Source organism: Bradyrhizobium sp. HKCCYLS20291, from assembly GCF_051167715.1.
Lineage (GTDB): Bacteria > Pseudomonadota > Alphaproteobacteria > Rhizobiales > Xanthobacteraceae > Bradyrhizobium.
In genome coordinates this window covers 56685-283649 of sequence record NZ_JBNPTO010000007.1, presented here as the reverse complement: position 1 = coordinate 283649, position 226965 = coordinate 56685, and the positions used below count along the sequence as shown (strand labels likewise).

Genomic DNA, 226965 nt, shown 5'->3' with positions numbered 1-226965 from the left:
AACCACCCCGATGATGGCTGCGACACCTATGAAAACGACGAGGGGGAGATAGTTCTGAAGGATGCCGGTCATCGGCGCCACTTTCCTCTGCGGTTTCGGTGCAAACCGCAGACTCGCTGCATTGGAATTGGTCGAAGCCTTAGCGCAGCGCACCAAGCCGCGCAAGACAAGCCGTCTCAACGCTGTCATCCCTCCCCACATTGCGGAAACCCGGACACACAGGGACGTCAGGCAGCCGCAACACGGGTATGGCCGTCACGTCGCAGGCCCGCAGCATTACGGTGTCGTGAGCATCTCCCGCCGAAGCTGACATGGTCAGAACCGCGAACACGCACAACGTTGTGCGCAGGCCCAAGACGTCTGAAGACGGTCGGAGACGGAGGGCGAAGCGCGATCGATCTGTCGGGAGCAGCTCATGGCCCCGTACGCGTCTGCCAATGCCGACGAAATGGTCATGAGGAGCAGGCGAATCAAGATCGCCGGGCTGAGTCGAGCGGCAGACCTGTGCCGGGCGCCAGCCGAGTCGGACGACGCGCCGCCGCATACTCCCGATTGCTGCAGCAAGTGCTGCAACCCATGAAACCATTTTGACGGAACGAGGAAACCGGATCGAAACAAAGCGGCTGTACAACTCCAGGCAACAAAGTGGCGCTCTGAGACGCCGGGAGGCTGACATGAACCACTCTCTGCATTCCGCTGATCGTTCGACCCACCTGAAGATCGTCGTGGTCGCTCTGGTCGCAGGCATCGCCGTGACCGCCTTCGGCATCGCGGCCCGAACCACTGGCGACGAAGGCCAGACCGCCACGGCGCAGGTCGTGAAGGCTGGCAAGCCGGTGGTCGTGACGAGTTCCAACGGCTCGATAGTGCGCTGACCGAAGCGCCTGCATTCCAGAGATGCCCCGGAGGCCGCCGCGATGGCGGCCTTTTGCTTTGCTAAGGTCGCAGCCCGGCAAACGCACCTGCGATGTCGCAGCAAAGCGCTTCGGACGGACAGTTCGGTGATGTCGGGGGCGGGAGTGGGTATTAAGCCATTGAAAATGGCGCGAGAGACGGGGCTCGAACCCGCGACCTCCGGCGTGACAGGCCGGCGCTCTAACCAACTGAGCTACTCCCGCGTGATCGCGAAATCCGCGGAGGAGTGCGACTTAAAGGGGCGATGTTTCGAAGTCAAGGACAATGAAACCAGAATGTCGAGAAGTCCTTGATGAGCCCCCAACGGGCTTCCGACGGCCGAACTCGTCCAACCTGCCCTACGCCCCAGACGGCGCCACGGCTGTCTTGGAGTCCCGAGCCCTGGCTCTGCGACGACGCCCTGCGGAGCGCTCGTTCTCTCGGAGGACGCGCCAAGCATCGGAGGCCATTGGTTGCGCCTGACGGACTGCCCAGCCGCACCAGCAGGTGCTACGCTAATATACCAGTACCCGACTCTTTGACGGTAACATAATCCTCCCGCTTACCCTGGTGCCCATGTCCGCCTCCCCGCTTCGCTTCACCCACGCGGTCGTCGATCGCTTCCTCCGCTATGTCGTCATCGACACGCAGTCGGACCCGTCATCGCCGACCTGCCCTTCGACCCTGAAGCAGAAGAACCTCGGCCGCCTGCTTGCCGCCGAACTGCAGGCGATGGGCCTGTCCGATGCTCATCTCGACGAACACGGCTATGTCTACGCAACGATCCCGGCCACCACCGACAAGAAGGTTCCGGTGATCTGTTTCTGCTCGCACATGGATACGTCGCCCGACTGCTCGGGGACCGACGTGAAGCCGCAGATCGTCCGCAACTACCAGGGCGGCGACATCGTCCTGCCCGGCGATTCGAGCCAGGTGATCCGCCCCGACGAGCACCCGGCGCTGAAGGACCAGATCGGCAACGACATCGTCACGTCGGACGGCACGACGCTGCTGGGCGCCGACAACAAGGCCGGCATCGCCGAGATCATGGATGCCGCGCAGTTCCTGGTCGGCAATCCGCAGATCAGGCACGGTGCGATCAAGATCCTGTTCACGCCGGACGAGGAGATCGGCCGCGGCGTCGACCGGGTCGACCTGAAGAAGCTCGGCGCCGATTTCGGCTACACGATGGATGGCGAGACCGCCGGCAACATCGAGGACGAGACCTTTTCCGCCGACGGCGCGACGATCATCATCAATGGCGTCAGCGCCCATCCCGGCTTTGCCAAGGGCAAGATCGAGCACGCCATCAAGATCGCCTCCGCCATCGTCGATCGCCTGCCCAAGGACACCTGCTCGCCGGAGACGACCGAGGGCAAGGAGGGCTTCCTGCATCCGGTCGGGATCTCCGGAACGCTCGAGCAGGCCCGGATCGACTTCATCGTGCGCGACTTCAACGAGCAGGGACTGCGGCAGAAGGAGGCCCTGCTCGAGGACATCGTCCGCGACGTCATCAAGGACTATCCTCGTTCGAGCTACCGGATGGAGGTTCGGCAACAGTATCGCAACATGAAGGAGGTCATCGATCGCCACCCGCAGATCGTGACCTATGCCGAGGAGGCGATCCGCCGCGCCGGGCTGACGCCGGTGCGCACGTCGATCCGCGGCGGCACCGACGGATCGCGCCTCTCCTTCATGGGGCTGCCCTGCCCCAACATCTTCGCCGGCGAGCACGCCTTCCACTCGCGGCTCGAATGGGTCAGCGTTCGCGACATGGAAAAGGCGGCACAGACCATCGTGCATCTCGCGATGATCTGGGAGGAGCGCTCCTGAAGCAGCGCGGCGCGGGCCTCAGGCGCGCGCCGTCACCAGCCAGATCGAGCCGGACAGCGTGACGCTGTCGCCGTCTTGATACTGCGCGAGCAGTTCCCGGACCGACTGCCGCGCGGCCTCGCGGGTGTCGGCCGGGTGCCCCTCCAGCGCGCGGCTGGCCGGGCCGATTTCGAACGCCGATTGCACGGCCGCGTCCAGGCCCTGCCCGCGCGCGATGTCGAGCGCGAGCGCGTGGGCCTCGAGCGCCACGTCGCTGAAGCCGGCCTCGCCCAGGATGCGCGTCACCCGGGCCTCGGACGCGAAGGCGAACGGTCCCGGATCCTCGGGCGCCATCTCCGGCAGCTTCGGCACGTGGCGATACACCGCCTGCAGCGGCGCGATCATCCAGGGGTTGGCCTTGGGCTCACGCCAGCACGCGAACACGACTCGCCCGCCCGGCTTCAGCGCCCGGCGGATATTGCCGAATGACGTCACGGGATCAGCGAAGAACATGACGCCGAAGCGCGAGACCATCAGGTCGAAGCTCGCGGGCACGAACGGGTGCACGGTGGCATCCGCCAGCACGAACTCCGCCGCAAGGCCCGCAGGCGTCACCGCGCGCGCCCGGTCCAGCATCGGCGCGGAGATGTCAGCCCCGAGCACCGATCCATCCGGCGCAACCTGTTGCGCCAGCGCGATCGCAAGACCGCCGCAGCCACAGCCGATGTCCAGCACCCGATCGCCCGGCTTCGCCGCGATGCGCTCGAGCAGGATCCGCGAGACCGGCGCCAGCAGAACGTCCTGCGCCTCCTGGCGCTCCGCCCAGCGCTGGCCGCCGGGTCCGTTCCAATACGCGATCTGGTCGGCGTTTGCGTCGTTCTCCGCAGGCAAGGGCATGATGCGCTCTCGGTAATGTCATGTACGAGGCCGGCATCGCCGCATGCGGCAGCCTCGCCTGTCAAGGCACGAGGGCGCGAGAGCCGTCGTTACCAGGATTCCGACAGGCTCTCGCCGACCGCCAGACATGCCCATCTCCGGCTGACGCGCTCGAACTCGGACCGGATCGCCGATCGACGCGCCGCGGTGTACATCGCCCGCTCATCCGGCGTCATCCGGTCGAGCAATGCGCGCGCGGCCGGCGCCATCTCCGCTCCTCGCGCCCGCAGCACCGGATCGCTGGCGTGCTGCAACCAATCCTGCCAGCAGATGAACGTCGCCCGCTCCGAGCGGTCGTAGTCGGCGGTCTGCCCAGGCATCAGGCGAGCATCCTTCGCTGCATGCTTGCGGCGCAGGCGCGAGGCATCGCGCGTCGAGCGGCCTTCCGCCATCGGGTGGAAGGTTCCGGCGGTGCCGCCGGCTGCAAGGCGCCCGAATACAGCCCCCGCAATGCCCAGGTGCTTCTCGACGAGGAAGTGTTGCAGATCGTGCGGCATCCAAGGGTCGTAGCCCGGAGCCGGATCCATCTCAAGGACGCATCCGTCGCCCAGCGTCGCGCGCACGACGTAGCGGCGTTCTCCGGTGCGGACAAACGACACAGTCATGGAGGTACGAGCTGAGCGCGCCATGGCGAGGCCTCCGCCTGGATTGAGCGTGGTGGTCGACACTATTTACGATAGACGGGCGGCTCACTCAAACGCCGTTGCGGGGTGCGACAGCATTTCCATATCAGGCGTGGGAACGCGCTCCGCGAACGGACATTCTCGTTCGGAGCGCTGGTGACGAAGCGGGAGAGGATGATGATGGCTGGACGCATTCCCCTGCTGGTGCTGGTGGCGGCACTGTCCTGCGCAGCGGCCGGCAGCGCCAATGCGGCCGGCGGTCGTAGCGGCGCACCGGTGCCGACCGGGCAGAACCCGGTGTTCTCGGATCCGCTCAACCAGCCGATCACGCCGTCGCGTCCGCTGATCCAGCCCTACACGCCGAGCTACCCGTCCTATCAGATCCGGCCGACACAGCAGCCGCGCTACCCGTCGCGGCAGCAGCGGCGCTAGCACTGACCCAGTGATGACGTGCTCCTGTTCGCGACCCGCGAGCACGGTCCAACAGAAAAAGGTTGGTTGCCACGCGCAATCGATCCGGCACTTGGGACGGGGCCGAAAAGATTCATCAACCGTGTTGAAAGAACCGAGCCGCGGCCTCTACTTGCCGATCCGAGGCTGCGCTAAAGCTGTCCGACGACCTGGGGCAGATTGAAACGCGGAGTGCGTCGTGACGCTGAGCTGGCTGACGGAATTGATCGTCTCATGGCTCCCCTTCATCATCCTGATCGGGGTTTGGTTCTGGCTCAGCCGCGCCGGCTCACTGACGAAGTTCGCTCAGTCGCACGAGCAGCAGCTGAATGAAGCCAAACGCACGAACGTGCTCCTGGAGCGGATTGCCACGGCTCTGGAGACTCTACGTTTGCCGCGATAGCAGCGACACGAGCAGAAAGATCCGATGAGATGCGAATGGTAGGCGGCGAGAGATTCGAACTCCCGACCCTCTCGGTGTAAACGAGATGCTCTAACCAGCTGAGCTAGCCGCCCTCACGTCGCGCTTCTTTACCCCCTGCCCGACGCGCAATCAACGGCGGAACCGCACCGGCGAGGCGGAAAGCCGCGTTGGCCCCGGCAGCGGGCTGCCGATCAAAGCGGTCAGAGATTTCCGAGCGCTTAAACGAAAACGGCGCCCTCTCGGGCGCCGCTTCCTTGGATCCGTTTGGCCTCAGTGGGCGGTCAGGCCGCCGGGGGCTTCGTCGCCATCGGCCTTCACGGGCACCTTGGTGTCCTCTTCCCAGACGATCGGCACCGGCTTGCGGACCAGGGCCCGGGCGACGACGTCGTCGAGGCGGGCAACCGGGATGATCTCCATGCCGCCCTTGATCGCATCGGAAATCTCCGTGAGATCCTTGGCGTTGTCCTCGGGGATCAGCACCGTCTTGATGCCGCCGCGGGCTGCAGCCAGCAGCTTCTCCTTCAGACCGCCGATCGGCAGCACGCGACCACGCAGCGTGATCTCGCCGGTCATCGCGACGTCGTGACGGACCGGGATGCCGGTCATCACCGAGATGATGGTCGTCGCCATGGCCACGCCGGCCGAGGGGCCGTCCTTCGGGGTCGCCCCCTCCGGCACGTGAACGTGGATGTCACGCCGGTCGAACAACGGCGGCTCGATGCCGTAGTTGATCGCCCTGGAGCGGACGAACGAGGCCGCCGCCGAGATGGACTCCTTCATGACGTCGCGCAGATTGCCCGTCACCGTCATCTTGCCCTTGCCGGGCATCATGACGCCTTCGATCGTCAGCAGCTCGCCACCGACATCGGTCCAGGCCAGGCCCGTCACGATGCCGATCTGGTCGTCGCTCTCGATCTCGCCGAAGCGGTACTTCGGAACACCGAGGAATTCCTCAACGGTCTTCTCGGTGATCTTGACCGACTTCTTCTTGGACATCATGAGCTCCTTCACGGCCTTGCGGGCCAGTGTGGAAATCTCACGCTCCAAATTACGCACGCCCGCCTCGCGGGTGTAGCGCCGGATCACGAGCAGCAGCGCGTCGTCGTCGATCGACCACTCCTTCGAGTCCAGGCCGTGCTTGGAGATCGCGCTGGGGATCAGGTGCTTGCGGGCGATCTCGAGTTTTTCGGTCTCGGTGTAGCCCGCGATGCGGATGATCTCCATGCGGTCCATCAGCGGACCGGGAATATTGAGCGTATTCGCGGTCGTGATGAACATGACGTTCGACAGGTCGTAGTCGACCTCCAGATAGTGATCGTTGAACGTCGTGTTCTGCTCGGGGTCGAGGACCTCCAGCAGCGCCGACGACGGGTCACCCCGGAAGTCCGAGCCCATCTTGTCGATCTCGTCCAGCAGGAAGAGAGGATTCGAGGTCTTGGCCTTGCGCATCGACTGGATGATCTTGCCGGGCATCGAGCCGATATAGGTCCGGCGATGACCGCGGATCTCCGCCTCGTCGCGCACGCCGCCCAAGGACACGCGAACGAACTCGCGGCCGGTGGCCTTCGCAATCGACTTGCCGAGCGAGGTCTTGCCGACGCCGGGAGGTCCGACCAGGCACAGGATCGGGCCGGTCAGCTTGTTGGCGCGCGACTGCACGGCGAGATACTCGACGATGCGGTCCTTGACCTTCTCCAGACCATAGTGATCCGCATCCAGAACCGCCTGCGCGGCCTCCAGATCCTTCTTCACCTTGGACTTCTTGTTCCACGGAATCGACAGCAGCCAATCCAGGTAGTTGCGCACGACGGTCGCTTCCGCGGACATCGGCGACATCTGGCGCAGCTTCTTCAATTCGTGCTGGGCCTTCTCGCGCGCTTCCTTGGAGAGCTTGGTCTTGTTGATGCGCTCTTCCAGATCGGCGAGTTCGTCGCGGCCGTCCTCGTCACCCAGCTCCTTCTGAATGGCCTTCATCTGCTCATTCAGGTAGTACTCGCGCTGGGTCTTCTCCATCTGGCGCTTGACGCGCGAGCGGATGCGCTTCTCGACCTGCAGCACCGAGATCTCGCTCTCCATCAGGCCCAGCACCTTCTCCAGGCGCGTGGTGACGGACAGCGTCTCCAGGATGCCCTGGCGATCGGCGATCTTGACGGCGAGATGCGAGGCAACGGTGTCGGCCAGCTTGCCGAAATCCGTGATCGACTGAACGACGCCGACGACCTCGGCCGAGATCTTCTTGTTCAGCTTCACATAGCTCTCGAAGTCCGACACGACGGAGCGGCCCAGCGCCTCGGCTTCGACCGACTTGGCGTCGGTGTCCTCGATCGCAACGGCGGTGGCTTCGTAGTAGTCGGCGCGATCGGTGTACTTCTCGACGCGCGCGCGCTCCAAGCCCTCGACCAGCACCTTCACGGTGCCGTCGGGCAGCTTCAGGAGTTGCAGCACGCTGGCGAGCGTCCCGGTCTCATAGATCGCGTCAGGAGCTGGATCATCGTCGGACGCGTTCTTCTGCGTCGCCAGCATCACCAGCGCATCGTTCTTCATCACCTCTTCGAGGGCGCGGATGGATTTCTCGCGGCCGACGAACAGCGGAACGATGTTGTGCGGAAAGACGACGATGTCGCGGAGCGGCAGAACCGGATAGGCGTGGCTCTCGCCGTAAACGATGGTCGGCCGGGGTTTGGGGGTCGTCATGGCCTGTTCCTTTTGTTTAGCCCCCTTGCACGCAGTCCGCCATCGTGCGCAACCGCCACAAGGTGCGATCTGATCCGGACTTCACCGACGCACCGAAATCGTCGGCCTGTCTCGAATCGAATGGTGAGGCGAATCCCGGGATTGAGATGTGTATCGCCACGCGACATTAGGTGGCTATCGACCCGGGGGGTGTCAAGTATCGGTAAACACCCGCCAAAAATGGCTTTACGCGGCGGGATACTGAAACGCTGCGACGCCGCGGACATGTCGTCCGCAGCGATCGCTGAACTGATAAATCGAGGTCTTCTGTCTATCGTACCAGCGCGCGTCACGCGCTGGCGCTGCTTTCCACCGCACGATCGGACCGATCGGCGTAGATGTAGAGCGGACGGGCCGTGCCTTCGACCACCTCGCGCGAGATCACCACTTCCTCGACGCCCTCGAGACCCGGCAGGTCGAACATCGTCTCGAGCAGGATGCTCTCGAGGATCGACCGCAGGCCGCGCGCGCCGGTCTTGCGCTCGATGGCCTTGCGAGCCACCGCGCCCAGCGCCTCGTCGGCGAAGGTCAGCTCGATGTTCTCCATCTCGAACAGCCGCTGATACTGCTTCACCAGCGCGTTCTTCGGCTCGGTCAGGATCTTCTTCAGCGAGGTCTCGTCCAGATCCTCGAGCGTCGCCACGACCGGCAGACGGCCGACGAATTCCGGAATCAGGCCGTACTTCAAGAGATCCTCAGGCTCGACGTGACGGAAGATCTCGCCGGTGCGGCGGTCTTCCGGCGCCAGCACCTGGGCGGCGAAGCCGATCGAGGTCGAGCGGCCGCGTGCCGAGATGATCTTCTCGAGGCCGGAGAACGCACCACCGCAGATGAACAGGATGTTGGTGGTGTCGACCTGCAGGAACTCCTGCTGCGGATGCTTGCGGCCACCCTGCGGCGGAACCGACGCGACGGTGCCTTCCATGATCTTGAGCAGCGCCTGCTGGACGCCCTCGCCCGACACGTCGCGGGTGATCGAGGGATTGTCCGACTTGCGACTGATCTTGTCGATTTCGTCGATGTAGACAATGCCACGCTGCGCCCGCTCGACGTTGTAGTCGGCGGCCTGCAGCAGCTTCAGGATGATGTTCTCGACGTCCTCACCGACGTAGCCGGCCTCGGTCAGGGTCGTCGCATCCGCCATCGTGAACGGCACGTCGAGGATGCGGGCGAGCGTCTGCGCGAGCAGCGTCTTGCCCGAACCGGTCGGACCGATCAGCAGGATGTTCGACTTCGCCAGCTCGACGTCGGAGTGCTTGGTCTGGTGGTTGAGCCGCTTGTAGTGGTTGTGGACGGCGACCGACAGCACCTTCTTCGCATGGTTCTGGCCGATGACGTAATCGTCGAGAACCTTGCAGATTTCCTTCGGGGTCGGAATGCCGTCGCGCGACTTGACCAGCGAGGACTTGTTCTCCTCGCGGATGATGTCCATGCAGAGTTCGACGCATTCGTCGCAGATGAAGACGGTGGGACCTGCGATCAGTTTGCGGACTTCGTGCTGGCTCTTGCCGCAGAACGAGCAATACAGCGTGTTCTTCGAGTCGCTCGTGCCGACCTTACTCATTCCTGTCTCCGTCCGCGGTTCGCTCTTGTCCGCTCGTTCGTTCCAGTCCGGCACGGGCCGGACCAGCCTGGTGAAAGAGCAAATTTCGTACCAAAATTAAGACCTTGTTCTTCACCCGCCGTGCACCACGGCCTACGCGAATCCCCCACGATCCATAACTGGGCACTCTAGCCAATCATGCTGTCATCCGACTATCAAGAATTCGCTAATCGGACCACAGACCCTAGACCGTGACATTACCGTGATTTTAGGGCTTGACACGGTGAGCGCCAGCGAAATCGAAGGAACGTTGCGCGTTTGCCACGCCTGTTCGGCAGGCGCACGGCGAGGTTGCGGCCAAATCGGGCCGCACCTCAGTACCTGTCCCGGGCGAGCCCGGCCCCATCAAACCGTGGCGTCTCAAGACGCCTTGGTCATCTGGCCCGGATCCTCCGGCCGCTTGTCGATCACCTTGTCGATCAAGCCGAATTCCGCCGCGGCCTCCGCCGTGAGGAACTTGTCGCGCTCCAGCGCGTCCTCGATCGCCTTGTAGGACTGGCCGGTGTGCTTGACGTAGATCTCGTTGAGCCGCTTCTTGAGGCTCAGGATCTCCTGGGCATGCAGCATGATGTCGGTCGCCTGGCCCTGGAAGCCGCCGGACGGCTGATGCACCATGATGCGCGAGTTCGGCAGCGAGAAGCGCATGTCCTTGTGGCCGGCGCAGAGCAGCAGCGAGCCCATCGAGGCCGCCTGGCCGGTGCACAGCGTCGACACCGCCGGCCGGATGAACTGCATGGTGTCGTAGATCGCCAGACCCGACGTCACCACCCCGCCCGGCGAGTTGATGTACATCGCGATTTCCTTCTTCGGGTTCTCGGCCTCGAGGAACAGCAGCTGCGCGACGATCAGGGTCGCCATGCCGTCCTCGACCGGACCGGTCACGAAGATGATGCGCTCCTTCAGGAGCCGCGAGAAGATGTCGTACGCGCGCTCACCGCGGTTGGTCTGTTCGACCACCATGGGCACAAGGTTCATATAGGTTTCGACGGGATCGCGCATGAATCACCCAAGGTTTGGACCAGCAGTTGAAGACGACCGGCCGCCGCAGGTGAGGCTCGTTCAGCGAGCAGCGACGGACAGTGGCCCCGTGATGCAGAACTTCAAGACCGAGCCCACAGATATGGACCAATTCCCCGGTGACAAGACCGGTGGCCGTGGCGAGCCGCGAGCGAGGTCGTTGTCCTGTTCAAGCTGATTCCCGCGGCGACGGCCAGCGCCGGAACCGGGCCGACCGGCGCTTTCGCCGGTCAACCTTAATCCTGCGCTTATGTCGCGAACCCGACCAGAGGTGGCCGGATCAGGCCGCCTTGTCGTTCTCGTCATCCTTGAACAGCTCGTCCTTGGAGACCTTCTTCTCGGTCACGTTGGCGAGCTCGAGGATGAAGTCGACGACCTTGTCCTCGTAGATCGGCGCGCGCAGCTGGGCGAGCGCCTGCGGGTTGCTGCGATAGAAGTCCCAGACCTCCTTCTCGCGGCCCGGCATCGAGCGCGCGCGCTCGATCACGGCGCGGCTGACCTCGTCGTCGGTCACGGTGATCTTGTTCTTCTCCCCGATCTCCGACAGCACGAGGCCGAGACGCACGCGGCGGTCGGCGATGGTGCGGTACTCTTCCTTCGCCTTGTCCTCGGTGGTGTTCTCGTCGGCGAAGGTCTTGCCGCTGGACTTCATCTCGGCCTGGACCGAGTTCCACATCAGGTTGAACTCCTCGTCGATCAGCGACGGCGGCGCATCGAACTTGTGGGTCTCGTCGAGGCGGTCGAGCAGCGCGCGCTTCACGCGCTGGCGGGTCGCCTGACTGAACTCGCCGGCGAGACGGTCGCGCATCAGCTGCTTCAGCTTGTCGAGCGATTCCAGGCCGAGCGTCGTGGCGAACGCGTCGTCCACCACCTTCTCCTCCGGCGCCTCGATCGCGGTCGCGGTGGTCTCGAACTCGGCGGCCTTGCCCGCGAGCTCGTTGTTCAGATAGTTGGCCGGGAACGAGACCTTGAGCGTGCGGGTCTCGCCGACGCCGATGCCCGTCAGCTGATCCTCGAAGCCCGGGATGAAGGTGTTCGAGCCGATCACGACATCGATGCCCTCGCCGGTGCCGCCGTCGAAGGCGACGCCGTCGATCGTACCCTTGAAGTTGATCTTCACGCGATCACCGCTTGCGGCCTTCGCGCCGTCGGCCTTTGCGGCGTAGCTGCGATTGGCGTCGGCCAGGCGCTTGATCGCCTCGTCGACGTCGGCATCGGTGATGTCGGCGACCGGCTTCTCGACCGCAAAGGTCTTGAAGTCGGCGAGCGCGATCGCGGGCACGACCTCGATGGCCACGGTGTAGGTCAGGTCGGACTGGCCGGAGAGGATCTTCTCGACCTCGGCCTCCTCGGTCGGCATCGTGACCTTCGGCTCGGTGGCGAGACGGAAGCCGCGCTCGGTGAAGATCTGGGTGTTGGTGTCGCGGATGGTCTGGTCGATGGTCTCGGCCATGACCGACTTGCCGTAGATCTTCTTCAGATGCGCGACCGGCACCTTGCCGGGACGGAAGCCGTTGATGCGGACCTTGTCCTTCAGGTCGACCAGCTTGGCATCCGCCTTGGCGTCGAGATCCGCCGAGGGAACGCTGATCTGGAACTCGTGCTTCAAGCCTTCCGACAAGGTTTCTGTGACCTGCATGGCGTCAATCTTCTTCCGCTTCGGTCCGGACCCTTGCGATCCGAACACACCTGATTCAATTGTGGACGACGCGCGGCAAGCAGCCTTGCGCCGGTGGGATCGGTGCCCCCGCTCCCCATGTCCGGGGAACGAGTGCGCCGTGAAACTTTGGGCAAACGCCTTAGGAAGCGCTTGGTGCGGGCGGAGGGACTCGAACCCCCACAACTTTCGTCACTGGAACCTAAATCCAGCGCGTCTACCAGTTCCGCCACGCCCGCGTGAACTGCATCGATAGCCCGGCCGCGATGCCGCGGGCGGCGCGGCTTATACCATGCGCGAAACCGTCCGCAGCAAAAAAATGGGGCCTCGACGGCGCCCGCGGCCGGCCTATCGGCCAAGCTCGCGGCACACATAAGGGAAAACGAGATGATCCGCATCCCCCTCAACGCACAATGTTTTGTCGCATGACGCAGGCCTCGGAATGGCTCAGCCGCCGCGCCGTGCTCGGCGGCTTTGCCGCAGCCTGCGCCGTCTCCTGGCCGCGGCTCGCGCCGGCCGCCGAACGGACGTCCGTAACGCTGGAGGCGCGGCCCGAATCTGTCGCGCTCAGCTCCGGCCGGCCGCCATCTCCGGTCTGGGGGCTGGCGGGAGGCAGCCGGGTGCTTCGCCTGGCGCGTGGCGCCGTGCTCGATCTCACCCTGGCGAACGGCCTGTCGATTCCGGCCGCGCTGGCCGGCCGCGGCCTCGCCTTGGCCGCGCCGCTGCTGGTACAGCCTGCGGCCGGCCCCGGCGGCCGCTTCACCATCACGGCGGCGGCGGCGCGGGCCGGGACCGGACTGCTCGACCTTCGGCTGCTCGGCGACGGCGCAGCCGCGCCGATCCGGCCGCTCGCTATCGTCGTCGATGAAAGTCCCGCGGTAACCGCCGACCGTGACGAGGTTTTCCTGATCGAAGACTTCCGGCTCAAGAGCGATGGCACCGCCGTCGCCCCCGGCGCCGACGCCAGGGACGCCGAGCTCATCTATACCGTCAACGGCGAAGTTCAGCCGGACCTCGCGCTGCGGGCCGGGGCGCGGGTGAGGCTCAGGTTCATCAACGGCTGCCAGCGCGCTGTGATCGCGGTCAAAATCGCCGAACTGGAGGCCGCCCGGGTGATGGCCATCGACGGTCAGCCGGCGGAGCCGTTCCTGGCCCGCAACGGCGCCGTCGTGCTGCCGCCGGGCGGCCGCACCGACGTCTTCATCGACATGCCGGCGAAGGCCCCGCTGCCGGTGCTGCTGCATGATGGCCGCGATGCCAGGCCGATCGGGCGCCTAACGCTGTCCGGCGAGCCGCCGCTCCGCGCCACGCCGCTACCGCCGCCCGCCGCCCTGCCCGCGAACGGATTGCCGGACAAGCTCGACCTGCGCAATGCGGTTCGCGCCGACATTGCGCTCGACGGCGCCGACTGGCGCACCCCGGTGAAATTCGACGCTCGTGCTGCCCCGGCGTTCCAGGCCAAGGCCGGCCGCACCGTCGTGCTGGCGCTCGCCAACAAGACCGCCGCCACCACCGTGGCGCATCTGCACGGCCAGCCGTTCCGTCTGCTCGACCGGCTCGACGATGGCTGGAAGCCATATTGGCTGGACACGCTGGCGCTGGAGGCCGGCCAGACCCAGCGCATCGCGTTTCAGGCCGAGGCCGCCGGACGGTTTCTGATCGAGAGCATGGCCACGGAGTGGGCGGCGCCGCGGCTTTTGCGGTGGTATGAGATTGGTTGAGGAAACGAACCAGGGAGAACTCCCATGACCCAGGCTGCCATCACCGGCGTCACCGCGCGCGCCGTCGTCACCCCGATGAAGCGCCCGCTTCGCAACGCCTTCGGGGTCATCGACACCGGGCCGCTAGTGCTGATCGACGTCGCGACCGATCAGGGCGTGACCGGCCATTCATACCTGTTCGCCTACAGCAGGCTCGCGCTGAAGCCGCTGCTGCTGCTGGTCGAGGAGATCGGCCGCGAGCTGACCGGCAAGGCCCTGGTGCCGTTCGACCTGATGAAGCTGATGGACGCCAAATTCCGCCTGCTCGGCTGGCAGGGCCTGATCGGCATGGCCGTCTCAGGCCTCGACATGGCGTTCTGGGATGCGCTGGGCCAGCTCGCCGGAAAGCCGGTGGTCGAGCTGCTCGGCGGCACGGCGCGCCCGATCCCGGCCTATGACAGCTACGGCGTGCTCGACGCTGGGAACGACGAGCGCACCTTGCGCATCGCCTGCGACGAGCATGGCTTCCGCGCCATCAAGACCAAGGGCGGCCATGGCGATCTTGCCACCGACGTCGCGATGATCAGGGGCCTGCGCGCGCTGCTCGGCACTGATGTCAAGCTGATGCTCGACTTCAACCAGTCGCTCGATCCCGCTGAGGCGACACGTCGAATTACCGCCCTTGCGGAGTTCGATCTGACCTGGATCGAGGAGCCGGTGCCGCAGGAGAATCTCTCCGGCCACGCCGCGGTGCGCGAGCGCTCGGAGATCCCGATCCAGGCCGGCGAGAACTGGTGGTTTCCGCGCGGCTTCGCCGAAGCGATCGACGCCGGCGCCTCCGACTTCATCATGCCCGATTTGATGAAGGTCGGCGGCATCACCGGCTGGCTCAACGTCGCAGGACAAGCCGATGCGGCGTCGATCCCGATGTCGAGCCACATCCTGCCCGAGGCCAGCGCGCACGTGCTGCCGGTGACGCCGACGGCGCATTGGCTGGAAGTGCTCGACTTCGCCGGCGCGATCCTGGCCGACCCGCTGCAGGTGGTGGATGGCAACGTGACGGCGAAGGGGCCGGGTCTCGGCCTTGCGTGGAACGAGAGCGCGGTGGCGAAGTATCAGGTGACGTAAGCAGCAGCCTGAGCGAGATGCGGAGGCGCCGCCGCACCCTCAGCTGTCATCGCCCGGCTTGACCGGGCGATCCAGTACGCCGAGACGTCTCTGATCATACTGAGAAGCCGCGGCATACTGGATGCCCGCCTGCGCGGGCATGACAGTGTTTGCTGGGCGACGGCTCGCCCCTGATCAGTACTCGATGCCCAACCGGTCATACAGCCGCCGGAACACCGCCGGCAGCGTCTCGGTCAGATCCTCCGCAATCAGCCCCGGCCCCGCCTCCGATCCGGCCTCGCCGTGCATCCATACGCCGATGCAGGCAGCCTCGAAGGCCGGCACGCCCTGCGCCAGCATTCCCGCGATCATGCCGGCGAGCACGTCGCCGGCGCCGGCGGTGGCGAGCCAGGGCGGCGCGTTGGCGGCGATGGCGGCGCGGCCGTCCGGAGCGGCGACCGTGGTGTCGGCGCCCTTCAGCAGCACCACGGCTCCGCAACGCGCCGCGGCCGCGCGCACGCGCTCGAGCTTGGATCGGCCCGGATATTTGTTGCTGAGGTCGGAAAACAGCCGCGGGAATTCGCCCTCATGCGGCGTCAGCACGATCTGTGCGTCGGGCACAGCCCTGATCTGCTCGAACAGCCGCTCGGGCGCATCGGCAAAGCTCGTCAGCGCATCCGCATCCAGCACCAGATGACGCTTCGCGGTCAGCGCGGTGAAGACCAGATCGCGCGTGCGTTCGCTGACACCCGTGCCGGGGCCGATGATGCAGGTGTTGTAGCGCTTGTCGCCGAGCAGCTCACCGAAGTCGATCGCGGTCTCCGCCGCGCGCACCATCACCGCGGTCAGCGCCGCCGCATTGACCGCCAGCGCGTCGCGCGGCGAGGCCAGCGTGACGAGGCCTGCGCCTGCCCGCAGAGCTGCGCGCGCGGCCATCCGCGAGGCGCCGGTGGCGGTCACGTCGCCGGACATCGCCAGCACGTGACCCCGCGCATATTTGTGACCGTCGATGCGCGGCACGGGGAAACGACCGTGCCACAGCTCGGGGTCGTTCTCGAACGCCTGCGGGCCGATCTCGCCGAGCACCTGCGGGGCGATGCCGATGTCAGCGAGCCGGACCCGGCCGCAATGGATCCGCCCCGGCAGCAGCAGATGCGCCGGCTTCTTGCGGAAGAAGGTCACGGTCTCGGTCGCCCTGACCGCGATGCCCATGACCGCGGCCGTGGTGCCGTTGATGCCGCTCGGCAGGTCGACCGCCAGCACCGGCGCGCCATTGGCGTTGATCGCGGCGATGACGTCATGCGGCTCGCCGGTCACCGGACGGCTGAGGCCGGCGCCGAACAGCGCATCGATGATCAGGGCCGGCTTGCCGATCGCCTGCGGCGTGAACGGCAGCACCGGAAACTTCCAGCCCTTGGCGGCGGAGGCCGCGTCCCCCTGCAGCGCATCGCGCTCGCACATCAGGATCACCGAGACATCGCGGCCCTGCGCGGCGAGCTCCGCGGCTGCGACAAAACCGTCGCCGCCATTGTTGCCGGGGCCGCAGACGACCAGGATCGGGCCGGTTTCCGCCAGGTCCATGGCCGCCTCGGCCACCGCCTGGCCGGCGCTCAGCATCAGCGAGAAGCCCGGCGTGCCGGCTGCGATCGTCAGCCGGTCGGCCCGCTCCATTTCGCTCGTGGTCAAGACTTCCATGGCAACTCATGTCCCCAGCAGCCGATGTCCGCCGGCTGCGCGATGCTCGGTGGGACGTCGCGCGCGGCTTCCCCAAGCCGGACGCGCCGCTGATCCCTCGTCTCCTATTGCCGCGCCCGAAGGCAACTTCCAAGGGCGTGCCGGCCCCACAGAGGGGTGCAGAATTCGGCAGTCCCGCCTTTTCACTGGGCATTTCCGCTAGGGCGCGATCGCCCCGTCCATACCTGCCCAACGTTTCATCTGTTTGCCTAATCTCAAGGCTCCGGTATTCTGGGCACTCCCCGAGGGAATCGTCGGGCAATCGCGAAATGCCGGATTATCGGCTCGATTCAGGCTCGGTAGCGACTTGGCATAGACCCTGCTTTTGTGGAGCCACTTCGGCACGAGGCAACACAGGCTGTCAATCACCGGCCTCCACCGGAGAGTGTCAGGTCCGGTAACGAAACGATCGAGAGACCTGCGTATTGGGCGCAGCCTGACGATGACCCACCTGTTTTTTATAGCGGAATGCCCGGGAGGCGCTCAGTGAAGAAAATTGAAGCCATCATCAAGCCGTTCAAGCTCGACGAGGTGAAGGAGGCGCTTCAGGAGGTGGGACTTCAGGGCATTACCGTCACCGAGGCCAAGGGCTTCGGCCGGCAGAAGGGCCATGCCGAACTGTATCGCGGCGCCGAATACATCGTCGACTTCCTGCCAAAGGTGAAGATCGAGATCGTGATCGGCGACGACCTCGTCGAGCGCGCGATCGAGGCGATCCGCCGCGCGGCCCAGACCGGCCGCATCGGCGACGGCAAGATCTTCGTCTCCAACATCGAGGAAGCCATTCGCATCCGAACCGGGGAATCCGGACTGGACGCGATCTGACCCTTCTGCGGGAGGCTTGGAACGGCGCCGCCGCCCCCAAGCCTCCGGGAGAACATCTGCTGCGCCAGCAGCCAGACGGCAGCGCGAGTGTCCTCTGCGAGGCGCTTGCACGCGGCCCTTTTGGCGTTTCCGATATTGTCTTGGCCCCCGCGCGAGGCTATGGAGCATGACCCGCGGACGCCGTCCCGCGCCGGGCCGTGACGTTACAAGCCAAGAGGGGTATTCATGAAGACCGCCAAGGACGTCTTGAAGGCAATCAAAGACAACGACGTCAAATACGTCGACCTCCGCTTCACCGATCCGCGGGGCAAGTGGCAGCACGTCACCTTCGACGTCAGCATGATCGACGAAGACATTTTTGCCGAAGGCACGATGTTCGACGGCTCCTCGATCGCCGGCTGGAAGGCGATCAACGAATCCGACATGTGCCTGATGCCCGACCCGGTGACCGCGACGATCGATCCGTTCTTCGCCGAAACCACCATGATCATCACCTGCGACGTGCTCGAGCCGACCACCGGCGAGCCGTACAACCGCGACCCGCGCGGCATCGCCAAGAAGGCCGAGGCGATGGTGAAGTCGATGGGCGTGGGCGACGCCGTGTTCGTCGGCCCCGAGGCCGAGTTCTTCGTGTTCGACGACGTGCGCTACAGCTCCTCGCCGTACAACACCGGCTTCCGCCTCGACTCTTCGGAGCTGCCCACCAACTCCGACACCGAGTATGAGGGCGGCAATCTCGGCCACCGCATCCGCACCAAGGCCGGCTACTTCCCGGTCCCGCCGCAGGACTCGGTGCAGGACATGCGCTCGGAAATGCTCGGCGCGATGGCCCGCATGGGCGTCAAGGTCGAGAAGCACCATCACGAGGTGGCGTCGGCCCAGCACGAGCTCGGCATGAAGTTCGACACGCTGACCCTGATGGCCGACCAGATGCAGATCTACAAGTACTGCATCCATCAGGTCGCGCACATCTACGGCAAGACCGCCACCTTCATGCCGAAGCCGGTCTATGGCGACAACGGCTCGGGCATGCACGTCCACCAGTCGATCTGGAAGGACGGCAAGCCGGTGTTCGCGGGCAACAAGTATTCCGACCTGTCGGAGACCTGCCTGTCCTACATCGCCGGCATCATCAAGCACGCCAAGGCGATCAACGCCTTCACCAACCCGTCGACCAACTCCTACAAGCGTCTGGTCCCGGGCTATGAGGCGCCGGTGCTGCTCGCCTACTCCGCGCGCAACCGCTCGGCCTCGTGCCGCATCCCCTACACCTCGTCGCCGAAGGCCAAGCGCGTCGAGGTCCGCTTCCCCGATCCGCTCGCCAACCCCTATCTCGGCTTCGCCGCGATGCTGATGGCCGGCCTCGACGGCGTGAAGAACAAGCTCGATCCGGGCCCGGCGATGGACAAGGATCTCTACGACCTGCCGAAGGAAGAGCTGAAGCAGATCCCGACCGTCTGCGGCTCGCTCCGCGAGGCGCTCGAGAACCTCGACAAGGACCGCGCCTTCCTGAAGGCCGGCGGCGTGTTCGACGACGACTTCATCGACAGCTACATCGAGCTGAAGATGACCGAGGTCGCGCGCTTCGAAATGACCCCGCATCCGGTCGAGTTCGACATGTACTACTCGGGCTAAGGCCCGGCAAAGATCGGCGGACACGACATCAGGGCGCCCCTCGCGGGGCGCCCTTCTTTTTCATGACTTGAGGAAACGGCGAGCTGGCCAGATCCTGCGCGTTCACCCTGAATCTTGGCCCGCCCTAGGCGAGACCTGCGTCGACCTGGAAGCATTGGCGCGTGATGCGCTGGCTGTCGTCGGAGGCGAGAAACAGGGCCATACGCGCGATGTCCTCAGGCGTCACGGCATCGGGGATGATCTGGCGCGACCGCATATCCGCGATGGTCTTCTCGTCCGGATACCACAGCCGGCGCTGCCGCTCGGTGATCACCATGCCCGGAGCAATGGCATTGACGCGGATGCGGTCGGGGCCGACCAGCCGCGCGAGCGAGTTGGTGAAACCGACGATCGCCGCCTTGGCCGCGGCATAGACCTGCAGCCCCGGCGCGCCGCGCATCCATGCGATCGACGACATGTTGATGATCGAGCCGCCGCCCCGGGCCTGCATCTGCGGTACGATCGCCTGCGCGGCAAAGAAGACGTGCTTCAGATTGACGCCGATCATCCAGTCGAACGCGGCGGGCGTCACCTCCGCGAGAACCTGGCGCTGGTCGTTGGCGGCGTTGTTGACGAGCACCGCGGCATCGCCAAGCCGGCCGCGCACCTCGGCGATGGCCTCGCGTAGCGCCTCGATGTCGAGCAGGTCGCAGGGCAGGAACAGGGGCGCGTGGCCGGACGCGACGGCGACTTCCTCGACCAGCGCCTTGCCGGCCTCGGCATCGACGTCGAGGAACGCGACACGGGCCTGCTGCGCCGCGAATGCGCGCACGATCGCGGCGCCGATGCCGCTTGCGCCTCCCGTCACCAGGACGACGCGTCCCGCCAGCCCTGAATAACTCGTTTGTGTCATGCGATCAGTCGCTCCGTCTCGGGGTCGAACAGGCACACGCGGCGGGTGTCGAGCGCAAAAGTCGCGGAGGCTCCCGGCGTGGGACGAACGTCCGGTGCGATCCGCGCCATGGCCGCCTCGCCTCCAAGGCGCAGCAGCACGATGGTCTCGGCGCCGGTCGGCTCGACCATCTCCACCGGCGCATTGACCAGGATCGGCGGGTCTGCCGAAAATGCGCGGCTGCCCTCGGCGATGCATTCCGGCCTGATGCCAAGCACCACGTCGCGGCCGATGAACGGCGCCGCGGCATCGTAACCCTGCAGTCTCAGGCGAACCTCGTCCGGCCGGCCCGCGCCGATCACGACGACCGGCGCGCCGTTCTCGGCCTCGAGCCGCGCGGGCATGGTGTTCATCGGCGGCGAGCCCATGAAGCGCGCCACGAACAGATTGGCCGGATAGCGGTACACCGTGTCGGGATCGGCAAACTGCTGCACTGAACCCTGATGCATCACCGCGATCCGTGTCGCCATCGTCATCGCCTCGATCTGGTCGTGCGTGACGTAGACGATCGTGGCACCGATGCGCTGGTGCAGGCGCTTGATCTCCATCCGCATCTCGACGCGCAGCTTGGCGTCGAGATTGGACAGCGGCTCGTCGAACAGGAACAGCAGGGGATCGCGGACCAGCGCCCGCCCGATCGCCACGCGCTGCCGCTGTCCGCCGGACAGCTGCGACGGCTTGCGGCCGAGCAGCGGCTCGATCTGCAGCAGCCGCGCGACATTGGCGACGGCTTCGTCCTGCTTGGCCTTCGGCACGTGCCGGCATTCCATGCCGAAGGTGATGTTCTGACGCACCGTCATCGACGGATATAGCGCGTAGGACTGGAACACCATCGCGATGTCGCGATCCTTCGGGGCGACGTCGTCGACGAGTCGGCCGCCGATCTCGATGCTGCCCGAACTCTGGCGCTCGAGGCCGGCGATGATGTTGAGCAGAGTCGACTTCCCACAGCCGGACGGTCCCACGAGCACGATGAACTCGCCCTTGCCGATCTCGAGGCCGATGCCCTTCAGCACCTCGATCGGGCCGAACGTCTTGTGCAGATCGCGGACGGTGAGCGCTGACATGTGGTTCCCTATTTGACGGCGCCCGCGGTAAGGCCGCGGACGAAGTATCGGCCACCGAAGAGATAGACCAGAAGCGTCGGCAGCGCCGCGATCAGCACCGCGGCGCTCTGTACCCCGTGCTGCGGGATGTCGGCGATCGCCGCGGAAAGCGCGATCAGCGCGGCCGTGACCGGCTGCTGCTGGCCGGTCGTGAACGTCACACCGTAGAGGAACTCGTTCCAGATATGGGTGAACTGCCAGATGACCGTGACGATCAGGATCGGCGACGACAGCGGCAGGATGATGCGCCAGAAGATGCGGAAGAACCCGGCGCCATCGATGCGCGCAGCGCTGATCAGCTCACGCGGCACGGCGACGTAGTAGTTGCGGCAGAACAGCGTTGTGAAGGACAGGCCCTGGATCGTGTGCACCAGCACCAGGCCCGAAAGCGTGTTGATCAGCCCGATGTCCCGCAGCACGATGGTCCAGGGCAGCAGCCGCATCTGCTGCGGAAGGAACAGGCCGAGGGTGACGATGCCGTAGATCCAGCTGTCGCCGCGGAAGCGCCACAGCGACACGGCGTAGCCGGCGACGGCCCCGAGCAGGGTGGAGATGATCGTCGCCGGGATGGTGACCAGCGCCGAGTTCAGCATGTAGGGACGGATGCCGGCACAGGTTTCGGCGACGCAGAAGCCGCTCCAGGCGGCGGCGTAGTTGCTCCAGGCCCAATGTTTCGGCCAGCCGATCATCGAGGCCTGCGCGATCTCCTCGTTGCTGCGCAACGAGTTCAGCACGACCACCACCAGCGGCGCCAGATAGGCGGCAGCGATCAGAATGACCACGAGATAGATAAGGATCCGGCCTGGCCCGGCGCTGCGCTCACGCATGACCGCCCCGTCGGCGCTGGATGGACTGCCACACCGCATAGGGCAGCAGCACCGCGAGCAGGATGAGCAGCATCAACACCGCCGCTGCCGCACCCCGGCCGAGCTGGCTACGCTGGAACATGAGATCGTAGACGACGAGCGCCGGCAGCTGGGTGGCGATTCCCGGGCCGCCATTGGTGAGCGCGCGGACGAGGTCGAAGGTCGAGATCGCGAACTGCAACTGGATGACGGCGACAGTGATGGTGATCGGCCAGAGCGTCGGCAGAATGACGCGGGCGTACAGGCGAAAGGGCCCGGCGCCATCGATCTGCGCCGCCTTGACGAGCTCGTTGTCGACCGACCGCAGACCGGCGAGAAACAGCGCCATGGCGAAACCGGAGGACTGCCAGACCGCGGCGATGACGATGGTCCAGATCGCCATGTCGCGGTCGATCAGCCAGTCGAACCGGAACGACGCCCAGCCGAGATCGTGCACGAGCTTCTCGATGCCGAGGCCAGGATTGAGCAGCCAGCTCCAAACCGTGCCGGTGACGACGAACGAGACCGCCAGCGGGTAGAGGAAGATCGATCGCAGCACGTTCTCGCCGCGAATGCGCTGGTCGAGCAGGATCGCGAGCAGCAGGCCGATCAGCAGGCTCAGCAGCACGAAGACGCTGCCGAACAGCAAGAGATTGTTGAAGGCGATCTGCCAGTTCCGCGACGCCAGCACGGCCGTGTAGTTGCGCAGACCGACCCAGCCCGACATCGGAATCAGCGTGGATGGCGTGAACGAGACCCAGAGCGTCCACAGCGCGAACGAGACCAGGTGCCCCGCGGCAAGCAGCAGCGGCACCCAGATCATCAGTTGCTCGGCCAGCCGGCCCAGCAGGCCGGACAGCGCGGTCCGGCCTGGCCGTGTCGACATGGAGAGCTCGCCGTTCAACGCGCGCCCTCGACCGCATCGCTGAGCCGGGCCGCGCCCTGCTCCGGCGTCATCGCCTTGTTCTTCACATATTCCGTGATGACGTCGATCATCGCGGCGGTCATGCCGTTTTCCTGCGCCATGTTGTGGGCGAGGCTGAGCACGGCCTGGTTGCTGGCGACGGCGTCCTTCAGCGCCGCGGCGGTCAGGCGCTGGCCATCCGACCAGCCGGCGCCGGACAGGTCGACATCGGTCCGCACCGGGATGGATCCCGTGATCTGCGAGTACATGGTCTGGATCGCGGGATCCATGACGAGCTGCGCCATCAGGGTCTGCCCGGCCTGCAGATCGGCGTCTTTGCGCTGCCAGAAGATGAAGGCATCGGCATTCAGCAGGAACACCGGTTTGCCATTGTCGCTGGGACCCGGCGCGATGATGAAGTCCTCGAACTTGAAGCCGGCGTTGCGCAGCACGCCCTGCGCCCACCCGCCCTGGATCATCATGCCCATGTCGGCCTCGATGAAGCGTTTGAGGTTGGTGGAGAAGTGCTGGGCACCGACGTTCGGATCCATCCAGTCGGCGATCTTGCGCAGCTGAGCAAAGGCCGCCTTGATCTCGGGACCCTTCAGCGCCTTCTCGTCGAGATTCATGATCGCCGCGCGATAGGCCGCAGGACTGATGCCAGCGAGAGCGGCCTCGAACTTCTGTCCGTCATCGGGGCGGGTGCCGCCATTGCCGACGGGATATGGCACGCCCGCCGCCTTCATCTTTTCCGCCAGCGCATTGAAGTCGGCCCATGTGACCGGGATCTTGTCGGCCTTGGCCTTGTCCATCGCGCGCTTGGAAAGGAACAGCATGTTGGTGCTGTAGATCTGCAGCGGCAGCGCAATCCATTTGCCGTCCGGCTTGTGCAGTTTGGCGAGGTCGGGCGCGATGACCTTCTCGTAACCGGCCGCAGCGACCAGCGCATCGAGATTGACGGTCGGGGCAATCTTCGACCAGGCCGCGATCTCGGGACCCTTGAGCTGCGAACACGCCGGCGGATCACCCGCCATGATCTGCGCGCGCAGCTTGTTCATCATCTCGGTGGTGAAGCCTGGAACGGGCGAGTGCTGCCAGATCCCGCCCTTCTCCTCGAATTTCTTGCCCAGCGCGGTGATCGCCGCGCCATCGCTGCCGGCGGACCATTGCGAGATCAGGGTCAGGCGCGGCTTGGGACCGCTCTGCGCGCGCGCGAAAGCGGGCAGCGCGAGCGCAGCCGCAGATCCAGCGAGCAGACGACGCCTCGTGGTGATAATCGGCATGGCATGTTCCTCCCGGGCTTGTAGTTGATCCGCTTTTGGGGCCGCGCGGTTGACGGCATCTCAGGCAGCCTCCGTTGCTTCGGCGGGCATCCCGCCACGGCTGGCGAGGCAGCAAGCGGCGAAGGCCAATGCGGCACGCGGGTCGTGGCCGGTCGAGGGCGGCACGAACGCGACCGCCAACGCCGCAGCGTCGAGCCCGCCGAGCAGGCTGGAATCGATTCCCTGAAGCAGCGACGTCCGATCCTCCGGCGGGAGAAGTGACGGCCAGCCGCTGATGGCGATGGCGCGCGAAGGCTTCACGTTGAGCGTATTGCCGATCGCGAGCCCAAGTCGAAACAGCCGGAGTCGCAGCTCCTGGCGCACCTGCGACGACAACGGGACCGTCGTCACCCAGTCGTTGCGGAGCTCGTGCAAGTCCGGCTCGGGAACGCCGAGCAGCGCGGCCAAGGCGGGCAGCGAGGCGTAGGCTTCGACGCAGCCGTGATGACCACAGCGACAAAGCGGCCCGCCATCGCCGAACACCATGTGGCCGAGTTCGACGACCTGCGCGCCATCCGTCGCGATCGTATCATCCATCCAGGCGCCCGCGACGCCCTGTCCGACGAAGACGAACAGATGCGCGCCGCTGAACGGATAGCCCTCCATGCGGCAGCGATGAAAGGTGGCGTGTGCCACCACCGAATTGGTGAACTCGGCCGGCACATCTCTGAACATCTCGCTCAGCATGGCACGGATGCGCGCGATGTCGCAGGGAATGATGGCGTTGCCCGAGACGCTCAGGCGGCCAAGGCCGGGAACGCTGATCCCGATCTGCACGAGCTTGACATGGCGCCGTCGCGTCCAGTCGCGCAGCACGGTCAGCGCTTCGTGGAAGACGCGCCCGACGGACTGAACCGTCGGATGTTCCGGCAGGGCCAGTCGTTTCGTCTCCTGCAACTCGCCGGACAGCGCGCCGATGCCCACGCTGAGCCACTGCCCCGCGATCTCGATGGCACCGAGCGCGACGGAACGATCCAGCGACACGAGCGCGCTGGGACCGCCGAAATACGGCACCGGCCGCCTGATCTCCTCGACCAGACCTTCCGCCTTCAGGTCAAACAGGATTCGCGACAGGCTCGCCTCGGAGAGACGCACAGCCTTCGCCAAGGGCGGACGAAACATGCCGCCGGACTGGAGCAGCTGCCCCAGGATGGCCGCGCGCGTCTGCCGCCGGCTTCGCGGCTGCTCCGACATGTCCCTCCCTCGCATCATTCTTACTTAGTGCAAGAATGTGCGTGAGAAGCGATTCACATGTCAAGCGCGTTGCCGCTTCCTACCGTGACTTGTTGTTGTGCGCGGCAGCATCGTCAATTCAAAACGACGGTCTCAAACGAGACGCTCGCGCGGTCATGCGAGTCTGCAACTAACAAAACCGAGACCCCCGTGCGCGGGACTTACCCTTCGCGACGCCGCCTCGAATCAAAGCGAGACCGCCGTATGCGGCGCGTTCAGGCGATGCTCTCGCATCGCCTCGAGAACCATGAGGCCCGGTGGCCAGACCAGCGCTATTTGTCGGGAAAGTACACGACGATCTGCTCGACGACTGGCGCCCATTTGCGCGCCTGAGGATTGCCGGACGAAACGCGGTCGCCTCGCGGAGCGCCCTTGTCCTCTCTGCCCTTGCCAAATCGAACCGAGATCCCGCATCCGCCCGGCAGAGCACGGCCCAGCGCGCCGCCTTTCCAATCGACGACGAAGCCGCCGCCATCGGTGAAGAACTCGCGCATCAGAAACGGCCGGCCGTTGATCCCCTGCACTTCGGCAAGCGTGGCGCCGAGCGTCACGCCGGCGACGTTCCAGTGGCTCGTCTTGGCGTCGATCAAGGTCAGCCGCGACACCCGCTGCATGGTCTCGTCGGCGAAGCCGATTTCAATGCGCCATTCCGGCGACCGCGGCAGCAACGCGACGCCCTTATAGGTGATATCTTCCACTCCGGTGAAAAGCCCGTCGTCGACCACCGCCTCCTCGCCATAGCGCTGCATCAGACTCTTGGCGGAATCGTCGACCGACACCGGGGAGGTGCAGGTGATCGGCCCGTCGGCCGGAGGCATCGTCTGCGCCGACACCGGTGTGGCGAGCAGCATCAAGAGAACGATTGATTGACGCACGGCGGCTCCTCACTCCTGCGCGAACTTACCATCGCTGCACAGCCCCCGTCACGCCGTCTACGCCGCACCACGTCCGTCGACGCGCGAACCTTCGGGCACTGCCGGAGCGTAAACGCCCCGGTGAGCGCTCATCTCTGCCGCCGTCGGCGGCTCCCAGATGCTTTCGATGAAGTCGAACATCGGCCGCGTGACGGTGAGCGAGAAGGTCTCGCCGCGCGTCGCGTTGCGTGAGCTGACGCGCCGCCATCGTTCGTCGGCGGGCACGTCGAGAAAATGCAGCGTGACGTCGAACCCGGACTGCCGGGCCATGGCGGCGAAGCTCGCCCGGCTGCTGGCGCGCAGGAACGACAAATCGAGCACCGGCGCGATGCCGGCCCGGGCGCAGCCGATGGCCATGCGCCCGATCTGACGTTCGCAGCGCCCAACCCGCTCAGTGATCCAGTCGACGCGCAGCGGCTCGGGCTGGTCGCTGGCGAACAGCGCCACCATCCATTCGTCGATCGAGAAATGCACCCCGTTGCAGCGGCTGACGAGGTCGCGTGCGTAGGTGGTCTTGCCGGCGCCGGTCGCGCCGCAGACGAGGTGGAATGTGCTGGTCATGGCTTTCGATCCTCTGGTGGTTCTAGAGGATATATATCCGGGTAAAATATGCTTTGTAAATATCACCCGGGTAATATTTGCGAACACCAAGGCACCCGTGGAAGGCGGCTTCGACTCGCGAGGCTGGAGAACGCCCCGCCCTGAGGTCGCCAGCCCGGCCAGACAATGCTAAAATTCGCGTCAGCCCTTCAGCCAGACGCCCCTTTCCATGCAGCTCCATCCCCTTCGCCATGCCGAGCGCGTCACGGGACGCCGGCAATCGGCGCTGATCGACCTGTGGTCGACGGCGGGGTTTGCCGCTGCGGTCAGCGAGGTCACCGGGCCGCATCTCTACGAGTATGGCGAACTGCCGGTGCCGACGGTGGCGATCACGCTGTACGACGTCCGGCGCCACGTCCTGATCGAGGACGGCACGGTCCGGCGCGATGCGCCGGTCAGCGCCGGGCGTTTCCGGATCGGCCAGCCCGGCTGCAGCGTGGTGGTGGATGCCGTGCCCGAGGTCCGCTCGGGCCCGCTGCTCATTCTGTATCTCGGCGATGCCCTGCTGAAGGAGGTCGCGGCCTCCCGTGGCTCCGCACTGCCCGTCACGCTGACGCACCAGGCCTGGGACACCGAGGATCCGATGCTGGAAGCCGCGGCGAAGCGGCTGGTCGAGAGCTGCGGCGATGGCGGCAGGCCGAGTCGGCTGCTCGCCGAGCAGTTCGCCTACACGCTGGCGCTGCACGTCTCGGACCGCTACGCGACGCAGCGCCCGACGGAATCGGAGCGGGCGCAGCCGCTGGACGAGCGGATGCGGGCGCGCGTCACGGAGTTCGTGCGCGCCGATCCCGGCGCCCCGATGACCCTCGCTGCGATGGCGGAGGTGGCCGGGATGAGCCCCTCCTCCTTCATCCGCAGCTTCAAGCAGGCGACCGGAACGACGCCGCACCGGTTCGTCGTCGAGCAGCGCGTGCTGGCCGCGCGCCGGCTGCTCGCGACCTCCGACCTGCCGATCGTGGAGATCGCACTGTCGCTCGGCTTCTCCTCGCAGTCGCATTTCGGCGCCGCGTTCCGGACGGTGACGGGCGAGAGCCCCGCACGCTATCGCCGCCAGCAGCGCGGCGGCCGGTGATTTTCTGACAAGTCAGCAGCAACCGACTCCGTCTCGGCGATTTTCTGACAGACGCCGCGAGGTCTTTCGGAGCAATCTCTCCGGGATCGACCGCCCGACAAGAGCGGCGCATGGGAGGGACGCATGTCGACAGCTACGGATACGGTGGTGCCGATCGAGGACACGAGCCTCACCGGCTTCTACAACGGCATGACCACGGCCGAGCGGCGCACCTTCTGGGCCTGCGCCACGGGCTGGGCGCTCGACGGCATGGACTTCATGATCTACCCGCTGGTGATCGGCACGATCATCGCGCTGTGGAAGGTCGATGCCGGCACCGCGGGCCTCGCCGGAACGGTGACGCTGCTCGCCTCGGCGTTCGGCGGCTGGGCGGCGGGCTATCTGGCCGACCGCATCGGCCGTGTCAGAACCTTGCAGTTCACCATCATCTGGTTCTCGCTGTTCTCGCTGCTGTGCGCGTTCGCGCAGAATTTCGAGCAGTTGCTGGTGCTCCGCGCCCTGCTCGGCCTCGGCTTCGGCGGCGAATGGGCCGCCGGCGCGGTGCTGATGGGCGAGACCATTCGCGCCGAGTATCGCGGCCGCGCCGTCGGCAGCGTGCAGTCCGGCTGGGCCGTCGGCTGGGGCCTCGCGGTGCTGGCGCAGGCCGCTCTGTTCTCGCTGCTGCCGGCCGATCAGGCCTGGCGGTGGATGTTTGCGATCGGCGCCCTGCCGGCGCTGCTGGTGCTGTATCTGCGCGCCTTTGTGAAGGAGCCGGAGGTCGCTGCTGCCGCGCGCGCCAAGATCGCCGCCGCGGGCCAGAGCCCGTCGATCCTTGAGATCTTCCAGGGGCCGATCCTGAAAACCACCATTCTCGCCTCGCTGGTCGCCACCGGCTGCCAGGGCGGCTACTACGCCATCACCTTCTGGGTGCCGCGCTTCCTCACCACCGAGCGCAAGCTCTCGATCGTGGGCTCGACCGGCTATCTCGCCGCGCTCATCATCGGCTCGTTCGTCGGCTATCTCGTCGGCGCCTGGTACGCGGACCGATTCGGCCGGCGCAATCTGTTCCTGGTGTTCTCGCTCGGCGCCATGGTCGTCGTCGCCGCCTACACCCAGTTGCCGCTGTCGAACGAGGTGCTGTGGCTGCTCGGCTTTCCGCTCGGCTTCTTCGCCTCGGGCTATTTCTCCGGCATGGGCGCGTTCCTGACCGAGCTCTATCCCACCCGCTTGCGCGGCTCCGGCCAGGGCTTCTGCTACAATTTCGGCCGCGGCATCGGCGCACTGTTTCCGTTCCTCGTCGGCTATCTGTCGCAGATGACCTCGCTCGCCACTGCGATCTGCCTGTTCGCCGTGTTCGCCTATGCGCTGTTCTTCGTCGCCGCCTACGCGCTGCCGGAGACGCGCGGCAAGGTGCTGCACGCCGATGCGTGAGATCGCGTCCGACGCCGATCGGGCTCCCGCCTGCGCGGGGCCCGATCCGCATCCGCGCAGGGCCTCGCGGTTCGTCGTGCCGCCGGGCGCGGTCGACACCCACGCCCATGTCATCGGGCTGCCGCCGCGCCATCCGTTCGTGACCGCGCGCAGCTACACGCCGCCGGAGGCCACCGCGGCCTCCTATCTCGCGATGCTCGATGCCACCGGCATGACCTATGGCGTGCTGGTCCAGGTCAGCGTCCACGGCACCGACAACAGCCTCATGCTCGAGACGCTGCGCGCCAACCGCGAGCGGCTGCGCGGCATCGCAGTGATCCCGCTCGGCCTGCCGGACCGCGAGCTGGCAGCGCTACAGCAGTCTGGCGTCGTCGGGCTGCGCCTCAACGTCCTCTACGGCGGCGGCATCGGCTTCGCTCAACTACACGACTACGCCGCGCTCGCCCGCGAACTCGGCTGGCATCTGCAGTTCCTGATCGACGCCGCCGATCTGCCCGCGCTGGCACCGCGGCTGGAAGGGCTGGCGGTGCCGATCGTGATCGACCATTGGGGCCACTTCGCGGTGTCGCGCGGCTTGGCCGATCCCGGCTTCCAGACGCTGGTCTCATTGGTGCGCGACGGCGCCTGGGTGAAGCTGTCCGGCGCCTACCGCAACACGATCGAAGGACCGCCCTATGCCGACACCGTACCCTTCGTCCGCCGCCTCCACGAGGCCGCCCCCGACCGCTGCGTCTGGGGCTCCGACTGGCCGCACGTGGCGCACCGCGGCCATATGATGAACGTCGGCGAACTGCTCGATTTGCTGGCCGACTGGGTACCTGATGCTGCCGCACGCAAGCGCGTTCTTGCCGACAACGCGCAGCGGCTGTACGGGTTTGTGGCGGCTTGAAGCGGTCTGTGGTGGCGAAAGACTGTTTGGTCACGGGCCTCATCTTTCGCGACTGCGCAAAGCTCCTCAGCATTAAGGGGGAGATCGCGCGCGCCGGAGCATGGCCGTTGATCCTCTGCACTTCGGCGAGAGTCGCTCCGGGCGTCACGCCGGCGACGTTCCAATGGCTCGCCTTGGAGTCGATCAAGGTCGTCGGCGAGACCTAGTCCGCATCCCTGAGAAGCATGTTGAAGACGATTTCGATGTTTCCGGATTTGCCCTGGCCAGCAAACATCGATGCAGGTCCGAGAGCGTAGTGTCCGATCAGCGCCTGGAAGGCGAATTCGGCACGAACCGATGCATCTCGTGGTGCAAAGCCTGCTTCCAGGAAGAGTTGCTTCACATAGGCGATCCGCCGCCGCGTGATCTTGTTCAGTGCAGCGGACGCCCTGCTGTCCGACCTTGCCCAACCTTGGATGGCGAGAAACAATCGGCCGTCGGAGTCGAGCGACTTCTGGAACAGCATGCGAAGCTTCGCCCGCGCGTCACCGCCCGACGCGTCGATGGTCGCAATGATCGCGTCAGTCGCGACGGACTCCCACGTTTCCAGCATTGCGTTCAGGAACGCCGAGCGATCCCGAAAGTGCCAATAGAAACTGCCCTTGGTCACCTCGAGTCGCGCTGCAAGATCCGTTATCCGCACAGCGTCGACACCTTGATCGGCGAGGAGTGCGAGGCCGGCTTTCAGCCAGGCCTCACGATCCAATCGGTCCGCCACCATAATCTCCATACCCGCAAGTATTGACTCGTGCTTCGAAGGTGAAGTACCACTCCATACTCACGAGTATGGAAGGATACAAGATGTTTTGGCCGATCGGCATACAGATCGCGGGGGCGGCAGCCATCGTCGTAGCTCTGATCCACGGGGTCGCTGCCGAGGTCAGGCTTTTCCCGAACGTGACAGCCGCATCTGCCGCCCATGTCGTTCTGCTTCGATTTGTTTGGCAAGCCAGCACGTTGGCGTGGATCACGTTCGGTATGCTGCTGGTTGCGTCTCCTTGGATCGGCCGCGCCCCGATTCGATGGATCGCGGCGGCCGCGATGGTCGACTTTGCTCTGGGCGCAGCCGGGGGATTGATCGCAACCGGGCCCACTCACTATGGATGGATGCTGCTGACGACCCTGGCAGCGCTGGTCGGCCTGGCAACACCATGGCTGAGCTGACGCTTGCAGCCGACCGAGGCTTCTGGGAACAGTGCCAGCCGCTTTCAAACGCCGATGAAAGTCTTCGCGTCCGAATGAGCCAAGCTGAGGACTATTGGTGACAGTGCACTAAACTTTACGGACTTTTTTGCAGCGTCACCGTAATCGAGCGTAATCCCCTGATCTTGCGACGTCCCGTGCGGTGGCCGAACCTCTGGCGAAGTCGTGCCGCGAGCCGGGGCTGCAAGTATTCGTATGTTCGATCGAGCGGCGGGCCGTTCAGATATGACTAGCGGTACGATTGTTTCGGTTCGTACAAATCTTGCGCTCACGTCCGACTTTCGCCTTGCGACAATAGGCGCTCTGCTTTTATCGTCCCGTCCACCGCAGGATTTTCGTCGTCGGTTGTACGGTGCACTCCTCCTTGGGGCAAGTGCGGGGTTCGCGGCGGCCAATCCACACGTGATCATATGAGTGATTGAAGGCGGCAGCCCGGCACTGTGGTGGCGTGCTGTGCAGCGGCGAGGCCTCGTCCGACCGTCGAATCCTGATCATCAGATTCGGAGAGTGAGACATTGCCGGCCCAACCAAGCGTCCGTAGCGCCCAAACAAGTCGGCCGACCAGCTGTGAGCTGGTCGGGATCGATGATGCAGCATTGGCATTCCATCACGTTCTGCTTTCGGCCGAGAGGGTCCGTTGTCGACTCCGCCATTTCATCGGCGCGACATTCTTGGCCGCTACGATCTTGGGGATGTCGCTGTCGACTGCCTGCGCGGCGGAGATCCTGGATCTAGGTCGATACGGGAAAGATATCGCCCAGCTCAGCTGGTGCACCGACGACATGATCGCGTTTGCCCGAGATACGACGCCATCCGATCTCAAAAACCTGTTTCCCCCGGATTATGCGAAGCGTACGACGGTCAGTGTTCTGGAAATCGGAGCAGAACGTCTCCGCGACGTGGCAACCTACGAGAATGCCAATATCGTCGACACGATCAACTGGGCGGGGATCAGCTGCGTCAGAGGTGGCGAATATCTTCATGTGTCCGGCCATACTGCTCTGCTCAAGGCAGACAATGCGCAACTACCGGGCCTTCTAAGGTTCTCACAATTTCTAAACATCGCCGCGCAGGCCAAGCCGTTGAGAAAGCCAGAGTCAATTTGGCTTCCGACCGAGGGCTGAGGTCTTCGCGATGAGCTTTTGACGGCGTCTGATGGCAGCGTCTATGGCGTCGCGGAAGGAGGATGGCGCGTTGCCGGCGGCTCATCTTCTGAGAATAGGAAGATAGTCGAGCGCGACGGAGCTCATAGCGTCGCGGCCGGCGGCGCTGAATTTACGACCATTTCCCCGCCTGTCGGCTCCGCCGCGCGAAATCCTTTTCCGATCTACGGACTCTGGACGCCGGAGAAGTCTTGGATGGGAAGCTATGATTGCCCCGCCTCCCGTCCTGGCTGTGACGCTCCTGGAAACCGCGTGAAGGTCGGATACTGGTTTTCGACCAAACTGAATATCGGCAGATCGCGGTCGCATTTCGTATTCACGGCGACGCCAGGAGCGAATCCGGTTCTGCAGCGCTGGCCTGTCGTTGCTATGGCTGGCGTCGAGAGTAAGGGCCAGATCATCGTCGGGGTCGCGCTTGACGCAACGCGGTGCTTCGTTCTCTTGCAGCCAAATCCCGGGCTTGCCGAAAATCGGGTTGGCGGCCGTCTGCGTCTGGATCTGTATCTGGCGAGCTGCGCATTTTCTCAAGGCCGACTTGAATTCGACCAGCCTCGCCGGATCGCTCGGCGTCAAGCTTCGTTCACTCAAAAAGAGATTCAGCTCCATGGCGAATTTGTAGCCCTCGTCGAATCGATCGATTTTGGTGAGCAGCCGGAAGACCAGCCTCCGTTCGAGAAAGATGCCATGGCGAATGCAAAGATCTGCGTGCGCCTGTTCCGCATGTCTTCCAACGGATCCGCAACACCTGAGAATTCCATCTGTGCGAATTCAGACGCAATCAAGAGCAATCGGCTCACGCTCAGTCCGAACGCGAAGTACCTATTGATTGAAAGCAATACATCTCCTTTCCTGATTCCAACGAGCTATCGGCAGGATGGCAGGGGCCCGGCGTGGCTTACCAATGGAACAGATCAATGACAGAAGTCATTCTTCGCGACCGTCCCTTCCCGCATCCCCCGCATGCGCAAACTGCCCGTCGAGCCAGTTTGTCGCACGTTGTCCGGCTTGTGTCGTCGGGCAAATCAGATCGATTGTCTCGGCCATCCCGTTCGCGATGAAGAGGGGCGTTTCGGCCGATCGTCACGGAGCGTAGCAGCGGGGAGCGGTGGACGTGTCGGGCTCGGGGATCTGCGCAAGCGGTCCGGCGAATGAGCCTGGGACGTACGGTCAAGTCGCGTGGTCCTGGCCTCCCGACGCTGAGGTCAAGCCGGTCGATGATGCCTAACGGCGTCTCGCCGGTGATGGGGGCAAGAAAGCCCGGTCCCCAGGGAGATCGCGAAGCAGCCGTTAAAACCAGCGCGCGGGGAAGGCCGGGTCGTCCGGCTGGACTCGTGGTACCTGCCGCCTGCATTTTTTTCTGCAGGCGGGCCACGGGCCTCAGTCGAGGTCCGGTCTTCCCCGCGCCCTCTCATGATCGAGGGCGATGACGGCAGCATCACCCGGGCGCGGAAGCGCCGCGGGGCTGCGGCGGGCTGTTTGCAAACATCGTGTAGTGGATGCGGTGGAGCGCGGTCGCGGCTGCGTGTCGCGCGTCAATTCTCGTCCGCGAGGGTCGAGGCACAACGGCAAGTTCGCCGTTGTCCTGATCTCGTTTGTCTCTCGTGCAATCGGCGCAGGTCAGATCGTCTCCAGGCGCTTCACGAGCTTCTGGTAGAGCTGCTGCTGCGCCGCGCGGGCGCCCGGCAATTTGGCGCCGAACGCCGGGTCGAGGTGATCGAAATCTTTCTCCAGAAACTTATCGACGTATTCGAAGTACCACTTACCCTTTTCGATCGTCGCGCGGGACAGAAATCCCTCGCCGCCGAGCGGCTCCTGATGATCGGTGAAGGGGAACTCCTGCGAGATCGCGCTGACGGCGCCGTCATTCTCGCGCCAAGTGTCGATCTGGAGCCGCGACGTCGTACCCCAATGGTCAAACGGCCGCGCATCGGCTGCAAAGTCGTCCCTGTCCGCCTGATAGATCGCTGACGCGTGCAGCAGCGGGTTGATCCCGATATAGCGGACAGGCAGATCGAAGCTGAGCACCTTCAGTTTGTCCGGCATGCGGGTGACGAGCGAGAGATAGTAGGTGTTGGGGTTGCTGGAAAATTCGGCGTTCGCGGCATGGCAGCCGGACAGCGTCAGATCGCAGGCGAGATTGTCCCGGCCGCTCACGAAAGCGGCGCGCGCGACGTCATCAGGCCATTGCTCCAGCCACAACTCCGGTAGCGGCCCTCCCGACACCGCCCTGACCAGCGCGAGCGCGCCGTCGATCAGCAGTTTGGAATTCGGCCCGAGCTGACCCGTGGCCGGGTCGCAGCCGAACATGTAGGTCAGCGTCGATCCGTTCAGCACACCCGAGATCGAGATCACCGCCTCGATCCAGTCGGCATTCGACCCGACGCCGAAGAAATCCTCCGCAAGCAGCCGCTGCAAGGCGAGGCAAGTATGAGCTCCGGCACTGTGGCCGACCAGGATCACCGGATTACTGGCAGACCAGTCCGGCAACAACGGCGGAGGAACGTGCCGCCTGCTCCGCGGCACGACGGCTTGCTTGCCGTCGGCGGCGATGCCGGCTCCGGGGGCGGCGTAGTGAAAGTCCCCTCCCCTGATCTGGGCGAAGATCTCGCAGGCCCGGTCATGGAAGGAGCTGATCGGTCCGCATTTGACCTCGTGTGCTTGGAAGCGCGAGCCTTCGAACTGCGCGAGCGCGTCGCCCCAGTACGAGAACGGCAATTCGCCCTCGCCCCAGCCGAAGATGCCGTGAACGAAGATCACCTTGTGCGATGTCAGGGCCATTGCGGATCCTCCCGACGGCCGGTGCCGCTCGCCCGCGGCGGGGACGGCTGCGATTACTTTGCAGCGAAATTCACTCCGATCTCGGTCACGACGGGTGCGAATTTCACCAGCGCCGGATTGTCGGACTTGACCTTCACGCCGTCGCCCGACAGCGCGCGGGGAACGTTGCCATCCTTGCCGAAGCGCAGCGTGATCGAGCAGCCGCCCGGCAGCATGCGCCCGAGCGCGCCGTTCTTGAAGTCGGTGACGAAGCCGCCATAGTCCCAGCCGAAGCCGGCGACGACGAACGGCTTGCCATTGGCCTGCTGGACCGCAGCGAGGCTCGAACCGATGGTGATCCCGGCGACGCTCCAGCGGCTGGTCTTGGCGCTGTCGCGCAACGTCAGCCCGGAGACCGGGCTCATCTTCTTGTCGTCGATGAAGGCGACCTCGATGCGGCGATCCATGGCGCGCGGAAACAGCACCAGGCCCTTAAAGGTCTCGCCCTCGGCGCCCGGCAGGTCCTGCACGACAGCCTCGGCGCCGTAGCGCTGCTTGAGGCTCTGGGCAGAATCGGTCGCCGCGACCGGCAGCGTGCAGCTGATCGGCCCTTCCATCGGCGCCGCCGTCTGGGCGAGCGCGGGAGCAGCCAGCAGCAGGGCTGCGGCAGTCAGGCAGTATCGCATCGGGGCCCTCGGCTCGGCATGTCGTGGGACGTCTCAGCAGCTAGGTCTATAGCGATGCCCGTCCGGTTCAGACGATCCTACCCACCCGGGGAGTTTTGAATCGCCCGTCGGCGCGCCACATTGAGGGCAACCCAGGAGCCGTCGATGTCCGACCTGTCACCTCTCACTTCGCTTTCCGCCGCGCTGGCCGCCACGGTCGCCGCCGCCGCGCCCTCCCTCGTTTCGGTCCATTCGCACCGCTCGCGCGCGTCGGGCTTTCTCTGGAAGCCGGGGCTCGTCGTCACCGCCGACGAGGCGCTCGCCGACGAGGGTGAAATCACCCTGGCGCTGGCCGACGGCCGCACGCGGCCCGCAAGCATCGTCGGGCGCGATCACACCACCGACATCGCGCTGCTGCGTGTCGAAGGCGCGGAGGCCCCGGTCATGCCGATGGCCGCACAGGTGCCGCCGCTCGGCGCCTTGGCCGTCATCGTCGCCGCCGACCAGGGCACGCCGGTCGCGGCGCTCGCGATGGTGGCGAAATCGGCCGGGCGCTGGCGCAGCCTACGCGGCGGCGAGATCGATGCGCGGATCGAGCTCGACACGCGGCTGCGCCACAGCTCCGAAGGCGGTCTCGTGCTCGATTCGGAGGGGCGTGCGATCGGCATGGCCGTGCGAGGTCCGCGCCGCACCCTGGTCATTCCCGGCGCGACCATTGCCCGCGTCGCGGCGCGGCTCGAGAGCCACGGCCGGATCGCGCGCGGCTATCTCGGCGCGGCGCTGCAGCCGGTGAAGCTCGACGATGGCATCGGCGCGATGATCATGAGCGTCGACAAGGCCGGTCCCGCCGCCGCCGCGGGCCTGCGCCAGGGCGACGTGATCACCGCCCTCAACAACGCGCCCTTCAGCGGCATGCGCGCCCTGATGCGCGAGCTCGGTCCCGACAGCGTCGGTGCGGTCGTCGAGGTGTCGGCTCTACGGGCCGGCGAGCCGGTGCGGATGGCCTTGACCATAGGCGAGCGGCCGGCGTGAGCGCGCAAGACGACACGCCGATCACGATCGCGATCGCGGTCGACGATGCCGAGCTCGCGGATCGCCTGGCCGTGCTGCTCGGCAGTGTCGTGGGTCTCCGGCTCGTCGCCGCCAGCGCTGATGCCGACGTCGCGGTGGTCACGCCGCGCAGTGATGGCGCCGGCAAGAGCGAGGGCGCCGACGCGTTTCAGCTGACCGCGCGCGAGCGCGACGTGCTGGCGCTGATGGCCGAAGGCTGCTCCAACAAGGAGATCGCGCGCAGCCTCGGCATTTCAGTGCACACCGCAAAATTCCACGTCGGCTCGCTGCTCGACAAACTCGACGCCACCGGCCGCACCGATGCGGTGGCGCATGCGGCGCGGCGGGGGATCATCGAGCTGTGAGCAGTTCACTCAGCGCAGCGAGGCAGATTACTTGCGCAAGCCTGACATCACCCGGGGCAGCAGCGCTGCCGCCAGCATGCGGTAGCCGTCGGGCGTGAGGTGCTGACCGTCGACCTGATGCGGCAGGCCGCGAAGCATGCCGTTCTCGACCATCACGACCTTGATGCGGCGCTGCGCGGCCTTGGCCATGATGGCGCTGACGTTGCCGGCACGCTGATCGCCGACGCCCCTGCGGGCATCGTTGCCGCCCGGTTGCAGCACCAGGACGCGGGTCGATCCATCGACCGCGCCGTCGAAGCGGGACAACATCCCGCCGGTGGTGTCGCCATTGATGCCGGCGTTGGCGACGCTGACCTGCACGCCTTTGCCGCGCAGCATTGCCTCGAGCTGCGCCGGAAAATCCTCACCGCGGTTGACGCCCTTGCCATAGGTGTTGCTGGCACCGAGCGCGACGACCTCGGCGGCGTCGGCAGCGGTTGCGGCCATCAGGCCGCACGCGGCGAACAGTGCAATCGTGCGACGCAGGGCCTGCTGGCCGAAAGATACCGCTGGCATTTCGTTCTCCCCACCGTTTGCGCCAGGAGGGTAGCGCAGCTTCATCGGCTGGAAAAGACGGGGTGCGGTGGCAAGCGACCCTACGCCTTCTTCTTCACGTCCTTGACGTTGGAGAACACGATACCTTCGGCGCGCTCCTTGGTGTAGCCGAGATAGAACTCGTTCTTGGCCAGGAACACCGGATCGCCGTCGACGTCGTCGGCGACGCCGGAATTGTTGGAGGCGATGAACGCCTCGAGCTTCTTCTTGTCGTCGCAGGAGATCCAGCGCGCCAGCGAGAACTCGGAGATCTCGAACTCCACGGGGAGTGAGTATTCGGCGTCGAGCCGCGCCTTGAGCACGTCGAGCTGCAGCGGGCCGACGACGCCGACCAACGCAGGCGCGCCGTCGCGCGGGCGGAACACCTGCACGACGCCCTCCTCCGACATCTGCTGCAGGGCTTCCTTCAGCTTCTTCGCCTTCATCGCGTCGGTGAGACGAACGCGGCGGACGATTTCCGGCGCAAAGCTGGGCACGCCGACGAAGGTGAGATCCTCGCCCTCGGTCAACGTATCGCCGATACGCAAGGAGCCGTGGTTGGGGATGCCGACGACGTCGCCGGCGAAGGCTTCGTCAGCCACCGAGCGGTCCTGGGCGAAGAAGAATTGCGGGCTCGACAGCGGCATGGTCTTGCCGGTGCGCACCAGCTTGGCCTTCATGCCGCGGTTGAGCTTTCCCGAGCACAACCGCGCAAACGCGATGCGGTCGCGGTGGTTGGGATCCATGTTCGCCTGGATCTTGAACACGAAGGCGCTCATGCGCGGCTCGGCAGCGTCGACCTTGCGCAAATTGGAGTCCTGCGCGCGCGGCGACGGCGCGTAGCGGCCGAGACCTTCCAGGAGATCGCCGACGCCGAAATTGCGCAGCGCGCTGCCGAAATAGACCGGCGTCAGATGGCCCTCGCGGAACGCGTCGAGTTCGAACGGCTTGCAGGCTTCCTTGACCAGCTCCAGCTCGTCGGTGATCTGGCCCATGTCGAGATTGGCGTTGAGCTTGCCGAGCTCGGAGATATCGATCTGCTGCGCCGCGCCGGTCTTGGCGCCGCCGCCTTCCAGCAGACGAACACCGCCGTCTCTGACGTCATAGGTGCCGATGAAGTCGCGGCCACGGCCGACCGGCCAGGTCATCGGCGTGGTGTCGAGCGCCAGCGTCTTCTCGATCTCGTCGAGGAGGTCGAAGGTGTCGCGGCTCTCGCGGTCCATCTTGTTGATGAAGGTGATGATCGGAATGTCGCGCAGACGGCACACCTCGAACAGTTTTCGCGTGCGCGCTTCGATGCCCTTGGCGGCGTCGATTACCATGACTGCGGAGTCGACGGCGGTCAGCGTGCGGTAGGTGTCCTCGCTGAAGTCCTCGTGGCCCGGCGTGTCCAGCAGGTTGAACACCAGACCCTCGAACTCGAAGGTCATGACGGAGGTGACGACCGAAATGCCGCGCTCGCGCTCGATCTTCATCCAGTCCGAGCGGGTGTTGCGGCGCTCGCCCTTGGCCTTGACCTGGCCGGCCAGGTTGATCGCGCCACCGAACAGCAGCAGCTTCTCGGTCAGCGTGGTCTTGCCGGCGTCCGGATGCGAGATGATGGCAAAGGTGCGCCGGCGCGCCACCTCGTCGGACAGAGGCGAGCGGGACGGCTGGTCGGTGGTGACGGCAGTATCGGACATGGGGCGGCGGACGTCGTTTCGGGCCGGAGAGCGGCGATGTACGGAAAAGGCGCGGGCTCACGGCCGCCGCGCGCCCCCCATATAGGCGTTCTGCACCGCAACTCCAACCGGGGAGTTGACCGGGCGGCCGATGGGCGCGTCGGGGCCGGCGTCCCCGCCCGTGACCGTCCTTCGAGACGCGCGCCAAGTGGCGCGCTCCTCAGGACGAAGACTGAATTCGCGGCGAGACCGGTCGCCACGGCTCAATCTAGACCCTCATGGTGAGGAGCGCCGCCCTTGCGGCGCGTCTCCAACCATGAGGCCCGCGCCCCGCATCAGTGCCGGAGCACCTGCACCAGCCAGAAGCTCAGCGCCGCGACGATGGCCGAGGCCGGGATCGTGAAGATCCAGGCGTAGACGATTGATCCGGCCACGTTCCAGCGCACCGCCGAGGCGCGGCGGGCGGCGCCAACGCCGACGATGGCGCCGGTGATGGTGTGGGTGGTCGAGACGGGAACGCCGAGGAAGGTCGCCAGGAACAGCGTGATGGCGCCGCCGGTCTCGGCGCAGAAGCCCTGCATCGGGTTCAGCTTGGTGATGCGCAGGCCCATGGTGCGGACGATCCGCCAGCCGCCCATCAGGGTGCCCAAGGCCATCGCCGTCTGGCACGACAGCACCACCCAGAACGGCACCGTGAAATGCTCGCCGAGATGGCCCTGCGAGTACAGCAGCACCGCAATGATGCCCATCGTCTTCTGCGCATCGTTGCCGCCATGGCCGAGCGAGTAAAGCGAGGCGGAGGCGAACTGCAGGATGCGGAAGGCGCGATCGACCGCGAACGGCGTCGAGCGCACCGAGGCCCAGGACACGATCGCGACCAGGATCATCGCCAGCACGAGGCCGACCAGCGGCGACAGCACGATCGCCAGCACCGTCTTCGAGAGGCCGCTCCACACCGTGGCCGAGATGCCGGCCTTCGCGAAACCTGCCCCGACCAGGCCGCCGATCAGCGCGTGCGAGCTCGACGAGGGAATGCCGGCCGCCCAGGTCACGAGGTTCCAGACGATGGCGCCGACGAGGGCTGCAAAGATCACCTGCGCATCGACGATCGAGGGATCGATGATGCCGGTGCCGATGGTCTGGGCGACGTGGAGGCCGAACACGCCGAAGGCGACGAAGTTGAAGAACGCGGCCCAGAACACCGCATATTGCGGCCGGAGCACGCGGGTCGAGACGATGGTCGCGATCGAGTTGGCGGCGTCATGCAGGCCGTTCAGGAAGTCGAACGCGAGCGCGACGGCGATGAGGCCGACCAGGATGGGAAGGCCGAGTTGAGCGTCCACGGCGCGGCCCTACCCTAGACCTGTTCGATCATGATCGAATTGATCTCGTTGGCGACGTCGTCGAAACGGTCGGCGACCTTCTCCAGATGGTCGTAGATCTCGGCGCCGACGATGAAGTCCATCGTGTTGGCGTTGCGGTGCTTGAGGAACAGCTCCTTCAGCCCGATGTCGTGCAGGTCGTCGACGCGGCCCTCGAGCTTGGTCATCTCCTCGGTGATCGCGGTGATCATCGGCACGTTCTGGCCGATCGCCTGCAGCAGCGGCAGCGCCTTGCTGATCAGGTTGGCGCACTCGACCAGCAAGGTGCCCATCTCGCGCATGGTCGGCTCGAACTCCTTCACCTCGAACAGCACGACGGCCTTGGCGGTCTGCTGCATCTGGTCGATGGCATCGTCCATCGAGGTGATCAGGTTCTTGATGTCGCCGCGGTCGAACGGGGTGATGAAGGTGCGGCGGACGGCGGTCAGCACTTCCCTGGTGATGTTGTCGGCCTCGTTCTCGAACTGGCTGACGCGCTGGCAGTGGGCCAGCACGTCGTCGCCGCCCTTCAGCATGTCCTGCAGCGCGTGCGCGCCCTGGATCACCACCTTGTTGTGGCGGGCGAACAAATCGAAAAACCGCTCCTCCTTGGGGAGGACGGCGCGAAACCAGTTCAGCATGGGACGAGATCCATCCATTCCGAAACGGGCCAGGGCTGGCCCGTCACGGAAGTGTCATACTCCGGATCACGCCGCAGCAGAAGCGGCGGGCGGATCATCCACCGCTTTCTGCCTTTTCGACGATCTCTCGTTAAATCAATGACTTAGAGAGAACGCTTGAACAGATGGGCGATTTCTCCAACCACGCCGCGGCGGAAGGTGAGCACGCAGGAGACGAAGATGACGCCCTGGATGACCGTCACCCACTGGCCGAAGCCGGCCAGATATTGCTGCATGGCGATGATGACGAAGGCGCCGACGACCGGCCCGAACACCGTTCCGAGGCCGCCGACCAGCGTCATCAGCACGATCTCGCCGGACATCGACCAGTGCACGTCGGTCAGCGAGGCGTTCTGGGCCACGAAAACCTTCAGCGATCCGGCAAAGCCGGCGATGGTGCCGGACAGGATGAACGCCAGCAGCTTGTACTGGTCGGTCTTGTAGCCCAGCGAGATCGCGCGCTGCTCGTTCTCGCGGATCGATTTCAAGACCTCGCCGAACGGCGAGTTGATGGTGCGGAAGATCAAGAGGAAGCCGGCGAGGAAGCCGACCAGCACGACGTAATACAGCGTGGTCGGCTTCGACAGGTCGATGAAGCCGAACAGCTTGCCCTGCGGGATGCCCTGGATGCCGTCCTCGCCGTGGGTGAACGGCGTCTGCAGATAGACGAAGTAGAGCAGCTGCGACAGCGCCAGGGTGATCATCGAGAAGAAGATCCCCTGACGCCGGATCGAGATGTAGCCGGTGATGATCGACAGCACGAAGGCGCCGGCGATGCCGGTGAGGATGCCGAGCTCCGGCGGCAGACCCCAGACCTTCAGCGCGTGCGCGCTGCAGTAGCCGGCCGTGCCTAAGAACATCGCGTGGCCGAACGACAGCAGGCCGCCATAGCCGATCAGGAGGTTGAAGGCGCAGGCGAGCAGCGCGAAGCACAGCGCCTGCATGACGAAGAACGGGTACAAATCGGTGAACGGCACGATGGCAAGCAGCGCCGCCATGATGACGAACACGATCATCTCGTCGCGAATCGCGCGCGGCGTGGTCGGCAGGGTCTCGTCGGTGATCGATGTCATGTCAGGCCGCCCGTCCGGTCAGACCCGTCGGCTTCACCAGGAGCACCAGGACCATCAGAACGAAGACCACGGTGTTGGAAGCCTCGGGATAGAAATATTTGGTCAGTCCTTCGATCACCCCGAGCGCGAAGCCGGTGATGATCGACCCCATGATCGAGCCCATGCCGCCGATCACGACCACAGCGAACACGACGATGATCAGGTCCGCGCCCATCAGCGGCCGGACCTGGTTGATCGGCGCCGACAGAACGCCGGCGAGCGCGGCAAGGCCGACGCCGAGGCCGTAGGTGAGCGTGATCATCCGCGGCACGTTGATGCCGAAGGCACGCACCAGCGTGGGATTTTCGGTGGCCGCGCGCAGATAGGCGCCGAGGCGCGTGCGCTCGATCAGGAACCAGGTCGCCAGACACACCACCAGCGAGAAGATGACCACCCAGCCGCGGTAGACGGGCAGGAACATGAAGCCGAGATTCATGCCGCCCTGCAGGCCGCGGAAGCCGCCGATCTGCGGATAGTCGGGAATGGCATAAGGCAGGCCGGACGAGCCGAAATAGTTCTGGAACACGCCCTGCACGATCAGCGCGATGCCGAAGGTGAGCAGCAGCCCGTAAAGGTGATCGAGCCCGGTCAGCCATTGCAGCAGCGTCCGCTCCAGGATCATGCCGAAGATGCCGACGATGATCGGCGCCAGCAGCAGCGCCCACCAATAGCCGAGGCCGCCGAGATTCAGCAGGAAGTACGCGCAGAACGCGCCCATCATGTAGAGCGCGCCATGGGCGAAGTTGATGATGTTGAGCATGCCGAAGATGACGGCAAGCCCGAGACTGAGCAGCGCGTAGAACGAGCCGTTGATCAGTCCGACAAGGAGCTGTGCGTAGAGGGCCTGCATCGTCTTGTTCTGTCTCTTCTCGGCGTTTCCGTAAAGACATCAGCTCCGGCGGCATCCGTCGGAGCTGCGGCGGCTCACTTCTTCAACAGGGCGCACGCGCTCTTGTCGAGCGGCGTGAAGGCCTGGTCGCCCGGCACCGAGCCGACCAGCTTGTAGAGATCCCACGGGCCCTTCGATTCGGACGGCTTCTTGACCTCGAACAGATAGGCGGTGTGGATGGTGCGGCCGTTGGGCTGGATCTCGCCCTTGCCGAACAGTGCATCCTCGGTCGGGACAGACTTCATCTTGTCGACGACCTTGACCCCGTCATGCGGGTTCTCGCCGAGCGCGTCCAGCGCCTTGAAGTAATGCGCCAGGCCAGCATAGACACCGGCCTGCACCATGGTCGGCGGCGCGCCGTTCTTCATCCGCTTGGCGAAACGGTCCGAGAAGGCTCGAGTCTGGTCGTTCATATCCCAGTAGAACGTCTCGGTGAAGTTCAGACCTTGCGCGATGTCGAGCCCGATCGACTTGACGTCGGTGAGGAACAAGAGCAGCGCGGCGAGCTTCTGGCCGCCCTTGGTGATGCCGAACTCGGCCGCCTGCTTGATGGTGTTGGTGGTGTCACCGCCGGCATTGGCAAGGCCGATGATCTTGGCATTCGACGACTGCGCCTGCAGCAGGAAGGACGAGAAGTCGGAGGTATTGAGCGGGTGCTTGACGCCGCCGATCACCTTGCCGCCACTGGCGGTCACGACCGCCGTGGTGTCGCGCTCCAGCGCGGCGCCGAAGGCGTAGTCCGCGGTGAGGAAGAACCAGGTGGGGCCGCCCGCCTTCACCAGCGCCTGCCCGGTGGTGTGCGCGAGCATGTAGGTGTCGTAGGTCCAGTGCACGGTGTTCGGCGAGCACTGCGCGTTGGTGAGGTCCGAGGTCGCAGCGCCCGAATTGATGTAGACGCCGTTCTTCTCCTTGACGACGTTGTTGACCGCCAGCGCCACGCCCGAATTCGGCACGTCGACGATGACGTCGGCCTTGTCGACGTCGAACCACTGCCGCGCGATCGAGGTGCCGATATCGGGCTTGTTCTGGTGATCGCCGGAGATCACGTCGATCTTCCAGCCCTTCGCGGTGAGGCCGGAATCCTCAATAGCCATCTGCGCCGCGAGCGTCGAGCCGGGACCACCAAGGTCCGAATACAGTCCGGACTGATCGGACAGCGCGCCGATCTTGACCGTCTTGTCCCCGGCGGAAGCCATGCTGCCGGCGGCAACCGTGAGCGCCGTCCCCAGCAGCAATGACGCGATGAACCTGTTCTTCATTTCCAACTTTCCAAAAATCCCAAGAAACAGTCGTAGCGCCGGTCAGACGCCGAGATAAGTATGCAGCTTGTCCATGTTGGCGGACAGATCGGCATTGGCGAAACCGTCGATGACCTTGCCGTGCTCGACGACGTAGTAGCGGTCGGCGACCGTCGAGGCGAAGCGGAAGTTCTGCTCGACGAGGAGGATCGTAAAACCCTCCTTCTTCAGCCGAGCGATGGTGTGGCCGATCTGCTGGATGATGACGGGCGCGAGACCCTCGGTCGGCTCGTCCAGCATCAGGAAGCTGGCGCCGGTGCGCAGGATGCGCGCGATCGCCAGCATCTGCTGCTCGCCGCCGGAGAGCTTGGTGCCCTGGCTCTTCAGCCGCTCCTTCAGGTTGGGGAAGAGCTCGAAGATCTGCTCGAGCGTCAGCCCGCCCGGCCGCACCACCGGCGGCAGCAGCAGGTTCTCGCGGACGTCGAGGCTGGCGAAGATGCCGCGCTCCTCCGGGCACAGCGCGATGCCGAGTCGCGCGATCCTGTCGGACGTCATGCGGATCAGCTGCTGGCCGTTGAAGGCAACCGAGCCGGTGCGCTTGCCGATGATCCCCATGATCGACTTCAAGGTCGTGGTCTTGCCGGCGCCGTTGCGCCCGAGCAGGGTCACCACCTCACCGGCATTCACCGTGAAGTTCATGCCGTGGAGAATGTGAGATTCGCCGTACCAGCTCTCGAGATTCTTGACCTCGAGAATGGTGCTGGTGGCCGCCGCCGACGCGGGCTTGTTGGCCGTGATCACCTCAGGCATGTCCGGCTCCCAGATAGGCTTCCTTGACGCGCTCGTCCTTGGAGAGCTCGGAATACGGTCCCTCGGTCAGCACCTGACCGCGCGTCAGCACGGTGATGGTATCGGAGAGGTTGGCGACGACGCTGAGATTATGCTCGACCATCAGGATTGTGTACTTGGCGGAGATGCGCTTGATCAGCGCTGCGATCTTGTCGATGTCCTCATGGCCCATGCCGGCCATCGGCTCGTCCAGCAGCATCATCTCGGGGTCGAGCGCCAGTGTGGTCGCGATCTCCAGCGCGCGCTTGCGTCCATAGGGCATTTCGACAGCCGGAATATTGGCGAACTCGCTCAAGCCCACGTCGTTGAGCAGTTCCAGCGCGCGGCCGTTGAAGCGGTTTAGCACGCTCTTGGAGCGCCAGAAGTCGAACGAGGACCCATGCTGCCGCTGGAGCGCGACGCGGACGTTCTCCAGCGCCGTCAGATGCGGAAACACCGCCGAGATCTGGAACGAGCGGACCAGCCCGAGGCGGGCGACGTCAGCCGGCGCGGTCGCCGTAATGTCCTGACCCTTATACAGAATCGTGCCGGCCGACGGCCGCAGGAACTTGGTCAGGAGGTTGAAGCATGTGGTCTTGCCGGCCCCGTTCGGGCCGATCAGCGCGTGAATCGTGCCCCGGCGGATCTTGAGCGAAACATCGCGAACGGCAAAAAATCCCGCGAATTCCTTCGTCAATCCGTGGGTCTCGAGAATGAACTCGTCGGCCAATCAGAATCCCCCCGAGCCGGCGGCGCGCCCCGCGCCCGGCCCTCGCTTCTTATGACAACGCGGCTCTGCGACGACTGGACCATGCCAACCGGCGCGCGCGACCGCTTCGCGCCGGAATATGCCGTCAATCGAGGGAGTTAGGCAAGGCGGAAAGCTGGGCAGCGGGGATAGCTGTCCGGCTGGCGGACCTGACGTTGAAGCCGCTCCAACTTACCCGCCCGCAGAGAAGGCCATTCTTAGCCCCACCCGCCATCGAACCAGCGGCCGGCGTGGCGGCCGCTCAGGCGCAGCGTGGCTGATCCGCGCCGGGCTGGGACGCGAGGTAGTGCGACAACAATTGAGCGCCGGCCCTGACCTCATGGCTCGATCCATCGAAATCGCGCCCCACGGGCTCGCAGGCGCCGCCGAGATGATGCGCAAAGAAGGCTTCCGCGATCGCGATGTAGGACAGCCGGTTCTCCGGCTTCTGGAAGCCGAGTCCCTCGTCGGGATAGACGATGTAGGTCACCGGAATCCGGCGCTGCCGCATCGCGCACACGATGGTGTCGCTCTCGGCCATCAGGCAGCGAACGTCGTTGGCGCCGTGGAAGATCAGCATCGGCTTTTCGATGTCGTCGACCTTGTGGATCGGCGAGCGCTGCGCCAGCAGCGCCCTGCGCGACGGCCCATTCGACCATGTCGATCAGATCGTCATGCATGCGGCGCGCATGCTGCTTCTCGCTCGCGGCGACGAAGGCGCGGCCGAAGCCGGTCGAGCCGCGATAGTTCACTGACAGCACCGCATAGCCGCGATCAGCGAGCCATTGATAATCGCCGCGATAGCCGTAGCTGTCGCGCCCCCAGGGACCACCACATTCAAGCCGGGATTGTACTCAGCGGATGCCGTCAACTCGCGGCAGTTCCGCGGCTGCCGACGTCGTGACGTCGCAGCCGCGGTGATGCGATCAGAAGGATGGGCCGAGCGCGAGGCGGGCGATGCGGCCGTTGCGGGCTAGTCCGATACGCCACTCGGCCATGCCGTTGACGAAATGCACCATGTAGACGTCGTTATCCATCCCCCCCGACACGCCGCGGAAGCTGACGGCTCTGATCTCGCCGAGCCGGGCGAGAATGGCCTGGTTCATCGACAATTGCTGCCGTGTCCAGGTTGCGACCTCGGGCGTCATCCGCGCGTAGTCCGGCTCGCCGCGCAGGACGGCCGCGATATAGTCGCGCAGCTTCGCCTCGGTGTCCGGTCGCGGCGTCGAGCGCTGCGCGCCGAAACGGTCGACGACAGCGCCTGGCTGCACGGCCTCAACGGTGTGGAAGCGCGTCCGTCGTCCCGGCATGAGGATCTCGAGGCAGCGCCCCGACGCATCCGCAACCACCCAGGGGCTGCCGATCTCGGTGGTGAAGAACGTCGACCGATCGTCGGCGACCACCAAATGCGCGATCCGCTGGCCGCGGTCGTCCACCCGGTACAGCTGAACGTCCTGACGGCTCGCATTGTAGATGGTGAGCCGGATCGGCGTCGCATCCGGTCTTGCGCGCAACGACGCCTCGCTGCTGCAGTCGAGCACCTCACCCAGCGCCTGGCTTCCTTCGGGGCGGAAGATCAGATCGTCCGCTTTTCCGTCGGATGTCATCAGCAGCAGGAACTCCGCGGTGCCGTTGGCGAACTTCACGCCGAAGATGTCGTAGCCTCCGGGGGTGACACCGCGAAAGAAGATCGTCTCGACCTCACCGAGCGTCTTGATCATGCTCTGCAGCCGCGTCGCATGCTGGCGGATGTGGGCGGCCAGCAACGGGCTCATGAGAGCGTAGTTCGGGGCTCCGCGTCGCAAATCGGCAATGCCACGCAGGACCATCTCGCGGCTGCCAGCGGTCGGAACCTGCTCGCGGAAGCGCTCCGGCGCCTCGGCGATGCGGCGTGCGAACGTCTCCTCGATCGCCTTCGCCCTGTTCTCGTCGACACGGCGGGCCACTCGCGCGCCGAGCAGCGAATCCTGCAGCAGAACCCGGTTCACCCGGCCCTTGCCGTCGCGCAGGAACAACACGAGATCGCCGCCTCGACCGGTGAAGGAGTCGGTGCAGTCGGCCGTCACCGCGAAGCTTCCGCGTCCGGTCTCGGACAATTGCAGACCAGCAGCAGCGGAGCTGACCGTGAGCACGCGGCTGCCGTTGATCTCGTACCAACCGGCATAATCGTCGGCAGCCGCCGTGGCGACCGAGCCTTCGCACGCCGTGAACTCGGTGATGCGCGCTGCCTTCAGATCGCGCTCCAACTGGTGCAGCACCAGTTCGCGCGGCGCAGGCTCACCCAAGACGAAGCTGAGCAGCCCCGCACTGTCGGCATAGGCATAGTGGCCAGGCTCGGCGGAGGCGAGCCGAAGGCGGGGCTGGCCGGTCAATTGGCCGTACAGCCCATCACCCTGCCGGGAGATCGCAAATACACCGCGCGCGCCGGCCGCGTAGAAGGCGACGTGCTCGGCGCGCCCGTCGGGGGCGGCGAGATCATTCGGGCCGGGCACGGCCTTGGCCGCGGCGATGTCGGTGCGGGTGGCGACCGCCAGTCCGGACAGCACGGCGAGCGGCATCATCAGCATGGCAAAGGCCACACGGCGGCTCGGTGCGAGCTTCGGCCAGGCACTCGCGTCCGACAGGATACGCTCGATCCGCGCCAGCACCGTCGACGGCCGCGCCATCTCCAGCGCAACGATGCGACGCCGCGGCGCCTGCACGATGTCGAGCAGGATCTCGGCATACGACACGCGATCGTCCAGCACCGCGATGGCGCTGGCGTCGCTGATCATTTCGGCGAGATCGGCGAGCCGGCGATGCTGCCACCAGGCGAACGGACTGAACCAGAACAGCGCGCGATTAACGGCGGCCAGGATCAGCACGTGAAAATCGCGGTTCGCGATGTGCGAGGCCTCATGAGCGAGGACGGCCTCCTGCTTCCGCGCATCCCACGACCGCCATTGCGGCGGCACCAGCACGGTCGATCCGATCGTGACCGGGCTTGCGATGGCCTCGCTCAGGCGCAGTCGCATCGTCCCGTCGAGCGGCTGCGCATTGCGCGCCAGCCGCCAGGTCAGGACCAGACCGATCACGAGGCGCAGCAACATGAATCCGGCGACGGCCAGATAGATCAACGTCGCAACTGCGCCCAGGTTGACGGGGTTCTCGGCCGTGAGCGGCGCCGGGTACGCACGCGGCGTAGCATCAGGCGCAGGCTCCGCCGCAGGTGCTGCGGACATTGGAAAAGCGTCGTCAGGCAGCCAGCCGGCTTGAGCGACCGGGGCCGCTACCGGCTTGAGGGTGATCGTGACGGTGGACCAATGCATCGCAAACGGCATCGCCAGCGACGCCAGGAGAACGACCAACCAGGCCGTCATCTGAAGCTGCGGATGGCGCACGCGGCACAGCCAGAGGCCGAGGCCTACGACACCTCCCAGCAGAATGGTGCGCAGCGCCGCTTCCGCCAGAACAGCGAGCATCATTTCCTCCCGCTCGTTGACCTTCCCGTTGGCTTGCCCGACGACTTGTCCTTCTTGGCCTTGGCGATCTGATCGGCCAGCGCCTGCAATTGCCGCTGATCGAGCATCGCGTTGTCGACCATGCCGACCAGCACCTCCTCGACCGAGCCGTCGCAGAACCAGTCGACGATCCGCTGCACGGCCTTGGCGGCGACCCGAGCCCGCGGCTCCGCGGCCGTGTAGACATAGGTGCGGCCATCGACCGTATGGGTCACATAGGTCTTTTCCTCCAGCCGGCGCAGCACCGTGCGCACGGTGGATTCCTTGAGCTTGCGCGACAGCTTCTCGCGGACGGCCTCGGCCGTGACCGGACCATGCTCCCATACCAGTTGCATGACCTCACGCTCGAGGTCGCCGAGTTCGGGGAGGCTGGCGTCCATGATCCGTCCTTGCAACCGAGCTGTGTAACGTTACACATTGTCGCTCAATTGCAGGTGTCCAGCAACAGCTTTCCGTCGAGCATCGCCCTGGGGCCCGTGTAAAACCACGGCCGGCGGCCTCATCTGCTGACGCGGCCCCATCCGGCCGGTTGCAGATCAGCCTATTTCGCGCCCTTGACGGCTTTGGCATAGACATCCGGCTTGAAGCCGACCACGCGCTTGCCGCCGAGATCGAGCACCGGGCGCTTGATCATCGAGGGCTGCGCCAGCATCAGCGCGATCGCCTTGCTTTCGGTGAGACCTTCCTTGTCGGCGTCGGGCAGTTTCTTGAACGTCGTGCCGGCGCGGTTGAGCAGCAGTTCCCAGCCGACCTCGTCGCTCCACGTCTTCAACGTCGTCTTGTCGATCCCGGCCGTCTTGTAGTCGTGAAAGGCGTAGGCCACGCCGTGCTCGTCGAGCCAGGCACGCGCCTTCTTCATCGTGTCACAGTTCTTGATTCCGTAGATCGTGATGCTCATGGCCATCGTCCTCAAACCATCGTGTCCGGCTGCGCGCGATGTCCCATGTTGCGACAATCGGCCCCGCATTTTGCAGTGCGATTCACCTGCTTTTGATGCGCAAGCGCGCTCCGTTCCACAATCGGAATTCACTCCGACCTTTGCCATGAAACTGTCGGCTGGGCATTACATTTTCTTCGCATCCCCGGCGTATCTGGCGCGCGAACAGGAGACCGCGAATGGGCATGATCATGGTACGTTGTCCGCAGACCGGCCGCAGCATCGAGACAGGGATGGAAATGGACGCCGAGCGCTTTCAGCGCATGCCCGTGTTCTTCTCGCGCACCTACTGCCCGCACTGCTGCATCTACCATGAATGGTTCGCCGCCCATGCCTGGGTCGCGGAGGTCAGCGACCGCGAACGCATCGCGCTCGCATGACTGGATCGCGCAATACAGTATGCCACGCATGGCCCGAGCCGGAACGGCGGCCGATGGCTGAACGTCTCACGACAGCAGAGCCGTGATGTCCTCCTCGGTCAGCGCCTTGCCGATGTTGCCGTCGCGATCGAACAGGGAGTCCGCCAGCGCCTGCTTGCGCAGCTTCAGCTCGCCGATTTTCTCCTCGATCGTCCCGGCGGTGACCAGACGATAGACGAACACCTTCTTGTCCTGCCCGATACGATGGGCGCGGTCGATCGCCTGCGCTTCAACTGCAGGATTCCACCAGGGATCGTAGATGATCACCGTGTCTGCGCCCGTCAGGTTCAGCCCGACGCCGCCGGCCTTGAGGCTGATGAGAAACACGGGGCTGTCGCCTTTCTGGAACGCCTCGATCGCCCGCTTGCGGTCGCGCGTCTCGCCGGTCAATAGCTCATAGTCGATATCAGCCGCCTCGAACCGCTGCTCGATCAGTTCGAGCATCGAGGTGAACTGCGAGAAGATGATGATCTTGCGGCCCTCGCTGACCAGTTCCTCGACCATCTCCATGAGACGATCGAGCTTGGCCGACGGGCGCTCGACCTTGTCGTCGAGCTTCACCAGGCGCGGATCGCAACAAACCTGGCGCAGCCGCAGCAACGCTTCGAGCACGATGATGTGGCTGCGGCCGAGACCGCGCTCGTCGAGCGCCTTGCTCACCTTCTTGGCCATCGCTGCGCGGATCGAATCATAGAGGTCGCGTTGCTTGCCGTCGATCGCCACCGTCTCGACGATGTCGACCTTGGCCGGCAGCTCGGTCGCGACCTCTTCCTTGGTCCGCCGCAGCAGGAACGGCTTGACACGGCGGGTCAGCGCCGCCGCGCGCAGTTGGTTGCCCTCCTTCTCGATCGGCGTCCGCCAGTTGCGCACGAAGGCCGTCTTGTCGCCGAGATAGCCCGGATTGACGAAGCTCATGATCGACCAGAGCTCGCCGAGATGGTTCTCCATCGGCGTGCCCGTCAGACAGAAACGATGGCTCGCCTTGATGGCGCTGAGCCAGCGCGTGGTCGCGGCATTCGGGTTCTTGATGGTTTGCGCCTCGTCGAGGATGGCCATGTGCCAGTTTCGTCCCAGGATCAGCTCATGATCCCTGGCGATCAGCGGATAGGTCGTGAGCACCAAATCGTGCTGCGGGATCTGCTCGATCAGCTCCTTGCGCCCGGCACCGTGGAACACCAGCACCTTAAGATCGGGAACGAACCTCGCGGCCTCGTTGAACCAGTTCGTCATCAGGCTGGTCGGCGCGACGATCAGCACCGGCGCCGTCAGCGCGCCACGCGCCTTTTCCAGCGCGAGCAGCGCCAGCACCTGCACGGTCTTGCCGAGCCCCATGTCGTCGGCGAGCACGCCGCCGAGATTGGCCTGGCGCAGCAGATCGAGCCAGGCGACGCCGTGCTGCTGATAGGGCCGCAGCTTCGCCTTGAAGCCGGCCGGTAGCTTCAGTTCCTCCGGCCTATGCTGCCGCAGCAGGTCGGCCAGCCGGCGCAGATCATCGGGGCCCTTGAACGCGTCGGCATCTTGCGCCAGCAGCGGCAGCAGTTGCGCGCGCGACAGCCTGATCTTGCCGGATGCATCGACGCCGCCGCTCAGCCGCATCGTCTGCAGCGCCAGCAGCACCGGAAGGAAACGGCCGGCCGCGAGCGCCAGATGCCGGCCGTCGGGCAGAGGCACATACATGTGCTTCGCATTGGAATCGGTTTCGGCCAGCGCATCGACGATGGCGGGCTGCGCGAGCAGCCGCGCCAACAGCTCGGCGAGGTCATGCGGCTTGCCATCGATGTCGATCTTGAAGCCGAACTCGAACCAGTCGATGCCGCTGCCCTCGATCTCCATGTCGACGAGCCCGGAGGACTCGGCGAGCCGGAATGGGAACGTGTCATCGATGCGGATCTCGAAACCCTCAGCGCGCAGCGCGTCGAGCTCGAGATGCATGAACTGCAGCCAGCGGCCTTCGTCGGCGAAGGTCAGATCGTCACCGTGCCCGCCGAAGCTGTAGGTCTGCAACTTCCGGAGCGGAACCAGGTCGAGCTTGCCGAGCCGTTTGGTCCACTTTGCTTCATCCGTCTTGGCGCGCGCGACGAGATGCACCCGGCCGTCGTGGAACGTCTCGACCTCTTTGCCACCGCTCGCGGCCTCGATCTCGATCGAACCGTAACGGAAGCCCGGGCGGATCACGCCGAGCGGAAGTCCACTGATATGCACGCCGCGAAAGCCATAGCCGGGATATGGGCCGCGCAGCAGGTGCAGGATGGGCGTGGGCTTGCCCTCGATCCTGACGACCTCGGTCGGCGGCGACGGCAGCAGCGCCCGATCGAGCGAAGGCAGCCGCTGGCTGAGGTGCCGGGAGACTTCGCCGATCAGCGCCTTCGGCAGCGTCGGCGCATTCAGCAAATGGTGTGCCGTTTGCGGCTCGATCCCCGGATCGGCCTCGCCGACGATGCCGCTGCTTTCATCGGCATACGCCGGCGGCTCGCAATGCAGAGCCAGGGCGCCATCGACGACGAGCCTCGCGCCGACGCCCCTCAGGCCGACCGGCTGCCATTCGATCCGGCCGAGCCGCTTCTCGCCCCAGCTGAGCAGCGGCCCGGCATGGTCGCGCCAATAGGCCCGCCCGGTCTCGACGATGCGCCTCAACAGCGCGGCCGTGCCGATCCGGAAGGCCGACGTCCGGTCGAAATAGACCTCATGCCCAAGCCGCGTCGCGATGTCGATGTCGATGTCGCGCCAGAACGCCGGCGCGGCCCTGCCCCGCACGTGGTCGACCTTCGAGAACGCGCCAGCGAAGCTGTCGTCCTTGTTCAGCCGGACCGACCATAGCTGCGCGACTGGATAGGAAGCGCCTTCGGCCTCGGCATGCGCCTGAACGCCATAGATCAGCCGCTGCCTGACCTCCGGAGGATAGGTGTCTCCTCGGCGGCTGGTGCCGATCTTGTCCAGCCAGAGCTTGATGTCCGGCGGCAGCACCAGCGGGCTTGGCTTCTCGGCCGTCTTCGCCAGCTTTCTCAACTCTTCGTGGTCTTCCAGCTTCGGCTCGATCGCTTCGAGCAGCACCGCCGCGACGTGCTTGCAATTTCGATTCATCGGGCAGGTGCATTTGCCGGACACATCCAGGCGGCCGTATTCGTCCCGCTCCAGCCTGATCTCGACCTCATACGGCCAGGATTGCGAGCCCTGCACCGAGGCCGCCAGCTCGCGGCCGTCCTCGCTGATCTCGAGATCGGAAACGCATCCGCTGAACTGCAGGTGCTCCGCCTTCTGAAAGGCGGCGTGGCTGAAGAAGGAGCGGATGGCCTGGGGCTTCTTGAAGGGGAGCGACATGCATGGAGAACCCGGCGCACGCCACCGCGCGTGCGCAGCACCCATGTACCACGATCGCGGACGGAGTATCGCGCCCCGATTCAGCCTGGGGATATCTCCTGGGAGGCCCTGAACAAACGGCTCAATTGTCGTTCGGATCGCTCTTCAGCGGCTTGTCGGAATCGCCCGGCATCAGGCACGGATACAGTTCGGTGAACTCGAATTCGTCGCCGCCGGCTGTGCGGTCGAAGCGCAGCACGACGTCGAAGCGCTTGCCCGACCAGTGGGTCGGCAGCTGATCGGCGTTGCTCACCGGCAGACGCGGCAGAATCTCGGCAATGATCGCCTTGTGCTCCCAGGCGACCAGCACCGTGCCGGAGAGCGGCAACAGCGCTGCGACGAGCGCCGCTTCCTGTCCCTTTGCAAACGAGATGTTCGGCTTGGCGAGACCGACGCGCGCGGCCAGTTCCAGCACCGTCTCATAGGGCCGCCGACTGGGGTCAGTGGCATCCTTGGCGCTGTCAGGATCGGCGGCGTAGACCGCTTGCGGCGTCGGATAGGTCGTGCCGCCCAATCCACTGCCGAACAGCGCCGTCCACGCCCCTGCCCGCTCCCAGCCTGATATCACCAGTGATTTCGAATCCGTCTTGCCCTTGTGGGTCAGGCCGGGGCCCGTGGCATCGCCGTCGGGCTTCTCGGCATGACGGATGATCAAAAGCGTCAGCGCATCCATTGCAGTCTCCCGCATGCGGTCGCGATCTCAGTCTGACGATCGTAGCTCGCACGACAGTCGGCTGCTATGAACTCGATCACACCTTGCGGTGACCGCCTCCGGCCGTCGGCGCCGGTCGTGAAACGCCGCTCGCAGCCGGCATCAGCGGCTGTCCGATCCAGGCGCGGTTGAGCAGCTGCGTGAATGGCGGACAGGTGTGCCCTTCGATACGCGCCATCGCCTCCTGATAGGGGCCGACCGTCCGCAGCCTGTCCGGCAACGCTGCGTAGACGCGCGGCAGCCAGCTGCGGGCGCGCGCGGCGCTCCGTCGTTCACGCTCGCCATATGGCAGGTCGAACGCGCGGCGCAGCCGCTCCGGCAGCATTTCCGCGGTGAGCGCGTTGAACCAGCGCGGCGGCCCGATCCACGTCGCCTCGCCCGCGAAGATGCGTTGCGCGATGTCGCGCGCGGCCGTGCTCACGGTGAGTGTCTCGGAGTTCATCATGGCGGCCGTGTAGGCCTTGAAAGAGGTCCAGTCCGGCGGCAGCACGTCGTGCGGAATGCCGAACAGGCCGGCGAAGCGCATCGCCTCGCGCCAATATTGCTCGCGTTCGGCCTCGCTGAGCGGCGGACACAGCAGGCCGTAGGACATCATCGCGGTCTCGACCAGCGTCGCATGTACCCAGCGCAGTGCCTCGACATCGTTGGCGAGAAAGCGCGAGTCGGCCGCGAACGGTCCGACGGTCTCCGTCATGACACCGTCGACCGCAGCGTGACGCCGGTAGAGCCGCCGCGCCACGGCGACGGCCTGGTCGCGCGTGCCGAACACCATCGTGTAGACGATGCCGAAGGTGCGGTGGAAGCGGCCGAGCGGATCGGCGAACACTTTCGACTGGCCGGCGATTCCGGCGGCGACCCAGGGATGGGCGAGTTGCAGCAGCAGCGCGCGGCCGGCGCCGAGAAACAGCGCCGCCTCGCGATGCACGCGCCACATCACGCTATCAGGCCCGAGCACGCCGTCGCCCGCTGTCGCAGGCGCGGACAACACGGCCTCCATACAGCGTTCGAACTCGGCCTCGCCGACGATCACGGCCGCTTCGGGATCTCGAGCCCGCGCTGCACCGCCGGCCGCGCCAGCCCGCGCTCCAGCCAGGCCGGCACGTGCTTGAACTCGTCGAACGCGACGAGATCGCGCGCGCCGTAGAAGCCGATCAGATTGCGCACCCAGCCGAGCGAGGCGATGTCGGCAATGGTGTAGTCGCCGTCCATGATCCACTGCCGGCCATCGAGCCTGGTGTCGAGCACGCCGAGCAGCCGCCTGCTCTCGGCGACGTAGCGCTGCAGCGGCCGCTTGTCCTCGTACTCGCGTCCGGCGAACTTATGGAAGAAGCCGAGCTGACCGAACATCGGTCCGATGCCGCCCATCTGGAAGTGCACCCACTCGATTGTCTGCCAGCGCCGCGCCGGATCGGCAGGGAGGAATTGTCCGGTCTTCTCGGCGAGGTACTGCAGGATCGCGCCGGATTCGAACAGGCCGAGCGGCTGGCCGCCGGGACCGTCGGGATCGATGATCGCCGGGATCTTGCCGTTCGGGTTGAGCGACAGGAATTCCGGCGTCTTCTGGTCGTCCTTGCCGAAATCGATCGTGTGCGGCTCGTAGGGCAGCCCGGTCTCCTCCAGCATGATCGAGACCTTCACGCCGTTCGGGGTCGGCAGCGAATAGAGCTGGATGCGGTCGGGATGCTGCGCCGGCCAGCGCTTGGTGATCGGGAAGCTGGAGAGGTCGGACATGGTGGCTATCGCTCGCCTGTTGTTGAGGCCTCAATCTAAGCCCGCGCGCCCGTGCTGCAAGCCAGGAGCCGGGAACAAGTCCCGCGGGATGATCTTGATCGTGCGGCAGATGTGCGGATATCCAGCATGCCGAGTGCAACCTATGACCTGATCGTGCAGGCGATGATCACGCGCCAGCAGGTTCTCTGCATGTACCGCGGCTTCGCCCGCGCGGTCTGCCCCATCATCCTCGGCCACACCGCGGGACGCGAGCGCGTGCTGGCCTTCCAGTTCGCGGTGGCGCGAGCAACGGCCTGCCGCCCGGCGGCGGTTGGAAATGCTTCGAAATTGCCGCGATGAGCGAGGTCGAGCTGCGCCAGGGCCGCTGGCACGCAGGGCGCAGCCACAGCCAACCGCAATATTGCGTCGCCGAGGTCGATCTCGACGTCAATCCGGACAGCCCCTACGATCCGAAGCAGCCTGCGACGCCAGGCAAGCGCAAGCGGTGATTACTGCGGCTCGCGCAGCCGCACGCGCAGCAGCGCAGGCAGCTTCGACGTCGCCTCGTGCTGCGCCAGCTTGGTGGCGACGCGGCGCATCAGCGACGACGCCCCCTGCTTCGCCAGAGTCTTGATCCCGCGCGCGCTGAAGTCCACCACCACCTCGTGATAGCGCATGCCCTTGCCGCCCTTGACCAGGCCAAGGTCGCGCACCAGGCAATAATGCCCATCGCTCATGCGTGCCAATCGGGTGTTCTCGAACATGCACGGAAGCAATGCACCGAGTCGGCATTCCGTCAAGATTGACAAGAACGACTCATGAACTCAGCACCTCGCTGACACGTCGCCGCGGCGAGAATGGCAGCGTGGGACCGTAGCCGAAGCGCAGCACGAGATCAGGCCGCCTTGTGGTCTCGATCAGGCGCGCCAGCTCGGGGCGCAGCGCGGCCACTTCGACCGGCTGATTGACGAACGCGAGCTTCAGCCCGAGCCGCGTCGCTTCGAGCGCGAACCGCTGGCACGCCTGCCCCGCCTTGATCCAGTGCGCGGGATCGGCCTGTTCCGCCACGAACACGGCAAGGCCTGCCGAGGATGCGATCTGCCGTGCGTAGCGGTCGTTCTCGGTTGACGCCTCGAACAGGCGATCGAACGCGACGCCGCCGAGCGCCGTCGGCAAGGATGGATTGCCGCTCGCAGCCGCAAACAGGCCGTCGCCGCTCGCCATCGCGCTGCGCGGGTTGAACCTGATCCAGCTCTTCAGCTCGCGCATGAACGCGGCATCACGCATCTGCGCGTCGTTGCCGACAATGACGAGATCACGGATCGCGGCAACGCGCGCCGGGTCGGTGACGATCACAAGATCGACCCCGGGCACCGCGGCCGCGGCCTGCAGCGTGGCGAGGTCGGCCGTCGGCACGGCGCGTCCGTCATACTCTGACCGGGTCGATTGCCGGCGGCCGATCGCGTAGAGCAGCGGCTCGTCATGCGGACTCGTCGTCATGAAAGCGTAGCGCACCATCTCGTTGTCGATCGTCGCCTCGCCCGGACGGCCGCTCGCGCCGGCCGCGATCGCAAGATTGGCCGCCGCGCAGCCAAGGCTGACGAACAGATGATGATCGTCCGGATCGACCGCCGGAGTCCGGCGCGACGGATCGGGCCGCATTTCGATCGCATTCTTCGTGACACGGAAGCGCCAGGGCTGGGTGTTGTGACTGTTGGCCGCGAGCGTCGCATGGCGGATGACGTCGGCGATGTCGGGCGACAACGGCGCGCGCAGTCGCGCCGTGTAGTCCTCGTACTCCGACATCGTCCCCGTGGCCGCGCGCCAGGCGACGGCGCCGAGTGCGGCGGTCACCAGCGCTCCGCCCGTTCCTAACAAAATCTGCCGTCTGTTCATGACATCAAGCTCGCAAGATCAGCCGGAATGATGATGAGATCACAATAGTTTCGCATCACGCGATCACGTTGTTTCAGATAAACTGCGAACAACGAGACGAAAAAAGTCACGACACGACGTTGACAGCAACAGCAAACGCGCGTATGTCCCCCGGCCTCGCGAGCAACATCGCGCGCGATCTACACTCCGAAATGACTGACACGAGCCGATGATGTTCTTCAACTACAAGCATCAGATTTGCAGATCCAACGGCATTTCGCCGATGGATGGTGCACGCCTTGCTCGGGGGAGCGGTCTTGCTTGAGGCAGGATCCACCAAGTCCGCATCACACGGACCCTCCCGAGCCAGCCGCTCCGGAGGGTTTTTTATTGCCCTCGCGCGATGCGGCTGCACGGCGAACGACCAATGTCCCGGCCATCGGCCGGAACGGGAGACCCGGATCCCGGGGCTCGCGCTGGTGATGCGCGTGGCCCAAGCGCGCGGGGCCTGTCGGAGGGAACGAGGCGGTCACGCCGGACACCGATGACAGAGCGAGCTTCCCTGGAGCTCGCAAACAGCGGCGCCGTCGAGCGCCGCAGACAAGTTGTTTCAATTCCCGGCCGTTCGCGGCCGGGAGCTGCTGGTGGTGAAGATCGCGGCTCCTTCGCGCCAATGCGGCGACGAGCCGCCTTCGATCGATCGTACCGTGGAATCCGTCAAGCGAGACGGGTGAGTCGCGGGTTGCGGCGAGGCTGATGCCAAACATGCTGACGCCAAGCCTGCGTTTCGATCGTCGTATCGCCGTGATCGACCGTTCCCCAGCAAACCATCAACGCCGCCCGGCCATCGCCGCGCGGCAAGGCGGTGGTGAGGATGTCTGTTACTTCGTTGAAACCGAGCGCCCCCAGGGGACAGCAACAGCTGCCCCCGAGGGCAGCAACAGCATCGCCCGTTCCCCGCCGCACGCATCCACGAGCCGTGGTGAAGACGACTGTTACTTCGCCTTCCACGCGAGAGGTCGCGGGTTCGAATCCCGCCCGGCGTCATGCCGGTAGCTCAGAGGTCAGAGCGCTTTTCCGGCCCACGCAACGGGGCCGGATCTCAGCCGTCGCCTGTTCCCGGCTCGTGGTTCAACTCAACCGGTGATCGTCTCGACTGGCGGTCACCGCAACGGCGCAGATAGGCTCTGCGCTCCTTCTTCCACGCGCCGTGGTGAAGAATGCTGATACTTCGATTGCTAATCGAGAGGTCGTGGGTTCGAGTCCCACCCGGCGTTCCATGCGCCGGTAGCTCAGTGGCAGAGCACTATCCGCTCCACGCGAGTGGCGCGGAGCTCAGCATTCGCACGTTCCCGGCGTGTGGTCCCCATCACGCGTGATGCAGACGACATCACGCGTGCCGGCCGGTGTTCCCGGCCATTCCATCCATCGACCATCAACCCAAGAGGAGGCTCCGGCATGGTCAAGCTCAACACGTTCCTGCGCGCCTTCACCCATGAGGGTGCGCCGTCCCGACAGCTCGCGCCGGCACAGGCGCTGCAGCGTACGCTGATGAGCTGCCTGCTCTGGGAGGACCAGTTCTACGAGGACGGGGTCGCGATCGCCGATCGCATCAAGGCGCTGGTGCCGCAGGTCGAGCCGCGCGAAGTGGCTCAGCTCGCGGTCCGCGCGCGCGAGGAGATGAAGCTGCGGCACGCGCCGCTGCTCGTCGCCCGCGAGATGGCGCGGCTGCCACAGCACCGTGCGCTGGTCGCCGAGACGCTGTCGCGCATCATCCAGCGGCCGGACGAGATGACCGAGCTGCTCGCGATCTACTGGGCGGACGCTCTCGGTCCGCAGCAGCAGCGCAAGCGGCAGCCGATCTCGGCCCAGGTCAAGAAGGGGCTGGCGAAGGCGTTCACCAAGTTCGACGCCTATCAGCTCGCGAAGTATGACCGCGAGGGGCCGGTGCGGCTGCGCGACGTCCTGTTCCTGGTTCACGCCAGGCCCAAGGACGCCGCCCAGGAAGCGGTGTGGAAGCAGCTCGTCGATGGCGAGCTGGCCTCGCCCGACACCTGGGAGGTCGCACTCTCGGCCGGTGCGGACAAGCGTGCGAGCTTCGAGCGGCTGCTCGGTGAGAACAGGCTCGGAGCGCTGGCGCTGTTGCGCAACCTGCGCCTGATGCGGCAGGCCGGAGTGCCGCGCGCAACGATCGCCGAGGCGATCGCGGCGATGCGGACGGACCGGGTGCTGCCGTATCGGTTCATCACGGCGGCACGGCACGCGCCGGACTTCGAGCCCGAGCTCGAGGCCGCGATGCTCCGGTCGATCAAGGGCTATCGGCGGCTTCCGGGCCGTACGCGGCTCCTGATCGACGTCTCCGGCTCGATGTTCACGGCGCTGTCCGCGAAGTCGGAGATGACGCGCGCGGACGCGGCGTGCGGGCTGGCGATCCTGGCCCGTGAGGTCTGCGACTCGGTGGAGATCTTCACGTTCAGCGACAAGGTCGTGAAGGTGCCACCGCGGCGGGGCTTCGCGCTGCGCGACGCGATCCTCGCCTCGCAGCCGCATTCCGGGACCTATCTCGGGCGTGCGGTCAGCGAGGTCGACCGCAACGGCGACCGCCTGATCGTCTTCACCGACGAGCAGAGCCACGATCAGGTGCCGTCGCCAAGGGCGCGCGGGACCATGGTCAACGTGGCGTCGTACCAGCACGGGGTCGGCTACGGACCCTGGACGCGGGTCGACGGCTTCTCCGAGGCCGTGATCGCCTGGATCGCGGCGCAGGAGGAGACGCTGCGCGGCGCCACCCTGCACTGACGACGAATGACTCAACGACAAATGACCCGGACGCGTCACAGACGCGCCCGGGTCTCGTTCCACAAGCTGTGGATCAAACCACGCCTATCGGTTTAAGTGACGCCATGTTCCTCTCCATCGCCACCACCCATCAGCCCGCCACCGATCTCGGCTTCCTGCTCAACAAGCATCCGGAGCGGCTGCACGAGCTCGAGCTCACCTATGGCAAGGCGCTGATCTTCTATCCCGAGGCCAGCGAGGCCCGCTGCGAGGCGGCGCTGGTGCTCGACGTCGATCCGATCGGCCTGGTCCGCGGCAAGGGCCAGAGCGACGGGCTGCTCGATCAATATGTCAACGACCGGCCCTACGCCGCATCGTCGTTCCTGTCGGTCGCGCTGAACAAGGCGTTCCGGACCGCGATGAACGGCGTCAGCAGCGCGCGGCAGGAGCTCGCCGACAGCGCCATTCCGCTCGAAGCGGTCGTGACGCCCCTGCCTTTGCGCGGCGGCGAAACCGTGCTGCGCCAGCTGTTCGAGCCGCTGGGCTGGGACGTCGTGCTCGCGCCGATCGCGGGGCCCCAAGGTGACCCGACCAGCCGATACGTGCGCCTCACTCTGCGTGGCACTGCAAAGCTCAGCGCGCTGCTGAACCATCTCTACGTGCTGGTCCCCGTCATGGACGACGCCAAGCATTACTGGGTCGGCGACGAGGAGATCGACAAGCTGCTCAAGCGCGGCGAAGGCTGGCTCGACAGCCACCCCGCCAAGGAGCTGATCGTGCGCCGCTATCTGCGCCACCGCGGCGTGCTCGCGCGGGCGGCGCTGGCGCGGCTCGCGCCGGAGACACAGGACGAGGCGCTGGAGACCGAAACGCAAGGCCTGTCCGAGGACAAGCTGGAGGCGCCGATCCGGCTCAATGACTTGCGCATGAGCGCCGTCGTCGAGGCGCTGCGCGCGGCCGGAGCCAAGACCATCGCCGATCTCGGCTGCGGCGAAGGCAAGCTGCTGCAGCTGCTGGTACGCGAGCGCTGGGTCATCAGTCTGATCGGTCTCGATCCCGCCATCCGCGAACTGGAGCGTGCGGCCAAGCGGCTGAAGCTGGGCGCAACGGGTGGCCCGCCCGAGGGCCGCGTCACGCTGCTGCAGGGGTCGCTGACCTATCGCGATGCGCGCTGGGCCGAGGCCGATGCGGCTGTGATGGTCGAGGTGATCGAGCATCTCGATCCTGACCGGCTGCCGATGCTGGAGCGCGTCCTGTTCGGCGCGGCACGGCCTCGCAGGGTCATCGTGACCACACCGAATGCCGACTACAACGCGCTGTTTCCAAGCCTGCCCGCCGGCCAGTTCAGGCATCGCGACCACCGCTTCGAATGGTCGCGCACTGATTTCGCCAAGTGGACGCAGCACATCTGCGAAACCTACAACTATCAAGTCGCTATCTCCGGCATCGGCCACCACGACGAGACCTGGGGCGCGCCGACCCAGATGGCCGTCTTCACCCGCTGAGCATTGTCATGAACATCGAAATCCCCGACTTCGCACTGGTCGTGCTGATCGGCTCGACCGGCTCCGGCAAGTCGACCTTTGCCGCAAAGCACTTTCTGCCGACCGAGGTGATCTCCTCGGATCATTGCCGCGCGCTGGTGGCTGACGACGAGACCGATCAGAGCGTGTCCGCTGACGCCTTCGACATCGTGCGCGAGATCGCCGGCCGGCGGTTGAAGCACCGCCGGCTCGCGGTCATCGACGCCACCAATGTGCGCACCGCAGACCGCAAGGGCTGGGTCGAGCTCGCCCGCAAATGGCATGCGCTGCCGATCGCGATCGTGTTCGATCCCGGCATCGACGTCTGCATCGAGCGCAACAAGACCCGGCCCGAACGCAGCTTCGGCGGCCCGGTCGTGCAGCGCATGGTGTCGGAGATCCGGCGCGGCCTCGGCGGCCTGCAGCGCGAAGGCTTCCGCCAGGTCTGGAAGCTCGACAGCGTCGCGCGCATCGAAGCCGCCACGGTCGCGCGCCAGCCGCTGTGGACCGACAAGCGCCACGACACCGGCCCGTTCGACATCATCGGCGACGTCCATGGCTGCGCCGGCGAATTGCAGGCGCTGCTGACCAAGCTCGGCTATCAGGTCACATGGCATGATGCGGATGGCGAGCGCAGCGTCGCCGTGATGCCGCCCGCCGGACGCAAGGCCGTGTTCGTCGGCGATCTCGTCGACCGCGGCCCGCAGTCCCCCGACGTGCTGCGCATCGTCATGAGCATGGTCGCGGCCGGCACGGCCTATGCCGTGCAGGGCAATCACGACCGCAAGTTCCAGCGCTGGCTGGCGGGCCGCAAGGTCACGATCGCGCACGGCCTGCAGGCCACAATCGATCAGCTCGCCCTGGAAGGTCAGCGCTTTCGCGACAGCCTGCCCGGCTTTCTCGACGGCTTGCGCAGCCATGTCTGGCTCGATCGCGGCCGCCTCGCGGTGGCCCACGCCGGGCTGAAGGAGGAGATGATCGGCCGCGGCTCCGGTGCGGTGCGCGAGTTCGCGCTGTATGGCGAGACCACCGGCGAGATCGACGAGTTCGGCCTTCCCGTCCGCGCCGACTGGGCCGCGAACTATCGCGGGACGACCGCCGTGGTCTACGGCCACACGCCGATGCTCCATGCCGAATGGGTCAACAACACGATGTGCATCGACACCGGCTGCGTGTTCGGTGGGCGGCTGACGGCGCTGCGCTGGCCGGAGCGCGACCTCGTCGAGGTCGAGGCCGAACGCGTCTGGTGCGAGCCGGTGCGGCCGCTCGCGGTGCGCGCCGGCACGAGCTCGGCGCAGGCCGAGGCGGACCAGCTGCTCGACATCGACGACGTCAGCGGCCGGCGCTGGATCGACACCGCGCTCAAGGGGCGCGTCGTCGTGGCGGAAGAGAATGCGGCGGCGGCGCTGGAGGTGATGAGCCGCTTTGCGCTCGCTCCGCAATGGCTGATGTACCTGCCGCCGACCATGTCGCCATCGGAGACGAGCGCACGCGAGGGCTGGCTGGAGCGGCCCGAGGAGGCGTTCGCGCATTTTCGCGCGCGGGGCGTCGAGGACGTCGTGTGCGAGGAGAAGCACATGGGCTCGCGCGCGGTCATCGCGCTCTGCAAGAGCGTCGATGTCGCGAATGCCCGGTTCGGAATCGCTGGCGACGAGAGCGGCGCGATCTGGACGCGCACTGGCCGCGCCTTCTTCAACGACGCAGCGATGACCGAGGCGCTGCTGGCACGGCTGCGCGACGCCGTCGAACGCGCCGGCCTGTGGCAGGAACTGCAAACCGACTGGCTGCTGCTCGACACCGAGATCATGCCGTGGTCGGCGAAGGCCGGCAGCCTGATCGAGAGCCAATATGCGCCGGTGGCGGCATCATCGGTCGCGGGCCTGGAAGCGGCGGCGGATGCGCTGGCCCGCGCGGCTGCGCGTGGCCTCGACGTCGCGGCACTCGGCGACCATGTCCGCGACCGTGTCGCGCGCGCGAAGCGCTATGGCGCGGCGTGGGCGCCCTATGTCTGGCCGGTCGGCGGCATCGATGATCTCAAGGTCGCGCCGTTCCATATGCTCGCCAGCGAGGGCCGCGTCTGGTTCGACCAGGACCATGTCTGGCACATGACGCTCGCCGATCGGCTGGCCGCCGCATCAGCATCCGTCGTCACCCGCACGCAATGGCGCACGGTGGCGCTGGCCGACGAGCAGGGCGTCGCCGACGCCACCACGTGGTGGGAGCAACTCACGGCCGGCGGCGGCGAAGGCATGGTGGTGAAGCCGAGGGCCTTCGTCGCGCGCGGACCAAAAGGCCTGATCCAGCCGGCGCTGAAGGTGCGCGGCAGCGAGTATCTGCGCATCATCTATGGTCCGGAATATGATGCGCCGGAGCACATTGCCCGTCTGCGCCAGCGCAAGCTCGACGGCAAGCGCAATCTGGCCCTGCGCGAATTCGCGCTCGGGCACGAGGCGCTGACCCGCTTCGTCGCCCGCGAGCCGCTGCGCCGGGTGCATGAATGCGTGTTCGCCGTGCTGGCGCTGGAGAGCGAGCCGATCGATCCGCGGCTGTAGGCGTGACCTCAACCAAGCTGGGCGCGCGCCACCATCAGAGCGAATCCCAGTAGGTTGAGGCCGCGCCAGGCTAAGGGATCACGCGCCCGCGGATCGTCGGCGGCGAGGCCGATGCCCCAGATGCGGTCGACCGGGCTGGCTTCGACCAGCACGGCCTCAGCGGTCGTGCGCAGCCAGTCCGCGAGCAAAGGGTTCTGACCGAACTTCGCCACATTGCCGCGCACCGCGATGTCGAAGCGGTGCGCAATCCAGCGCGCGTCGTCGAACCCGCGCACCTCGCGCCCGAGCTTCTTCGCCTGTGACGGACCGGGCGCCGCGAGAATGGCGTCGCGCGTCGCCTGATCGCCGAACAACGCGGCCTTCTGCGCCATCATGTAGTGCTCGGCCGTCGGATATGTCAGGCCATCGAGCGAGAACGGCGCGGGCCACCATTGGCTGAGCACATGCTCGCCGACCTCGTCGCCCTTCGCAGTGTGTCCCCAGAATAGCAGCAACTCCGTCTTGCGGCCCGCCGCAAACTCTCGTTTCAGGGTCTCGATATTGTCGATCGGCATGTCGCAAGTCCTCGCGGATGCGCGGATATGCCAGACTTCGGCGGATTGATAAACCCCGCACCACGAATGCAAGTCCGCAGGCTGCGCGTCCGCCTCGATGCGGTGCCGTCGCCGGAGGCGCGCGATCGCACGCTCCTCGACCGCATGAGCGGATCATCTCATTGCAGCCGAGGTTCGCGTGTGTCAGATTCGTTCCGACGGACAAACGTGTCCCCGGCCATGGAGAGAGCGACGCTCCGCCGCGGGCGGTCGCTGCCAACGAGACGGGATCATGGGATCGTTCATCACCAACCTGCATGTTCGCGATGCCGAGCCTGCGGCCGTCATCGACGCGCTCAGATCGCTTGCAGTCGTTCCTGCCTATGTCCGCCGGGCGCCTGGGGATCGATGGACCAGCATCTACCCTGAAGCCGCCTTTCAAGATGAAGTCGGCCTTTCCGAACTCGGCCATGCGCTCTCGGCTGCGCTGCAGCGGCCGGTGATCGCGTTCATCGTCCATGACAGTGACATTCTGCTGTACTTCCTGATCGATCGCGGGAAGCTGCTCGACAGCTACAATTCGGCACCGGGCTATTTCACCGAACAGACTTTGCCTCCGACCGGCGGACAGCCGGATGTCCTCGCGGCCTACTGCAAGGCGGATGATGCTCATGATCGGCTGTCACGCCTGCTGCATCCCCCGATCCATTCTCGGAACGATGCGGACGCGCAACAACCGCAGAACGCCATTCTCGAAGGCGTGCGCAAGAAAATCATCCAGTCCTATCCGAAAATGGCTGCCCAGCATCCAGATACGCCGCCCCTGGAGCAGCTTCTGGCAGAGATCGAGAGGCGCTTCGCCTTGCGGCCGGACGCTCAGGCCACCGGGCCAGCCTCAGCGACACTCTTCCTGGTTGAAGACAGATTGACTGCTTTGGCCGAGTTGCTCGGCATTCCAAGCGGACCCGTATTGGACAGCTTTCGATATCTCGCCAACGGTGAAGGCGAGCCGGGGCTTCTCACGCTGATCGACTCCGACGGCGAAAAGGACGTCGCCCTGTCCTAACGGCGCAGCCGACCAATTCATCAAACCGGCGGAGAGGAGAAAAGTGCGCGGCGCATTACTGCGTCCTCACCTGGCGCGCCCCTGCTTCCTTCATTATTCCCGCCACATCCGCCGAGCCGGCAGCGCCGCCGCCGACCGCCACCTCGATATCACCTTCGAGCTCGGGCGCACCCCGCTTATCGACCCCTGGATGGCCGCTCTCGACGTCAGCCCCGGCGGCTCGCGAGCCGGCGCTGTTGGCCGCACCTGCGGCGCGGACGACCACATCGGTGCGGGCGACGCCATGATCCTGCACGAGATGTTCGACGGCGAGCTCGGCGGCGCGGCGGGTGGCGAAATGGCCGATGATCGTGCGTTCCATGGGGTGTCTCCTGGTGTGATCTCCGGCTGTTGCCGGCCACTCAGGTTCGAACGCATGGCGCATGCGGGCCGTTCCATCCCGAGAACCGCGGCATCTTGCTTCGAGAAGCCGGTCGATGGGTCGACCTGCGCGCCTCTTATGCGCGCGTCTCAGTCGCGGGGCTCCTGCGGACCCGGCAGCTCCAGCGCGGAGCGCAGCCGTCCCTCTCCCCGCCGATACAACGTCGCGTAGCTCGCGGCCGCCAACAGGTCGGGATAGGGCTCGAAGCCGTCGACGACCTTGTTGAACGGAATCTGGCCGCAACCGGGAACGTCGCACTTCGGCTTGCCCTTGGGGCAGGTGTTGAAGTTGCAGAGACGGCCGAGATAGCGGTCGGTCGAAGGCTCGATCAGCAAGATCTCGACTTGGTGATTGGCCGTACTCGGCCCCGTCCCGACCTTGTAGGCGTCGACCAATGCGCAATCTCGCGCGCGGCGGATCGCATCGAGACGATGCTGCGAATTTATCCAGACGGCGAGATCGACGTCCTTGCACTCGTGCCAAACTTCGATGCCAGCGCGGCGATATTCGCGAAACCGCGGCACCTCCTTCCACAACGGCTTCGCGACCGAGCCGATCACGGCGACCGCCTCGATCTCCTCGAACGCCGCCAGCGCATCGGTCACGATGTCGGCCGCCCTGCGGAAGTCGTGCTGCTGACGCAACAGATAGTCGTTCTGCCTCTGGATCTCGGTGCGCGATACCATGTCGTCCCGATTGGTCGTTGCGGACCTGCGGCCGTTCGCCGGCGCTTAATCCCAAGCCATCCTATAGACCGTCGGGCAAATCAACGAGCGAATTTGGCGGCGATGGCATCGTCACGCGCCCTGCCCGCCGACGCGGCAAAACTTTTTCCCGCAGCGCTCTCAAGACGTTGGCTGCCACAGGTCCCCGGCAGCCGAAAATTTCACTTTCGTTTTTCAGAATTTTATGAAACAGTGTCCCCGTCCCGCCTCGCCATGAGGGGCGCTTCGCGGTCGTCACGAACGTGGAGGCGGTGATGCGACGGGCGCGTTCTGCCGCAGCGTGGCTTGCCATGCGGACGAACGGCAGGATGCGCCGGCGAAATCGTGTGGTCCTGACCTCCCGGTGCCGAGGTCAAGCCGGCCGTGATGATGATCGGCTGGCGACGGGGGCAAACAAGCCGGTCCCCGGGGAGAGCACGTATAAGCTGGAAAACCGTTGCGCAGGGAAGGCCGGAATGTCCGGCTGAGCCTGTGGTTCCTGCCCCGTGCACTTCTTCACGCACGGGGGCCGCGGGTATCAGCGGATACCCGGTCTTCCCTGCGCCCTCTGTTTGAAAGAGGGACATCGTTCGGACATCACCCGGGCGCGCAACGCGCCGCGGGATCGCGATTGCACGTCCCGCTGTTTGACATCTGCAGCAGACACGCTCGCGCCGATGCAGGCGCCGGCGTTTCCGAACCTACTTGCCGTCGTCGAGATGCACCAGCACCGCGGCATTGGCGATGATGATGGCGTCGCTGCCGGCCTCGGCAGGAATCTCGAGGCCGCCTCTCACCGCGGTCACCGTGACCGTGCCATACGGCAGCTCCTTGGCGACAGCGGCTGTATCGACGGCTTCGGGATTCGGCACGCCGATCGTGACGTCGACCAGCATGTCCTGCGGCGTCTTGCCGACCATGCGGAAGAAGCCGAGGCTGGAATGGCGGATCGCATCCGAGACCGCGCGCTTCGCCGCCTTGGTGGCGTCGCGGCCATGGACGTCGACGCCCATGCCCATCTCGGTGATACAGCGGACGCGTGCCATGTGTGTTCCCTCTCGGCTGGCATGGATCGTTTGGCGCGCGACCATAGCGCGCCGCTCGCGAAGCGCAACCGATGCGGCGCTCAGGCCATCGCGGCTCAGGCGATGACGACCTCGCCGACGACGCCGCGCAGCGCACCGAGCGCCGGCTCGTCTGCGGCGCGCGCATCGGTGATCAGGCTGTCGATGCGGTCCGGCGCGCAATAGGCGACACGGCTGGTCTGGCCGATCTTGCTGTGATCGGCGAGGATCAGCACGCGCCGGGCGGCGGCCGCCATCGCGCGGGCGACATTGGCCTCCTCGATGTCGAAGCTCGTTGCACCATAGCGATGATCGATGCCGACCGGCGACAGCAGCGCGACATCGGTCTGGAAGCGCTGGATCTCGGCGACCGTGGTCGAGCCGAACGTCGCCGGCAGGGTGTGGCCCAACTCGCCGCCGAGCACGATGACGCGGTTGCTGCGCTCAGCCTGCGCGCCGCCGATGATGGTCGCGACCTCGAACGAGTTGGTGACGATGGTCAGCCCCGACAGCGTCGCGAGCTCGCGGGCGAGGATCGAGACCGTCGAGCCGACGTCGAGAAACAGCGTCTGGCCGGGACTGACCATGCGCGCAGCTGCCTGCGCGATCCGCGTCTTCTCGGCCAGCCGCACGCGGGCGCGCACCGTGATCGGCGGCTCCGCCTCCGGCGCGATCGCGGCGACGCCGCCATGGACGCGGCGCAGCTCGCCGCGCGCCTCGAGCGCCAGCACGTCGCGGCGCACGGTCTCGCGGGACACGCCGAGATCGGTCGCGATGCGGTCGGTGGTGGCGCGGCCGACGGTGGCGAGCAGCGCGCGGATGCGCTGGTGGCGATCCTCCTGCAACATCACCGCGGCCCGCTCCGCGCCAGCCATTTCAGCGCGAGCTGCATGACGAGGGCGGCGGCGCAGACCACCGCCATGATGCAGGTCGAGAACGCCGCGGCCTGCGAGACGAAGCCGGCCTCGTCGAGCCGCATCACTGAGACCGCGGCGATGCCGAGCGACGGCGTCACCAGGAAGATGACGGCCGACAAGGTCACCATGGAACGCATGAACAGGAAGAAGAACACGGAGACCAAAGTGGGCGACATCACGGGAATGATGACGTTGGCGAGCACTTGCGCAGCGCCGCTGCCGAGGCAGGTCGCGGCCTCCTCCAGCGCCGGCGGCACCGCGCGCATGCCGGTCACCATCGTGAGGAAGCCCTGGGTATGGTAGTGATAGAAGTTGCACAGCGCGAGCAGCACGGTCGAGCCGTACAGCACCGACAGCGGCGAGCCCGCGATGTTGAAGGCGAAGATGTAGGACAGGCCGAGCACCAGGCCGGGCACGCCGACCGGCATGACCGCGACGAGATAGACGATCTTGGCCGGCCACGACGGCAGCCGGCGCAGGCCATAGACCAGCGCGAACAGCAGCAGGGTGCCGAGGCCTGCGGCGAACAGCGACACCAGCAGCGAGGTCCACAGCGGCGCATAGCCGCCGCTCAGCGTGATGTCGTAGTGCTTGAGCGTGAAGCTCAGCCGGTAGGGCCACAGACGCATGAAGCTCGCATAGATCACGACGCCGATCACGGCGAGCACGGACAAGGTCGCAAGGCCGGTGACGATCGACAGCGGGATGTCGCGCGCCGGGACGAAGCTCAGCTGCGGCGGCACCGCACCTTCGGCGCCACCACCGAACTGGCGCTGCGCCGCGACCCGCTCGATATAGACCGCAAGGCCGGTCGGCGCGAGCAGCAGCAGGCCAACGACGGCGCCGATGCCGAACTTCATCTGCCCGGTGACCTGGTTGTAGATCTCGGTCGCCAACACCGCATAGTCGCCGCCGATGACGGCGGCATTGCCGAAGTCGGTGATGGTGACGGTGAACACGACGAAGCCGGCGCTGAGCAGACCGAACTTCACGTTCGGCAAGGTGATGTCGAAGAACTGCCGCCAGCGCCCTGCCCCCATCACCTCGGCGGCGTCGTAATAGCGGGCGTCGGCATGGGCGAGCGCGGCCTTGAGGATCAGCACCGCCTGCGGCAGCGCGTAGAGCACGTCGGCGATGAGCAGGCCCGGGAAGCCGTAGATGTCGATGCGCTTGCCGAGCAGGCCGCTGATCAGGCCGTTGCGGCCGAGCAGGAAGATCAGCCCGAGGCCGAGCACCAGCGACGGCGCCAGCATCGGCAGCGCCAGCACCGCGGAGACGACGCGACCGCCGGGCACGCGGGTGCGGGTCATCGTGTAGGCGAGCACGAAGCCGAGGATCAGGCAGACAGCGGTCGTGGCGATGCCGAGCGTCAGGCTGTTCAGCGTGGCCTTGAGGATGCCGGGCGTGCGCAGCAGCGCGACATAGTTGGCAAAGCCGATGCTGCCGTCATCGGCGACGAGGCTGCGCCACAGCATCATCGCCAAGGGGAAGACGAAGAAGACGAGCAGTGCGAGGCACGGCAGCGCGATGGCGGCCGCGATCAGCAGGCGATCGTTGCCGGCGCGCCGCAGGCGAAAGCCGGCGCGCTCGGCGACCTCGACGGCGGCGAGGCTCACGCGCGCACCCAGCCGCAGCCGGCGGCATCGGCCGACACGGCCACCGCGGCGCCCGGCGTGACGCCGTCGACAGGGCCGGTCTGCACCATCAGCTCACGGCCCTTCCAGGCGACGCGGGTGCGGCTGATGTTGCCGAGGAAGGTGACGTCGACCACCCTCGCCTCGCCCGACGCGAGAGGTTGAAGCCGCACATGTTCCGGACGCAGGCAGGCGAGGAAATCCGCATCGGCGCCATCAGGCCGAGAGGTCAGCAGCGCCGGCATCGCGTCTCGCACCCAGTCGGTCGGCAGCAGATTGCTGCTACCCATGAAGTCGGCGACGAACTTGGTCGCCGGCCTGAGATACAGCTCCTGCGGCGCGCCGACCTGCTCGATGCGGCCGGCATTCATGCAGACGATCCGGTCGGACAGCATCATCGCCTCCTCCTGGTCGTGGGTGACCATGATGGTGGGGATGCCGAGCCGGCGCTGCAGCTCGCGGATCTCGACGCGCAGGTCGGCCCGCACCTTGGCATCGAGCGCCGAGAGCGGCTCGTCGAGCAGGATCAGCCGCGGATCGACCGCCACCGCGCGCGCCAAAGCGACGCGCTGTTGCTGGCCGCCGGAGAGCTGATACGGCAGACGATCGGCGAGATGCGGCAGCATGATCAGCTCCAGCAGCTCGGCGACGCGCGCTGCGATCCTGGCGCGATCCACTTTGCGGATGCGCATGCCGTAGCCGATGTTCTCGGCCACGGTCATGTTGGGAAACAGCGAGTAGGACTGGAACACGATGCCGAAGCCGCGCTGACGTGCGGGTACCGCGCTGAGGTCCTGGCCGTCGAGCAGCAGGCGGCCGCTATCCTGCGTCAGCAGCCCGGCGACGATGCGCAGCAGCGTGGTCTTGCCGCAGCCGCTCGGCCCGAGCAGGCAGACGAACTCGCTGCCCTCGACCGTGAGCGAGATGCGGTCGAGCGCAACGAACGCATCGAACGTCTTGTGCAGGCGGTCGAGCTCCAGCGTCATGACGCGACCCGCTCAGCGGCCGATGCTGGTCTGCCAGTTTTTCAGGATGCCGTCGCGCTCCTTGGCCGAGCGGGCGAAATCGATCGGATACACCGCCTTGGCAACGTCGGCGGGGAAGCCGGCGGTTTGCGCGGCCTTCGACGGCGCGGTGCCTGCGATGGTCACGAGCTCCTTGTAGCTGGTGTAGAGGCCGGCCGCCTCCGGCGACAAGGTCCAGTCGAGGAAGCGCTTGGCATCGGCCTTGTTCTTGGCCGCCTTCATCAGCCCGGACGCCTCGAGCTCATAGCCCGCGCCATCGCTCGGGATCACCATCTTGATCGGAAAGCCTTCCTCGATCGACTTGATCGCGGCAAAGGCGAGCGAGCCACCAATGGCGAACTCACCGCCGCGCGCCGCCTTGCAGGGACGCGAGCCGGACTTGATGTATTGCGCGACATTGCCGTCGAGCGCCTTCAGGAACTGCCAGCCCTTCTCCTCACCCTGCGACTGCAGGATGCCGGCGACCTGCATGTAGCCGGTGCCCGACGACACCGGGTTCGGCAGCACCACCTCGCCCTTGTACACGGGGTTGGTGAGGTCCTTCCACGAGGTCGGCATCGGCAGATTCTTCGCCTTCAGCACCTCGGTGTTGACGCAGAACGCCGTGACGTAGCCGGTCGCGGCGAACCAGCTGGAATCGGCGCCCTTGGCGGAGGCCGGGAGCTTGTCGGCGCCCTTCACTTCATAAGGTTCGAGCAGCGCGGTGATACGCGGGTCGAGCATGTTGGTGACCGCCCAGCCCCAGATCACGTCGTGCTGCGGATTGCCGGCCTCGGCGATGATGCGGGCGCCGAGATCGCCGGTCGACAGCCGGAGCACCTTCAGGTCGACGTCGGGCAGCGCGGTCTTGGCAGCCTTCACGTAATCGGCGATCTCGTCCTCTTCCAGCGCCGTATAGACCGTCACCGTCCCCGCCTGCGCGACGGCGCCAAACAGAAGCAGAGCGAGACTCGCGGAGAGGCCTTTCAACAGCTGCGACATGAGGGTGTCCTTCGACGGCTGCGGCGCGGGACTGGTCATGCCCTGCCGGGTGTGGATTTGAGTGAATATTTGCAAATTTGTGGAACCGCGTCTACGCTGATTGCGCACATGTCGTGCAAATCAGCAACTGCTCACGATTTCAGCAGGCAGCGCCTAGCCGTGCACGCGGTTTGCAGGTCGGGGATCGCGGAGGCGTTGGTTGTGATGACGACACGTGCCGCTGATAGTCACCAGACGGCGTGAGGACGCAGGACAGCAGGCCAATGGGTTTTTCACACACGCTGGGCGGCACGACCTATCGCTTCGACGACCTTCGCACGCTGCTCGCAAAGGCAACGCCGCTGCGCTCGGGCGACGTGCTCGCCGGGCTCGCCGCGCAGGACGCGGCCGAGCGGGTCGCGGCACGGATGGCGCTCGCCGACCTGCCGCTCCGTCACTTCCTCAACGAGGCCGTCATTCCCTATGAGAGCGACGAAGTCACGCGGCTGATCGTCGACCAGCATGACGGCAACGCGTTCGCTCCCATCGCAAGCCTGACGGTCGGTGCCTTCCGTGAATGGCTGCTGTCGGATGCGACCGACGCAGCGAAGCTCGCCGCAGTGTCACCGGGCCTCACGCCCGAGATGGTCGCAGCCGTCTGCAAGATCATGCGGCTCCAGGATCTCGTTACGGTCGCCGCCAAATGCGAGGTGGTCACGCGCTTCCGCTGCACCATCGGCCTGCCTGGGCGGATGTCGACGCGGCTGCAGCCGAACCACCCGCTCGACGATCCCAAGGGCGTCGCGGCCTCGATCCTCGACGGGCTGATGTATGGCGTCGGCGACGCTACCATCGGCATCAACCCGGCGAGCGACGACGTCGAGGCCATGGTGCGGCTGCTCGACATGATCGAGGCCCTGCGGCTGGCGTCGAACGCGCCGATCCAATCCTGCGTGCTCGCGCATGTCACGACCGCGCTGAAGGCGATCGAGCGCCGCGCGCCGGTCGATCTCGTGTTCCAGTCGCTCGCCGGCACCGAGGAGGCCAATCGCGGCTTCGGCATCACGCTGGCGCTGCTGGATGAGGCGTATGCTGCTGCGCAGAGCCTGCAGCGATGCCCCGACGGCGGCAACGTCATGTATTTCGAAACCGGGCAAGGCAGCGAGCTGTCATCAGCGGGGCATTGCGGCGTCGATCAGCAGACGCTAGAGGCGCGCTGCTACGCGGTGGCGCGGCGCTACCGGCCGCTGCTGGTCAACACCGTGGTCGGCTTCATCGGCCCGGAGTATCTTTATGACGGCAAGCAGATCCTGCGCGCGGGCCTGGAGGATCATTTCTGCGGCAAGCTGCTGGGCCTGCCGATGGGCTGCGACGTCTGCTACACCAACCACGCCGAGGCCGACCAGGACGACATGGACGCGCTGCTGACGCTGCTCGGCGTCGCCGGCTGCACCTACATCATGGGCGTGCCCGGCGCCGACGACATCATGCTGAACTATCAGAGCACCTCGTTCCACGATGCGCTCTATGTCCGCAAGGTGCTCGGCAAGCGCGCGGCACCGGAGTTCGAGGCCTGGCTCGCAGCTACCGGCATCAGCGACGCCAAAGGCGAGCTGCGCTTCGATCCCGCGCGGCTGATGCCGGCGCTGCCGCTGCTGGGAGCCGAGGGATGAGCGGCGCAGATGACAGGACACTTGCAACCTCGTCAGCGGACGACTGGACTTGGCTGTCGCGCTACACCGAAGCGCGCATTGCCCTCGGCCGTTGCGGACCCGGCTTGCCGACATCCGCGCACCTCGCTTTCCAGGCTGCGCATGCGGAGGCCCGTGACGCCGTCCTGAAGCCGTTCGATGCCGAGAGCTTTGCCGCTGACATCGTCGCGCGCGGCTGGCCGGCGCTCACGGTGCACAGCCGGGCTGCTGATCGCAGCGCGTATCTGCAGCGTCCCGACGCAGGCCGCCTGCTCTCGCCAGCTTCCGAAGCGCTGCTGTCGCAGCCGCGCGCGCCGGCCGACATCGTGCTGGTGGTGGCGGACGGACTGAGCAGCCGCGCAGTGCAGGTCAATGCCCTGCCCGTGCTCGAGGCGCTGCTGCCGCGTCTCACCGCGACCGGCCGCCGGCTATCGCCGATCGTGGTCGCATCACAGGGCCGCGTCGCGCTTGCCGATCACGTCGGCGAGTTGCTCGGCGCGTCCGCCTCGATCGTCCTGATCGGCGAGCGGCCGGGGCTGAGCGCGGCGGACTCACTCGGCCTCTACCTCACCTGGATGCCACGCCGTGGCCGCGTCGATTCCGAACGTAACTGCATTTCCAACATCCGCGCCGGCGGGCTGGCGCCGGAAGATGCCGCCAAGCAGGCGGCCGATCTGATCATGCGCATGTTCCAGCATCAGGCCGCCGGCGTCAGCCTGGCGCGCTTCCCGCAGCTCCCAGCGCCGGAGGACGGCGGCTCTCGCTGATGCCGAGGCCATCACACCGCGCAGTAGCGATCCTGGATGTCCTTGTCGGCCAGCAGCGCCGCAGCGCTGCTCTCGTGCACGACCTCGCCCTGGTCGATGATGACGGCGCGGTCGGCCAGCCGCAGCGCCCATTCGACGTTCTGCTCGACCAGCAGCAAGGTCTTGCCCTGATCGCGCAGCCGCCGGAACAGCACGCCCATCTCCTCGACGAGAACCGGCATGATGCCTTCGGACGGCTCGTCGAGCAGCACCATGCGCGGCCGCGCGATCAGGGCGCGCGCGATCGCCAGCATCTGCTGCTCGCCGCCCGACAGCGTGACACCTTCCTGATCGAGCCGCTCGCGCAGGCGCGGAAAGATCTCCGCGATCTCGGCAATCGCCGCGCGCTCGTCGATCTCGGCCTTGGCGGCGACGAGGCCGAGGCGAAGATTTTCGCGGACCGAGAGGCCGGGCACGATGCGTCGCTCTTCCGGGACGTAGGCGAGGCCGAGATGGAACCGACGATGCGCTGGCAACGGCAGCAGGTCCTGGCCGGCGAAGCGCACGCGCCCCTCGGCCTTCGGCATCAGTCCCATCACGGTGCGCAAAGTCGTGGTCTTGCCGGCGCCGTTGCGGCCGACCAGCGCGACCACCTCGCCCTCGTTCACGCGCAGCGAGATGCCGTGCAGCACATGGCTGGCGCCATACCAGGCCTGCACACGATCGAGCTCCAGCAGTGCGGTCTCAGCCATAGCCTTCACTCTGTCCCAGATACACGCGGCGCACGTCGGGGTTCGACCGGATGTCCTCCGGCCGGCCATCGGCGAGCAGCCGGCCATGATGCAGCACCAGCACCCGCTGGCTCAAACCCAGCACCATCTTCATCTTGTGCTCGACCAGCAGCACCGTGCGCTTCTCGGCGAGCCGCTCCAGCAGCGCGACCATCTCCTTGGTCTCTTCAGGACCCATGCCGGCGGTCGGCTCATCGAGCAACAGCAGCTCGGGCTCCGACACCAGTGCGATCGCAATCTCCAGCGCGCGCTGCTGGCCATGGGCCAGGAATTTTGCCAGCTCACTGCGCTTGCCGATCAGGCCCACGGCCGTCAGCGCAGCATCGGCGCGCTCGCTCAGCTCGACGAGATCGGCGCGCTTGCGCCAGATGTCGTAGCTCACCTGCATCGCCTGCGACGCGACCCGGACGTTCTCGTGCACCGACAGGTCCGGGAAGATGTTGGTGATCTGGTAGGAGCGCGAGATGCCCTGGTGTACGAAGCGATGCTGCGGCATCCCGTTCAGCGCGCGCCCCTTGAACGTCAACGTGCCCATGCTCGGCGATAGCGTGCCGGAGAGGATGTTGAAGAACGTGCTCTTGCCGGCGCCGTTCGGCCCGATGATCGAGGTAAGTTCGCCCTGCGCGAACGACACCGAGATGTCTTCGAGCGCGGTGAAGCCGCCGAAGCGGCGGCCGATACCATCCGCGCGCAACAGCTCGGTGCTCATCGGCGCTCCCTCGCGAAGGGCAGCGCGTCGAGAAACGTGCCCCAGATGCCCTTCGGCAGGAACAGCACGAACACGACGAAGATGGCGCCGACCACGATCTGCCAATGCGGCGTCCACAGCGAGACCACGTCCTCCAGGATCAGGAAGGTCGCCGCGCCGATGAACGGACCGAAGAAGCTTCGGGCGCCACCGAGCAGCACCATCATCACGATCATGCCCGAAGTCTGGTAATGCAGGATGTCGAGCGGCACGATCGACAGATGCAGCGCGAACATGCAGCCACCGACAGCCGAGATCGCTCCGGACAGCATGAACACGATCAACTTGCAGCGCTCGACGTCGTAGCCGCAGGCCCGCGCCCGCTGCTCGTTTTCCCGGATGGCCTCGATGACGGCGCCGAACGGCGAATTGAGGATGCGCGACTGCACCCACAGCGCCAGCGCCGCAAAGGCCATCAGGAGATAGTACTTGTTGACCGGATCAAGGAAGTTGACCTGCCAGCCGAGCAGATTGATGCGATCGACGGTGAAGCCGCGCAACCCGTTCTCGCCGCCCGTGAAGGACGAGGCCTGCAACGCGACGTAATAGACGAGCTGCGCCAGCGCGAGCGTCACCATCGAGAAATAGATGCCGCGCGTGCGCGTCGAGATCGTGCCGATCAGCGCGGCGAGCACCGTGCTGGCGGCGATCGCCAGCGGTACGGCGGCGAACCAGGGCAGGCCCCAGCGGCCGATGGCGATGCCGGTGAGGTACGCGCCGGTGCCGAAGAACGCGGCGTGGCCGAACGACAGCAGCCCGGTGTAGCCGAAGAGCAGATTGTAGCCCATCACCACGACGCCGTAGATCAGGACGTTGACGGCGAGCGCCTTCGAAGGCAGCAGCCAGGGCAGCAGCGCGAGCGCTGCGAGCGAGACCAGCACGCGATGATCCGACAGGATCGCGAACAGGCGCCGGCCCTGGGGAAGCGGCGGTGCTTCGCCGGTGGACTGCACCGTCATCACGCCCTCCCCTTGAGGCCGAAAAGGCCCTGCGGCCGGACCAGCAGCACGGCGGCCATCAGCGCGAACATCACGATGGTCGCCATCTCGGGCGCGAACAGCGCCACCATGCTGATGCAGATGCCGACCATCAGCCCCGCAACGACGGCGCCCACGATTGAGCCGAGGCCGCCGATCACGGTGACGACGAAGGCTTCCGCCAGCACCAGCGTTCCCATCTCCGGATTGACGCTGCGCATCGGCCCCGCCAGCACGCCGCCAAGCGCGGCGAGGCCAACACCGAGGCCGAAGATCGCCAGCCACACCTTGCCGATGTCGACACCGAGCACGCGCATGATCTGCGGATCGCGCGCGCCGGCGCGGACGATCAGGCCGACGCGGGTCTTCTCCAGCATCAGCCAAAGCAAAAGCAGCACGACCGCCACCAGCGCGATCACGAACAGGCGATATTTGGGAAAGAAGCCGACGCCGAGATCGACGACGCCGATCAGCTGCGATGGCGTCGGAAACGGAATGCCGTCGCTGCCGAACACGATGCGCACGCCCTCGACCAGGATGTAGCTGAGGCCGAATGTGAGCAGCAGGGGATCATCGATCGACCGCCCGTACAGGCGGCGGACGAGGAAGAACTCGATCAGCATGCCGAACGCGCCGACGAGCACGGGAGCGAGCAACAGCCCCCACCAGAAGCTGCCGGTCAGCGACGCCAGGTACAGCCCCGCATAGGCGCCGATCATGAACAGCGCGCCATGGGCGAAATTGACCACGCCCAGCATGCCGAACACGATGGTCAGGCCGAGCGCGGTGATGACCAGCACCGCCCCGAGGGCGATGCCGGAAAACAGCTGCATGATGATCAGTGAGAGGTCCATGCTGGCAGGATCAGGTCGGGTGGCCGAGCTCGCCGCAGCTGCGCAGCATCTCCTCCGCACCGGGATCGCTGGCCACGATCGCGAACAGATCGTTGTCGTTGGCCATCGCCGATTTCTTCTTCGACTCCAGCACCAGCACCGACTGCACCGACTGGTGGTCGCACTTGCGATAGTGCTGCGGGCCCTTGGTCAGATCATATTGCAGGCCTTCCAGCGCCGCGACGACCTTGTCGGTGTCGGTGCCGCCGGCGAGCTGCATCGCCTGCAGCAGCGAGCCGACACCGGAGTAGCCATAGGCGCCGTAGTCGGTCGGGATCGCGCCGCCATTGGCCGCCTTGAACGCCGCGTTGAACTCGGCCGCCGTCTTGTTCTGCGTCTCCAGCCCCCAATAGTAGTTGGCGCCGCCGACGACGCCCTCGAACACGTCGGGGCCGACTGCGAGCCGCTGGTTGTGCAGGATCACGGGGACCACGATCTTCATCTGCTGCTTGATGCCGAAATCGACCGCCTGCTTGATCGCATTGGCCTGGTCGCGGCCGAAATTGCTGATGCACAGCACGTCCGGCCGCATCGACATCAGGCGCGGCATGAAGGTGGAATAGTCGGCGGCGCCGAAGGGATGCAGGATCTCGCCGACGCTCTCGGCGCCGATCGCGGCCTGCGCCCGCTTGAAGCCGCGCAGCATCTCATGGCCGTAGGCATAGTCGGCGACGAGATGCGCCACCTTCATGCCCTTCTTGATCGTCTGCCGCGCCACCGCCGCCGTGGTCATGTGCGGGTTCAGCGCCTCGTGAAAGGTGTATTTGCTGAAGTCCTTGGCCTCGTTGATGGTGTCGGACTGGCTGATCGAGACGTAGATCACGCCGCGGGCCCGCGTCACCTCGTTGACGGCGAGCTGCACGGCGCTCGAGAGCGCACCGACGATGGCGTGTACCTTGTCCTTTTCGATCAGCTCGAGCGTGCGCGTCGCAGCCTCGCCGGCGTTGAGCTTGTCGTCGCGCACCAGCAGCTCGACCTTGCGGCCGGCAACGCCGCCCTTGTCGTTGACGAGCTTGACCGCCAGCTCGGCGCATTTGACCTGATCGCGCGCCTCGGCCGCGAACGGACCGGTCAGCGGCGTCGGAAAGCCGATACGGATGGTGTCATCGGCAGCGCGGCCCAGGCGCGGCATGGCCAGCGCGGCGGCGCCCGCCGACATCGCCATCAGTGCCTTGCGGCGGGATAGTCCTGCGCGTCGCGACCTGGTCTCGTAGACTGGCATGATGTCCTCCCTCATCTTGTTTTGTTAGTAGCGATTGAGCGCCTTGAGCACGCGCGTGGGCGTGATCGGAATGGCATTGATCGACGTGCCGAACGGCGCCAGCGCGTCATTGACCGCATTGAGCACGCAGGCGGCCGCCGCCGCCGTCCCGGCCTCGCCGCAGCCCTTCGCGCCCAGGATGGTGTCCGCGGTGGGCGTCTCGACGTGATCGATGACGATATCAGGCATCTCCATCGCCATCGGCACGAGATAGTCGGCGAGCGATCCGTTCAAAAGCTGCCCCGTCTCGCCGTAGCGGCATTCCTCGAACAGCGCCGCGCCAAGACCCTGCACGACGCCGCCGCGCAACTGCTCGTCGACCAGCATCGGATTGATGATGCGGCCGCAATCCTCGACGACGTAGTGCTTCAGCAGCTTGACGAATCCGGTGTCGACATCGATCTCCAGATAGCAGCCCTGGATGCCATTGGTGAAGGCGAATGGATAACCCTGCGGCGCGAAATGGTGGCTGACGGTGAGCTGCGCCTGCGTGCCCGGCGGCAAGGTGTCGGAGCGGAAATAGGCGATGCGCGCGATCTCGGCGACCGGCAGGCGCGGCTGCTGCGGCGCCCGGCTCACGACCTGACCGTCGACGATGTCGAGCGCGGCCGGCTGCTCCTGCAGGATGAGACCCGCGATCTCGAGAATGTTGGCCTTGAGCCGCCGCGCCGCCTGCAGCGCGGTCTCGCCGCCGATGCCGGCGCCACGGCAGGCCCAGGTCGCGCCGCCATGCGGCGTGACCTCGGTGTCGCCGGTGAGGACCTTGACGTGCTCCTGCGCAAGACCGAGCTGGTCGGCAACGATCTGGCTGATGATCGCCTCGGTACCCTGCCCCTGCTCTGTCACCGAGATCGCGCAGCGCACCTCCCCTGATGGCGTGAGGCTGATCGTTGCGCCATCCTGCGAGGAGATGCGCGCGCCGCCGACGCCATAGAAGGCCGGGCTCGGATTGGTGATCTCGACGAAGGTGGCGATGCCGATGCCGCGATGGATGCCGCGCTGCCGCAGCTCCGCCTGCTCCGCGCGCAACGCGTCGTAGCCCATGATGTCGCGCAGCCGCTGCAGGCAGGCCTGATGCGACAGTGCTTCGAACTTGTAGCCGGTCGGCGACGCCGTCGGATAGGCATCATCCGGGATGACGTTGCGGGCGCGGATCGCCAGCGGATCGAGACCCACGCGGTGAGCTGCGAGGTCGACCATGCGCTCGGTGACTGCACAGGCGATCGGATGGCCGACGGCGCGATACTGGCTGGTCTGCACCTTGTTCTGGAACACCACCTCGAGCGCCGCACGATAGGATTTGAAGCCATAGGGCGCGCCGATCAGGCGGATGACCTGATTGCCTTCGACGACGCTGGTGCGCGGATAAGTCGAGAACGCGCCGATCGCCGTGGCGTCATGGACGTCCATGGCGAGGATGTGTCCCTCGGCATCCACGGCCATGCGCGCCCGCACGTCGTGATCGCGGGCATGGATGTCCGAAACGAACGACTCGATGCGGTCGGCGACATACTTCACCGGGCGTCCAAGCAGGATCGACAGCCCGACCACAGCCATGTCCTCGTGATAGACATGCAGCTTCATGCCAAACGAGCCACCGATATCAGGCGCGACGACCCGCACCCGCGCCTCCGGAATGCCGTAGTGGCGGGAGTACAGGTCCTGGAATTGATACGGCGTCTGCGTCGCGTGATGCACCGTCAGCAGGCCGCTGCCAGGCTCGTAGTCGGCGACGATGGCGCGCGGCTCCAGTGTGACCGGCGTATGCCGGCCGAAGCTGAATGTCTGCTCGATCGTATGTGCAGCGGCGGCAAACGCCGCATCGACGCCGCCGCTGTCGAGCTGAGCGCGGAAGCAGATGTTGGACGCCGCGGAGGGATTCACGCGCGGCGCATCGGGCGCGCGCGCCGCGTCGAGATCGACGACTGCGGGGAGCTCCTCATAGTCGACCGCGATCAGCTCCAGCGCATCCTCGGCCAGCGCTCTGCTCTCGGCCACCACGGCGACGACCGCCTGCCCTGCCCAGACCACGCGATCCAGCGGCAGCGGCAGCTGCGGCTCGGACACCATGCCCTTGAAATGATCGAGCGTGCCGGTCCAGGGCGAGCAGATGCTGGCGAGATCGGCGCCGGTCGCCACCAGATGCACGCCTTCCTGCGCACGCGCTGCATCGAGGTCGATGCCGATGATCCTTGCATGCGCGTGCGGGCTGCGCAGGAAGGCCGCATGCAGCATGCGCGGCAGGCGGATGTCGGTGACGTAGCGTCCGCGTCCGGCGAGCAGGCGCTTGGCGTTGGGGCGCGGCACGGATCGGCCGATGTAGGAGTTCGGGCGGTCGAGCGCGGTCAGCGGCGCCGTCATCGCGAAGCCTCCTCTGTCCGCCGCGACGCCTGTGTGGCGCGCGCCTCGCCGACGGCGGCGATCGCATCGACGATCGCTTCATATCCGGTGCAGCGGCAGAAATTGCCGGACAGCGCATCACGAATGGCCTCACGGCTCGGCTGCGCTACGGTCGACAACAACTCCTGCGCATTGATCAGCATGCCCGGCGTGCAGAACCCGCATTGCAGGGCGTTACGCCGATGAAACTCGGCCTGCAGATCGGCGATCGCCCCGCTCTCGGAGAGTCCCTCGATGGTGTCGATGCGCGCGCCATCGGCCTGAACCGCGAACATCAGACAGGCATGCACGGCATGGCCGTCGAGCTGCACCAGGCAGGCGCCGCAGGCACCCATCTCGCAGCCGGCGTGGGTGCCGGTCAGCTCGAGCTTGTCGCGCAGGCAGTCGACCAGCGTATCGCGCGGCGCGACATCGCAGGCGACCTTGCGGCCGTTGACGACGAACCGGACGCGCATGGTCGCGTCGGCCTCGTCATCTTCGATCGGGTCTGCCGGACCGCCGCTCATGCCGTCTCCCCCAGTCGTCCCAGCAGCCGTCCGAGCAGAACGCGCGCGAGATGCAGCCGCATCGCCGGCGGCACGTCGTCACTGTCAGGAGGCGTGAGATCATCGACCAGCGCTGCTTGCGCCGCCGCAATCCGCTCCGCATCGAGGCGCGAGCCGGCGATCGCCTGCTCGGCCCGTCGCGCGCGGGTCGGCACGTCGCCGACCGAGAAGAACGCGATGCGGATGCCCTCGATCAGGTCGTCCGTGCAGCTCGCGATCATGCCGCAGCCGACCAGCGCATAGTCGCCGCGCCGCCGCGCCAGCTCGTCGAACGCGACCCGCTGCCCTGGCTCGAACAGTGGCACATGAACCGCAACGAGCAACTCGCCGGGCGCGAGCGCCGTCTCGAACAGGCCGGTGAAGAAGTCGTCAGCCCGAACGCGACGCCGTCCCGCCGGGCCGGCGATCTCGATGTCGGCATCGAGCGCCAGCACCATGGCCGGAAATTCGGACGCCGGATCGGCCTGCGCGACGCTGCCGCCGAGGGTGCCGCGATTGCGGATCGCGGGGTGCGCGACATGGGGCGCCGCGGCGCGCAGCAGCGGCGCAAACTGCGCAATCAACGGCTCGGACAGCATCTCACGATGCCGCGTCAGCGCGCCGATGCGCAGCCACTCGCCCTCGCGCCTGACGCCGCGGAGCTCCGCGATGTGATTGATGTCGATCAGAATTTTCGGAGCCTGCAGTCGCAATGCGAGCGCAGGAACGAGGCTCTGGCCGCCGGCAATGAACCGCGCGTTGTCGCCGGCGCCAGCGTACGCGGTCAGCGCCTCGTCGACCGTGCGTGCACGGACATAGCTGAAAGCCCTCGCTTTCATCCGCTTCCTCGCTGCGGGCGCCCATCGGCAGCCCGGGGATTCCAGATTTGTGACCATCTGGTCTCAAAACAGTTGCACGGCAAAGCCGCGGCGGTCAACCGGAAACGAACGATTGGTCGCAAATCCGGATTCGGCTATCAAGCAGTCCGGTGCGGCAATCGGTTCAGAGAATGACCAGGAATTCGAAAACAACGAGCGCAACGACGGCCACGAGTGACGCCGGACGAAGCAGCAAGCCCAACGGCGCGCCGCAGGCGAAGCGTCGCAACCTGCGCGCGCCCGAGCGCGAGCGGCTGATCGTCGACGAGGCCATCCGATTTTTCGCCGAACACGGTTTCGAAGGCCAGACCCGCGAGCTCGCCAAGCGCATGGGCATCGCGCATTCAGTGATCTACCGCCACTTCCCGAGCAAGGAGGCGCTGATCGAGCGCGTCTACCAGGAGGTCTATCTCAGCCGCTGGTCGCAGGACTGGTCCCCCTTGATTCGGGATCGCGGCCTGCCGCTGCAGGTGCGGCTCACCCGCTTCTATCTCGACTACGTAGCGCGCGTGTTCGAGTACAATTGGGTCCGGATCTTCGTGTTCTCCGGGATGAAGTCGTTCGGCATTGCCGGACGCTATCTCGATCTCGTCCGCCAGGAGATCATCGAGCCCGCCGCCATCGAACTGCGTCACGAGCTCAAGCTGCCGGGGATCGAGATCAGCCCGCTGACCGGCCGCGAGACCGAAATGTTCTGGGGCCTGCATGGCCGCATCTTCTATCTGGCGATCCGGAAATTCATCTACGCGACGCCGGTTCCATCCGATATCGAACAGACCGTCCGCGACGCGATCGATCTCTTCCTCGATGGCGCGCGACTGGCGCTTCCGCGGATGCTCGAACACAGCGAGGCCGACGTGAAACTTTGATTGCGCAACCATGCCGAAGCGACGATCATGGCAGCACGGTCACGGCTCTCCGGAAGCGCGCCAGACCGCCCTAGCATCATGCACGCCTTCGATGACTTGTGCACGACTCAGTTGATCACGCAGAGACGACGGACCGCGCAGCCTGATGGTCTCGACCCGCGCGCATGACGCCCAATCATCGCAGCCAGCGGCGGCCGCCGCCGACCTGCTGCCCGGCGGGCGCCTCGCCTGAGCACGTTGCAAGTGCTGCCGAGCAAGGCTGAGGCAAGTCCGGTTCGGAAACGGCCGCGCTGGGCCGAATGACGATCCGCCCGAATTTTTTGTGCGAGCCAAAATAACGCTTTCGTTTTTGCCGAATTCATGGTTGAATGCTCCCCGTCCCGCCTCGGCAAGAGGGGCGCATCGCGATCGTCACGACACGCGGGGTGGGACGCGGTGGCCGCAATCATGCCGCAGCGGGCCTTGCTCGCGGACGAACGGCTGATTGCGGACGTGAAGACGCGTGGTCCTGGCGCCCCGAGGCTGGCGCCAAGTCGTCTGGTGATGATGATCCGGACGGCGACGGTGGCTAACAAGCCGGACACCGGGGAGATCGCGACATAAGCGTGAAAACCATCGCGCGGGGAATGCCGGGATGTCTCGGCTGAACCTGTGGTTCCTGCCGCCTGCATTTTTTTCGCAGGCGGGCCATGGGTGCGGCCAGCGCCCGGCATTCCCCGCGCCCTCTTCTTCCAGAGGGCGGAACGGATTGAAGCAACCCGGACGCATCTGCGCCGCGGGAATGCTTCACGCCGTCGCGATCCCGCCGCTCCCCTCCGATGTGCTGTTTGACTCCGTAAACATCTCCAGCTCGCTCGCGCCGGTCAGGCGGTCCGGCTTCGGCTGATCTTCGCTGCGACGAAATAGGACAGCGGCATCGCGACGACGAAGCCGACCAGCGCCGCCAGCGGCAGGTCCTTCATCGGGCTCGCGACCAGCCCCTGCACCGTCAACAAAGCCGTGACCGCGCTGCCCGCCAGCACCGTGCCCAGCATGACCCAGATGAGAATTGCGACCTTGAACATCTCTTCTTCTCCGTCGTTAGGACATATCGATCCCTTGACGTGCCGATGCTCTGCCTGCCGTTGTCGCGCATCATTGATCTGGAACAAGCGCAACAGACAAAAGAGGGAGGAGCGGCGGCTCCTCCCTCTTGCTCTCATCAGCTACAAACTACGCAGCAGATGCCGTTGCCTCGCAACTGCTCGACCGTCAGTGTCATCGCGTCGGCGGCACGAAGTGATCGTGCTTGCTCACCGACGTGCCGGTGGCCGGGTCGGTGATCTTGATCTCGATATCGACGGGGGTCGAAGGAAGATCGGCTCCCTTGGCCTCGATCGACATGCGAATCTCCCGCGTCTGGTCCTGGCCGACATCGATGACCATGCGGCCATCCTGCTCGCGCGCCTCGCCGGCCACGGTCACCTTGGCATTCGGCAGGCCGACGACGTCGAGCACGAAGTCGCGTGCGCCGCGCTTGTTGAGCAGGCGCACCGTATAGTCGTTGCGCACGCCGCCGTCGGACAGCTGCACGAACAGCGGATTGCGCTCATGCAGCACGTTGATGCCCATCGTGCCCCGTGTTGCCAAGGAGTACAGCATGATGCCGCCGACGATGGCGATGAAGCTCGCATAGATGATGGTGCGCGGCCGGATGATCCGGTAGATCTCGGGCTTGCCCTCCTTGCGCCTGCCCACGTTGATGTCGGTGTCGTAGCCGATCAGGCCGGTCGGCCGGCCGATCTGGGTCATTACGCTGTCGCAGGCGTCGATGCACAGGCTGCACTGGATGCAGCCGAGCTGGATGCCGTGGCGGATGTCGACGCCGGTCGGGCAGACATTGACGCATTGATGGCAATCGACGCAATCCCCGGCCGGCTCGCCCTGCAGCCGGGCTGCCTCGGCCTTCTTGACCGACATGCGCGGCTCGCCGCGGTCGCCCTTGTAGGTGACGTTGAGCGCCCACTCGTCGGTCAGCGCCGCCTGGATGCGGGGCCAGGGGCACATGTAGATGCAGACCTGCTCGCGGGCGTGCCCCGCAAACACGTAGGTCGTCGCGGTCAGGATGCCGATCCAGAGATAGGCGGTGAACGGCGCCTGGAAGGTGGCGAGATCCTTCACCAGCGTCGGAGCGTCGTCGAAATACAGCACCCAGGCGCCGCCGGTCCACCAGCCGATCATGATCCAGAGGAAGTGCTTGAGCGCGACCTGGCGGATGTGGGTGAAGGTCCAGCCGCGCTTGTCGCTCAGCATGCGCTCGCGCCGGTCGCCCTCGACCCAGCGCTCGACCGCGTAGAACAGGTCGGTCCACACCGTCTGCGGGCAGAGGTAGCCGCACCACAGCCGGCCCGCGACCGCATTCATCAGAAACAGCGCGACGGCCGCGATGATCAGCAGGCCGGTAAAGTAATAGACCTCCTGCGGCCACAGCTCGATGAAGAAGAAGTAGAAGCGGCGGTGCGGGAAATCGACCAGCACCGCCTGGTTGGGCATTCCGGGCCCGCGGTCCCAGCGCACGAAGGGCAGCAGGTAATAGATGCCCAGCGTGATGCAGAGGATCGTCCACTTGATGCGGCGGAAGCGGCCATGCACCGCCGCCGGATAGACCTTGTCGCGCGCCTTATAGAGCGGACCGACGATATAGGTTTCGTCCTGGTCAGCCATGATACCCCCGCTTCATCTTCATCTCGCTCTGCTGTTTCGGCGCGCTCAGGAGAACGCGTTGCCGCTCCGAAGCCCCAGCTTCTTGAACACGATCGCCGCCGGACAGAAGCCGGTGAACGAGGCCTGGATCATGTTCACGCCGGCAAAGGCCGCGAGCAGGAACCAATATGGATTGACGTACCAGCCGAGCGCGAGGCTGAGCAGGACGACGAACCCCGCGAAGGTGAGAACTGCTTTATCGACGTTCATGGCATGGTCCTCCATGGTTGCATTTGAGCGTAATCAAGCCGGTACTGCGGCGTCACTGCCGCAGGCCGGACATCGTCCAGGCGACGATTCGTTGCGAGTCCATCGCACCCGAGATCCGCTGGAGCTCCCTTCCCTTCTGCAGCAGCAGCAGGGTTGGAATTCCCGAGATGCCGAACTTCGCCGAGACCTCCGGAGCCTCGTCGGAGTTCAGCTTGAGAAGCTGCACGCGCGGCTCGAGCTCCTGCGCGGCGCGCGCGAACATCGGCGCCATCGCCCGGCAGGGGCCGCACCACGGCGCCCAGACATCCACCAGCAAAGGCAGGTCGCTGTTGGCGACGTGACGCGTGAAGCCGGCCTGGTCGACCTCGATCGGATGACCGGAGAACAGCGGCGCGTGGCACTTGCCGCATTTGCCCTGGGTGGGCCCCCGGCCCGCGGGCAGACGGTTGACCTGCCCGCAATGGCCGCACACCAGTTGGAAGGTCTCGCTCATGTGCCCGTCCTGACTTCCTTGATCTTGGCGATGTTGAGCCGGTCGAGCAGGAATTTCTCGTAGAACGGCTCCGGCGTGCCGCGCTTCATCTTGCGCAGGAAATACTTTTCGAAGGCGACCTTGGCATAATGCACCCATTCCCCCTTCGACGACCAGTTGACGTTGCGCGGCGGAATCTGCGGCTGCGCCAGGAAGGCGACGCCGGAATCGCCGAAGTCGGCAAGGCAGATCGCATTCCAGGTCGGCTGCGTGTTCGGCTCTTGCCCGCGCAACAGCGCGCCGATGTTCAGCGCGGTCGCGGTGACCATCGACTCGATCATGAAGCCGGTCTTGGGCACGCCGACCGGCACCGGCGTCGGCCCGATTGGCGGAATGGCGACGCAGACGCCAATGGCGAAGACGTTCGGATAGGCCGGGTTGCGCTGGTGCTTGTCGACGACGACGAAGCCGCGCGGATTGGTCAGCTTGTCGATGCCCCTGACCGCCCCGACGCCGCGGAACGCCGGCAGCATCATCGAATAGGCGAACGGCAGCTCGTGGGTCTTGCGCACCGAGCCGTCGTCGGCCACCTCCTCCACGAACATGCGCCCGTCCTCGACCTTGGTGACGCGAGCGCTCGTGATCCACTTGACGTGCTTCTCGCGCATCTCGCTTTCGAGCAGCCCCTTTGTATCCCCGACGCCGTCGAGGCCGAGATGGCCGATATAGGGCTCGGAGGTCACAAAGGTCATCGGCACCTGGTCGCGCATCTTGCGCCGGCGCAGCTCAGTCTCGAGGATGAAGAGGAATTCGTAGGCCGGCCCGAAGCAGGACGCGCCCTGCACCGCCCCGACGATGACGGGCCCGGGCTTGTCGGCCAGCTTGTCAAATGCGGCCTTGGCATGGGCGGCGTGGTCGACATGGCACACCGACTGGGTATGGCCGTCCGGCCCGAGGCCGGGGATCTCGTCGAAGGCAAGCTCGGGCCCGGTGGCGACGACGAGATAGTCGTAGGCGACCATGGTGCCGTCCGTCAGCTCGACCTGGTTGTCGTCCGGGTGCACGCGCTTGGCGCCCTGGGTCAGCAGGCGGATGCCCTTGCGCTGCATGACGTCGACGAGATCGATCTCGATGTCGTCGCGCTTGCGCCAGCCCACGGCGACCCACGGGTTGGACGGCACGAAATGATACGAGGACCCCTGCGAGATGACGGTCACGCGATCCTCCTTTCGCATCTGGGGCAGCAATTCATAAGCCATCAGGGAGCCGCTCAGCCCCGCTCCGATCACGACTACGTCAGCCATTTGGGTCCTCCATCGCCTTGCTTTGTTCTTGTCCCGCTCAGCCGCGACCTCCCGGGCCGGCCTTGACTATATATTCGAATATCTGTATATACGCAACTATGAAATTTGACGCTGATATCATGGAAGTGGCGGCCGACCAGGCCAGTGACCTGTTGAAGGCACTGTCGAACCGGCACCGGCTCCTGATCATCTGCCAGCTGGTCGACGATGAACGGTCGGTCGGCGAGCTGGCGGCATTCCTCGGCCTGCGCGACTCGACCGTCTCGCAGCACCTCGCTCTGCTGCGCAAGGACGGCCTGGTCACCGCCCGTCGCGACGGGCAGACCATCTACTACTCGATCGCCAGCGAGCCGGCCCGCGAGGTCCTGAAGACGCTCTATCAGGTCTATTGCGCGGCGCGGCCGCCGAAACCGGGATCGAGACTATGACGACACCCTGCTGCCAACTTGACCAGCATCAAGTGGGAACCCGCATCCCGGTGGGATGTCAGAGACTGCTCACGGATGCTCGCCTGACCACCCGATTTGATTCAAAAGAGACAGGACTACGCCGATGCGCAGATTATCGCTCCTGACCTTGATCGCCGCGATGGCCTGCCAGCTGAGCTCGCAGACCGCGCCGGCCCTTGCCGAAACGATGACGGTCACCCCGCGCCAGGTCGCCGACGAGAAGGCGGTGTTCGCGACCGTGGAAAGCGTCAGCGTCGTTCCGGCGCGCGGCCGCATCGGCGGCACGGTCGCACAGCTCTCCGTTCGCGAGGGCGACCCGGTCAAGCGCGGCCAGCCGATCGCCCTGATCGGCGACGAGAAGCTCGCGCTGCAGCTGAAGTCGCTCGACGCCCAGATCGAGGCGCTGCAGGCGCAGGCCAACCAGGCGCAGATCGACTTCACCCGCACCGAGGGGCTCGTCGAGCGCGGCACCCTTCCCCGCGTGAAGCTCGATGAGACCCGTACCGCGCTGAACGTCGCCGAGAACGGGTTGCGGGCCAAGACCGCCGAGCGCGCCGTGGTCAACCAGCAGATGAGCGAAGGCCAGGTGTTGGCGCCCGACGACGGCCGCGTGCTGAAGAAGCTCGTGGTCGTCGGATCCGTGGTGCTTCCCGGCGACCCCGTGGTGACCGTGGCGCAGCAGAACTTCAAGCTGCGGCTGCGCGTGCCCGAGCGCCATGCCCTGTTCCTGAAGGCCGGTGACAAGGTCCGCATCGATGGCGCCGAGTTCGGCGACAGCGGCGACAAATGGGGCGTGATCGACCTCGTCTACCCGCAGATCGAGGAAGGCCGCGTCGTCGCCGACGCGATCGTCCAGGGTCTCGGCCAGTACTTCGTCGGCGACCGGCTGCGGGTGTGGATCTCCGGCGGCCAGCGCGACGCCACTGTGATCCCCTCCCGCTACGTCACCACCCGCTTCGGCATCGACTACGTCCAGCTGCAGCAGGGTGCGAAACAAGTGAGCGTACCGGTGCAGCGCGGCCGCGCGCTGCCGAGCGCCGAACTTCCCGATGGACTTGAAATCCTGTCCGGCCTGCGCGCCGGCGACCAATTGGTGCAGCCGTGAAACTTGGACTCTCAGGCAAGCTGACCCAGGCGACCATCGCCTCGCCGCTGACGCCACTGTTCCTGCTCGCCTCGCTCGTGGTCGGCCTGATCGCCGTGGTCGTGATCCCGCGCGAGGAAGAGCCGCAGATCAGCGTGCCCATGGTCGACATCCGCGTCAACGCCGACGGCCTGCGTGCACCGGATGGCGTCGAGCTGGTGACCAAGCCGCTGGAGACGATCGTCAAGGCGATCGACGGTGTCGAGCACGTCTACAGCCAGACCGAGGATGACCGCGTCATGGTCACCGCGCGGTTCCTGGTCGGCACCAAGTTCGAGGACGCGATCCTGCGCGTCCACGAGAAGATCCGCGCCAATCTCGACCGCATCCCCGTGGGTATCCCCGAGCCGCTCATCGTCGGCCGCGGCATCAACGACGTCGCGGTCACCGTGCTGACCCTGTCGCCGAAGCCGGAGGCTGCCGAGCGCTGGTCCGACAAGGACCTCTATGAGCTCGCCGACAAGCTGCGCGCCGAGCTGACAAAGGTCGACAATATCGGCCTGACCTACATTTCCGGCGGCGGCGCCCAGCAGATCCGCGTCGAGCCCGGCCCCGAAAAACTGTCGCTGTTCGGCGTGACGTTGCAGCAGCTCGTCGCCAAGGTGAAGGATGCCAACCGCTCCTTCCTGGCCGGCGACGTCCGCGACGGCGGCATCGTCCGCAACGTCACGGCAGGCCAGACGCTGACAGGCATCCCCGACATCGGCCTCTTGCTGATCTCGACCCGCGACGGCCGCCCCGTCTATGTGCGCGACGTCGCGACCGTGGTCATCGGTCCGAACCTCGCCGAGCATCGCGTCTGGGACGACGCGCGCAGCGACAAGGGCGACTGGCACCGCGTGCCCGCTGTGAGCCTCGCGCTCGCCAAGCGCGCCGGCGCCAACGCGGTCGTGGTCTCGCACGACATAGCGCAGCGCCTCGAAGGGCTCAAGACCAGTCTCATTCCGAGCGACGTTGCGGTCACGGTGACGCGCGACTATGGCGAGACCGCCAATGAAAAGGCCAACGAGCTCCTGTTCCATCTCGGTCTCGCGACGATCTCGATCGTCGTGCTGATAGCGATCGCGATCGGCTGGCGCGAGGCGCTGGTCACCTTCGTCGTCATTCCGACCACGATCCTGCTGACGATGTTCGCGGCCAATCTGATGGGCTACACCATCAACCGCGTCAGCCTGTTCGCGCTGATCTTCTCGATCGGCATCCTGGTCGACGACGCCATCGTCGTGGTCGAGAACATCGCCCGCCATTGGGGCATGCGCGACGGCCGTCCGCGGCTGCAGGCGACCATCGAGGCGGTGGCCGAGGTCGGCAATCCGACCATCGTCGCCACCCTGACCGTGGTCGCCGCCCTGCTCCCGATGCTGTTCGTCTCGGGGCTGATGGGCCCGTACATGGCGCCGATCCCGGCCAACGCCTCGGCCGCGATGCTGTTCTCGTTCTTCGTCGCGATGGTCGTGGCGCCGTGGCTGATGCTGCGACTCGCGCCGAAGCCAACCGCCGCCGCGGCCGGCGCACATCACGATGCAAGCCATGACGCGCATGGCGAGGGCCGACTCGGCCGCATCTACCGGAGCGTCGCGCGACCGATCGTCGCCAGCAAGCGCTCCGCCTGGATCTTCCTGCTCGGCGTCGGCATCGCCACCTTGCTGTCGATGACGCTGTTCGCGACCAAGTCGGTCACCGTCAAGCTGCTGCCGTTCGACAACAAGTCGGAGATCGCGGTGATGGTCGATCTCCCCGAAGGCGCGAGCCTGGAGGATACCGAGCGAACGCTGTTCGCGGCGGCCGATATCGCGCATCAGCTGCCGGAGATCATGAATGTGCAGAGCTATGCCGGCACGGCGGCGCCATTCAACTTCAACGGTCTCGTCCGGCACTATTACCTGCGCGAGCGCCCGGAGCTCGGCGAACTCCAGGTCAATCTCGCCGCGCGCGGCGACCGCAAGCGCTCCAGCCATGACATCGCGCTCGACCTGCGGCAGCGGCTGAAGGCGGTCTCGGTGCCCGCGGGCACCAGCATCAAGGTCGTCGAAGTGCCGCCGGGGCCGCCGGTGCTGGCGACCTTGCTCGCCGAGATCTACGGCCCGGATGCCGCCACCCGTCGCGCCGTCACGACCGAGCTGAAGAAGGTGTTCGCCGACGTCCCGTTCATCGTCGACATCGACGACTCGGTCGGTCAGCGCCGGCCGCGGCTGCGGCTGTCGATCGACCAGGACAGTCTCGAATTCTTCGGAGTCGAGCAGCGCGACGTGTACGACACCATCCAGACCCTGTTCGGCGGTGTCTCGGTCGGCTACTCGCATCGCGGCGAGGACCGCAATCCAATCGAGATCGCGGTGAAGCTGCCGAAGCGCACCAAGAGCTGGAGTCAGGCCCTGGCGTCGACGCCGGTGCCGGCCAACACTCTGCCCGGCAGCAAGACCGTGGTCGAACTCGGCCAGGTCGTGAAGGCGACGATGGAAGAGGGATCACCGATGATCTTCCGCCGCGACGGACGCTTCGCCGACATGGTGATGGCCGAGCTGGCCGGCCGCTTCGAGGCACCGCTCTACGGCATGCTCGCGGTCGCCGACCGCATCGATGCGCATGACTGGGGCAAGCTGCCGAAGCCGATGATCAGCCTTCATGGCCAGCCGAAGGACGAACAGCATCCGACGCTGTTGTGGGACGGCGAATGGGAGATCACCTACGTGACCTTCCGCGACATGGGCGCGGCGTTCGGCGCAGCCATCCTCGGCATCTACGTGCTGGTGGTGGCGCAGTTCAAGAGCTTCCGGCTGCCGCTGGTGATCCTGACGCCAATCCCGCTGACCCTGATCGGCATCCTGCTCGGCCACTGGCTGCTGGGCGCGCCGTTCACCGCGACGTCGATGATCGGCTTCATCGCGCTGGCCGGCATCATCGTGCGCAACTCGATTCTGCTGGTCGACTTCATCCGGCACAGCGGCGGCGAGGGCAAGACCTTGCGCGACGTCGTGCTCGAGGCCGGCGCGGTGCGCTTCAAGCCGATCCTGCTGACGGCGCTGGCGGCGATGATCGGCGCGGCGACGATCCTGCTCGATCCGATCTTCCAGGGCCTGGCGATCTCGCTGCTGTTTGGCCTGGCCTCGTCCACCCTGCTCACCGTGCTCGTGATCCCCGCGATCTACATCGCGCTGCGCGAGCCCGGCAAACCCACCACGAAGATGTCCTAGGAGAGATTGATGACCAAGCTGTACAGCGAGATCTGCAAGGATCTGTCCGGTAATTTGAAGACCTTGCGAAAGGACATACCCGATGTGATGCAGGGCTTTTCCGCGCTGGCGCGGGCCGCCGGCGCCGACGGCGCGCTGAACAAGAAGACCAAGGAGCTGATCGCGCTCGCGATCGGCGTTGCCGTTCGCTGCGACGGCTGCATCGGCTTTCATGCCGAGGCGCTCGTCCGTCTCGGGGCCACGCGCCAAGAGGTCGAGGAAACGCTCGGCATGGCGATCTACATGGGCGGAGGACCGTCCCTGATGTACGCCGCCGATGCGATCGCGGCGTTCGAGCAATTCGAGCAGCAGGCAGCGGCTGCCTGAGAGGCGCTGTCGCGGTAGCAAAGCCGTTCAGCCCGCTTTCAATTCGACACCGCAGGCGACCCGGCCATCGGCGATCAGGAAGCGCCCGGCCAGCCGGGTGACGGCGGTGTTCCAGCCGGGCTTGACGACGCGAGCCTCGTAGGTCCCGGCAGACCACGTGATCGCGAGCTCGACGTCGTGGAAGTCGAGGAAGCCGCGCGTGATCGGATACTGGCACTTGTAGTAGGCTTCCTTGGCGCTGAACATCACGATCGGCAGCATCGGCCGCAGCGCTGCCGGCTGCGCGTCGAGCCACTGCCGCTCGCCGGGCGTGAGCACGAGGTCCAGCATCGAAGGCTCGAGCACGCGCAGGTCCTCCACGTCCAGACCGAGCGATTGAACCCCGTGACACCGGGCCACGACGACGGCGCAATAGTCGGCACAGTGCGAGATGCTCCCGGTATAGCCGAACGGCCACACCGGGGCCCGATCCGGCGACGGAACGAGCGGCACCGGCGGCGCGCCGAGGGATGCGAGCGCCTGGCGCGCCAGCACGCGCGCGGCTGCGAATTCGGTGCGACGCTTGGTGACGGCGTTCTCGACGTGGGCGCGCTCCTCCGGATAAAGCTCGCCGTCGACAACAGAGAGCGTTGACGCCGCGATCGCGACCGGACTGCGAAACAGCTCTGGCAGCGCCCTCATCGCCCTCTCCAAGCCGACCGTTGCGGGCGGCACCACGTCACGTCGTACGGTCTCCACGCAGACACTGGCTTCGCCCCGGTGCAGCACGCGCGTTTCAAGCACGTGACGTCAGGATCTTTCAAGCCGGCGGCCGGGCACGGTCTCACCGTGTCATACGCCAGAGCTCTCGACAAAATGCCGCTCTGCGCTGGCAGCCTTGCGCGCCGACGCGCGAGGGGCAATGCTGGTTGACCGCGCTCCCACAAGGATTCGTCATGTCCGTCGACACCGCCGCCGCCACCGATCGTCTGATGCGCTTTCTCGCCGTGCAGGGTGTGACCGGACGGGAGAAGGCGATCGGGCGGGAGATCATGGCGGCACTGAAGCAGGCCGGCGTACCGGCCAAGGCGATGCGGCTCGACGATGCCAATACGCGTATTCCGCTGCCGACCGAGACCGGCAATCTCATCGTCGAGCTGCCGGGACGCGGCAGCCAGCAAAACCAGCCGCGGATCATGTTCATGACCCACATGGACACGGTGCCGCTGTGCGCCGGCGCGCAGCCCAAGCTCGCGGGCCGCAAGATCGTCAACAAGGCAAAGACGGCGCTCGGCGGCGACAATCGCTGCGGCTGCGGCATCCTCGTCACCCTGGTGGCCGAACTGATCCGGCAAAAGCTCGATCATCCGCCGATCACGCTGCTGTTCTGCGTCCGCGAGGAGAGCGGGCTGCATGGCGCGCGCCATGTTGCGGTCGACGAGCTCGGCGCGCCCGTGATGGCCTTCAATTTCGACGGCAGCTCCGCCTCCAGCGTCACCATCGCCGCCGTCGGCGCCGACCATTGGCAGGTCGAGATCTTCGGCCGCGCTTCGCATGCCGGTGTCGCTCCCGAACGCGGCATCAGCGCCACCATGATCCTGGCGCTGGCGCTGGCGGAGGTCAAAGCCGGCGGCTGGTTCGGCAAAGTGGTGAAAGGCAAAGGCAAGGAGGCCAAGCTCGGCACCAGCAATGTCGGCCCGGTCACCGGCGGCGAAGGCCGTTCCGCGGGTGACGCCACCAACGTCGTCACCGACTACATCCATGTCAGCGGCGAGAGCCGCAGCCATGATGCCAAATTCGTCCGCCAGATCACCAACGCCTACAAGGCCGCGTTCGAAAACGCCGCCAAGCGCGTCACCAACAGCGACGGCAAGTCCGGCCGCGTCAAGTTCAAGGCCGAGACCGAGTTTCATCCGTTCCGGATCAAGGACACCCTCCCTGTCGTCAAGCGCGCCACCGCGGCCGTCACCGACGTCGGCGGCACGCCGACCCTGCGCGCCGGCAATGGCGGCCTCGACGCCAACTGGATGGTCCGCCACGGCATTCCCACCGTCACCTTCGGCACCGGCCAGAACGAGCCGCACACGATCGACGAGTGGATCAACCTCGACGAATACGATCGCGCCTGCGCGCTGGCGCTGCGGCTGGCCACGATGGGCTGAGGCCGGCGACAGGTCCATGCCCGCCATCGGATGCTCAGCGGCGCGGCCCGACCCGCTTCAGGGCATCGGACGGCAGATGGCCGAACTCTGCCTGATACTGCGCGGCGAACCGCCCCAGATTGGTAAAGCCCCATTTCAGCGCCACTTCGCTGACCGGCAGCGTGTTGCGTGCGGAGAACAGCTCGGCATGCGCGGCTTCGAGCCTGATCCGGCGCAGGAATTGCGTCGGCGACATTTCGTAGTACCTGCGGAAGCCGAGCTGCAGCGACCGGCTGCTGATCCCGGCAGCCTCGGCAATGTCGCTGACCGTGATCGGCAGGTGCAGATTGGCGCGCATGTAGCTCATCGCGCGCCGGATCTGACCGGGTGCCGGATCGCCGTTGCGCGTGACGGACGGTTCCGACAGCCGGTGCGGCACCTCGGTCAGGATCAGCCGCAGCGTACTCTCGGCGAGCAGCGCCATCGCCAACGGAGAGCGCCGCTGCAACGCCGCGTCGCGCAGACCACTATCCAGCGCACGCGCCATCGAGCGCAGGGTTTGTCCGAAGGTCGTCGACAGATCGATGACCGGCGCGAGATCGAGGCTGGTCAGCCTGGCGCCGTCATACATGTCGGTCAGCAACCGGCTCACCAGGCCGGCATCGAACCGCAACATCACACCTGCGACCTCGCCATCAGTCGCGTGCATGGTCTGTCGTGCCAGCGTTGGCTGCGCATGAACCATCGCGCGCGACGGCGTCTGCTCAATCAAGCGGTGGCCGATCGTCGACACCGTGGCGCCGGTGCAGAGAAAGGTCAGATTGAGGTTCTCGACGTCGCTGTCGGAGCCGTAGGTCAGGCTGCTGTTGTAGCGGGCACGGAGGATGCTGATCCCCGGTCCAGGCGCAAAATCCGACCGCCACTCGAAGCTGCGGCGCGGATCCGGCGGCGTGATCTTGATCGGCAGCACATGCTTGCGAAGATGAGCCCGCAGCGACTCGAAGTCCGTCCCGCTCAACCGCAGGGCGGTGCTCGCCACATGATGCTGCAACGGAGTATATCTCATCAGTCCGACACAATCTCTGAGGTACGGTACCGGCATCCACGATCGCTCGCGGCAGCCCGGCCCCGCGAACCTAAGTCCTCCAAAAACCAGCGGCAACACGCATGCTCCTTTATAGCTAAGGCGCTCGCCCGTCTCATCGCTTGAGGCGTTTTGAGGTGTCTTGAAGCCGGCAGGAAGCGTCATATTACCGCCGACGCGAGACCACCGGCGTCGCGTACGGAGAACTGCAAACACCGGCGGCATTGCTGCCCATGCCGTGGGCAAGTCGACTGATGAGTTGCTCGGTCCTGACGTTAACGCTGACCCCACCCCCAAATGCGCGATCGGGACAAGCGCTTGCGCGAAACGGCCAACAAGATGGTTTCGCGTGGCGGTTCCGTATGCCAAATGAGCAGCATTGCAGCACCCGTCGACGAGGGTGGTGCGGGGGTTGAGCATGACTGTCGTTTCGAGCACGGAGCGAATCACGAGAAAGGGCCGGCGCGGCGGTTGTGTGCTCGCGCGCAGGCGTACCATTGCGGCGGCCGGGTTCAACCGCTGGCTGGTGCCGCCGGCCGCGCTCTGCATCCAGCTCTGCATCGGCATGTCCTACGGACTGAGCGTGTTCTGGCTGCCGCTGTCGCGCGCCATCGGCATCGACAAGCCCGTGGCCTGTACCAGCCATTCGCTGCTCAGCGACCTCTTCACCACCAACTGCGATTGGCAGGTGACCAATCTCCTCACCATCTTCACCACCGGTCTCGTGATGCTCGGCTTCTCCGCCGCCCTGTTCGGCGGCTGGCTGGAGCGCGCGGGCCCGCGCAAGGCGGGCGCCGCGACGGCCTGCTGCTGGGGCGGCGGATTCATCATCGCGGCCCTCGGCGTCCATGTGCATCAGTTCTGGATCATGTGGATCGGTCTCGGCCTCATCGGCGGCACCGGTCTCGGCCTCGGCTACATCGCCCCGCTGTCGATCCTGGTGAAGTGGTTTCCGGACCGGCGCGGCCTGACGACCGGCCTGGCCATCATGGGCTTCGGCGGCGGCGCAGCGATCGGAGCGCCGCTGGCAAACCGGCTGATCGACGCCTTCAAGACGCCGACCTCGATCGGCGTCGCCGAGACCTTCCTGGTTCTCGGCCTGATCTACTTCGTCGTGATGCTGATCGGCGCTTTCGCCTTGCGGATCCCGCCGACCGGCTGGCAGCCGCCGGGCGCGAGCGCTCCGTCCGACGCGATGATCTCGACAGGCAACGTCCATTTCGAGAGCGCGCACGAGACGCCGCAGTTCTGGCTGCTCTGGATCGTGCTCGGCATGAACGTCCTGGCCGGCATCGGCGTGCTGGCCCTGACGTTGCCGATGCTGCAGGAGCTCCTCGGCGGTGCCCTGATCGGACGTCCCGACGTCGCGTTCTCCGCGCTCGACGACGCCCAGCGAACCAGGGTCGCCGCGATCGCCGCCGGCTATGCCGGCCTGCTGTCGCTGTTCAACATCGCCGGCCGGCTGTTCTGGGCCACATTGTCCGACCGCATCGGCCGCAAGCCAACCTTCTCCATCATGCTCACCCTTGGCGTCCTGCTGTGCGCGGCAGCGCCGAGCATCGCGCATCTGCGGTCCGCCCTGCCGTTCGCCGGCGCGCTCGGCCTCATCCTCGCGCTGTACGGCGGCAGCTTCGCAACGATGCCGGCCTATGTCGCGGACCTGTTCGGTCCAAAATTCGTTGGCGCCATTCACGGCCGCCTGCTGACGGCGTGGTCGACCGCCGGTCTCGCAGGCCCGCTGCTGGTCGGCTATCTGCGCAACGCGCAACTGCAAGCCGGCGTCGAGCGCGCGGTCGTCTATGACCGCACCATGTACGTCCTGGCCGGCTTCCTCGTGGTCGGACTGATCGCCAATCTCCTGGTCAGGCCGCTCGCCGACAAATGGCACCTGGCCGAGAACGCCGCGGCCCGCCGGCGGGCCCGCGCCGTGAGCGGCGAGGGCAAACTCAATCAGGCGACGTTCGGCATCGGCCGCGGCGGCCTTGCGCCGAAGGTGGCGGCGTTCTGGGTGCTGGTCGGCATTCCCCTGGTGTGGGGCCTCGCGATGACGCTGCAAACCGCGGTCAGGATGTTCTGATCGCAGCCTGCGCCGCGCGGACCGCATTGGCCGCCTGCGACGACAACAATACCTCACGATGACGCCGCCCTCCTCACGGGACGACAGCAGACGCAGCGAGGCGTTCCCGCGGCGGCCTGCGCCCGAGTTTTGCATTGGCTTGACCTCTCCCTTTGAAGAAGAGGCGCAGGGAAGACCGGGTATCGGCTGATACCCGCGGTCCGCGTGCAACAAAAAGCACGCGGCAGAACCACAGGTTCAGCCCAATATCCGGCCTTCCCTGCGCGACGGTTTTGCGACTTATAGGCGCTCTCCCCGGGGACCGGCTGTCTTGCCCCCGTCGCCAACGGATCATCATCACCGCCGGCTTGGCATCAGCTTCGGGATGCCAGAACCACACCATTTCGCCGTCGCATCGCTCCGTTCGTCGGCGCGGGCTTTGACACCCGGCTGCAGAGCAACACGCCCATCGCATCCCCGACTCGACGCTCGTGACGATCGCGAAACGTCCCTCTTCAGCGAGCCGGGATGCGCTGATTAGTGCAGCTGATTTGCCCGACGGCGCAAGTGATGAGTTTGCGACAAAGCGGCACGACGGGCAGTTGGCGCATGCACGCCATGCGCGGATCGCCCGTCGTGCAGAGCGTCATCATTGTCGCGCCCCCTCGGCGGACACGGACGATGAACCGTAGCGTGAGCAAAGCAAGCGTGCCCACCACCGCGTGACCATCTCACCGATTGCAGCGGCGGATGAACGTGACGTCCTTCGGATACAGGTAGGTATAGGGATCGACCCGATCGAGCGCATGGTGCCGCGTCACCCAGTCGCGCACCTCGGGCGCGTAGGCCTGCATCATCTGGTCGGTCATCGCGAAATAGTAGCTGCGGTCGGCGTGGTGGGCGGCGTGAAACATGAAATAGCCGCCGGGCGCGATGCAGATCTTGTGCAACGGCACGACGCCCAGCACCGTCGTGCAGGCCGACTTGCACTGGCCGTCGATCACCACCCGGTCGTACTGCTCGTTGATCCGCTGAAACCGATAGATGTGCGCGCCGACATGGCCGCCCGGACCGTGCAGATAATACACCTTTTCCGCATGCGCTGCGCTCGGCATCGCGAGCATCACGGCCGCCACGCCAGCCGCCATCCGTAACCGACCCATCACTTTCCCCATTCGCCGCGTCCGTCGTACCGGCTTGATCGACGATCCCGCTGCAGGATAGAGGCGGAACGCCTGTCAGCACCACGATCAAGTCTCGCGCGGCGATGCACCGCTTCAACCCATGAGCGCAGAGCGCATCTATGCCCAAGCTTCACAAAGCCGTCATGGCCGGGCTTGTCCCGGCCATCCGCGTCGTTCGGCATCCTGGGAAGGGACGTCGATGCCCGGACGGCGCCCGGGCATGACGACGTGGAGGCGGTGTAACGAAACACTCAGATTTTTCACATGCGACAGGCCTGCGCGCGGACCCGCGCAGACCGTGCCCCAAGGTCACGCCGGCATCGACGACGTCACCCCTGCTCCGGCGGGATCACGCCCTTGCTGAAGATGAAGCAGCCGTAGAACCGGCGCTCGCCGGTGGCGATCACGCAATAGGCTGACTTGGCCATCTCGTAGAACGCGTAGCGCTCGACGCCGACCAGCGGCCAGGATTTGTTCTCCGCGCGATCGATCGCCGCCTGCACCTCCTGCTGCACCGGCGTGACCTCCTGCGGGTGGCCGACGACCTCCATCCGCACGGCGGCATCGTCGATGAAGCTGTCGAGCGGCAGCACCGAGAGCACCGCCTGAACGGCCCTGGCCGCAGTGACATTGTCGATGCGCAGCAGCTCGCCGAACACGGTCTGCCGCGCGATCGAATCGGCCGGAAAGTTGGTGTCGCAGATCACCAGGCGGTCGCCATGCCCCATCGCCTTGAGCGCATAGAGCACGTCGGCATTGAGCAGCGGATCGATGTTCTTGAGCATGGTTTCTCCCTGTCATCTTTCATTGAACGACCATCGAGGCAGGCCATCGTCTCTGGGCGACGGCAGCCAGAATCTGGTTTTGTCGCCACGCCATCACCCATTGCGAGCGAGACGCGCTCCCTGATCACCGACCAGGCGAAGATCAATCCTGCCAATCAGGTCCGAGCGCAGCGCTTCAGCGTCGGCGATCGCGGCGATGGTCTGTCGCAACGTGCTGACGTTGGATCCCAGCGAAACGATGCCGCCGAGCACCGCGGCGATGCCGCCGAGCGGCACGGCCGCGTTCGCCCCGAGCAGGCCAAGCACCGCGCCGAGCAGCACCGCGGCGCCGCAGGATATCGCGACCTTCGAGGCCAGGATGATCTTCCGGCAACGTTCGGCGACGTCGGCAAGCTGTTCGATCCGCGCCTCGATCAGCGCGATCTGTCCGCTCGGCTCGTCCTCATCCATCACACGAACTGTCCTCTGCGATTCAGTGCCATCGCCCATCTCAAATAATACCGTGAAGATTGCGCCGCCCGTCGATGACACGGATCACTTCTACGGCGTCGACGGGGCCTTCGTCGGACTCTGGATAGAGGTCGATCAGATCGGCCCGCGCCTGATGGGACCAGATCAGCTCAATCGGCATGGCCGGATGCTTTCTTCGCACCCTTCAACCGTTCGCGTGCCTGCTTGCGCAGGTGCTTCATGTCGACTTTGCCGGCAGAACCGCTGGCGATCCCTTCGTCCCACGCCTGCCGCAAACGCCTGATGTCTTCCTGACGTAACTGGCGCTTCAATTGCCAGTCGCGCACCGCCTCCCGGACGATCTCGCTTGTCGTTGCGTATTCGCCGGACTCTACGGCCGTCTTCAGGGCCAAGACCTGCTCGCTGGTCAGCGCAACACTCAACTTTTCGACCGATGCCATCCGGATCGCTCCACCACCAGGGCAATCGCATATGGCTCTCCAACGCGGCCCAAACGAAATATTGGAATCGCGAAGGCCGACGGGAGGAAATTTTCGAATCCAGACTGCTCTTTGGAAGCACGAAAAGAATCGAAAAATTCCACATGCGATTGCCCTGGCTCCACCACAGGGGTATAAGTTACCACTATTTCCTACCGCAGCCAACACCTCCGGTTCGTTCTGGGCCGGCTCGACGGTGCCGTCTGCGTGGCGGGGGACGAGCGGAGAGCGCGGCGGCTTACAGACCGTCGGCTAGACTAAGCCAACTCTACGATCGGCACTGCGCGTATGTTCTCTCTGTCGGCAGTCGGTAGCAGGCCCGGAACAAAGCCGGCGAATCCGGATTGTCGTGGTCGAAATTCCACACAGCAAACCGGTGAGGCGATAATGGCTGCAGACAGCCTGAAGACACTGCACACAGCCCTGGTCGATGCGCGCAACGGCTATCAGGAAGCCCAGGCGGACGCCGACACGCCGGCGCTCAAGGCGCTGTTCGCCGAGATGATCGCGCTCAAGGAGCGGGATCACGCGGAGCTGCATGACGCGCTCCGGCGGATGGGCGAGACGCCGGACGAGTCCGGCTCCTTCATGTCCACAGTGCATCAGACCGTCATACGTGTCCGCGCCGCGGTGACGGGGCTCGGCACCAATGCGCTGTCGTCGTTCGCCAGCGGCGAGGAGCAGATCCTCAGCCAATACGACGAGGCGCTGAAGGACTGCGTCGGCGACGCCGCCACCACGGCCATGCTGACCCGGCAGCGCGGGACCCTGCAGGCGAAGGTCGCGCAGATGAAGCAGCTCGCGGACTGAGCGCCTGATCGTGCCGAACCTGAAAACCGACGAGCATTTCATGCAGGAGGCGATCAAGGTCGCCACGCAGGACGGCGCCGATCCCGCGCTGTCGCCGATCGGATGCGTGATCGTGCTCGGCTCCGAGATCATCGCGGCCGAGCGCAACCACGTCGCCGACAAGCGCGATGCGACGGCGCATGCCGAGATCGAGGCGATCCGCACCGCCGGCCGCGGCTTCGACGACGGCGAGCTGCGCGGCGCCACGCTCTACACCACCTTGCAGCCCTGCGGCATGTGCACGATGGCCTCGATCTGGAGCAAGGTCGGCCGCATCGTGTTCGGCGCGGGCCGCGACGACGTGCACCAGATGTATTTCGAGGCCCGCCACGTCGACACACTCCAATTCGTCGAGAAGGCCTATCGCGACGACCTCACGATCCAGGGCGGCGTTCTGCGCGAAGCCTGCAGCAAGCTGTATTATCGCCCCTGGGACGATGTTCCGATCGAGGACCAGGGCAACCGCTAGAACCAGGGACATTCTTTCCCTGGCGCAGGCGGCACGAGCAGAGATCCAGCTTGCCGCCGTCGACGTTCCGGCGAGTGCCCTCAGGAAGCCCTGACCATGCCACGACGCCTGCTCACGACCGCGATCCTCCTGGGGCTCATCGCCATGCCACACCCGAGTGATGCCTCACCACTTGCCCACTACAAATGGAAGAACCGCCTCCTGGTGGTCACCGGCCCCGACGACCCAACCGCGCAGCAGCAACGCCGGATCTACGAGGCCGCCAACGCCGGCATGGCCGAGCGCCAGATCCTTCTGCTCCAGGCCGTCGACGACGCCACCTCCTCCCGCCAGCTCCGCGCCGCCGTGGGCACCGACGGCCGCCGCTTCATGGTGTTTCTGATCGGCAAGGACGGCCACACCGCCTTCGCGTCAGAGACCCCGATCTCAGCCGAGGATCTGTTCAATCGTGTCGACGCGATGCCGATGCGAAAGGATGAGATGCGGCGGACAAGGTCGCGGTGAATCCTCGGGCACGGCGGGTTCTCGGGCCGAGCGGGCCGGCGAGAAGCGCTGCGAAGTCTTCTGCACTGTAATCCCGTTTGGCACGACCTTCCACTTCATGCCGATCGGCCCCGCCGTCGGCCATGACGGCTTGGCTGTGCGCGCGCCAAGGCTGATCTCAGCGCCAGAGCCAGCGAGATCGACGCCGTCCTCGCCCGCAACCACGAGCAGGCCATCGCGGACGCACGAAAAGCTGCACGGAAGTGACGATTGTCGTGAAACGATATGCCGGGGTTCGATTCAGCCGATCCGACCGGCCGCCTTAAGCGACCGGCCCGCCATGCGCACGCCATCGGCTCATGCCGCCGGCATAGTGGCGGATGTCCTGCCGTCCCGCCGCCAGCGCCCGCCGCAGCGCGGTCGCCGAGCGGCCGCCGGCCTGGCAAATCAGGACCACCGGCTTGTCGTGCACGAGGCTGTCCGGATCGAAGCGTGACAGCGGATGGTTGATCGCGCCCGGGATGTGGCCGCCCTTGAACTCGTGCGGTTCGCGGACGTCGACGATGACGCAACTGCGCTGTTGATGCGCCTTGATCAGCTCGTCATGCTCGATGGCCGGCACGCTGGTCGATCCCGTCAGCTTGTTGAACAATCCTGCGAGCATTGTATGAACCTCTCGACTGTTGATGATGGGCTGATCGGGTGAAGCAGCCTAACCTTGCGCGCGCCTCGCCTTGGCCTCCGACGCCTCGACCCAGAAGAAGAATGCGCCGGCGCCAATCGCGAGCGCGGCGAACCAGACGCCATCCGGCACGCCGGTGATATCGGGCAGCCGCACCTTGCCGAGCGCCCAGACATTGAGGATGTGAGCCTTCACCCAGTCGAAGCTCAACGCATAGAGGATGGCGCCGACGATCATGCCGAAGGCCCCGACCGCTGCGTGGACGCTGCCGCTGGCGATCGCACCGAGCGCGGTGCCCGGGCAGTAACCGTAGACCACCATGCCGATGCCGAACAAGGCCGCGCCGAGCGCGACCGCCAGCATGTTGGCATCCTTGACGTAGTACTTGGTGTTGCCGGTGTCGACCAGCAGCAGCACGCCGATGCCGCCGACCACGATCGCCGTGCCCATCACCTTCAAGACGGTGAAGTCACGCAGCCGGAACTGGTTCTCGATCACGTTGCAGCTCGTGACCCTGCCCTGCTGCAGCAGATAGCCGAACACGGCGCCCATCAGGATCGGGCCCGCGATGCTCATCAATGACGTCATGACCTCTCTCCCTCTCAGGCCCTACGGAACATGAGGCGCGACACGACCAGGCCGGTCGCGAACATCACCGCCAGGAACAGCCAGCTCGACAGCGCCAATTGCAGGCCGCCGGAAATGCCGTGCCCGCTGGTGCAGCCGCCGGCCAGCCGTGCGCCATACATGATGACGATGCCGCCGAGAAACGCGGCGACGAAGCGCTTCAACACCGATGGTCCGAAGCGTTCCTTCCAGACCTCCGGCACCAGCTCGAGACGCCATGTCCCGGAGATGACCGCCGACAGGAACGCACCGAGCGGAATACCGACCAGGAACCAGACGCCGTAGTCCCATTTCAGCGGCATCGATTTCCAATAGCTGTTGGCGGCGACGGCCTCGGATCCGATCACCGGCGCGGCGAACAGCGACGCGATGCGTGAAAACGCGGTCGTCACGCCGAGCGGATCGCCGAATCCGGCAAAGGCCACCCAGCTCAGGATGCCGATGCCGGCGCCGACGAGATAGGGCGACCAGTCGATTCGTTTGGACTTCCTCGCATCTCCGACGACGACGTCGGTCATGATTGTCATGACGCCTGCCCTCCCTGCTCGCGCACGGCACAGGCCGTGCAGGTACCAGGACATTATATACGTATATTCGAACTTGTGAATATAAATTATGAGGGCGTCGCAGTGCTCGGCAGCGTCTCGCGCTGCACCTGTTTGGCTCCGAACAGCCAGCGGTCGACGACGAAATCGGTCACCGCCGCGCCGAGCCACATGCCGCCGAGCACGATCCAGGCCGTCAGCGCGAACACCGACGCTCCGGTCACGCCAGCTCCGACGGCGCAGCCGCCGGCCAGCATCGCACCGAAGCCCATCAGGACGGCGCCGATCAGATAGCGACGCATGCCGCGCCCGTCCGAGAAGCCTTCGAGATTGAGCTCTCCGGCGAGCGCCGCGGCGACGAACGAGCCGATGAAGACGCCCGGGATGATGCCGAGGTCGAAGCCCGGCTTCAGCTGCTGGCTGGCCAGCACCTGCATCAGGAGCTCGGCGGAAGGTCCACTGAAGGTCAGGCTCTTTAGCGGCACCGGCGCGAACGACGCCTGGCCGAGCTGATAAGTCAGCAGCCAGCCCACAGCGACTGCGGCACCAGCGGCGATGGCCGAGCGCAGGATCTTCGCGCCGACCTGAAACTTCGACACTGCAGCGAGGCCCGCCACGAACCACAACATGCCGAAGCCGAGCTTCTCGGGCGTGCCACCGCCGAACAGGCTCATGATGTCGCGCGACGGCCCGCCGTCGACGAGCCAGAGATTGGTGAGCCACTCGCGCGCCGGCGCGAGCAGGCCGCGATAGGCCGACTGCGCCGTCACCGCGAAGATCAGGCCCGAGAGCAGCGCCCGCAGATTGCCGTTGGCCGAAAGCACCAGGAGCCGGCTGGCACAGCCGCGCGCCAGGATCATGCCGCATCCGAACAGGACGCCGCCGATCATCGCGCCGGAGATGCTGCCCTGCTGCGCCAATTGCCGAGCTTCCGAGACGTCGAGCAGGCCCATTGCGACCAGCGCCTGGGTGCCGAGCAGCGCCGAGGCGAAGGTGAGGAGCCACACCGCCAGACGCGGCCCGCCCTGCCCGCGCGCGAACTCGATCGTTGCCGCACGCAGGCAGAAGCGGCTGCGCTGGGCGAAGAAGCCGAACGCGCCGCCGACTGCGAGCCCGCAGAGCAGCGACACCAGCTCCTCACCCAGAAGGTCGATCAATGCGGTGAGCACAAGCGCTCTCGTCGTTCAGGTCCGCCGCGATCGAACCGGGCGGCGTCGGCAAATGCGCGCCCGTCACGGGCGCAGATAGGCGTATCCGCTCTGCTGCAACTCGGTGAGGCGCACCACCCCGCCCTTCTCCGCCACCGCGAAGCCGGGCAGGAGATCATCGAGCTTCACCCCTTGCGCCTTCATGGTGTTGGCACAGGCATCGAAGCCGACACCGGCTTTCATCAGTCGTTCCGCCAGCGCCGTAATGGTCTGATCGGCGGAGATCGCGTGAAAGGCGCGCAAGCCCGGACCGTGGATCACCAGCCGGATGTCGGCGCGACCGGGCCCGCCGGTGCCGTCGACATGGTTCTGGATGTTGCCGAGCACGAACAGGGCGCGATCCTGATCGGCCAGATGATAGGCGACACGCTGGCGCGGAGACTCCGTCGCAGCCCGGGCGCTGCCGACACCCAATATTCCGAACAGGCTGGCAAGCCCGGCTTGCATCAAGGATCGTCGTTCCATGGTCACTCCTAACGCGCGGCTGCAATGAATCCTGCGATGCGATCAGCGGCATCCTCGGCGGCGAGATCGCGGAAGAAGTGATCGGCATCGTCGATCTTTTCCAGCCGGACACGACTGCCCGCGCGCGCGGCCAAAGGCGCGAACGAGGCTGCCACGTCCGGCACGGTCTTGTCTTGCGCGGCCGCAAGCACCAGGACCGGGAGACTGACGTCCGCGATCAGCGCCGCCGTGTCCTGGCGCCGGTCGGCGCGATAGAATGCGGCGAAGGCACGCGCCGTCACCTTGGCGTCGCGGCAATAGATGAAACCCGGCACCGACATCCAATCACCGCCGCGCCCAGCGGCGATCGCAGCCTCAGCCTTGTCGAGCAGCGGCGCCAAGGGCTGGCCGTAGCTCTCCGCATAGGCGTCTCTCAAGCCGGTCTCGATGCTCGCCGTCGCCGGCGCCAGCAGGATCGCGCCTTCGACGGTCGCGTTCGGATTGGCGACCAGATAGCGCGCGAGCTGATTGGCGCCGCGCGAATGCCCGAGCACGAAGATGCGCGACGAGGTCTTGCGCGCCTCGGCGAGCCAGGCGGCGATCTCTTCGATCGCATCATCCGGCACGTAGTCATGCGGTTTGGCGCAGTCGTACATGCCGGTGCGGCGATCGAGGCCGAGCACGAGGTTGTGCGCCAGTGAGGCGATGCCGCGCTCGGCCAGCGCCCTGGACAGGCCCTGGATGGTCTCCATGTCCTTGTGCGCGAGCGTACCGTGCGTCATCAGCACCAGCGGCACATCCGGTCCCGACTGCGCCGGCAGCCTGAGCGTGCCGAGCGCCGTGCGGCCGCCGATCACGAGCTCGCGCGGCTCCTCCGCGGACAGCGCGACCGAGGCAACGAGACAGACGACGAGAGCGAGCCACCAGCGCATCGCAAATTCCTTCACGGACGCACGATCGTCCAGTTCTTCTCCGCCAGCTCCAGCAGGGTCGCGACCCCGGTCTTGACCACCGTGACGCCAGCGAGCAGCGGCGGCTGCCGCCCTTCCTTGCTCGCGAGCGTCTCCAGGGTGTTGCCGCAGGCGATGAAGCTGACATTGGGCATCGACTTGGCGAAGCCGAGCACCCGCTCCTTCACCGGCGAACGGTCGGCCAACAGCATGTCGAGGCCACCATTGAACGCCACGACCACGATCTCGACCTCGTCGCCCTCGCCCGAATAGTGGCGAGAGACATTGGCGGCGACGTCGAGCACGGCGCGCATCTTGGCCGGATCCTCATCGCTGATCTGCAGCGCGAGCCTGTGCGGCTCCGCTGCAGCGGCAATGGAAGCGGCCCCGCTTGCGGCGAGGGCGACGGATGCGGCCGCCAGCAGGATCTGGCGGCGGCTGCATCCGGCCCTCGTCACTCGACGCCCCGCGGCTTGCCGTCCTTGTCATCAGGCGTAACGTCAACGGCGGTAGCACGTCCAGTGATCTTGACCGGCGCGCTGCAGTTCTTCATGCACGGGTCCTTCTGCCAGAACGCCTTCTCGCTGGTCGCCCGGTCGTCCATGATGAACCCGCCTTCGTTCGGCATCTTGATCGTGGCGAGATTCTTGTCGGTCAGCTCGAAGTTCTGATCGGTGACGATGTCGTTCAGATAGAGCACATAGGCGACCAGCGCGTAGTATTCGTCGACCTTCAGCGACTGCGGGCTGCCGAACGGCATCGCGTGGCGGACATAGTCGAACAAGGTCGAGGCGTAAGGCCAGTAGGAGCCGACCGTCTTGACCGGATTGTCCGAGGTCAGCGAGCCCTTGCCGCCGGCGAGCACCGGCCAGCGGCCGGCGCCCTCGCCGAACTCGCCATGACAGCTGGCGCAATTGTCCATGAACAGCTTTTCGCCCTGGGCGACGGTACCCTTGCCGGTCGGCAGACCCTGCCCGTCCGGCCGCACGTCGATGTCCCAGCCGCGGATCTCCTCAACGGTCGGCGCGCGGCCGATGTTGAAGCGCTGTGGCGAATTGGCTTCCGTCTTCGCCTCGGTCTTCGGCTCGGACTTGACCTCAGTTTTGGCGGCGATCTTCTCCCCCGGACCGCCGGCGAACGCGACCGAGCCCGCGAGGGTGGCGAGCGCGACTGCAAGGATCAGCTTAGGCGACCTCGACATTCTCGACCTCACCGTTTGCCTGCACATGCCAGGTCTGGATGCCATTGTTGTGATAGATGGAGTTGTAGCCTCGCACCTTGCGCAGCTCCGCCTTGGAGGGCTGGACGTAGCCGGTCTCGTCCTGCACCCGCGACTGCAACAGCAGCGGCTCGCCGTTCCAGTCGAACTCGTAGTAGAACCGTGTCAGCGCCTTATCCAGCACCGGGCCGTCGATGCGCGCCGGCCACCAGTTGCGGCCGCCATCCAACGACACGTCGACGCGCTTGACCTTGCCGCTGCCCGACCACGCCAGGCCCGAGACGATCGTAAAGCCCTTGCCGTGCTTGATCGGCGCCTGCGGGCTCGGGCTCGTGATGACCGACTTCGCATCCATCGACCAGGTGAAGCGCCGCGCCTTGCCGTTCGGCAGCAGGTCCGTGTACTTCGACGTCTCCTCGCGGGTCTGCCAGGGCTGGTCGCCGACCTCGATGCGCCGCAGCCATTTGACCCAGAGATTGCCCTGCCAGCCCGGCACGACCAGGCGCATCGGATAGCCCTGCTCGGGATACAGCGCCTCGCCGTTCATCTTGTAGGCGATGATGCAGTCGTCGAGCGCCTTCTCGATCGGCAGGCTGCGATCCATCGACGCGGAGTCGGCGCCCTCGACCAGCAGCCATTTGCCGCTGGGCTTGACGCCGGTCTCCTCCAACAGCGTGCGCAGCGACACGCCGGTGTATTGCACGCAGTGGATCATGCCATGGGTGAACTGGCAGCCGTTGAGCTGGGCGCCGCGCCATTCCATGCCGGAATTCGCCGCGCATTCCATGAAGTGGATGCGGTTGACGCGCGGGTAGCGCTTGAGCTCGTCGAGCGTCAGCAGCAGCGGCCGCTCGACCAGGCCGTGGATCATCAGCCGGTGATCGGCCGGATCGACCTCGGCGACGCCGCCGTGATGGCGCTCGAAGCACAGCCCGTTCGGCGTGATGATGCCTTCCAGCTCATGCAGCGGCGTGAAGCTGACCGAGGATTCGCGCGAGGCCGTCAACCACTCGACGTCGCGGCGAATGACGTCCTTCTCGAACTTCGACGGCTTGCCGTAAGGGCGAACCGCGACGCCCTCGCCGAGGGTGCGCGTCCATTCCGGCACGTTCGGCGGCTGGTTGGCGGGATTGCCGGCGCCTGCACGGGCCTGCGAGGCCAGCGCGGTGGCTGCGAGGCCACCGGCGGCGGTCAGGAAACCACGGCGCGAGGCGCGTGGGGCCGAGGGAACGGATTTGTCCTTGGACATCGTCGTCACACTCCGGAGACTTTGACGGCCCGGTTGGGCTCGAGACGCACGGTTTTCTTGCGCTGCAGATAGCTCGACACGACCTCCCAGATCGGCGGGCCCTGCGTGCCTTCATTGACGCTGGCCCAGCCGGCGACCTGGTATTCGCGCGCCGGATCGATTGCGGCACCGGTCTTGATCAGGCGCATGTCGGAGATGCGCTGCCCCTGGGGCTTGTTGACATCGATCGCATAGGACATGCCGCCGATGCGAACCATGTCCCCGCCCTGCTGGTAGTAGGGGTCGACGTTGAACAGATTGTCGGCGACGTCCTCGATGATCTCCTTGAGGCGCGTGCCGGTCATGCCCATGCGATACACCGCGGGATAGGTGATCGCGGTGGCGTTGGTGACGTCCTCGAAGGTGATGTCCTGGCCCGGCATCACGCTGGTGCCCCAGCGGAAGCCCGGCGACAGCGCGATCTCGGAATCGCGCTCCTGCAGCAGCGCCTGGCAGATCAGGTCATCGAAGGTGCCGTTGAAGTTGCCGCGGCGATACAGCAGCGTCTCGGTGCGTCCCAGTGGACGGGCGAGCTCGGCGGCGAACGGCTTGCGCACCTCAGCGATCTTGGCCGCCATCGCCGTGTCAGGCGTGATCACGTCGGAGAACAGCGGGATCAGCTTGTAGCGATAGCCTTTGACCTCGCCGTCCCTGACGTCGAGATCGAGCCGCGAGACGAACTTGCCCGAGGAGCCGGAGGCGATCAGCAAGGTCTTGCCGACCTTGACCGCTTCGGGCAGCGCATCGTGGGTGTGACCGGTGAGGATGACGTCGAGGCCCTTGACGCGGCTGGCCAACTTGCGATCGACGTCGAAGCCGTTATGCGACAGCAGCACGACAAGGCCGGCGCCATCCTTGCGCGCCTTGTCGACCTGGGTCTGGACGTCCTCCTCGCGCACGCCGAACGACCAGTTCGGAATCATCCAGCGGGGATTGGCGACGGGCGTATAAGGGAACGCCTGGCCGAGCACCGCGATCTTGACGCCGCCGCGCTCGATCATCGTCGAGGCTTCGAACGCCGGCTCGTTCCATTCGGTGTCGCGGATGTTGAGACCCAGGAACGGAAAGCCGAGACCATCGACGGCCTGCTTGACGCGCTCGGTGCCGTAGGTGAACTCCCAATGTCCGGTCATCGCATCCGGCTTCAGCAGCGCCATGCAATCGATCATGTCCTGGCCGCGCGTCTTCAGCGACGACCATGATCCCTGCCAGGTGTCGCCGCCGTCGAGCAGCACCACCTTGTCGCCGCGCTCGGCGCGGATGGCCTTGATGACGGTGGCGGCGCGGTCGAGCCCGCCGATCCGCCCGTAGGTCTTGGCCAGCGCCTCGAAATCCTCCGACGTCAGCGCGTAGGCCGACGACGAGCTCGGCGCGATGCCGAAGCGGGTGAGGAACTCCTTGCCGGTGACGTGCGGCGGCTGGCCCTTCGCGTCACCGACGCCGAGATTGGTCGACGGCTCGCGGAAATACAGCGGCATCAGCTGGCCGTGAATGTCGGTGACATGCACCAAGGTGACATTGCCGACCGGCTCGAACGCCAGCAGCTCCTTCTCCGTCAGCTTCTGCTGGGCGAAGGCGCGGGACGTGCCGCCCGTCAAGGCAGCCGCCGCCAATGCGACCTGAACGAATTCGCGACGCGATATCATGATGTGTCTTCCTTGTGTCCGCTAGTTGCGGACCGACGGTGTCTCGACGGGCAGGCCGATGCCGCGCCAGGCGACGTAGAGCTCGAGCGCGAGGAACTCGTCCGACAGCGGCTTGTAGGGCACGCCGCGCACGTCGAACATGCAGCCCTCGAAGCGCTCGTGCAGCGGGATCAGGCGCTGATCGCGCAGCCGGTAGGTCGGAAAGCCGTTGGTCTGGCCCTGGCTGAGGAAGTCGGCGCGCATGAACTTGCCGTTGTTCTTCTCGTGACAGGAGGCGCAGGCGAGATCGAGCTGGCCGACCCTGGTATAGTAGATCTCCTTGCCCTTCTCGAGCCAGGGCGACATCGGACCGTCGGTCTTGACCGCGACCGGCATGCCGCGCGACTGGAAGCGGACGAAGGTCGTCATGTCCGTCAGCTCCTTGGACTTGAACGCCCAAGGCTGCGCCTTCATGTGCTCGATGCGGCAGATGTTGATCTGCTGCTCAAGATTGACCGGCTTGTTGAGCTTCTCGCTCCATTTGGGCATCGCCGCGCCGACGCCCTTCATGGTCGTTTCAGCCTCGCCGTGGCAGCTCATGCACGACTTGCCTTCGCTGCCGTCGACCGTCTTCCACATGTCGGCGGCCCGCTCGACTGCGAGGAAGCCCGGGTTCTCCAGGTCGTCGTCCTGCAGCGCGCGGGTCTCCTTGGTGCGGAACTGGTAGCCCGAAATGATGGTCTTGAAGACGTGACCGGGAGGCGCCGGAATGCCCTTCCGTTCCGCCTCCTGGCCGAACACGGCGATCGCCGAGAAGGTCAGAGCGGCCGTGGCCAGGACAGCGAGAGAACCGTAGCGAATGGACATCTGTCACTCCCCGTAGCGATCGGCAGCCTGCCGATCAGGCCTTCAACGCGATCTTTTCCTCGGCCGTCACCACCGAGCCGTCATCATCCGTCCACGCGAACTTGAACGTGCCTTCCTCGTCGATCCTGGCGTCGAACTGGATGTACGGGTTGGCGGAGATCGCCGGCTCCAGGGCGCAGGAGAACACCGGCTTGCCGTTGAACTCGCAAGCGAACTTGTTGATGATCTTGCGTGGGATCGGCTTGCCCTGCGCATCCTTGCGCTGGCCCGATTCCATCAGATGCGAGACCAGCGTCTTGATCTGGATGATCTCGCCCTTCTTGGCTTCCTTTGGAAGCTTGATCCGCGGCTTGTCTGCCATATCAGTCTCTCCCCTGTCTCAGCCGCCGCAGCCGCCGATGGTGACCTTGACGGTCTTGCGCTCGGTGAACAGCGAGCCGTCGCTCATCTTGGCCACCGCGATCACGTTCTGGGTCTGCGCCAGGCGGATGCGGATCGAGGCCTCGGCCTTGCCAGACATTGGCGTGAACATCAGCGTCGCGACGCCGGCGTTCGGATTGCCGTCGGCCACGAACAGCACTTCCTTGACATAGCTCTCGGCGGTCATCGGGCTTTCGACCGTGAGTGCGAGCGGCACGGTGTTGCCGTTCTCGGCGATCTCAGGCAGATCGAGCGTGATCTTGCCCTTCGCGGCTTCCTTACCGCCGGTGAACTTCTTGATCAGCTCGGCCGCGTCGTTGCTCGGCTCGGCGTTGGCGGCCATCGGCAGCACCGTCAGGGCGACGAAACCGCCGCCGAGAAGGAACGCCTGTCGTCTGTTGATTGCGCCCATGCATCATCCTCCAGAGGCGGTTATTTCAGTGTTTCGAGAAAGGCCACGACGTCCTCGACCTGCGCGGCGGTGAGAATCGGCTTGCCGACGAATTCGGGACGGACGCGATTGAGGCCGTCGTTCTTGTGGAAGGCGGGCATCACCGTATCGGTGAAGATGCGCTTGGGATCGGCGACGATGACGCGCAGCTGCGCCGTGTTGTAGCGGGTCGCGACGCCGTCGAGCGACGGACCGAACTCGCCGTGAAACTCCTCGGACTTCAGCGCCGAGACCTGATGGCAGGCAAGGCAATTGCCGAGCGTTCGCGTCAGGAACACCTTCTTGCCGGCGTCGGCATTGCCAGGCGCGCCCGTCAAGGATTTCGGAATGGCGAAGTCGACGACATCGAGCCTGATCGGCTCGTCGCCTCGAGCCGCCGCCGAGAGCAACGCGCAAAACAAGGCGGCCGGAATCAAACGGCGCATGCTTCCACCCTGACCGACGAGGCTTCCCCCCGCCTGCTGATGACGCGACGGACTTACGGTCCGTCATATTCACGAATTATGATTTGAGAATATGATTAGTGTCAACCGAATTCGATGCGGCAGCGCACTCAACCTTTGGAGGCGGCGAGATAGTCGCGGAACGTGCCGCGCTCATAGGCCTTGTCGCGCGCGAAACGAAACATCGCCAGGAAGTGCGGCGGCTTGAGATACCCCGGCGCCCGGGCCACCTCGCGCGCGAGCGGCTCTTTTGCGGCCACGCCGTCCACCGAAGGCGGAAAGAACTGGAAGGTCGGCGTGAACCTGATCGCGTAGCGCTCGGCAAGCTCCTTCTCGGTGAGCTCCTTGCCGTCGAAGTCGGTCACCTTGCGGGCGCCGAGCAGATTGAGCTGCAGCACCTCGAAGTTCGCCCGGATGTAGTCGGTGATGCCGGGATCGGCGAAGTTCACCAGATGCGTCTCGCGGCAATACGGACAGCCGCGCAGCTCCCACATGATCGCAAGCCGCTTGCCTTCCGATGCCGCGCTGTCGAGATCTTCGCGAAGATCGAGGAAGCTGTTGAGGAACCACGGCTGATGATAGAGCCCGTCGTCGCCGAGCACCGCGTCCGCTCGCGCCAGCCTCGGCACGGCGCCGAGGACGGTTGCAGCAGGGAGCATGGCAATCAGGCCGCGCCGCGTCATCGTCGGGTTCGAAGTCATGAGCCTGCTCGCGCGCTTTGCCAAGTCGGCCGAAGTTCGATACACCATATTCGAATAGCAGAATATGAAAAGGACATTCGATGCTGCGCCGCGCCATCATTCTGTCCATCGTGCTGTCGTGTCTCGCCCCAAGCGTCCATCTGCATGCCGCAGAGAAAGCGGACATCGCGGCGCTGATGCCGGCGGCGATGGCCAGCCTGCGCGCCGCTGCGAGCTACGCGCGCACCGGCAATATCGGCCTCGCGCAGATCGAGCTCGACGATGCCCGACGGGCCTGGGCAAGGCTCGGCGGAGTGACCGAGCGCGCGCTGGCCCCCGATTCGGACAGGTCGCTTTCGGAGCTGATCGCCGGCGGTAACGATCGCCTGAGCAAGGCCGACGCGGCGCTGACCGCAGGTGATGGCGCCCGAGCCGCGGCGGACATCGCCGCGCTGCGCCAGTCGATCCACGCGCTGAGACGTGATGCAAGCGTGATCGAGCTCAGCGACTGCGTGTTCGAGCTCGCTCCCGTCATGAACGCGTTGCGCGAGGTCGCGGCGCGCTTTGCCTCGGCCAAGGCTGGGCCTGGCGAGGTCGTCGAGGCGGGCGACGCGTTGAGCGCGCGGTTGCAGCGCTGCAACGGCCTCGCCGCGCCGGACGTCGCGAGCCAGGCCGAATTCCGCCGCCTGATCGACGGCGCCACCACCAGCGCCCAGGAGATCGGACGCGCCGCGCGCGCGGGCGATGGCGGGCTCGTGCATCGCTACGAGATCGAGCTGCAATCCTTCGTCAACCTGCTCGACTTCCGCTTCGGCTGATCAGCCGATGGTGGCGAGCGAGGGGAAGCGCTCGAAGATCCATTGTGACATCTCCGGAATGACACCGGCGAGGAAGGCCGCGCCGGTGAGAACGAGAAAGCCGCCCATGGTCTTTTCGACCCATGGCAGATGCGGCTTGATCCCCTTCAGCATCGTCATGAACTGCCCGGTGAAGGCCGCCGCGATCAGGAACGGAATGCCTGTTCCGACCGAATAGGCCGCGAGCAGCAGCGCGCCCTTCGCCACGGTCGCCTCCGCGCCGGCCATCATCAGCACGGCGGCGAGCACCGGCCCCGCGCACGGCGTCCAGCCGAAGGCGAAGGCCAGCCCCATGACAAAAGCGCCAAGCAGGCCGGCCGGCTTGCGGCCGACATCGATCGTCGCGCTCCGGTACAGCAAGGGAATCCTGAGCACCCCGAGGAAATGCAGCCCCATCGCGATGATGACGAGTCCCGCGACGATTCCGAGCTGGCTGAGATGGCCGGCGATAAAGCGCCCGAACATGGACGCGGTCGCCCCCAGGCCGACAAATACCAGCGAGAAGCCGGCGACGAAGCACAGCGCCGTCAGCACCGTCCGGCGCCGCTGCGCCACGCCGCCCTCGGCGATGGTATCGGCGGCCGAGACGCCGGCCATGTAGCACAGGAACGGCGGGACCAGCGGCAGGATGCAGGGGGACAGGAACGACAGGAGGCCGGCGGCCAGCGCAGCGCCGAGCGTGACGTCGAGATCCATCTCACCTCCCCGCGGCCAGTGCTGCGGCGCTGCCATACGGCAGGCTTCGGAATTCACGCACTAGTACATATTCGAATTTAATGATAGATTGGTCGGCAAGTCCAGAGAGGATGGCGGCATGTCCGGTCAAATCACAGCTTGCAGGCTCGCAACGCTCGCCTCGGCCGCGATCGCCGTCCTGTGCCTGTCGTCCCCGGTCCTCGCCTCCGAGCTCGTGATGTTCGAGCGCCCCGGCTGCGGCTGGTGCGCCCGGTTCAATGCCGAGATCGCGCCGATCTACGCCAAGACCGACGAAGGCCACGCCCTCCCCCTGCGGCGGGTCGACCTGACCCAGCCACTGCCGGCGGATCTCGCCGGCATCGACCCGGGCGCCTTCACGCCGACCTTCGTCGTGGTCGACCAGGGCCGCGAGATCGGTCGGATCCGCGGCTACCCGGGCGATGCGTTCTTCTTTGGGATGCTCGGCCGCATCATGAATGCTACAAGCGGGACGCCGGCCCGCTCCTGACGAACAATCGAGGATCCCAAATTCATGCCGCTGCCGAAGTTGAAGGACATCGAAACCTCCGCCGAGCTCGAGCAGATGATCGAGAAGGCACGGGAAGCCAGCGAGATGCTGAAGGCGCTGTCGCACGAGTCCCGGCTGCTGCTGCTGTGCATCCTGTCCGAAGGCGAAAAGTCCGTCACCGAGCTCGAGCAGTTTCTCGGCGAGCGGCAGTCGACGGTCTCGCAGCAACTCGCCCGTCTCAGGCTCGACCGGCTGGTGACGACGCGACGCGACGGCAAGACGATCTACTACAGTCTCGCCAGCGATGACGTCCGCAAGATCCTGACCGCCGTCTACGACGTCTTCTGCGAGCCGGTCCGCAAGCGCCGCCGCTGAACGCCGCTCTGCGCTGCGATATCGTCGCCCGCATGCGCAATACACGAGCGCGGGCGCCGGCAGCGGACGTCGCAACAGCTCTGGCTTCGCCGTCGATCCTGGCGCACAATCACCCGGACAAGAACAAGGACATCGGGGAGGCATGCTCAGTCCGTCAGCTCTGACGTTCATGTGCGGGCTGCTGGCAGGCGCCGTGCTCGGCGTGGCCGGCCGCGCCGGGCGCTTCTGCACGCTCGCGATGCTCGAGGACGCGTTCTTTGGAGCCGACACGCGGCGGCTCAAATCCTTCGCCCTGGCTGCGGCCATCGCGCTGGTCGCGACGCAATTGCTGGCCAGCTTCGGCCTCGTCGATCTCTCCCGGTCGATCTATCTCACCTCCTCCATTCCGCTCGGCGGCGCCATCCTCGGCGGCCTGCTGTTCGGAATCGGCATGGCGCTGGTCGGCACCTGCGGCTTCGGGACCTTGGTCCGCATCGGCGGCGGTGATCTGCGCGCGATCGTCGTCTTTCTCGTGCTCGGCGTCTCGGCCCTGGCGGCGATGCGCGGGCTCACTGGCTTCATGCGCGTCGGCCTGATCGAGCCGCTGTCGGTGCATCTGCCTGACACGATGACCCAGGGCATGGACGCGCTGCTGTCGCCTGCGCTCGGCTCCTATGCCAGGCCTGTTCTCGTCTCTCTGGTGGCGGTGGCGCTCGCAGCCTGGGCGCTGGCCGATGGCCGGCTGGTAAGATCGCCGCGCCTGTTGTTGTCGGGGCTTGCCGTCGGCGGCGCGGTCGCCTTCGGCTGGTTTGCAACGGGATGGCTGGGGAATGACGATTTCGATCCGGAGCGGGTCGCCTCGCTCACCTTCGTCGCGCCGCTCGGCAATACGGTGCTGTACATCGCCACGCTCTCCGGCAGCCACACCGACTTCGCGATCGGCTCGGTCCTGGGGGTGATCCTGGGGTCCTTCGCCGCCGCGATGGTCTCGCGCGTCTTCCGCTGGGAAGCCTGCGACGACGCGCGCGAGCTGAAGCGTCACATGATCGGCGCGCTCTTGATGGGCACCGGCGGCATCCTGTCGATGGGCTGCACCATCGGCCAAGGCCTGTCCGCATTCTCGACGCTGGCACTGTCGGCGCCGCTCACAATGCTCGCAATCAGCTGCGGCGCACGCCTTGGACTCGAATACACCATGACCGGCGAATGGCGGCCGGCCTTGCGCAACCTGCTCCGGATGAGCCATTGACGTCTGCACGCAAGGGCAATGATCCTGCGCGTCCCGGCGTGACATCGTCACCGGCACCTTCTCCACGTTTCAAACACCGGGCGTGACTGCGCCATCTCGCGGCGGCTTCCGCCCGAGCTTTGCGATCGATCGACCTCTCCTTTGAAGAAGAGGCGCAGGGAAGACCGGGTATCGGCTGACACCCGCGGTCCGCGTGCAACAAGAAGCACGCGGCAGAACCACAGGTTCAGCCCAATATCCGGCCTTCCCTGCGCGACGGTTTTGCGACTTATAGGCGCTCTCCCCGGGGACCGGCTGTCTTGCCCCCGTCACCAGCGGATCATCATCACCACCGGCTTGGTCTCAGCGTCGGGAGACCAGGACCACACCACTTCGCCGTCGCCTCGCTCCGTCCGTCGGCCCGGCTGTGACACCAGGCTGCAGAGCAACGCGCCCATCGCATCTTCCGGCTCGACGCTCGTGACGATCGCGAAACGTCCCTCTTCAGCGAGCCGGGATGCGCGAGAATGTGGATGTGATTTGCCCGACGGCGCAAGGGAGAAGTGCGCGACAAACTGGCACGACGGGCAGTTGGCGCATGTGAGGCATGCAAGAAGTGCCCGTCGGGAAGATGTTTGTTGGAAGATGGGGTGTCCGTGAGTGGCTTACGCCGTCGCTACGTCGCGACCAACTTGCTCAATCGCAGCGAGGGAAGCCGACAAACGAGTTCCGCGCGGTCCAGCACTTGCGCCGCAATCCGTGTGCTCGTATCCGACGGATTGCCACAGAATGTACCATGCCTAGTCCGGGTTAACGCCACCTCAGATCGTTGACCCTCGGTCAATGCGCATGGCAATCGAGAACAAGCGCTCGAACCAAAAACCCAGCGGGTATGGCGTCGGCCTGTGCATCAAGCTTGGTCTGGACCTGATGGATCGTGGCGTTCGAGGTCGCTGCCTTGCGCCCATCAGCGTCATCCCATTTATCCTTGTCGAACCAGCCGACAATATATATCCCGACGGGCGCGCGCAGCCGGACTAGATACTCTTCGTAGAGCTGATTCTCCAGCGCAGTAAACAGCGCGGCATTCCAGCAACCTTTCGTCTCGATCACGGCGGTAATCGTGTCGTAGGATACTCCGTCATCAGATCGCCTGATCGCATCGACGCGGATATCGGTACGCTTGCCGACTGGGGCGCCCGGGATGCGGCCCACTTCAACTTCGCGGTTCGCAACAATCCCGCGGTCAACCAACTCGCGCCGCAGAAACAGGCTGACGTGATCTGACAGACTATCTTCTTCCACTGGACGAAACATCTTGCCACCGCCTTGGCGATCCCAGAGGCTGCGTACTGGGCTCTGCTCGCCATGCAATTCAGCTTCGTATTTTCGTAACGCCGAGGTGAGAAGCCCGCACAGGTCAGCGGGCGTCTGCACCAGTTGCCGCTCCCGTGATTCAGTGAGACGGAAGACTTCGCTGGGGCTGAGCGGTGCCCACGTCTTGATCCGCATCGTTTGCTCGGCGTCACGCAAAAGAAACGGCAGCCACACGAGTTTGGGAAGCTCGGCAATCGTCCAACGCATGGCATGGACCGCGGCATGCGTGCCTTTGCTGACGAGTAAAGAAATCAGGCCGTCGCGCAAATGACCGACCATTTCGTGCGGGCCGACGAAATGCGCTTCGCCCGAATTATGCTTCGGATCGTCAGCGACTGGAAACAAGCGGTGCAGCAACACGTATATTTCAGCAATTTGTTGTTCTTCCAATTCTGCGAAGAACGAGGCCTCGAAGCGATAATTCGAAGCCAGATCAAGGAACAGCGAGCGTGCGAATTGCGCATTCTGCGAAATTCGCGCCTGGATGGCTGGCCACGCATCCGTTACACAATGTTTTGCCAAAACGCTGGCCACGACCAACATCCGCGACTGGCTGGGCATCGGCTCCTGGCTAAGAATCGCGATGGCATGGTCGCGAGCGGGAGTAAACTTGGCCGACAGCAGCATCTCAAGAATAGTGCGGAATTGTTCATCCGAATTTACAGGGTCGCGCAATTCATCGAGGAGCACCTGTTTGAGGGATTCGCTTTCCCAGCATCCCTCGAGTTCACGCAAAACATGGAAGCTGACACCGGGCGCCACACTCGCGTTGGGATCAGCCTTAGCCGCCTCCGCCCTCTCACTATTCAATACCCTCTTTATGGCCCCCACGAACTCTGCAGGCGCCCTGCTTAACGCGTCAACGACTACCTCGGCATGAAGTTTGGGCCGTTCAGACCCCGTGTTTTTCGGAAGGCCAGCGATTGCGGGCGCCCACTTTTGCCATATCACTAAGGGAATCGATCCGTAGATCGCCGGCTCCAATTCCTTCATCAAAATGAAGGCCCGGTATGCCGCGAGGTCGTTCAGAAACAGCTTATTTGTTCCGATCCATTCGTCTACCGAGGTTTCACCGACGTTTAGATATGCTTCGGCGACTCGCAATATCCGCAATCGGGTCGCTTCGTCGGAGGCGATCCATCCGGCCATGCCGGTAATTGCATATTCGAGGTCGGAGCCGTAGACTGTACTGGCGGGCGCCAAGGTCAGCTCTCGGTTGAGTTGCCACCATGCGCGCCATTCCCCTGCTTCAAATCGCGTCAGCAGGGTCTCAATTCGTTCCGCTGGCGGCGGCGTCAACGGTGATGGCCGCCGCTCCTCAAACTCTTTCATCATCTCTTGGTTTTTGCGCAGCATCTGGGCGTCGGCAGAGTCCAGTGGCACTCCTTCAAACACCGCGAGAAAGTGTTGCCATAGCAGCGGCCATTGCAGCGCCGTTTCGTAGAGCCGTTCGAAATGGGCCGGGTCGTCGCGGTCGAAGGTCATCTCGACCATGTTGCAGAGCGTGGCCTCGTCGAGGGGCATGTCGGCTTGGTGCTGGCCAAGCAACCAGAAGAAATCGTCCCGACGGATGAAGCCGGCACGAACTAGGTAGAACACCTGCATTCTCTCGATACCGCGCTTAACAGCGGCACGGATAAACCGGCGTCGACGCACTACATCGGCATTTAGCGCCTCTCGAAACTGCTCCTGTGCCCGATGGCCGGTCCCGCGCAATAGCGCACCGGACTGCTGCAGGCACGCGAACACATAGTCCAGCAATGGCTCTACGATTTCCGAGTTTTCGAGATTCGCCCAACCTCGAAACAGGATTGAATCGGCCAGCGACTTACGATGGAAATCGCCCATGTATCCCGAGGATGCGACAAACGAAGTAGCCCACCTTAAAGCAACTGGTAGGTCCTGGATCGCTAGTGACTCCGGAAGGGTATGGGTCAGAAACATGACGTAGGCGCCAACGTAACCCTCATTAGGTTGCGCTAGCATGGCGAAGAGTTCGGATGCGCAGAGGTGTTTGGGCCAGAGGATTTCGAGCGCATGCCCCCTGATACCGTCGTTCGGATCGGAGCCAAGTTCGCCCTTGGCCAGCACGAGAATCTGCGCAGGGACGGTCTGGTCACCACAGGTCTGCAATGAGGAGACAGCACGCGTGCGAAGCTCGGGGTCGGCTGTCGGATCGAGGGCCACCTGAAGCAATTCCGGCTGCAGCTCCGTTACATCGCAGGAGCCCGCCATCATGATTGCGCCGCGGCGGCTCACAAGGTTCTTTCGGCTATCAATGATATAAGGACGCAATTGCGTTGCCAGGTGTGGATGAGCGAGCTTGGCGTAATAGTCGGCGATACCAGGGATGAAATCACGTAGATTCTGACACTCAAAGGCTGTGAGGAGCGACGCGACCAATGCCGCAATATCGCCCTCGCTCCACCCGGTCAGATCGCCGCGCAGCAGAACCAGGGGTTCACTTGCGATAAGAACATCGCGAATCTGCTTACTCAGCGACGCGATCCAGGCAGCGACAACAGCGAGTTGGGGCACTAAGCCGCCCGAGGGGTGAAGTAGTATCTTGAGTACATTCTCGGACGAGACCTTCCGTTCGACGAGGTATTGCGCCGCCAAGAATTCAGCAAAACTCTGGTGTGCCCACCCCATGAGTTCGCCGCCGTGCGAGGTGAACAGGCCAGTATCGAGCACCTCGCGAACATGATCCTGAGTGATGTCGGGCAAATCCCCTTCTTCATGCTGACACGCCAGAACCGATACCGCGACGTCTTCCTCCGGAACGCCGTCCGACTCTATGCCGGTCCAGACCGCATAGCGGTTGGCGAACATCGTCGCGGCCGCGAGACGGCCGGCGACGCGCAGCCTCTGAGCGGGATTGAGCGTACCTAGGCGCCGCGCATTGCGCCTGCTCGAATTTGTTTCCTCGCAGAGCTTGAGGCAGCCGCGAGTGTAGAGATCCACGAGGCTACGCGGAAGCCGTCCATCACGCTGGAATAGACCGAGCAGCAGATTCAACGTCAATGGCTTTATCGCGAAAGGTACGACATCAGCCGCGTATAGTTCTCTGATAAAGGTGTTGGCGTCGACGCCGAGCGCACCTGCGGCTGTCACCACGTCTTTGCGCCGGAGCGGCGCCAACTCAAAAATTCCAACTGCGTCGGCACCCCAAAGGTCATTCAGCACCGGCTCCAGGATCGCACCCGGCCAGACTGCGGTTCGGCAGGCAATTCTTAGCGACATCCGTGACGCCGGGTAGCGCGGCAATTCGCTAGCTAGGAGGTTTGCGATGCTATCGATGCGCAGGAGCGCTTCGTCCAAGCTGTCGAGATGGAGGACCAGATGCGAGGTATTCGTTGTCCATGCGATGAACTCGGGGCTGCCAAAGACCCTCTGATGGAGCAGCGTATCGCTTGAATAGGCGCGCAAGTCGACGTGGATTGAGGTCGTACGGTCGGCGACAACGTCTGTAGACACACGCGCAGCTTCTGCCTCCAGAGTGGTTGACTTACCGATGCCGGGCTCCCCGAGGAGGACAAGTGCGCGATATTTTTCGAGTTCGGCCAACGTCGCTGGGGTCGCAGGATGAGATCGATGCAATGGGCCGGTCGGGTCGGCCAAGAAGCCGCCGTCGGACAGGTCGAGCATGCCGGTGCGAGCAATCCAAAAGCGCTGCCAATCGTACTGACGCTTGGCGCTTCCGATGTAAGAGCTGCCGAGCGGAGATTGGGCTTTTTTCATGGCTGCACGCGAAAAATGGCGTCCAAGTGTCAATGCCAAATGATTGTTTACTGTTGATATTCGCCTTCGAAGACTTCCGAGGACTTCAACAGTAATACTAGCTCGCCAGGCTTAGCCTTGAGCGCCAAGGCGCGGCACCGCTTGGCAACGTTGCGAATTACGTGACGCTGCACAATGCTCGCGTCCCCCGCAAGCGTCAACGCGATCGCGGCTTCACCCCAGCGATCATTAGCCTCTACAAAGTCGGGTCCTCAAGCAAGAACTGCAAGGATGTGAGTTGCTGGGCGCCCGACCATGACGAAGAATGCCGACGCTGGCGGCTTCTCCCTACTCCCACTCGATTGTCGGGCAAGCGCATAACCCATTGATCCCAAGGGCGTTTACTGAGATGCAGCCTCAGGATGCCGATGGTGAGACCGACGGTTTTATTTCGTATTGATTCCACAGGAATATTCTGCCCGGTCCTGCCGGGCACGCTCTCGAGAGCTATCGGCTGCTATCGTCCTGGACGGATGTTGGCGAACCTTGTCAAACAGGTCCCCTGTGGTCCATGACGAGAGCGCGGCGCTCGCAGCGCAAGCCGGCGTCGCACGGGCGACGAACATGCTGCGCCGTCCGGGGTCGGCGCTCCCTCGTGCCGTCAGCTCCCCAGCGCAAGCGCAAGGGGCTGCTGCCGGGAGATCATCCTGCCGAAGCCCGACTGCTCGTCAGCACGGCCACCGCGTCGGCAGCGCGAACGCCGGCGCCCGCGGGAAGAACAAACAGCGGGTTGATTTCGGCCTCGACGATGCGCCCGTCGAGCGCAACAGCCATCGCGGCGAAATTGACGATCGCGCTGACCAATGCCTCGACATCGAGTTTCGCGCGCCCGCGATAGCCGTCGAGCAAGGGCCAGCACCTGAGTTCTTGAACCATCTCCAGCGCGAGCTCGTGCGACAACGACGTCTCCGAAGACAGCAGCCGGATGACCGTGTCGCTCAAGAGCTCGGCCGTGACGCCTCCCATGCCGAGCAGCAGAACCAGACCGAGCGGATCGCGGTGGCAACCGAGGATGAGCTCCAACCCGCCGCCTGGAGCCATTTCCTGCACCAGGAAAGCTTCCGGCGCACGTCCCGCGTTGGCCGTGACGACGTCTCGCATGCGATCGAGAGCATCACCCACCGTTGCGACATCGAGCCCGATGACAACGCCCCCGACATCGCTCTTGTGGGTGATCGTCGACGAGAGAATCTTCAGGACGACGTTGCCACCGAACTCTCGCGCCGCCTCACGAGCTTCGGCCCCGTTCGCGACGATCTTCTCCCGTACGACGGGGATGCCGAACCTTGCGAACAACACCTTGGCCTTGTGCTCGTCAAGCGAGCCAACCCAGTCGTGGGGAATGTCGACGGCCGGACGCGGTCGAGGTTCTTCGAACCGACGGAGCGGGCGCCCAACGGCCCACAGGGCGTTGAGAGCAACGGTGACCGCTTCTGGCGTGCTGAAGGTCGGAACGCCCTGTGTCGTCAACCGTGACACGGCTTCCGGCGCATGCGGGCTCACATAGGCCAGCAATGGCTTCGAACCGTCGGACTTCGCCTCGCGGATGGCATTGCTGATCAGATCGGGATTGCGCACGCTCGTCGCGCCGACGATCACCACCAGCGCATCGTAGGCGGGGCTGGCCAGCAGCGTTTCGATGCAGCCCTTCAGGATCGCCGGCTGCAGGCCCGCAAGGGTCACGTCGACCGGATTGGTCCTCAATGACGATGGACCATCGGGCATAAGGGCGACGAGTTGCGCCGCAGTCGCAGCGTCGGGGTCCGGCGCTTCGAGGCCGTTCAGGCCGAAGCTGTCCACGATGAGAGTCCCTGCCCCGCCGGTCGACGTCAGGATCGCGACGCGGCGTCCCATCAATGCCGGCTGTGTCGCAAGTGCAGCGGGAATGTCGACGAGGTCACCGAAGGTCTGAGCCCGGACGATGCCGAGATCGCGGAAGAAAGCATCATATGTCCGGTCAGTGCCGGCCATTGCTCCCGTGTGCGAGGCGGCGGCGCGTGCGCCGGCTTCCGAACGGCCGATCTTCAAGGCAACGATTGTCTTGCCCGCCTCTCGCGCCCGGCGCGCCGCGCGGCGAAATTTCTCCGGGTGACGGATGGCCTCGACGTAGAGGGCGATCACGGATGTGTCGGGGTCGTCGGCCAGATGGTCGACGAAGTCGGCAATCTCCAGATCCGCTTCATTGCCGGTCGCAATCAGCTTGGAGAGACCGACACCGCCTGCTGTCAGCCGCGAGAGCAATGCGCCAAGAATTCCGCCGCTTTGCGAGACAACGCTGACCGAACCTTTTAACAGAGCGCCTGCCGACAGCGCGCCGCTCGCCGACAGCGGCACCGAGTTCGAGACGTTCACGAGGCCGATCGTATTCGGTCCGAGGAGACGCATTCCGCCTGCCGCGGCAAGAAGCTGCTGCTGGCGCTCCCGTCCGTCTTCTCCGCTTTCACCAAACCCGCCGGCGAGGACGATCGCGTATCTCGTGCCCTTGGCCGCCAGTTCACGCACCGCCTCCACCGCGTGAGCCGAACCAAGCAGGACCATCGCGACGTCAGGTGATGACGGCAGCGCCTCGATGCTCTTGTAGCAGCGAAGACCGTCTATGTCGGCGACGCGCGGATTGACCGGGAAAATCTCGCCTCCGAACATCTGCTGCCGCAGGAAGCGGATCGGCAGACCGGAGGTCTTGGTCGAGTCCGCGGAGGCGCCGACGATGGCAATGCTGCGCGGATTGAACAAAGCATCCAGGGACATCGACTGCGCTCGTCAGTTGGTCGACTTGGCGAGGAATGCGAGGACCTGCTCGCGATGCTCGGTGCTCGTATAGCAGATGCCCTGCGCCTGGCTTCCGCTCGCAAAGATGTTGTTGGCCTCGGTCTCGAACGATCGATTGAGAATGGCCTTTCCGAGTGCGATCGCAGTGCTCGACCCGGCGGAGAGTTCGCGTGCCCAGGCTTGCGCATCCTGAAGCAATGTGTCGGGCGTACTCATGCGATCGACGAGGCCGAGCTGAACGGCCTCTTCGGCAGCGACCTGCCGACCGGTGAAGATGAGTTCCTTCGCCTTCGGAAGCCCGACGCGCCGCGGCAGAAAGTACATGCCTCCGCCGTCCGGGATGAGACCACGCAGGATGTATGACCACGCGAATTTCGCAAACGGGCTCGCGATGATGAAGTCGCACGCCAGCGCCGTATCAGCGCCAAGCCCCGCCGCCGCCCCGTTCACGGCGGCGATGGTCGGCTTGGGCATGGTATGGAGCAACATCTGGGTACGGTGCACCCGTTGCTGACGCGCCCAGCCGTTGAACCCAACCTCCCCGGCCGGCGCCTCCATCCGTCGCTTCATGCCGGCGACATCGCCGCCGGCACAGAACCCCTTGCCGGCTCCGGTGAGCACGAGCGCGCGAACCGATCTGTCCGCGGCGATGTCCTCGAGCACCTCGATCAGCGACGAGCGCATCTCGTCGCTCATGGCATTGCGCTTCTCGGGGCGGTTCAGCGTCACGGTTGCTATGCCGTCGCTGACGGTCTTCAGAACGATATCCGAGCCCATGGTGCCTATTCCGGTTTGATCTTGTTTTCAGTCACGATTTTGCGCCAGCGAACGGTGTCCGCCTTGACGTAGGCATCGAGTTCTTCAGGGGTCCCGACCCGCATCAGCAGGCCTTCGTCCTGCGCCCGCTTGAGAAACTCCGGATCCTGCGCGGCGAACTTGACGGCCTCGAGCAGCTTATCGATGACGGGCTTCGGCGTTTTCGCGGGCACGTAGAGCCCGTACCAGCTGTCGAACACATAACCGGGCACGGTCTCCTCGACGCTGGGAACGCCCGGCACCTGGGTCTGCCCCTTGGCGCCGGTGACGGCAATCGGCCGCAGACTCTTGCTCGCGATGAAGCCGGACACTGCGGCGCTGCTCGCGAACATCATGTCGACCTGCCCGCCGAGGACATCGGTCAATGCGGGGCCCGCGCCCTTGTAGGGGATGTGGGTCAGCTCGATATGAGCAAGATTGTTCAGAAGCTCGCCGGCCAGATGCGCCGACGTCCCGATGCCCTGCGAGGCATAGGTGTACTTTCCTGGATTGGCCTTGGCTGCCTTGATGACGTCTTCGACGGTCTTGAACGGGCTCTCCGGCTTGACGACCAGGATGTTCTGATAGGTGCCGATGAGCGTAACCGGGGCGAACGCCTTGTCCGTGTCGTAGGGCAGCTTGGCGTGAAGGCTCGGATTGACCGAATGGGCGAGCGTCGCGATCAGGAACGTGTAGCCATCCGGCTGGCTTCGCGCGACGGCATCCGAGCCGATGATGGTCCCCGCGCCGGCCTTGTTCTCCACCACGATCGATTGCCCGAGCTTCGCAGCCATCGGTTTGGCCAGCGTTCGCGCGATCAGATCCGTCCCGCCGCCGGGCGAGAAGGGAACGACGAGCTTGATGGGTCGATCGGGATACTCGGCCCGGGCTGCCCCCGGAGATGCGCCGGCGATCGCCAATCCCAGGCTCGCCAGCAACAAGGCTTTCCGTCCTACGCGATGATCTGCCATCGAAGGTTTCCTCCGCCACATCCGGCGTAGACCGCCGGACCCTGTTGCAGAGGAGACTACGATGCGTCGGCGCGTCCGGGATGCCCCCAATTCCAGCTGTTGGAATTGGGCGCACGGCGCGCGCTCAACTCAATTCGGGTGCCGATGCATGCTCGAGCCGATTTATGCAGCGGCGTTTCAGATCGAGCAGCCAGGGCGCCAGCCGGTGCGCGGCCTCTTCGAGTGGCTCGACGCTCCCAATGCTCATGTTCATCACGTGCGGCTCACCCGCGCCATACGGCAGCGTCGTCGCCACGGCCACGACTCCGGGCTGCCAGCCCACCGCGCAATAACCGAGCTTGTCCAGTTCGGTGAAGGATCTCTCGATCTCGCGAATGAGCCGCTTGTAGGCTTTCGGGCGCCGTTTTGCGATCGCGGCATACTCACGTTCGCGAGCGGAGGGCTCGAGCGCCCACAGATAGGCGCGCCCCAATAAGGTGAGTTCGACAGGGATGCGCTGGCCCGAAACCACCGTCCGATGTGTCAGTCGCGGGTGATAGCGGAACGATTCCAGGTAGACCATCATCTCCTGGTCCGCCGCAGCCAGCCCGACATTGACGCGACGCCGCGATGCTTCGGTCCGCATCAGGGGCGCAACCACGGACAGCATGGGAGAGCTGAGACGCATCGCGTGCGCCAGGCTGAGGACCGCCGGCGCCAGCCTGTAGACCCGGCGTCCCGCATCCCTTTGCAGCAGCCCTCCGTTCACCAGCGTCTGCGTCAGCCGGCTGACGGTCGCCTTCGCGAGCCCCGTGCGTTCCGCGATCTCGGCGTTGCCGAGATCGGCAACACCCGGCTTGAAGGCCCGCAAAATGGCGATGCCTCGCTCGAGCGAGCGATTCAGGCTGTCGTAGCTGTGGTCGGCTGCCATTTTTTCGCGTTCCAGCAGATGGAATTCGGGTGCATCTCGACCCTAGCACGGCAGCTATCCTGGTTGCGAGTGGAGGAAGCTCATCACGTCTGTCCCGGCCCGGCTCTAAGCAAATCCAAGCCGGCCAGACGATTGGGCGTTCCTCCTCATGGGACAATGTGCCGATCTCAAGTGCACGCCCCGCGGAGGAAACATGACGATCAACCGAGACCTGGCGAAAGGGCTGAGCCTGCTCGCCATAGCCCTGTTCTTCGGCCTGCAGGCCCGCTTCTATTCCTTGGGTACGCTGGGCCGTGCGGGACCCGGCATGTTTCCGCTCGTCGTGTCTGCCCTGCTCTTCCTCGTGGGCCTCGCGATCGTCGTGCGCGCCCGCATCATGAATGGCGACGGACTCGCATTCAAGGCGAGGAACATCGCACTGGTGGCCGCCGGCCTGCTCAGCTTCGTGCTGCTCTCCGAGCACGTGAACATGCTGGTCGGCCTCGTCGCCATGGTGCTCATCACCTCCTACGCCGCCTCCGATTTCAAGCTGTCCCGCACTCTTGCGCTGAGCGCCGTGCTCGCTTCCGTCGCGCTTGCGATGAAGCTCGGCCTCGGACTGCAGCTCCCGCTCTATTGAGGCGACACCGATGGATATCCTGTCCAATCTCTCCTTCGGCTTCAGCCACGCCCTGACGCTCAACAATCTGCTGTTCTGTGCCGCCGGCTGCACCATCGGCACGCTGGTGGGCCTGCTACCGGGGCTCGGGCCGCTGGCGACGATCAGCCTGCTGCTGCCGCTGACCTATTCATTGCCGACGGACGGCGCGCTGATCATGCTGGCCGGAATCTATTACGGTGCCCAGTACGGCGACAATGTCAGCGCCATCACGATGAGGATGCCGCACGCATCCAGCATCATCGCCTGCATCGACGGCTATGAGATGACGCTCAAGGGCAAGACCGGTCTTGCGCTGTTCACGGCGGGCATTTCCAGCTTCATCGGCGGCACGATCGCGACGATCGTTCTGGCATCGCTCGCGCCACCCTTGAGTCAGGTGGCACTAATGTTCGGTCCGACCGAATACTGCGCGCTCGTGCTGCTCGGCTTCCTCTGCGTCAGCCTCGTGACCACCGGAAGCGTTCTCGACGGCCTGTCGATGTGCCTCGTAGGCGTCCTCCTCGGCCTCGTCGGCACCGACGTGAATACCGGCACCCTCCGGTTCACGATGGGCCTTCCGCAGCTGTACGACGGGATCGCGCTCGTCAGCCTCTCGCTCGGCTGCTTCGGCATCGCCGAGATCACCAAGAATTTGGACAAGGACCGGCAGACGTCGCCGTTTCGCGGTGAGATCAAGCTGATACCGAGCTGGACCGAGTTCAAGCGCATCATCCCGAGCGCACTCCGCGGCAGCGCGGCCGGTTCGCTGCTCGGACTGCTGCCGGGCGGCGGTCCCGTCATCGCTCAGTTCGCGGCTTACGCCGTCGACAAGAAATTCAGCAAGTACCGCGACGAGATCGGCCAGGGCGCGATCGAGGGCGTTGCCGGACAGGCGGCAGCCGACGAAGCGGCCGCGCGAACGAGCTTCATTCCGCTGATGAGCATCGGGATTCCGGAAAATGCCGTGATGGCGCTGATGATGGCGGCGTTCATCATCAACGGCATCAAGCCAGGGCCCACCATGATCGCGGACCATCCGGATCTGTTCTGGGGGCTGGTCGCAAGCATGTGGATCGGAAATCTCTTCCTCGTCTTCCTGAACGTTCCGCTGGTCCGTTACTGGCTGACGGTCTTCAAGATTCCCTACAGCGCGCTTTTCCCGTCCATCCTGTTCTTCTGTTGCGTCGGCACCTACAGCGTCAACAACAGCCTGGAAGACATCTACACCACGGCGTTCTTCGGCGTGCTTGGCACCATCTTCTTCCGGCTCAGCCTCGATCCTGCGCCCTTGATGCTTGGCTTCATCCTTGGACCGATCCTGGAGGAGAATTTCCGGCGCGCGATGCTGCTCAGCCACGGCAGCTTCACGACGTTCATCGAGCATCCGATCAGCGGAGGCATTCTCGGAATCGTCGCCCTGATCTTCGCCTGGCAGATCGTGTCGGGGCTTGTGGCGCGGCGCCGACCGGACACGAGATCAAGCGACGAGCCGCGCGACGCCGCACCAACGGCGCTGGCAGCCGGGACATATCAGGCTTCAGAATAGGACGGGTCCAGAGATCAGGCGATCAGCACCCGGATCGGCTGGCCGTCGAGCCAGGCGGCGATGTCCTCCACAGCCTGGCTGAAATAGGTCTTGTAGCTGTCGCGCGAGGCATAGCCGAGATGGGGCGTCAGCAAGGTGTTGGGCGCCGACAGGATCGGCGCGTCCCGCGGCAACGGCTCGACTTCGAACACATCAAGCGCTGCGCCCGCAATCCGGCCCTCCGTCAGCGCGGCAATCAGGGCGTCCTCGTCGACAAGGCCAGCGCGCGACGTATTGATCAGACACGCCGACGGCTTCATCCGCGCCAGTTCGGCCGCGCCCACGATGTTGCGGGTCCGCTCGCTCAACACGACATGCAGGCTGATGAAGTCCGAGCGCCGAAACAGGTCGTCCTTCTCGGCGAACTCGGCGCCTGCCGCTGCCGCATCCGCCGGGGTCAAGTTCTGGCTCCAGGCGATGACATCCATGCCGAACGACCTGCCGTATCCGGCCATCTGAGCGCCGAGCCGCCCGAGCCCGAGGATGCCGAGCGTCAAACCCTTCACGGCATAGCCCATGCGCGTCTGCCAGCGTCCCTCGCGTAGCGCTCGGTCCTCCACCACGATATTCCGCGACAGCGCCAGGAGCATCCCGAAGGCCAGCTCTGCGGTCGAGCTGCTGCCGGTCTCGGTGCCGCAGACCGGGATCCCGCGCGCCGTGCATGCGGCCACGTCGATGCCCAGGTTGCGCATCCCCGCGGTGACGACCAGCTTGAGGTTGGGCAGGCCTGCGATCAGCGACGCCGGCAACTTGGTCCGCTCGCGGATGAGCATGATCACGTCGAACGGCAGCAATCGCGCCAGGAGCGCGTCCCCCGTGACGTTATCGTTGAAAAACGTCGTCGTGGCACGGGGTTCGAGCGAGCTCCAGTCGGCAAGCGAGCGCGCGACGTTCTGAAAATCGTCGAGCACGGCAACGCGGACAGGTGTGACTGCTGGCATGAGATCGGCTCCGTCCCTTCGCCAGATCATGTCGATCAGGCGATTGTCATTCGAGGATACCTAGTCCGAGCATCAAGGGACCAGCATCACGCGGATTCCAGCAGCTGGAACTGGCGCGGCGGCGTTCCGGCGGGCGTCGATAGACCTGAGAGAAGCTGCCACATCGCCAAGGAAGACGCTCCAGCTTGACAAATCTCGCGTTCAGAACAAAAAAGGAACGAGCGACTCCGTCCGGCTGAACGCCAGGGGACGGTCGTTGACCGAGGCCGCAGGAGATCGGCGCGTACCCCATGAAGCCCACCACATTGCCGGTCTACTATTATCTCGACCATTTCGTCGAAATGCTGGAGTTCGTCGAGAGGACGTATGGCGAGATCCTCACCGACGACGACCGTGCGTTCACCGCGCGCTTTCGCGGCCTCTCCAAGGACGCGCAGTGTCTCTTGATCCGCATGGTCAACCGGCGTGGAACGATCTTCAACCGTGCTCTCTTCAAGTACCCGGAGATCACAGATCTCGAGTCCGCCGCTGGAGACCTGATCGCTCATGGATACGCCCGTGGTCTTCGTGCCGAAGATTATTGCGCTTTCCTGCTCTGCCAACCGAAGACCGCGCTTCTCGACGGCGCCCGCGCGGCGGGATTCGGCCGCAATATACGTACGTCCTGGTCAAAGCCGGCGCTGGCCGACTTTTTCATGGCAACAATTCCCTTCGATCTCGCCGCGAAGCATTGCGGCGCCGCAGGCTTCATCGCTCTCGACAACACGCGGTCCATCGACTTTCTGCTGTATCTCTATTTCGGAAAGACGGCCGACAATCTCAAGAATTTCGCTCTGCGAGATCTCGGCGTGCTGCGCACGAACCAAGAGACGTCGTTCAGCTCTCGCTTCGTCGATTCCGACGAGGCGCATGCGTGTTTTCACTATAGTCAGGTGCTGGACCGCATCGAGGCTCGTTCCCCCGACATCTACCATTGGGCGGTCACCGCGATCCTGGACGGTCCGCCGCGGACGACCGACTACGCCGCCGATCTCGCGTCTCGCTCCGCATGTCAGGTCGGGCAGTTTTTCGAGAAGCAGGGCGAGCTGGATCTCGGCGAGCGCCTCTATCGTTTCGGCCAGTCGGCGGACTGCCGCGAGCGCCTCGTCCGGCTGCTGTACACCAGGGGCGACAAGGACGCGGCCGAGTTTCTGTTGCGGGAGATGATCGACGACCCCGCAAGCGACGATGAGCACCTCTTCGCAATGGACTTCTACGCCCGCAAGTTCGGCAGGCAACGGACGGGCCTCAGCACGGCGTTGCTGAGATCCGGGCGCTTGATCGTCGTCGACGATACGCATCGCGGTCATCCGGAAGCAGGCGTCGCAAGCGTGCTGAGACGTCGGGGCGGCGAGGTCTATTTCGCCGAGAACACGCTGTGGCTCGCACTGTTCGGGCTGTTGTTCTGGGATGAGCTGTTCGAATCCGGCCAGCTCAACAGCCTGTTCGACTGGGTTCCGCATTGCCTTCGCGACCGGACTTTTCATCGGCGTTTCCCCGCGCAGATCGATGCGAAGCTCGCGCAGATCGAATCCGGACAGGGACTGCCAATCATCCTGCGCACGGTCGCTTCCAAATGGGGCCGGTCCAACGGACTGTTTGCTTGGGAGCACGTGCAGATGGACGCGCTGCGCGCCCTGCTCACAAGCGCCAATGCAAACGGTTTGGCTGCCATTCTTCGGGCGATGTGCGAGGACTTCCGCGGCATGCGGGACGGCTTTCCCGATCTGATGCAGGTGCGCGACGGCAAAGTGTCTTTCGTCGAGGTCAAGGCGGAGGGCGACGCCATACGCCGCAATCAATTGACCCGTCTGCGCCAGCTCGAGCAGGCCGGCATACCGGCCGAAATCGGCCGCGTGGATTTCCGCTTCGACGCGGAGCAGGACTACGTCGTCGTCGACATCGAGACCACGGGCTCCTGGTCATCGGGCGATCGCATCACCGAAATCGGAGCGGTGAAGGTCCGCAACCATCAACCGATCGAGGAGTGGCACTCGCTGATCAACCCGCAGCGGCCGATCCCCGCGAAGATCGTCGAACTGACCGGAATCACCAACCAGATGGTTCGGGATGCGCCCGTGTTTCACGACATCGCCGATAGCTTCATGGCGTTCATGGGTGACGGCATCTTCGTGGCCCACAATGTGAACTTCGACTACGGGTTCTTGTCGAGCGAGTATGAACGGCTCGAACGGCACTTCCGCTTCCCGAAGCTGTGCACCTGCGTCGGAATGCGGCGCCGATATCCCGGGCACAAATCATATGGGCTGGGAAAGCTGTGCGCGATCTACGGCATCGAGTTGGAGGACCATCATCGAGCGCTCTGCGACGCTCGGGCGGCAGCCCGGCTGTTGAATCTCATCAACACCAAGCGCGTCGCAGACGCAGATGCTGCGCAGGCGGCCTAGTTGCGCGGAGTACGCGGAGAAGTGCGGCTTCGTTCAATGTTCGCCGACGAACGCAGGGATCGCCCACCTGCCGAGGTCAGACCTGCGCGGGGAGCGTCGTGCCCCTGATGATCCCCGTATCTTCGGCGCCCATCGGCTCGAAGTCGGTGTACATGTCGGCGCCGGGGATGGCGGCTGCGCCGGCCCGGGCGACGGCGAGATCCTGCGCGCCGGTCCCGGAACCGGCGGCCACGGCGCCGAGGATGAAGCCGTCGACGCGGATCGGCAGGCCGCCGATCAGATTGGTCCAGCGGCTTTCATGCGCCAAGGTGACTTGAATTTCCACGTCGGCATGCGCGCCGCCGGTCGGCGTACCCGACAGCGCCGATGTGCGCGCCTTGTTGATGGACGATGTCACACTCAGCCCCTTCGACCCGTCCATGCGCCCGAACGCCAGCAGGTTGCCGCCGGTATCGACCACGGCGATGCACATCGGCTGGCCGATGCGATCGGCCTCGGTGATCGCTGCGTTCAACACCTTGAGCCCGCCTGCAAGCGTCAGCGTGCGCGTGTCCTTGACATCGGTCATGACAGCTCCTCGAACAGGCCAAGTGAGAACTCTCTTGCAAGCGTCTGCGCCACCGCGAGCAGCGACGCATCGCCGCCGCGCCAGCCGATCAGAGACAGTCCGACAGGGACCGGACCGGATGTCGCAACGGGAAGATTCACCTGCGGAAGCCCCGTCAACCCGGCGATGCACGTCAAGTCGACGATCCGATGCACGGCCGCGCGCATCTCCGACAGACGCGCATCGCGAGCGATCGGCAGAATGGGCGAGGTCGGCAGACACAGCATCCGTCGCCCGTCCAGCACATCGTCGAGCCGCTTCGATGCGGCCGCGCGGAAGACCTTGGCGGCTGCGAGATCTTGTACACTACTGCGTCCGTCATCAGCAAAGGCGCCGGCCACCTCCGAGGAAAAGCGCGGATTGACCCGATCGATCCAATCGCGAAATGTCGCGTGAAATTCGCTTTTTTGCAGGACGCGCTGATGGCGCCCCCACTCGAGAAGATCGCCATCTGCCAGCGCCGACACCGTGGCTGGTGCGACGCTGCGGAGCCGCGCGACAACCGGCTGCAAGGCAGCCCTGACCGGCTCGTCAGCCAGCGCAAAGCAATCGGACGCAATCACGATCTCCGGGTGAAGGGCACCCTGGATCTCCTCACCCAGCAGCACGCTGCCGACTTTGCTGAAGGTCAGCGCATCCCTGGCGAAATAACCGACCGTGTCGAACGACGGCGCCTGCGTCATCAGCCCTTCGACGGAGATGCGGCCGTGCGTCGGGCGCAGGCCGTAGATCCCGCAAAAGCTCGCGGGCGTGCGTACCGAGCCGCCAGAGTCAGTGCCGAGGGCGACATCGACCAAGCCGCCGGCCACGGCTGATGCGGAGCCGCTCGACGACCCGCCGGGGACACGGTCTCGCGCGAGCGGGTTGAGCGGCGTGCCGTCAAACCTGTTGATGCCGAGCAGCCCGAGCGAGATCTCGTCGGTGATGGTCTTGCCGGTCAGCGCGGCTCCGGCACCCAGCAACGTGTCGACGGCCCAGGCATCCGCTTCAGCGGCAGCATGCGTGGCTGCCCAGTCCGGATTGCCGCAACCGGTCACCTCGCCCGCGACATCGAACAGGTCCTTGACCGCAAAGCTCAGGCCCGACAGCGGGCCGGAGCGATGCGGCGGGCGCCGAAGAATGGCGCCAGGAATGAAGGCTCCGAGAGTGTCCTGCACGGCATATCCTTGATGAAGAGCAGGCGCGCGCCCTGCGGCGCACGCCTGCCGTACTCTCTCCCCGCCTCACTCCTTGTAGAGCTTGCGGAAGTCCGGATGGGTATGGAACCAGTATTCGAAGCCCTTGACGTTCTTCTGCATCGCGTAGTCAGCAAAGCGCGTGTAGAGCGGGATACGCGGCAGATCCGTCATGACGATGTCGACCATCTTGTTCAGGCTGGTCTTGTAGACCTCGGGATCCCTGGTGAAGCGGGCCTCGTCGATGACCTTGTCGAGGTCGGGATTGACGTAGTTCGCGGTGTTGAACACCGAGTTGTTGCCGCCATGGAACGTCCAGAAGAAGAAGTAATCGGGATAGTCGAGCCAGCCGTAGAATTCGGCGATGACCATGGGCATCGTCTTGCTGGCCATCTGGGCGAACCAGTTCGAGCCCGGCACCTTCTCGATCGTCAGCTCTACACCGATGTTCTTTAGCGCTTCCTGGATCAGGATCGCGGTCGGTTCACGCACCGTGGACTCGCTGAGATCGATCGACAGCGTGGTCTTGAAACCGTTCGGGAAGCCAGCCTCGGTGAGCAGCTGCTTGGCCTTCGCCAGGTCCTGGCCATGCTTGATCGGCACCGGCCAGGTCGCATCGGGATACGGCTTGGCCGGATCGCCGCCGAACATCGGCTTGGCGCGGTTGTAGAGCGCGGAGCTCACGATCTCCTTGTAGGGAATCGCGTAGGAGATCGCTTCACGCACCTTCGGATTGTCGAACGGGGCGATCTTCACGTTCATGTCGACGAAGACCAGGTCGTTCTGCACGGGCACGCCGATGATCGTCACCTTGCCCTGCTCCGCCAGCTCGGCATAGTCCTTCGGCGGCAGGCCGACCGACATGTCGACGTCGCCCTTCTCCAGCAGCGCGCGGCGCGTACCGGCAGAGGCGATCTGCCGGTAGACGACGCGCTTGAGCTTGGGCAGAGGTCCGGACTTCCAGGCGTCGAACCGCGTGAACACGGTCTGCTGGCCCGGCGTCCATGACTCCACTTTGTAGGCGCCGCCACCACAATCATTGCGGGACACCCAGTCGAAGGCCCACGGGTCCTGCGCGGTGGCGTGCTTCTTGGCGAGCTCGGAGTTGACGATGACCGGCACCGGCACGACGAGATCCGGCATGGTCAGCTTGTTGAACTGATCGAAGGTGGCCTTGAAGGTGTGATCGTCGACCACCGAAAACTGTTCGGGCTTGACCAGCGAGCCCGCCGCCATCTGCACGGCCGGAAAGCCGCCGGCGGCGATGGCGCGGTCGAACGACCATTTGACGTCCTTCGCGGTGACCGGCGTGCCGTCGTGGAACGTCGCGTCCTTGCGCAGATGGAAGATGTAGGTCTTGCCGTCCTCGCTGGCTTCCCAGCTTTCGGCCAGTTCCGGCGTCATGATCTTGGCGTCGTACGACACCGTGCCATCCGCCAGCGTCTTCTCGCCATGGCTGACGAGCCGGTCATAGGCCTGCCAGACCACCATGCGGCTGTGATCGTTGGCGGTCGGCACCATCGTGTCGAGGCCATTGGGGCCCATCTCCGACACGATCACCAGGGTATCCTTGGCGATCTCGGCCGCGTGCGCAACAGCGCCGGGCAGCACAGCGGACGCTGTGAGCAACGCCGCTGCAACTAGACTGCGATAAAGCTTCATATCGTGCGTCCTTTCTGGATGTTTCAGGTGGGTGGTTGGAGGCAGTGTCAGAGGCCGAGCTCGCCCAGCAGCTTCGGCCATTCGTGCGCCCACGGGCGCGCCTGTTCGAAGGCGCCAGAGGCGGCGAGCACGGTACGATCCGCGAGATGGCGGCCGATGATCTGCATTCCGACAGGAAGGCCAGCCTTGGTGAAGCCCGCGGGAATGGTCGCCGCGGGCTGGCCCGTCAGATTGCAGATGAAGGTGAAGCAGAGCCAGTCGCCGGTCGTGACCATCTTGTCTTCGATGATCTCAGGCCCCTGCATGTAGAGCGGGAACGCCGGCACCGCGAGCGTTGGCGTGATCAGGAGATCGTAGTTGGCCATGAACCGCCACATGCGGTTGCAGACCATCTGGCGGATCATCTTGGCATCCGTGAACTCTTCGGCCGTCCACTGCCGCTGCAACAGCGCGACGAGATGCGGCGACATTTCCTTCTCGCGCCCCTTCATCATCCGGCGCATGCCGGTGAGATCGGTGTCGCTGGCGACGATGGTCCAGAAATGTGGGAACGGATCGTCCCAGCCGGGATTGGCGCGCTCGACCGTGCAGCCGAGGTCGGTCTCGAACACGCGGACCGCTTCGGAGACGACGCGACGGACTTCGGGGTCGACGGGCGCATAGCCCCAGTCTTCGCTGTAGGCGATCCGCAGGCCCTTGATGCTCTCCTTCGTAGCATCGACGTAGTCGAAATCGGCGGCGGGGATGGAGTAGCGATCACGCGGATCAGGTCCGGTGATCACCTTGAGCATCAACGCGGAGTCGACCACGGTGCGGCTCATCGGGCCAACATGTTCGAGCGACTCCCAGCTCGACACGCCGGGATAGCGTTCGTCCCGGCATCCCGGATACAGCGGCACGCGCCCCATCGAGGCCTTGATCCCGTAGAGCCCGCACAGCGCCGAGGGAATGCGGATCGAGCCGCCGCCATCGGAGCCGATCGCGAACGGCGCGACACCGCTCGCGACCGAAGCGCCGGAGCCGGCGCTCGATCCGCCCGACGTCATGTCGAGATTCCAGGGGTTGCGCGTCGCCGGAAACACCGGATTGTGGCCGACGCCGCTGTAGCCGAACTCCGGCACATTGGTCTTGCCGATGATGACGGCGCCAGCTGCCTTGAGGCGCTCGACGACGATGTCGTCCTCGTCGGGCACGAAGTCCCGATAGAGCGGCGACCCCATGACAGTGAGGATGTCCTTGGTCGCGACCAGATCCTTGATACCGATCGGCACGCCCGCGAGCAGGCCGGGATCCTCGCCGGCCGCGATCTTGGCGTCGACGGCGGCAGCGGCAGCGCGCGCAACATCGGGGGTCGGCGTGCAGAAGGCATGGATGTGCGGCTCGAGCTTGTCCATGCGGCGCAGGACCGCCTCTGTGACCTCCGTGGCCGAGAGGGTCTTGTCCTTGACTTTCGCCGCCACGGTGGCGGCGTCCATGCGGCAGATTTCGTTGTCAGCGCTCATCGTTTCCTCCAGCGGGTGAAACAGCGAAGTGGCAGGCGGCCAAATGATCCGGCCCTGTCGCGCGCAGCGGCGGCATCACCTTCGCGCAGATGTCGGCTGCTTTCGGACAGCGCCCGTAGAAGCGGCAGACATTGGGATCGGGATTGATCGGACTGGCCGGGCTGCCGTCGAGCCGCGGCCGCGCTTCACCGCGTCGCGCGGGATCCGGAATCGCGGCGACCAGCGCCTGCGTGTAGGGATGGCGTGGCGCAGTGAACAACGCCTCCGCAGGCGCAATCTCGACGATCTTGCCGAGATACATCACGATCACGCGCGAGCACAGCAGCCGCACCACGTTGAGATCGTGCGACACAAACAGATAGCTCATCGACAGCCGCGCGCGCAGATCGGCAAGCAGCCGCAGGATCACGGCCTGCACGGAGACGTCGAGCGCCGAGGTCGGCTCGTCGAGGATCAACAGCGAGGGCTCGACAGCAACGGCGCGCGCGATGCCGACGCGCGCGCGCTGGCCGCCCGAAAGCTGATGCGGATAGCGCTGCAGCAGCTCAACCGGCAGCCCGACCAGGGCGGCGGTAGTCTGAACGCGGCGCGCGATCTCGACGCTGTCGGTGATGCCGAGCAGCCGCTTGAGCGGATCGGCGATTGTCTGGAACACACGGAACGACGGGTTGAGGCTCTCGGTCGCGTCCTGGAACACGACCTGGATGCGCCGCCGGCTCGGCGACGCCGCGAATTTCGTCTGCGTGATTGCGGTGAGATCCTCGCCATCCATCAGGACCTGGCCTGCGGTGGGATCGATCAGCCGGCCGAGCAGGCGCACCATCGTCGACTTGCCGCAGCCGGATTCACCGACGAGGCCGACGCTTTCTCCGGCTGAGATCATCAGGCTGACATCGTCGACGGCATGGAGCTCCGCTCCCTTCCCCGCCCGCTTGATCGGGTACAGCTTGGACAGCGACCTGACCTCGAGCAGCGACGTCATGACAGCGGAAACCGGCAACGCACGAGATGCTCGGGCGACACATGGGTCCACGGCAGCTCCGCTTCGTCGCAGATCGGCTGCCTCAGCTCGCAGCGTCCGCTGAAGCGGCACGGCGGCAGCGCGCCGCGGAGATCGGGCAGATGGCCGGGAATGGCATTGAGGTCGTCGAGGCGCGACTCCGGCACGGGCGTCGCCGCCAGCAGCCGGCGCGTATAGGGATGCGCCGGACGCTCCAGCAGTTCCTCCGTGGGAGCGATCTCGACGATGTGGCCGGCATGCATGACGGCGATCCGGTCGCAATATTCGCCGGCGAGACCGAGATCGTGGGTGATCAGCAAGGTCGACATCTGCGTCGCGCGGCTCATTTCCCGGATCAGGTCCATGATCACGGCCTGCGTCGTGACGTCGAGCCCCGTCGTCGGCTCGTCCGCGATCAGCACCGACGGTGTGCAGGCCAGCGCCATCGCGATCATCACGCGCTGGCACATGCCGCCCGAGAGCTCGAACGGATAGGCCTCCGCGCGGCGTTCGGGATCGGGAATGCGCACCCGCGCCAGCGCCGAGATCGCTGCCTTCTTCAGGTCGCGCCGAGGGAGTGCGGCATGTTCCTGCAAGACGTCTTCGATCTGCTTGCCGACCTTGCGGATCGGGTTGAGCGCGGTGCGCGGACTCTGGAAGATCATCGCCATCTCGCGTCCACGCAGCTCGCGCATCGCCTCCGGGCGCGCCGCCAGGAGATCGATGCCGCCCATCGTGATCGCGCCCTTTGTGATGCGTGCGGCGGCATCGTTGAGGCCCATCACGGTGTAGGCGGTGACGGATTTGCCGGAGCCGCTTTCGCCGACCACGCCGACAATCTCGCCGCGCGACACCGACAGGCTGACAGCATCCAGCGCACGCACCACGCCATGACGAGTGCGGAATTCCACCGAGAGGTTGTCGATCTCGAGCTGCGCCATCACACGCGCTTTCTCGGATCGAGCAGATCGCGCAGCCCGTCACCCAGCATGTTGAAGGAGAACACCGCGAGCACCAGCGCCGCGCCCGGGAACATGAAGGCCCACCATTCGCCGGAAATGATGTAGCTCGCGCCTTCCGAGACCATGATGCCCCATTCGGGCGTCGGCGGCCGGACCCCGAGCCCGATGAAGGACAGGCCGGCGGCATTCAGGATCGCCCATCCCATGTTCAGCGAAGCCTGCACCATCATCGGCGGCAGGATGTTCGGGACGATGTGGTTGATCAGGACGCGCAGCGGTCCGTTGCCGCCCATGCGCGCTGCCTCGACATAGCCGAGCTCGCGCCGCACATTCACCTCCGCACGGGCGAAGCGGCAGTAGAACGGCAGGTTGATGATCATGGTGGCGATGATGATGTTGGCGACGCTGTTGCCGAGCGCCACCACGATGCCCATCGCGAGCACGAACAGCGGGAACGCCATGATGGTGTCCATCGCCCGGCCAATGATGCGATCGGTCCAGCCGCCGAAATAGCCGGCGAGCGCGCCGAGCGCGAGGCCGACCACGAAGGACAGCGCCACCGCCGACACCGCCATGCCGAGATCGAGCCGCGTCGCGACGATGACGCGGCTCAGGATGTCCCGTCCGAGCGCATCGGTGCCGAACGGATGCACAAGACTTGGGCGCGCAAGCTTGGTGGTCGCCGAGGTGAGCAGCGGATCGAAGGGTGCGATCGATGGACCGAAGATCGCGCACAGCGTCAGCAGCGCCAGAATGATCGCGGCGACCAGCGTCAGGCGATTTTCGCCGAACGCATAACCGGTGTTGCGGGCGAGCGTGACGAGGCTCATCGCTCAGCCCTCGAACCTGACGCGGGGATCGACCAGCGTTGCGAACACGTCGACCGCGAGATTCAGCAGCACGTAGAGCACGGCCATCATCAGCACGAAGCCCTGCACCGCAGCGTAGTCGGAGGCAATCACCGCGGCCACCGCATAGGCCCCGACGCCCTGCCAGCCGAACACCTGCTCGATCAGCACGTTCGAACCGATCAGGAAGGAGAACACCATGCCGAGCACGCTCGAAACCGGCAGCAGCACGTTGCGGAAGGCGTAGGCCATGAGGATCTTGCGCACCGGCAGGCCGCTGGCGCGGGCCGTGCGGATGAAATCGCTGCTCAGGGCCTCCAGCATCGCGGCGCGCGTGATCCGCGCAATCGGTGCCAGCGCGAACAGGCCGAGCGAGATCGCGGGCAGGATCAGTTGCGCCATCGCCGCGCGCAACACCGGCCAGTCGCCCGCAATGACGGCGTCGATGGTGTAGGCCCCGGTGACGCGGGGCGGCGGCGAGAAGGCAATCTCGTCGAGCCGGCCGAGCGGCTGCGGCGCCCAGCCGAGCAGGAAGTAGAAGATATAGACGAACAGCAGGCCGACGAAGAAGGTCGGAAACGCGGCGCTCACGGTGACCAGCGCGCGGCAGGCATGATCGACGCCGCCATTGATACGCGTCGCTGCCCACACCCCCATCGGAATAGCGATGCCGATCGCGAACAGCAGCGCGAACGATGACAATTCGAGCGATGCGGGCAGCCGTTCGAGCAGATCGGTCAGCACCGGCTGCCCGGTCGTGAGCGAGCGGCCGAGATTGCCGTGCGCGAGGTCGGCGATGTAGCTCACGAACTGCGCCGGCAGCGGACGATCGAGGCCCAGCGTGGCGCGGATGCTGGCGATCGACGCGGCGTTGGCCGCCGGTCCGGCGAAGAACGCCGCTGGATCTCCGGGCAGCGCGCGCGAGATGAAGAACGTGAGAACGACGACGCCCACCAGGCTCGGGATGGTGCCAAGCAGTCGTTTCCAAACGAAAGCCATCAGCGGTTCGCCTGCCATCATTCGCTGCGGCGACGGCTTGCGCCGCGCGCCTCAACGGGTGAGGCCCCATCGACAGTCGGACGCAGCCGGGGGCAATCGGCATGCATCACAGTCATGTCGAGGATTAAGCAAGCGCTATGCCATCATTGCCGGAGAGCCATTGAAATGAAGGGGATAGCGGAACTGCTGCGATTTGACCTCCTCGCAGCTCTGCAGTGAGGTTGCGGAAGGCAGAGGTTCCAAAACCCCTGCTTCCGTTCTCGTCACATGCATGAAATTCATGCAACGACGCAGCGCAAATGGAAGGCCGCCTACCCGCCCCCGTGACGAACCGGCCTCTAGTGAACCTGCGGAGTATTGACCCAGACGATGCGCGCTTCGTCGGGTCCGACGTTGCGATAGCTGTTGGTCAGATAGGCCTTGAAGAAGAAGGAGTCGCCGGCGGTCATCAGATAGGTGGTGTCGTCGATGGTGAGTTCGATGGTTCCGGACACGAGGTAGCCGACGGCCTCGCCCTGATGGGTGATCAGATCGACCTTCTCTCCGCCGGGAGCGACGACGTGAATGTTCGCCTCGAGCAGATTCCCGGCGGCCACAGGGACCAGACGCTCGTAGATGACCCCTTTGCCGCCGCGCAGCGCATCGACCGGCACCTTCATCCGATCCTCTGGCTTTTGCACCAGCTTGTAGTCGTCCACCCTCAGGCCGAAGAACGAGGCCATGTCGCGGTCGAGCGCGTGGACCATCTTATCCAGCATGGGCAGCGACGGCATGACTTTGCCGGCCTCGATCTTGGAGATCATGCTTTCATCGCAGCCGACGACGTGCGCGAGGTCACGCATCCGCATCCCCTTGGCCAGCCGTGCTCGCCGAAGACGCGGACCGATATTCAATGTGCTTTCCAAGTTCACGGGGCGGGTTCCAGCAGTTTCAGCTAGCCGACATATGCATAATAATCACGTGATTTACCAGCATGTTATGCGGCCGGAAGGTAATTAAGGATGTGGAATTGGCGCAGCGGTGGCCCGGCGGCGACCACAGTTGGTGGAGCCCCTCGCGCGACCGCCAGCCCCATGGCCCCCGCAGTTTGCCGGCAGAGCGAAATCGCTCAATGCCGAGCTGCGGGGAAAGCTGGACTCCGAACTCTTGAACATGCAGCACTCCAGCCATCATCCCCAAGATGAGGCTTGGGCTGAAGAGGCGCAGCGGATTGTCAGCTAAGGCGGCACACTCAAGCGGCAGCCGTATTCCTGGTCTCACGCGGATAGGAGTCGCGATCTGCGCACACCACGGGCAGTGACATCGTATGGCGAAGTCAAGCCGCATCTCGTCACAAAGCCGAAGCCCGTTCTTGCCGCCTCACCTCCTCCGACGTTGCCCCTGGCACCTCGAACACGGGACCGACGGGAATCTCGACGAACGTCTCGTCGCGTCGCTGGATATACAGAACATTGAGGCCTTGCGTCTGCGCCAGCGCCTTGCCTTGCCTTACACGGGGCCGAGAACTGGAAATCGTGAGGCCCCTGCTTCGCGGTGAAGCTGGCGGGCGAACGCGCGGACGGCCTGATCATTCGATCTGTTGGACTACGTGATCGGAGAGCCCGCGGTACTCATTTCAGGATCGATTTCGGGATCATGCAGTGCGAGCCACGGATCACGTTCACCATCTGGGTAACGTGGAAATCCCCGGCCAGGCTGCAGAGCGCGTAGGCGTCGTTGGCCGACAAGCCGCGGATGTCGCCGAGCCAGCGTATCATGTCGCGCAGCGACTGCCTGACAGCGCCATCGAGATCCTCGTCGAATCCCATCGTCATGTAATGCGTGGGCGTTTCGGCCCTCGGCGCGGTCAGCTTCATGTCCTTGCGGACGGTGAACCTGAAATGGCCGGTCAATGCGGTCTCCAGTGCGGTGATGGAGACCTCGCCATGGCCCTGCACGCCATGGCCATCCCCCACCGATAACAGCGCGCCCTCGTTGAACACCGGGAAGTAGACCTTGGTGCCGGGGCGGAGGTCCTTGTTGTCCATGTTGCCGCCCATCGCGCGCGGCATGATCGACGAGATCCGACCCCAGTTCGGCTGCGGCGCCATGCCATGGTCATCGCGACAGGGATCTTGCTCGCGTTGAAGCGCGAGGCAAACTCCGCGCGCGGAATCTCCAATTACAGCGACCGCACTTTGCCTACGCACTCCAGATCATAGGCCTCGGACGCCGAAAATATCGCACCGACGCCTGGATTGGTGAGCAGCGACTGCCCGGCCTGGAGGACATTCATCTTTCCCTGCTCGACGAACTCGACGTAGTAGCAGTCGTTGTCGAGCTTCGCGATGTGGCGCTCGCGGCGCGTGATGCGCTCCGACAAGAGAACGTCAGTCATGGTGACGGCGCCGAACCGCGCCTCCAGATGAAGCCCGATAGTCGGAGCGCTTCTCCGCTTCGACGTCGACATGGACATAGACATCGCATACCCTGCCAGGCGGCGTAGCGTTGGACGGCTCGAGGTCCTCTGTCGTGAATACAAGATTGATCGGTTGCCCCATAGGCAACAGCCACAAGTTCTTTGTGCGTCGCACAACAGAGAATAGTGCGATTCTAGATGTCTAGCGGCTCTGCGCAAGCCAACTTTGCACGCACACGCAAAACCTTTGCGCTCCGGGGCAAGCGCCGTTGGGGCGGCGAGCTATGAATAACAAGCAGCGGCTCACAGAGGGAAAGGATGCCTGCACGCGCTGCAGCGATGCCCGTCGATCCGCCTTGCGCGAAGACAACGAGGTTTACGAGACCCGTCACGTCCATTGCCGATATCGAGGCGCTCGAGCGGTTGCGGTACGATTTCCTCGTGTCTGCACGCATTCTCTAACACCTGTTCGAGGCGACGGCGCGATTGCATCCCGGCGCGCTGAGCATCCTGACGCCGTCGGGCGACGTCAGCCTCACGCATCGCCAGTTGCTCGGCGAAATATCCCGTGCCGCGAACTTATTCAGGTCGTACGGGATCATGCCCGACGGTCCGACCGTCGCGATCCTTTGCCCGATCCTGCCGCAGGTCTTTCCCGCCTTGCTCGACGCCCAGGTGGCGGGCGTCGCGAGCTCGATCAACCATCTCCTCAACGAGGATACGATCGTCGACCTGCTCAAGGCGCAAGGTGGGACGGTGCTGGTGATCCCGTCGGAAGCGGCCGATGCCGCGATCTGGCAAACGGCCAGCAACGTGGCTGCGCGCGTAGCGTCTCCCTGGTCGTCGGCGAGAGCCGGCCCCTGCCGAGGCCGTTCGCAAGCTTCGACGCCGCTGGCCGACAGCCTGGCGAGCCTGCCGCAGACTTATCTGATCGAGGCCGCCTTGTGATGAAGCAGTACCCGATCCGGAATTGATGAGAGACAACGATGAAGCGCCTTCGGTTCAGCCAGCAGGAAATCGTGTTCGCCGTCTTCGCGGCGCTGTTTATCGTGTTCTCGATCGTGCTCAAGGGCTTCCTCACCGCCGACAACATGCTGACGCTGCTGCAGAACGTGGCGGTGCTGGGCATCCTCGGTCTCGCCATGGCCATCGTCGTGATCGGCCGGGGCATCGATCTGTCGCTGATCGCGGCGCTCGCGGTCCCCGGCGGCCTGGTCCTGCAGATGGTGCAGAACGGGCACTCACTTCCGGCGTCGCTGCTGGCCGCCGGCCTGCTCGCGATCGCGATCGGTCTCGTCAACGGCTGGCTCATCGCCTACGCCGAAGTGCCGCCGCTGTTTGCGACGCTCGCCAGCGGCATTTTTGTCGCGGGCCTCGGCCAGTCAGCCCTGTTTCAGCTCGACGTCGTGCAGTGGAGCGACGGCATGGCCGGGTTCGAGCGGCTCGGGCAAGGCAGCATTCTTGGCATACCCACCTCGATCGTGATGTTCGCGATCGCCTGCGTCGTGGTGTTCGTGCTGCTGCGCCAGACCCGCTGGGGCGCCTATATCTACGCCGTTGGCGACAATCCGTTCGCCGCACGTGTCACCGGCATTCCATCGCGACCGATCATCGTGCTGCAATATGTCCTGGCTGCGTTGATCGGCTGCTTTGCCGGTCTCGTCATGGCGGCGTCCGTCAACTCGATGCCCACGCGCATCTTCAACTCGACTCTGATCTACGACGTCATCCTCGTCGTCGTGCTCGGCGGCATCGGTCTGTCCGGCGGGCGCGGTGGCGTCGTGAACGTCATCATCGGCACGCTGCTGATCGGAACGATGCTCAACGGCATGACCATCCTGGACATCCCCTACGCCGGCCAAAACCTGATCAAGGGCGTCGTCCTTCTGGTCGCCGTCATCACCGACACGTTCCTGAATCCACGCAACGAGGAAACGGCCCAACAAGGCGACATCTAGTTCGCCGCAACATCGGGACTATCAAAGGAGGAGGAAGCAATGATTGAGATCCGAAAGCTTGCATTTGCGGGTATCGCCGCCTCGGCGGTCGTGGCCGCCGCAGTCCCCGCGTTCGCGCAACAGGGGCTCGACGAACCATTCCAGAAGCCCTTCCGCGACGCGCTCGCCGGCAAGACCGTTGCCTACGTGCCGGTGGCGATGAACTTCGATCTCACCGAAGGCTGGTACGCCGGCCTGAAGAAGGAGCTCGAGCCCTACGGCGTCAAGTTCGAGATTCGCGATCCCAACTGGAACACCAATGCCGGCGCCCAGGCCGTCACCTCGCTGATCTCGGAGAAGCCGGCGGTGATGGTGATCCACAATCCCGACGTGCAGACCTACGCAAAGCTGCTGCAGCGCGCCGAGAACGAGGGCATCTACGTCATCCAGATCAACATGGGCTCCGCCTATCGCAGCTCGGCCTTCGTCGGCGCGAACTGGATCGAGATCGGCGAACGGCAGACCGAAGGCGTGGTCAAGGCCTGCCAGGGCAAGTCGAACAAGATCGCGATCATCCAGGGTGCGCTGTCGGCGGCCGCGAGCGCATATACGCTGAAGGGCGTCGAGAACGTCCTCGCGAAACATCCCGAGATCAAGGTCGTCTCCAGCCAGGCTGCCGACTGGGACGCCGCCAAGGCCAAGGCCATCACGCAGACGGTGTTGAAGCAGAACCCCGATCTGTGCGGCATCGTCGGCTTCTGGGACGGCATGGACATCGGCACCGCGGCCGCCATCAAGGAGGCCGGGCTTACCGGCAAGGTCTTCCTGGCGACCTCCGGCGGCGGCGAGCGCAAGGGCGCCTGCGAGCTCGTGAAGAACGGTTCATTCGACCTCAACATGAGCTACGACGTACCGACGCAGGCGGCCCAGATGGCCGGTACCATCAAATGGCTGTTGTCGTCGGGCGCCAAGCCCGGATCGGTCAAGGGATCGGAGTACACGACGCTCGTTCCGATCACCAAAGACAACGCCGACAGCCAGACGACGTGCTGGAATCTCTCCGATCTCAAGAAGTGATCGTCGCATGAACGCACGTCCCGGGCTCGCCTCGGGACGCGCACCCATTGTCTGATTGGAATGCATGGAAGGCAGATGCGCGAGACATTCACTCGGCTGCGATATCGCTACTGGCCGGACCACCTCCTCGGCGAGATCCTGTCCAAGCGATGGACCGAAACCGCCGTTCCGGTCATCCTGCTCCTGATCGTCGGCTTTGCGCTCAGCCGGTCGCTCGAGCATTTCCTGTCGCCGTCAAGCCTCGCCGACACCGCGCGCCAGGCCGGCGAGATAGGCTTCATCGGTCTAGGCATGGGGCTGGTGGTAATCGTGGGCGGCATCGATCTCTCGGTCGGATCGATGTTCGCGCTCACGGATTTCTGCGCGCTCTATCTGCTCGACGTGCTCGGCTGGCCGGTCCCCGCCGTGATCGTCGCGACCATGGTCTTCGGCGGCCTGCTCGGCGCCGTGAACGGCTTCCTGATCGGCTACCTCCGGCTTCGCGCCTTCATCACAACGCTCATCACGCTGATCATCTACCGCTCGGCATTCGACCTCCTGATCCAGCGCTACTCCAACGCCATCGCATCGGCCCTGCCCGACATTCCGTCTTGGGATTTCATCGGCGGCGGCAGCGTGCTCGGGATTCCGAGCGTCGCGATCGTCTACATCGCGATCGCGATCTTCGGCCACATCTTCCTGACACGGTTGCGGCCCGGCTGGCATATCACCGCAATCGGCGGATCGCGCCGCTCGGCCTACAATTCAGGCATCCCGGTGCGCCGGACCATCGCGCTCTGCTATATCGCGAGCGGCGTACTGACGAGCATCGGCGCGCTGTTCTTCGCGGCCCGTCTCGGCACCGTCGGCGGCGACATCGGCGTCGGCCTCGAGGTGATCGTGCTGACGGCGACCGTGCTCGGCGGCATCACGCTCGGCGGCGGCAAGGGGTCGGTTGTCAAGTCGGCGGTCGGCGTCCTGATCGTCCTCCTGATCACCAACGGCTTGACGGCGATGAACGCTCGCGGCGGCGCCAACCGCATGGCGCTGGCCAGCATCCTGCTGGTCGCCGCGATGGTCGATATCCGCTGGCAGAAAAACCGTACGCGCATCATCAGCAAGGTCTATGTCGCGCCGACCTATCATGCGCTGCCGCCGCCGCCCCCGACCGAGATCGGCAAGGGCGGACCGTTCGAGCAGAACGACAAGCTGCGCGAGGTCTCGTCGATCGGGCTCGGGCGGATCGAGGCTCCCGAGGACGTCATCCTCGACCGCAACGACGTGCTCTACGCCGGATCTCGCCACGGCGACATCATCCGGTTCTTCCCGCCCGACTATGAGCGCATGGAGCTCTTCGCTCATATCGGTGGCCAGCCGCTCGGTATGGCGTTCGACCGCGAGGACAACCTCTACGTCTGCATCGGCGGCATGGGGCTCTATCGCATCAAGCCGGACGGCACCGTCGAGAAGGTCACCGACGAGACCAATCGCAGCATGTACTCGGTCAACGACGACAGCCGGCTTCGGCTCGCCGACGATCTCGACATCACCGATGACGGGCTGATCTTCTTCTCCGAGGCGACCGTCCGCTACGAGATGGACGAGTGGCCGGTCGACGGCCTGGAGGCCCGCGGCAACGGCCGCATCATCTGCTACGACACCAAGACCGGCATCACGCACACCGCGCTGCGCGGGCTCAAATTCCCGAACGGCGTCGCAGTCGCGAGCGACGGGCAGTCGATCCTGTTCGCGGAGACCTTCGGCTGCTCGATCAAGCGCTACTGGTTCGCCGGACCGAAGAAGGGCGCCGTCGAGGTCGTGATGGACAATCTGCCGGGATACCCCGACAACATCAACCTCGCCTCAGACGGCAATTACTGGCTGGCGCTGGTCGGCATGCGCAGCCCCTCGCTCGATCTCGCCTGGAAAATGCCTGGCTTCCGCCGCCGCATGGCCAAGCGGGTGCCGGTCGACGAATGGCTGTTCCCGAACATCAACACCGGCTGCGTCGTCAAGTTCAACGAACAGGGCAAGATCCTTGAATCGTTCTGGGACCTCAAGGGCCTCAATCACCCCATGATCACGTCGATGCGCGAGCACCGCGGATATCTCTATCTCGGTGGCATCCTCAACAATCGCATCGGCCGGTACAAGCTGGCCAACGCCGATCCCGATTTCGTCCAGTATGACAAGCGTTGGGGGAAACGATCGTGATCGAGGCCGTCCGCGAATTCGCCAACCGCATCCTCGGCCGCGGCGACGCGACCATCACCGTTCCGTCGTTCGACGGCGCGCTGAAACCCAACCAGCTCCTCGAGCGGGCCGAGACCCTGTTGGAGTGCGACGCGCCGGAAGATCTCGCAATCGACGGCAATTCGCTGCTCGTTGCCGACGGCGTGCGGCTGCTCCGCCTGACCGTATCGTCGGCCACAACGGTCCGTACCTTCGACCGGCCGATCTCCGCCCTCGCCGTGCTGCCCTCCGGCGGCATCGCCGTCGCGCTCGGCGGCACCGAGGTCCATGTCTACGACGATACAGCCGCAAAGACACCCTCGTCGACCTTCACTGGCGAATTGCATGCCGTCAACGCGTTGGCCGCCGCGTCCGACGGCACGCTGATCGCGACCGACGGCTCGTCGCTGCGCGGCGTCGGCGACTGGGCTCGCGACCTGATGGAGCTTGGCGATACCGGCCGCGTGTTTCGGCTTGATCCGAAGACGCGGACCATCAGGCCGATTGCCGGCAGGCTGCATTACGCGTTCGGCGCGGCGGCGAGCGGCCGCGACGTCGTCATCAGCGAGAGCTGGGGGCACCGGATCGTATCGATTGCGCCCGACGGCACGCGCAGGGTCCTGCTCAGCCGTCTGCCGGTCTATCCCTCCAGGCTTTCGCCTGCGCGCGGCGGAGGGTTCTGGCTTACGGCATTCACCGCGCGCACGCAGCTCGTGGAGTTCGTACTGCGCGAGCCGGCCTACCGCCGCCGCATGATGGCGGAGATCGATCCGGAATACTGGATCGTCCCACGGCTCAACTCCGGAAACTCGTTCAAGGAGCCGCTGCAGGGCGCCCACATCAAGACCATGGGCGTCATGAAGCCGTGGGCTCCTCCCCGCTCCTACGGCCTCGTCATCCGGCTCGGCGCCGACGGCCTGCCGCGCTACTCGCTGCACAGCCGCGCCGATGGCGTCAATCACGGCATCGTGGCGGCTGCCGAGCTGGGCGACGATCTCGTCGTAATCGCCAAAGGACCGGGCCGCGTACTCAAGCTGCCGGTCGCGGTGGCCGGCGAAGAGGTCAGCCCATGAGCGACATCGTCCTGTCCCTCTCCAAGGCGACGAAACTCTATGCCGGCGTGCCGGCGATCGACGGCGTCGATTTCGACCTGCGGCGCGGCGAGATCCACGCCCTGGTCGGAGAAAACGGCGCAGGCAAGTCGACCCTGACGAAGGTCATGGCCGGCGTCGTGACGCTGACCTCGGGCGCCATGGCCGTCGACGGCAAAGCCGTCGCTCCGAAGACGCCGCTCGAATCGCGCAACCTCGGCATCGCGATGGTGTTCCAGGAGAACAGCCTCGTGCCCACGATGACCGTGGCGCAGAACCTTTTTCTCGGTCAGGAGAAATTCTACAACCGGCTGCGCGGCATCTACATCGCGGCCCAGCAGTTCCTGCAATCGCTCAACTTCGACGTGACGCCGACGGCGACCGTCGGTGGACTGGGCGCGGCCAAGAAGCAAATGGTCGAAATCGCCCGTGCGGTCCTGCACAAGGCCAAGGTCATCATCTTCGACGAGCCGACGGCCACGCTGACGCCGGAGGAGAAGAAGTACTTCTTCGATCTGGTGCGCGACCTGAAGAAGCGCGGCGTGTCGATCGTCTTCATTTCGCACGCGCTCGAGGAGGCGCTGCTGCTCGCCGACCGCATCACCGTCCTGCGCGACGGAAAGCATGTCGTGACCGACGACGCCTCGAAGTTCGACCGCGCACGCATCATCCAGGCCATGGTCGGTCGCGACCTTTCCAACACGCTCTATGGCACCCGCAAGGAGACCGTTCGCCCCGGCGGCAAGCGCGTCCTGACCGTGCAGAACCTGAAGATGGCGCCGATGGTGAAGAACAATTCGCTGTCGGTGTTCGCAGGCCAGATCACCGGCGTATTCGGCCTGGTCGGCGCGGGCCGCACCGAGACGTTCAAGATCGTATCGGGCGTCCTGAAGCGCGACTTCTTCCACGGCGGCGAAATCCTGCTCAACGACAGGCCGGTGCGTTACCGGGTGCCCGCCCCGGCCGTGAAGGCCGGCATCGCCTATGTGACCGAGGACCGCAAAGTCGAAGGCTTCTTCGAGACCGCCTCGATCGCGCGCAACATCTATCTCGGCCTGCTCGCCAAGTTTCCGGCGGGCCACGCCTGGCTGTCGCGGCGCGAAAGCAATGCGGCGGCCAAGACCTGGATCGAGCGCCTCAAGGTCCGCGCCATCGGCGACGAGGTCAAGGTCGTCGAGCTCTCGGGCGGCAACCAACAAAAGGTCGTCATCGCCAAATCGCTGATCCAAGACCCGGAGCTGATCATCTTCGACGAGCCGACGCGCGGTGTCGACGTTGGCGCTATCGTTGAGATCCACGAGCTGATCAACCGGCTAGCCGACGAAGGTAAGGCGGTTGTCGTGATCTCCTCCTATCTTCCAGAAATCATGGCGCTGTCCGATCGCATCCTGGTCTCGCGGCAGGGCAAGGTCGTCGAGGAGTTTTCGGCGATCGAAGCGACAGAAGAGAAGATCATGTACGCGGCAATCCATTGATGACCAGCGAGATCGGCTAATTAGGTGTCCTTCTACCCTGGGGCAACCTCCTCAACGGCCCCCTGCGCCACACCTCGATCGTCCGATACGGCTCGCGCCTGGCATCGTTGCAAGCCTGAATCGCCAGCTTGTCGTTGAAGTCCCTGTAGAAGCTCATGAGCTGTCAGCCTTTCGAGAAAATGATGGAGGCGATGTCAGATGGCGCCGCGGCGGCGACGCCCGCCGGTGGTGACGAGCGCGCGGGCCGCGCGTTCGGCCTCGCGCGCCGAGGCGAAGGACTGCCCTTCCAGGCTGTCGAAGGCGCGTTCGGACGAGAAGAAGCTGAAGCCGCGCTCGTCGGCGGTGACGATACCGGCGGTGCGGTTGTAGACCTCGATGACGTAGGCGTTGGGCATGGTCGATCCTTCGCCGCTTCAGGCTGCGGCGCTCCTGTCTGATCTGCTGGTATGATGAATGTCGCGTTCGGCTGCGGCGATCAGCAACAGACCCCGGTCGCCGCGGAGAAGCAGCGGCCGGCGCGGCGCTTGCGCACCAGGCAACGGGCTGCGGTTCTCGTTCTCATGTCGGCGATCCCAGGTTGAGCGGTTGTGGCCGTGAATATCCGTTCCGCACGTCACCGCGTCAATGAAATGGAACTTCAAAGATCGCGGCGACGCGCAGCGTTTGTTTCAGAACCGGACACGCTTACGCAAATAGTCGGTCGTCGACGCGTCAGATCGGATTGCGAGGAAGTTTGCAGAGGCTGCAGATCAATTGCCTCGACCTCCTCGTGCAGGACATCGGATGGGTCAGTGCTACACGTTTCAAACAGCCGACATAACGGGACGCTCTCGCGGCGGCTTCCGCCCGAGTTGTGCTCTCGAGTGAACCTCTCCTTTCGAAGAAGAGGCGCAGGGAAGACCGGGTATCGGCTGATACCCGCGGTCCGCGTGCAGCAAATAAGCACGCGGCAGAACCACAGGTATAGCCCAATATCCGGCCTTCCCTGCGCGACGGTTTTCCGACTTATAGGCGCTCTCCCCGGGGACCGGCTGTCTTGCCCCCGTCACCAGCGGATCATCATCACCGCCGGCTTGGCGTCAGCTTCGGGACGCCAGGACCACACCATTTCGCCGTCGCCTCGCTCCGTCCGTCGGCACAGGTCGTGAGACCAGGCTGCAGAGCAACGCGCCCATCGCATCCTCCGGCTCGACGCTCGTGACGATCGCGAAACGTCCCTCTTCAACGAGCCGGGATGCGCTGATATGTGGAGGTGATTTGCCCGACGGTGCAAGGGATTAGTTTGCGACAAACTGGCACGACGGGCAGTTGGTGCATGCGGGGCATGCGAGAATTGCCCGTCGGGCAGACGATCGTTCAGTCGATCGGCGACAGCGAAGGAGCGTAGAGGCGCAGCCTCAAACCCTCTCCATGAGCACGCTGCTCATGGTCAAATTGCAACTCCTGGTCTAGGGCTACCCCCTCATGGTGAGGACCGCCGCACCACCGGTCGTGCCATGACGAAGAGCCTTCATGGCGGCGCGTCTCGAACCATGAGGCCTCAGCTCGGGCCTCGCCCTTCGAGACGCGCGCCAAGGGCGCGCTCCTCAGGGTGAGGAGTGAAAGCGTGCTCTGACATTTCAAGATCCCGATCGGAAGAAACGCCGTCTCTCGTCTCCATTAGCACGCTGCTGATAGTCCACCTACGCCTCGGTTGCGGATCTGACGCCTTATGGTGAGGAGCGCCACAAGGCGCATCTCGAACCACCATCATCTCGTCGTGTTCACGGCAGCGCCGCAAACGGATCGCGCACGGCAATACCCAGGGGCTCGAAGTGCCGGAGGTTGCGGGACAGGATGGTCAATTGATGCCGGCGCGCCGTCGCGGCGATGATGATGTCGGCGAAGCCCGGCGCATGGCCAAGCCCCCTCGCCCGATCCGTCAAGGCGCCGGCGATCCGGGCGGCCTCGATGTCGAACGGGAGAATGCGGTCGGCGTAGAGATTCACCACCGTTTCCAGCCACGCGGCGATGTCGGCACTCTTGCGGGTGGCACCTTCCCGCCGCAGCTTCGCGATCCCGTCCTCGATCTCCGCGACCGTCACGACCGAGATGAACAGCGACGCCGATTGCGCATCCATCCAATCGACCAGCGCGGCCGGGACCGAACGTCCTGGCGCCGCCGCCGAAATGACGTTGGTATCGACGAGATACACGATGTCAGAAATCGGCGGTTCGTGCCGGAGACGGGTTGCGCTCTGGCACATCATCCGCTGCCAGCGGCGCCGCCATCAACAGACGTCCAAAGCTCGGCACGTGAGACAACCGTTCCCACTCCTCATAGCTCAAGACGACGACTTCGCGCTTGCCGTGACGCGTGATCACCGACGGCTTGCCCTCGACCGCCTGATCGACAACTGCGGAGAGGTTCGCCTTGGCATCACGAAGCTGAATCTCGCGCATGGCTTCGTCCTCAATCGTGACCACAGTAGTTATATAGCGCGAATGACCTGCCGGTGCAAGATCGTCAAAGCTACACATGCTCCGTCGCGAACAACGGTCCCAACGGACTTCGCCGCAAACCAAAAGGGTTATGTGCACTGTCACGCAATCCCCCGGTCAATCATGACGACTGGCGCACTAGCTGCGACACACTATTTGCGCGCAAGAGCTCGCACTACGAAATTAGGGTCCTGATTTCTTTTAGCTCCTTCAGGCCAGTGATCCCCTCTATCCGAGACAGCATTGCGAACGCTCTACGATCGGAGCCAGAACCAACTACGCCTTGCACGTTAGAGATCAAGGCTTCACTGCGCTCCTTGTAGAGCCCTCTGACCACCGAGAGAAATATGTCCAGAATAGTTAAACACAATCCGAGCGACATAGCACGGTAGCGCACAGACGCATTCAGAACGGAAACTTGCTCCGATTCGACCTGAATGAACTGCTCATGGATGGCGTGCCCCCAATGAGAGAACGTGGATAGATACCCGTAGACTTTACCAGCCGTTGGATAGACTTCTTTCAGGAGCGAAATGCACGACTGCGCTTTCAAGTTCACAACGGCATCCTCCTCCTGCAGGTAGAAGGCAGTATTAGCCCACGACATCATCTCAAAACACAAACGTAGGATAGGAAGGACCTCAAGTAACAGCCCCCTATTCGACAACAATCGAGCTGCATCCAAGCTGTGGGGTATCCGATAGAGCGTTATCTCCGCACCAAAAACGCCAAACGATGGATTTTTTGTATGTAGCCCGCCCAACCCGCGCATTAGCTCATCAACGCTTTCTCGCAAAAAGTCACTAGCTTCGTCGCCTAGCCCGACACCGTCGTCCTCGTACAATTCTGGTCTAACGTAGCGCTTCAGAGCATAGTCGATCGAGGACAACCCCATCCGATGAGATATTAAGGCTGCAACAACACGTCGCCGAAACTCAGGCGTACTCTTTCTAGACATCCCAACTGGAAATCCGACGCTCTGGCCGACAACGAAGTCCAAATCCGCTACGGATTGGATTTGGAAATCCTTAGCCCATGGTCGACTCTCAGTAGTCAAGCAGCAGCCTCCGCGTTCAAACTCCGAATTTGGTTCTGCCTACTCCCACTCAATCGTCCCCGGCGGCTTGCTCGTCACGTCGTACACCACCCTATTCACGCCCTTCACCTCGTTGATGATACGCGTCGCCGTGTTCCCTAAGAACTTCATGTCGAACGGATAGAAATCCGCCGTCATGCCGTCCGTGGACGTGACGGCGCGCAGGCCGACGACGTAGTCGTAGGTGCGGCCGTCGCCCATCACGCCGACGGTCTTGACGGGGAGCAGCACGGCGAAGGCCTGCCAGATGGTGTCGTAGAGGCCGGCTTTGCGGATCTCGTCGATGTAGATGGCGTCGGCCTTGCGCAGGATGTCGAGCTTGTCGGTCGTGATCTCGCCGGGGCAGCGGATGGCGAGGCCGGGGCCCGGGAACGGGTGGCGGCCGACGAACACGTCGGGCAGGCCGAGCTCGCGGCCGAGGACGCGGACCTCGTCCTTGAACAATTCGCGCAGCGGCTCGACCAGCTTCATGTTCATGCGCGCCGGAAGGCCGCCGACATTGTGGTGCGACTTGATCGTCACCGAGGGGCCGCCGGTGAAGGAGACGCTCTCGATCACGTCGGGATAGAGCGTGCCCTGCGCCAGGAAATCGGCGCCGCCGATCTTCTTGGCCTCGGCGTCGAACACGTCGATGAAGAGTCGTCCGATGGTCTTGCGCTTCGCTTCGGGGTCGGTGACCCCTTCGAGCTCGCCGAGGAAAAGCTTTGAGGCGTCCACATGCACCAGCGGGATGTTGTAGTGGTGCCGGAAGAGATCGACGACGGTCTCGGCCTCGTTGAGCCGGAGCAGGCCGTGATCGACGAACACGCAGGTGAGCTGGTCGCCGATCGCCTCGTGGATCAGCACGGCGGCAACGGCGGAGTCCACGCCGCCGGAGAGGCCGCAGATCACCTTGCCCTTGCCGACCTGGGCGCGGATCTTCTTGATCTCCTCTTCGCGGAAGGCGCGCATGGTCCAGTCGCCGCCGAGACCGGCGATGTTGCGGACGAAGTTGCGGATCAGTCTGGCGCCGTCGGGCGTGTGCACCACCTCGGGGTGGAACATCAGGCCGTAGTACTTGCGCTGCTCGTCCTGGATCACGGCATAGGGCGCGTTCGGCGAGACTCCGGCGACGGAGAAGCCCGGCGGCATCTGCGTGATGCGGTCGCCATGGCTCATCCACACCTGATGCTGCTCGCCCGGCTGCCAGACGCCGTCGAACAGCAGGCTTTTGGTTTTGACCTCGACGTCGGCGCGGCCGAACTCGCGGTGGTGGCCGCCCTCGACGGTGCCGCCGAGCTGCGCGGCCATCGTCATCTGGCCGTAGCAGATGCCCATCACGGGGACGCCGCTATCGAAGATCAGCTGCGGGGCGCGCGGCGAGCCTGCCTCGTGGACGGATTCGGGGCCGCCGGAGAGGATCACGGCCTTCGGGTTCATCTGCCGGAAGGCGGCCTCCGCCTTCTGGAACGGCACGATCTCGCAATACACGCCGTCCTCGCGCACCCGGCGCGCGATCAGCTGCGTGACCTGGCTGCCGAAATCGACGATCAGGATCTTGTCATGGAGCGCGGCCACGGAGGTGTCGGCGGCGGCGGGGGTGTTGTTGGCTGGGGCTGTCATGGCAAGGAATTACGCCGCGGCGGGGGGACTCGCAACCCTTGGCCGACGGGATTCACTGCGCCGTGACGCCGTAGGGTGGGCAAAGGCGCTGCCGTGCTCTCTCCACCGGGGAGCTAGCAAGGGCGCCGTGCCCACCGTCCGGCGGCGTGCACGAGGTGAGACGGTGGGCACGGCGCGCGCCAGCGCGGCCCAAACGACCAGCATGCCACGCGCCTTTGCCCACCCTACGGCAGCCGGGCTTTGGTGACTTTAGTCGGGCCTCACCCACCGCTGTCGTCCCGGCCAAGCGGGCTGGGGCAATGCGCAGCATTGCTCCAGATAGCGCCGAGCCGGGATCCATAACCACAGGGTGGCGTTTGTGGCACGCTGGGGCCACAGCTTCGCGCCTCACGACGGCCGCGGCGTATGGGTCCCGGCTCGGCGCCGCACGCGCTGCGCGCGCGGGGCTTGCCCGGGACGACACCGGAGGGTTTCGCGGCAGCTAGCCCTTGCGCAGCACCGATACGAAGAAGCCGTCCGTGCCGGTGCGGCGGGGGGTCATCAGCCAACCCTCCGGGGTTTGCAGGGCGGCCTCGGCGAAGGCTTCGGCTTTGTCCCAGAGGACGGTGGCGGTCTGGTCGGGGGGCTGGATCGAAAACGCCTTGTGGCGCTCAACGAACGCCCTCACCTGGTCGCCGTTTTCCGGCTGCAGCACCGAGCAGGTGATGTAGGCGATGCGGCCGCCGGGTTTGACCAGGCGGGCGGCGCGGTCGAGCACTTCGGCCTGGTCCTTGAGGCGGATTTCCAGGGCGCCGGGGCGCATGCGCCATTTGGCGTCGGGGTTGCGGCGCCAGGTGCCGGTGCCTGTGCAGGGGGCGTCGATCACCACCAGATCGGCCGAGGCGTTGATGTCGGCGAGCGGGTCGGCGTCACCCTTGGGGCTGCGGATGTCGGCGTTGTGGACGCCGGCGCGCGACAGCCGCTCGTGGATCGGCGCGAGCTGGCGCTTGTCGGTGTCGGTGGCGATCAGGCGGCCCTTGCCCTGCATCATCGCCGCGAGCGCAAGCGTCTTGCCGCCGGCGCCGGCACAGAGGTCGATCACCTGCTCGCCGGGCTTGGCGGCGGTGAACAGCGCCGCGAGCTGCGAGCCCTCGTCCTGGACCTCGACAAATCCCTTGATGAAATCCTCCTCGGCATGGACGCCGGGGTTGCGCGCGTCGGCGCCGAGCGCGATGCGCAAGCCGAGCGGCGACCACGGCGTCGGCACCGCGCCGAGATGCTTCAGCGAGGCCTGCACCTTCTCGCGCTTCGCTTTCAGCGTGTTGACGCGCAGATCGAGCGGCGCGCGGCTGGCCATCGCCATGGCCTCGGCGACGCGGTCGTCGCCGAACACGGCGGCGAGATACGGGTCGAGCCAGTCGGGATAGTCGCCGGCGACCGGCGGCGGCGCGCCCTCGGTCGTGCGCGAGGCCAGCGCCTTTTCTTCGGCGGCGGTCAGCGGCGGCGGCGCGAAGCGGCTGCCGTCGCAGAGCGCGGCGATGCCGGCTGCGTCCATGCCGCGCTCGAGCTTGAGCATGCCGAGCACGCGCGCCCGCGCCGTGTCGTCCTCCATCAGGTAGGCGCTGGAGGCGCGGCGGCGGAGCACGTCCCAGACCAGGCCGGCAATGGCGGCGCGGTCGCCGGAACCGGCGAAGCGGTGGCTGGTGCCCCAGTCCTTCAAGGCCTTCGCCGCCGGCGCCCGCTGGGACTCGATGGACTCGATGATGTCGATGGCGGCGGACAGCCGGGCGGCGGGGGTCATTATAGAATCCAGTCTCAGATCAGGAGAAGCATCTTCAGGGCGAAATACAGCCACATCGCCAGCAGCACCAGCGCCGAGGCGGTCCAGGCGAGCCCACGCTCATCTGCCCCGCGCAAGAAGCCGGCATTGACGAAGCGGGTGACGACGAACACCCAGGACAGCAGCACGATCACCAGATCGGCATGGCGCAGCGGCAGCGCCAGCGCGATCAGGGCGTAGAACAGGGTCGGCAGGCCGAATTCGTCGGCGGCGTCCGTGGCTTGGCCGCGCTTCTTGTTCCAGAACAAGAGCGCGAAGGTCATGATGACCTGCACGAAGACGGGCAGCAGCACCATGGTCAGCGACATCGACAATCCCCCTTCAGGAAACGTGAAGGCCCGGCATGATGCCGGGCCCTCGTGGATGAACCGGTTCCCTCAGGACTCCCGATAAGCGGCTGTGGTTCCCGTGATTTTACGGTCGCACTGAAGAATCACATCAAGTGTGGCTTCAGGCTTTGTCCGGCCCGACCCGCACCAGCTGCTTGCCGAAGTTGGCGCCCTTCAAGAGGCCCATGAACGCGTCGGGCGCGTTCTCCAGGCCCTCGGTGACGTGCTCCTTGTACTTGACCTTGCCGTCGCGGACCCAGGCCGACATGTCCTTGAGGAAGTCGCCGTGGCGGGAGGCGAAGTCGGAGACGATGAAGCCGCGGATCAGGAGCCGCTTGGTCAGGACGTTGCGCATCATCGCGCCGGCCCATTTCGGCGCCACGGATTGCGTGTCGTTGTAATGGGCGATCAGGCCGCAGACGGGCATGCGGGCGAAGGCGTTGAACAGCGGGAACACCGCCTCGAACACCGCGCCGCCGACATTCTCGAAATAGACGTCGATGCCCTTGGGGCAAGCCTCTTTCAGCTTGGCCGCGAGGTCGGGATCGCGATGGTCGAGGCAGTCGTCGAAGCCGAATTCCTTCTTCACGTAGTCGCATTTGTCCTTGCCGCCGGCGATGCCGATGGCGCGGGCGCCCTTGATCCTGGCGATCTGCCCGACGGCCGAGCCGACCGCGCCGGAGGCTGCGGCAACCACGACGGTCTCGCCTGCCTTGGGCTGGCCGATGTCGAGGAGACCCGTGTAGGCGGTCATGCCGGGCATGCCGAGTACGCCCACCGCCGTCGAGATCGGGGCGAGGCTCGGGTCGACCTTGGCGAGACCCTTGCCGTCGGAGATCGCATGCGTCTGCCAGCCGGCGCGGGCCAGCACGATGTCGCCTGGCTTGAAGCCGGGATTGTTGGACGCGGCCACCTCGCACACCGTCCCCGCCTCCATCACGCCGCCGACCGGCACCGGCTGGGCGTAGGACGGGCCATCGCTCATGCGGCCGCGCATGTAGGGATCGAGCGACAGCCAGATCGTGCGCAGCAGCACCTCGCCGGCGCCGGGCGTCGGGATGGCGTAATCCTCGAGACGGAAATCAGACGGCTTGGGCTCGCCGACGGGACGCGCGGCGAGCACGATGCGCTTGGCTTGGGACATGGTGTTTCCTCTTCTTTGTTGGTTGTGATGCCTTATGCACCCACGGGCGCCGTCATTGCGAGGAGCGAAGCGACGAAGCAATCCAGGGCTGCGCGCGCCGCCCCTGGATTGCTTCGCTTCGCTCGCAATGACGGAGAGAGCGGTGGTTGTTACGCCCCGCCCGGATAGTTCGGGCTCTCACGCGTGATCGTCACGTCGTGGACGTGGCTTTCGCGCAGGCCCGCGCCGGTGATGCGGACGAACTCGGCCTTGCCGTGGAAGTCCGGAAGCGTCTTGGCGCCGACATAGCCCATCGCCGCGCGCAGACCGCCGGCGAGCTGGTGCATGACGTTGCCGACCGGACCCTTGTACGGCACCTGGCCCTCGATGCCCTCCGGCACGAGCTTCAAGGTGTCCTTGATGTCCTGCTGGAAGTAGCGGTCGGCCGAGCCGCGGGCCATCGCGCCGACCGAGCCCATGCCGCGATAGGCCTTGTAGGAGCGGCCCTGCCACAGGAACACTTCGCCGGGGGTCTCGTCGGTGCCGGCGAGCAGCGAGCCGACCATGGCGACGTCGGCGCCGGCGGCGAGCGCCTTGGCGAGGTCGCCGGAGAACTTGATGCCGCCATCGGCGATGACGGGCACGTCGGCCTTCTTCGCCGCCTCGACCGCATCCATGATCGCGGTGAGCTGCGGCACGCCGACACCGGCGACGATGCGGGTGGTGCAGATCGAGCCCGGGCCGATGCCGACCTTGACGGCGTCAGCGCCGGCATCGATCAGCGCCTGCGCGCCGTCGCGGGTGGCGATGTTGCCGGCGATCACCTGCACCGCGTTGGAGATGCGCTTGATGCGGTTGACCGCTTCCAGCACGCGCGAGGAATGACCATGCGCGGTGTCGACCACGACGAGGTCGACGCCGGCCTCGATCAGCTTCTCGGTGCGCTCGAAGCCGCCCTCGCCCACCGTTGTCGCAGCCGCGACGCGCAGGCGTCCCTGGCCGTCCTTGCAGGCGAGCGGATGCGCGACCGCCTTCTCCATGTCCTTGACGGTGATCAGGCCGACGCAGCGATACTGCTCGTCGACGACGAGCAGCTTTTCGATCCTGTGCTTGTGCAGGATCTTCTTGGCCTCGTCCTGGCCGACGCCCTCGCGCACGGTGACGAGGTTCTCATGCGTCATCAGCTCGGAGATCTTCTGCCGCGGATCGGTGGCAAAACGGACGTCGCGGTTGGTGAGGATGCCGACCAGCTTGCCGGGGATGCCCTTGGCGCCGCCGGTCACCACCGGGATGCCGGAGAAGCCGTAGTCCTTCATCAGCGCCATCGCATCCGCGAGCGTCGCCTCAGGCGAGATCGTCAGCGGGTTCACCACCATGCCGGATTCGAACTTCTTGACCTGGCGCACCTGGGCGGCCTGGCCGTCGGGATCGAAATTGCGGTGGATGACGCCGACACCGCCGGCCTGCGCCATCGCGATCGCCATGCGCGCCTCGGTGACGGTATCCATGGCGGAGGCCATGATCGGAATGTTGAGCGGGATCTCACGCGTCACGCGCGAGCGGATGTCGACCTCGGAGGGCAGCACATCGGAGAGGCCCGGCTTCAACAGCACGTCGTCGAAGGTGAAGGCTTCGCGAAGTGTCTGGACGGTCGCCATCGTCAACTCCTTGTCTGCGACCATAACGGCCGCGATGGGATTACGGATGAGCGGCGCCGCCGTCGAGACCATGCCTCGGCGTCGAATCGATGCCCATCGGTGGGGTTGACGCGGGTCGATAGCATGGGCCTGTGACGAATCAAAGGGCCGATCCGCCGTCCTCCCGCGATTGCGAATGACAGCCTGAATCGGCCCTGATCGGACCCGAACACGCAATAAAAGGTCGCGAAAGCCCCGATTCCGGAGCAGAAGTTCCGCGCCTCAGCGCCAGGCGCCCGGCGGCGGGCCATAGCGCCTGATGGCGTCCACCACCTCTCGATGCCGCCGGTCCTCCCGCCGCATGTGCACGGCGATCAAGGCGTGGGCCGAGGGCACCAGCAGCAGGACGTGGAAGAACAGGCCGAAGACCAGGCAGAACAGGCACAGCAGCAGGTTGAAGATGGCCGCGAACGGCTGTCCGTTGAGCAAGAGACCCAGCGGCGGCACCAAAGCGGCGAGCAGGTAGATCATCGGCACATCTCCAACAACCGGGACGCGACAGCGTCACGCTGCATTTAGGGGGCCATGCCGGCAGCGCAATGGCCTCGTTCGTCGCAGGGTGTTAAAGCCGCGGCGCCCGCGCGCCTCCTGCCCCACTTCGAGATTCGATGAACAAGCAACGAATCATCCCGCTGATCGTCGCCACCGCGCTGTTCATGGAGAACATGGACTCCACGGTCATCGCGACCTCGCTGCCGGCGATCGCCAGGGATATCGGCACCAGCCCGCTGACCTTGAAGCTCGCGATCACCTCCTACCTGCTGTCGCTCGCGGTGTTCATCCCGGCGAGCGGCTGGACCGCCGACCGCTTCGGCGCGCGGCGCGTGTTCTCCAGCGCCGTCGCGGTGTTCATGATCGGCTCGATCGGCTGCGCACTCGCCAATTCGGTCGAGAACTTCGTGTTCGCGCGCATCCTGCAGGGCATGGGCGGCGCGATGATGACGCCGGTCGGACGTCTCGTCCTGCTGCGGTCCGTCGACAAGAGCGCGCTGGTCGGCGCGATGGCCTGGGTCACTATCCCAGCGCTGATCGGGCCGGTGATCGGACCGCCGGTCGGCGGCTTCATCACCACCTATTTCTCCTGGCACTGGATCTTCCTGATCAACATCCCGATCGGCATCGTCGGCATCATCATGGCGCTGCGCTTCATCGATCCGATCAAGAGCGACAATCCCGAGCCGTTCGATCTCTATGGCATGGTGCTCGCTGGCATTGGCCTCGCTGGCCTCGCCTTCGGCCTCTCGGTCGCCGGCTTGAACCTGCTGCCATGGTCGATGGTCGGCAGCCTGGTCGCGATCGGCGCGATCTCGATGACGCTCTATGTCCGCCACTCCTGGCGGACCAATTCGCCGGTGCTCGACTTCTCGCTGCTGCGGCTGCCGACCCTGCGGGCGTCGATCATCGGCGGCTTCATGTTCCGGCTCGGCATCGGCGCCCTGCCCTTCCTGCTGCCGCTGTTGATGCAGCTCGGCTTCGGCCTGTCGCCGTTCCAGTCCGGCCTCGTCACCTTCGGCTCGTCGGCCGGCGCCATGGGCATGAAGGCGCTGGCCGCGCGGCTGATCCGCGCCTTCGGCTTCCGTCACCTGATGACCGTCAACGCCGTCGTCAGCTCGGTCTTCCTCGCCGCCTGCGCGCTGTTCACGCCGGCGACGCCGCTCCTGCTGATCGTCATCATCCTGTTCGTCGGCGGCTTCTTCCGCTCGCTGCAGTTCACCGCCATCAACACGGTGGCCTATGCCGAGGTCGAGACCGCGCAGATGAGTCGCGCCACCACGCTCACCAGCGTCAACCAGCAGCTCGCGATCTCGGCCGGCGTCGCCGTCGGTGCATTCTCGGTGGAGACCACGATGTGGGCAAACGGCGCCAGCCAGCTCTCCGCCTCGTCGTTCGCGCCGGCCTTCATCGTCGTCGCCATCACCGCGGCGCTGTCCTCGATCCTGTTCTGGCAGATGCCGGATGATGCCGGCAGCGAGATCTCGGGGCGGAAGGTCGCCGCCATCGCCAGCCGCAAGGGTGCCGAGAAGGGCGTGGAGAAGGCTGCGACGAAACAGGCGAGCGAGACCACGCACGACGCGCGGGACCAGAAGCTGGGATAAGCGAAGAAGAACGGCGCCGACGCGATCGTGCGGCGCAAGGGCGCGATGGTCATCGTGTGGCGAGGTCTCGCTGCATTTCGACATCGCTGATCAGCGATGATCGCGCCGATCGATGCGATCATCAGGCCGGGATGATCTCACGGGGCCCGATATGCCTCAGGGCACCCTCGCCCCGGTAAACGGATTCCAACCGGTCTCGGCCAACACGGCCCAGGCGGTCGCTCCGAGATGCGGCCGCTTGTAGTAGAAGAAATCAGGGATCGTGGTCGCTCCGGTCGGATCGATCGACAGGCCGGTGCTGAGGCGCGGCTTGCGCGTCGCGTTCAACAGCCCCGAAGGCGTGCTGTCGGCGCGCAGACCGGCGAGCAGCCGCTGGCCAGCGGCGGCATCGCCGACCATGCGATAGGCCAGCGCGGCCTGCGCCGTGCCCTCGACCCAGACGCCGTCGCGGTCACCGTTGAAGTCGAAGCCGCCGTCGACGGCGAGATGCCGTTCGGAAAAGGCCAGCGCCTTGCGCCACTCCGGCGCGTCCGGCACCGCCATCCACGGCCACAGCTGAACGTCGAGCGCCAGCAGATTGCCGTCGGCGAGGCTGCCGTCGGGCTTGGTGCCGAGCAGGAAATGGTCGCCCTGGAAGGTGCGGTCGAGCAGCCGGCGCGCCGTCTGCGCAGCGTCCCGGTAGCGCGCGGCCGACGTCACCCGAAACAGCCAGCTGGCCACGGCGTAGACGTCGGTGTTGTGCTCGGTCGACATCCAGGTCAGGCGGACCTGCTGCGGATCGTAGCCGTGGAAGCCGCCGGTGAAGCCATTCGCGCCATTGGTCGCGCTGGCGATGATCCAGTCCATCAGCCGCCGTGCGCCGGACAGATAGTTGGCCTCGCCGGTCGCCTGATGCAGCGTGAGCAGCGCGAGCGCAGCCCAGGCAACATTGCCGGTGGAGCTGCCGTCCTGCGCGGCGTCTTCGCCCCAGATCTTCTTGTCGCGGTCCCACCAGCCCGGCAGCAGCGCCGGATCGCGATCAAGCGGACCGGCGCGGTAGGCGTTGCGCAGACGGTGGTCATCGAAGGTGCGGTCATAGGTGGACGCCCGCGCCAGCGCGTTGCCGATCGTCCGCGCCAGATCGACGCGGTCGCAGGCGACGAGTGCGATCGCAGCGAGCGCATTGTCATAGACAAAGGCGGTCGTCGAGAGACCGAGCGGCAGGCTCGGCTCATCGGCACCGGGCTCGCAGCTGCGGATGAACACCGCAGTCTTGCCCTGCAGCCCTGGCCCGACCGCCTGCACCAGACCCGAGCAGAACGACGGCTCGGCGCGTGCAGGCCCGACGCCGAGCAGCGCCATCGACAGCGTGAGCAAGGACAAGAGCCTCATCGCGACGGCGCCACGCTGGCGACAGCGGCCTCACCGCCGCCATCGATGCACACCCTGTTTCCCGGCTTCATCGCGTCACCCTGCTGATCGGAGAGCATCGCGACAACGACGCGCCCGTCGCTGTCGGCACGCGATGGTATCGCCTGCGCCGATGCGAGGTCCAGTCTTGACACCTACTGTCGGCGGTCCGCACGACCATGTCGTGCGTTACTGCTCATCGAAGACGACGGTGCGTCGAGCTCAGTCCTCATTCGCCTTGAAGCGGCCGAGCCCTTTCAGGATGAACGGCGCGATCAGCGCGATCAGCGCAACGACCAGCAGCGTCGCGGAGATCGGAGACTGCAGCAGCGCCATCGGATCGCCGAGGCTGATGGCGAGCGCGCGCCGCAGCTGGCTCTCGGCGATCGGCCCGAGGATCAGCCCCACGACAACCGGCGCGATCGGAAAGTCGAAGCGCCGCATCAGGAAGCCGAGCACGCCGAAGCCGGCCAGCATCGACAGCTCCACCACCGACGGCTTCGCAGCGATCGTGCCCATGGTCGCGAACACGAGAATGCCGGCATACAGCCAGGGCGTCGGGATCTTGAGCAACCGCACCCACAGACCGATCAGCGGCAGGTTCAGCACCAGCAGCATGGTGTTGGCGATGAACAGGCTGGCGATAAGACCCCAGACGAGATCGGGGCGCTCGGCGAACAGCAGCGGCCCCGGATTGAGGCCATATTGCTGGAAGCCGGCGAGCATCATCGCCGCCGTCGCCGAGGTCGGCAGGCCGAGCGTGAGCAGCGGCACCAAGGTGCCCGCGGCGGATGCGTTGTTGGCAGCCTCCGGTCCGGCAACGCCCTCGATCGCGCCCTTGCCGAACTCGTCGGGATATTTGGTCAGCCGGCGCTCGGTCGAGTACGACAGGAAGGTCGGAATCTCGGCGCCGCCCGCCGGCAGCGCGCCGATCGGGAAGCCGAACATGGTGCCGCGCAGCCACGGCTTCCACGACCGCTTCCAGTCATCGCGCGTCATCCACAGCGAGCCCTTGATGGCCTCGATCTTCTCCTCGGTATGATGCCGGCGCGAGGCGACGTAGAGCGCCTCGCCGACGGCGAACAGGCCGACCGCGAGCGTCGTCACCTCGACGCCGTCCAGCAGCTCGGGGACACCGAAGGCGAGCCGCGCCTGGCCGGTGAGCTTGTCGATGCCGATCAAGCCGAGCGTCAGCCCGATGAACAGGCTGGTGAGGCCGCGGATCGGCGAGTCACCGAAGGTCGCCGACACCGTGACGAAGGCGACGCACATCAGCGCGAAATAGTCCTCCGGACCAAAGCGCACGGCGATGTCGACGAGATAGGGCGACAAGAACGCCAATCCGATGGTGGCGATGGTGCCGGCCACGAACGAGCCGATCGCCGAGGTCGCCAGCGCCGGACCGCCACGGCCGGCCTTGGCCATCTTGTTGCCCTCGAGCGCCGTCGCCATCGAGGCGCTCTCGCCGGGCGTGTTGATCAGGATCGCGGTGGTCGATCCGCCATACATGCCGCCATAATAGATGCCGGCGAACATGATCAGCGAGCCGCCGGGATCGAGCTTGTAGGTGACCGGCAGCAGCAGCGCGACCGTGAGCGCCGGGCCGATGCCCGGCAGCACGCCGACCGCGGTGCCGAGGAACACGCCGATCAGCGCGTACAGCAAATTCATCGGCTGGGCGGCGATCGCCATCCCATGCGCGAGCGCGGCGAACGTGTCCATCAGAGCAGTCTTTCGAGCGGGCCGGCGGGAAGGCTCAAGGTGAGAAGGCGGTCGAAGGCCATGTAGATCAGGGTCGTCAGCACCGCGCCGATGACGAGATCCGTGACGAAGGCGCGGCGGCCGAACGCGGCCGAGGTCGTCACGAACAACGCCGTCGTCGCCGGGATGAAACCGCCGCCGAAGCCGATGATGGCGATGAGCAGCGCCAGGCCCACCAGGATCAGCAGCACCGCGACCGGATCGGAGCTCTCGCGCGGCGGCAGATTGCCTCTGAGAGCATCGATCAGATTGGCGAGCGCGAGGACACCGAGCCCGATCGCAATGACGACCGGCATGACCTGCGGGCCCATGCCGTACATCGTCGTCGCCGGGATCTGGTTGGCGTCGTAGACCAGCACCAGCGCGACGGCGGCCAGCAGCGCCGCAATGACGATGCCGGCCTTGTCGACGCGCCCCGAAGCGGAAGTTCCTGCGCCGGCGCTCTCCGTCGTCATGATTTGACGAGGCCGACCGACTTCAGCACGTCGGTGACACGAACATTCTCCTTCTTCAGGAACTCGGCGAACGCATCCCCCGCAAGATAGGAATCGTCCCAGCCCTTCTGCTTCAGGATCTCCTTCCAGGCATCCGACTTGACCATTTTGTCGACGGCCTCGGCGAGCGTCTTTTTCTGCTCCGGCGTGATGCCGGGCGGTGCGACGACCGAACGCCAGTTGGCGAGCACGAGGTCGATGCCCTGCTCCTTGAAGGTCGGGATGTCGACACCGGGAACGCGGTTCTCCGAGGAGACGCCGATCGCGCGCAGCTTGCCGCTCTTGATCTGCCCGTCATACTCGGACAGGCCGGAGATGCCGGCCGTGACCTTGCCGCCGAGGATCGCCGCCAGCGATTCGCCGCCGCCCGAGAACGGGATGTAGTTGACCTTTTTCGCATCGGCCCCAACGGTGCCGGCGAACAACGCCGCCATGATGTGATCGACGCCGCCGGCCGAACCGCCGGCAAAGGTGACCTTGGCGATGTCGGCTTTCAGCGCCGCCGCCAGGTCCTGCGCGTTCTTGATCGGCGAATTCGCCGGCACGACGATGACCTGGATCTCCTCGGTCAGGCGCGCGATCGGCGTCACCTGATCGAGCGTCACCGGCGACTTGTTCATGGCGAGCGCGCCGACCATGACGAAGCCGTTCACCATCAGCTGGTTGCCGTCACCCTTGGCGCCGTTGACGAATTGCGCGATGCCCACCGTGCCGCCCGCGCCCGCCACGTTGGTGACCTGGACGCTGCGGGCCACGCCGGAGGCGACGAACGCCTGCTGCATCGCCCGCGCGGTCTGATCCCAGCCGCCACCGGGCGCCGCCGGCGCCATCACCTTGAGCTCGAGCTGCTGGGCTGCGGCCGGAGCACCGGCCAGGAACGTCGACACCAGGGTCAACGCGACGGCTGCGCCGGACAGGCGCGCACGGAACGACATCAGGGATCCCTCCACGGCCGCGACGCGGCTCTCGTTTCTTGGCTCGTCTTTGGCCTTGGCCTCCGAAAGCGATCGGCACCATGAGCGCCACGCGCAGACGGGGGTCGACGCAACCTTTCGAATTCTCAAGACACTGCAAGAGCTTACAGCCGCAGCGAGGGCATTCAAGGCGACGGAATGCGACAGGATGACGCACCCGCCGGGGCGCGGCGCATCCAGGCTGGGTCGCCCTAACCGCAGGTCCAGACCATGCCCACCGGCGTCCGTGTCCAGCACGGGCCAAAACTGCCGCCGTTGTAATGGCCGCGGTAGAAGCCGGGCTGGCCGAAATAATGCCATTCGCCGTTATAGAGCCGGTACTTCGGTGTGCCGTCGATATACCAATGACGACGGCTGCCGCGCGGCCCGTTCCGCATCGCTTCCTTGTCGGCATACAGCGGCAGGCTGTTGTTGGGCGGCTGCTTGTAGCCCGGCAGGAAGCCATAGCCCTGCCAGCGCGGAACCTTGCGCTTGTGCGACGGTGCGGCGACAGCGATCGCAGGCAGCAGCAGGAACACCAGACTCCAGACGGCGAGACGCTGCGACATCAAATAGCCTCCGGATGGGAGGTTGGCTGGACAGTCCGAATGCACCCCAATCGAGGCCGCGGCGCGACCACGCTTCGGCTCAACGGTGCCGCCGACGATAGCCAGGCGGCGGCTCCGGCGGGGCGTAAAACGGATTGACGTCGCACATCGCCGCCCGGCCCGACGCCGTGGCACGGCATTGCGGAAGCGACGTGAAGCTGCAGTCGATCCGCTCGCCGCCACCGCCATACGTGCCGCCTTCGTAGATCTTCATGCAGACGGGATAGCGCGGATCGTAGGCCTGGGCGTGGGCCGGGGCAGATATCGTAGCGCCCACAGCCAAACCCAGCGCGAGGGCGCTCCAGCTTAGGATACGCATGCAGGACCTCCGGAATTCGAGTCTCGCCGGCCCCAGGCTGATTCCCGAGACCTTGATTGCATGTGCTCTCTATCGTCAGGGCCTTGAGGCCGCAATGACGCCGTTACAACAGGTCGGCCTGCTCTCCGCCGCGGAAGCCCATCGCGAGCACGTAGCGCTCCGACGAATCTTGCCGGCTTGCAGCCGGCTTGACGTGGCGCACGCTGGCGTAATCGCGCTTCAGCTGCGCCAGCAGCTCGGCATCGGCGCCGCTCTGGAAGGTCTTGGCGAGGAAGCTGCCGCCGGGCTTGAGCACCTCGCCGGCGAAATGCGCGGCGAGTTCCACGAGGCCGACGATGCGCAACTGGTCGGTCTTGCGGTGGCCGGTGGTGTTCGCCGCCATGTCCGACATGACGACGTCGGCGCGGCCGCCAAGCATCTCACGGAGCTTCTCGGGCGCATCGCTGGCGTGGAAATCGAGCTGGGTAAAGGTGACGCCGGGGATCTCGCCCATCTCAAGGAGGTCGATCGCGACCACCTTGCCCTTGCCCGCCTCGGCGCCGACACGCCGCGCGGCGATCTGGCTCCAGCCGCCGGGCGCCGCACCGAGATCGACCACGGTCATGCCGGGCTTCAGCATGTGATATTTGTCGTCGATCTCGAGCAGCTTGTAGGTCGCGCGCGAGCGATAGCCGTCGCGCTTGGCCTGCGCGACATAGGGATCGTTGAGCTGCCGCTCCAGCCAGAGCTTCGAGGACAGCTTGCGCTTGCCCGCCGTCTTGACCTGCACATGCATGCGGCCGGTGGTGTCTTTTGCCATGTGTTTCTCGGTTGTCGTGACCGGATCCCAATGACCAAGGGGCGATTGATCATCCAGGTCCGACAGCAGCTATTTGGTTCACCCTCCCCTGGAGGAGGAGGGTCGATCGGGAGCGAAGCGAGCGATCGGGGTGGGGTGAGCCACGGCAAGACTGCTCGTGTGGCTCACCCCACCCCGGCTCACATTTCGCTGCGCTCAATGTGAGCCGACCCTCCCCCTCCAGGGGAGGGTGAAGAGACTACGCCGTCCTGAGTGCGCCGTCCTCGCGCATCATCTCGACCAGCATGCCTTCGCGCAGGCCCCGATCGGCGACCCGCAGCCGCGGCAGCGGGAAGGCGTCGCGGATCGCGTCGAGGATGGCGCAGCCGGCGAGCACGAGGTCGGCGCGGTCGATGCTGATGCAGTTGTTCTCGGCGCGCTGCTGATAGCTCATGGCCAGCAGCTTGGCGATCGTCGTGGTGATGTCGGCATCGTTGATCCAGATGCCGTCGACGCGGCGACGGTCATAGCGCGCGAGGTTGAGATGAATGCCCGCGAGCGTCGTCACGGTGCCGGAGGTGCCCAGCAGGTGCATGCCGGTGAGATCGGCGCCGTGCTCGGCCGCGAACGGGCCGACATGACCGGCCACGGCCTCGACCATGGCGGCATAGATCTCCGGCGTCACATCGCGCCCGCCGAAACGTTCCGCGAGCGTCACGACCCCGAGCGGGATCGACATCCAGGCCTTGATGCGCGGCTCGGCGTTGCGGTCGGCCGGATCACGCTCGATACGAACCAGCTCGCTGGAGCCGCCGCCAATGTCGAACAGGATCGCGCCGTGCCCACCGGGATCAAGCAGCGGTGCACAGCCCTTGACGGCCAATGCCGCCTCGGTCTCGCGATCGATGACCTCGAGCTCGATGCCGGTCTCGGCCGCGACCCGGCTGCGGAACCCCTCGGCATTGGTTGCCGCACGGCAGGCTTCGGTCGCGATCAGGCGCAGCCGCCGAGCCTTCTTCGATTGGATCTTGTCGCGACAGATAGAAAGCGCGGCGATGGCCCGGTCCATCGCCGCATCGCTGATGCAGCCGGTGGTCGAGATGCCCTCGCCCAGCCGGACAATGCGCGAGAACGAATCGACCACGCGAAAACTATCGCCCGAGGGACAGGCGATCAGGAGCCGGCAATTGTTGGTTCCGAGATCCAGAGCCGCATACACGCTGCTGCCATTGCTGGCGCAGGCCGGTGTTGCGACGTCCAGACCCGGATGCAGGCCAGGCTCCAGGTTCCCGCGCGGCGTGGGATTCTCCCGCAGCCGCGTGTCATTGATCATTCAAATATCTTTCCGCTGGCCGAACCGGCCCAGGAGGAAGTTCTCTTTCCCTAGACATTATCAGTGGATAGCGCCGGCGCAACAGCCCCTCGATCAGGCGTGATGCACCATTCCTAATCAACCGTTGTCCGGCCGCGGGCCCTGCACTATCTGGGAACAGCCCGCATTTGCGACCAATCCAGCTCCCCAGGTCCTTATCCATGCAAGATCACACCACTCCGGCCTCCCTTGAAAACGCGATTGCGCTGCAGAAATTCGGCGTCGGGCAGCCGGTCCGGCGCAAGGAGGACGACACGCTGGTGCGCGGCCACGGCAAATATACCGACGATTTCAACCTGCCGGGACAGGCGCATGCCTGGATCGTGCGCTCCAGTCACGCCCACGGCATCATCAAGGGCATCGACACCGCGGCCGCCAAGGCGATGCCGGGCGTGCTCGGCGTGTGGACCGGGGCTGATCTCGCGGCGGCCGCCTACGGTCCGTTCACCTGCGGCCTGCCACTGAAGAGCCGGGACGGCTCGCCGCTGCTGCAGACGAACAGGGGTGCGCTTTCGACCGACAAGGTGCGCTTCGTCGGAGATCCCATTGCCTTCGTGGTGGCAGAAACCGCGGCGCAGGCCCGCGACGCGGCCGAGGCCGTCGAGGTCGACATCGAGCCGTTGCCCGCGGTGACCAATGCCGAGGAAGCCGCCAAGCCAGGCGCGCCGCAGCTCTACGACCACATCCCGAACAACGTCGCGCTCGATTATCATTATGGCGACACCGCCAAGATCGACGAGGCCTTCGCCAAGGCGGCGCATGTGACCAAGCTCGACATCGTCAACACCCGCGTCGCCGTGGTGTCGATGGAACCGCGCGTGGCGCTCGCCGCGTTCGACGGCAAGAGCGAGCGCTTCACGCTGCAGGTGCCGACCCAGGGCGTGTCCGGCAACAAGGCGACGCTCACGAAGATCCTCAACGTCGCGCCGGAGAAGGTCCGCATCGTCACCACCAATGTCGGTGGCTCGTTCGGGATGAAGAACGTCTCCTATCCCGAATATGTCTGCATCCTGCATGCGGCCAAGCAGCTGGGACGTGCCGTGAAGTGGCGCGACGAGCGCACCACCGCGTTCCTGTCGGACAGCCAGGGCCGCGACCAGATCATCCATGGCGAGCTCGCGCTCGACGCCGAGGGCAAGTTCCTCGCGGTTCGTCTGTCCGGCTACGGCAATCTCGGCGCCTACATCATGGGCGTCGCGCCGCTGCCGCTGTCGCTCAACACCGGCAAGAACCTCGCCAGCGTCTACAAGACGCCGCTGCTCGGCGTCGACATCAAGACGGTGCTGACGAACGTCACCCTGATGGGCGCCTATCGCGGCGCCGGCCGGCCGGAAGCGAACTTCTTCATGGAGCGGCTGATCGATACGGCGGCGCGCGAAATGGGCATCGACCGCCTCACCATCCGCAAGCGCAACTTCATCAAGCCGAGCCAGATGCCGTTCCCGGCAGCGTCCGGCGTCACCTATGATTCCGGCGACTTCGCCGCCGTGTTCGAGAAGGCGCTGCAGGTTTCGGATTATGCAGGCTTTGCCAAGCGCAAGCGCGAGAGCCGCAAGGCCGGCAAGCTGCGCGGCATCGCCGTCGGCTCCTATCTCGAGGTCACCGCGCCGCCGAACGGCGAACTCGGCAAGATCACCTTCGATGCCGATGGCGGCGTAACCTTGACCACCGGTACGCTCGATTACGGCCAGGGCCACGCGACGCCGTTCTCGCAGGTGTTGTCGGCAGAGCTCGGCGTGCCCTTCGAGAAGATCCGGCTGGAGCAGAGCGATTCTGATCTCGTGCGGTACGGCAACGGCACCGGCGGCTCGCGCTCGATCACCGCGACCGGCCAGGCGATCGTCGAATCCTCGCAGCTCGTGATTGCCAAGGGCAAGCAGGCGGCCGCGCATCTTTTGGAAGCGTCCGAGGCGGACATCGAGTTCGCAGGCGGGCAATTCACCATCGCCGGCACCGACCGCAGCATCGACATCATGGAGCTGGCCCGGCGCCTGCGCGAGGGCAAGATGCCCGAGGGCGTGCCGGCCTCGCTGGACGTCGACCACAACTCGACCGTGACCGAGTCGACGTTCCCGAACGGCTGCCACGTCTGCGAGGTCGAAATCGAGCCGGACACCGGCGTCGCCCACATCACGGCCTACACCGCGATCAACGATTTCGGCACGGTCATCAACCCGATGATCGTCGCCGGACAGCTGCATGGCGGCGTCGCGCAAGGCATCGGCCAGGCGATGATGGAGCACCTGCGCTACGATGAGAGCGGCCAGCCGATCACGGGCTCGCTGATGGACTACGCCCTGCCGCGCGCCTCCGACGTGCCGATGATGACGGTCGACAATCATCCGGTGCCCGCCAAGAGCAATCCGCTGGGCACCAAGGGCTGCGGCGAAGCCGGCTGCGCCGGCTCGATGGCATCAGTGATCAATGCCGTCATCGACGCGTTGTCGGACTACGGCGTGAAGCACCTGGACATGCCGCTGACCGCCGAAAAACTCTGGCGCGCGATCCAGGACGGCAAGGCGAAGACGGCGGCGTGAGATACGCTGCCAAGTCGTGCGGAGCTCAGTCCATGCCCCGCTCTCTCCTCCGTCATGGCCGGGCTTGACCCGGCCATCCACGAGCCCCAAGCGAGGAAAGACGTGGATGCCCGGGGCAAGCCCGGGCATGACGACCGAGCGCGGAGAGAGAGCCTGCCTCTTCCTCTCTTCTCAATGACATCCCCTACGCCGCAGCCTCCGCACGCGGCTGATAGATCGCGACGTGGTGGCAATGCGCGAGCGGGCGCGTGCCGTTGGCGACCACCAGCGCGTCGATCTCGACGAAGCAGTGGCCCTTCTTCTCGTAGTTCGCCACCACCCGGCCCCGCGCCGTGATCTCGTCGGTGTCGGCGATCACCGACAACAGCTGCATCCGGCTGCCGACGTGAATCCACGGGCCGAGCACGACATTGTCGACCAGGAGCCGGTTCATCACCCGCTGCAGCATGCCGGGATGGCCGATGTGCTCGTTCGCGTAGATCGGATCGCGCTCGCGGATCTCATCGAGATACATCGTGGCCGCCGGACCCGGCCAGGCGCGCGGCACGGTGCCGAGCCAGCTGCCGACCGCGAACGAGTCTGCGCCGATGGGCGGACGCACGGCTGCGGGTGGAACATCGCGATACTCCGCGAGCGTCACCTTCGGCACCGCCGCCGGCAGCGACGCGGAACCGGTGGCACAGAGCTGGCCCTGGCTCATCACTTCCAGCGCGAGGCCATCGGCGGTCTCCTGCGCGACGACCTCGGCCATCTCGCCGTCATAGACCGGCTTGATGAACCGCGCCTCGATCAGGCCTCGTTCCAGGAACGCCCGGCCCCAATGCGCGATCGGCTGATGCAGCATATAGGCCAGCACCTCGACGCCGGGCACGAGGCCGCCGGCGAATCCGAAGCGGCGAGCCACGCTGTCGTCGTGCATCTTGTTCTCGGACTGCTTGGCCGTGTTGAACGCCTCGACCGCATAGGCCGCAACTCCGCGGGACATCCTTGCCTCCCTTTGAACCCTTTTCGAGCGATGGTAGCGGCCGGAAAGGCCCTGGCAAGCACAGCCTTTGGCTCGCAATTCCTGGCGCGATGGAGTACCAACCGGCCATCCCGATTGAAGGCCCGATGACGACCGAAACCGCCCCGATCCGAATCTATGTCGACGCCGACGCCTGCCCGGTGAAGGACGAGATCTACCGCGTCGCGATCCGCCACGGCCTGCCGGTCATCGTCGTTGCCGGCGGCTTCATCCGCGTGCCCGATGATCCCCTGATCACGCGCATCGCGGCCGGCAGCGGCATGGACGCCGCCGACGATTGGATCGCGGAGCGAACCGGCCCGGACGACGTTGTCATCACCGCGGACATTCCGCTGGCGAGCCGCTGCGTCAAGGCCGGCAGCGCGGTGATCGCGCCGAACGGCAAGCCGTTCACGGAAGAATCCATCGGCATGACGCTCGCCGTGCGCAATTTGATGACCGACCTGCGCTCGTCCGGCGAGGTCACCGGCGGCCCGCGCTCGTTCACGCCGCGCGATCGCTCCACCTTTCTTTCCGCCCTCGATACGGCGATCCGCCGCCTGCAGCGCCAGCGCGCGGCACGGGTCCAGCAACAGAGCTAGCAACATGGCGCCGCCCCTCATTCAACTCAAAGACATCCGCCTGACCTTCGGCGGCACCGCCCTGCTCTCGGGCGTCGAGCTCTCGGTCTCGCCCGGCGAGCGCGTCTGCCTGATCGGCCGCAATGGCTCCGGCAAGTCGACCTTGCTCAAGATCGCCGCCGGCCTGGTCGATTGCGACAGCGGCACGCGCTTCGTGCAGCCCGGCGCCACCGTGCGCTATCTGCCGCAGGAGCCGGATTTCTCCGGCCATGCGACCACGCTCGCCTACGTCGAGGCCGGGCTCGGACCTGGCGACGACCACTACCAGGCGCGCTATCTCGTCGAGCAGCTCGGGCTGACCGGCGAGGAAGATCCCGCCCACGTCTCCGGCGGTGAGGCACGCCGTGCGGCGCTGGCGCGCGTGCTCGCGCCAAATCCGGACATCCTGCTGCTGGACGAGCCGACCAACCATCTCGATCTCACCACCATCGAATGGCTGGAGAACGAGCTCGACGGCCGCCGCTGCGCGCTGGTGCTGATCAGCCATGACCGCCGTTTCCTCACCAATCTCTCACGCGCCACTGCCTGGCTCGATCGCGGCCAGATCAAGCAGATCGACCGCGGCTTCGCCGCCTTCGAGGCGTGGCGCGACGAGGTGCTGGCGGAGGAAGAGCGCGAGCAGCACAAGCTCGACCGCAAGATCGTCAACGAGGAGCACTGGCTGCGCTACGGCGTCTCCGGCCGGCGCAAGCGCAACGTCAAGCGGCTCGCCAATCTGCACGCACTCCGGCAGCAGCGCCGCGACTATCGCGGCACCGCCGGCAGCGCCAATCTCGCCGCCGCCGAGGCCGACAAGTCCGGCAAGCTGGTGATCGAGGCCAAGGGCGCGTCGAAGAGCTATGGCGACCGCAAGATCGTCGACAATTTCTCCATCCGCATCCAGCGCGGCGACCGCATCGGCATCGTCGGCCCGAACGGCGCCGGCAAGACCACCCTGGTCAACCTGCTCACCGGCGGCAGCGAGCCCGATAGCGGCAGCATCCGGCTCGGCGTCAACCTGGAGACCGCGACGCTCGACCAGCATCGCGAGAGCCTCGATCCCAGGACGACCCTTTCGGAAGCCCTGACCGGCGGCCGCGGCGATCATGTCATGGTAGCCGGCAAGCCGAAGCACGTCGTCGGCTACATGGAAGACTTCCTGTTCTCGCGCGAGCAGATGCGCACGCCACTCGAGGTGCTCTCCGGCGGCGAACGCGGCCGGCTGATGCTGGCGCGCGCGCTGGCCAAGCCGTCGAACCTGCTGGTGCTGGACGAGCCGACCAACGATCTCGACCTGGAGACGCTCGACGTGCTCGAGGACATGCTCGGCGACTACGAGGGCACGGTGATCCTGATCAGCCACGACCGCGACTTCCTCGACCGCGTCGTCACCTCGGTGATCGTGCCCGAAGGCAACGGCAAGTGGCAGGAATATGCCGGCGGCTACAGCGACATGCTGGTGCAGCGCGGCGCCGATTTGAAGCGCGAGCACGCCAAGGCGGCTGAAGAAAAGAAGGAAGCAAAGCCGGCCGCGGCAGCGACGACGAGCGCGCCGAAGCGCAAGCTGTCCTTCAACGAGAAGCATGCGCTGGAGACGTTGCCGAAGACGATCGCCAAGCTGCAAGGAGAGATCGCCAAGCAGCAGGCCGTACTCGCCGACCCAGCGCTGTATTCAAAGGACCGGAAAAAATTCGACGCCGCCTCCCTCGCCATCGCGACAGCGCAGGCCGAGCTCACCGCCGCGGAAGACCGCTGGCTGGAGCTCGAGGTGCTGCGCGAGGAGATCGAGGGCGGATGACGGTGCCGTAGGGTGGGCAAAGGCGCGCAAGCGCCGTGCCCACCGCGTCCTTGCGCAACAGAAGACGATGGGCACGCTTCGCTTTGCCCACCCTACGTTCTCTTTCGTCATTGCGAGCGAAGCGACGCAATCCAACAACGGAGTAAGCCCATGACAACCCCGCTCGCTGCCAAGATCGCCCGGGAGTACGGCACGCCCTGCGCCGTCATCGACATGGACAAGGTCGAGCGCAACATCGCGCGGATCCAGGCGCAATGCGCCGCTGCCGGCGTCGCCAACCGGCCGCACATCAAGACGCACAAGAGCCCGGTGCTGGCCAAGCTGCAGATCGACGCCGGCGCGCAGGGGATCACCTGCCAGAAGATCGGCGAGGCCGAGATCATGGCGGATGCCGGCATCAACAATATCCTGATCAGCTACAATCTGATTGGCGAGGAGAAGATGGCGCGCCTGGCCGCCTTGCAGGCGAAGGCCGACATGACCGTCGCTGCCGACAACGCGACCGTCATTGCCGGCCTGCCGCAGGCCGCGAAGCAGTCGGGCCGCACGCTCTCCGTCGTGGTCGAATGCGACACCGGCCGCAAGCGCGCCGGCGTCGAGACGCCGGCCGAGGCGATCCAGCTCGCGCGCCAGATCAAGGCGAGCGAAGGCCTGCGCTTCGCCGGCTTCATGCTGTACCCGACCGAGTCCGGATGGGACGATGCGCAGCGCTTCTACGACGAGGCGCTGGCCGGCGTCCGCGCCGAGGGGCTGGAGGCGGCCATCGTCTCGACCGGCGGCTCGCCGAACCTGAAGAACCTCGGCAAGCTCAAGGGCGCCACCGAGCACCGCCCGGGCACCTACATCTACAACGACCGCATGCAGGTCGCCGCCGGCGTCGCGAGCTGGGACGACTGCGCGCTGCACATCTACTCCACCGTCGTCAGCCGCGCCGCGCCCGAGCGCGGCATCCTCGACGCCGGCTCGAAGACGCTGACAACGGACACCGGCGGCCTCGATGGCCACGGCCTGATCCTGGAGCACCCGGAAGCCAAGATCGCCCGCTTCGCCGAGGAGCACGGCTTCCTCGACCTGTCGCGCAGCAACACCCGCCCCAACGTCGGCGACGTCGTGCGCATCGTCCCCAACCACGTCTGCGTCGTCGTCAACATGATGGACGAGGTGGTGATGGTCCGCGGCGACGAGATCCTGGGCACGCTGCCGGTCGCGGCACGCGGCAAGCTGCGGTAGGGAGTTGGCGAGTGGCGTCCGCTCGCAACGACGACAAAGAAGTAGGGTGGGCAAAGACGCGCACGCGGCAACGCCGCGTCGCATCGTGCCCACCGCGGTCGACGCAAGAGCGGATGGTGGGCACGCTGCCGCCCTGCGGGCGGCTGCTTTGCCCACCCTACAGCTTGAGCCATCTCAGCGCCCCCTTCCCCGCTGCCACGCCGGTCGCGAACGACGCCTGCAGCAGATAGCCGCCGGTCGGCGCTTCCCAGTCTAGCATTTCTCCCGCGGCGAACACGCCGGGCAGCCGTTGCAACATGTATTTCTCGTCGAGCTCGCTTTGCGCGATGCCGCCAGCGCTGGAGATGGCGCGGGCGAGCCCGGCCGTCCCCGTCAGTCTGATTGGGACGGCGTTGATCAGCGCCGCAAGCCAATCCGGCGACAGCGACGACAGCGACAGGCCTTGGGTCTTCGCCACCTCCTGCAAAAGCCCGATCGCGACCGGTGACAATTGCAACGTCTTGCGCAGCACATTCGAGAACGACTGCTTGCCGCGCGGAACTGATAGCTTCTTGATCAGATCAGCGGTCTCGACATCAGGCCGCAACGCGATGTGCAGGACCGCCTCGCCATGCAGTGCGATCGCCTCGCGCAACTCGGCCGACAGCGCATAGACCGCGCCGCCCTCGATACCATCGCGCGTGATAACCGCCTCGCCACGCACGCTGCGGCCGCGGAACGACAGCGCAATGCTCTTCAGCGGCTGGCCCTCAAAACGGTCGCGGAAGATGTCGGACCAGCCGACGGTGAAGCCGCAATTGGCCGGCCGCAGCGGCGTGATCGCGACGCCCTTGGCCGCGAGGATCGGCACCCAGCCGCCGTCCGAGCCGAGCCGCGGCCACGACGTGCCGCCGAGTGCGAGCACGGTCGCATCGGCTGCGACCGTGTGCGGACCATCTGGCGTCGCAAAGATGAGATGCCCCCGATCATCCCAACCGGTCCAGCGATGCCGCAGCTCGACCCGCACGCCCTGCGCATCAAGCCGGCGCAGCCAGGCCCGCAACAGCGGCGAGGCCTTCATCGCGACCGGAAACACGCGACCGGAGGAGCCCACAAAGGTCGGCTGACCCAGCGCCTCGCACCAGTCACGCAGTTGTTGCGGCGAGAAGGCCTGAATCGACGGCGCAAGCCAGTCCGTAGCATCGCGATAGCGCGACAGAAATGCAGCAAGCTCTTCACTATGCGTGAGATTGAGGCCGCCCCGTCCAGCCATCAGGAACTTGCGCGCCACCGACGGCATCGCATCATAGACTGTGACCGCGGCTCCGCCCGCGGCCAGCACCTCGGCGGCCATCAGGCCGGACGGTCCGGCCCCGATGACCGCGATGTGCTTTGAAGAAGACATGTCGCCAATTTAAGCCACGCGGCTTACCAAGCCAAATGTCGTCATGCCCGGGCTTGACCCGGGCATCCACGCCTGTCCACCCGGGCGGTGCCAAAGACGTGGATGGCCGGGTCAAGCCCGGCCATGACGGCGAGTGTGGAGCGGGCTTCGTGCCTTACAGCTTGATCCCCAGCCGCGCCGCGGCCTGCGACACGTATTTCTGCGTCTGCTCGAACGCGCCCTGCAGCGCCCGCGCTTTCGACATGTCGCTGATCTCGGCGAAATGTGCCGCGACGGCGTCCGGCGTCCACTCCTCCTGCGGCAGATTGATGCCCTCGCTCTCCAGGATCCTGATCACCGCGAACGAGCCGGCGCCGGCGCCCATGATGGTGCGCGTCGGTGCATCCTCGCTGAGCAGATACTCCACCGCCGGCGTAATCGATTCCGGCTTCATCAGCTGCAGCGCCTGCGGCGGCAGCAGTTCCTCGGTCATGCGGGTGGCCGCGGTCGGCGAGATGATGTTGACGCGGATATTGGTCTTGCGGCCCTCCTCCGCCAGCACGTTCATCAGGCCGACCATGCCGGTCTTGGCCGCGCCGTAATTGGCCTGGCCGAAATTGCCGAACAGGCCCGACGACGACGTCGTCAGGACGATGCGGCCGTAGTTGCGCTCGCGCATGCCGTTCCACACCGCCTTGCAGCAGTAGAAGCTGCCGACCAGATGCACGTCGAGCACCTTGGCGAAATCGGCCACCTCCATCTTGGCGAACGACTTGTCCCTGAGGATGCCGGCATTGGCGCACATGATGTCGACGCTGCCCCACTCCTTGGTGGCGCGCTCGACCATCGCGGTGACCTGCTCGAAGTTCGAGACGTCGGCGCCATCGGCCATCGCGGTGCCGCCAGCCTTGCGGATCTCCTCGACCACGGTCTCGGCCGCGGTCATCGAGCCGCCGGTGCCGTCGCGGGCGCCGCCGAAATCATTGACCACGACCTTGGCGCCACGGCTTGCCAGCCCCAGCGCATGCGCGCGCCCGAGCCCATTGCCTGCGCCGGTGACGATGGCGACGCGTCCGTCGAATCTGATTGCCATGATGTTTGTCCTATCAGTTAGGTCGTCATGCCCGGGCTTGACCCGGGCATCCATCAACCTGAAGACGACTCTCGGTTTGGATGGATCGCCGGGTCAAGCCCGGCGATGACGAGCGAGGTTAGCTCAGAGGAGAGTTAGCTGAGATAGATGAGCCCGATCCAGTCGGCGACCAGCGCGGGTTTCTCCTCGCCCTCGATCTCGACCGTGACGTTGGTGCGCGACTGCAGCTCCTTCGGCTTGCGCAGCGTGGCTTCCGCCAGCACGAAGCGGCCGCGCACGCGCTTGCCCGATTTCACCGGCGAGATGAAGCGCAGCTTGTCGAACCCGTAATTGACGCCCATCGCCGTGCCTTCGATCGCCGGCATGACCTCGTAGGACATCACCGACAGCAGCGACATCGTCAGGAAGCCATGCGCGATCGTGGTGCCGAACGGCGTCGCCTTGGCCTGCTCGGGATCGACATGAATGAACTGGTGATCCTCGATCACTTCGGCATAGGTGTCGATGCGCTGCTGATCGAGCACGTGCCACGACGACACGCCAATCTCCTGGCCGACCATGGCCTGATAGGCTGCAAGCGAAATTGGCGGTTTCTTCCAGATCTTGTTCATGCGTTTCCTAAACCTCGTGCCCGGACGGCCGTGTCTTCAGCTCCGGGAAATCCTCTTCCTTGAACTCCGTGCCGCGCAGGTGATCCGTGCGGTTGTCCTCGTGCTCCAGACGGCGCAGTTGCACGCGGCGGATCTTGCCGGAGATCGTCTTCGGCAGCTCGCTGACCAGCTCGAGCCGGCGGATGCGCTTGAACGGCGCCAGCCGCGCGGCGAGATGCTCGAAGATCGACAGCGCCGTCGCGCGCGAGCGCTCCGCGCCTGATGTCAGCAGCACATAGGCCTTGGGGATCGCAAGCCGGATCGGATCCGGGCTTGGCACCACGGCGGCCTCAGCCACCGCCTCGTGCTCCAGCAGCACGCTCTCCAGCTCGAACGGCGAGATGCGGTAGTCGGATGATTTGAACACATCGTCGGAGCGGCCGACGAAGGTGAGATAGCCGTCCTCGTCCCGGAACACGACGTCGCCGGTGCGGTAGCGCGCGCCATCGGCGCCGGACAGCTTGCCGTCATCGCCTTGGTAGCCCTGCATCAGGCCAGCCGGACGCTCGCCTGACAGCGACAGCGTGATCTCGCCTTCGCTGGCGGGATTGCCGTCGATGTCGGCGACCTCAACGCGATAGCCCGGCAGCGGCCGGCCCATCGAGCCGATCTTCAGCTTCTGCCCCGGCGAGTTGCCGACGATCGCGGCGGTCTCGGTCTGGCCGTAGCCGTCGCGGATCGTCAGCCCCCAGGCCGCGCGCACCTGGTCGATCACCTCCGGGTTGAGCGGCTCGCCGGCGCCACAGGCTTCGCGCAAGGACACCTTGAAGTCGGCGAGATGCTCCTGGATGAACAGCCGCCACACCGTCGGCGGCGCGCACAACGTCGTCACAGCGCAACGCTTGATGATCGCGAGCAATCCCTTGGCGTCGAAGCGCGGCTGGTTGACCACGAACACCGTGGCGCCGGCATTCCACGGCGAGAAGAAGCAGCTCCAGGCGTGCTTGGCCCAACCCGGCGAGGAAATGTTGAGATGCACGTCGCCCGGCTGCAGGCCGAGCCAGTACATCGTCGAGAGATGCCCGACCGGATAGCTGCGGTGGCTGTGCCGCACCAGCTTCGGCTTGGCCGTGGTGCCGGACGTGAAATACAGCAGCATCGGATCGTCGGACTGCGTCGGACCATCCGGCGTGAACGCCTCGGCGGCGTCGACCGCCTGCTCGAACGCCAGCCAGCCATCGGGTGTCGCTGGTGCGCCGACCACGATGCGGACGAGATCGTCGGCGCCGAGCGCGGCGAACTTCGCGACCTGATCCTGCGCCGCGACCACAGCCTTGGCGCGGCCGCGCTCCAGGCGGTCGCGCAGTTCGTCGGTGGTCAGCAGCGTCGTCGCCGGGATCACCACCACGCCGAGCTTCATCGCCGCCAGCATCGTCTCCCACAGCGGCACGACGTTGCCGAGCAGCAGCAGCAGATGATCGCCGCGCTTCAACCCTTGCGCGCGCAGGAAGTTGGCGACCTGGTTGGAACGGCGCGACAGCGCGGCGAAGGACAGCTTGGTCTGGCGGTCCTGCGCGGCATCGAATATCCACAGTGCGGTGCGCTCGCGGCTCTCGGGATCGGACGCGAGCTCGGCATCGAACCAGTCGAGCGCCCAGTTGAACGGCACCGGATCGGGCCAGCGAAACCCCTTCACGGCCGCATCGTAGTCGGTGCGATGCGCCAGCAGAAACGCGCGTGCGTCCTTGAATGTCGTCATCAGGTGGTCCCGGCGAGCTTGCGGACGTGCTGAATGATGCCTGAGAAATCGACGCCGCCATGGCCGGCGGCCTCGAACGCCTTGTAGATCTCCTGCGCGTGCTGACCGAGCGGCGTGGCTGCGCCGGCGGCCTTGGCGGCGTCCTGCGATAGCGTGAGGTCCTTCAGCATCAGCGCAGTAGCGAAACCGGGCTTGTAGTCGTTATTGGCGGGCGAGGCCGGCACCGGCCCGGGCACCGGACAATAGGACGTCAGCGACCAGCACTGTCCCGACGAGGTCGAGGCAACATCGAACAGCGCCTGATGCGACAGGCCGAGCTTTTCCCCCAGCGCAAACGCCTCGCCGACGGCAATCATCGAGATGCCCAGGATCATGTTGTTGCAGATCTTGGCCGCCTGTCCCGCGCCGGCGCCGCCGCAATGGACGATCTTCTTGCCCATCTTTTCCAGGACCGGCTTGGCTGCCGTGAATGCGCTCTCTTCGCCGCCGCACATGAAGGTGAGCGTGCCCGCCTTGGCGCCGCCGGTGCCGCCGGAGACCGGCGCATCGACGGCGGCGATGCCGTGCTTGGCCGCCAGCGCATGCGCAGCGCGCGCGCTCTCCACGTCGATGGTCGAGGAGTCGATGATCAGCGCCCCCTTCGCCATCGCAGGCACGACCTCGTTCCAGACGGCGAGCACATGCTTGCCGGCCGGCAGCATCGTGACGACGGCGTCCGCGCCCTTCACCGCGGCAACGGCGCTGTCGGCAATCTCGGCACCATCGGTCTTGGCCTGCGCGCGCGAGGCTTCGACGAGATCGAACGCGACCACCTTGTGGCCGGCCTTGACCAGATTGACGGCCATCGGGCCGCCCATGTTGCCGAGGCCGATGAATGCGATCGTTGCCATGTTTCGTTCTCTCCCTCGACCTGGTTGTTATCTCGCTTGCGGGAATATCAGCTCGTCGGTGCCGATCTCGGCGAGATACGGCGCCAGCATCTCCGGCGTCACCTGATCGACGTCCGGCGGCGACCATCGGGGATTGCGATCCTTGTCGATGATCGCGGCGCGCACGCCCTCGCGGAAGTCATCACTGCGGAACACCTCGAGCGCCGCGCGATACTCGCGCACCAGGCATTCTTCGAGCGATGTCGCGTCGCGTGCCAGCCGCAGCAGTTTCAATGTCACCACCATGCCGCGCGGCGACTTCTCCTTCAGCGCCTTCAGCGTCGCCACCGCCAGCTCGGAACCATCGGCTTCGAGCGCCGCAAAGATGCCGTGCATACTGTCGTGAGCGAACCACGAATCGATCTTTGCCTGCTGTGCAGCGACCGGGCCGGCGGTCTCGCCAGTGGCGAAGCCCGAAATCAGCCGGTCGATCTCGACCGACAACGTCCCGGGCCGGACCTTGGTCAGGACCTCGCGCAGCGCCGGCCAGTTCGACGTCGACACCACGGCGTCGGCAAAGCGGGCGTGGATCGCATCCGGTCCGTTCATCGTCTGGCCGGTCAGACCAAAATAAGCGCCGAGCTCGCCCGGCGCGCGCGACAGCAGCCAGGTGCCACCAACATCGGGAAAGAAGCCGAGGCCGACCTCGGGCATTGCGAGCCTGGTCTTCTCGGTCACGACGCGATGCCGGCCATGCGCCGACAGACCGACTCCGCCGCCCATCACCAGGCCGTCCATGTAGGCGACATAGGGCTTGGGGAACGCCGCGATGCGCGCGTTCATGATGTATTCCTGGCGCCAGAACACCTTGCCGAGATCGCCATTCACCCTCGAGCTCTCATAGAGCCCGCGGATGTCGCCGCCCGCGCACAGCCCACGCTCGCCCGCGCCTTCCAGCACCACTACGGCGACCGCCGAATCGGCCTCGAACTGATCGAGCGCCGCGTCGATGCCCATCGACATCTCCAGCGTCATCGCATTGATCGCCTTCGGGCGGTTCAGCCGGATGATGCCGGCCGACCCCTCACGGCGGACGATCACGTCGCCCTCGACCACCTCGCTCATCGCGCAGCCTCGATCAGCTTGCGCGACACGATGAGCCGCATGATCTCGTTGGTGCCTTCGAGAATCTGGTGCACGCGCAGATCGCGCACGATCTTCTCGATGCCGTATTCGCTCAAGTATCCATAGCCGCCATGCAGCTGCAGCGCCTGGTTGGCGACCTCGAACCCGACATCGGTGCCGAAGCGTTTGGCCATCGCACACAGCATCGTCGCGTCCGGATCCTTGCGATCGAGCGCCGCCGCGGCGCGCCACAGGAAGGTGCGCGCCGCCTCCAGCTCGATCGCCATGTCGGCGACGCGGAATTGCAGCGCCTGGAATTCGTCGAGCCGCTTGCCGAATGCCTTGCGCTCTTTCGTGTAGGCCAGCGTCTTGTCGAGCGCCGACTGCGCGCCACCGAGCGAACAGGCCGCGATGTTGAGACGGCCGCCGTCGAGCCCGGCCATCGCGATCTTGAAGCCGATGCCCTCCTCGCCGAGCCGGTTGACGACCGGCACGCGGGCGTTCTCGAAGATCACCGCGCGGGTCGGTTGCGCGTTCCAGCCCATCTTGCGCTCATTGGCACCGAATGAGACGCCGGGAGTCTTGGCATCGACGACCAGCGTGGAGATGCCGCCGGGACCGTCGGCGCCGGTGCGCACCATCGCGACGAGGATGTCGGTGGCGCCGGCGCCGGAGATGAACTGCTTCTGGCCGTTGAGGACGTAGTCGTCGCCGTCGCGCACCGCGCGCGTGCGCAGCGCGGCGGCGTCCGAGCCGGCGCCCGGCTCGGTCAGGCAGTAGCTCGCAAGCAGGTCCATCGTGCACAGCTTCGGCAGATAGGCCTGGCGCTGCGCCTCGGTGCCGAACGTGTCGATCATCCACGAGGCCATGTTGTGGATCGAGATGAAGGCCGACACCGTCGGGCATCCCGTCGCCAGCGCCTCGAAGATCAGCGCCGCGTCGAGCCGGGAGAGACCCGAGCCGCCGACATCGTCGCGGATGTAGATGCCACCCATGCCGAGGCTGGCCGCCTCGCGCATGACGTCGACCGGGAAATGCTTCTCCTCGTCCCAGCGCAGCGCATGCGGGGCGATCTTCTCGGCCGCGAACGCGCGCGCCATGTCGCGCACCGCGATCTGATCCTCATCGAGAGCGAACTGCATTCGTTCTCCGCGTGTCCCTAAAGCTTGTCGTTTTGGCGGCGTTGCTGCCTCACGCTCCGTCATTGCGAGGAGCGAAGCGACGAAGCAATCCAGAGTCGCGCGTGTCGCCCTGGATTGCGTCCCTTCGCTCGCAATGACGCGATGGGAGCCCGCGCGGGCTCCCATCCAACTCACTTCATCAGCGGGATCGAGAACTCCGCGCCTTCCTTGACACCCGACGGCCAGCGCGAGGTGACGGTCTTGGTCTTGGTATAGAAGCGGATCGAATCCGGACCGTGCTGGTTGAGATCGCCGAAGCCGGACTTCTTCCAGCCGCCGAAGTTGTAGTAGGCGATCGGCACCGGGATCGGCACGTTGACGCCGACCATGCCGACATTCACTCGGGCTGCGAAGTCACGCGCGGCATCGCCGTCACGGGTGAAAATCGCGACACCGTTGCCGTAGTCGTGCTCCGACGGCAGCGCCAGCGCCTCGGCGTAGTCCTTGGCACGAACGACCGAGAGCACCGGGCCGAAGATCTCTTCCTTGTAGATCCGCATGTCCTTGGTGACGTTGTCGAACAGGCAGCCCCCCATGTAGAAGCCGTTCTCGTAGCCCTGCATCTTGAAGCCGCGGCCGTCGACAGCGAGCGTTGCGCCTTCCTTGACGCCGATGTCGACATAGTTCTTGACGCGCTCGACCGCCTCGCGGGTCACCAGCGGGCCGAAGTCCGCCGACGGGTCGACCGAGGTGCCGATCTTCAGCGATTCGACGCGCGGGATCAGCTTGTCCATCAGCCGGTCGGCCGTGGTCTTGCCGACGGGCACGGCGACCGAGACCGCCATGCAGCGCTCGCCGGCCGAGCCGTAGCCGGCGCCGATCAGGGCATCGACCGCCTGGTCGAGATCGGCGTCGGGCATGATGATGGCGTGGTTCTTGGCGCCGCCGAAACACTGGCAGCGCTTGCCGTGCGCCGCGGCGCGCTCATAGATGTACTGCGCGATCGGCGACGAGCCGACGAAGCCCACCGCCATGATATCGGGATCCTCGAGGATGGCGTCGACTGCCTCCTTGTCGCCGTTGACGACGTTGAGGATCCCCGGCGGCAGCCCGGCCTCGATCATCAGCTCGGCCAGCTTCATCGGCACGCCCGGATCGCGCTCTGATGGCTTGAGGATGAAGGCATTGCCGCAGGCGATGGCAGGCGCGAATTTCCACATCGGAATCATCGCCGGGAAATTGAACGGCGTGATGCCGGCAACGACACCGAGCGCCTGGCGCATCGAATAGATGTCGATCCCGGGACCGGCGCCTTCGGTGTACTCGCCCTTCATCAGATGCGGAATGCCGCAGGCGAACTCGACCACTTCGAGCCCGCGCTGGATGTCGCCCTTCGCGTCGGGGACGGTCTTGCCGTGCTCGCGCGCCAAGAGTTCAGCCAGCTGATCATAGTCGCGCTGCGCGAGCTCCAGAAATTTCATCATCACGCGCGCGCGGCGCTGCGGATTGGTCGCGGCCCAGGCCGGCTGGGCGGCCTTGGCGTTCTCGACGGCGGCCCGCAGCTCGGCGCGGGAGGCCAGCGCGACCTTGGCCTGAACGTCACCGGTCATCGGCTCGAAGACATCGGCCGTCCGGCCGGACGTGCCCTTGACCTCTTTGCCACCAATGAAATGGCCGATTGAACGCATGGGTATCCTCCGCAAGGTAAGCAAGCCGATTTGGCCGGCATCTTGCAGTCTTTACGCCATTTGGGAAGGGTCTAAGCGCTGACCGGCGCTGCGAAAATGCCGCCCCTTCGCTGCCCCGGCAAGACTATGACAGCAGCTCCGGTCAAACGCGGCGCCCCTGCCCCCAACGGCTCAGCGCTTCGCGGCCGCCGTCTTCTTCACCGGCTTTTTCGCAGGCGCCCGGGCGGGCGCCTTGGCGGCGCTCCCGCTGCCCGTCGCGATCGCGAGAGCCACCTCTCGACCCGAGCTCAGGATCTCGTCCGACAACTCGCCGCCGCCGGTCACGCGAGCCATGACCAGCGTTCCCGTCAAGGTCGCCAGCATCGCCGCCGACCGCCGGCGCGCGGTCTTGGCGGGCACATCGACGATGTAGCCGGCGAACAGGTCGATCAGTTCGTCCAGCTTCGCCGCGAAGGCCTTGCGCGTCTTGGCGCTCTCGCGGGCGATCTCGGCGCCGAGGGCCGGAATCGCACAGCCATGGCCGACGTCGTCGCGATGCTCGGGGGAGAGGTAGCCGTCGACGATCGCCGCCAGACGCTTCTGCGGCGGAAGCCCATCCAGCAGCTTGCGCCAACGCTCGACCGCCCGATCGATGGCATAGCCGAACGACTCGACGACCAGCGCCTCGCGCGATTCGAAATGCGCATAGAAGCCGCCATGCGTCAGCCCGGCCTCCTTCATCAGGTCGGCGACGCCCACGCCATGAGCGCCCTTCTCGCGCAACCGCACCGACGCCTTGCGCACGATTCGCGCGTGGGTTTCCGCCTTGTGTTCTGGAGAGTAGCGCATTGCCGTCCCATTGGATGTCCGAGGTCATACAATAGCAGTTTCAGACCCTGCTCGCTGCAGCTATTTGATGAATTCGAGTTGATCTAAATCAAGACCGTGACACCATTCCGGCAACGACTGGAACTCATTGCCATCACGCACGAGGCGACCATGGACATGCTCAACCCCTATTGCGGCATCGATCGCGACACGCGCGGCGTCGTTCGGCTGACGATCTGCAACGCCGGAGCGCTCAACATCCTGGGATCGGCGGCAATGCTTGGCGTGCAGGCCGCGCTGCAATCGCTCGCCCCGGACGAGGGCATTCGTGCGGTGGTATTGGCGGGTGCAAGCGAGAAGAGCATGATCGGCGGTGCCGACATCAAGGAAATGGCGACTCTCGATCAAGCCTCCGCGGAAGCGTTCATTACGCGGCTGGCGGGGCTCTGCGAGGCCGTGCGAACATTCCCGGCGCCGGTGATCGCGCGGATGCCGGGCTGGTGCCTCGGCGGCGGCCTCGAGGTGGCGGCGGCCTGCGACGTGCGAGTCGCCGCACACGACGCCAAGTTCGGGATGCCCGAGGTCCGCGTCGGCATCCCCTCGGTGATCCATGCGGCCCTCTTGCCGCGGCTGATCGGCTGGGGCCGTACGCGCTGGCTGCTGATGACGGCAGAGACGATCGACGCGCCGACTGCGCTCGCCTGGGGTCTGGTCGATACCGTGGCGCCCGAAGGAGAGCTGGACGCTGCCGTCGAGAAGGTCGTGACGGCGCTGCTGGCCTGCGGTCCCCTGGCCTTGCGCAGTCAGAAAGCGCTGCTGCGGCAATGGGAGGAGCTGCCGCTGAAGGAATCGATTGATGTGTCGATCGGCACGTTCGGACGATCGTTCCTGACCGACGAGCCCAAGCGGCTGATGCAGCATTTCATCGACCGGAAGCGGTAGCAACTTTCTCCAAGTTCCCTGCGATTTTCTGCGGGAGACTGGCACAACGGTCGCGACGTCTCCAAGCGAGCCTTTCCAGACGAACCTTGAGGTTCTCTTTCTCTCGACATGATTATATGATAATCATCATTCTCAGGAAGCCCGTCGTGGGCTCGTCGTGATCCTGTCTACCGCCCCCCTCTCGTCGAGACGACGACGATTGCTGTCGAACGGGAGCAAGTCGCAGCAATGTCCCGAAACGAGGGAACATTGTCGTTCATGTCATGCGCTCCTTCTGGCAGAATGAGCGGGAAATCTCGGATTGGACCAGGACTCTCATGATCTCGAACTGGCTCGCAGCAGCGCTCGGCAGGCGCAACATCCATTATGGCTGGGTGATGGTCGGCCTGACCTTCTTCACGGCCCTGGTCTCGGCCGGCACGGTCGGCGTGCCCGGCGTGTTCATCGTGCCGCTGCAGCAGGAGTTCGGCTGGAGCACCGCAGAGATCTCCTCGGCGCTGTCGATCCGCTTCGTGCTGTTCGGGCTGATGGCGCCGTTTGCAGCTGCCCTGCTCAACCGCTACGGCCTGCGCAACATCACGCTGCTCGCGCAGCTGATCGTGGTGTCGGCGCTGCTGGCGTCGCTGGCGATGACACAGGTCTGGCATCTCGTGCTGCTGTGGGGCGTCGTGATCGGCATCGGCACCGGCATGACCGCGCTGGTGCTGGGCGCCACGATCGCCACCCGCTGGTTCGTCGCGCGCCGCGGCCTCGTCGTCGGCATCCTCACCGCCAGCGTTGCGACGGGGCAGTTGGTGTTCCTGCCGCTGCTCGCGAGCCTGACCGAGCGGCTCGGCTGGCGCACGGCGCTGGCGCTGGTCTGCATCGCGCTCGGCGTCTCCGCGACGGCCGTTCTGCTGCTGATGCGCGACCGGCCGAGCGATCTCGGCCTGCGCCCGTTCGGCGACAAGGGCAGCGATCCGATCGCGGCGCCCGCCCCCGTCACCACGCCGATCCTCGCCGCCGCGCTCGGCACCCTGCGCGATGCCGCCAAAGCACCCGTGTTCTGGATGCTGTTCGCGACCTTCTTCATCTGCGGCGCCTCGACCAACGGGCTCGTGCAGGTGCATCTGATCCCGATGTGCCTCGACTTCGGCATCCCGCAGGTCCAGGCCGCGAGCCTGCTCGCTGCGATGGGCATGTTCGACTTCGTCGGCACGATCCTGTCGGGGTGGCTGTCGGATCGCTATGACAATCGCTGGCTGCTGTTCTGGTACTATGGCCTGCGTGGGCTGTCGCTGCTGTTCCTCCCGTTCACCGACTTCTCATTCTACGGCCTGTCGCTGTTCGCGATGTTCTATGGCCTCGACTGGATCGCGACCGTGCCGCCGACGGTGCGGCTGACGGCGCAGCGGTTCGGGGCGGAGCGTGCCAACCTGGTGTTCGGCTGGGTTTTTGCCGGACATCAGCTCGGCGCCGGCACCGCGGCATTCGGCGCCGGCCTGTCGCGCACCTTGCTGCAGAGCTACCTGCCGGCGTTCTTCATCGCCGGCGCGCTCTGCATCATCGCGGCGCTGCTCGCGCTCGCCATCTCGCGGCAGGCGAAGCCTGCCGCGGCTTGAGCTCACGGCCGCGTCGTCATCGCGGTCGGCGGCCCCGGTGTCCGCAGCGGCTCGGCGAGACGCGCGAACTCGCACAACAGCGCGCGCGTCTTGCGGGGGTCGATGATCTCCTCGACCCAGAACTTCTCGGCCGTGCGGAACGGCGAGCGCAGCTTGTTGAGCCGCTCCTCGATCTCCTTCAGCTTGGCCTTCGGATCCGGCGCCGCATCGATCTCGGCACGATACGCCGCCTCGATGCCGCCCTCGAGCGGCAGCGAGCCCCAATGCGCCGACGGCCAGGCGTAGCGCATCGAGAACCGGTCGGCCGGCTGATGCACGACGCCGGCGACGCCGAAATTGTTGCGCACGATCACCGTGCACCAGGGCACCGTGGACTGATTGACGGCTGCCATCGCGCGCACGCCATGACGGATGGTCGCTGCCTTCTCGGCCTCAAGACCGACCATGAAGCCCGGACAGTCCATCAGATAGACGATCGGCAAATGGAAGGTCTCGGCGAAGTCGACCCAGCGGATCACCTTCTGGCAGGCATCCGCCGTCCACGAGCCGCCGAAGTGATAGGGATCGCTCGCCAGCACCATGACAGCGCGGCCTTCGAGCCGCGCGAGGCCGACGATGAGCGGGCGGCCGTAGTTCTGCGCCACCTCGAAGAACGAGCCGCTGTCGACCACGGACTCGATGATCGGCCGCATCTTGTAGACGCGCCGGCGATCCCGCGGCACGGCGCTGATCAGCTGCTCGTCGGTGCGCTGCGGATCATCGGTGCAGGGCAAGGTCGGGGGCAGGTCGTACACCGACGACGGCAAGTACGAGAGGAATCGCCGCGCGCAGGCGAACGCCTCCGCCTCGGTGTCGACGGCATGGTCGACGCCGCCGGCCTTGGTCTGGATGTCGGCGCCGCCGAGCTCCATCTTGCCGAGGTCCTGGCCCAGCCGCTTCACCACCGGCGGTCCGGCGACGAACATCGCCGATTGCCTGGTCATCACCGAGTAGTGGCTCGCCGCCAGCCGCGCCGCGCCCAATCCAGCGACCGAGCCGAGGCCGAGGCCGACGACCGGCACCAGCGACATGTTCTCCGTCGTGTAGCGGTACCAGCGATTGCCGCCGATGCCGCCGGGCAGATTGGCCGCGCCCTTGGTCTCGATGGTCTTGACCGAGCCGCCGCCGCCGGAGCCTTCGATGATGCGGATGATGGGCAGTCGGAAGTCGTGCGCCATCTCCTCGGCCATCAGCGGCTTGGCCGCGATCGAGGCATCGGCCGAACCGCCGCGGACGCTGAAATCGTCACCGACGACGACGACGGTGCGGCCGTCGACGCGCCCGCGCCCGAACACGCAATTGGCGGGCGTCACATGCTTCAGCTCGCCCTGCTCGTCATATTCGCCGAGACCAGCGATGGCGCCGATCTCGTGGAAGCTGCCGGGATCGACGACGCCGTCGATGCGCTCGCGGACCGTGAGGCGGCCCTGGTCGTGCTGACGCTTGACCTTGTCAGGCCCGCCCATCTCCCGCGCGAAGGCCTCGCGCCGCGCCAGCTCCTCGAGCTCCGGCTGCCAACTCATTCGTTCCCCCTGCCCCGGTGATGGTCTTGTTCTTATGGTTGGTCTTCGTGGTCACCTGAAGGGGCTTCCTCTCCATCCGGCTGTTGAAGACGTCGGCTTCCGCGCCCTGCAGCAGCGCTGCGATATTGCGGCCGAGCTCGCGCATCGGCTGCGCCACCTCGTCGTGCAGGCGCTGCTCGTCGTACATTGCCGACAGCAGGCCGATCGTAAGCACGACATTGGTCTGGTACTGCGGCGACCACACCGGCAGCGCGAGACCGTTGATATGCGGGCTCCAGAGGCCGCACGCCACCACGTAGCCGTGCTCTTTCAGGAACTGCCTGTTGTGCTCGAGCCGCGGCCGCAGCAGCTTCGCTGCGTCCGGCATCTCGCGCTCCATCTCGGCGAGCAGCGCATCGCCGACCTCGGGCTCGAGCGCGGCGACATAGGCGTGACCTGCGGCGGTCGAGGCCATCGAGATGCGGCTGCCGGTGGTCTCGTGCAGGCCGAGCGCATTCGCAGCGCGGCCGAATTCGAGATAGACCAGATGAAACTGATCGGGGATCACGAAGCCGACGGTGCCCGGCAGTTGCTCGGCGACGTCCTGCAGGCGCTGACGGATGAGATTGCGCAGCTGCAAGCCCCGCGTCATCGACGTACTCATCGCGACCGCGCTCGGACCGATTCGGTATTTCTGATCGCGCGGCAGATAGACCAGCTGGCCCATCCGCGTCAGCGTGTGCGTCAGCCGCGAGACGGTCGAGCGCGGCAAGCCGCAGCGGTTGGAGATTTCCAGATTGCCGAGCCGCGAATCGTGCCCCTCGAAACAGCGAAGCACGTCGAACGCCCGCGACACCACCTGAATGACCTCGCCCTCACCGGCGAGATCTCCCGGCAGCATGCCCACCCTGCTCAATCGCTCAGACCGTCGTCCCATGCGCGTTCCACTCAATTCCATGATGCAGAATTAAATTCCGCTTACAGAACAAGCTAACCCAGTGCTTTTGCCCCCACAACACAAGAGCGTTTCCAAAACCCACCGTTCTTCAGCGTGTTGGCACAAGACGCGACCTCTCAGCGCAAGTCGCTCTGGCATGCCAGACATGAAGCTCATCGAAGGTGCCAAGCCACCGCGAACGCCGCTGCCGGGGCGCGGCTCGCGGCCGCTCACGCGTTGAGCAGCGGCAACATTTGACCAGCGCTGCCCCAACTGTGGGCTGGCCGCTCCACCGCGGCTGCGACATAACCAGCACGCCGTCCAAGTCCTCGCCGAGCTTGCCATGACCACCGAACACCCGCGGCCCGTCCGCAATCCGCAGCATTGGGCCTCCGCGGCGATGCCGCCGCTGCAGCGCTTTCTCTCGGCCTGCCATGCCGACTTCTGGCCCGATCATGACGGCGCGGTCGCGAACTACATTCCCGAACTCAGTAAGGCCGATCCGGCGCATTTCGGCATCAGCCTCGCGACGCTCGACGGCCATGTCTACGAGGTCGGCGACAGCCAGGTGCCGTTCACGATCCAGTCGATGTCGAAGCCGTTCGTGTTTGCGCTCGCACTCGACCTGCTCGGCTCCGACGCGGTCGAGCGCGTGATCGGCGTCGAGCCGTCCGGCGATCCCTTCAACTCGATCCGGCTGAACTCCGACAACCATCCGTTCAACGCGATGGTCAACGCCGGCGCCATCACCTGCAGCGGCCTGATCCGGCAGGCCCGGCACGGCGACGCCTTCGAGACCATCCGCGACGCGCTCGGCCGCTTCGCCGGCCGCAAGCTCGATGTCGACGATGCTGTATTCGCATCAGAAGCCGCGACCGGCGACCGCAACCGCGCCATCGCCTACATGCTGCGCACCTCCAGCGTGATCAAGGAGCCGGTCGACGACGTGCTCGCGGTCTACTTCCGGCAATGCGCCGTGCTGGTCACGGCGCGAGACTGCGCGATCATGGCCGCCACATTGGCGAATCGCGGCGTCAATCCGGTCACCGGCGAGCAGGTCGTGACGCCCTACGCCGTGTCGCGCACGCTGTCGGTGATGACGTCGTCCGGCATGTATGACTTCGCCGGCGAATGGATCTACCGCGTCGGCATCCCCGCCAAGAGCGGCGTCGGCGGCGGCATCCTGGCGAGCCTGCCGGCACGACTCGGCCTCGGCAGCTACTCGCCCCGCCTCGACGGCCACGGCAACAGCGTGCGCGGTATCAAGGTGTGCGAGGCGCTGTCGGCGCATTACGGCCTGCACATGCTGAACCGCTCCGACGATGCCCGCACCACGATCATCGCCGACTACGACATCGGCGCCAGCCCGTCGCGCCGCAGCCGCCGCGCACAGGAACGCAACATCCTCACCGCACATCCCGATGCCGTCCGCGTGCTCGAGCTGGTCGGCACGCTGTCCTTCTCCAATGTCGACTACGTGTCGCGGCAGCTCGCCAACAGCGCCCGCCCGCAAGTCGTGATCTTCGACCTGCACCGCGTCACCGCGATGACGCCCGCCGGCCTGCGCCTGCTTGCCGAGCTGTTCCACGAGCTGGCGGATTTCCACGTGACGGTGGTGCTGTCGGGTATCCGCCGGACGTCGCCGGAATGGCAGGAGATCGCGGCGCGCACCGGCGACATCCGCAACGTTCGCGACTTCTATCTGCTCGACACCGCGATCGAGTGGGCCGAGGACCAGATCGTCTATCGCTACGGCGGCGCGATCGACTTCCTCGAGACCACCGAACTCGCCGAGCAGCCGCTGCTCGCGGGCCTCTCCGCAGACGAGCGCCACGAGCTCGCGGCGCTCGCGACCATCCGGCACTATCAGCAGGGCGAGCGCATCATTGGCGCCGGCGACGCTGCGCATTCGCTGTTCTTCCTGCGCTCCGGCGTGGTGCACGTCACGCTGCCCGACGGCATCCGGCTGGCGACGCTGACGGCGGGGCAATGCTTCGGCGAAATGGCGCTGCTGGAGCCGGTGCGCTCCGCCGATGTCATTGCCGACTTCTCGGCCACGGCCTTCGAGGTCGCGCTCGACGATGTCGAGCGGTTCCGCGCCCGGCATCCGCAGGCGGGCGAACGCATCATGCGCAATCTCGCCCAACTCCTGGCCGAGCGCCTGACGATCGCCAATGCGCGATTGAACCTGCTCGCTGCGGACTAATCCCCTCATCGAACCTCTTTTGCGGAAAAATCAGAAAAAACCTCACGTCCTCACTCGTATTTGTACGGGCTCGCCTAAACGTTACCGGGACTCGGTCGCAGGACAACCATAACGGAGCCCAATTCGCGCCGCATTACCCGACGATGTTCTGAACCGTCGATGAACGCCGAGTGGGGACTCGCGAAGCAGACGTCGACGCGGGGTGTTCCGAGTGAAATTCCAGCCGACCGTTGCGTGTGTATTTGCGCCACGGAGAGTCGTGTCCAGTGTCCAGGGAGGAAACGGCATGAAGGAAGCCACTAAGAGGGCAACATCGGAGGCACTCGCACACATGCTGGCCGTGACGTCGATGATCGTCATTGCCGGCGTCCTGTTCTACGGGCGATGAAGGGCTGTCTGGAGGTTCTGCGTCGCAGTTTCTTCATCGCCCGTAGGTGGGATTGTGAGCGTGATTGCTCATGCGAATGACCGAGTTGAGTTGCGTTTGAGTTAGTAAGCGTAGCGTAGAGTATTTGCGTCAATCGCGCGGCGATCCGGGTCGGGACGAAATGTGTTGTGCGTATCGTCCCGCCTCGGTCGCCCGCGGCGGGCTTTCGCGTTCTGATCGCGCGACCGAGCCTCATTTCGCCTTCCCGAAATGGGGCACGAGACCGCCGGCAAAGTCCTTGAAGCATGCCGCGACCACGTCGCCGATCGCGAGATCGTGGTCGCCATGGGCCATCATCCGGAATCCCTCCCGCATATCCACCAGCACGATGTTGTACGGCACCTGCGCGCGCGTCTCCGGCGTCGCGGCGCGGCAGACCAGTGACGTGGCGTAGATGGTGCCTTCGCCGCTTGCGGCGTGGTCGGTGAGCGCAAGCGAGCCGCAGGCCGCACAGAAATCGCGGCGGAAATACTGCACATGCGCGCAGCAGGCACAGCGCTGGTAGCGAATCGCCGCGGTGCCCCTGGTCCAGTCGGCTGATTCGCTCATCGGACCCGCTCCCAGAACATGCTGACATGCGACGACAGCACGCCGCCGTCGCCGTGCAGGAGCGTCAGCGAAGCATTGCGGACCTGCCGCGAACCTGCCCGCCCCGTCATTTGCAGATGCGCCTCATTGAGATGCGCCATCGCGCCACCGACGCCGCAATGGCCATAGCTGAGGAGACCGCCATGGGTGTTGAGCGGCACGCCGCCGTCGCGGCTGAAATGGCCGTCTCTCAGCCGCGCAGCCGCCTCGCCGCGGCGGGCGAGCCCGAGGTCTTCGAGCAGCATGCACAGCGTGATCGTGAAGCTGTCATAGACCGCCGCGTAGTCGACGTCGGCGACCTCGACACTCGCGGCCGCCTTGGCTTTCCTGATCGCGATCTCGGCTCCGAGCTCGCTCAAGGCCGGCGCGGCCGTGACGTGCTGATGCGTGTGCGCCTGGGCGCAGCCGCGCACCCGCACCGCCGTCGCTGCGGTCGGCTCGCGGCTGACGATGATCGCGGCGCCGCCGTCGGACACCGGGCAGCAGTCGAGCAGCTTCAGCGGCCGCGCCACCGGCTTCGACGCCATCACGTCGGCAACACTGATGGCCTCGTGAAACTGCGCGCCGGGATGGTCGAGCGCATGCCGGCGCATCAGCACGGCGAACTCGGCGAGGTCCTCCTCGGTGACGCCGTGCTCGTGCATGTAGCGCGAGGCGACGAGGCCGTAATAGGCCGGGATCGTCGGTCCGAGCGGCAGCTCGTAGTCGGGATGTCCGACCTGCGCCAGCGCCTGGATCGAGGCATCGCGACTCTGCCCGGTCAGCCGATTCTCGCCGGCGACGACCAGCATGTTCCTGACGACGCCGGCCTCGACGAGGTGATGCGCCAGCATCACCATCGCAAGCCCGGTGGCGCCGCCGACCTGCACCGCATGGGCATAGGACGGCGTGATGCCGAAATGCTCGGCGAACACGGTCGCGAGCATGATGTGGGGCGACACTGTCGAATAGCCGCAGAGGATGCCGTCGATGTTATCACGCGTGAGCTCGGCGTCGTCGAGCGCAAGCTGTGCCGCCGTGCTCATCAGATCGAGCGAGGAGCGGCCGTCGTGGCGGCCGAACGAGATGAGACCGGTCCCCGTGATATAGCTCATCGTGCCACCATCTCCGCCGTCATTCCGGGGCGCGCGTCAGCGCGAGCCCGGAATCCATAGCCACAGGATGTCGTGTGGGGCACCCACGTAGTTGGCATCCCGCCTCACGACATCTGCCTGGGGTTATGGATTCCGGGCTCGTCCTTCGGGCGCCCCGGAATGACGTGGGGAGAGAGCGCTGGCATGTCATGGTCAAAATCATCTTCAATACGATTTCGGCAGGCCGAGAACCTTCTCGGCGATGAAGGACAGGATCAGTTGCGGGCTGATCGGGGCGATGCGCGGGATCAGGGACTCGCGCAGGTATCTTTCGACGTGATACTCGCGCGCGTAGCCGAAGCCGCCGTGGGTCATGACCGCCTGCTCGCAGGCATGGAAGCCGGCTTCGGCGGCGAGATATTTCGCGGCGTTCGCAGCGGGGCCGCAGGCCATGCCCTGGTCGTATTGCCAGCCGGCCTGCAGCACCATCAGCCAGGCGGCCTCGAGTTCCATCCAGTTCTTGGCCAGGGGATGCTGGATCCCTTGGTTCTGGCCTATCGGGCGGTTGAAGACGTTGCGCGTCCGCGCATAGGCCGATGCGCGTGAAAGCGCGAGGTGGCCGAGGCCGACGGCTTCGGCGGCGATCAGGATGCGCTCCGGGTTCATGCCGTGCAGGATGTAGTCGAAACCCCGCCCCTCCTCGCCGAGCCGATCCTCCACCGGGATCTCGAAATCCTCGAAGAACAGCTCGTTGGAGTCTACGGGCTTGCGGCCCATCTTCTCGATCTCGTGGACCTTGATGCGGCTGCGATCGAAATCCGTGTAGAACAGGCTGAGCCCATGGGTCGGGCGCTTCACCTCCTCCAGCGGCGTCGTGCGCGCCAGCAGCAGGATCTTCTCGGCGACCTGCGCGGTCGAGATCCACACCTTCTGGCCGTTGACGACGTAGCGGTCACCCTTGCGCACCGCGCGGGTCTTCAACTGCGTGGTGTTGAGGCCGGTGTTCGGCTCGGTCACCGCGAAGCAGGCTTTCTCACTGCCGTCGACGATACCGGGCAGCATGCGCGCGCACTGCTCCTTGGTGCCGAACACGACCACCGGATTGAGCCCGAACACGTTCATGTGGATCGCCGAGGCGCCGCTCATGCCGGCGCCGGATTCCGCAATCGTGCGCATCATGATCGCGGCATCGAGAATGCCGAGGCCCGAGCCGCCATACTCTTCCGGGATGCAGATGCCGAGCCAGCCGGCGTCGGCCATCGCCTTGTGGAAGTCGGCGGGAAAGCCGCCCTCCTTGTCCTTCTTCAGCCAGTAGGCGTCATCGAAATCAGTGCAGATCTTGGCCACCGCGTCGCGGATCGATTGCTGATTGGCGGAGAGCGCGAAATCCATCGATCACTCCTTCGCAGGCGACGGCGTCGTTACGCCCTGGCGGATCATCGCGGCGATCTCATCGGCCGAGAAACCGAGCTCGCGCAGGATCTCCTCACCGTGCTCGTTTGGCCGCCCCGCCAGCCGCTGCGGCTCGGCCCTGGTCTCCGACCAGGTCGCCGAGACGCGCGTGGTGCGGATCGGGCCTTCGGTCGGATGTTGGACGACGGGAAAGAAATCGGTCGCGACGAGGTGCGGGTCGTGCAGCAGGCTTTCGAGGTCGTGCATCGGCATGACCGGGATGTCGCCGGCGTCCAGCAGCCGGGTCCATTCGGCCGTCGTCTTCGTCAGGAAGATGCGCGCAAGCTCGGCGTAGACGACATCGATGTTGGCGGCGCGACGCGCAAACGTGTTGAAGCGGTCGTCTTCGCGCAGGTCGGTGCGGCCGGATGCCGTGAAGAAGGCATCCCATTGCTTGTCGTTGTAGACGATGACGCAGATGTAGCCGTCGGCGGTCTTGTAGGGCCTGCGGTCCGGCGACAGATGCCGGGCGTAGCCGCCCTTGTCGAGCGGCGGCTCGTAGGTCAGCCCGCCCATGTGATCGCCCATGATGAAGGCCGCCATGGTCTCGAACATCGGCACGTCCAGGCGCTGGCCACGGCCGGTGCGGTCGCGATGCACCAGGCTGGCGCAGATCGCGCCGACGGCGGTCAGCCCGACGATGCGGTCGACCAGCGCATTCGGCACATAGCGCGGCGTGCCGTCGCCGGCCACCGCCATCAGATGCGACAGCGCCGCGCCGCCCTGGATCAGATCGTCATAGGCGGGCTTCGCCGCATAGGGGCCATCCTGGCCGAAGCCGAACACGCCGGCATAGACCAGCCGCGGATTGAGCGCTGATATCACCTCATAGCCGAGGTTCAGCCGGGCCATCGCCTGCGGACGGATGTTGTAGAGCAGGACGTCGGCATCCCCGACCATGCGCAGCACGGCCTCGCGCCCCGCCGGCTTCTTCAGGTCGAGGCAGATCACGCGCTTGCCGCGGTTGGTGTTGAGGGTCACCGGCCCCATCCCGGGATGGCGCCAGGGGCCGATCTTGCGGGTGACGTCGCCGTCAGGCGATTCCACCTTGATGACATCGGCGCCGTAATCGCCGAGCGTCTGGGCGGCATAGGGCCCCATCAGCACGGTGGTCATGTCGATGACCTTGATGCCCGCAAGCGGTCCCATCGCGGCGTTCGCTCCCTTGTTCGTGGTTGTGCCCGAGCTAACGGTACCAGGAGTTCCGGGGCAAGCGGGCGCGCGCGTATGGGGCCATGCGTCCACTTGCCGCCGACGCAACATTCCGTGGCGCGGATCACGGACGACCAGCGCTGCGTTGCACCAGATGTTCCCTGCGGCAACCAGCATTCTAGGATTCCAATTCAACGTTCAGGTGTGTCAGCATGCCGGTCCAACATCCAAAAACACAGTTAGGGAGAACGCTTTCATGACGCTGTATCAGGGCAAGTGCTTCTGTGGTGCGGTCGAGCTCGAGGCCGACGGCGAGCCGGAGGCGATGGGCTATTGCCATTGTTCGTCGTGCCGCTCCTGGTCGGCCGGTCCGGTCAACGCTTTCACCCTGTGGAAGCCGGCGAACGTGCGCGTGACCAAGGGCGCGGACGCGATCGGCACCTATCACAAGACCGACATGAGCCACCGCAAATACTGCACGAAGTGCGGCGGGCACCTGATGACCGACCATCCGCCGCTCGGCATGATCGACGTCTATGCCGCGACCATCCCGACGCTGAAGTTCGCACCGGGCGTGCACGTCAACTATGCGGAGAGCGTGCTGCCGATCAAGGACGGCCTGCCGAAGCTGAAGGACTTTCCGGCCGAGTTCGGCGGCTCCGGCGAGATGATGCCGGAGTGAGGGCATCGCTGCGAATGGCGAAAGGGCGAGCATCAGGGGCCTCGCGACAGGATCTGTCCGAGCTGTGCTGATCGTTTCCGCCCTCTTCGAACAGAGGGCGCAGGGAAGGCCGGGTGCCGACTGGCACCCGTGGCCCCCGTGCGAAAGAAAGCACGGGGAGAGAACCACAGGTTCAGCCGGACCGACCCGGCCTTCCCTGCGCGATGGTTTTCACGCTTATTTCGCGCTCTCCTCGGTGCACCGGCTTGTTGGCCACCGTCGCCGTTGGGCTCATCATCACCCGCAGGCTTGGCATCAGCATCGGGATGCCGGGACTACGCGACTTCACGTCCGCGCCATGCCGTTCGTCCGCGCGCCAAAAGCACGCTGCGACACGTCGCGGCCACCGCATCCCTGCTCCAACGTTCGTGACGATCGCGAAGCGCCCCTCGTGGCGAAGCAGGATGACGGGAGTGAAACATGTTTTTCGGAAAAACGAAACAAGAATATTTTTCGCGGCAGGTCTGGACAGGGCAAATCAGGTTGATTGCGCAGGCGAATTCTGGCTATCGGCGCAGGCTCCGAACGCCGTCTCCTGCGCATCGCCGGGAGAAGCCGTGAGGCGAAGGTCGGGGCCTCGCCCTTCGAGACGCGCGCCAAGTGGCGCTCTCCTCTCCATGAGGACGCGCTCATGGTCGATGTATATTTCCGGCTTCGGAGCCAGACGATCTCTGTCCTTTGATGATCGCGCTCAAACCAGCCTGCTACCTCCGCACCGCTGTGCGATGCAGTGCCCTCGCCCCTTGTGGGAGAGGGCATCGCCGGCCGATCCGCAGGCTCGGTTGGGTGAGGGGTTCTCTCCGCGAGCGCAACTCGTTGAGACAGACCCCTCACCCGACCGAGATCGTTGCGCTGCCATACATGCCCTCTCCCACAAGGGGCGAGGGCGCAGTCACGACCGTCCCGCCCGCGGCGAGGTCGATTAGTTTCCCGCTTCTCGATAAGGCTGCTTTCCCTGAGCACGCTGCCAACGCGTTCATGGTCAGTGTGCAGTGGCCACCCCGCCGCTCAACCCTCATGGTGAGGAGCGCCGCGAGCACAGCAAGCTGATCCGAACGAGCCGTTCATGGAGCGGCGCGTTCAGGCGATGCTCTCGCATCGCCCTGAGAACCATGAGGCCCCCGCTGTGCCAGACATCCAACCGTCCGAACGATCAGCTCACGCCTGCACGCTCTCGGTCCGCTGCGGCGCGAGCTCCGGCGCTGCGTCGGGCGGCCGCGTATCCAACTCCTCGATCATGCCGCGCGCGATCTCGCGCTCGCCCATGATGACCATGTCGGCGCCGAGAGATCTGAGATGCTCGACCTCGGCGTCGGAATGCGCGCGCGCCACGATGTGCAGGGCCGGATTGGCGGCACGGGCCTGCTCGACGATCTGGCCGGCTTCGAACGCCTCGGGAATGGCGATGACGAGCGCATGCGCCAGGGCTGGGTTGGTCGCACGCAGCACGTTGCTGCGCGCGGCATTTCCCGTGATGGTCTCGACGCCGGCGCTTTTCAGCTGCTTGAGAATGTCCTCCGATGTCTCGACCGCAAGGAAGGCGTGGCCGCGCTGCTGCAGGGCCTCGCCGACGAGCCGGCCGACGCGGCCGTAGCCGACGATGATGGTATGCTCGGTGAGCTGCGTCACCGGAATTTCGGCCGGCGCGGACGCCGGCGTTACCGGGGCATCGGCGCGGCGCCGCTCCAGCCGCGGCAGCAGCCGGTCGAGGGCTGCGAACATCAGCGGGTTGAGCATGATCGAGATGATCGCGCCGGCCAGGATCAGGTCGCGCCCCGCCTTCGGCAGCAGGTTGGTGGCACCGCCGATCTCGGCGAGGATGAAGGAGAACTCGCCGATCTGCGCCAGGCTCGCCGAGATCGTCAGCGCTGTCGAGGCGGGATGGCGGAACGCCACCACGATCAGGAACGCGGCGAGCGACTTGCCGAACAGGATGATGAACAAGGTCGCCAGCAGCGGCCACGGCTCGCGGATGACGCTGGCCGGATCGAACAGCATGCCGGCGGAGACGAAGAACAGCACGGCAAACGCGTCGCGCAGCGGCAGCGATTCCTGCGCGGCGCGCTGGCTCAGCGGCGACTCGCCGAGCATCATGCCGGCGAAGAAGGCGCCGAGCGCGAGCGACACGCCGAACAGTTTGGTCGAGCCGAACGCGACGCCGAGCGCGATCGCGAGCACCGCCAGGCGGAACAGCTCGCGCGAGCCGGTGTGGGCGACGTAGTGCAGGATCCACGGGATCAGGCGGCGGCCGACCAGCAGCATCACCGCCATGAACACGCCGATCTTGGCGAAGGTCAGCAGCAGCACGCCGGTCAATCCGAGCCCAAACCGGGCGGCGAGCGGATCGGCGGCCACGGCGCCGTTGTCGCCGTTCTGCAGGCTGGCGAAGGCCGGGATCAGCACCAGCGCCAGCACCATCGCGAGGTCCTCGACGATCAGCCAGCCGACCGCGATGCGGCCGCGCTCGGTGTCCATCAGCCGGCGCTCCTGCAGCGCGCGCAGCAGCACCACGGTGCTGGCGACGGAGAGCGCGAGGCCGAAGACGAGGCCGCCGCCGATCGACCAGCCCATCGTCCAGCTCAGCGCCATGCCCATCAGCGTCGCGGCGGTGATCTGCACGACCGCGCCAGGGACGGCGATGGCGCGCACCGACATCAGGTCCTTCAGCGAGAAATGCAGGCCGACGCCGAACATCAAGAGGATGATGCCGAGCTCGGCGAGCTCTGTCGCCAGCGCCTGATCGGCGACGAAGCCTGGCGTGAACGGGCCGACGGCGACGCCGGCCAGGAGATAGCCGACCAGCGGCGGGAACCGGAACCGCTGCGCGAGCGCTCCGAAGACGAAGGCCAATCCGAGGCCGGCGACGATTGTCGCAATAAGGGGTGTATCGTGCGGCATCTGAACTTCTTGCACAGGCAGCCGCGAGATGCACCGCGACCAAGTGAGGCACAGTTCCACGGGAACATGTTGTGGGACCCGGCAGAGGCCCGCGCGAAAGCCATGGTCAACGCCGCCCGGAGGTCCCTATGATCGATGGCAGCCAGCATGGGGACGCTCGACACGATGCCCGCCGATCTCGTCCAGACCTTCCGCGCCTTCGCCTACAACAATGCCTGGGCCAATCACCGGCTGCTGGCGACCTGCGGCCAGCTCAGCGCCGAGGATTTTGCGGCCGAACGCACCGGCTTCTTCCCGAGCCTGCAGAAGACGATGAACCACATCTACATCATCGACCTGTTCTACATCGATGCGCTGGAAGGCGGCTGGCTTGGCCCGATGGCGTGGCAGGATCAGGTGCCGTTCCCGCGGCTCGCCGATTTGGTCAAGGCGCAGAGCGCGATGGACCGCCGGTTGATATCGTTCTGCGAGACGCTGACGCCGTCGCGGCTGGACGAGACCGTGCGCATCAACCGCGAGACAAGGGTGCAGAACGAACGCTGCGACCGCCTGCTGCTGCATCTGTTCCAGCACGACATCCACCACCGCGGCCAGGCCCATGCGATGCTGTCGGCCACTTCCGTCAAGCCGCCGCAGCTCGATGAGTTCTTTCCCGCGGATGATGCCAGCTTGCGGGCGAAGGATTTCGCCGAGCTCGGCTTCAGCGAGGAGAAGGTGTGGCGGAACTGACGCGTCTGTAGTCTGTAGGGTGGGCAAAGGCGCTGCCGTGCCCTCTCCGCGCGCTCGATCGCAGTGGCGCCGTGCCCACCGTCTTGCCACAGAACACGCCGCCCGACGGTGGGCACGCTGCCGCCTGCGGCGGCCGCTTTGCCCACCCTACGGCAGTTCGCCTACGGCCCACGCGCTGCGCGGCAGCCGGTACACGACCTGCCGCCGCAGCGGACTATCCGCCTCGATGCGCGGATGATCGAAATCGGACGCCGCATCTCTGATCATGCCGAGCTTGCGCATCACATTCTGCGACGCATGGTTGGCGGGCGCGGCATAGGCGATGATCTCATCGAGACCCAACTTGTCGAAGCCGAAGGCGAGCGCCGCCCGTGCCGCTTCGGTGGCAAAGCCCTGCCCCCAGCCCGCGCGTGCCAGCCGCCAGCCGATCTCGACCGCCGGCGTGAACGGCGCTTCGAAGAAGATTCTGAACAATCCGGCCGCGCCGAGGAATGTGCCGCTGGCGCGGTCCTCGACCACCCAGAAGCCGAAGCCGTGCTCGGCCCAATGCTTGATCTGGGCGTCGATCCACAGATCGCATGCCTGCCGCGTCGGCAGCGCGCGCAGATACTGCATCACGGCCGGATCGGCCGACATCGCCGTCAGCGGCGCGCGATCCTCGTCGCGCCATTCGCGCAAGGTGAGACGGTCGGTTTCGATGATCATGATGGGACTTACATCTTCCTTGGTGCAGGCCGCGCCACGTCTTCGCCTGCACCTCTCGCCGCCGAGGATTGACAGCCACGTCTGCTTGCGTCAACCTGCCGGTAGGTTGATACGACCTGCCGGTTGCGCCCTTCCCAGGGATTGGTGAACGTATCGAGCCTTTGTGGCCTCCCCCTTTGCCCGAGCGACCGGGTCAGCAACGCAACCACCTGACATGCCTGGTTCGCTCCTGCAGAGGATTGAGCGATGCGCGATTTTCGCGATGCCAAGGTCATGGCGCAGACACTGCGCGAGTCCCTGACCACCAAATCCATCACAATCAGCCATAGCCACAGCCTGGAGCTGGTCTCCCGGATGTTTGGCGTGGCCGACTGGAACACGCTGTCGGCGCTGATCAAGAGCGGTGACGGCGCCAAGCTGACGCCGCCGCCGGTCATTCACCCTGACATACAGCGGCGTCCGGCCCTTCCGCTGCGCGACTTCGTCCCCTTTCCGGGCGGCACCCAATCACTGTTCGTGGGTCGAGCGAAGACGGTCAACGCGCTCAACGACGCTTTTGCGAGACAGAGCGATGTCGTGATCGTGCTGCAGAGGCAGCACGCGGTGGACGAGCCCAGCCTTGCTGATCTGCAAGAGATCGGCCTGCGCGCCGACCTGATCGAGCTGACGCCGCTGCCGGACGGCACGCTGAAGGTACAGGTCCGGATCGGACGCCGCGTTATGATCAGGGCATTCAGCAGCGACACCAGCGCCTTCGAAGCCGAGGTGTCCGACATAAGTGAGGACCGTGCAGCCGATGCGCCGGATCTGATCCTGCGCGCCGTCACACGGTTCGAGCGCTACGCTGCGATCCGCAACATCCGCATGCCCGAGGGCTGGCCGCCGTTCGGCGAGGGACGCCACCCCGGCAGGGTCGCGGACATGATCGCCGCGCTGGTGCTGCTGCCGCTCGCGCACAAATACGAGCTGCTGGCGGTGCTCGATCCGGTCAAGCGCCTGGAACTCGTCGAGGCGCTGCTCGATGTGACGACGCGACCGGTGTCGTCAGCGCTGCAGGCGACACGCCAGCGTGCAATCGCCCATGCGCGCGACCGGCAGCATCGCCATGCTACGCTCGAGCATCTGCTGCTCGCACTGATCGACGACGACAGCGCCGCAGCCGTGATGCGGAGCTGTCGCGCGAGCCTGAAGCAGTTGCGGACCAAGACCGAGGCTTTTGTGGACACCGAGCTGGCCCACCTCGCGACCGAGGATGGCGACATCGCGCAGCCGACGGACGCTTTCCGGCGCGTCAACGACCGCGCCGCGCTCGCCGCCCAGGAGGTCGGCTATCCGCTCATCACCGGCGCCAACACGCTGCTCGCGCTGTTCCCGGAGACGCGCAGCCCGGCGGCACGCCTGCTCGCCGAGCACGGCGTGACCATGGTGCGAGCCGCGAAGGCGGTGGCGGACGGAGTCGGCAAGGAGGAGGCATGAGCCGGATTCGCCGAGCAGCCGCGCATCGTGAGAAGTGACGCAACGAAACAATCCAGAGCAGCACCCGCGGCCCTGGATTGCTTCGCTTCGCTCGCAATGACGGAGGATAGACCTCGGCCTACTTCATCGGCTCCAGGATCGACACATAGTTCGCCACCGCAGCGCCGCCCATGTTGAAGATGCCGCCGAGCTTGGCGTTGGGGAGCTGCATGCCCTCGGGCGCGGTGCCGGTGAGTTGCATGGCGGTCATGACGTGCATGGAGACGCCGGTGGCGCCGATCGGGTGGCCCTTGGCCTTGAGGCCGCCGGACGGGTTGACCGGGAGCTTGCCGTCCTTGAGCGTCCAGCCTTCCTTGATGGCGCGGGCGCCCTGCCCCCTGGGCGTCAGGCCCATCGCCTCGTACTCGATCAGCTCGGCGACGGTGAAGCAGTCATGGGTCTCGACGAAGGAGAGGTCGGACAGCGTCACGCCGGCCTTCTCCAGCGCGCGCTGCCAGGCCACCGTGCAGCCCTCGAAGGCGAGGATGTCGCGCTTGGACATCGGCAGGAAATCCTGCGCATGCGCTGTTGCGCGCACGTTCACCGCCTTGGCGAACTTCTTGGCGGTCTCGCTGTCGGTCAGCACCAGCGCGGCGGCGCCATCCGAGACCAGCGAGCAGTCGGTGCGCTTGAGGGGACCGGCGACGTAGGGGTTCTTGTCGCTCTCGGACCGGCAGAACTCGAAGCCGAAATCCTTGCGCATCTGCGCGAACGGGTTGGCGACGCCGTTCTTGTGGTTCTTGGCGGCGATCAGCGCCAGCGCGTCGGACTGGTCGCCGTACTTCTGGAAGTAGCCCTGCGCGATCTTGCCGAACACGCCGGCAAAGCCGCCGACGGTGTCGCCGTCCTCCGGCAGGTAGGACGCCTTGAGCAGGTTCTTGCCGATCTCCGGCCCAGGCGTGCGCGTCATCTGCTCGACGCCGACGACGAGCACGATCTTGGCGGCACCGGCCGCGATGGCGCGGATGCCCTGGTGGACGGCGGCAGAGCCCGTGGCGCAGGCGTTCTCGACCCGGGTCGCCGGCTTGAAGCGCAGCGCCGGATCGGCCTGCAGCACCAGCGAAGCGGTGAAGTCCTGGGGCGAGAAGCCCGCATTGAAATGGCCGAGCACGATCTCGTCGACGTCGCCGGCCGAGATGCCGGCGTCCGCCAGCGCCTCATTGGCGACCTTGACGACGAGGCTCTCGACGGTCTCGGCGTCGAACTTTCCGAACGGCGTGTGCGCCCATCCGACGATGCTGGCGGTCATGCTCTCTCTCCCGAATGTCTGTCCCGCTCAGATGGCGACGTGCGCCATCTGAATCCAGGGTCTAGGCGGCGTTCTCAGGCCACGAACTTACCACCAAGTTCATCCGCGATGTGAATGCGGATGATGTCATCGAAGGTCTTTTCCTCGGTCGTAAAGCCGAGTTCGCGGGCCCGCTTGGCCTCGAACGTCCGCGGCCAGCCGGCGACGATGCCGATGATGAAGGGATCGGGCTCCCGCTTGATGCGGTTGGCGACTTTGTCGCCGGCGACACGGCGAAGCGCGGCGATCTGCTCGCCGACGGTGGCGGTCAGGCCGGGCATGGTCAGGTTCCGGCGCGGGCCGATCTTGGCGGTGTCCATGGTCGCGGCATGCAGCAGGAAGCCGACGGCCGAGCGCGGCGTGGCGTGCCAATGCTGAACGTCCTCGGACACCGGCAGCACGGCCTCCTTGCCGGCCAGCGGCTCGCGCAGGATGTTGGAGAAGAAGCCGGACGCCGCCTTGTTGGGCGCGCCGGGCCGGATGCAGATGGTCGGCAGGCGGATGCCGACGCCGTCGAAGAAGCCGCGGCGGGAATAATCGGCCAGCAGCAGCTCGCCGATCGCCTTCTGGGTGCCGTAGCTCAAGAGCGGCGCGTTGACGAACTCGTCGCCGATGGCCTCGGGGAACGGCGCGCCGAACACCGCGATCGACGAGGTGAAGACGAGGCGCGGCTTGTAGCCGTCGCCGATCAGCCTGACGGCGTCGAACAGCATCCGCGTGCCGTCGAGATTGATGCGGTAGCCCTTGTCGAAATCGAGCTCGGCCTCGCCGGAGACGATCGCGGCGAGATGGAAGATCACGTCGGGGCGCGGAGCGACCAGCTTCTCGGCAAAGCCAGGCACGGCGAAGTCGCCGGCGATGGTCTCGACCGCGATTCCGGTGTCGGGCTTCGCCGGCGCGACGATGTCCTGCAGGGTCATCCGGGTAATGGCGGCCTCGCCGAGACGGCCGTCGCGGACCAGCCGCTCCACCAGCTTGCGCCCGACCATGCCGGCGGCGCCGAGAACGAGAATATGCAAGGGAATGCTCCTTCAAAAAGTAGGGTGGGCAAAGGCGCTTAGCGCCGTGCCCACCGCAACACTTGCGATGCCGGAAGACGGTGGGCACGCTTCGCTTTGCCCACCCTACGAGAGCTCGACGAGCCCGCCCTACTCCTTCACCGCGCCGGTCATGGCCGACACATAGTGCTCGACGAAGAAGGCGTAAAGGATCACCAGCGGCAGCGAGCCGACCAGGGCGCCGGCCATCAGCGATCCCCATTTGTAGATGTCGCCGTCGACGAACTCGTTGACGATCGCGACCGGCACGGTCTTGTTCGGCGTCGACTGCAGGAAGGTCAGCGCGTAGATGAACTCGTTCCAGCATAGCGTGAACGAGAAGATGAAGGCCGAGATCAGCCCGGGCACCGCCAAGGGCACCACGATCTTGACCAGGATCTGCCAGCGGCTGGCGCCGTCGATCAGGGCGCACTCCTCGAGCTCGAACGGGATGGTCTTGAAGTAGCCCATCAGGAGCCAAGTCGAGAACGGGATCAGCAAGGTCGGATAGACCAGGATCAGCGACAGCGGCGAGTCGAACAGGCCGTAGGCCTGGATCACCGAGGCCAACGGAATGAACAGGATCGACGGCGGCACGAGGTACGCGAAGAAGATCAGCACGCCGACGGTGTCGGCGCCCTTGAAGCGCAGCCGCACGATCGCGTACGCCGCCAGCACCGAGGCGAAGATCGACAGCGTGGTGGCGCCGACCGCGACATACATCGTGTTCCACAGCCAGCGCGGATACTGCGTCTCGAACAGCAGTTTCGAGATGTGCTTGAAGGTCGGATGCACCACCCAGAACGGGTTGAACTTCTCCATGTCGATCAGCTGCTCGTCGGGTTTGATCGACGTCAGGCCCATCCAGTAGAACGGGAACAGCAGCACCAGGAGAATGATCCCCAGCGGCAGATACAGCGTGATCAGGCGGCGCGGCAGCGACTCGAGGTAGCTCATGCCCTCGGAATCGTCGCCGGCGGCGAGCGCCGCCGCAGTCGCGGTGGCGTTCGATTGAGTCTTGGATTGCAGCGCAGCGGTCTCGGTCATTGGTCGGATCCTTGCTGCCATTTGCGCCGTTGCATGCCGAACCAGGAGATCGCGATCGCCGCCGCCAGGAACGGGATCATCGCGGTCGCGATCGCGGCACCTTCGCCGAGACGGCCGGAGATGATGCCGCGCTGGTAGCTCAAGGTCGCCATCAGATGGGTGGCGTTGACCGGGCCGCCGCGGGTCAGCGCCCAGATCAGCTGGAAGTCGGTGAAGGTGAACAGCACCGAGAACGTCATCACGACCGCGATGATCGGCGTCAGCAACGGATAGGTGATGTAGCGGAAGCGCTGCCAGCTGGTGGCGCCGTCCAGCGTCGCGGCCTCGTACAGCGATGGCGACACGGTCTGCAGGCCGGCCAGCAAGGTGATCGCGACGAACGGCACGCCGCGCCAGATGTTGGCGATGATGACGGAGGCGCGCGCCCAGGAGGTGTCGCCGAGGAAGTTGATGTTCTGGGTGATCAGGCCGAGCTTGATCAGCGACCACGAGATGATCGAGAACTGCGAATCATAGATCCACCAGAACGCGATCGCCGACAGCACCGTCGGCACGATGAAGGGGATCAGCACGATGGCGCGGATCATCGCCTTGAACGGCATGTGCCGGTTCAGCAGCAGCGCCAGATACAGTCCGATCGCGAATTTGATGGCGCTTGCCACGATCGTGTAGAGCAGCGTGTTGAACACCGACAGCCAGAAGATCGAATCGTCCCACAGCCATTCGTAGTTCTCGACACCGACGAAGACGCCGCTGCGGCCGATCTTCTCGTCGGTGAAGCTCATCCAAACGCCGAGCCCCAGCGGATAGGCCAGGAACAGGATCAGGAACGCCGCCGCCGGCAGCATGAACCACAGCGCGACGAAGTTGCGGTTGGTCTTCATGCGCGCCCATGCCGACGGCTCGCTCATGGCGGCCGCTGGAGGCAGCGAGGTCTGGATGGTACTCATTCTTCAAGCAGCTCCCTTCGAACCGGGGGTGGGCAAAACAAGCTTGCTCACCGGCGTTCGGGATAGATCCGTCATTCGCGACGGACCGTAGGGTGGGCAAAGGACCTCGGCGCAATGCATGCATTGCGCAGAGGGCCGTGCCCACCATTCGGTGGTGCGACGAAGTCGGTGGGCACGGCGCGGGAGAGATCCGGGATTTCTCTTCGATCCCGGCGCGCCTTTGCCCACCCTACGCGGTCACATCAGCGGAAGATGCGCTTGGCGGACCGCTCGGCGGTCGCCATCGCCGTCTTCACGTCCTCGCGTCCCGTGCAGTAGTTCGCGAACATGTCGACCACGACGAAGTCGGCGATCGCGGCCGCGGCCGCCTCGCCGAGCTTGCCGAGGCCGGCCGGCGTGGTCGCGGTCGCAGCGACCTCGCGATACGGCGTGTTCTTCGGATCCACCGTCCAGATCGGATTGGCGTCGTACCCCTTGAGGAAGTGCGAGAGGTAGCCCTGCGCCGCCTCGATCCACGGATTGAACTGCTCCGGCTCCAGCATGAAGGCGGTGAACGCCTTGCAGGTCTGCGGGAACTTGGAGAAGTTGAACACCAGGATCGGGAAGCCGAGATGCATTTCACGGGTCTTTCCGTCCAGCCCGGGCGGCAGATGCGCGTGGTTCATGTCCTCGGCGATCTGCGGCGCCTCCTTCTTGGCGGTGACGTAGATCGAGATGCCGTTGACGGTCGCGTAGAGCTGGCCGGCCAGGAACGCCTTGTTGTTCGAGGAGTCGTTCCACGACGCGGTGCCCGGCACGAAATTGTCGTACAGGCCCTTGACGTATTCGAGCGCCTTGGCGGTCTCCGGCGAGTTGATGACGACCTTGTTGTCCTTGTCGATCAGGTTGCCGCCGTGCGCCCACAGCGCCCAGTGCGTCCAGCCGTTGGCGTCGCCCGAGGCGTGACCGAGCGCCATGCCGCCCGGCGTGCCGTTCTTGTTCATCGCCTTGAAGAACTCGGACATGCCGGCGAGATCGTTCGGGAACGACTTGAAGCCGGCCTTCTCGGCGGCCGAGATGCGGTAGTTGATGAGGCCGCCGGTGGCCGCCACGGGAATGCCGATCCACTTGCCGTCAAGCATGCCGTAGGCCTTGCCGGAATCGGTCCAGCCGCCGCACTTCTTGCCGAGGTAGTCGGCCACGTCGGTCATGTCGACGCACTTGTTCGAAAACAGGAAGGGCAGCGTGTAGAGGCCCCACACCATGTCGAGCCCCTGCCCGGTGTTGGCCGCAACCGAGGCCTTGGGCTGAACGTCGTCATAGGATTCGTTGGAGATGTTGATGGTGACGTTGTTGGCCTTCTGGAAGGCGTCGACGATCTTCATGAAGGCCACGTCCTCGGCCTCGACGAAGCGCTTCCAGCGCATCATGTTGACCTTGGCGCCGGGCTCCGGCTTGAAAGGCGAGGTCTGCGCCCACGCCTTGGCATAGCCGAGCAGCTCGTCGGCCGACATCGTCGCAGCAGCCGCCAGCAGGGTCGCGCCGCCCTTGAGCATAGACCGCCGGTCCGTGAGGAAATTCGTCATCTGAAGTTTTCTCCCGTTGATATTGATTGTTTTGTTTGTTGTCGGCTCGTCGTTCTCTGTCGTCTTGCGTCGGTCGGCCGGCTCAGAGCCTCCGGCCCGTATCCTTGTCGAACAGATGCGCCGCCGACGCGCGCGGACGCAAATGGATCTTCTCGCCGGGGTTGACCTCGTGGCGATCGCGGAACACCGCGATGATGTCCTGGGTGCCGATGCGGGCGACGATCTGGGTCTCAGAGCCGGTCGGCTCGACCACGATGACTTCGGCCTCGATGCCGTCGCTGGCGAGCTCGAGATGCTCCGGCCTGACACCGTAGACCACCGGCCGGCCGTCGGACGCCGCCGGCGCCGTCAGCAGCGGCAGCTTGGCGCCGTTGTCGGTCTCGACATACACCGAGCCGTTGGACTTCAGGTGCCCGTTGAGGAAGTTCATCGCCGGCGAACCGATGAAGCCGGCCACAAACTGATTGTCCGGCTTGTCGTAGAGATCGAGCGGCGAGCCCATCTGCTCGACGATGCCGTCGTGCATCACGACGATCTTGTCGGCCATGGTCATGGCCTCGATCTGGTCGTGGGTGACGTAGACGGTGGTCGTCTTGAGCCGCTGATGCAGTTCCTTGATCTCGGTGCGCATCGCCACGCGCAGCTTGGCGTCGAGGTTGGACAGCGGCTCGTCGAACAGGAACACCTGCGGATCGCGCACGATGGCGCGGCCCATCGCGACACGCTGGCGCTGGCCGCCGGAGAGCTGGCGCGGATAGCGTTCGAGCAGCGGCGTCAGCGCCAGGATCTCGGCGGCGCGCGCGACGCCCTTCTTGATGTCCTCGGGCCGTGCGCCGCGCAGCTTGAGCGAGAAGCCCATGTTGTCGGCGACTGTCATGTGCGGATACAGCGCGTAGTTCTGGAACACCATCGCGATGTCGCGTTCCTTCGGCTGCACGTTGTTGACGACACGCTCGCCGATCGAGATGGTTCCGGAGGTGATGTTCTCGAGCCCCGCCAGCATGCGCAGCAGCGTCGACTTGCCGCAGCCCGACGGCCCGACCAGCACGACGAACTCGCCATCCTCGATCGGAATGGTCACGCCATGCAGGACCTCGAATCCGCCGAACGATTTGCGCACGTCGCGAATTTGCACCGACGACATCAATTTCCTCCTCAATGACCGACAGCATCGGCTGCATGTCGGCGGCATTCTGACCGTTGTTCTCGGCCGTTGATCTGGCCGTTTGTCGTTGCTTAGTCTGGCCGTCTTGTTGGTCTTGCTTCGTTGTTCTTGCTTCTTGAGCGTCGTCTCGAACCGTCTCGGTGCCTGCGAAGCTGCAACCAGGCTTCGCGACATTGTCCGTAGTTTGCGCCGCTTTAGCAATGCTTCGCTTAGCAACCGCGTGACAGCGCTGTCAATATCGCTTGTGTACCAGACTGCCTATGCTATGAGCGAACCATGGGACGGAAACGCATCAAGCCAGGCAAAGTGCGCCTGACCGAAGTTGCGGCGTTGGCGGGCGTCAGCCCGATCACGGTGTCACGCTTCTTCCGTAATCCCGACACCGTCTCGGCCGGCCGCCGGCTGCGGATCGAGAGCGCCGCGAAGGACCTCGGCTACGTCCCGAACCTGGCTGCCCGTGCGCTCGCATCGCAGCGCACCGAGGTGATTGGCGTGCTGATACCTTCGCTGACCAACAACGTGTTCTCCGACGTGCTGCGCGGCATCTACGATGCGTTCGAAGGCAGCCGCTACAGCATCCAGCTCGCCAACACCCGCTACAGCCTGCTGCAGGAGGAGCGCCTGCTACGGCTGTTCCTGATGCAGAAGCCGGCCGGCCTGATCGTCACCGGCGTCGATCAGACCGCCGAGGGCCGGGCCATGGTTCAGGCCGCCGACTGCCCGGTCGTGCAGATCATGGAGCTCGGCCCGGAGCCGGTCGACATGATGATCGGCTTCTCGCATGTCGACGCTTGCCATGCGGCAATATCGCATCTTCTCGCCCAGGGCTGCCGGCGTATCGGTTTCCTTGGCGCGCGCATGGACCCCAGGGTGCAGCGCAGGCTTCAGGGCTATCAGAACGCGATGAAGGAGGCCGGCCTGTTCGAGCCGCGCTTCATCGTCACGACCGCCGTTCCAACCTCGACGACCCTGGGCGGCAGCCTGTTTTCCGATCTGCTGCTGAAGGCCCCGGACCTCGATGCGGTGTTTTGCGCCAATGACGACCTCGCGCTCGGCGTGCTGTTCGAGTGCCAGCGCCGGCATATCGCCGTGCCGGAACAACTCGCGCTCGTCGGCTTCAACGACATGGAATTCATGGCCGCCGCCGTGCCCACGCTGACCAGCGTTCGCACCAATCGTTACGAGATGGGGCTGCGCGCGGCTCTGATGATCATGGACGAGATCGAAGGGCGTGTCGTCGCCGAGCGCGTCGTCGATCTCGGCTTCGAGGTGATCGAGCGGCAGAGCTCGGCCCTGCAGAGGCCATCTGCGGCGCTGCAGCCGACGTCGGGCCGCGCCTCGGGCACAAAATGGTAGCGCAACCAAAATTGTTGATCTAGAAACACGCCAACGGGACAATGTTGATCGAAAGACGTAGGCGACGTGAGAGGCCGGCCGATGCATCTGATGATGGCAGCCTCACCTCGTGCCATTGCGCCTTAGCCAGGGAGCCCGGACAGTCGTCACGCTGCACTGCGGGAGGAACGAATGACAAAATCAAATGGACATGCCGGCAACGGCGCTGACAAGAGCCGCAAGCTGCGCTCCCAGGCGTGGTTCAACGATCCGCACAATCCGGGCATGACTGCGCTGTATCTCGAGCGCTATCTCAATTACGGCCTGACCCGCGCCGAGCTGCAATCCGGCAAGCCGATCATCGGCATCGCACAAACCGGCAATGATCTGTCGCCCTGCAACCGGCATCACCTCGAGCTGGCACACCGTGTGCGCGAAGGCATCCGCGCCGCCGGCGGCATCGCGATGGAGTTTCCGACCCATCCGATCCAGGAGACCGGCAAGCGTCCGACTGCGGCATTGGACCGCAACCTCGCTTATCTCGGCCTTGTGGAAATCCTGTTCGGTTATCCGCTCGACGGCGTCGTGCTGACCACCGGCTGCGACAAGACGACGCCGGCCTGCCTGATGGCAGCCGCCACCGTGAACATTCCGGCGATCGTGCTGTCAGGCGGACCGATGCTGAACGGCTGGCACGAGGGCCAGCGCACCGGCTCCGGCACCGTGGTGTGGAGGTCGCGTGAGCGGCTCGCCGCCGGCGAGATCGGCTATGAGGAATTCATGCAGATCGTGGCGTCGTCGGCGCCGTCGGTCGGGCATTGCAACACCATGGGCACGGCCTCGACGATGAATGCGCTGGCCGAAGCGCTCGGCATGTCCCTGCCCGGCTGCGCCGCCATTCCCGCTCCCTATCGCGAGCGCGGCCAGATCGCCTACGAGACGGGCGAGCGCATCGTCAACATGGTGTGGGAGGACCTCAAGCCGTCGGACATTCTCACCCGCAAGGCGTTCGAGAACTGCATCGTCGCCAACTCGGCGATCGGCGGTTCGACCAATGCGCCGATCCACATCAACGCGCTGGCCCGCCATGTCGGCGTCGAGCTCGACATCGACGACTGGCAGAAGGTCGGCCACGACGTGCCGCTGCTCGTCAACATGCAGCCGGCCGGCTTCTATCTCGGCGAGGAATTCCATCGCGCCGGCGGCGTGCCGGCCGTGATCGGCGAGTTGATGCGGCACAAGCGCATCCACGAGGACGTCATCACCGTCAACGGCCGCAGCATGGGCGACAATTGCCGCGCCGCGCCGAAGCCCGACAATGACGTGATCTGGTCGTACGACAAGCCGCTGGTGAAGGACGCCGGCTTCCTGGTGCTGCGCGGCAATCTGTTCGATTCCGCGATCATGAAGACCAGCGTGATCTCCAAGGAGTTCCGCGACCGCTATCTCGTCAACCCGAAGGACCCGAACGCGTTCGAAGGCCGCGCCATCGTGTTCGAGGGGCCGGAGGACTATCACGACCGGATCGACGACGAGTCCCTGGCGATCGACGAGCACTGCGTGCTGTTCATCCGCGGCGCCGGTCCGATCGGCTACCCCGGCGGTGCCGAGGTCGTGAACATGCAGCCGCCGGCGGCGCTGATCAAGCGCGGCATCCTGTCCCTGCCCTGCATTGGCGACGGCCGCCAGTCCGGCACCTCGGGTTCGCCCTCGATCCTCAACGCCTCGCCGGAAGCCGCCGCCGACGGTGGCCTTGCGATTCTCAAGACCGGCGACAAGGTGCGCATCGACCTCAACAAGGGTTCGGCCAACATCCTGATCTCCGATGAGGAGGTTGCGAAGCGCCGTGCGGAGCTGAAGGCCAAGGGCGGCTTCCCGCATCCGGCCAACCAGACGCCGTGGCAGGAGCTCTATCGCAACACCGTCGGCCAGCAGGCCACCGGCGCCTGCATGGAGCTGGCGACGCGGTACCAGAACATTGCTGGCACCGTCGGCGTGGCACGGCATAATCACTAGACAGGCCGCGCAAAGCCAGCCACCGTCATTGCGAGGAGCGAGGCGACGAAGCAATCCAGGGTCCTCGTCCGGCCCGGGGTCGCTCCGCGTTCGCACTGCGAGCTAACGCAAACACGTCGCTGCGCTCGCGTGACACAAGAAAATCAGATTGGATTTCCAGGGAGACCCCATGTCCGACCGCCTCAAGGGCAAACGCGCCTTCGTCACCGCCGCCGCCGCCGGCATCGGCCGGGCCTGCGCCATCGCCTTCGCACGGCAAGGCGCCACCGTGTTCGCCACCGACATCGACGAGAAGGGCCTCGCCGGCTTGAAGAGCGAGGGCATCGCCGAGGTCGCGACGCTCGACGTGCGCAACACCGCGGCGGTCAATGCCATGGCCGAGCGGGTCGGCAAGGTCGAGATCCTGCTCAACGCCGCCGGCTTCGTGCACAACGGCACCATCCTCGATTGCTCCGACGACGACTGGGACTTCTCGTTTGACCTCAACGTCAAGTCGATGCACCGCACGATCCGCGCCTTCCTGCCGAAAATGCTGGATCAGGGCGGCGGCGCGATCGTCAACATCGCCTCCGCCGCCGGCGTCGTGAAAGCGGCACCGAACCGCTACGTCTATGCCGCCACGAAGGCCGCCGTCGGGGCGCTGACCCGCTCGGTCGCTGCCGATTTCGTCGGCCGGAAGATCCGCTGCAACTGCATCTGCCCCGGCACCATCGAGACGCCGTCGCTGCTCGGACGCGCGGCTGCCGCCGGCCCGAACGGGCTCGAGATGTTCATCTCGCGCCAGCCGATGGGCCGGCTCGGCACCGCCGAGGAGATCGCACATCTCGCGGTGTATCTGGCCAGCGACGAGAGTGCGTTCACTACCGGCGTCGCACACACGATCGACGGCGGCTGGACGATGTAAAACTCTCTGTCATTCCGGGGCGCGCGTCAGCGCGAGCCCGGAATCCATAACCACGATCGTGAGTATGGATTCCGGGCTGGTCGCTCCGCTCCGCCCGGAATGACGGCAAGGATTGCAACGGGGGAAACGACCATGAACCACATCGATCTTGCCAACCGCTGCGCCGTGGTCACCGGCGGCGCGCAAGGGTTCGGCCGCGCGATCACCGAGCGCTTCAAGGCCTCGGGCGCGAAGGTTGCGATCTGGGATCACGACATCGCGCTGGCCGAGAAAACGGCAACAGAGATCGGCCCGGAGGTGCTGGCGCTGCAGGTCGACGTGACCGACACCAAAGCCGTCGAGGGCGCGCGCGATGCCACGCTGGCGGCGTTCGGAACCATCGACATCCTGGTCAACAATGCCGGCATCGCCGGCATCAACAAGACCGTGTGGGAGACCGACCTCGACGAGTGGCGCAAGGTGCTGCGCATCAATCTCGACGGTCCCTTCATCTGCGCCAAGGCGATCGTGCCGGCCATGCTGAAGCAGGGCTATGGCCGCATCGTCAACATCGCCTCGATCGCCGGCAAGGAAGGCAATCCGAACGCCGCGCACTACTCGGCGTCCAAGGCCGGGCTGATCGCGCTGACCAAGTCGCTCGGCAAGGAGCTGGCGCAACACAACATCACCGTCAATGCGGTGACCCCGGCCGCGGCGAAGACCGCGATCTTCGACCAGATGACCGAGACGCACATCAACTTCATGCTGTCGAAGATCCCGAAGGGCCGCTTCGTGCTGGTCGAGGAACTCGCCGCGCTGGTGGCGTGGCTCGCGTCCGAGGAGTGCTCGTTCTCGACCGGCGCGGTGTTCGACATCTCCGGCGGCCGCGCGACTTATTAGTTGACGATTGGGCTTCGTGGGGTGGGCAAAGGCGCCGTCGCAGACGGCGACGTGCCCACCGTCAGCCTTTCGTGTGAAGATGGTGGGCACGGCGCGCGAGAGATTTGCGTCACACGGGCTGCACGGCCTCGCGCCTTTGCCCACCCTACACATCCTGCAGCAGGCCGAGATTCGGAATCATGGAGGCGCGCATGACGACCCATCACGGCGGATGCTTTTGCGGCGCAGTGCGATTCCAGTGCACGGGCGAGCCGATCAATGTGCGCATCTGCCACTGCCGCAACTGCCAGCTGTCGACCGGCGCACCGTTCTTTGCCCGGGCGCTGTTTGCGCATGACGCGCTGACGATCACCGGGGACACCGCGCGATATCCCTCCTCCGATGCGCTCGACCGGATGTTCTGTCCGCGCTGCGGCACGAGGATGTTCTCCTGGCGCCACACCCGCCCGGTGGTCGGCGTCGCGCTGGCCTGCTTCGACGATCCTGGAGCGTTCGCACCGACCGAGCACATCTGGGTCTCGACCAAGATCGCCTGGGTGCAGATCAACGACGGACTGCCGCAATTTCCGGAGAATCCCACGTAGCATCCGGGAACCGCCGTCCCCATGTAAGAGGGTCAACCGCGTCCGGAACCTCGATCCTTGAATATCTCGCTTTACGGCATCTCCGTCTGGATCCTGCCGATCATCATCGCCATCACCTTCCACGAGGCGGCGCACGCCTACGTTGCCCTGCGCTTCGGCGACGACACGGCGTTGAAGCTCGGTCGCGTCAGCTTCAACCCGATCCGGCACATCGACCCGTTCGGCACGATCCTGCTGCCGGGCATGCTGCTGCTGTCCGGATCGCCGTTCCTGTTCGGCTATGCCAAGCCCGTCCCGGTGAATTTCCGCGGCCTGCAGCCGCTGCGGACCGGCATGATCATGGTGGCCCTGGCGGGACCGGCAACCAACATCGCGCTGGCGCTCGCGGCGGCGCTCGCCTTCCACATCCTGCCGCTGGTGCCGGCCGACGGCGCGCCGTGGGTTGCCCGCAATCTGCTCAATGCATTTTCCTTCAACATCCTGCTGGCGGTGTTCAACATGCTCCCGATACCGCCGCTCGACGGAAGCCGGATTTTGGTCGGGCTGCTGCCGGGGGTCCTGGCGCGGCCATTTGCCCGGCTCGAGCCGTATGGCATGCTGATTCTGATCGGAATTTTGATCTTGTTGCCCCTGGCAGGTTCCCAGTTCGGTCTTAATCTTGATTTTGTGTCAAGGCTGCTCCGCGCCACGACCGATTCTCTCCAGCAACTGCTTCTGCTATTGACGGGTAACGCATAAGTCTCTCGCATCAGGGACGGTAAACGAGCTCCGAGGCACTCTTGGTCAAAGCCGCTGACATGATGATCGCGCGCCGCGCCGATACGCGCGCCCGCGCCGATTTCGCGACCTGGAAGATGATCGCCAAGCTGAACGGCGCATCCGGCCTGCCGCCGGCGGCGCAGGAGTTCCTGGCGAGCTACAAGACCCGTCTCAACGACGTGACGGAGCACGAGGCGACCGAGGCCACCATCCGCGAGATGTACAAGGCCTATTATGCCGAGATGGGCGGCGGCGGCGCGCCGCCGGAGGTCAAGCCGGTCAAGGCCGAGCCGGTGACCGACAACGTCACCGCCTTCCGCAAGCTACCGCCGAAGCCCAAGGCGGCGCAGAGCGGCCAGATCTCCCAGCGCAGGCTCCCGGCCGTGCTGATCTTCGCCGGCCTGTGCGTGGTCTATGTCGGGGTCAGGCTGCTTTGGCCGTAAGGCGCGCGGCCGGCAACGGCGCGAAAGCCTCAGGCCTTCTTGCCGGGCGGGAAATTCACGACGATCGACAAGGGAATCTCGTCGTCTGCGGCCCTAGCCGGCGGCTTGGGGAACGGATCGGACCGGCGCACCATGGCGACGGCCTCGCGGTCGTAATCCGGATCCCCGGATGATTGGGTCACGTCCACCGCGAGCACGTTGCCGCGCCGATTGAGCGTGAACGTCACCCGAACGCTGCCGCCCTTGGTCTTGCCGGCCGGATATTTCTGGTTCTTCTTGACGATGAGGCTGAGCTTGCGCTGCCAATCGGTGGTCAGCGGATCGCGGTCCTTGCCGATGCCGTTCGGATCGGGCGCCTTGACGCGGTCGGCTTCGGGCACCTTAACGTCGAGCGTCTTGCGCGTCGAGTCCTCGGCCGCGGTGTGAGCCTCCGACGCGTTGGTCTCGACGACGGCGACCTTCTCCTCCTCGGTAGGCTCCTTCACCGCAGTCGGTGACACCCGCTCGTCGGCTTCCTCGGTGGTGGTCGGCAGGCCCTTCTGCAGATCGGCCTGCTCGGTCTCGGCCTTCTGCTCGGGGGTGGCGACCGAGGCCACGTCGGCAACGGAATCAACACCCGTCTGCAGATCGGACGGCTCGACCTTTGGCGCTGCGATTTCGACGTCGATGACATCGGCCGCGACGCCGAGTCCGCCGCCGTC

At 65.5% G+C, this 226965-nt stretch carries 207 protein-coding genes, 5 tRNA genes and 2 pseudogenes (2 of these 214 running past the window's edge); 68 read left to right on the top strand and 146 right to left on the bottom strand.

Annotation, left to right across the window (positions count from 1 at the left end; genetic code table 11):
- A protein-coding gene (locus ACQR07_RS18375) for an NADH-quinone oxidoreductase subunit A (protein ID WP_008964559.1) crosses the window boundary here: on the bottom strand, positions 1-72 show its 5' portion. The gene continues 294 nt to the left of window position 1, outside the view; the window shows 72 of its 366 coding nt (coding positions 1-72); its start codon is at positions 70-72; its stop codon lies off the left edge, out of view.
- A 602-nt stretch (positions 73-674) separates the two neighbouring features.
- Between ACQR07_RS18375 and ACQR07_RS18370 the strand changes: the two genes are divergently transcribed.
- Complete coding sequence (locus ACQR07_RS18370) at positions 675-875, top strand: hypothetical protein (protein ID WP_434903628.1); 201 nt, start codon at positions 675-677, stop codon at positions 873-875.
- 166 nt (positions 876-1041) lie between these two features.
- Here the strand turns inward: ACQR07_RS18370 and ACQR07_RS18365 are convergent.
- Positions 1042-1118, bottom strand: a tRNA-Asp gene (locus tag ACQR07_RS18365).
- A gap of 352 nt (positions 1119-1470) precedes the next feature.
- Between ACQR07_RS18365 and pepT the strand changes: the two genes are divergently transcribed.
- Positions 1471-2727: a peptidase T gene (pepT, locus tag ACQR07_RS18360; protein ID WP_434903627.1), complete on the top strand. Its 1257-nt coding sequence runs from the start codon at positions 1471-1473 to the stop codon at positions 2725-2727.
- A gap of 18 nt (positions 2728-2745) precedes the next feature.
- Here the strand turns inward: pepT and ACQR07_RS18355 are convergent, their stop codons facing one another.
- Both ACQR07_RS18355 and ACQR07_RS18350 read right to left on the bottom strand, forming a co-directional pair.
- Positions 2746-3603: a class I SAM-dependent methyltransferase gene (locus ACQR07_RS18355; RefSeq protein ID WP_434903626.1), complete on the bottom strand. Its 858-nt coding sequence runs from the start codon at positions 3601-3603 to the stop codon at positions 2746-2748.
- A gap of 89 nt (positions 3604-3692) precedes the next feature.
- Positions 3693-4271, bottom strand: coding sequence for a hypothetical protein (locus ACQR07_RS18350; RefSeq protein ID WP_434903625.1), 579 nt, complete (start codon positions 4269-4271; stop codon positions 3693-3695).
- A gap of 171 nt (positions 4272-4442) precedes the next feature.
- Here ACQR07_RS18350 and ACQR07_RS18345 point away from each other — a divergent pair, with 171 nt between their 5' ends.
- On the top strand, positions 4443-4697 hold the full coding sequence (locus ACQR07_RS18345) for a hypothetical protein (RefSeq protein WP_434903624.1): 255 nt from the start codon (positions 4443-4445) through the stop codon (positions 4695-4697).
- Positions 4698-4914: 217 nt separating this feature from the next.
- Positions 4915-5118, top strand: coding sequence for a hypothetical protein (locus ACQR07_RS18340; protein WP_434903623.1), 204 nt, complete (start codon positions 4915-4917; stop codon positions 5116-5118).
- 36 nt (positions 5119-5154) lie between these two features.
- Here the strand turns inward: ACQR07_RS18340 and ACQR07_RS18335 are convergent.
- From ACQR07_RS18335 to ACQR07_RS18310, 6 genes are all read right to left on the bottom strand, one after another.
- A tRNA-Val gene (locus ACQR07_RS18335) sits at positions 5155-5231 on the bottom strand.
- Positions 5232-5409: 178 nt separating this feature from the next.
- On the bottom strand, positions 5410-7833 hold the full coding sequence (gene lon / locus ACQR07_RS18330; protein WP_434903622.1) for an endopeptidase La: 2424 nt from the start codon (positions 7831-7833) through the stop codon (positions 5410-5412).
- Between the two features lie 328 nt (positions 7834-8161).
- Positions 8162-9436: an ATP-dependent Clp protease ATP-binding subunit ClpX gene (gene clpX / locus ACQR07_RS18325; protein ID WP_015666504.1), complete on the bottom strand. Its 1275-nt coding sequence runs from the start codon at positions 9434-9436 to the stop codon at positions 8162-8164.
- Positions 9437-9835: 399 nt separating this feature from the next.
- Positions 9836-10474: an ATP-dependent Clp protease proteolytic subunit gene (locus ACQR07_RS18320; RefSeq protein ID WP_434903621.1), complete on the bottom strand. Its 639-nt coding sequence runs from the start codon at positions 10472-10474 to the stop codon at positions 9836-9838.
- Positions 10475-10772: 298 nt separating this feature from the next.
- Positions 10773-12131 (bottom strand): trigger factor, encoded by a 1359-nt coding sequence (tig, locus tag ACQR07_RS18315; protein ID WP_434903620.1) that lies wholly within the window; start codon positions 12129-12131, stop codon positions 10773-10775.
- A gap of 172 nt (positions 12132-12303) precedes the next feature.
- Positions 12304-12388: transfer RNA gene (locus tag ACQR07_RS18310), tRNA-Leu, on the bottom strand.
- Positions 12389-12562: 174 nt separating this feature from the next.
- On the opposite strand from ACQR07_RS18310, the gene ACQR07_RS18305 reads away from it, so the two are divergent.
- The gene (locus ACQR07_RS18305; protein WP_434903619.1) at positions 12563-13870 is read left to right on the top strand and encodes a multicopper oxidase domain-containing protein; all 1308 of its coding nucleotides are present in this window, start codon (positions 12563-12565) and stop codon (positions 13868-13870) included.
- 24 nt (positions 13871-13894) lie between these two features.
- Positions 13895-14977 (top strand): enolase C-terminal domain-like protein, encoded by a 1083-nt coding sequence (locus ACQR07_RS18300; RefSeq protein WP_434903618.1) that lies wholly within the window; start codon positions 13895-13897, stop codon positions 14975-14977.
- A gap of 174 nt (positions 14978-15151) precedes the next feature.
- On the opposite strand, the gene ACQR07_RS18295 is transcribed toward ACQR07_RS18300, so the two are convergent.
- Positions 15152-16651: an NAD(P)H-hydrate dehydratase gene (locus tag ACQR07_RS18295; protein ID WP_434903617.1), complete on the bottom strand. Its 1500-nt coding sequence runs from the start codon at positions 16649-16651 to the stop codon at positions 15152-15154.
- A 525-nt stretch (positions 16652-17176) separates the two neighbouring features.
- On the opposite strand from ACQR07_RS18295, the gene ACQR07_RS18290 reads away from it, so the two are divergent.
- Together ACQR07_RS18290 and glnA are read left to right on the top strand one after the other, a co-directional pair.
- Entirely contained in the window at positions 17177-17515 is a 339-nt protein-coding gene (locus ACQR07_RS18290) for a P-II family nitrogen regulator (RefSeq protein WP_009027873.1), read from the top strand.
- A gap of 225 nt (positions 17516-17740) precedes the next feature.
- Positions 17741-19150, top strand: a complete 1410-nt coding sequence (gene glnA / locus ACQR07_RS18285; protein WP_434870054.1) for a type I glutamate--ammonia ligase — start codon at positions 17741-17743, stop codon at positions 19148-19150.
- Between the two features lie 124 nt (positions 19151-19274).
- On the opposite strand, the gene ACQR07_RS18280 is transcribed toward glnA, so the two are convergent.
- The 8 genes from ACQR07_RS18280 to ACQR07_RS18245 form a co-directional block, all read right to left on the bottom strand.
- On the bottom strand, positions 19275-20042 hold the full coding sequence (locus tag ACQR07_RS18280) for an SDR family NAD(P)-dependent oxidoreductase (protein WP_434903616.1): 768 nt from the start codon (positions 20040-20042) through the stop codon (positions 19275-19277).
- Positions 20039-21148 carry an ABC transporter ATP-binding protein gene (locus tag ACQR07_RS18275; protein WP_434903615.1) on the bottom strand — a complete coding sequence of 370 codons (1110 nt, stop codon included), beginning with the start codon at positions 21146-21148 and terminating at the stop codon, positions 20039-20041. The genes ACQR07_RS18280 and ACQR07_RS18275 overlap by 4 nt, the downstream gene beginning before the upstream one ends.
- Positions 21149-21156: 8 nt before the next feature.
- Positions 21157-22014, bottom strand: a complete 858-nt coding sequence (locus ACQR07_RS18270) for a carbohydrate ABC transporter permease (RefSeq protein WP_434903614.1) — start codon at positions 22012-22014, stop codon at positions 21157-21159.
- Positions 22007-22918: a carbohydrate ABC transporter permease gene (locus ACQR07_RS18265; RefSeq protein WP_434903613.1), complete on the bottom strand. Its 912-nt coding sequence runs from the start codon at positions 22916-22918 to the stop codon at positions 22007-22009. Before ACQR07_RS18265 ends, ACQR07_RS18270 begins: the two co-directional genes overlap by 8 nt.
- A gap of 14 nt (positions 22919-22932) precedes the next feature.
- Positions 22933-24219, bottom strand: a complete 1287-nt coding sequence (locus ACQR07_RS18260) for an ABC transporter substrate-binding protein (protein ID WP_434903612.1) — start codon at positions 24217-24219, stop codon at positions 22933-22935.
- A 60-nt stretch (positions 24220-24279) separates the two neighbouring features.
- Entirely contained in the window at positions 24280-25452 is a 1173-nt protein-coding gene (locus tag ACQR07_RS18255; protein ID WP_434903611.1) for an ROK family protein, read from the bottom strand.
- Between the two features lie 311 nt (positions 25453-25763).
- Positions 25764-26366 carry a hypothetical protein gene (locus tag ACQR07_RS18250; protein WP_434903610.1) on the bottom strand — a complete coding sequence of 201 codons (603 nt, stop codon included), beginning with the start codon at positions 26364-26366 and terminating at the stop codon, positions 25764-25766.
- Positions 26367-26423: 57 nt separating this feature from the next.
- On the bottom strand, positions 26424-26966 hold the full coding sequence (locus ACQR07_RS18245) for an AAA family ATPase (RefSeq protein WP_434903609.1): 543 nt from the start codon (positions 26964-26966) through the stop codon (positions 26424-26426).
- 208 nt (positions 26967-27174) lie between these two features.
- On the opposite strand from ACQR07_RS18245, the gene ACQR07_RS18240 reads away from it, so the two are divergent.
- The 3 genes from ACQR07_RS18240 (at position 27175) to ACQR07_RS18230 (ending at position 30376) form a co-directional block, all read left to right on the top strand.
- Complete coding sequence (locus ACQR07_RS18240; RefSeq protein WP_434903608.1) at positions 27175-28077, top strand: helix-turn-helix domain-containing protein; 903 nt, start codon at positions 27175-27177, stop codon at positions 28075-28077.
- 123 nt (positions 28078-28200) lie between these two features.
- Positions 28201-29487, top strand: a complete 1287-nt coding sequence (locus ACQR07_RS18235; protein WP_434903607.1) for an MFS transporter — start codon at positions 28201-28203, stop codon at positions 29485-29487.
- A complete protein-coding gene (locus tag ACQR07_RS18230; RefSeq protein WP_434903606.1) occupies positions 29480-30376 on the top strand; it encodes an amidohydrolase family protein in 897 nt (298 codons plus the stop codon). The genes ACQR07_RS18235 and ACQR07_RS18230 overlap by 8 nt, the downstream gene beginning before the upstream one ends.
- 202 nt (positions 30377-30578) lie before the next feature.
- Here the strand turns inward: ACQR07_RS18230 and ACQR07_RS18225 are convergent, their stop codons facing one another.
- Positions 30579-31133: a TetR/AcrR family transcriptional regulator gene (locus ACQR07_RS18225; RefSeq protein WP_434903605.1), complete on the bottom strand. Its 555-nt coding sequence runs from the start codon at positions 31131-31133 to the stop codon at positions 30579-30581.
- 83 nt (positions 31134-31216) lie between these two features.
- On the opposite strand from ACQR07_RS18225, the gene ACQR07_RS18220 reads away from it, so the two are divergent.
- The 3 genes from ACQR07_RS18220 (at position 31217) to ACQR07_RS18210 (ending at position 33699) form a co-directional block, all read left to right on the top strand.
- Positions 31217-31579: a hypothetical protein gene (locus tag ACQR07_RS18220; RefSeq protein ID WP_434903604.1), complete on the top strand. Its 363-nt coding sequence runs from the start codon at positions 31217-31219 to the stop codon at positions 31577-31579.
- Between the two features lie 731 nt (positions 31580-32310).
- Entirely contained in the window at positions 32311-32742 is a 432-nt protein-coding gene (locus ACQR07_RS18215; RefSeq protein WP_434903603.1) for a hypothetical protein, read from the top strand.
- Between the two features lie 18 nt (positions 32743-32760).
- A complete protein-coding gene (locus ACQR07_RS18210; protein WP_434903602.1) occupies positions 32761-33699 on the top strand; it encodes a hypothetical protein in 939 nt (312 codons plus the stop codon).
- A gap of 699 nt (positions 33700-34398) precedes the next feature.
- On the opposite strand, the gene ACQR07_RS18205 is transcribed toward ACQR07_RS18210, so the two are convergent.
- Positions 34399-35559, bottom strand: coding sequence for a lipase-like domain-containing protein (locus tag ACQR07_RS18205; protein ID WP_434903601.1), 1161 nt, complete (start codon positions 35557-35559; stop codon positions 34399-34401).
- A gap of 53 nt (positions 35560-35612) precedes the next feature.
- The gene (locus ACQR07_RS18200) at positions 35613-36224 is read right to left on the bottom strand and encodes a hypothetical protein (protein ID WP_434903600.1); all 612 of its coding nucleotides are present in this window, start codon (positions 36222-36224) and stop codon (positions 35613-35615) included.
- 144 nt (positions 36225-36368) lie between these two features.
- Here ACQR07_RS18200 and ACQR07_RS18195 point away from each other — a divergent pair, with 144 nt between their 5' ends.
- Both ACQR07_RS18195 and ACQR07_RS18190 read left to right on the top strand, forming a co-directional pair.
- On the top strand, positions 36369-37235 hold the full coding sequence (locus ACQR07_RS18195; protein ID WP_434903599.1) for a S1C family serine protease: 867 nt from the start codon (positions 36369-36371) through the stop codon (positions 37233-37235).
- The gene (locus ACQR07_RS18190) at positions 37232-37618 is read left to right on the top strand and encodes a response regulator transcription factor (RefSeq protein WP_434903598.1); all 387 of its coding nucleotides are present in this window, start codon (positions 37232-37234) and stop codon (positions 37616-37618) included. The genes ACQR07_RS18195 and ACQR07_RS18190 overlap by 4 nt, the downstream gene beginning before the upstream one ends.
- Positions 37619-37645: 27 nt before the next feature.
- Here ACQR07_RS18190 and ACQR07_RS18185 read toward each other — a convergent pair whose 3' ends face one another.
- The 13 genes from ACQR07_RS18185 to ACQR07_RS18125 form a co-directional block, all read right to left on the bottom strand.
- Positions 37646-38173: a GDSL-type esterase/lipase family protein gene (locus tag ACQR07_RS18185; protein ID WP_434903597.1), complete on the bottom strand. Its 528-nt coding sequence runs from the start codon at positions 38171-38173 to the stop codon at positions 37646-37648.
- An 80-nt stretch (positions 38174-38253) separates the two neighbouring features.
- On the bottom strand, positions 38254-39873 hold the full coding sequence (locus ACQR07_RS18180; protein WP_434903596.1) for a peptide chain release factor 3: 1620 nt from the start codon (positions 39871-39873) through the stop codon (positions 38254-38256).
- 314 nt (positions 39874-40187) lie between these two features.
- The gene (locus ACQR07_RS18175) at positions 40188-41195 is read right to left on the bottom strand and encodes an anion permease (protein ID WP_434903595.1); all 1008 of its coding nucleotides are present in this window, start codon (positions 41193-41195) and stop codon (positions 40188-40190) included.
- Positions 41196-41209: 14 nt separating this feature from the next.
- Positions 41210-41854: a DUF47 domain-containing protein gene (locus ACQR07_RS18170; protein ID WP_434903594.1), complete on the bottom strand. Its 645-nt coding sequence runs from the start codon at positions 41852-41854 to the stop codon at positions 41210-41212.
- Between the two features lie 143 nt (positions 41855-41997).
- Positions 41998-42966 (bottom strand): branched-chain amino acid ABC transporter permease, encoded by a 969-nt coding sequence (locus tag ACQR07_RS18165; RefSeq protein WP_434903593.1) that lies wholly within the window; start codon positions 42964-42966, stop codon positions 41998-42000.
- A gap of 1 nt (position 42967) precedes the next feature.
- Complete coding sequence (locus ACQR07_RS18160) at positions 42968-43855, bottom strand: branched-chain amino acid ABC transporter permease (RefSeq protein ID WP_434903592.1); 888 nt, start codon at positions 43853-43855, stop codon at positions 42968-42970.
- Positions 43856-43929: 74 nt separating this feature from the next.
- On the bottom strand, positions 43930-45153 hold the full coding sequence (locus ACQR07_RS18155) for an ABC transporter substrate-binding protein (RefSeq protein WP_434903591.1): 1224 nt from the start codon (positions 45151-45153) through the stop codon (positions 43930-43932).
- Positions 45154-45195: 42 nt separating this feature from the next.
- Positions 45196-45942, bottom strand: coding sequence for an ABC transporter ATP-binding protein (locus tag ACQR07_RS18150; RefSeq protein ID WP_434903590.1), 747 nt, complete (start codon positions 45940-45942; stop codon positions 45196-45198).
- Positions 45935-46690, bottom strand: coding sequence for an ABC transporter ATP-binding protein (locus ACQR07_RS18145; RefSeq protein ID WP_434870028.1), 756 nt, complete (start codon positions 46688-46690; stop codon positions 45935-45937). The genes ACQR07_RS18150 and ACQR07_RS18145 overlap by 8 nt, the downstream gene beginning before the upstream one ends.
- A 280-nt stretch (positions 46691-46970) precedes the next feature.
- Positions 46971-47318: an alpha/beta hydrolase family protein gene (locus ACQR07_RS18140; protein ID WP_434903715.1), complete on the bottom strand. Its 348-nt coding sequence runs from the start codon at positions 47316-47318 to the stop codon at positions 46971-46973.
- Positions 47319-47634: 316 nt separating this feature from the next.
- On the bottom strand, positions 47635-50169 hold the full coding sequence (locus ACQR07_RS18135; protein ID WP_434903589.1) for a M56 family metallopeptidase: 2535 nt from the start codon (positions 50167-50169) through the stop codon (positions 47635-47637).
- Positions 50169-50588: a BlaI/MecI/CopY family transcriptional regulator gene (locus tag ACQR07_RS18130; RefSeq protein ID WP_434903588.1), complete on the bottom strand. Its 420-nt coding sequence runs from the start codon at positions 50586-50588 to the stop codon at positions 50169-50171. Before ACQR07_RS18130 ends, ACQR07_RS18135 begins: the two co-directional genes overlap by 1 nt.
- A gap of 161 nt (positions 50589-50749) precedes the next feature.
- Positions 50750-51106 (bottom strand): ArsC family reductase, encoded by a 357-nt coding sequence (locus ACQR07_RS18125; protein ID WP_434903587.1) that lies wholly within the window; start codon positions 51104-51106, stop codon positions 50750-50752.
- Between the two features lie 218 nt (positions 51107-51324).
- Here ACQR07_RS18125 and ACQR07_RS18120 point away from each other — a divergent pair, with 218 nt between their 5' ends.
- Positions 51325-51525, top strand: a complete 201-nt coding sequence (locus tag ACQR07_RS18120; RefSeq protein WP_434903586.1) for a hypothetical protein — start codon at positions 51325-51327, stop codon at positions 51523-51525.
- A gap of 66 nt (positions 51526-51591) precedes the next feature.
- On the opposite strand, the gene ACQR07_RS18115 is transcribed toward ACQR07_RS18120, so the two are convergent.
- The 4 genes from ACQR07_RS18115 to ACQR07_RS18100 form a co-directional block, all read right to left on the bottom strand.
- Complete coding sequence (locus ACQR07_RS18115; RefSeq protein WP_434903585.1) at positions 51592-54882, bottom strand: SNF2-related protein; 3291 nt, start codon at positions 54880-54882, stop codon at positions 51592-51594.
- A 121-nt stretch (positions 54883-55003) separates the two neighbouring features.
- Complete coding sequence (locus ACQR07_RS18110; RefSeq protein ID WP_434903584.1) at positions 55004-55594, bottom strand: histidine phosphatase family protein; 591 nt, start codon at positions 55592-55594, stop codon at positions 55004-55006.
- A 76-nt stretch (positions 55595-55670) separates the two neighbouring features.
- Entirely contained in the window at positions 55671-56663 is a 993-nt protein-coding gene (locus ACQR07_RS18105; RefSeq protein WP_434903583.1) for an oxygenase MpaB family protein, read from the bottom strand.
- Positions 56660-57364 carry a glutathione S-transferase family protein gene (locus ACQR07_RS18100; RefSeq protein ID WP_434903582.1) on the bottom strand — a complete coding sequence of 235 codons (705 nt, stop codon included), beginning with the start codon at positions 57362-57364 and terminating at the stop codon, positions 56660-56662. Before ACQR07_RS18100 ends, ACQR07_RS18105 begins: the two co-directional genes overlap by 4 nt.
- A gap of 126 nt (positions 57365-57490) precedes the next feature.
- Between ACQR07_RS18100 and ACQR07_RS18095 the strand changes: the two genes are divergently transcribed.
- Together ACQR07_RS18095 and ACQR07_RS18090 are read left to right on the top strand one after the other, a co-directional pair.
- A complete protein-coding gene (locus tag ACQR07_RS18095) occupies positions 57491-57703 on the top strand; it encodes a hypothetical protein (protein ID WP_434903581.1) in 213 nt (70 codons plus the stop codon).
- Entirely contained in the window at positions 57700-57852 is a 153-nt protein-coding gene (locus tag ACQR07_RS18090; RefSeq protein ID WP_434903580.1) for a hypothetical protein, read from the top strand. Before ACQR07_RS18095 ends, ACQR07_RS18090 begins: the two co-directional genes overlap by 4 nt.
- On the opposite strand, the gene ACQR07_RS18085 is transcribed toward ACQR07_RS18090, so the two are convergent.
- A complete protein-coding gene (locus ACQR07_RS18085) occupies positions 57853-58080 on the bottom strand; it encodes a hypothetical protein (RefSeq protein WP_434903579.1) in 228 nt (75 codons plus the stop codon).
- 79 nt (positions 58081-58159) lie between these two features.
- Positions 58160-59239: an Acg family FMN-binding oxidoreductase gene (locus tag ACQR07_RS18080; protein ID WP_434903578.1), complete on the bottom strand. Its 1080-nt coding sequence runs from the start codon at positions 59237-59239 to the stop codon at positions 58160-58162.
- 955 nt (positions 59240-60194) lie between these two features.
- Here ACQR07_RS18080 and ACQR07_RS18075 point away from each other — a divergent pair.
- From ACQR07_RS18075 to ACQR07_RS18055, 5 genes are all read left to right on the top strand, one after another.
- Positions 60195-60262 (top strand) — tRNA-OTHER (locus ACQR07_RS18075).
- Between the two features lie 161 nt (positions 60263-60423).
- Positions 60424-60498 (top strand) — tRNA-OTHER (locus tag ACQR07_RS18070).
- 178 nt (positions 60499-60676) lie between these two features.
- A complete protein-coding gene (locus ACQR07_RS18065; protein WP_434903577.1) occupies positions 60677-62017 on the top strand; it encodes a TROVE domain-containing protein in 1341 nt (446 codons plus the stop codon).
- 104 nt (positions 62018-62121) lie between these two features.
- Complete coding sequence (locus ACQR07_RS18060; RefSeq protein WP_434903576.1) at positions 62122-63501, top strand: 3' terminal RNA ribose 2'-O-methyltransferase Hen1; 1380 nt, start codon at positions 62122-62124, stop codon at positions 63499-63501.
- An 8-nt stretch (positions 63502-63509) separates the two neighbouring features.
- On the top strand, positions 63510-66071 hold the full coding sequence (locus ACQR07_RS18055) for a polynucleotide kinase-phosphatase (protein WP_434903575.1): 2562 nt from the start codon (positions 63510-63512) through the stop codon (positions 66069-66071).
- Positions 66072-66079: 8 nt separating this feature from the next.
- Here ACQR07_RS18055 and ACQR07_RS18050 read toward each other — a convergent pair whose 3' ends face one another.
- Positions 66080-66625, bottom strand: a complete 546-nt coding sequence (locus ACQR07_RS18050) for an NADAR family protein (RefSeq protein ID WP_434903574.1) — start codon at positions 66623-66625, stop codon at positions 66080-66082.
- A 271-nt stretch (positions 66626-66896) separates the two neighbouring features.
- Between ACQR07_RS18050 and ACQR07_RS18045 the strand changes: the two genes are divergently transcribed.
- Positions 66897-67670 (top strand): hypothetical protein, encoded by a 774-nt coding sequence (locus ACQR07_RS18045; RefSeq protein WP_434903573.1) that lies wholly within the window; start codon positions 66897-66899, stop codon positions 67668-67670.
- Between the two features lie 55 nt (positions 67671-67725).
- Here the strand turns inward: ACQR07_RS18045 and ACQR07_RS18040 are convergent, their stop codons facing one another.
- From ACQR07_RS18040 to ACQR07_RS18010, 7 genes are all read right to left on the bottom strand, one after another.
- Positions 67726-68031, bottom strand: coding sequence for a hypothetical protein (locus tag ACQR07_RS18040; protein WP_434903572.1), 306 nt, complete (start codon positions 68029-68031; stop codon positions 67726-67728).
- A gap of 149 nt (positions 68032-68180) precedes the next feature.
- Positions 68181-68777 carry a hypothetical protein gene (locus ACQR07_RS18035; RefSeq protein ID WP_434903571.1) on the bottom strand — a complete coding sequence of 199 codons (597 nt, stop codon included), beginning with the start codon at positions 68775-68777 and terminating at the stop codon, positions 68181-68183.
- Between the two features lie 719 nt (positions 68778-69496).
- Entirely contained in the window at positions 69497-69841 is a 345-nt protein-coding gene (locus ACQR07_RS18030) for a Lin0512 family protein (protein ID WP_434903570.1), read from the bottom strand.
- Positions 69842-69936: 95 nt separating this feature from the next.
- Complete coding sequence (locus ACQR07_RS18025; RefSeq protein WP_434903714.1) at positions 69937-70707, bottom strand: DeoR/GlpR family DNA-binding transcription regulator; 771 nt, start codon at positions 70705-70707, stop codon at positions 69937-69939.
- Positions 70707-72392 (bottom strand): ABC transporter permease subunit, encoded by a 1686-nt coding sequence (locus ACQR07_RS18020; protein WP_434903569.1) that lies wholly within the window; start codon positions 72390-72392, stop codon positions 70707-70709. The genes ACQR07_RS18025 and ACQR07_RS18020 overlap by 1 nt, the downstream gene beginning before the upstream one ends.
- Complete coding sequence (locus tag ACQR07_RS18015; RefSeq protein WP_434903568.1) at positions 72389-73396, bottom strand: ABC transporter ATP-binding protein; 1008 nt, start codon at positions 73394-73396, stop codon at positions 72389-72391. Before ACQR07_RS18015 ends, ACQR07_RS18020 begins: the two co-directional genes overlap by 4 nt.
- A gap of 12 nt (positions 73397-73408) precedes the next feature.
- On the bottom strand, positions 73409-74416 hold the full coding sequence (locus tag ACQR07_RS18010) for an ABC transporter substrate-binding protein (protein ID WP_434903567.1): 1008 nt from the start codon (positions 74414-74416) through the stop codon (positions 73409-73411).
- A gap of 263 nt (positions 74417-74679) precedes the next feature.
- On the opposite strand from ACQR07_RS18010, the gene ACQR07_RS18005 reads away from it, so the two are divergent.
- Both ACQR07_RS18005 and eutC read left to right on the top strand, forming a co-directional pair.
- A complete protein-coding gene (locus ACQR07_RS18005; RefSeq protein ID WP_434903566.1) occupies positions 74680-76068 on the top strand; it encodes an ethanolamine ammonia-lyase subunit EutB in 1389 nt (462 codons plus the stop codon).
- Positions 76065-76853 carry an ethanolamine ammonia-lyase subunit EutC gene (gene eutC, locus ACQR07_RS18000; RefSeq protein ID WP_434903565.1) on the top strand — a complete coding sequence of 263 codons (789 nt, stop codon included), beginning with the start codon at positions 76065-76067 and terminating at the stop codon, positions 76851-76853. Before ACQR07_RS18005 ends, eutC begins: the two co-directional genes overlap by 4 nt.
- Before the next feature lie 11 nt (positions 76854-76864).
- Here eutC and ACQR07_RS17995 read toward each other — a convergent pair whose 3' ends face one another.
- Genes ACQR07_RS17995 through ACQR07_RS17960 form a run of 8 tightly spaced genes read right to left on the bottom strand, consistent with a single transcriptional unit; the run spans position 76865 to position 85265 of the window.
- Entirely contained in the window at positions 76865-77584 is a 720-nt protein-coding gene (locus ACQR07_RS17995) for an ABC transporter ATP-binding protein (protein WP_434903564.1), read from the bottom strand.
- Positions 77577-78332, bottom strand: coding sequence for an ABC transporter ATP-binding protein (locus tag ACQR07_RS17990; protein WP_434903563.1), 756 nt, complete (start codon positions 78330-78332; stop codon positions 77577-77579). Before ACQR07_RS17990 ends, ACQR07_RS17995 begins: the two co-directional genes overlap by 8 nt.
- Positions 78329-79330: a branched-chain amino acid ABC transporter permease gene (locus ACQR07_RS17985; RefSeq protein WP_434903562.1), complete on the bottom strand. Its 1002-nt coding sequence runs from the start codon at positions 79328-79330 to the stop codon at positions 78329-78331. The genes ACQR07_RS17990 and ACQR07_RS17985 overlap by 4 nt, the downstream gene beginning before the upstream one ends.
- Positions 79330-80202, bottom strand: a complete 873-nt coding sequence (locus ACQR07_RS17980) for a branched-chain amino acid ABC transporter permease (protein WP_434903561.1) — start codon at positions 80200-80202, stop codon at positions 79330-79332. Before ACQR07_RS17980 ends, ACQR07_RS17985 begins: the two co-directional genes overlap by 1 nt.
- 10 nt (positions 80203-80212) lie before the next feature.
- Positions 80213-81463 carry an ABC transporter substrate-binding protein gene (locus ACQR07_RS17975; protein WP_434869997.1) on the bottom strand — a complete coding sequence of 417 codons (1251 nt, stop codon included), beginning with the start codon at positions 81461-81463 and terminating at the stop codon, positions 80213-80215.
- A gap of 24 nt (positions 81464-81487) precedes the next feature.
- Entirely contained in the window at positions 81488-83863 is a 2376-nt protein-coding gene (locus ACQR07_RS17970; protein ID WP_434903560.1) for a xanthine dehydrogenase family protein molybdopterin-binding subunit, read from the bottom strand.
- Positions 83860-84408 carry a (2Fe-2S)-binding protein gene (locus ACQR07_RS17965; RefSeq protein ID WP_434903559.1) on the bottom strand — a complete coding sequence of 183 codons (549 nt, stop codon included), beginning with the start codon at positions 84406-84408 and terminating at the stop codon, positions 83860-83862. Before ACQR07_RS17965 ends, ACQR07_RS17970 begins: the two co-directional genes overlap by 4 nt.
- A complete protein-coding gene (locus ACQR07_RS17960) occupies positions 84405-85265 on the bottom strand; it encodes an FAD binding domain-containing protein (RefSeq protein WP_434903558.1) in 861 nt (286 codons plus the stop codon). Before ACQR07_RS17960 ends, ACQR07_RS17965 begins: the two co-directional genes overlap by 4 nt.
- A gap of 269 nt (positions 85266-85534) precedes the next feature.
- Between ACQR07_RS17960 and ACQR07_RS17955 the strand changes: the two genes are divergently transcribed.
- Positions 85535-86173, top strand: a complete 639-nt coding sequence (locus ACQR07_RS17955) for a TetR/AcrR family transcriptional regulator (protein WP_434903713.1) — start codon at positions 85535-85537, stop codon at positions 86171-86173.
- Positions 86174-87036: 863 nt separating this feature from the next.
- On the opposite strand, the gene ACQR07_RS17950 is transcribed toward ACQR07_RS17955, so the two are convergent.
- From ACQR07_RS17950 to ACQR07_RS17930, 5 genes are all read right to left on the bottom strand, one after another.
- On the bottom strand, positions 87037-87237 hold the full coding sequence (locus ACQR07_RS17950) for a hypothetical protein (RefSeq protein ID WP_434903557.1): 201 nt from the start codon (positions 87235-87237) through the stop codon (positions 87037-87039).
- A gap of 193 nt (positions 87238-87430) precedes the next feature.
- Positions 87431-88876: a cytochrome c oxidase accessory protein CcoG gene (ccoG, locus tag ACQR07_RS17945; protein WP_434903556.1), complete on the bottom strand. Its 1446-nt coding sequence runs from the start codon at positions 88874-88876 to the stop codon at positions 87431-87433.
- Positions 88877-88921: 45 nt separating this feature from the next.
- On the bottom strand, positions 88922-89125 hold the full coding sequence (locus ACQR07_RS17940) for a YgaP family membrane protein (RefSeq protein WP_009027996.1): 204 nt from the start codon (positions 89123-89125) through the stop codon (positions 88922-88924).
- Between the two features lie 52 nt (positions 89126-89177).
- Complete coding sequence (trxC, locus tag ACQR07_RS17935; protein ID WP_434903555.1) at positions 89178-89618, bottom strand: thioredoxin TrxC; 441 nt, start codon at positions 89616-89618, stop codon at positions 89178-89180.
- Positions 89615-90901: an NAD(P)/FAD-dependent oxidoreductase gene (locus tag ACQR07_RS17930; RefSeq protein ID WP_434903554.1), complete on the bottom strand. Its 1287-nt coding sequence runs from the start codon at positions 90899-90901 to the stop codon at positions 89615-89617. The genes trxC and ACQR07_RS17930 overlap by 4 nt, the downstream gene beginning before the upstream one ends.
- Before the next feature lie 119 nt (positions 90902-91020).
- On the opposite strand from ACQR07_RS17930, the gene ACQR07_RS17925 reads away from it, so the two are divergent.
- The 4 genes from ACQR07_RS17925 (at position 91021) to ACQR07_RS17910 (ending at position 96054) form a co-directional block, all read left to right on the top strand.
- Complete coding sequence (locus ACQR07_RS17925; RefSeq protein ID WP_434903553.1) at positions 91021-91329, top strand: ArsR/SmtB family transcription factor; 309 nt, start codon at positions 91021-91023, stop codon at positions 91327-91329.
- A 124-nt stretch (positions 91330-91453) separates the two neighbouring features.
- Entirely contained in the window at positions 91454-92455 is a 1002-nt protein-coding gene (locus tag ACQR07_RS17920) for an efflux RND transporter periplasmic adaptor subunit (RefSeq protein ID WP_434903552.1), read from the top strand.
- Complete coding sequence (locus tag ACQR07_RS17915) at positions 92452-95688, top strand: efflux RND transporter permease subunit (protein ID WP_434903551.1); 3237 nt, start codon at positions 92452-92454, stop codon at positions 95686-95688. Before ACQR07_RS17920 ends, ACQR07_RS17915 begins: the two co-directional genes overlap by 4 nt.
- A gap of 9 nt (positions 95689-95697) precedes the next feature.
- Positions 95698-96054: a carboxymuconolactone decarboxylase family protein gene (locus ACQR07_RS17910; protein WP_434903550.1), complete on the top strand. Its 357-nt coding sequence runs from the start codon at positions 95698-95700 to the stop codon at positions 96052-96054.
- Between the two features lie 27 nt (positions 96055-96081).
- Here the strand turns inward: ACQR07_RS17910 and ACQR07_RS17905 are convergent, their stop codons facing one another.
- Complete coding sequence (locus ACQR07_RS17905) at positions 96082-96837, bottom strand: 4'-phosphopantetheinyl transferase family protein (protein ID WP_434903549.1); 756 nt, start codon at positions 96835-96837, stop codon at positions 96082-96084.
- 152 nt (positions 96838-96989) lie between these two features.
- Between ACQR07_RS17905 and ACQR07_RS17900 the strand changes: the two genes are divergently transcribed.
- Entirely contained in the window at positions 96990-98195 is a 1206-nt protein-coding gene (locus ACQR07_RS17900) for a M20/M25/M40 family metallo-hydrolase (protein ID WP_434903548.1), read from the top strand.
- A gap of 34 nt (positions 98196-98229) precedes the next feature.
- Here the strand turns inward: ACQR07_RS17900 and ACQR07_RS17895 are convergent, their stop codons facing one another.
- Positions 98230-99213 carry a helix-turn-helix transcriptional regulator gene (locus ACQR07_RS17895; protein WP_434903547.1) on the bottom strand — a complete coding sequence of 328 codons (984 nt, stop codon included), beginning with the start codon at positions 99211-99213 and terminating at the stop codon, positions 98230-98232.
- Between the two features lie 463 nt (positions 99214-99676).
- Here ACQR07_RS17895 and ACQR07_RS17890 point away from each other — a divergent pair, with 463 nt between their 5' ends.
- Positions 99677-101335 (top strand): OFA family MFS transporter, encoded by a 1659-nt coding sequence (locus ACQR07_RS17890; protein ID WP_434903546.1) that lies wholly within the window; start codon positions 99677-99679, stop codon positions 101333-101335.
- A 710-nt stretch (positions 101336-102045) separates the two neighbouring features.
- On the opposite strand, the gene ACQR07_RS17885 is transcribed toward ACQR07_RS17890, so the two are convergent.
- The 5 genes from ACQR07_RS17885 to ACQR07_RS17865 all read right to left on the bottom strand — a co-directional run bounded on the left by ACQR07_RS17885 (position 102046) and on the right by ACQR07_RS17865 (position 104194).
- Entirely contained in the window at positions 102046-102477 is a 432-nt protein-coding gene (locus tag ACQR07_RS17885; RefSeq protein ID WP_434903545.1) for a hypothetical protein, read from the bottom strand.
- Positions 102478-102827: 350 nt separating this feature from the next.
- Positions 102828-103283, bottom strand: a complete 456-nt coding sequence (locus tag ACQR07_RS17880; protein ID WP_434903544.1) for an RbsD/FucU family protein — start codon at positions 103281-103283, stop codon at positions 102828-102830.
- A gap of 93 nt (positions 103284-103376) precedes the next feature.
- Positions 103377-103733 (bottom strand): hypothetical protein, encoded by a 357-nt coding sequence (locus ACQR07_RS17875; RefSeq protein WP_434903712.1) that lies wholly within the window; start codon positions 103731-103733, stop codon positions 103377-103379.
- A 40-nt stretch (positions 103734-103773) separates the two neighbouring features.
- A complete protein-coding gene (locus ACQR07_RS17870; protein ID WP_434903543.1) occupies positions 103774-103914 on the bottom strand; it encodes a hypothetical protein in 141 nt (46 codons plus the stop codon).
- Positions 103904-104194 (bottom strand): ribbon-helix-helix domain-containing protein, encoded by a 291-nt coding sequence (locus ACQR07_RS17865; protein ID WP_434903542.1) that lies wholly within the window; start codon positions 104192-104194, stop codon positions 103904-103906. The genes ACQR07_RS17870 and ACQR07_RS17865 overlap by 11 nt, the downstream gene beginning before the upstream one ends.
- Positions 104195-104620: 426 nt before the next feature.
- Between ACQR07_RS17865 and ACQR07_RS17860 the strand changes: the two genes are divergently transcribed.
- From ACQR07_RS17860 to ACQR07_RS17850, 3 genes are all read left to right on the top strand, one after another.
- On the top strand, positions 104621-105043 hold the full coding sequence (locus ACQR07_RS17860; protein ID WP_434903541.1) for a ferritin-like domain-containing protein: 423 nt from the start codon (positions 104621-104623) through the stop codon (positions 105041-105043).
- A 10-nt stretch (positions 105044-105053) separates the two neighbouring features.
- Positions 105054-105551, top strand: coding sequence for a nucleoside deaminase (locus ACQR07_RS17855; protein ID WP_434903540.1), 498 nt, complete (start codon positions 105054-105056; stop codon positions 105549-105551).
- 96 nt (positions 105552-105647) lie between these two features.
- Entirely contained in the window at positions 105648-106055 is a 408-nt protein-coding gene (locus ACQR07_RS17850; protein ID WP_434903539.1) for a DUF4174 domain-containing protein, read from the top strand.
- 301 nt (positions 106056-106356) lie between these two features.
- Here ACQR07_RS17850 and ACQR07_RS17845 read toward each other — a convergent pair whose 3' ends face one another.
- The 15 genes from ACQR07_RS17845 to ACQR07_RS17775 all read right to left on the bottom strand — a co-directional run bounded on the left by ACQR07_RS17845 (position 106357) and on the right by ACQR07_RS17775 (position 117462).
- On the bottom strand, positions 106357-106698 hold the full coding sequence (locus tag ACQR07_RS17845) for a rhodanese-like domain-containing protein (protein ID WP_434903538.1): 342 nt from the start codon (positions 106696-106698) through the stop codon (positions 106357-106359).
- Positions 106699-106746: 48 nt separating this feature from the next.
- Positions 106747-107304 carry a YeeE/YedE thiosulfate transporter family protein gene (locus ACQR07_RS17840; RefSeq protein WP_434903537.1) on the bottom strand — a complete coding sequence of 186 codons (558 nt, stop codon included), beginning with the start codon at positions 107302-107304 and terminating at the stop codon, positions 106747-106749.
- A 14-nt stretch (positions 107305-107318) separates the two neighbouring features.
- On the bottom strand, positions 107319-107861 hold the full coding sequence (locus ACQR07_RS17835; protein ID WP_434903711.1) for a YeeE/YedE thiosulfate transporter family protein: 543 nt from the start codon (positions 107859-107861) through the stop codon (positions 107319-107321).
- A gap of 95 nt (positions 107862-107956) precedes the next feature.
- The gene (locus ACQR07_RS17830) at positions 107957-109057 is read right to left on the bottom strand and encodes a YeeE/YedE family protein (protein ID WP_434903536.1); all 1101 of its coding nucleotides are present in this window, start codon (positions 109055-109057) and stop codon (positions 107957-107959) included.
- Between the two features lie 63 nt (positions 109058-109120).
- Positions 109121-109561, bottom strand: a complete 441-nt coding sequence (locus tag ACQR07_RS17825; RefSeq protein WP_434903535.1) for a DsrE family protein — start codon at positions 109559-109561, stop codon at positions 109121-109123.
- An 8-nt stretch (positions 109562-109569) separates the two neighbouring features.
- Entirely contained in the window at positions 109570-110472 is a 903-nt protein-coding gene (locus tag ACQR07_RS17820) for an alpha/beta hydrolase (protein ID WP_434903534.1), read from the bottom strand.
- 11 nt (positions 110473-110483) lie between these two features.
- Complete coding sequence (locus ACQR07_RS17815) at positions 110484-110918, bottom strand: hypothetical protein (protein ID WP_434903710.1); 435 nt, start codon at positions 110916-110918, stop codon at positions 110484-110486.
- A 26-nt stretch (positions 110919-110944) separates the two neighbouring features.
- The gene (locus tag ACQR07_RS17810) at positions 110945-111736 is read right to left on the bottom strand and encodes a c-type cytochrome (protein ID WP_434903533.1); all 792 of its coding nucleotides are present in this window, start codon (positions 111734-111736) and stop codon (positions 110945-110947) included.
- Entirely contained in the window at positions 111675-112958 is a 1284-nt protein-coding gene (soxC, locus tag ACQR07_RS17805; protein WP_434903532.1) for a sulfite dehydrogenase, read from the bottom strand. Before soxC ends, ACQR07_RS17810 begins: the two co-directional genes overlap by 62 nt.
- A 5-nt stretch (positions 112959-112963) precedes the next feature.
- Positions 112964-114643, bottom strand: coding sequence for a thiosulfohydrolase SoxB (soxB, locus tag ACQR07_RS17800; RefSeq protein WP_434903531.1), 1680 nt, complete (start codon positions 114641-114643; stop codon positions 112964-112966).
- Positions 114644-114664: 21 nt separating this feature from the next.
- Complete coding sequence (gene soxA, locus ACQR07_RS17795; protein ID WP_434903530.1) at positions 114665-115489, bottom strand: sulfur oxidation c-type cytochrome SoxA; 825 nt, start codon at positions 115487-115489, stop codon at positions 114665-114667.
- A gap of 34 nt (positions 115490-115523) precedes the next feature.
- Positions 115524-115850, bottom strand: a complete 327-nt coding sequence (soxZ, locus tag ACQR07_RS17790) for a thiosulfate oxidation carrier complex protein SoxZ (protein WP_434903529.1) — start codon at positions 115848-115850, stop codon at positions 115524-115526.
- A gap of 18 nt (positions 115851-115868) precedes the next feature.
- Entirely contained in the window at positions 115869-116321 is a 453-nt protein-coding gene (soxY, locus tag ACQR07_RS17785; RefSeq protein ID WP_434903528.1) for a thiosulfate oxidation carrier protein SoxY, read from the bottom strand.
- Positions 116322-116341: 20 nt separating this feature from the next.
- Positions 116342-116785 (bottom strand): sulfur oxidation c-type cytochrome SoxX, encoded by a 444-nt coding sequence (gene soxX / locus ACQR07_RS17780; protein ID WP_434903527.1) that lies wholly within the window; start codon positions 116783-116785, stop codon positions 116342-116344.
- A gap of 128 nt (positions 116786-116913) precedes the next feature.
- Positions 116914-117462, bottom strand: coding sequence for a SoxW family protein (locus ACQR07_RS17775; protein WP_434903709.1), 549 nt, complete (start codon positions 117460-117462; stop codon positions 116914-116916).
- Positions 117463-117584: 122 nt separating this feature from the next.
- Between ACQR07_RS17775 and ACQR07_RS17770 the strand changes: the two genes are divergently transcribed.
- A complete protein-coding gene (locus ACQR07_RS17770) occupies positions 117585-118301 on the top strand; it encodes a hypothetical protein (protein ID WP_434903526.1) in 717 nt (238 codons plus the stop codon).
- Here ACQR07_RS17770 and ACQR07_RS17765 read toward each other — a convergent pair whose 3' ends face one another.
- A complete protein-coding gene (locus ACQR07_RS17765; protein ID WP_434903525.1) occupies positions 118302-119036 on the bottom strand; it encodes a cytochrome c biogenesis CcdA family protein in 735 nt (244 codons plus the stop codon). It abuts the gene before it with no gap.
- A 118-nt stretch (positions 119037-119154) separates the two neighbouring features.
- Here ACQR07_RS17765 and ACQR07_RS17760 point away from each other — a divergent pair, with 118 nt between their 5' ends.
- From ACQR07_RS17760 to ACQR07_RS17750, 3 genes are all read left to right on the top strand, one after another.
- Complete coding sequence (locus ACQR07_RS17760) at positions 119155-119544, top strand: thioredoxin (RefSeq protein ID WP_434903524.1); 390 nt, start codon at positions 119155-119157, stop codon at positions 119542-119544.
- Between the two features lie 24 nt (positions 119545-119568).
- Entirely contained in the window at positions 119569-119919 is a 351-nt protein-coding gene (locus ACQR07_RS17755) for an ArsR/SmtB family transcription factor (RefSeq protein WP_434903523.1), read from the top strand.
- A 142-nt stretch (positions 119920-120061) separates the two neighbouring features.
- Positions 120062-121147, top strand: a complete 1086-nt coding sequence (locus ACQR07_RS17750; RefSeq protein ID WP_434903522.1) for a YeeE/YedE family protein — start codon at positions 120062-120064, stop codon at positions 121145-121147.
- Positions 121148-121455: 308 nt separating this feature from the next.
- On the opposite strand, the gene ACQR07_RS17745 is transcribed toward ACQR07_RS17750, so the two are convergent.
- The 6 genes from ACQR07_RS17745 to ACQR07_RS17720 form a co-directional block, all read right to left on the bottom strand.
- Entirely contained in the window at positions 121456-121584 is a 129-nt protein-coding gene (locus ACQR07_RS17745) for a hypothetical protein (RefSeq protein WP_434903521.1), read from the bottom strand.
- Between the two features lie 382 nt (positions 121585-121966).
- The gene (locus ACQR07_RS17740) at positions 121967-126244 is read right to left on the bottom strand and encodes an NACHT domain-containing protein (RefSeq protein ID WP_434903520.1); all 4278 of its coding nucleotides are present in this window, start codon (positions 126242-126244) and stop codon (positions 121967-121969) included.
- Between the two features lie 681 nt (positions 126245-126925).
- On the bottom strand, positions 126926-129031 hold the full coding sequence (locus tag ACQR07_RS17735; protein WP_434903519.1) for an acetate--CoA ligase family protein: 2106 nt from the start codon (positions 129029-129031) through the stop codon (positions 126926-126928).
- Positions 129032-129043: 12 nt separating this feature from the next.
- Complete coding sequence (locus tag ACQR07_RS17730) at positions 129044-129829, bottom strand: enoyl-CoA hydratase/isomerase family protein (protein ID WP_434903518.1); 786 nt, start codon at positions 129827-129829, stop codon at positions 129044-129046.
- Between the two features lie 5 nt (positions 129830-129834).
- Complete coding sequence (locus ACQR07_RS17725) at positions 129835-130818, bottom strand: tripartite tricarboxylate transporter substrate binding protein (RefSeq protein ID WP_434903517.1); 984 nt, start codon at positions 130816-130818, stop codon at positions 129835-129837.
- Positions 130819-130942: 124 nt separating this feature from the next.
- Complete coding sequence (locus ACQR07_RS17720; protein ID WP_434903516.1) at positions 130943-131728, bottom strand: IclR family transcriptional regulator; 786 nt, start codon at positions 131726-131728, stop codon at positions 130943-130945.
- A 193-nt stretch (positions 131729-131921) separates the two neighbouring features.
- Here ACQR07_RS17720 and ACQR07_RS17715 point away from each other — a divergent pair, with 193 nt between their 5' ends.
- The gene (locus ACQR07_RS17715; RefSeq protein WP_434903515.1) at positions 131922-132347 is read left to right on the top strand and encodes a tripartite tricarboxylate transporter TctB family protein; all 426 of its coding nucleotides are present in this window, start codon (positions 131922-131924) and stop codon (positions 132345-132347) included.
- 10 nt (positions 132348-132357) lie between these two features.
- Positions 132358-133914, top strand: a complete 1557-nt coding sequence (locus ACQR07_RS17710; RefSeq protein WP_434903514.1) for a tripartite tricarboxylate transporter permease — start codon at positions 132358-132360, stop codon at positions 133912-133914.
- Positions 133915-133928: 14 nt separating this feature from the next.
- On the opposite strand, the gene ACQR07_RS17705 is transcribed toward ACQR07_RS17710, so the two are convergent.
- Positions 133929-134894 carry a D-2-hydroxyacid dehydrogenase family protein gene (locus ACQR07_RS17705; RefSeq protein ID WP_434903513.1) on the bottom strand — a complete coding sequence of 322 codons (966 nt, stop codon included), beginning with the start codon at positions 134892-134894 and terminating at the stop codon, positions 133929-133931.
- Positions 134895-135184: 290 nt separating this feature from the next.
- Here ACQR07_RS17705 and ACQR07_RS17700 point away from each other — a divergent pair, with 290 nt between their 5' ends.
- Positions 135185-137341 carry an exonuclease domain-containing protein gene (locus ACQR07_RS17700; RefSeq protein ID WP_434903512.1) on the top strand — a complete coding sequence of 719 codons (2157 nt, stop codon included), beginning with the start codon at positions 135185-135187 and terminating at the stop codon, positions 137339-137341.
- Positions 137342-137417: 76 nt separating this feature from the next.
- Here ACQR07_RS17700 and ACQR07_RS17695 read toward each other — a convergent pair whose 3' ends face one another.
- The 11 genes and pseudogenes from ACQR07_RS17695 to ACQR07_RS17645 all read right to left on the bottom strand — a co-directional run bounded on the left by ACQR07_RS17695 (position 137418) and on the right by ACQR07_RS17645 (position 148473).
- Complete coding sequence (locus ACQR07_RS17695) at positions 137418-137909, bottom strand: GlcG/HbpS family heme-binding protein (protein WP_434903511.1); 492 nt, start codon at positions 137907-137909, stop codon at positions 137418-137420.
- The gene (locus ACQR07_RS17690; protein WP_434903510.1) at positions 137906-139105 is read right to left on the bottom strand and encodes an amidase; all 1200 of its coding nucleotides are present in this window, start codon (positions 139103-139105) and stop codon (positions 137906-137908) included. The genes ACQR07_RS17695 and ACQR07_RS17690 overlap by 4 nt, the downstream gene beginning before the upstream one ends.
- A gap of 66 nt (positions 139106-139171) precedes the next feature.
- Complete coding sequence (locus ACQR07_RS17685; RefSeq protein ID WP_434864386.1) at positions 139172-140785, bottom strand: ABC transporter substrate-binding protein; 1614 nt, start codon at positions 140783-140785, stop codon at positions 139172-139174.
- A 47-nt stretch (positions 140786-140832) separates the two neighbouring features.
- Positions 140833-142287, bottom strand: coding sequence for an amidase (locus ACQR07_RS17680; RefSeq protein ID WP_434903509.1), 1455 nt, complete (start codon positions 142285-142287; stop codon positions 140833-140835).
- The gene (locus ACQR07_RS17675) at positions 142277-143269 is read right to left on the bottom strand and encodes an ABC transporter ATP-binding protein (protein WP_434903508.1); all 993 of its coding nucleotides are present in this window, start codon (positions 143267-143269) and stop codon (positions 142277-142279) included. The genes ACQR07_RS17680 and ACQR07_RS17675 overlap by 11 nt, the downstream gene beginning before the upstream one ends.
- A complete protein-coding gene (locus tag ACQR07_RS17670) occupies positions 143266-144228 on the bottom strand; it encodes an ABC transporter ATP-binding protein (RefSeq protein ID WP_434903507.1) in 963 nt (320 codons plus the stop codon). The genes ACQR07_RS17675 and ACQR07_RS17670 overlap by 4 nt, the downstream gene beginning before the upstream one ends.
- On the bottom strand, positions 144228-145079 hold the full coding sequence (locus ACQR07_RS17665) for an ABC transporter permease (RefSeq protein WP_434903506.1): 852 nt from the start codon (positions 145077-145079) through the stop codon (positions 144228-144230). Before ACQR07_RS17665 ends, ACQR07_RS17670 begins: the two co-directional genes overlap by 1 nt.
- Positions 145080-145082: 3 nt before the next feature.
- Positions 145083-146099, bottom strand: coding sequence for an ABC transporter permease (locus ACQR07_RS17660; protein ID WP_434903708.1), 1017 nt, complete (start codon positions 146097-146099; stop codon positions 145083-145085).
- A gap of 335 nt (positions 146100-146434) precedes the next feature.
- The gene (locus tag ACQR07_RS17655; protein ID WP_434903505.1) at positions 146435-147007 is read right to left on the bottom strand and encodes a cupin domain-containing protein; all 573 of its coding nucleotides are present in this window, start codon (positions 147005-147007) and stop codon (positions 146435-146437) included.
- A gap of 699 nt (positions 147008-147706) precedes the next feature.
- Positions 147707-148189 (bottom strand): annotated as a pseudogene (locus tag ACQR07_RS17650) (acetamidase/formamidase family protein); the annotation flags it as partial.
- 68 nt (positions 148190-148257) lie between these two features.
- Positions 148258-148473, bottom strand: a complete 216-nt coding sequence (locus ACQR07_RS17645; protein ID WP_434903504.1) for a hypothetical protein — start codon at positions 148471-148473, stop codon at positions 148258-148260.
- Between the two features lie 507 nt (positions 148474-148980).
- Between ACQR07_RS17645 and ACQR07_RS17640 the strand changes: the two genes are divergently transcribed.
- From ACQR07_RS17640 to ACQR07_RS17615, 6 genes are all read left to right on the top strand, one after another.
- A complete protein-coding gene (locus tag ACQR07_RS17640) occupies positions 148981-149442 on the top strand; it encodes a hypothetical protein (protein WP_434903503.1) in 462 nt (153 codons plus the stop codon).
- Positions 149443-149480: 38 nt separating this feature from the next.
- Positions 149481-150452, top strand: a complete 972-nt coding sequence (locus ACQR07_RS17635) for an ABC transporter permease (RefSeq protein WP_434903502.1) — start codon at positions 149481-149483, stop codon at positions 150450-150452.
- Between the two features lie 39 nt (positions 150453-150491).
- Positions 150492-151508, top strand: coding sequence for a sugar ABC transporter substrate-binding protein (locus tag ACQR07_RS17630; RefSeq protein WP_434903501.1), 1017 nt, complete (start codon positions 150492-150494; stop codon positions 151506-151508).
- 75 nt (positions 151509-151583) lie between these two features.
- Positions 151584-153701 carry an ABC transporter permease gene (locus ACQR07_RS17625; RefSeq protein WP_434903500.1) on the top strand — a complete coding sequence of 706 codons (2118 nt, stop codon included), beginning with the start codon at positions 151584-151586 and terminating at the stop codon, positions 153699-153701.
- Entirely contained in the window at positions 153698-154792 is a 1095-nt protein-coding gene (locus ACQR07_RS17620) for a hypothetical protein (RefSeq protein ID WP_434903499.1), read from the top strand. The genes ACQR07_RS17625 and ACQR07_RS17620 overlap by 4 nt, the downstream gene beginning before the upstream one ends.
- Positions 154789-156285 (top strand): sugar ABC transporter ATP-binding protein, encoded by a 1497-nt coding sequence (locus ACQR07_RS17615; protein WP_434903498.1) that lies wholly within the window; start codon positions 154789-154791, stop codon positions 156283-156285. Before ACQR07_RS17620 ends, ACQR07_RS17615 begins: the two co-directional genes overlap by 4 nt.
- A gap of 194 nt (positions 156286-156479) precedes the next feature.
- Here the strand turns inward: ACQR07_RS17615 and ACQR07_RS17610 are convergent, their stop codons facing one another.
- The 10 genes from ACQR07_RS17610 to ACQR07_RS17565 all read right to left on the bottom strand — a co-directional run bounded on the left by ACQR07_RS17610 (position 156480) and on the right by ACQR07_RS17565 (position 166903).
- Positions 156480-156680, bottom strand: coding sequence for a hypothetical protein (locus ACQR07_RS17610; RefSeq protein WP_434903497.1), 201 nt, complete (start codon positions 156678-156680; stop codon positions 156480-156482).
- 1368 nt (positions 156681-158048) lie between these two features.
- Positions 158049-158480, bottom strand: coding sequence for a type II toxin-antitoxin system VapC family toxin (locus ACQR07_RS17605; RefSeq protein ID WP_434903496.1), 432 nt, complete (start codon positions 158478-158480; stop codon positions 158049-158051).
- A gap of 4 nt (positions 158481-158484) precedes the next feature.
- The gene (locus ACQR07_RS17600) at positions 158485-158727 is read right to left on the bottom strand and encodes a type II toxin-antitoxin system Phd/YefM family antitoxin (RefSeq protein ID WP_434903495.1); all 243 of its coding nucleotides are present in this window, start codon (positions 158725-158727) and stop codon (positions 158485-158487) included.
- 214 nt (positions 158728-158941) lie between these two features.
- Positions 158942-159655, bottom strand: a complete 714-nt coding sequence (locus ACQR07_RS17595) for a hypothetical protein (protein WP_434903494.1) — start codon at positions 159653-159655, stop codon at positions 158942-158944.
- A 207-nt stretch (positions 159656-159862) separates the two neighbouring features.
- Positions 159863-161464 (bottom strand): glutamine-hydrolyzing GMP synthase, encoded by a 1602-nt coding sequence (gene guaA / locus ACQR07_RS17590; protein ID WP_434903493.1) that lies wholly within the window; start codon positions 161462-161464, stop codon positions 159863-159865.
- A 481-nt stretch (positions 161465-161945) separates the two neighbouring features.
- Positions 161946-163244: an RsmB/NOP family class I SAM-dependent RNA methyltransferase gene (locus tag ACQR07_RS17585; RefSeq protein ID WP_434903492.1), complete on the bottom strand. Its 1299-nt coding sequence runs from the start codon at positions 163242-163244 to the stop codon at positions 161946-161948.
- 14 nt (positions 163245-163258) lie between these two features.
- Positions 163259-163591, bottom strand: a complete 333-nt coding sequence (locus ACQR07_RS17580) for a hypothetical protein (protein ID WP_434903491.1) — start codon at positions 163589-163591, stop codon at positions 163259-163261.
- Positions 163592-163733: 142 nt separating this feature from the next.
- The gene (locus ACQR07_RS17575; RefSeq protein ID WP_434903490.1) at positions 163734-164756 is read right to left on the bottom strand and encodes an NADP-dependent oxidoreductase; all 1023 of its coding nucleotides are present in this window, start codon (positions 164754-164756) and stop codon (positions 163734-163736) included.
- A 149-nt stretch (positions 164757-164905) separates the two neighbouring features.
- Positions 164906-166393 carry an IMP dehydrogenase gene (gene guaB, locus ACQR07_RS17570; protein ID WP_434903489.1) on the bottom strand — a complete coding sequence of 496 codons (1488 nt, stop codon included), beginning with the start codon at positions 166391-166393 and terminating at the stop codon, positions 164906-164908.
- A gap of 261 nt (positions 166394-166654) precedes the next feature.
- The gene (locus ACQR07_RS17565) at positions 166655-166903 is read right to left on the bottom strand and encodes a hypothetical protein (protein ID WP_434903488.1); all 249 of its coding nucleotides are present in this window, start codon (positions 166901-166903) and stop codon (positions 166655-166657) included.
- Between the two features lie 137 nt (positions 166904-167040).
- Between ACQR07_RS17565 and ACQR07_RS17560 the strand changes: the two genes are divergently transcribed.
- Positions 167041-168528, top strand: coding sequence for a DHA2 family efflux MFS transporter permease subunit (locus ACQR07_RS17560; protein ID WP_434903487.1), 1488 nt, complete (start codon positions 167041-167043; stop codon positions 168526-168528).
- A 156-nt stretch (positions 168529-168684) separates the two neighbouring features.
- On the opposite strand, the gene ACQR07_RS17555 is transcribed toward ACQR07_RS17560, so the two are convergent.
- From ACQR07_RS17555 to ACQR07_RS17520, 8 genes are all read right to left on the bottom strand, one after another.
- A complete protein-coding gene (locus ACQR07_RS17555) occupies positions 168685-169899 on the bottom strand; it encodes a hypothetical protein (protein ID WP_434903486.1) in 1215 nt (404 codons plus the stop codon).
- A gap of 240 nt (positions 169900-170139) precedes the next feature.
- Positions 170140-171639 carry a tripartite tricarboxylate transporter permease gene (locus tag ACQR07_RS17550; RefSeq protein WP_434903485.1) on the bottom strand — a complete coding sequence of 500 codons (1500 nt, stop codon included), beginning with the start codon at positions 171637-171639 and terminating at the stop codon, positions 170140-170142.
- A complete protein-coding gene (locus ACQR07_RS17545) occupies positions 171639-172133 on the bottom strand; it encodes a tripartite tricarboxylate transporter TctB family protein (protein ID WP_434903484.1) in 495 nt (164 codons plus the stop codon). Before ACQR07_RS17545 ends, ACQR07_RS17550 begins: the two co-directional genes overlap by 1 nt.
- The gene (locus ACQR07_RS17540) at positions 172130-173110 is read right to left on the bottom strand and encodes a Bug family tripartite tricarboxylate transporter substrate binding protein (RefSeq protein WP_434903707.1); all 981 of its coding nucleotides are present in this window, start codon (positions 173108-173110) and stop codon (positions 172130-172132) included. The genes ACQR07_RS17545 and ACQR07_RS17540 overlap by 4 nt, the downstream gene beginning before the upstream one ends.
- 227 nt (positions 173111-173337) lie before the next feature.
- Positions 173338-173694, bottom strand: coding sequence for a hypothetical protein (locus ACQR07_RS17535; protein WP_434864475.1), 357 nt, complete (start codon positions 173692-173694; stop codon positions 173338-173340).
- A gap of 79 nt (positions 173695-173773) precedes the next feature.
- Complete coding sequence (locus tag ACQR07_RS17530) at positions 173774-174052, bottom strand: DUF3551 domain-containing protein (RefSeq protein WP_434903483.1); 279 nt, start codon at positions 174050-174052, stop codon at positions 173774-173776.
- A gap of 103 nt (positions 174053-174155) precedes the next feature.
- Complete coding sequence (locus tag ACQR07_RS17525) at positions 174156-174851, bottom strand: RlmE family RNA methyltransferase (RefSeq protein WP_434903482.1); 696 nt, start codon at positions 174849-174851, stop codon at positions 174156-174158.
- A gap of 238 nt (positions 174852-175089) precedes the next feature.
- Positions 175090-176163, bottom strand: coding sequence for a Ppx/GppA phosphatase family protein (locus ACQR07_RS17520; RefSeq protein ID WP_434903481.1), 1074 nt, complete (start codon positions 176161-176163; stop codon positions 175090-175092).
- Between the two features lie 200 nt (positions 176164-176363).
- On the opposite strand from ACQR07_RS17520, the gene ACQR07_RS17515 reads away from it, so the two are divergent.
- Positions 176364-178739, top strand: a complete 2376-nt coding sequence (locus ACQR07_RS17515; protein WP_434903480.1) for a xanthine dehydrogenase family protein molybdopterin-binding subunit — start codon at positions 176364-176366, stop codon at positions 178737-178739.
- A gap of 184 nt (positions 178740-178923) precedes the next feature.
- Here ACQR07_RS17515 and ACQR07_RS17510 read toward each other — a convergent pair whose 3' ends face one another.
- Positions 178924-179724, bottom strand: coding sequence for a hypothetical protein (locus tag ACQR07_RS17510; protein ID WP_434903479.1), 801 nt, complete (start codon positions 179722-179724; stop codon positions 178924-178926).
- Between the two features lie 125 nt (positions 179725-179849).
- On the opposite strand from ACQR07_RS17510, the gene ACQR07_RS17505 reads away from it, so the two are divergent.
- From ACQR07_RS17505 to ACQR07_RS17495, 3 genes are all read left to right on the top strand, one after another.
- The gene (locus tag ACQR07_RS17505) at positions 179850-180344 is read left to right on the top strand and encodes a YaiI/YqxD family protein (RefSeq protein ID WP_434903478.1); all 495 of its coding nucleotides are present in this window, start codon (positions 179850-179852) and stop codon (positions 180342-180344) included.
- 4 nt (positions 180345-180348) lie between these two features.
- Complete coding sequence (locus ACQR07_RS17500; RefSeq protein WP_434903477.1) at positions 180349-182160, top strand: ABC-F family ATP-binding cassette domain-containing protein; 1812 nt, start codon at positions 180349-180351, stop codon at positions 182158-182160.
- A 150-nt stretch (positions 182161-182310) separates the two neighbouring features.
- Entirely contained in the window at positions 182311-183390 is a 1080-nt protein-coding gene (locus ACQR07_RS17495) for a D-TA family PLP-dependent enzyme (RefSeq protein ID WP_434903476.1), read from the top strand.
- Positions 183391-183547: 157 nt separating this feature from the next.
- Here the strand turns inward: ACQR07_RS17495 and ACQR07_RS17490 are convergent, their stop codons facing one another.
- The 9 genes and pseudogenes from ACQR07_RS17490 to ACQR07_RS17450 form a co-directional block, all read right to left on the bottom strand.
- On the bottom strand, positions 183548-184774 hold the full coding sequence (locus ACQR07_RS17490; RefSeq protein ID WP_434903475.1) for an NAD(P)/FAD-dependent oxidoreductase: 1227 nt from the start codon (positions 184772-184774) through the stop codon (positions 183548-183550).
- A 154-nt stretch (positions 184775-184928) separates the two neighbouring features.
- Positions 184929-185846, bottom strand: coding sequence for an SDR family NAD(P)-dependent oxidoreductase (locus ACQR07_RS17485; RefSeq protein WP_434864486.1), 918 nt, complete (start codon positions 185844-185846; stop codon positions 184929-184931).
- A 134-nt stretch (positions 185847-185980) separates the two neighbouring features.
- A complete protein-coding gene (locus ACQR07_RS17480) occupies positions 185981-186457 on the bottom strand; it encodes a MaoC family dehydratase (RefSeq protein WP_434903474.1) in 477 nt (158 codons plus the stop codon).
- A 7-nt stretch (positions 186458-186464) separates the two neighbouring features.
- Complete coding sequence (locus ACQR07_RS17475) at positions 186465-188195, bottom strand: AMP-binding protein (protein WP_434903473.1); 1731 nt, start codon at positions 188193-188195, stop codon at positions 186465-186467.
- Positions 188195-189091 (bottom strand): annotated as a pseudogene (gene mmsB, locus ACQR07_RS17470) (3-hydroxyisobutyrate dehydrogenase); the annotation flags it as partial. The gene ACQR07_RS17475 and the pseudogene mmsB, both read right to left, overlap by 1 nt.
- Before the next feature lie 21 nt (positions 189092-189112).
- On the bottom strand, positions 189113-190189 hold the full coding sequence (locus ACQR07_RS17465) for an enoyl-CoA hydratase/isomerase family protein (RefSeq protein WP_434903472.1): 1077 nt from the start codon (positions 190187-190189) through the stop codon (positions 189113-189115).
- The gene (locus tag ACQR07_RS17460) at positions 190186-191331 is read right to left on the bottom strand and encodes an isobutyryl-CoA dehydrogenase (protein ID WP_434903471.1); all 1146 of its coding nucleotides are present in this window, start codon (positions 191329-191331) and stop codon (positions 190186-190188) included. Before ACQR07_RS17460 ends, ACQR07_RS17465 begins: the two co-directional genes overlap by 4 nt.
- Positions 191332-191501: 170 nt before the next feature.
- Positions 191502-192998: a CoA-acylating methylmalonate-semialdehyde dehydrogenase gene (locus ACQR07_RS17455; RefSeq protein WP_434903470.1), complete on the bottom strand. Its 1497-nt coding sequence runs from the start codon at positions 192996-192998 to the stop codon at positions 191502-191504.
- Between the two features lie 171 nt (positions 192999-193169).
- A complete protein-coding gene (locus ACQR07_RS17450) occupies positions 193170-193826 on the bottom strand; it encodes a TetR/AcrR family transcriptional regulator (protein WP_434903469.1) in 657 nt (218 codons plus the stop codon).
- Between the two features lie 150 nt (positions 193827-193976).
- Here ACQR07_RS17450 and ACQR07_RS17445 point away from each other — a divergent pair, with 150 nt between their 5' ends.
- Both ACQR07_RS17445 and ACQR07_RS17440 read left to right on the top strand, forming a co-directional pair.
- On the top strand, positions 193977-194747 hold the full coding sequence (locus ACQR07_RS17445) for an enoyl-CoA hydratase (protein ID WP_434903468.1): 771 nt from the start codon (positions 193977-193979) through the stop codon (positions 194745-194747).
- Positions 194748-195064: 317 nt separating this feature from the next.
- Positions 195065-196348, top strand: coding sequence for an MFS transporter (locus ACQR07_RS17440; RefSeq protein ID WP_434903467.1), 1284 nt, complete (start codon positions 195065-195067; stop codon positions 196346-196348).
- 2 nt (positions 196349-196350) lie between these two features.
- Here the strand turns inward: ACQR07_RS17440 and ACQR07_RS17435 are convergent, their stop codons facing one another.
- Both ACQR07_RS17435 and ACQR07_RS17430 read right to left on the bottom strand, forming a co-directional pair.
- A complete protein-coding gene (locus ACQR07_RS17435) occupies positions 196351-197910 on the bottom strand; it encodes an acyl-CoA carboxylase subunit beta (RefSeq protein ID WP_434903466.1) in 1560 nt (519 codons plus the stop codon).
- Complete coding sequence (locus tag ACQR07_RS17430; protein ID WP_434903465.1) at positions 197840-198826, bottom strand: IclR family transcriptional regulator; 987 nt, start codon at positions 198824-198826, stop codon at positions 197840-197842. The genes ACQR07_RS17435 and ACQR07_RS17430 overlap by 71 nt, the downstream gene beginning before the upstream one ends.
- 343 nt (positions 198827-199169) lie before the next feature.
- Here ACQR07_RS17430 and glsA point away from each other — a divergent pair, with 343 nt between their 5' ends.
- On the top strand, positions 199170-201032 hold the full coding sequence (glsA, locus tag ACQR07_RS17425) for a glutaminase A (RefSeq protein WP_434903464.1): 1863 nt from the start codon (positions 199170-199172) through the stop codon (positions 201030-201032).
- 619 nt (positions 201033-201651) lie between these two features.
- Here glsA and ACQR07_RS17420 read toward each other — a convergent pair.
- The 4 genes from ACQR07_RS17420 to ACQR07_RS17405 all read right to left on the bottom strand — a co-directional run bounded on the left by ACQR07_RS17420 (position 201652) and on the right by ACQR07_RS17405 (position 205721).
- Positions 201652-202008 (bottom strand): Zn-ribbon domain-containing OB-fold protein, encoded by a 357-nt coding sequence (locus tag ACQR07_RS17420; RefSeq protein WP_434903463.1) that lies wholly within the window; start codon positions 202006-202008, stop codon positions 201652-201654.
- Complete coding sequence (locus ACQR07_RS17415) at positions 202005-203141, bottom strand: thiolase family protein (RefSeq protein ID WP_434903462.1); 1137 nt, start codon at positions 203139-203141, stop codon at positions 202005-202007. Before ACQR07_RS17415 ends, ACQR07_RS17420 begins: the two co-directional genes overlap by 4 nt.
- Before the next feature lie 204 nt (positions 203142-203345).
- Positions 203346-204512, bottom strand: coding sequence for an acyl-CoA dehydrogenase family protein (locus ACQR07_RS17410; protein ID WP_434903461.1), 1167 nt, complete (start codon positions 204510-204512; stop codon positions 203346-203348).
- Positions 204513-204515: 3 nt separating this feature from the next.
- Complete coding sequence (locus ACQR07_RS17405; protein ID WP_434903460.1) at positions 204516-205721, bottom strand: CaiB/BaiF CoA transferase family protein; 1206 nt, start codon at positions 205719-205721, stop codon at positions 204516-204518.
- 259 nt (positions 205722-205980) lie between these two features.
- Between ACQR07_RS17405 and ACQR07_RS17400 the strand changes: the two genes are divergently transcribed.
- Complete coding sequence (locus ACQR07_RS17400) at positions 205981-206406, top strand: GFA family protein (RefSeq protein WP_434864501.1); 426 nt, start codon at positions 205981-205983, stop codon at positions 206404-206406.
- A gap of 1197 nt (positions 206407-207603) precedes the next feature.
- Here the strand turns inward: ACQR07_RS17400 and ybaL are convergent.
- Complete coding sequence (gene ybaL / locus ACQR07_RS17395; protein WP_434903459.1) at positions 207604-209343, bottom strand: YbaL family putative K(+) efflux transporter; 1740 nt, start codon at positions 209341-209343, stop codon at positions 207604-207606.
- Between the two features lie 165 nt (positions 209344-209508).
- Between ybaL and ACQR07_RS17390 the strand changes: the two genes are divergently transcribed.
- Positions 209509-210072, top strand: a complete 564-nt coding sequence (locus ACQR07_RS17390; RefSeq protein WP_434903706.1) for a DinB family protein — start codon at positions 209509-209511, stop codon at positions 210070-210072.
- Positions 210073-210219: 147 nt separating this feature from the next.
- Here ACQR07_RS17390 and ACQR07_RS17385 read toward each other — a convergent pair whose 3' ends face one another.
- A complete protein-coding gene (locus ACQR07_RS17385) occupies positions 210220-210777 on the bottom strand; it encodes a GNAT family N-acetyltransferase (RefSeq protein WP_434903458.1) in 558 nt (185 codons plus the stop codon).
- A 246-nt stretch (positions 210778-211023) separates the two neighbouring features.
- Between ACQR07_RS17385 and ACQR07_RS17380 the strand changes: the two genes are divergently transcribed.
- Positions 211024-212253, top strand: a complete 1230-nt coding sequence (locus ACQR07_RS17380; RefSeq protein ID WP_434903457.1) for an LON peptidase substrate-binding domain-containing protein — start codon at positions 211024-211026, stop codon at positions 212251-212253.
- Between the two features lie 118 nt (positions 212254-212371).
- Here the strand turns inward: ACQR07_RS17380 and ACQR07_RS17375 are convergent, their stop codons facing one another.
- The 6 genes from ACQR07_RS17375 to ACQR07_RS17350 form a co-directional block, all read right to left on the bottom strand.
- Positions 212372-213541: an acetyl-CoA acetyltransferase gene (locus ACQR07_RS17375; protein WP_434903456.1), complete on the bottom strand. Its 1170-nt coding sequence runs from the start codon at positions 213539-213541 to the stop codon at positions 212372-212374.
- 74 nt (positions 213542-213615) lie between these two features.
- Positions 213616-214599 (bottom strand): D-erythronate dehydrogenase, encoded by a 984-nt coding sequence (denD, locus tag ACQR07_RS17370; RefSeq protein ID WP_434903455.1) that lies wholly within the window; start codon positions 214597-214599, stop codon positions 213616-213618.
- A gap of 129 nt (positions 214600-214728) precedes the next feature.
- Positions 214729-215664 (bottom strand): carbohydrate ABC transporter permease, encoded by a 936-nt coding sequence (locus tag ACQR07_RS17365; protein ID WP_434864507.1) that lies wholly within the window; start codon positions 215662-215664, stop codon positions 214729-214731.
- Positions 215661-216614, bottom strand: a complete 954-nt coding sequence (locus ACQR07_RS17360) for a carbohydrate ABC transporter permease (protein ID WP_434903454.1) — start codon at positions 216612-216614, stop codon at positions 215661-215663. The genes ACQR07_RS17365 and ACQR07_RS17360 overlap by 4 nt, the downstream gene beginning before the upstream one ends.
- Positions 216615-216856: 242 nt before the next feature.
- On the bottom strand, positions 216857-218179 hold the full coding sequence (locus tag ACQR07_RS17355; protein WP_434903453.1) for an ABC transporter substrate-binding protein: 1323 nt from the start codon (positions 218177-218179) through the stop codon (positions 216857-216859).
- Positions 218180-218261: 82 nt separating this feature from the next.
- Positions 218262-219323, bottom strand: coding sequence for an ABC transporter ATP-binding protein (locus ACQR07_RS17350; RefSeq protein WP_434903452.1), 1062 nt, complete (start codon positions 219321-219323; stop codon positions 218262-218264).
- Between the two features lie 297 nt (positions 219324-219620).
- Here ACQR07_RS17350 and ACQR07_RS17345 point away from each other — a divergent pair, with 297 nt between their 5' ends.
- From ACQR07_RS17345 to ACQR07_RS17315, 7 genes are all read left to right on the top strand, one after another.
- Positions 219621-220700: a LacI family DNA-binding transcriptional regulator gene (locus tag ACQR07_RS17345; protein WP_434903451.1), complete on the top strand. Its 1080-nt coding sequence runs from the start codon at positions 219621-219623 to the stop codon at positions 220698-220700.
- A gap of 171 nt (positions 220701-220871) precedes the next feature.
- Positions 220872-222695 carry an IlvD/Edd family dehydratase gene (locus ACQR07_RS17340; RefSeq protein ID WP_434903450.1) on the top strand — a complete coding sequence of 608 codons (1824 nt, stop codon included), beginning with the start codon at positions 220872-220874 and terminating at the stop codon, positions 222693-222695.
- 169 nt (positions 222696-222864) lie between these two features.
- Positions 222865-223599 (top strand): SDR family oxidoreductase, encoded by a 735-nt coding sequence (locus ACQR07_RS17335; RefSeq protein ID WP_434903449.1) that lies wholly within the window; start codon positions 222865-222867, stop codon positions 223597-223599.
- Positions 223600-223731: 132 nt separating this feature from the next.
- On the top strand, positions 223732-224478 hold the full coding sequence (locus ACQR07_RS17330) for an SDR family NAD(P)-dependent oxidoreductase (protein ID WP_434903448.1): 747 nt from the start codon (positions 223732-223734) through the stop codon (positions 224476-224478).
- 191 nt (positions 224479-224669) lie between these two features.
- On the top strand, positions 224670-225062 hold the full coding sequence (locus tag ACQR07_RS17325; RefSeq protein WP_434903447.1) for a GFA family protein: 393 nt from the start codon (positions 224670-224672) through the stop codon (positions 225060-225062).
- A 57-nt stretch (positions 225063-225119) separates the two neighbouring features.
- Positions 225120-225800, top strand: coding sequence for a site-2 protease family protein (locus tag ACQR07_RS17320; RefSeq protein ID WP_434903446.1), 681 nt, complete (start codon positions 225120-225122; stop codon positions 225798-225800).
- 59 nt (positions 225801-225859) lie between these two features.
- Positions 225860-226264 carry a hypothetical protein gene (locus tag ACQR07_RS17315; protein ID WP_434903705.1) on the top strand — a complete coding sequence of 135 codons (405 nt, stop codon included), beginning with the start codon at positions 225860-225862 and terminating at the stop codon, positions 226262-226264.
- Between the two features lie 29 nt (positions 226265-226293).
- Here ACQR07_RS17315 and ACQR07_RS17310 read toward each other — a convergent pair whose 3' ends face one another.
- Positions 226294-226965 carry the 3' portion of a TonB family protein gene (locus ACQR07_RS17310; protein ID WP_434903445.1) on the bottom strand. The gene runs 123 nt beyond the window's last position, so the window shows 672 of its 795 coding nt (coding positions 124-795); the start codon falls outside the window, past its right edge; it ends in the stop codon at positions 226294-226296.

Bases quoted from the DNA above. Each gene is read 5' to 3' on its own strand.
- ACQR07_RS18370 (WP_434903628.1), top strand. From the start codon at position 675: ATGAACCACTCTCTGCATTCCGCTGATCGTTCGACCCACCTGAAGATC.
- pepT (WP_434903627.1), top strand. From the start codon at position 1,471: ATGTCCGCCTCCCCGCTTCGCTTCACCCACGCGGTCGTCGATCGCTTC.
- ACQR07_RS18355 (WP_434903626.1), bottom strand. From the start codon at position 3,603: ATGCCCTTGCCTGCGGAGAACGACGCAAACGCCGACCAGATCGCGTAT.
- ACQR07_RS18350 (WP_434903625.1), bottom strand. From the start codon at position 4,271: ATGGCGCGCTCAGCTCGTACCTCCATGACTGTGTCGTTTGTCCGCACC.
- ACQR07_RS18345 (WP_434903624.1), top strand. From the start codon at position 4,443: ATGATGGCTGGACGCATTCCCCTGCTGGTGCTGGTGGCGGCACTGTCC.
- lon (WP_434903622.1), bottom strand. From the start codon at position 7,833: ATGACGACCCCCAAACCCCGGCCGACCATCGTTTACGGCGAGAGCCAC.
- clpX (WP_015666504.1), bottom strand. From the start codon at position 9,436: ATGAGTAAGGTCGGCACGAGCGACTCGAAGAACACGCTGTATTGCTCG.
- ACQR07_RS18320 (WP_434903621.1), bottom strand. From the start codon at position 10,474: ATGCGCGATCCCGTCGAAACCTATATGAACCTTGTGCCCATGGTGGTC.
- tig (WP_434903620.1), bottom strand. From the start codon at position 12,131: ATGCAGGTCACAGAAACCTTGTCGGAAGGCTTGAAGCACGAGTTCCAG.
- ACQR07_RS18305 (WP_434903619.1), top strand. From the start codon at position 12,563: ATGTTTTGTCGCATGACGCAGGCCTCGGAATGGCTCAGCCGCCGCGCC.
- ACQR07_RS18300 (WP_434903618.1), top strand. From the start codon at position 13,895: ATGACCCAGGCTGCCATCACCGGCGTCACCGCGCGCGCCGTCGTCACC.
- ACQR07_RS18295 (WP_434903617.1), bottom strand. From the start codon at position 16,651: ATGGAAGTCTTGACCACGAGCGAAATGGAGCGGGCCGACCGGCTGACG.
- glnA (WP_434870054.1), top strand. From the start codon at position 17,741: ATGAAGACCGCCAAGGACGTCTTGAAGGCAATCAAAGACAACGACGTC.
- ACQR07_RS18280 (WP_434903616.1), bottom strand. From the start codon at position 20,042: ATGACACAAACGAGTTATTCAGGGCTGGCGGGACGCGTCGTCCTGGTG.
- ACQR07_RS18275 (WP_434903615.1), bottom strand. From the start codon at position 21,148: ATGTCAGCGCTCACCGTCCGCGATCTGCACAAGACGTTCGGCCCGATC.
- ACQR07_RS18270 (WP_434903614.1), bottom strand. From the start codon at position 22,014: ATGCGTGAGCGCAGCGCCGGGCCAGGCCGGATCCTTATCTATCTCGTG.
- ACQR07_RS18265 (WP_434903613.1), bottom strand. From the start codon at position 22,918: ATGTCGACACGGCCAGGCCGGACCGCGCTGTCCGGCCTGCTGGGCCGG.
- ACQR07_RS18260 (WP_434903612.1), bottom strand. From the start codon at position 24,219: ATGCCGATTATCACCACGAGGCGTCGTCTGCTCGCTGGATCTGCGGCT.
- ACQR07_RS18255 (WP_434903611.1), bottom strand. From the start codon at position 25,452: ATGTCGGAGCAGCCGCGAAGCCGGCGGCAGACGCGCGCGGCCATCCTG.
- ACQR07_RS18245 (WP_434903609.1), bottom strand. From the start codon at position 26,966: ATGACCAGCACATTCCACCTCGTCTGCGGCGCGACCGGCGCCGGCAAG.
- ACQR07_RS18240 (WP_434903608.1), top strand. From the start codon at position 27,175: ATGCAGCTCCATCCCCTTCGCCATGCCGAGCGCGTCACGGGACGCCGG.
- ACQR07_RS18235 (WP_434903607.1), top strand. From the start codon at position 28,201: ATGTCGACAGCTACGGATACGGTGGTGCCGATCGAGGACACGAGCCTC.
- ACQR07_RS18230 (WP_434903606.1), top strand. From the start codon at position 29,480: ATGCGTGAGATCGCGTCCGACGCCGATCGGGCTCCCGCCTGCGCGGGG.
- ACQR07_RS18220 (WP_434903604.1), top strand. From the start codon at position 31,217: ATGTTTTGGCCGATCGGCATACAGATCGCGGGGGCGGCAGCCATCGTC.
- ACQR07_RS18215 (WP_434903603.1), top strand. From the start codon at position 32,311: ATGTCGCTGTCGACTGCCTGCGCGGCGGAGATCCTGGATCTAGGTCGA.
- ACQR07_RS18205 (WP_434903601.1), bottom strand. From the start codon at position 35,559: ATGGCCCTGACATCGCACAAGGTGATCTTCGTTCACGGCATCTTCGGC.
- ACQR07_RS18200 (WP_434903600.1), bottom strand. From the start codon at position 36,224: ATGCGATACTGCCTGACTGCCGCAGCCCTGCTGCTGGCTGCTCCCGCG.
- ACQR07_RS18195 (WP_434903599.1), top strand. From the start codon at position 36,369: ATGTCCGACCTGTCACCTCTCACTTCGCTTTCCGCCGCGCTGGCCGCC.
- ACQR07_RS18185 (WP_434903597.1), bottom strand. From the start codon at position 38,173: ATGCCAGCGGTATCTTTCGGCCAGCAGGCCCTGCGTCGCACGATTGCA.
- ACQR07_RS18180 (WP_434903596.1), bottom strand. From the start codon at position 39,873: ATGTCCGATACTGCCGTCACCACCGACCAGCCGTCCCGCTCGCCTCTG.
- ACQR07_RS18170 (WP_434903594.1), bottom strand. From the start codon at position 41,854: ATGCTGAACTGGTTTCGCGCCGTCCTCCCCAAGGAGGAGCGGTTTTTC.
- ACQR07_RS18165 (WP_434903593.1), bottom strand. From the start codon at position 42,966: ATGACATCGATCACCGACGAGACCCTGCCGACCACGCCGCGCGCGATT.
- ACQR07_RS18160 (WP_434903592.1), bottom strand. From the start codon at position 43,855: ATGCAGGCCCTCTACGCACAGCTCCTTGTCGGACTGATCAACGGCTCG.
- ACQR07_RS18155 (WP_434903591.1), bottom strand. From the start codon at position 45,153: ATGAAGAACAGGTTCATCGCGTCATTGCTGCTGGGGACGGCGCTCACG.
- ACQR07_RS18150 (WP_434903590.1), bottom strand. From the start codon at position 45,942: ATGCCTGAGGTGATCACGGCCAACAAGCCCGCGTCGGCGGCGGCCACC.
- ACQR07_RS18135 (WP_434903589.1), bottom strand. From the start codon at position 50,169: ATGCTCGCTGTTCTGGCGGAAGCGGCGCTGCGCACCATTCTGCTGGGA.
- ACQR07_RS18130 (WP_434903588.1), bottom strand. From the start codon at position 50,588: ATGGACGCCAGCCTCCCCGAACTCGGCGACCTCGAGCGTGAGGTCATG.
- ACQR07_RS18125 (WP_434903587.1), bottom strand. From the start codon at position 51,106: ATGAGCATCACGATCTACGGAATCAAGAACTGTGACACGATGAAGAAG.
- ACQR07_RS18120 (WP_434903586.1), top strand. From the start codon at position 51,325: ATGGGCATGATCATGGTACGTTGTCCGCAGACCGGCCGCAGCATCGAG.
- ACQR07_RS18115 (WP_434903585.1), bottom strand. From the start codon at position 54,882: ATGTCGCTCCCCTTCAAGAAGCCCCAGGCCATCCGCTCCTTCTTCAGC.
- ACQR07_RS18110 (WP_434903584.1), bottom strand. From the start codon at position 55,594: ATGGATGCGCTGACGCTTTTGATCATCCGTCATGCCGAGAAGCCCGAC.
- ACQR07_RS18100 (WP_434903582.1), bottom strand. From the start codon at position 57,364: ATGTCCGACCTCTCCAGCTTCCCGATCACCAAGCGCTGGCCGGCGCAG.
- ACQR07_RS18095 (WP_434903581.1), top strand. From the start codon at position 57,491: ATGCCGAGTGCAACCTATGACCTGATCGTGCAGGCGATGATCACGCGC.
- ACQR07_RS18090 (WP_434903580.1), top strand. From the start codon at position 57,700: ATGAGCGAGGTCGAGCTGCGCCAGGGCCGCTGGCACGCAGGGCGCAGC.
- ACQR07_RS18085 (WP_434903579.1), bottom strand. From the start codon at position 58,080: ATGAGCGATGGGCATTATTGCCTGGTGCGCGACCTTGGCCTGGTCAAG.
- ACQR07_RS18080 (WP_434903578.1), bottom strand. From the start codon at position 59,239: ATGAACAGACGGCAGATTTTGTTAGGAACGGGCGGAGCGCTGGTGACC.
- ACQR07_RS18065 (WP_434903577.1), top strand. From the start codon at position 60,677: ATGGTCAAGCTCAACACGTTCCTGCGCGCCTTCACCCATGAGGGTGCG.
- ACQR07_RS18060 (WP_434903576.1), top strand. From the start codon at position 62,122: ATGTTCCTCTCCATCGCCACCACCCATCAGCCCGCCACCGATCTCGGC.
- ACQR07_RS18055 (WP_434903575.1), top strand. From the start codon at position 63,510: ATGAACATCGAAATCCCCGACTTCGCACTGGTCGTGCTGATCGGCTCG.
- ACQR07_RS18050 (WP_434903574.1), bottom strand. From the start codon at position 66,625: ATGCCGATCGACAATATCGAGACCCTGAAACGAGAGTTTGCGGCGGGC.
- ACQR07_RS18045 (WP_434903573.1), top strand. From the start codon at position 66,897: ATGGGATCGTTCATCACCAACCTGCATGTTCGCGATGCCGAGCCTGCG.
- ACQR07_RS18040 (WP_434903572.1), bottom strand. From the start codon at position 68,031: ATGGAACGCACGATCATCGGCCATTTCGCCACCCGCCGCGCCGCCGAG.
- ACQR07_RS18035 (WP_434903571.1), bottom strand. From the start codon at position 68,777: ATGGTATCGCGCACCGAGATCCAGAGGCAGAACGACTATCTGTTGCGT.
- ACQR07_RS18030 (WP_434903570.1), bottom strand. From the start codon at position 69,841: ATGGCACGCGTCCGCTGTATCACCGAGATGGGCATGGGCGTCGACGTC.
- ACQR07_RS18025 (WP_434903714.1), bottom strand. From the start codon at position 70,707: ATGTTGCAGGAGGATCGCCACCAGCGCATCCGCGCGCTGCTCGCCACC.
- ACQR07_RS18015 (WP_434903568.1), bottom strand. From the start codon at position 73,396: ATGACGCTGGAGCTCGACCGCCTGCACAAGACGTTCGATGCGTTCGTT.
- ACQR07_RS18010 (WP_434903567.1), bottom strand. From the start codon at position 74,416: ATGTCGCAGCTGTTGAAAGGCCTCTCCGCGAGTCTCGCTCTGCTTCTG.
- ACQR07_RS18005 (WP_434903566.1), top strand. From the start codon at position 74,680: ATGGGTTTTTCACACACGCTGGGCGGCACGACCTATCGCTTCGACGAC.
- eutC (WP_434903565.1), top strand. From the start codon at position 76,065: ATGAGCGGCGCAGATGACAGGACACTTGCAACCTCGTCAGCGGACGAC.
- ACQR07_RS17995 (WP_434903564.1), bottom strand. From the start codon at position 77,584: ATGGCTGAGACCGCACTGCTGGAGCTCGATCGTGTGCAGGCCTGGTAT.
- ACQR07_RS17990 (WP_434903563.1), bottom strand. From the start codon at position 78,332: ATGAGCACCGAGCTGTTGCGCGCGGATGGTATCGGCCGCCGCTTCGGC.
- ACQR07_RS17985 (WP_434903562.1), bottom strand. From the start codon at position 79,330: ATGACGGTGCAGTCCACCGGCGAAGCACCGCCGCTTCCCCAGGGCCGG.
- ACQR07_RS17980 (WP_434903561.1), bottom strand. From the start codon at position 80,202: ATGGACCTCTCACTGATCATCATGCAGCTGTTTTCCGGCATCGCCCTC.
- ACQR07_RS17975 (WP_434869997.1), bottom strand. From the start codon at position 81,463: ATGCCAGTCTACGAGACCAGGTCGCGACGCGCAGGACTATCCCGCCGC.
- ACQR07_RS17970 (WP_434903560.1), bottom strand. From the start codon at position 83,863: ATGACGGCGCCGCTGACCGCGCTCGACCGCCCGAACTCCTACATCGGC.
- ACQR07_RS17965 (WP_434903559.1), bottom strand. From the start codon at position 84,408: ATGAGCGGCGGTCCGGCAGACCCGATCGAAGATGACGAGGCCGACGCG.
- ACQR07_RS17960 (WP_434903558.1), bottom strand. From the start codon at position 85,265: ATGAAAGCGAGGGCTTTCAGCTATGTCCGTGCACGCACGGTCGACGAG.
- ACQR07_RS17950 (WP_434903557.1), bottom strand. From the start codon at position 87,237: ATGTTCAAGGTCGCAATTCTCATCTGGGTCATGCTGGGCACGGTGCTG.
- ccoG (WP_434903556.1), bottom strand. From the start codon at position 88,876: ATGGCTGACCAGGACGAAACCTATATCGTCGGTCCGCTCTATAAGGCG.
- ACQR07_RS17940 (WP_009027996.1), bottom strand. From the start codon at position 89,125: ATGAACGTCGATAAAGCAGTTCTCACCTTCGCGGGGTTCGTCGTCCTG.
- trxC (WP_434903555.1), bottom strand. From the start codon at position 89,618: ATGAGCGAGACCTTCCAACTGGTGTGCGGCCATTGCGGGCAGGTCAAC.
- ACQR07_RS17930 (WP_434903554.1), bottom strand. From the start codon at position 90,901: ATGGCTGACGTAGTCGTGATCGGAGCGGGGCTGAGCGGCTCCCTGATG.
- ACQR07_RS17925 (WP_434903553.1), top strand. From the start codon at position 91,021: ATGGAAGTGGCGGCCGACCAGGCCAGTGACCTGTTGAAGGCACTGTCG.
- ACQR07_RS17920 (WP_434903552.1), top strand. From the start codon at position 91,454: ATGCGCAGATTATCGCTCCTGACCTTGATCGCCGCGATGGCCTGCCAG.
- ACQR07_RS17910 (WP_434903550.1), top strand. From the start codon at position 95,698: ATGACCAAGCTGTACAGCGAGATCTGCAAGGATCTGTCCGGTAATTTG.
- ACQR07_RS17900 (WP_434903548.1), top strand. From the start codon at position 96,990: ATGTCCGTCGACACCGCCGCCGCCACCGATCGTCTGATGCGCTTTCTC.
- ACQR07_RS17890 (WP_434903546.1), top strand. From the start codon at position 99,677: ATGACTGTCGTTTCGAGCACGGAGCGAATCACGAGAAAGGGCCGGCGC.
- ACQR07_RS17885 (WP_434903545.1), bottom strand. From the start codon at position 102,477: ATGGGTCGGTTACGGATGGCGGCTGGCGTGGCGGCCGTGATGCTCGCG.
- ACQR07_RS17880 (WP_434903544.1), bottom strand. From the start codon at position 103,283: ATGCTCAAGAACATCGATCCGCTGCTCAATGCCGACGTGCTCTATGCG.
- ACQR07_RS17875 (WP_434903712.1), bottom strand. From the start codon at position 103,733: ATGGATGAGGACGAGCCGAGCGGACAGATCGCGCTGATCGAGGCGCGG.
- ACQR07_RS17870 (WP_434903543.1), bottom strand. From the start codon at position 103,914: ATGCCGATTGAGCTGATCTGGTCCCATCAGGCGCGGGCCGATCTGATC.
- ACQR07_RS17865 (WP_434903542.1), bottom strand. From the start codon at position 104,194: ATGGCATCGGTCGAAAAGTTGAGTGTTGCGCTGACCAGCGAGCAGGTC.
- ACQR07_RS17860 (WP_434903541.1), top strand. From the start codon at position 104,621: ATGGCTGCAGACAGCCTGAAGACACTGCACACAGCCCTGGTCGATGCG.
- ACQR07_RS17850 (WP_434903539.1), top strand. From the start codon at position 105,648: ATGCCACGACGCCTGCTCACGACCGCGATCCTCCTGGGGCTCATCGCC.
- ACQR07_RS17845 (WP_434903538.1), bottom strand. From the start codon at position 106,698: ATGCTCGCAGGATTGTTCAACAAGCTGACGGGATCGACCAGCGTGCCG.
- ACQR07_RS17840 (WP_434903537.1), bottom strand. From the start codon at position 107,304: ATGACGTCATTGATGAGCATCGCGGGCCCGATCCTGATGGGCGCCGTG.
- ACQR07_RS17835 (WP_434903711.1), bottom strand. From the start codon at position 107,861: ATGACCGACGTCGTCGTCGGAGATGCGAGGAAGTCCAAACGAATCGAC.
- ACQR07_RS17825 (WP_434903535.1), bottom strand. From the start codon at position 109,561: ATGGAACGACGATCCTTGATGCAAGCCGGGCTTGCCAGCCTGTTCGGA.
- ACQR07_RS17820 (WP_434903534.1), bottom strand. From the start codon at position 110,472: ATGCGCTGGTGGCTCGCTCTCGTCGTCTGTCTCGTTGCCTCGGTCGCG.
- ACQR07_RS17810 (WP_434903533.1), bottom strand. From the start codon at position 111,736: ATGGCATCCAGACCTGGCATGTGCAGGCAAACGGTGAGGTCGAGAATG.
- soxC (WP_434903532.1), bottom strand. From the start codon at position 112,958: ATGTCCAAGGACAAATCCGTTCCCTCGGCCCCACGCGCCTCGCGCCGT.
- soxB (WP_434903531.1), bottom strand. From the start codon at position 114,643: ATGATATCGCGTCGCGAATTCGTTCAGGTCGCATTGGCGGCGGCTGCC.
- soxA (WP_434903530.1), bottom strand. From the start codon at position 115,489: ATGTCCATTCGCTACGGTTCTCTCGCTGTCCTGGCCACGGCCGCTCTG.
- soxZ (WP_434903529.1), bottom strand. From the start codon at position 115,850: ATGGCAGACAAGCCGCGGATCAAGCTTCCAAAGGAAGCCAAGAAGGGC.
- soxY (WP_434903528.1), bottom strand. From the start codon at position 116,321: ATGGGCGCAATCAACAGACGACAGGCGTTCCTTCTCGGCGGCGGTTTC.
- soxX (WP_434903527.1), bottom strand. From the start codon at position 116,785: ATGCGCCGTTTGATTCCGGCCGCCTTGTTTTGCGCGTTGCTCTCGGCG.
- ACQR07_RS17775 (WP_434903709.1), bottom strand. From the start codon at position 117,462: ATGCTCCCTGCTGCAACCGTCCTCGGCGCCGTGCCGAGGCTGGCGCGA.
- ACQR07_RS17770 (WP_434903526.1), top strand. From the start codon at position 117,585: ATGCTGCGCCGCGCCATCATTCTGTCCATCGTGCTGTCGTGTCTCGCC.
- ACQR07_RS17765 (WP_434903525.1), bottom strand. From the start codon at position 119,036: ATGGATCTCGACGTCACGCTCGGCGCTGCGCTGGCCGCCGGCCTCCTG.
- ACQR07_RS17760 (WP_434903524.1), top strand. From the start codon at position 119,155: ATGTCCGGTCAAATCACAGCTTGCAGGCTCGCAACGCTCGCCTCGGCC.
- ACQR07_RS17755 (WP_434903523.1), top strand. From the start codon at position 119,569: ATGCCGCTGCCGAAGTTGAAGGACATCGAAACCTCCGCCGAGCTCGAG.
- ACQR07_RS17750 (WP_434903522.1), top strand. From the start codon at position 120,062: ATGCTCAGTCCGTCAGCTCTGACGTTCATGTGCGGGCTGCTGGCAGGC.
- ACQR07_RS17745 (WP_434903521.1), bottom strand. From the start codon at position 121,584: ATGGGCGCGTTGCTCTGCAGCCTGGTGTCACAGCCGGGCCGACGGACG.
- ACQR07_RS17740 (WP_434903520.1), bottom strand. From the start codon at position 126,244: ATGAAAAAAGCCCAATCTCCGCTCGGCAGCTCTTACATCGGAAGCGCC.
- ACQR07_RS17735 (WP_434903519.1), bottom strand. From the start codon at position 129,031: ATGTCCCTGGATGCTTTGTTCAATCCGCGCAGCATTGCCATCGTCGGC.
- ACQR07_RS17730 (WP_434903518.1), bottom strand. From the start codon at position 129,829: ATGGGCTCGGATATCGTTCTGAAGACCGTCAGCGACGGCATAGCAACC.
- ACQR07_RS17725 (WP_434903517.1), bottom strand. From the start codon at position 130,818: ATGGCAGATCATCGCGTAGGACGGAAAGCCTTGTTGCTGGCGAGCCTG.
- ACQR07_RS17720 (WP_434903516.1), bottom strand. From the start codon at position 131,728: ATGGCAGCCGACCACAGCTACGACAGCCTGAATCGCTCGCTCGAGCGA.
- ACQR07_RS17715 (WP_434903515.1), top strand. From the start codon at position 131,922: ATGACGATCAACCGAGACCTGGCGAAAGGGCTGAGCCTGCTCGCCATA.
- ACQR07_RS17710 (WP_434903514.1), top strand. From the start codon at position 132,358: ATGGATATCCTGTCCAATCTCTCCTTCGGCTTCAGCCACGCCCTGACG.
- ACQR07_RS17705 (WP_434903513.1), bottom strand. From the start codon at position 134,894: ATGCCAGCAGTCACACCTGTCCGCGTTGCCGTGCTCGACGATTTTCAG.
- ACQR07_RS17700 (WP_434903512.1), top strand. From the start codon at position 135,185: ATGAAGCCCACCACATTGCCGGTCTACTATTATCTCGACCATTTCGTC.
- ACQR07_RS17695 (WP_434903511.1), bottom strand. From the start codon at position 137,909: ATGACCGATGTCAAGGACACGCGCACGCTGACGCTTGCAGGCGGGCTC.
- ACQR07_RS17685 (WP_434864386.1), bottom strand. From the start codon at position 140,785: ATGAAGCTTTATCGCAGTCTAGTTGCAGCGGCGTTGCTCACAGCGTCC.
- ACQR07_RS17680 (WP_434903509.1), bottom strand. From the start codon at position 142,287: ATGAGCGCTGACAACGAAATCTGCCGCATGGACGCCGCCACCGTGGCG.
- ACQR07_RS17675 (WP_434903508.1), bottom strand. From the start codon at position 143,269: ATGACGTCGCTGCTCGAGGTCAGGTCGCTGTCCAAGCTGTACCCGATC.
- ACQR07_RS17670 (WP_434903507.1), bottom strand. From the start codon at position 144,228: ATGGCGCAGCTCGAGATCGACAACCTCTCGGTGGAATTCCGCACTCGT.
- ACQR07_RS17665 (WP_434903506.1), bottom strand. From the start codon at position 145,079: ATGAGCCTCGTCACGCTCGCCCGCAACACCGGTTATGCGTTCGGCGAA.
- ACQR07_RS17645 (WP_434903504.1), bottom strand. From the start codon at position 148,473: ATGACTGACGTTCTCTTGTCGGAGCGCATCACGCGCCGCGAGCGCCAC.
- ACQR07_RS17635 (WP_434903502.1), top strand. From the start codon at position 149,481: ATGAAGCGCCTTCGGTTCAGCCAGCAGGAAATCGTGTTCGCCGTCTTC.
- ACQR07_RS17630 (WP_434903501.1), top strand. From the start codon at position 150,492: ATGATTGAGATCCGAAAGCTTGCATTTGCGGGTATCGCCGCCTCGGCG.
- ACQR07_RS17625 (WP_434903500.1), top strand. From the start codon at position 151,584: ATGCGCGAGACATTCACTCGGCTGCGATATCGCTACTGGCCGGACCAC.
- ACQR07_RS17615 (WP_434903498.1), top strand. From the start codon at position 154,789: ATGAGCGACATCGTCCTGTCCCTCTCCAAGGCGACGAAACTCTATGCC.
- ACQR07_RS17610 (WP_434903497.1), bottom strand. From the start codon at position 156,680: ATGCCCAACGCCTACGTCATCGAGGTCTACAACCGCACCGCCGGTATC.
- ACQR07_RS17600 (WP_434903495.1), bottom strand. From the start codon at position 158,727: ATGCGCGAGATTCAGCTTCGTGATGCCAAGGCGAACCTCTCCGCAGTT.
- guaA (WP_434903493.1), bottom strand. From the start codon at position 161,464: ATGACAGCCCCAGCCAACAACACCCCCGCCGCCGCCGACACCTCCGTG.
- ACQR07_RS17585 (WP_434903492.1), bottom strand. From the start codon at position 163,244: ATGACCCCCGCCGCCCGGCTGTCCGCCGCCATCGACATCATCGAGTCC.
- ACQR07_RS17580 (WP_434903491.1), bottom strand. From the start codon at position 163,591: ATGTCGCTGACCATGGTGCTGCTGCCCGTCTTCGTGCAGGTCATCATG.
- ACQR07_RS17575 (WP_434903490.1), bottom strand. From the start codon at position 164,756: ATGTCCCAAGCCAAGCGCATCGTGCTCGCCGCGCGTCCCGTCGGCGAG.
- guaB (WP_434903489.1), bottom strand. From the start codon at position 166,393: ATGGCGACCGTCCAGACACTTCGCGAAGCCTTCACCTTCGACGACGTG.
- ACQR07_RS17565 (WP_434903488.1), bottom strand. From the start codon at position 166,903: ATGATCTACCTGCTCGCCGCTTTGGTGCCGCCGCTGGGTCTCTTGCTC.
- ACQR07_RS17560 (WP_434903487.1), top strand. From the start codon at position 167,041: ATGAACAAGCAACGAATCATCCCGCTGATCGTCGCCACCGCGCTGTTC.
- ACQR07_RS17555 (WP_434903486.1), bottom strand. From the start codon at position 169,899: ATGAGGCTCTTGTCCTTGCTCACGCTGTCGATGGCGCTGCTCGGCGTC.
- ACQR07_RS17550 (WP_434903485.1), bottom strand. From the start codon at position 171,639: ATGGACACGTTCGCCGCGCTCGCGCATGGGATGGCGATCGCCGCCCAG.
- ACQR07_RS17545 (WP_434903484.1), bottom strand. From the start codon at position 172,133: ATGACGACGGAGAGCGCCGGCGCAGGAACTTCCGCTTCGGGGCGCGTC.
- ACQR07_RS17535 (WP_434864475.1), bottom strand. From the start codon at position 173,694: ATGTCGCAGCGTCTCGCCGTCTGGAGTCTGGTGTTCCTGCTGCTGCCT.
- ACQR07_RS17530 (WP_434903483.1), bottom strand. From the start codon at position 174,052: ATGCGTATCCTAAGCTGGAGCGCCCTCGCGCTGGGTTTGGCTGTGGGC.
- ACQR07_RS17525 (WP_434903482.1), bottom strand. From the start codon at position 174,851: ATGGCAAAAGACACCACCGGCCGCATGCATGTGCAGGTCAAGACGGCG.
- ACQR07_RS17520 (WP_434903481.1), bottom strand. From the start codon at position 176,163: ATGATCAATGACACGCGGCTGCGGGAGAATCCCACGCCGCGCGGGAAC.
- ACQR07_RS17515 (WP_434903480.1), top strand. From the start codon at position 176,364: ATGCAAGATCACACCACTCCGGCCTCCCTTGAAAACGCGATTGCGCTG.
- ACQR07_RS17510 (WP_434903479.1), bottom strand. From the start codon at position 179,724: ATGTCCCGCGGAGTTGCGGCCTATGCGGTCGAGGCGTTCAACACGGCC.
- ACQR07_RS17505 (WP_434903478.1), top strand. From the start codon at position 179,850: ATGACGACCGAAACCGCCCCGATCCGAATCTATGTCGACGCCGACGCC.
- ACQR07_RS17500 (WP_434903477.1), top strand. From the start codon at position 180,349: ATGGCGCCGCCCCTCATTCAACTCAAAGACATCCGCCTGACCTTCGGC.
- ACQR07_RS17495 (WP_434903476.1), top strand. From the start codon at position 182,311: ATGACAACCCCGCTCGCTGCCAAGATCGCCCGGGAGTACGGCACGCCC.
- ACQR07_RS17490 (WP_434903475.1), bottom strand. From the start codon at position 184,774: ATGTCTTCTTCAAAGCACATCGCGGTCATCGGGGCCGGACCGTCCGGC.
- ACQR07_RS17485 (WP_434864486.1), bottom strand. From the start codon at position 185,846: ATGGCAATCAGATTCGACGGACGCGTCGCCATCGTCACCGGCGCAGGC.
- ACQR07_RS17480 (WP_434903474.1), bottom strand. From the start codon at position 186,457: ATGAACAAGATCTGGAAGAAACCGCCAATTTCGCTTGCAGCCTATCAG.
- ACQR07_RS17475 (WP_434903473.1), bottom strand. From the start codon at position 188,195: ATGACGACATTCAAGGACGCACGCGCGTTTCTGCTGGCGCATCGCACC.
- ACQR07_RS17465 (WP_434903472.1), bottom strand. From the start codon at position 190,189: ATGAGCGAGGTGGTCGAGGGCGACGTGATCGTCCGCCGTGAGGGGTCG.
- ACQR07_RS17460 (WP_434903471.1), bottom strand. From the start codon at position 191,331: ATGCAGTTCGCTCTCGATGAGGATCAGATCGCGGTGCGCGACATGGCG.
- ACQR07_RS17455 (WP_434903470.1), bottom strand. From the start codon at position 192,998: ATGCGTTCAATCGGCCATTTCATTGGTGGCAAAGAGGTCAAGGGCACG.
- ACQR07_RS17450 (WP_434903469.1), bottom strand. From the start codon at position 193,826: ATGCGCTACTCTCCAGAACACAAGGCGGAAACCCACGCGCGAATCGTG.
- ACQR07_RS17445 (WP_434903468.1), top strand. From the start codon at position 193,977: ATGGACATGCTCAACCCCTATTGCGGCATCGATCGCGACACGCGCGGC.
- ACQR07_RS17440 (WP_434903467.1), top strand. From the start codon at position 195,065: ATGATCTCGAACTGGCTCGCAGCAGCGCTCGGCAGGCGCAACATCCAT.
- ACQR07_RS17435 (WP_434903466.1), bottom strand. From the start codon at position 197,910: ATGAGTTGGCAGCCGGAGCTCGAGGAGCTGGCGCGGCGCGAGGCCTTC.
- ACQR07_RS17430 (WP_434903465.1), bottom strand. From the start codon at position 198,826: ATGGGACGACGGTCTGAGCGATTGAGCAGGGTGGGCATGCTGCCGGGA.
- glsA (WP_434903464.1), top strand. From the start codon at position 199,170: ATGACCACCGAACACCCGCGGCCCGTCCGCAATCCGCAGCATTGGGCC.
- ACQR07_RS17420 (WP_434903463.1), bottom strand. From the start codon at position 202,008: ATGAGCGAATCAGCCGACTGGACCAGGGGCACCGCGGCGATTCGCTAC.
- ACQR07_RS17415 (WP_434903462.1), bottom strand. From the start codon at position 203,141: ATGAGCTATATCACGGGGACCGGTCTCATCTCGTTCGGCCGCCACGAC.
- ACQR07_RS17410 (WP_434903461.1), bottom strand. From the start codon at position 204,512: ATGGATTTCGCGCTCTCCGCCAATCAGCAATCGATCCGCGACGCGGTG.
- ACQR07_RS17405 (WP_434903460.1), bottom strand. From the start codon at position 205,721: ATGGGACCGCTTGCGGGCATCAAGGTCATCGACATGACCACCGTGCTG.
- ACQR07_RS17400 (WP_434864501.1), top strand. From the start codon at position 205,981: ATGACGCTGTATCAGGGCAAGTGCTTCTGTGGTGCGGTCGAGCTCGAG.
- ybaL (WP_434903459.1), bottom strand. From the start codon at position 209,343: ATGCCGCACGATACACCCCTTATTGCGACAATCGTCGCCGGCCTCGGA.
- ACQR07_RS17390 (WP_434903706.1), top strand. From the start codon at position 209,509: ATGCCCGCCGATCTCGTCCAGACCTTCCGCGCCTTCGCCTACAACAAT.
- ACQR07_RS17385 (WP_434903458.1), bottom strand. From the start codon at position 210,777: ATGATCATCGAAACCGACCGTCTCACCTTGCGCGAATGGCGCGACGAG.
- ACQR07_RS17380 (WP_434903457.1), top strand. From the start codon at position 211,024: ATGCGCGATTTTCGCGATGCCAAGGTCATGGCGCAGACACTGCGCGAG.
- ACQR07_RS17375 (WP_434903456.1), bottom strand. From the start codon at position 213,541: ATGACCGCCAGCATCGTCGGATGGGCGCACACGCCGTTCGGAAAGTTC.
- ACQR07_RS17365 (WP_434864507.1), bottom strand. From the start codon at position 215,664: ATGACCGAGACCGCTGCGCTGCAATCCAAGACTCAATCGAACGCCACC.
- ACQR07_RS17360 (WP_434903454.1), bottom strand. From the start codon at position 216,614: ATGAGTACCATCCAGACCTCGCTGCCTCCAGCGGCCGCCATGAGCGAG.
- ACQR07_RS17355 (WP_434903453.1), bottom strand. From the start codon at position 218,179: ATGACGAATTTCCTCACGGACCGGCGGTCTATGCTCAAGGGCGGCGCG.
- ACQR07_RS17350 (WP_434903452.1), bottom strand. From the start codon at position 219,323: ATGTCGTCGGTGCAAATTCGCGACGTGCGCAAATCGTTCGGCGGATTC.
- ACQR07_RS17345 (WP_434903451.1), top strand. From the start codon at position 219,621: ATGGGACGGAAACGCATCAAGCCAGGCAAAGTGCGCCTGACCGAAGTT.
- ACQR07_RS17340 (WP_434903450.1), top strand. From the start codon at position 220,872: ATGACAAAATCAAATGGACATGCCGGCAACGGCGCTGACAAGAGCCGC.
- ACQR07_RS17335 (WP_434903449.1), top strand. From the start codon at position 222,865: ATGTCCGACCGCCTCAAGGGCAAACGCGCCTTCGTCACCGCCGCCGCC.
- ACQR07_RS17330 (WP_434903448.1), top strand. From the start codon at position 223,732: ATGAACCACATCGATCTTGCCAACCGCTGCGCCGTGGTCACCGGCGGC.
- ACQR07_RS17325 (WP_434903447.1), top strand. From the start codon at position 224,670: ATGACGACCCATCACGGCGGATGCTTTTGCGGCGCAGTGCGATTCCAG.
- ACQR07_RS17315 (WP_434903705.1), top strand. From the start codon at position 225,860: ATGATGATCGCGCGCCGCGCCGATACGCGCGCCCGCGCCGATTTCGCG.